230 protein-coding genes, 2 tRNA genes and 1 other RNA gene (1 of these 233 only partly in view) are annotated in these 224,535 nt (G+C 71.6%); 93 read left to right on the top strand and 140 right to left on the bottom strand.

The features are described 5' to 3' along the window. The first annotated feature begins 208 nt into the window (after positions 1–208). The 6 genes from ASF37_RS11040 to ASF37_RS11065 all read left to right on the top strand — a co-directional run bounded on the left by ASF37_RS11040 (position 209) and on the right by ASF37_RS11065 (position 5,931). Positions 209–598 carry a hypothetical protein gene (locus tag ASF37_RS11040; protein ID WP_055968638.1) on the top strand — a complete coding sequence of 130 codons (390 nt, stop codon included), beginning with the start codon at positions 209–211 and terminating at the stop codon, positions 596–598. A 13-nt stretch (positions 599–611) separates the two neighbouring features. After that, positions 612–1,247 carry a hypothetical protein gene (locus ASF37_RS11045; RefSeq protein ID WP_055968640.1) on the top strand — a complete coding sequence of 212 codons (636 nt, stop codon included), beginning with the start codon at positions 612–614 and terminating at the stop codon, positions 1,245–1,247. 3 nt (positions 1,248–1,250) lie between these two features. After that, positions 1,251–1,670: a DUF3592 domain-containing protein gene (locus ASF37_RS11050; RefSeq protein ID WP_056552159.1), complete on the top strand. Its 420-nt coding sequence runs from the start codon at positions 1,251–1,253 to the stop codon at positions 1,668–1,670. A gap of 22 nt (positions 1,671–1,692) precedes the next feature. Beyond that, positions 1,693–2,970, top strand: a complete 1,278-nt coding sequence (locus ASF37_RS11055) for a hypothetical protein (RefSeq protein WP_055968644.1) — start codon at positions 1,693–1,695, stop codon at positions 2,968–2,970. Positions 2,971–3,104: 134 nt separating this feature from the next. Beyond that, positions 3,105–4,418 (top strand): hypothetical protein, encoded by a 1,314-nt coding sequence (locus ASF37_RS11060; RefSeq protein WP_055968646.1) that lies wholly within the window; start codon positions 3,105–3,107, stop codon positions 4,416–4,418. Between the two features lie 193 nt (positions 4,419–4,611). Then, positions 4,612–5,931, top strand: coding sequence for a hypothetical protein (locus tag ASF37_RS11065; protein WP_056580606.1), 1,320 nt, complete (start codon positions 4,612–4,614; stop codon positions 5,929–5,931). Positions 5,932–5,996: 65 nt separating this feature from the next. On the opposite strand, the gene ASF37_RS11070 is transcribed toward ASF37_RS11065, so the two are convergent. Next, the gene (locus ASF37_RS11070) at positions 5,997–7,385 is read right to left on the bottom strand and encodes a wax ester/triacylglycerol synthase family O-acyltransferase (RefSeq protein ID WP_082480457.1); all 1,389 of its coding nucleotides are present in this window, start codon (positions 7,383–7,385) and stop codon (positions 5,997–5,999) included. Positions 7,386–7,498: 113 nt separating this feature from the next. On the opposite strand from ASF37_RS11070, the gene ASF37_RS11075 reads away from it, so the two are divergent. The 5 genes from ASF37_RS11075 to fdhD all read left to right on the top strand — a co-directional run bounded on the left by ASF37_RS11075 (position 7,499) and on the right by fdhD (position 12,783). Continuing rightward, positions 7,499–8,596, top strand: a complete 1,098-nt coding sequence (locus tag ASF37_RS11075; RefSeq protein ID WP_156364641.1) for an alpha/beta hydrolase — start codon at positions 7,499–7,501, stop codon at positions 8,594–8,596. Positions 8,597–8,682: 86 nt separating this feature from the next. After that, on the top strand, positions 8,683–11,124 hold the full coding sequence (locus ASF37_RS11080) for an FdhF/YdeP family oxidoreductase (RefSeq protein ID WP_369797018.1): 2,442 nt from the start codon (positions 8,683–8,685) through the stop codon (positions 11,122–11,124). Beyond that, entirely contained in the window at positions 11,121–11,696 is a 576-nt protein-coding gene (locus tag ASF37_RS11085; RefSeq protein ID WP_056580610.1) for a molybdenum cofactor guanylyltransferase, read from the top strand. Before ASF37_RS11080 ends, ASF37_RS11085 begins: the two co-directional genes overlap by 4 nt. Beyond that, a complete protein-coding gene (locus ASF37_RS11090) occupies positions 11,693–11,962 on the top strand; it encodes a DUF6457 domain-containing protein (protein WP_082480458.1) in 270 nt (89 codons plus the stop codon). Before ASF37_RS11085 ends, ASF37_RS11090 begins: the two co-directional genes overlap by 4 nt. Continuing rightward, positions 11,959–12,783 (top strand): formate dehydrogenase accessory sulfurtransferase FdhD, encoded by an 825-nt coding sequence (gene fdhD, locus ASF37_RS11095; RefSeq protein ID WP_055968656.1) that lies wholly within the window; start codon positions 11,959–11,961, stop codon positions 12,781–12,783. Before ASF37_RS11090 ends, fdhD begins: the two co-directional genes overlap by 4 nt. Before the next feature lie 24 nt (positions 12,784–12,807). On the opposite strand, the gene ASF37_RS11100 is transcribed toward fdhD, so the two are convergent. Beyond that, the gene (locus ASF37_RS11100) at positions 12,808–14,337 is read right to left on the bottom strand and encodes an OFA family MFS transporter (protein WP_056580612.1); all 1,530 of its coding nucleotides are present in this window, start codon (positions 14,335–14,337) and stop codon (positions 12,808–12,810) included. 139 nt (positions 14,338–14,476) lie between these two features. Between ASF37_RS11100 and ASF37_RS11105 the strand changes: the two genes are divergently transcribed. Genes ASF37_RS11105 through ASF37_RS11120 form a run of 4 tightly spaced genes read left to right on the top strand, consistent with a single transcriptional unit; the run spans position 14,477 to position 17,863 of the window. Next, positions 14,477–15,745 (top strand): magnesium transporter MgtE N-terminal domain-containing protein, encoded by a 1,269-nt coding sequence (locus tag ASF37_RS11105; protein WP_055968661.1) that lies wholly within the window; start codon positions 14,477–14,479, stop codon positions 15,743–15,745. A gap of 31 nt (positions 15,746–15,776) precedes the next feature. Next, on the top strand, positions 15,777–16,316 hold the full coding sequence (locus ASF37_RS11110) for a DUF1003 domain-containing protein (protein ID WP_055970175.1): 540 nt from the start codon (positions 15,777–15,779) through the stop codon (positions 16,314–16,316). A 40-nt stretch (positions 16,317–16,356) separates the two neighbouring features. Beyond that, positions 16,357–17,544 (top strand): Mrp/NBP35 family ATP-binding protein, encoded by a 1,188-nt coding sequence (locus ASF37_RS11115; protein WP_369797019.1) that lies wholly within the window; start codon positions 16,357–16,359, stop codon positions 17,542–17,544. Positions 17,545–17,563: 19 nt separating this feature from the next. Then, entirely contained in the window at positions 17,564–17,863 is a 300-nt protein-coding gene (locus tag ASF37_RS11120) for a sec-independent translocase (protein WP_235492879.1), read from the top strand. Positions 17,864–17,891: 28 nt separating this feature from the next. Here ASF37_RS11120 and ASF37_RS11125 read toward each other — a convergent pair whose 3' ends face one another. Then, positions 17,892–18,734, bottom strand: coding sequence for an anti-sigma factor (locus ASF37_RS11125; RefSeq protein ID WP_055968666.1), 843 nt, complete (start codon positions 18,732–18,734; stop codon positions 17,892–17,894). Beyond that, on the bottom strand, positions 18,734–19,321 hold the full coding sequence (sigE, locus tag ASF37_RS11130; RefSeq protein ID WP_055970178.1) for an RNA polymerase sigma factor SigE: 588 nt from the start codon (positions 19,319–19,321) through the stop codon (positions 18,734–18,736). The genes ASF37_RS11125 and sigE overlap by 1 nt, the downstream gene beginning before the upstream one ends. Positions 19,322–19,542: 221 nt before the next feature. Between sigE and ASF37_RS11135 the strand changes: the two genes are divergently transcribed. Next, positions 19,543–20,172, top strand: a complete 630-nt coding sequence (locus ASF37_RS11135; protein ID WP_055970181.1) for an O-methyltransferase — start codon at positions 19,543–19,545, stop codon at positions 20,170–20,172. 9 nt (positions 20,173–20,181) lie between these two features. On the opposite strand, the gene ASF37_RS11140 is transcribed toward ASF37_RS11135, so the two are convergent. After that, complete coding sequence (locus tag ASF37_RS11140) at positions 20,182–20,511, bottom strand: hypothetical protein (protein WP_235492850.1); 330 nt, start codon at positions 20,509–20,511, stop codon at positions 20,182–20,184. Between the two features lie 17 nt (positions 20,512–20,528). After that, positions 20,529–20,690, bottom strand: coding sequence for a DUF3117 domain-containing protein (locus ASF37_RS16895; protein WP_162237311.1), 162 nt, complete (start codon positions 20,688–20,690; stop codon positions 20,529–20,531). Between the two features lie 153 nt (positions 20,691–20,843). On the opposite strand from ASF37_RS16895, the gene ASF37_RS11145 reads away from it, so the two are divergent. Beyond that, complete coding sequence (locus ASF37_RS11145) at positions 20,844–21,446, top strand: enoyl-CoA hydratase-related protein (protein WP_056552165.1); 603 nt, start codon at positions 20,844–20,846, stop codon at positions 21,444–21,446. Between the two features lie 70 nt (positions 21,447–21,516). Here ASF37_RS11145 and ASF37_RS11150 read toward each other — a convergent pair whose 3' ends face one another. Beyond that, on the bottom strand, positions 21,517–22,107 hold the full coding sequence (locus ASF37_RS11150) for a hypothetical protein (protein ID WP_156364643.1): 591 nt from the start codon (positions 22,105–22,107) through the stop codon (positions 21,517–21,519). Positions 22,108–22,190: 83 nt separating this feature from the next. Further along, positions 22,191–22,751, bottom strand: coding sequence for a DNA-3-methyladenine glycosylase I (locus tag ASF37_RS11155; RefSeq protein WP_056580615.1), 561 nt, complete (start codon positions 22,749–22,751; stop codon positions 22,191–22,193). A 107-nt stretch (positions 22,752–22,858) separates the two neighbouring features. Here ASF37_RS11155 and ASF37_RS11160 point away from each other — a divergent pair, with 107 nt between their 5' ends. Both ASF37_RS11160 and ASF37_RS11165 read left to right on the top strand, forming a co-directional pair. Continuing rightward, positions 22,859–23,659: an ion transporter gene (locus ASF37_RS11160; RefSeq protein WP_056552932.1), complete on the top strand. Its 801-nt coding sequence runs from the start codon at positions 22,859–22,861 to the stop codon at positions 23,657–23,659. Between the two features lie 83 nt (positions 23,660–23,742). Then, entirely contained in the window at positions 23,743–24,423 is a 681-nt protein-coding gene (locus ASF37_RS11165; RefSeq protein ID WP_056552171.1) for a hypothetical protein, read from the top strand. Here ASF37_RS11165 and ASF37_RS11170 read toward each other — a convergent pair. From ASF37_RS11170 to dapE, 3 genes are read right to left on the bottom strand one after another with little or no spacing between them, the layout of a single operon-like run. After that, the gene (locus ASF37_RS11170) at positions 24,400–25,230 is read right to left on the bottom strand and encodes a TrmH family RNA methyltransferase (protein WP_056552174.1); all 831 of its coding nucleotides are present in this window, start codon (positions 25,228–25,230) and stop codon (positions 24,400–24,402) included. The two genes, ASF37_RS11165 and ASF37_RS11170, sit on opposite strands and share 24 nt — an antisense overlap. A 7-nt stretch (positions 25,231–25,237) precedes the next feature. Next, positions 25,238–25,957: a TIGR00730 family Rossman fold protein gene (locus ASF37_RS11175; protein ID WP_235492851.1), complete on the bottom strand. Its 720-nt coding sequence runs from the start codon at positions 25,955–25,957 to the stop codon at positions 25,238–25,240. After that, positions 25,954–27,015: a succinyl-diaminopimelate desuccinylase gene (gene dapE / locus ASF37_RS11180; protein WP_055970185.1), complete on the bottom strand. Its 1,062-nt coding sequence runs from the start codon at positions 27,013–27,015 to the stop codon at positions 25,954–25,956. Before dapE ends, ASF37_RS11175 begins: the two co-directional genes overlap by 4 nt. An 853-nt stretch (positions 27,016–27,868) precedes the next feature. Between dapE and ASF37_RS11185 the strand changes: the two genes are divergently transcribed. Genes ASF37_RS11185 through ASF37_RS11195 form a run of 3 tightly spaced genes read left to right on the top strand, consistent with a single transcriptional unit; the run spans position 27,869 to position 29,811 of the window. Beyond that, positions 27,869–28,561: an SDR family oxidoreductase gene (locus ASF37_RS11185; RefSeq protein WP_056580619.1), complete on the top strand. Its 693-nt coding sequence runs from the start codon at positions 27,869–27,871 to the stop codon at positions 28,559–28,561. 18 nt (positions 28,562–28,579) lie between these two features. After that, positions 28,580–29,110: a DinB family protein gene (locus tag ASF37_RS11190; protein WP_055968689.1), complete on the top strand. Its 531-nt coding sequence runs from the start codon at positions 28,580–28,582 to the stop codon at positions 29,108–29,110. 35 nt (positions 29,111–29,145) lie between these two features. After that, positions 29,146–29,811: an SDR family oxidoreductase gene (locus ASF37_RS11195; RefSeq protein WP_056574258.1), complete on the top strand. Its 666-nt coding sequence runs from the start codon at positions 29,146–29,148 to the stop codon at positions 29,809–29,811. Between the two features lie 22 nt (positions 29,812–29,833). Here ASF37_RS11195 and ASF37_RS11200 read toward each other — a convergent pair whose 3' ends face one another. Genes ASF37_RS11200 through ASF37_RS11210 form a run of 3 tightly spaced genes read right to left on the bottom strand, consistent with a single transcriptional unit; the run spans position 29,834 to position 31,562 of the window. After that, entirely contained in the window at positions 29,834–30,355 is a 522-nt protein-coding gene (locus tag ASF37_RS11200) for a GNAT family N-acetyltransferase (RefSeq protein ID WP_200914429.1), read from the bottom strand. Further along, positions 30,352–30,867, bottom strand: a complete 516-nt coding sequence (locus tag ASF37_RS11205) for a helix-hairpin-helix domain-containing protein (RefSeq protein WP_056580622.1) — start codon at positions 30,865–30,867, stop codon at positions 30,352–30,354. The genes ASF37_RS11200 and ASF37_RS11205 overlap by 4 nt, the downstream gene beginning before the upstream one ends. Beyond that, complete coding sequence (locus tag ASF37_RS11210) at positions 30,864–31,562, bottom strand: VOC family protein (RefSeq protein WP_056580941.1); 699 nt, start codon at positions 31,560–31,562, stop codon at positions 30,864–30,866. The genes ASF37_RS11205 and ASF37_RS11210 overlap by 4 nt, the downstream gene beginning before the upstream one ends. Positions 31,563–31,623: 61 nt before the next feature. Here ASF37_RS11210 and dapD point away from each other — a divergent pair, with 61 nt between their 5' ends. The 5 genes from dapD (at position 31,624) to ASF37_RS11235 (ending at position 36,547) form a co-directional block, all read left to right on the top strand. Further along, positions 31,624–32,556 (top strand): 2,3,4,5-tetrahydropyridine-2,6-dicarboxylate N-succinyltransferase, encoded by a 933-nt coding sequence (gene dapD / locus ASF37_RS11215; RefSeq protein ID WP_055968700.1) that lies wholly within the window; start codon positions 31,624–31,626, stop codon positions 32,554–32,556. Between the two features lie 63 nt (positions 32,557–32,619). Beyond that, the gene (locus ASF37_RS11220) at positions 32,620–33,450 is read left to right on the top strand and encodes a hypothetical protein (RefSeq protein WP_056580625.1); all 831 of its coding nucleotides are present in this window, start codon (positions 32,620–32,622) and stop codon (positions 33,448–33,450) included. A 118-nt stretch (positions 33,451–33,568) separates the two neighbouring features. After that, positions 33,569–34,618: a CoA ester lyase gene (locus ASF37_RS11225; protein ID WP_056574267.1), complete on the top strand. Its 1,050-nt coding sequence runs from the start codon at positions 33,569–33,571 to the stop codon at positions 34,616–34,618. Beyond that, positions 34,615–35,490: a CoA ester lyase gene (locus ASF37_RS11230; RefSeq protein ID WP_255353938.1), complete on the top strand. Its 876-nt coding sequence runs from the start codon at positions 34,615–34,617 to the stop codon at positions 35,488–35,490. The genes ASF37_RS11225 and ASF37_RS11230 overlap by 4 nt, the downstream gene beginning before the upstream one ends. An 85-nt stretch (positions 35,491–35,575) precedes the next feature. After that, positions 35,576–36,547, top strand: a complete 972-nt coding sequence (locus tag ASF37_RS11235) for a serine hydrolase (protein WP_056580627.1) — start codon at positions 35,576–35,578, stop codon at positions 36,545–36,547. Between the two features lie 24 nt (positions 36,548–36,571). Here the strand turns inward: ASF37_RS11235 and ASF37_RS11240 are convergent, their stop codons facing one another. The 5 genes from ASF37_RS11240 to ASF37_RS11260 all read right to left on the bottom strand — a co-directional run bounded on the left by ASF37_RS11240 (position 36,572) and on the right by ASF37_RS11260 (position 40,051). Continuing rightward, entirely contained in the window at positions 36,572–37,495 is a 924-nt protein-coding gene (locus tag ASF37_RS11240) for an AEC family transporter (protein ID WP_056580630.1), read from the bottom strand. Between the two features lie 126 nt (positions 37,496–37,621). Next, entirely contained in the window at positions 37,622–37,789 is a 168-nt protein-coding gene (locus ASF37_RS17170; RefSeq protein WP_156364644.1) for a hypothetical protein, read from the bottom strand. Between the two features lie 474 nt (positions 37,790–38,263). After that, complete coding sequence (locus ASF37_RS11250) at positions 38,264–39,385, bottom strand: aromatic acid exporter family protein (protein ID WP_055968712.1); 1,122 nt, start codon at positions 39,383–39,385, stop codon at positions 38,264–38,266. Between the two features lie 67 nt (positions 39,386–39,452). Then, positions 39,453–39,800 (bottom strand): co-chaperone GroES, encoded by a 348-nt coding sequence (locus ASF37_RS11255; RefSeq protein ID WP_055968713.1) that lies wholly within the window; start codon positions 39,798–39,800, stop codon positions 39,453–39,455. Between the two features lie 2 nt (positions 39,801–39,802). Then, the gene (locus tag ASF37_RS11260; protein ID WP_055968715.1) at positions 39,803–40,051 is read right to left on the bottom strand and encodes a DUF3618 domain-containing protein; all 249 of its coding nucleotides are present in this window, start codon (positions 40,049–40,051) and stop codon (positions 39,803–39,805) included. 46 nt (positions 40,052–40,097) lie between these two features. Here ASF37_RS11260 and bcp point away from each other — a divergent pair, with 46 nt between their 5' ends. From bcp to ASF37_RS11275, 3 genes are all read left to right on the top strand, one after another. Continuing rightward, on the top strand, positions 40,098–40,574 hold the full coding sequence (gene bcp / locus ASF37_RS11265; protein WP_055968717.1) for a thioredoxin-dependent thiol peroxidase: 477 nt from the start codon (positions 40,098–40,100) through the stop codon (positions 40,572–40,574). A 35-nt stretch (positions 40,575–40,609) separates the two neighbouring features. Next, positions 40,610–40,691: transfer RNA gene (locus ASF37_RS11270), tRNA-Leu, on the top strand. 55 nt (positions 40,692–40,746) lie between these two features. After that, the gene (locus ASF37_RS11275) at positions 40,747–41,646 is read left to right on the top strand and encodes a carbohydrate kinase (protein ID WP_056552197.1); all 900 of its coding nucleotides are present in this window, start codon (positions 40,747–40,749) and stop codon (positions 41,644–41,646) included. A 15-nt stretch (positions 41,647–41,661) separates the two neighbouring features. Here ASF37_RS11275 and ASF37_RS11280 read toward each other — a convergent pair whose 3' ends face one another. Further along, the gene (locus ASF37_RS11280; RefSeq protein ID WP_056580944.1) at positions 41,662–42,120 is read right to left on the bottom strand and encodes an SRPBCC family protein; all 459 of its coding nucleotides are present in this window, start codon (positions 42,118–42,120) and stop codon (positions 41,662–41,664) included. Positions 42,121–42,146: 26 nt separating this feature from the next. On the opposite strand from ASF37_RS11280, the gene ASF37_RS11285 reads away from it, so the two are divergent. Both ASF37_RS11285 and ASF37_RS11290 read left to right on the top strand, forming a co-directional pair. Continuing rightward, positions 42,147–42,611 carry a tRNA (cytidine(34)-2'-O)-methyltransferase gene (locus ASF37_RS11285; protein WP_055968721.1) on the top strand — a complete coding sequence of 155 codons (465 nt, stop codon included), beginning with the start codon at positions 42,147–42,149 and terminating at the stop codon, positions 42,609–42,611. Between the two features lie 107 nt (positions 42,612–42,718). After that, positions 42,719–43,429, top strand: a complete 711-nt coding sequence (locus tag ASF37_RS11290; protein ID WP_082480466.1) for an SGNH/GDSL hydrolase family protein — start codon at positions 42,719–42,721, stop codon at positions 43,427–43,429. A 6-nt stretch (positions 43,430–43,435) separates the two neighbouring features. Here the strand turns inward: ASF37_RS11290 and rdgB are convergent, their stop codons facing one another. From rdgB to ASF37_RS11340, 10 genes are all read right to left on the bottom strand, one after another. Then, positions 43,436–44,092, bottom strand: coding sequence for an RdgB/HAM1 family non-canonical purine NTP pyrophosphatase (gene rdgB, locus ASF37_RS11295; protein WP_056580633.1), 657 nt, complete (start codon positions 44,090–44,092; stop codon positions 43,436–43,438). Then, on the bottom strand, positions 44,089–44,811 hold the full coding sequence (gene rph, locus ASF37_RS11300; RefSeq protein ID WP_055968726.1) for a ribonuclease PH: 723 nt from the start codon (positions 44,809–44,811) through the stop codon (positions 44,089–44,091). The genes rdgB and rph overlap by 4 nt, the downstream gene beginning before the upstream one ends. Positions 44,812–44,835: 24 nt before the next feature. After that, entirely contained in the window at positions 44,836–45,585 is a 750-nt protein-coding gene (locus ASF37_RS11305; RefSeq protein ID WP_055968727.1) for an MBL fold metallo-hydrolase, read from the bottom strand. After that, on the bottom strand, positions 45,582–46,388 hold the full coding sequence (murI, locus tag ASF37_RS11310) for a glutamate racemase (RefSeq protein ID WP_055968730.1): 807 nt from the start codon (positions 46,386–46,388) through the stop codon (positions 45,582–45,584). Before murI ends, ASF37_RS11305 begins: the two co-directional genes overlap by 4 nt. A 59-nt stretch (positions 46,389–46,447) precedes the next feature. Next, complete coding sequence (locus ASF37_RS11315; RefSeq protein ID WP_055968732.1) at positions 46,448–47,230, bottom strand: amino acid ABC transporter ATP-binding protein; 783 nt, start codon at positions 47,228–47,230, stop codon at positions 46,448–46,450. Beyond that, positions 47,227–48,726: an ABC transporter substrate-binding protein/permease gene (locus tag ASF37_RS16905; protein WP_235492852.1), complete on the bottom strand. Its 1,500-nt coding sequence runs from the start codon at positions 48,724–48,726 to the stop codon at positions 47,227–47,229. The genes ASF37_RS11315 and ASF37_RS16905 overlap by 4 nt, the downstream gene beginning before the upstream one ends. A 142-nt stretch (positions 48,727–48,868) precedes the next feature. Further along, positions 48,869–49,846: a ribose-phosphate pyrophosphokinase gene (locus ASF37_RS11325; protein WP_055968733.1), complete on the bottom strand. Its 978-nt coding sequence runs from the start codon at positions 49,844–49,846 to the stop codon at positions 48,869–48,871. Between the two features lie 86 nt (positions 49,847–49,932). Continuing rightward, a complete protein-coding gene (locus ASF37_RS11330) occupies positions 49,933–50,883 on the bottom strand; it encodes a PLP-dependent cysteine synthase family protein (protein WP_056552212.1) in 951 nt (316 codons plus the stop codon). Between the two features lie 5 nt (positions 50,884–50,888). Next, positions 50,889–51,176, bottom strand: a complete 288-nt coding sequence (locus tag ASF37_RS11335; RefSeq protein WP_055968738.1) for a MoaD/ThiS family protein — start codon at positions 51,174–51,176, stop codon at positions 50,889–50,891. Positions 51,177–51,222: 46 nt separating this feature from the next. Continuing rightward, positions 51,223–51,657, bottom strand: coding sequence for a Mov34/MPN/PAD-1 family protein (locus tag ASF37_RS11340; RefSeq protein WP_056552215.1), 435 nt, complete (start codon positions 51,655–51,657; stop codon positions 51,223–51,225). A gap of 87 nt (positions 51,658–51,744) precedes the next feature. Here ASF37_RS11340 and ASF37_RS11345 point away from each other — a divergent pair, with 87 nt between their 5' ends. Together ASF37_RS11345 and ASF37_RS11350 are read left to right on the top strand one after the other, a co-directional pair. Next, the gene (locus ASF37_RS11345) at positions 51,745–52,377 is read left to right on the top strand and encodes a GntR family transcriptional regulator (RefSeq protein WP_056580636.1); all 633 of its coding nucleotides are present in this window, start codon (positions 51,745–51,747) and stop codon (positions 52,375–52,377) included. Further along, a complete protein-coding gene (locus ASF37_RS11350) occupies positions 52,374–53,150 on the top strand; it encodes an ankyrin repeat domain-containing protein (RefSeq protein ID WP_056574286.1) in 777 nt (258 codons plus the stop codon). The genes ASF37_RS11345 and ASF37_RS11350 overlap by 4 nt, the downstream gene beginning before the upstream one ends. A 12-nt stretch (positions 53,151–53,162) precedes the next feature. On the opposite strand, the gene ASF37_RS11355 is transcribed toward ASF37_RS11350, so the two are convergent. The 4 genes from ASF37_RS11355 to ASF37_RS11370 are packed head-to-tail and all read right to left on the bottom strand — an operon-like array spanning position 53,163 to position 56,728. Beyond that, positions 53,163–53,675, bottom strand: a complete 513-nt coding sequence (locus ASF37_RS11355; protein ID WP_056580639.1) for a hypothetical protein — start codon at positions 53,673–53,675, stop codon at positions 53,163–53,165. Beyond that, positions 53,672–54,253 (bottom strand): DUF2017 domain-containing protein, encoded by a 582-nt coding sequence (locus ASF37_RS11360; RefSeq protein ID WP_055968748.1) that lies wholly within the window; start codon positions 54,251–54,253, stop codon positions 53,672–53,674. The genes ASF37_RS11355 and ASF37_RS11360 overlap by 4 nt, the downstream gene beginning before the upstream one ends. Further along, positions 54,253–54,552: an ATP-dependent Clp protease adapter ClpS gene (gene clpS, locus ASF37_RS11365; protein WP_200914431.1), complete on the bottom strand. Its 300-nt coding sequence runs from the start codon at positions 54,550–54,552 to the stop codon at positions 54,253–54,255. The genes ASF37_RS11360 and clpS overlap by 1 nt, the downstream gene beginning before the upstream one ends. Positions 54,553–54,598: 46 nt before the next feature. Continuing rightward, positions 54,599–56,728 (bottom strand): acyltransferase family protein, encoded by a 2,130-nt coding sequence (locus ASF37_RS11370; protein ID WP_055968752.1) that lies wholly within the window; start codon positions 56,726–56,728, stop codon positions 54,599–54,601. 80 nt (positions 56,729–56,808) lie between these two features. Here ASF37_RS11370 and ASF37_RS11375 point away from each other — a divergent pair, with 80 nt between their 5' ends. Then, the gene (locus tag ASF37_RS11375; RefSeq protein WP_056580643.1) at positions 56,809–58,095 is read left to right on the top strand and encodes a nicotinate phosphoribosyltransferase; all 1,287 of its coding nucleotides are present in this window, start codon (positions 56,809–56,811) and stop codon (positions 58,093–58,095) included. A 116-nt stretch (positions 58,096–58,211) separates the two neighbouring features. Continuing rightward, positions 58,212–58,778: an isochorismatase family protein gene (locus ASF37_RS11380; protein ID WP_056552228.1), complete on the top strand. Its 567-nt coding sequence runs from the start codon at positions 58,212–58,214 to the stop codon at positions 58,776–58,778. Here ASF37_RS11380 and ASF37_RS17175 read toward each other — a convergent pair. The 4 genes from ASF37_RS17175 to ASF37_RS11395 all read right to left on the bottom strand — a co-directional run bounded on the left by ASF37_RS17175 (position 58,765) and on the right by ASF37_RS11395 (position 63,631). Beyond that, on the bottom strand, positions 58,765–58,902 hold the full coding sequence (locus ASF37_RS17175) for a hypothetical protein (protein WP_156364645.1): 138 nt from the start codon (positions 58,900–58,902) through the stop codon (positions 58,765–58,767). The two genes, ASF37_RS11380 and ASF37_RS17175, sit on opposite strands and share 14 nt — an antisense overlap. A gap of 65 nt (positions 58,903–58,967) precedes the next feature. Further along, positions 58,968–60,005, bottom strand: coding sequence for an LLM class flavin-dependent oxidoreductase (locus ASF37_RS11385; RefSeq protein ID WP_056580646.1), 1,038 nt, complete (start codon positions 60,003–60,005; stop codon positions 58,968–58,970). Positions 60,006–60,095: 90 nt separating this feature from the next. Continuing rightward, on the bottom strand, positions 60,096–62,648 hold the full coding sequence (locus ASF37_RS11390; protein WP_056580649.1) for a hypothetical protein: 2,553 nt from the start codon (positions 62,646–62,648) through the stop codon (positions 60,096–60,098). A 98-nt stretch (positions 62,649–62,746) separates the two neighbouring features. Next, positions 62,747–63,631, bottom strand: coding sequence for an oxygenase MpaB family protein (locus ASF37_RS11395; protein ID WP_056580652.1), 885 nt, complete (start codon positions 63,629–63,631; stop codon positions 62,747–62,749). A gap of 130 nt (positions 63,632–63,761) precedes the next feature. On the opposite strand from ASF37_RS11395, the gene ASF37_RS11400 reads away from it, so the two are divergent. Further along, positions 63,762–64,385: a TetR/AcrR family transcriptional regulator gene (locus tag ASF37_RS11400; protein WP_055968762.1), complete on the top strand. Its 624-nt coding sequence runs from the start codon at positions 63,762–63,764 to the stop codon at positions 64,383–64,385. Positions 64,386–64,517: 132 nt separating this feature from the next. Here ASF37_RS11400 and ASF37_RS11405 read toward each other — a convergent pair whose 3' ends face one another. The 4 genes from ASF37_RS11405 to ASF37_RS11420 form a co-directional block, all read right to left on the bottom strand. Beyond that, on the bottom strand, positions 64,518–65,474 hold the full coding sequence (locus ASF37_RS11405) for an alpha/beta hydrolase (protein WP_056574313.1): 957 nt from the start codon (positions 65,472–65,474) through the stop codon (positions 64,518–64,520). A gap of 20 nt (positions 65,475–65,494) precedes the next feature. After that, positions 65,495–67,189, bottom strand: coding sequence for a DEAD/DEAH box helicase (locus ASF37_RS11410; protein ID WP_055968767.1), 1,695 nt, complete (start codon positions 67,187–67,189; stop codon positions 65,495–65,497). Continuing rightward, entirely contained in the window at positions 67,182–67,463 is a 282-nt protein-coding gene (locus tag ASF37_RS11415; RefSeq protein ID WP_235492853.1) for a DUF3039 domain-containing protein, read from the bottom strand. The genes ASF37_RS11410 and ASF37_RS11415 overlap by 8 nt, the downstream gene beginning before the upstream one ends. A 79-nt stretch (positions 67,464–67,542) precedes the next feature. Then, positions 67,543–68,103 (bottom strand): YqgE/AlgH family protein, encoded by a 561-nt coding sequence (locus tag ASF37_RS11420; protein WP_055968771.1) that lies wholly within the window; start codon positions 68,101–68,103, stop codon positions 67,543–67,545. Between the two features lie 17 nt (positions 68,104–68,120). Between ASF37_RS11420 and ASF37_RS17470 the strand changes: the two genes are divergently transcribed. Continuing rightward, positions 68,121–68,960, top strand: a complete 840-nt coding sequence (locus ASF37_RS17470; RefSeq protein ID WP_056580655.1) for a MerR family transcriptional regulator — start codon at positions 68,121–68,123, stop codon at positions 68,958–68,960. A 90-nt stretch (positions 68,961–69,050) separates the two neighbouring features. On the opposite strand, the gene ASF37_RS11430 is transcribed toward ASF37_RS17470, so the two are convergent. Further along, a complete protein-coding gene (locus tag ASF37_RS11430; protein ID WP_056552239.1) occupies positions 69,051–69,581 on the bottom strand; it encodes a hypothetical protein in 531 nt (176 codons plus the stop codon). A gap of 136 nt (positions 69,582–69,717) precedes the next feature. On the opposite strand from ASF37_RS11430, the gene ASF37_RS11435 reads away from it, so the two are divergent. Beyond that, entirely contained in the window at positions 69,718–70,380 is a 663-nt protein-coding gene (locus ASF37_RS11435; protein WP_056580659.1) for a TetR/AcrR family transcriptional regulator, read from the top strand. Between the two features lie 48 nt (positions 70,381–70,428). Here the strand turns inward: ASF37_RS11435 and ASF37_RS11440 are convergent, their stop codons facing one another. Continuing rightward, a complete protein-coding gene (locus tag ASF37_RS11440) occupies positions 70,429–71,469 on the bottom strand; it encodes a DUF3048 domain-containing protein (protein ID WP_056574322.1) in 1,041 nt (346 codons plus the stop codon). Between the two features lie 88 nt (positions 71,470–71,557). Here ASF37_RS11440 and ASF37_RS11445 point away from each other — a divergent pair, with 88 nt between their 5' ends. Both ASF37_RS11445 and ASF37_RS11450 read left to right on the top strand, forming a co-directional pair. Beyond that, complete coding sequence (locus ASF37_RS11445) at positions 71,558–76,291, top strand: ATP-dependent helicase (protein WP_235499991.1); 4,734 nt, start codon at positions 71,558–71,560, stop codon at positions 76,289–76,291. A 65-nt stretch (positions 76,292–76,356) separates the two neighbouring features. Next, positions 76,357–77,136 carry a DNA-formamidopyrimidine glycosylase family protein gene (locus ASF37_RS11450; protein ID WP_056552245.1) on the top strand — a complete coding sequence of 260 codons (780 nt, stop codon included), beginning with the start codon at positions 76,357–76,359 and terminating at the stop codon, positions 77,134–77,136. Here ASF37_RS11450 and ASF37_RS11455 read toward each other — a convergent pair. Then, positions 77,105–77,755 (bottom strand): DUF998 domain-containing protein, encoded by a 651-nt coding sequence (locus tag ASF37_RS11455; protein ID WP_055968784.1) that lies wholly within the window; start codon positions 77,753–77,755, stop codon positions 77,105–77,107. The two genes, ASF37_RS11450 and ASF37_RS11455, sit on opposite strands and share 32 nt — an antisense overlap. Positions 77,756–77,780: 25 nt before the next feature. Next, a complete protein-coding gene (locus ASF37_RS11460; RefSeq protein WP_200914432.1) occupies positions 77,781–79,253 on the bottom strand; it encodes an NAD(P)/FAD-dependent oxidoreductase in 1,473 nt (490 codons plus the stop codon). A 116-nt stretch (positions 79,254–79,369) separates the two neighbouring features. Here ASF37_RS11460 and ASF37_RS11465 point away from each other — a divergent pair, with 116 nt between their 5' ends. Further along, positions 79,370–79,990: a vitamin K epoxide reductase family protein gene (locus tag ASF37_RS11465; RefSeq protein WP_056580663.1), complete on the top strand. Its 621-nt coding sequence runs from the start codon at positions 79,370–79,372 to the stop codon at positions 79,988–79,990. 26 nt (positions 79,991–80,016) lie between these two features. Here ASF37_RS11465 and ASF37_RS11470 read toward each other — a convergent pair whose 3' ends face one another. After that, positions 80,017–80,313 (bottom strand): 4a-hydroxytetrahydrobiopterin dehydratase, encoded by a 297-nt coding sequence (locus ASF37_RS11470; protein WP_055968788.1) that lies wholly within the window; start codon positions 80,311–80,313, stop codon positions 80,017–80,019. A gap of 16 nt (positions 80,314–80,329) precedes the next feature. Further along, positions 80,330–81,178 carry an alpha/beta fold hydrolase gene (locus ASF37_RS11475; protein WP_056580666.1) on the bottom strand — a complete coding sequence of 283 codons (849 nt, stop codon included), beginning with the start codon at positions 81,176–81,178 and terminating at the stop codon, positions 80,330–80,332. A 149-nt stretch (positions 81,179–81,327) separates the two neighbouring features. On the opposite strand from ASF37_RS11475, the gene ASF37_RS11480 reads away from it, so the two are divergent. Beyond that, on the top strand, positions 81,328–81,930 hold the full coding sequence (locus ASF37_RS11480) for a hypothetical protein (protein WP_200931224.1): 603 nt from the start codon (positions 81,328–81,330) through the stop codon (positions 81,928–81,930). Positions 81,931–82,193: 263 nt separating this feature from the next. Here the strand turns inward: ASF37_RS11480 and ssrA are convergent. The 8 genes from ssrA to ftsE all read right to left on the bottom strand — a co-directional run bounded on the left by ssrA (position 82,194) and on the right by ftsE (position 89,479). Beyond that, positions 82,194–82,564, bottom strand: a transfer-messenger RNA (tmRNA) gene (gene ssrA / locus ASF37_RS16910). Positions 82,565–82,752: 188 nt separating this feature from the next. Further along, the gene (locus ASF37_RS11485; protein WP_082481188.1) at positions 82,753–83,565 is read right to left on the bottom strand and encodes an endonuclease I family protein; all 813 of its coding nucleotides are present in this window, start codon (positions 83,563–83,565) and stop codon (positions 82,753–82,755) included. An 82-nt stretch (positions 83,566–83,647) separates the two neighbouring features. Further along, positions 83,648–85,024 (bottom strand): MFS transporter, encoded by a 1,377-nt coding sequence (locus ASF37_RS11490; RefSeq protein WP_055968793.1) that lies wholly within the window; start codon positions 85,022–85,024, stop codon positions 83,648–83,650. Beyond that, positions 85,021–85,896 carry an amidohydrolase family protein gene (locus tag ASF37_RS11495; protein ID WP_056574336.1) on the bottom strand — a complete coding sequence of 292 codons (876 nt, stop codon included), beginning with the start codon at positions 85,894–85,896 and terminating at the stop codon, positions 85,021–85,023. The genes ASF37_RS11490 and ASF37_RS11495 overlap by 4 nt, the downstream gene beginning before the upstream one ends. Then, positions 85,896–86,372, bottom strand: a complete 477-nt coding sequence (smpB, locus tag ASF37_RS11500; RefSeq protein ID WP_055968797.1) for an SsrA-binding protein SmpB — start codon at positions 86,370–86,372, stop codon at positions 85,896–85,898. The genes ASF37_RS11495 and smpB overlap by 1 nt, the downstream gene beginning before the upstream one ends. A 35-nt stretch (positions 86,373–86,407) precedes the next feature. Continuing rightward, the gene (locus ASF37_RS17475) at positions 86,408–87,670 is read right to left on the bottom strand and encodes a M23 family metallopeptidase (RefSeq protein WP_055968798.1); all 1,263 of its coding nucleotides are present in this window, start codon (positions 87,668–87,670) and stop codon (positions 86,408–86,410) included. Between the two features lie 194 nt (positions 87,671–87,864). Then, complete coding sequence (ftsX, locus tag ASF37_RS11510; protein ID WP_156364646.1) at positions 87,865–88,767, bottom strand: permease-like cell division protein FtsX; 903 nt, start codon at positions 88,765–88,767, stop codon at positions 87,865–87,867. A gap of 22 nt (positions 88,768–88,789) precedes the next feature. Next, positions 88,790–89,479: a cell division ATP-binding protein FtsE gene (gene ftsE / locus ASF37_RS11515; RefSeq protein WP_055968801.1), complete on the bottom strand. Its 690-nt coding sequence runs from the start codon at positions 89,477–89,479 to the stop codon at positions 88,790–88,792. Between the two features lie 67 nt (positions 89,480–89,546). Between ftsE and ASF37_RS11520 the strand changes: the two genes are divergently transcribed. Then, positions 89,547–90,071, top strand: a complete 525-nt coding sequence (locus ASF37_RS11520) for a hypothetical protein (protein ID WP_055968803.1) — start codon at positions 89,547–89,549, stop codon at positions 90,069–90,071. 44 nt (positions 90,072–90,115) lie between these two features. Here ASF37_RS11520 and ASF37_RS11525 read toward each other — a convergent pair whose 3' ends face one another. Further along, positions 90,116–91,315 carry an ROK family protein gene (locus ASF37_RS11525; RefSeq protein ID WP_055970206.1) on the bottom strand — a complete coding sequence of 400 codons (1,200 nt, stop codon included), beginning with the start codon at positions 91,313–91,315 and terminating at the stop codon, positions 90,116–90,118. A gap of 109 nt (positions 91,316–91,424) precedes the next feature. Between ASF37_RS11525 and ASF37_RS11530 the strand changes: the two genes are divergently transcribed. The 6 genes from ASF37_RS11530 (at position 91,425) to ASF37_RS11555 (ending at position 98,086) form a co-directional block, all read left to right on the top strand. Next, a complete protein-coding gene (locus ASF37_RS11530; RefSeq protein ID WP_056574342.1) occupies positions 91,425–92,984 on the top strand; it encodes a sugar ABC transporter ATP-binding protein in 1,560 nt (519 codons plus the stop codon). Then, the gene (locus ASF37_RS11535; protein ID WP_055968807.1) at positions 92,981–94,027 is read left to right on the top strand and encodes an ABC transporter permease; all 1,047 of its coding nucleotides are present in this window, start codon (positions 92,981–92,983) and stop codon (positions 94,025–94,027) included. Before ASF37_RS11530 ends, ASF37_RS11535 begins: the two co-directional genes overlap by 4 nt. Before the next feature lie 18 nt (positions 94,028–94,045). Further along, positions 94,046–95,089, top strand: coding sequence for a substrate-binding domain-containing protein (locus ASF37_RS11540; protein WP_056580672.1), 1,044 nt, complete (start codon positions 94,046–94,048; stop codon positions 95,087–95,089). A gap of 72 nt (positions 95,090–95,161) precedes the next feature. After that, on the top strand, positions 95,162–96,367 hold the full coding sequence (locus ASF37_RS11545; RefSeq protein ID WP_056580675.1) for a Gfo/Idh/MocA family protein: 1,206 nt from the start codon (positions 95,162–95,164) through the stop codon (positions 96,365–96,367). Positions 96,368–96,369: 2 nt separating this feature from the next. Next, positions 96,370–97,377, top strand: coding sequence for a sugar phosphate isomerase/epimerase (locus ASF37_RS11550; RefSeq protein ID WP_056580678.1), 1,008 nt, complete (start codon positions 96,370–96,372; stop codon positions 97,375–97,377). A gap of 70 nt (positions 97,378–97,447) precedes the next feature. Continuing rightward, a complete protein-coding gene (locus tag ASF37_RS11555; RefSeq protein WP_082506504.1) occupies positions 97,448–98,086 on the top strand; it encodes a DinB family protein in 639 nt (212 codons plus the stop codon). Between the two features lie 9 nt (positions 98,087–98,095). Here the strand turns inward: ASF37_RS11555 and sigJ are convergent, their stop codons facing one another. The 3 genes from sigJ to ASF37_RS11570 are packed head-to-tail and all read right to left on the bottom strand — an operon-like array spanning position 98,096 to position 100,142. Beyond that, the gene (sigJ, locus tag ASF37_RS11560) at positions 98,096–98,965 is read right to left on the bottom strand and encodes an RNA polymerase sigma factor SigJ (RefSeq protein ID WP_082506505.1); all 870 of its coding nucleotides are present in this window, start codon (positions 98,963–98,965) and stop codon (positions 98,096–98,098) included. 17 nt (positions 98,966–98,982) lie between these two features. Further along, positions 98,983–99,741, bottom strand: a complete 759-nt coding sequence (locus ASF37_RS11565; RefSeq protein WP_056580681.1) for an SDR family oxidoreductase — start codon at positions 99,739–99,741, stop codon at positions 98,983–98,985. Beyond that, positions 99,738–100,142 (bottom strand): hypothetical protein, encoded by a 405-nt coding sequence (locus ASF37_RS11570; protein ID WP_200931225.1) that lies wholly within the window; start codon positions 100,140–100,142, stop codon positions 99,738–99,740. Before ASF37_RS11570 ends, ASF37_RS11565 begins: the two co-directional genes overlap by 4 nt. Positions 100,143–100,258: 116 nt before the next feature. Here ASF37_RS11570 and ASF37_RS11575 point away from each other — a divergent pair, with 116 nt between their 5' ends. The 3 genes from ASF37_RS11575 to ASF37_RS11585 are packed head-to-tail and all read left to right on the top strand — an operon-like array spanning position 100,259 to position 104,226. Beyond that, a complete protein-coding gene (locus tag ASF37_RS11575) occupies positions 100,259–101,092 on the top strand; it encodes an ABC transporter ATP-binding protein (protein WP_304438877.1) in 834 nt (277 codons plus the stop codon). After that, entirely contained in the window at positions 101,089–102,078 is a 990-nt protein-coding gene (locus ASF37_RS11580) for an iron-siderophore ABC transporter substrate-binding protein (protein WP_235497449.1), read from the top strand. Before ASF37_RS11575 ends, ASF37_RS11580 begins: the two co-directional genes overlap by 4 nt. Before the next feature lie 51 nt (positions 102,079–102,129). Then, positions 102,130–104,226, top strand: coding sequence for an iron ABC transporter permease (locus tag ASF37_RS11585; RefSeq protein ID WP_056580687.1), 2,097 nt, complete (start codon positions 102,130–102,132; stop codon positions 104,224–104,226). A gap of 4 nt (positions 104,227–104,230) precedes the next feature. On the opposite strand, the gene prfB is transcribed toward ASF37_RS11585, so the two are convergent. Both prfB and ASF37_RS11595 read right to left on the bottom strand, forming a co-directional pair. Next, entirely contained in the window at positions 104,231–105,343 is a 1,113-nt protein-coding gene (gene prfB, locus ASF37_RS11590; RefSeq protein WP_056580690.1) for a peptide chain release factor 2, read from the bottom strand. A 50-nt stretch (positions 105,344–105,393) separates the two neighbouring features. After that, the gene (locus tag ASF37_RS11595) at positions 105,394–107,388 is read right to left on the bottom strand and encodes a cutinase family protein (RefSeq protein ID WP_056580693.1); all 1,995 of its coding nucleotides are present in this window, start codon (positions 107,386–107,388) and stop codon (positions 105,394–105,396) included. Between ASF37_RS11595 and ASF37_RS11600 the strand changes: the two genes are divergently transcribed. After that, complete coding sequence (locus tag ASF37_RS11600; RefSeq protein ID WP_055968822.1) at positions 107,387–107,797, top strand: HIT family protein; 411 nt, start codon at positions 107,387–107,389, stop codon at positions 107,795–107,797. The genes ASF37_RS11595 and ASF37_RS11600 overlap by 2 nt on opposite strands. Positions 107,798–107,851: 54 nt before the next feature. Further along, on the top strand, positions 107,852–108,370 hold the full coding sequence (locus ASF37_RS11605; RefSeq protein ID WP_055968824.1) for a hypothetical protein: 519 nt from the start codon (positions 107,852–107,854) through the stop codon (positions 108,368–108,370). An 81-nt stretch (positions 108,371–108,451) separates the two neighbouring features. On the opposite strand, the gene ASF37_RS11610 is transcribed toward ASF37_RS11605, so the two are convergent. The 7 genes from ASF37_RS11610 to ASF37_RS11635 all read right to left on the bottom strand — a co-directional run bounded on the left by ASF37_RS11610 (position 108,452) and on the right by ASF37_RS11635 (position 111,869). Next, complete coding sequence (locus tag ASF37_RS11610; protein ID WP_055968825.1) at positions 108,452–109,039, bottom strand: hypothetical protein; 588 nt, start codon at positions 109,037–109,039, stop codon at positions 108,452–108,454. Between the two features lie 106 nt (positions 109,040–109,145). Then, positions 109,146–110,069 carry a class A beta-lactamase gene (gene bla / locus ASF37_RS11615; RefSeq protein ID WP_056580696.1) on the bottom strand — a complete coding sequence of 308 codons (924 nt, stop codon included), beginning with the start codon at positions 110,067–110,069 and terminating at the stop codon, positions 109,146–109,148. A 134-nt stretch (positions 110,070–110,203) separates the two neighbouring features. After that, positions 110,204–110,614, bottom strand: a complete 411-nt coding sequence (locus tag ASF37_RS11620; protein ID WP_082506506.1) for a pilus assembly protein TadG-related protein — start codon at positions 110,612–110,614, stop codon at positions 110,204–110,206. After that, positions 110,611–111,033 (bottom strand): hypothetical protein, encoded by a 423-nt coding sequence (locus ASF37_RS11625; protein ID WP_056552297.1) that lies wholly within the window; start codon positions 111,031–111,033, stop codon positions 110,611–110,613. The genes ASF37_RS11620 and ASF37_RS11625 overlap by 4 nt, the downstream gene beginning before the upstream one ends. Beyond that, on the bottom strand, positions 111,030–111,428 hold the full coding sequence (locus tag ASF37_RS11630; RefSeq protein ID WP_056580953.1) for a TadE family protein: 399 nt from the start codon (positions 111,426–111,428) through the stop codon (positions 111,030–111,032). Before ASF37_RS11630 ends, ASF37_RS11625 begins: the two co-directional genes overlap by 4 nt. After that, positions 111,425–111,586: a DUF5302 domain-containing protein gene (locus ASF37_RS17190; protein WP_156364647.1), complete on the bottom strand. Its 162-nt coding sequence runs from the start codon at positions 111,584–111,586 to the stop codon at positions 111,425–111,427. The genes ASF37_RS11630 and ASF37_RS17190 overlap by 4 nt, the downstream gene beginning before the upstream one ends. Before the next feature lie 100 nt (positions 111,587–111,686). Further along, on the bottom strand, positions 111,687–111,869 hold the full coding sequence (locus ASF37_RS11635; RefSeq protein ID WP_055968831.1) for a hypothetical protein: 183 nt from the start codon (positions 111,867–111,869) through the stop codon (positions 111,687–111,689). 449 nt (positions 111,870–112,318) lie between these two features. Here ASF37_RS11635 and ASF37_RS11645 point away from each other — a divergent pair, with 449 nt between their 5' ends. The 3 genes from ASF37_RS11645 to ASF37_RS11655 all read left to right on the top strand — a co-directional run bounded on the left by ASF37_RS11645 (position 112,319) and on the right by ASF37_RS11655 (position 114,519). After that, positions 112,319–112,696, top strand: a complete 378-nt coding sequence (locus ASF37_RS11645) for a hypothetical protein (protein WP_056580705.1) — start codon at positions 112,319–112,321, stop codon at positions 112,694–112,696. Next, positions 112,693–113,223: a hypothetical protein gene (locus tag ASF37_RS11650; RefSeq protein ID WP_056580707.1), complete on the top strand. Its 531-nt coding sequence runs from the start codon at positions 112,693–112,695 to the stop codon at positions 113,221–113,223. Before ASF37_RS11645 ends, ASF37_RS11650 begins: the two co-directional genes overlap by 4 nt. A 486-nt stretch (positions 113,224–113,709) precedes the next feature. Beyond that, positions 113,710–114,519, top strand: a complete 810-nt coding sequence (locus tag ASF37_RS11655; protein ID WP_056580711.1) for a hypothetical protein — start codon at positions 113,710–113,712, stop codon at positions 114,517–114,519. A gap of 7 nt (positions 114,520–114,526) precedes the next feature. On the opposite strand, the gene ASF37_RS11660 is transcribed toward ASF37_RS11655, so the two are convergent. The 4 genes from ASF37_RS11660 to ASF37_RS17200 form a co-directional block, all read right to left on the bottom strand. Then, positions 114,527–114,793, bottom strand: a complete 267-nt coding sequence (locus ASF37_RS11660) for a hypothetical protein (RefSeq protein WP_156368182.1) — start codon at positions 114,791–114,793, stop codon at positions 114,527–114,529. A 43-nt stretch (positions 114,794–114,836) separates the two neighbouring features. After that, complete coding sequence (locus ASF37_RS17195; protein ID WP_156368183.1) at positions 114,837–115,256, bottom strand: hypothetical protein; 420 nt, start codon at positions 115,254–115,256, stop codon at positions 114,837–114,839. Next, positions 115,253–115,879, bottom strand: coding sequence for a hypothetical protein (locus ASF37_RS11665; protein ID WP_056580717.1), 627 nt, complete (start codon positions 115,877–115,879; stop codon positions 115,253–115,255). The genes ASF37_RS17195 and ASF37_RS11665 overlap by 4 nt, the downstream gene beginning before the upstream one ends. A gap of 191 nt (positions 115,880–116,070) precedes the next feature. Then, entirely contained in the window at positions 116,071–116,565 is a 495-nt protein-coding gene (locus tag ASF37_RS17200; protein ID WP_156368184.1) for a hypothetical protein, read from the bottom strand. Between the two features lie 111 nt (positions 116,566–116,676). Between ASF37_RS17200 and ASF37_RS17480 the strand changes: the two genes are divergently transcribed. Beyond that, complete coding sequence (locus ASF37_RS17480; protein WP_056580722.1) at positions 116,677–117,363, top strand: hypothetical protein; 687 nt, start codon at positions 116,677–116,679, stop codon at positions 117,361–117,363. Position 117,364: 1 nt separating this feature from the next. Here the strand turns inward: ASF37_RS17480 and ASF37_RS11680 are convergent, their stop codons facing one another. Beyond that, on the bottom strand, positions 117,365–118,066 hold the full coding sequence (locus ASF37_RS11680; protein ID WP_156368185.1) for a hypothetical protein: 702 nt from the start codon (positions 118,064–118,066) through the stop codon (positions 117,365–117,367). A 73-nt stretch (positions 118,067–118,139) separates the two neighbouring features. Between ASF37_RS11680 and ASF37_RS17205 the strand changes: the two genes are divergently transcribed. Beyond that, positions 118,140–118,556, top strand: a complete 417-nt coding sequence (locus ASF37_RS17205; protein WP_156368186.1) for a hypothetical protein — start codon at positions 118,140–118,142, stop codon at positions 118,554–118,556. Positions 118,557–118,578: 22 nt separating this feature from the next. On the opposite strand, the gene ASF37_RS11690 is transcribed toward ASF37_RS17205, so the two are convergent. From ASF37_RS11690 to ASF37_RS11745, 14 genes are all read right to left on the bottom strand, one after another. Beyond that, complete coding sequence (locus ASF37_RS11690) at positions 118,579–121,251, bottom strand: hypothetical protein (RefSeq protein ID WP_056580730.1); 2,673 nt, start codon at positions 121,249–121,251, stop codon at positions 118,579–118,581. Next, a complete protein-coding gene (locus ASF37_RS11695) occupies positions 121,251–121,514 on the bottom strand; it encodes a hypothetical protein (RefSeq protein ID WP_056580731.1) in 264 nt (87 codons plus the stop codon). The genes ASF37_RS11690 and ASF37_RS11695 overlap by 1 nt, the downstream gene beginning before the upstream one ends. Further along, positions 121,511–121,906: a hypothetical protein gene (locus tag ASF37_RS11700; RefSeq protein WP_056580732.1), complete on the bottom strand. Its 396-nt coding sequence runs from the start codon at positions 121,904–121,906 to the stop codon at positions 121,511–121,513. The genes ASF37_RS11695 and ASF37_RS11700 overlap by 4 nt, the downstream gene beginning before the upstream one ends. A 268-nt stretch (positions 121,907–122,174) precedes the next feature. Beyond that, positions 122,175–122,681 (bottom strand): hypothetical protein, encoded by a 507-nt coding sequence (locus tag ASF37_RS11705; RefSeq protein ID WP_056580735.1) that lies wholly within the window; start codon positions 122,679–122,681, stop codon positions 122,175–122,177. Positions 122,682–122,683: 2 nt separating this feature from the next. Then, complete coding sequence (locus tag ASF37_RS11710; RefSeq protein WP_056580738.1) at positions 122,684–122,992, bottom strand: hypothetical protein; 309 nt, start codon at positions 122,990–122,992, stop codon at positions 122,684–122,686. Continuing rightward, on the bottom strand, positions 122,989–123,210 hold the full coding sequence (locus tag ASF37_RS17360) for an excisionase family DNA-binding protein (protein ID WP_162239957.1): 222 nt from the start codon (positions 123,208–123,210) through the stop codon (positions 122,989–122,991). The genes ASF37_RS11710 and ASF37_RS17360 overlap by 4 nt, the downstream gene beginning before the upstream one ends. Positions 123,211–123,371: 161 nt before the next feature. Next, on the bottom strand, positions 123,372–123,659 hold the full coding sequence (locus ASF37_RS17210; RefSeq protein WP_162239958.1) for a hypothetical protein: 288 nt from the start codon (positions 123,657–123,659) through the stop codon (positions 123,372–123,374). Next, on the bottom strand, positions 123,656–124,864 hold the full coding sequence (locus ASF37_RS11715; protein WP_056580740.1) for a DUF3631 domain-containing protein: 1,209 nt from the start codon (positions 124,862–124,864) through the stop codon (positions 123,656–123,658). The genes ASF37_RS17210 and ASF37_RS11715 overlap by 4 nt, the downstream gene beginning before the upstream one ends. Continuing rightward, positions 124,861–125,079, bottom strand: a complete 219-nt coding sequence (locus ASF37_RS17365) for a hypothetical protein (protein WP_056552348.1) — start codon at positions 125,077–125,079, stop codon at positions 124,861–124,863. Before ASF37_RS17365 ends, ASF37_RS11715 begins: the two co-directional genes overlap by 4 nt. 211 nt (positions 125,080–125,290) lie before the next feature. After that, positions 125,291–125,524, bottom strand: coding sequence for a hypothetical protein (locus tag ASF37_RS17215; protein WP_156368188.1), 234 nt, complete (start codon positions 125,522–125,524; stop codon positions 125,291–125,293). A gap of 512 nt (positions 125,525–126,036) precedes the next feature. Next, positions 126,037–127,365 (bottom strand): recombinase family protein, encoded by a 1,329-nt coding sequence (locus ASF37_RS11730; protein WP_235499998.1) that lies wholly within the window; start codon positions 127,363–127,365, stop codon positions 126,037–126,039. After that, a complete protein-coding gene (locus ASF37_RS17600; RefSeq protein WP_056580748.1) occupies positions 127,265–128,308 on the bottom strand; it encodes a type II secretion system F family protein in 1,044 nt (347 codons plus the stop codon). The genes ASF37_RS11730 and ASF37_RS17600 overlap by 101 nt, the downstream gene beginning before the upstream one ends. Continuing rightward, a complete protein-coding gene (locus tag ASF37_RS11740; RefSeq protein ID WP_056580751.1) occupies positions 128,305–129,156 on the bottom strand; it encodes a type II secretion system F family protein in 852 nt (283 codons plus the stop codon). The genes ASF37_RS17600 and ASF37_RS11740 overlap by 4 nt, the downstream gene beginning before the upstream one ends. After that, positions 129,144–130,394 carry a CpaF family protein gene (locus tag ASF37_RS11745; protein WP_056580754.1) on the bottom strand — a complete coding sequence of 417 codons (1,251 nt, stop codon included), beginning with the start codon at positions 130,392–130,394 and terminating at the stop codon, positions 129,144–129,146. Before ASF37_RS11745 ends, ASF37_RS11740 begins: the two co-directional genes overlap by 13 nt. 359 nt (positions 130,395–130,753) lie before the next feature. On the opposite strand from ASF37_RS11745, the gene ASF37_RS11750 reads away from it, so the two are divergent. The 8 genes from ASF37_RS11750 (at position 130,754) to ASF37_RS11785 (ending at position 140,209) form a co-directional block, all read left to right on the top strand. Beyond that, the gene (locus ASF37_RS11750; RefSeq protein WP_156364653.1) at positions 130,754–131,209 is read left to right on the top strand and encodes a hypothetical protein; all 456 of its coding nucleotides are present in this window, start codon (positions 130,754–130,756) and stop codon (positions 131,207–131,209) included. A 166-nt stretch (positions 131,210–131,375) separates the two neighbouring features. Continuing rightward, positions 131,376–132,098 carry a response regulator transcription factor gene (locus ASF37_RS11755; RefSeq protein ID WP_056552371.1) on the top strand — a complete coding sequence of 241 codons (723 nt, stop codon included), beginning with the start codon at positions 131,376–131,378 and terminating at the stop codon, positions 132,096–132,098. A gap of 22 nt (positions 132,099–132,120) precedes the next feature. After that, positions 132,121–133,560, top strand: a complete 1,440-nt coding sequence (locus tag ASF37_RS11760; protein WP_056580757.1) for a cell wall metabolism sensor histidine kinase WalK — start codon at positions 132,121–132,123, stop codon at positions 133,558–133,560. A 77-nt stretch (positions 133,561–133,637) separates the two neighbouring features. Continuing rightward, positions 133,638–135,812 (top strand): glycosyltransferase family 39 protein, encoded by a 2,175-nt coding sequence (locus ASF37_RS11765; RefSeq protein ID WP_200931226.1) that lies wholly within the window; start codon positions 133,638–133,640, stop codon positions 135,810–135,812. Continuing rightward, positions 135,809–137,038 (top strand): bifunctional glycosyltransferase family 2/GtrA family protein, encoded by a 1,230-nt coding sequence (locus ASF37_RS11770; RefSeq protein ID WP_055968845.1) that lies wholly within the window; start codon positions 135,809–135,811, stop codon positions 137,036–137,038. Before ASF37_RS11765 ends, ASF37_RS11770 begins: the two co-directional genes overlap by 4 nt. Positions 137,039–137,099: 61 nt before the next feature. Continuing rightward, positions 137,100–138,848 carry a TPM domain-containing protein gene (locus tag ASF37_RS11775; RefSeq protein WP_056580761.1) on the top strand — a complete coding sequence of 583 codons (1,749 nt, stop codon included), beginning with the start codon at positions 137,100–137,102 and terminating at the stop codon, positions 138,846–138,848. A 74-nt stretch (positions 138,849–138,922) separates the two neighbouring features. Next, a complete protein-coding gene (locus tag ASF37_RS11780; protein ID WP_055968848.1) occupies positions 138,923–139,699 on the top strand; it encodes a PspA/IM30 family protein in 777 nt (258 codons plus the stop codon). 24 nt (positions 139,700–139,723) lie between these two features. Further along, positions 139,724–140,209 (top strand): DUF2505 domain-containing protein, encoded by a 486-nt coding sequence (locus ASF37_RS11785; protein WP_055968850.1) that lies wholly within the window; start codon positions 139,724–139,726, stop codon positions 140,207–140,209. 90 nt (positions 140,210–140,299) lie between these two features. Here the strand turns inward: ASF37_RS11785 and ASF37_RS11790 are convergent, their stop codons facing one another. The 4 genes from ASF37_RS11790 to ASF37_RS11805 are packed head-to-tail and all read right to left on the bottom strand — an operon-like array spanning position 140,300 to position 143,940. Then, on the bottom strand, positions 140,300–140,611 hold the full coding sequence (locus ASF37_RS11790) for a hypothetical protein (protein WP_055968853.1): 312 nt from the start codon (positions 140,609–140,611) through the stop codon (positions 140,300–140,302). Position 140,612: 1 nt separating this feature from the next. Next, positions 140,613–142,013, bottom strand: a complete 1,401-nt coding sequence (locus tag ASF37_RS11795) for a wax ester/triacylglycerol synthase family O-acyltransferase (protein WP_055968855.1) — start codon at positions 142,011–142,013, stop codon at positions 140,613–140,615. Between the two features lie 38 nt (positions 142,014–142,051). After that, positions 142,052–143,272: a hypothetical protein gene (locus ASF37_RS11800; RefSeq protein WP_056574375.1), complete on the bottom strand. Its 1,221-nt coding sequence runs from the start codon at positions 143,270–143,272 to the stop codon at positions 142,052–142,054. Then, positions 143,269–143,940, bottom strand: coding sequence for a hypothetical protein (locus ASF37_RS11805; protein ID WP_156364654.1), 672 nt, complete (start codon positions 143,938–143,940; stop codon positions 143,269–143,271). The genes ASF37_RS11800 and ASF37_RS11805 overlap by 4 nt, the downstream gene beginning before the upstream one ends. Before the next feature lie 129 nt (positions 143,941–144,069). Here ASF37_RS11805 and ASF37_RS11810 point away from each other — a divergent pair, with 129 nt between their 5' ends. Continuing rightward, positions 144,070–144,336 carry a helix-turn-helix domain-containing protein gene (locus tag ASF37_RS11810; protein WP_055968861.1) on the top strand — a complete coding sequence of 89 codons (267 nt, stop codon included), beginning with the start codon at positions 144,070–144,072 and terminating at the stop codon, positions 144,334–144,336. Positions 144,337–144,379: 43 nt separating this feature from the next. On the opposite strand, the gene ASF37_RS11815 is transcribed toward ASF37_RS11810, so the two are convergent. Continuing rightward, the gene (locus ASF37_RS11815) at positions 144,380–144,877 is read right to left on the bottom strand and encodes a hypothetical protein (protein WP_056552394.1); all 498 of its coding nucleotides are present in this window, start codon (positions 144,875–144,877) and stop codon (positions 144,380–144,382) included. A 113-nt stretch (positions 144,878–144,990) separates the two neighbouring features. Between ASF37_RS11815 and ASF37_RS11820 the strand changes: the two genes are divergently transcribed. Beyond that, positions 144,991–145,650 carry a LysM peptidoglycan-binding domain-containing protein gene (locus ASF37_RS11820; protein WP_056580764.1) on the top strand — a complete coding sequence of 220 codons (660 nt, stop codon included), beginning with the start codon at positions 144,991–144,993 and terminating at the stop codon, positions 145,648–145,650. Continuing rightward, positions 145,647–146,138: an Rv3235 family protein gene (locus ASF37_RS11825; protein ID WP_056580766.1), complete on the top strand. Its 492-nt coding sequence runs from the start codon at positions 145,647–145,649 to the stop codon at positions 146,136–146,138. The genes ASF37_RS11820 and ASF37_RS11825 overlap by 4 nt, the downstream gene beginning before the upstream one ends. Positions 146,139–146,214: 76 nt before the next feature. Here ASF37_RS11825 and secA read toward each other — a convergent pair whose 3' ends face one another. From secA to ASF37_RS11880, 12 genes are all read right to left on the bottom strand, one after another. Then, complete coding sequence (gene secA, locus ASF37_RS11830; protein ID WP_200931230.1) at positions 146,215–148,923, bottom strand: preprotein translocase subunit SecA; 2,709 nt, start codon at positions 148,921–148,923, stop codon at positions 146,215–146,217. A gap of 109 nt (positions 148,924–149,032) precedes the next feature. Beyond that, positions 149,033–150,238: a winged helix-turn-helix domain-containing protein gene (locus tag ASF37_RS11835; RefSeq protein WP_235499993.1), complete on the bottom strand. Its 1,206-nt coding sequence runs from the start codon at positions 150,236–150,238 to the stop codon at positions 149,033–149,035. A gap of 81 nt (positions 150,239–150,319) precedes the next feature. Then, complete coding sequence (locus ASF37_RS11840; protein ID WP_235492860.1) at positions 150,320–150,985, bottom strand: response regulator transcription factor; 666 nt, start codon at positions 150,983–150,985, stop codon at positions 150,320–150,322. A gap of 32 nt (positions 150,986–151,017) precedes the next feature. Then, positions 151,018–151,674: a ribosome hibernation-promoting factor, HPF/YfiA family gene (gene hpf, locus ASF37_RS11845; protein ID WP_055968873.1), complete on the bottom strand. Its 657-nt coding sequence runs from the start codon at positions 151,672–151,674 to the stop codon at positions 151,018–151,020. Between the two features lie 30 nt (positions 151,675–151,704). Beyond that, positions 151,705–152,472 carry a ComF family protein gene (locus ASF37_RS11850; protein ID WP_056580771.1) on the bottom strand — a complete coding sequence of 256 codons (768 nt, stop codon included), beginning with the start codon at positions 152,470–152,472 and terminating at the stop codon, positions 151,705–151,707. Between the two features lie 85 nt (positions 152,473–152,557). Then, on the bottom strand, positions 152,558–154,342 hold the full coding sequence (locus ASF37_RS11855; protein WP_056580774.1) for a GerMN domain-containing protein: 1,785 nt from the start codon (positions 154,340–154,342) through the stop codon (positions 152,558–152,560). Continuing rightward, the gene (gene mtrB, locus ASF37_RS11860) at positions 154,339–155,832 is read right to left on the bottom strand and encodes an MtrAB system histidine kinase MtrB (protein WP_156366811.1); all 1,494 of its coding nucleotides are present in this window, start codon (positions 155,830–155,832) and stop codon (positions 154,339–154,341) included. The genes ASF37_RS11855 and mtrB overlap by 4 nt, the downstream gene beginning before the upstream one ends. Positions 155,833–155,923: 91 nt before the next feature. Next, positions 155,924–156,616, bottom strand: coding sequence for an MtrAB system response regulator MtrA (gene mtrA, locus ASF37_RS11865; RefSeq protein ID WP_055968881.1), 693 nt, complete (start codon positions 156,614–156,616; stop codon positions 155,924–155,926). A gap of 49 nt (positions 156,617–156,665) precedes the next feature. After that, positions 156,666–158,108 (bottom strand): adenosylhomocysteinase, encoded by a 1,443-nt coding sequence (ahcY, locus tag ASF37_RS11870; protein WP_055968883.1) that lies wholly within the window; start codon positions 158,106–158,108, stop codon positions 156,666–156,668. A gap of 42 nt (positions 158,109–158,150) precedes the next feature. Then, positions 158,151–158,321, bottom strand: coding sequence for a Trm112 family protein (locus ASF37_RS16925; RefSeq protein WP_082480477.1), 171 nt, complete (start codon positions 158,319–158,321; stop codon positions 158,151–158,153). 18 nt (positions 158,322–158,339) lie between these two features. Then, positions 158,340–159,701, bottom strand: coding sequence for a phosphomannomutase/phosphoglucomutase (locus tag ASF37_RS11875; RefSeq protein ID WP_056580777.1), 1,362 nt, complete (start codon positions 159,699–159,701; stop codon positions 158,340–158,342). Further along, on the bottom strand, positions 159,702–160,037 hold the full coding sequence (locus ASF37_RS11880; RefSeq protein WP_055968889.1) for a DUF3499 domain-containing protein: 336 nt from the start codon (positions 160,035–160,037) through the stop codon (positions 159,702–159,704). Between the two features lie 49 nt (positions 160,038–160,086). On the opposite strand from ASF37_RS11880, the gene ASF37_RS11885 reads away from it, so the two are divergent. Next, positions 160,087–160,536: a metallopeptidase family protein gene (locus ASF37_RS11885; protein ID WP_156364657.1), complete on the top strand. Its 450-nt coding sequence runs from the start codon at positions 160,087–160,089 to the stop codon at positions 160,534–160,536. A gap of 36 nt (positions 160,537–160,572) precedes the next feature. On the opposite strand, the gene ASF37_RS11890 is transcribed toward ASF37_RS11885, so the two are convergent. Genes ASF37_RS11890 through ASF37_RS11900 form a run of 3 tightly spaced genes read right to left on the bottom strand, consistent with a single transcriptional unit; the run spans position 160,573 to position 165,131 of the window. After that, the gene (locus ASF37_RS11890) at positions 160,573–161,994 is read right to left on the bottom strand and encodes a DUF5719 family protein (protein ID WP_156368189.1); all 1,422 of its coding nucleotides are present in this window, start codon (positions 161,992–161,994) and stop codon (positions 160,573–160,575) included. Then, the gene (locus ASF37_RS11895) at positions 161,991–164,822 is read right to left on the bottom strand and encodes a glycosyltransferase family 2 protein (protein ID WP_082506510.1); all 2,832 of its coding nucleotides are present in this window, start codon (positions 164,820–164,822) and stop codon (positions 161,991–161,993) included. The genes ASF37_RS11890 and ASF37_RS11895 overlap by 4 nt, the downstream gene beginning before the upstream one ends. A 54-nt stretch (positions 164,823–164,876) precedes the next feature. Next, positions 164,877–165,131 carry a WhiB family transcriptional regulator gene (locus ASF37_RS11900; RefSeq protein WP_055970219.1) on the bottom strand — a complete coding sequence of 85 codons (255 nt, stop codon included), beginning with the start codon at positions 165,129–165,131 and terminating at the stop codon, positions 164,877–164,879. 149 nt (positions 165,132–165,280) lie between these two features. Between ASF37_RS11900 and ASF37_RS11905 the strand changes: the two genes are divergently transcribed. The 3 genes from ASF37_RS11905 to ASF37_RS11915 all read left to right on the top strand — a co-directional run bounded on the left by ASF37_RS11905 (position 165,281) and on the right by ASF37_RS11915 (position 167,676). Beyond that, complete coding sequence (locus ASF37_RS11905) at positions 165,281–165,952, top strand: TIGR03089 family protein (protein WP_056580790.1); 672 nt, start codon at positions 165,281–165,283, stop codon at positions 165,950–165,952. A gap of 76 nt (positions 165,953–166,028) precedes the next feature. After that, on the top strand, positions 166,029–166,901 hold the full coding sequence (locus tag ASF37_RS11910; protein ID WP_055968907.1) for an ABC transporter permease: 873 nt from the start codon (positions 166,029–166,031) through the stop codon (positions 166,899–166,901). Next, a complete protein-coding gene (locus ASF37_RS11915; protein WP_056580793.1) occupies positions 166,885–167,676 on the top strand; it encodes an ABC transporter ATP-binding protein in 792 nt (263 codons plus the stop codon). Before ASF37_RS11910 ends, ASF37_RS11915 begins: the two co-directional genes overlap by 17 nt. A 13-nt stretch (positions 167,677–167,689) precedes the next feature. Here ASF37_RS11915 and ASF37_RS11920 read toward each other — a convergent pair whose 3' ends face one another. From ASF37_RS11920 to ASF37_RS11930, 3 genes are all read right to left on the bottom strand, one after another. After that, positions 167,690–169,324: a CDP-glycerol glycerophosphotransferase family protein gene (locus ASF37_RS11920; RefSeq protein WP_056580796.1), complete on the bottom strand. Its 1,635-nt coding sequence runs from the start codon at positions 169,322–169,324 to the stop codon at positions 167,690–167,692. Further along, complete coding sequence (locus tag ASF37_RS11925) at positions 169,318–170,793, bottom strand: LCP family protein (RefSeq protein ID WP_056580799.1); 1,476 nt, start codon at positions 170,791–170,793, stop codon at positions 169,318–169,320. The genes ASF37_RS11920 and ASF37_RS11925 overlap by 7 nt, the downstream gene beginning before the upstream one ends. Positions 170,794–170,880: 87 nt before the next feature. Beyond that, on the bottom strand, positions 170,881–172,338 hold the full coding sequence (locus tag ASF37_RS11930; RefSeq protein ID WP_055968914.1) for an LCP family protein: 1,458 nt from the start codon (positions 172,336–172,338) through the stop codon (positions 170,881–170,883). Between the two features lie 169 nt (positions 172,339–172,507). On the opposite strand from ASF37_RS11930, the gene ASF37_RS11935 reads away from it, so the two are divergent. Beyond that, positions 172,508–173,650, top strand: a complete 1,143-nt coding sequence (locus ASF37_RS11935) for an LCP family protein (RefSeq protein ID WP_055968916.1) — start codon at positions 172,508–172,510, stop codon at positions 173,648–173,650. A gap of 48 nt (positions 173,651–173,698) precedes the next feature. On the opposite strand, the gene ASF37_RS11940 is transcribed toward ASF37_RS11935, so the two are convergent. The 3 genes from ASF37_RS11940 to ASF37_RS11950 form a co-directional block, all read right to left on the bottom strand. Then, entirely contained in the window at positions 173,699–173,992 is a 294-nt protein-coding gene (locus ASF37_RS11940) for a GNAT family N-acetyltransferase (protein ID WP_056580800.1), read from the bottom strand. Between the two features lie 780 nt (positions 173,993–174,772). Continuing rightward, a complete protein-coding gene (locus tag ASF37_RS11945; protein ID WP_082506512.1) occupies positions 174,773–175,315 on the bottom strand; it encodes a flavin reductase family protein in 543 nt (180 codons plus the stop codon). A 65-nt stretch (positions 175,316–175,380) separates the two neighbouring features. Further along, on the bottom strand, positions 175,381–176,532 hold the full coding sequence (locus ASF37_RS11950) for an acyl-CoA dehydrogenase family protein (protein WP_055970226.1): 1,152 nt from the start codon (positions 176,530–176,532) through the stop codon (positions 175,381–175,383). A gap of 124 nt (positions 176,533–176,656) precedes the next feature. Here ASF37_RS11950 and ASF37_RS11955 point away from each other — a divergent pair, with 124 nt between their 5' ends. The 3 genes from ASF37_RS11955 (at position 176,657) to mqo (ending at position 179,628) form a co-directional block, all read left to right on the top strand. Continuing rightward, complete coding sequence (locus tag ASF37_RS11955) at positions 176,657–177,244, top strand: hypothetical protein (protein ID WP_056580803.1); 588 nt, start codon at positions 176,657–176,659, stop codon at positions 177,242–177,244. Between the two features lie 70 nt (positions 177,245–177,314). After that, positions 177,315–177,941: an MSMEG_1061 family FMN-dependent PPOX-type flavoprotein gene (locus ASF37_RS11960; RefSeq protein ID WP_056580806.1), complete on the top strand. Its 627-nt coding sequence runs from the start codon at positions 177,315–177,317 to the stop codon at positions 177,939–177,941. A 163-nt stretch (positions 177,942–178,104) separates the two neighbouring features. Further along, complete coding sequence (gene mqo / locus ASF37_RS11965) at positions 178,105–179,628, top strand: malate dehydrogenase (quinone) (protein WP_235499994.1); 1,524 nt, start codon at positions 178,105–178,107, stop codon at positions 179,626–179,628. Between the two features lie 7 nt (positions 179,629–179,635). Here mqo and purE read toward each other — a convergent pair whose 3' ends face one another. The 5 genes from purE to ASF37_RS11990 all read right to left on the bottom strand — a co-directional run bounded on the left by purE (position 179,636) and on the right by ASF37_RS11990 (position 183,984). Beyond that, complete coding sequence (gene purE, locus ASF37_RS11970; RefSeq protein ID WP_056580808.1) at positions 179,636–180,130, bottom strand: 5-(carboxyamino)imidazole ribonucleotide mutase; 495 nt, start codon at positions 180,128–180,130, stop codon at positions 179,636–179,638. A gap of 222 nt (positions 180,131–180,352) precedes the next feature. Further along, positions 180,353–181,492, bottom strand: a complete 1,140-nt coding sequence (locus ASF37_RS11975; RefSeq protein ID WP_200931227.1) for a 5-(carboxyamino)imidazole ribonucleotide synthase — start codon at positions 181,490–181,492, stop codon at positions 180,353–180,355. Between the two features lie 44 nt (positions 181,493–181,536). Continuing rightward, positions 181,537–182,544 carry an adenylate/guanylate cyclase domain-containing protein gene (locus ASF37_RS11980; protein WP_055968930.1) on the bottom strand — a complete coding sequence of 336 codons (1,008 nt, stop codon included), beginning with the start codon at positions 182,542–182,544 and terminating at the stop codon, positions 181,537–181,539. After that, positions 182,531–183,037: a PH domain-containing protein gene (locus ASF37_RS11985; RefSeq protein ID WP_055968933.1), complete on the bottom strand. Its 507-nt coding sequence runs from the start codon at positions 183,035–183,037 to the stop codon at positions 182,531–182,533. The genes ASF37_RS11980 and ASF37_RS11985 overlap by 14 nt, the downstream gene beginning before the upstream one ends. Positions 183,038–183,159: 122 nt before the next feature. Continuing rightward, positions 183,160–183,984 carry a biotin--[acetyl-CoA-carboxylase] ligase gene (locus ASF37_RS11990; protein ID WP_056552413.1) on the bottom strand — a complete coding sequence of 275 codons (825 nt, stop codon included), beginning with the start codon at positions 183,982–183,984 and terminating at the stop codon, positions 183,160–183,162. 51 nt (positions 183,985–184,035) lie between these two features. Between ASF37_RS11990 and ASF37_RS11995 the strand changes: the two genes are divergently transcribed. From ASF37_RS11995 to ASF37_RS12015, 5 genes are all read left to right on the top strand, one after another. Beyond that, positions 184,036–185,634 (top strand): acyl-CoA carboxylase subunit beta, encoded by a 1,599-nt coding sequence (locus ASF37_RS11995; protein WP_055968939.1) that lies wholly within the window; start codon positions 184,036–184,038, stop codon positions 185,632–185,634. Beyond that, a complete protein-coding gene (locus ASF37_RS12000; RefSeq protein WP_156368190.1) occupies positions 185,634–185,903 on the top strand; it encodes an acyl-CoA carboxylase epsilon subunit in 270 nt (89 codons plus the stop codon). Before ASF37_RS11995 ends, ASF37_RS12000 begins: the two co-directional genes overlap by 1 nt. Positions 185,904–185,910: 7 nt before the next feature. Further along, positions 185,911–186,567 carry a hypothetical protein gene (locus ASF37_RS16935; protein WP_082506513.1) on the top strand — a complete coding sequence of 219 codons (657 nt, stop codon included), beginning with the start codon at positions 185,911–185,913 and terminating at the stop codon, positions 186,565–186,567. Between the two features lie 144 nt (positions 186,568–186,711). Beyond that, positions 186,712–187,314, top strand: a complete 603-nt coding sequence (locus ASF37_RS12010; protein ID WP_056552414.1) for a nucleoside triphosphate pyrophosphatase — start codon at positions 186,712–186,714, stop codon at positions 187,312–187,314. A 70-nt stretch (positions 187,315–187,384) separates the two neighbouring features. Beyond that, positions 187,385–187,597 (top strand): hypothetical protein, encoded by a 213-nt coding sequence (locus ASF37_RS12015; RefSeq protein WP_055968944.1) that lies wholly within the window; start codon positions 187,385–187,387, stop codon positions 187,595–187,597. Between the two features lie 108 nt (positions 187,598–187,705). Here the strand turns inward: ASF37_RS12015 and ASF37_RS12020 are convergent, their stop codons facing one another. Beyond that, positions 187,706–188,887, bottom strand: coding sequence for an acyl-CoA dehydrogenase family protein (locus tag ASF37_RS12020; RefSeq protein ID WP_055968947.1), 1,182 nt, complete (start codon positions 188,885–188,887; stop codon positions 187,706–187,708). Between the two features lie 140 nt (positions 188,888–189,027). Here ASF37_RS12020 and ASF37_RS12025 point away from each other — a divergent pair, with 140 nt between their 5' ends. Then, on the top strand, positions 189,028–190,806 hold the full coding sequence (locus ASF37_RS12025; protein WP_235499995.1) for a biotin carboxylase N-terminal domain-containing protein: 1,779 nt from the start codon (positions 189,028–189,030) through the stop codon (positions 190,804–190,806). A 6-nt stretch (positions 190,807–190,812) separates the two neighbouring features. Here the strand turns inward: ASF37_RS12025 and ASF37_RS12030 are convergent, their stop codons facing one another. The 7 genes from ASF37_RS12030 to ASF37_RS12060 form a co-directional block, all read right to left on the bottom strand. After that, positions 190,813–191,199, bottom strand: coding sequence for a phage holin family protein (locus tag ASF37_RS12030; RefSeq protein WP_056580810.1), 387 nt, complete (start codon positions 191,197–191,199; stop codon positions 190,813–190,815). 35 nt (positions 191,200–191,234) lie between these two features. Next, the gene (locus ASF37_RS12035; protein ID WP_056580814.1) at positions 191,235–192,899 is read right to left on the bottom strand and encodes an N-acetylmuramoyl-L-alanine amidase; all 1,665 of its coding nucleotides are present in this window, start codon (positions 192,897–192,899) and stop codon (positions 191,235–191,237) included. Positions 192,900–192,939: 40 nt separating this feature from the next. Further along, entirely contained in the window at positions 192,940–195,735 is a 2,796-nt protein-coding gene (locus tag ASF37_RS12040) for a SpoIID/LytB domain-containing protein (RefSeq protein WP_056580817.1), read from the bottom strand. A 121-nt stretch (positions 195,736–195,856) separates the two neighbouring features. Beyond that, complete coding sequence (locus ASF37_RS12045) at positions 195,857–197,212, bottom strand: NAD(P)H-quinone dehydrogenase (protein WP_055968960.1); 1,356 nt, start codon at positions 197,210–197,212, stop codon at positions 195,857–195,859. Between the two features lie 51 nt (positions 197,213–197,263). Further along, positions 197,264–200,749: a transcription-repair coupling factor gene (gene mfd, locus ASF37_RS12050; protein ID WP_056552430.1), complete on the bottom strand. Its 3,486-nt coding sequence runs from the start codon at positions 200,747–200,749 to the stop codon at positions 197,264–197,266. Further along, positions 200,750–201,316: an aminoacyl-tRNA hydrolase gene (pth, locus tag ASF37_RS12055; protein WP_056580820.1), complete on the bottom strand. Its 567-nt coding sequence runs from the start codon at positions 201,314–201,316 to the stop codon at positions 200,750–200,752. Continuing rightward, positions 201,313–201,990 (bottom strand): 50S ribosomal protein L25/general stress protein Ctc, encoded by a 678-nt coding sequence (locus ASF37_RS12060; protein WP_056552436.1) that lies wholly within the window; start codon positions 201,988–201,990, stop codon positions 201,313–201,315. The genes pth and ASF37_RS12060 overlap by 4 nt, the downstream gene beginning before the upstream one ends. Positions 201,991–202,247: 257 nt before the next feature. Here ASF37_RS12060 and ASF37_RS12065 point away from each other — a divergent pair, with 257 nt between their 5' ends. The 4 genes from ASF37_RS12065 (at position 202,248) to ASF37_RS12080 (ending at position 207,463) form a co-directional block, all read left to right on the top strand. Then, positions 202,248–204,047 (top strand): cell wall metabolism sensor histidine kinase WalK, encoded by a 1,800-nt coding sequence (locus ASF37_RS12065; protein WP_056574424.1) that lies wholly within the window; start codon positions 202,248–202,250, stop codon positions 204,045–204,047. Then, a complete protein-coding gene (locus ASF37_RS12070; protein ID WP_055968976.1) occupies positions 204,047–205,126 on the top strand; it encodes a diguanylate cyclase domain-containing protein in 1,080 nt (359 codons plus the stop codon). Before ASF37_RS12065 ends, ASF37_RS12070 begins: the two co-directional genes overlap by 1 nt. A gap of 95 nt (positions 205,127–205,221) precedes the next feature. Beyond that, positions 205,222–206,682: a glycosyltransferase gene (locus ASF37_RS12075; protein WP_235497452.1), complete on the top strand. Its 1,461-nt coding sequence runs from the start codon at positions 205,222–205,224 to the stop codon at positions 206,680–206,682. Positions 206,683–206,734: 52 nt separating this feature from the next. Next, a complete protein-coding gene (locus ASF37_RS12080; RefSeq protein ID WP_056580822.1) occupies positions 206,735–207,463 on the top strand; it encodes a hypothetical protein in 729 nt (242 codons plus the stop codon). Between the two features lie 61 nt (positions 207,464–207,524). Here the strand turns inward: ASF37_RS12080 and ASF37_RS12085 are convergent, their stop codons facing one another. Then, positions 207,525–208,595 carry a response regulator transcription factor gene (locus ASF37_RS12085; protein ID WP_056580827.1) on the bottom strand — a complete coding sequence of 357 codons (1,071 nt, stop codon included), beginning with the start codon at positions 208,593–208,595 and terminating at the stop codon, positions 207,525–207,527. Positions 208,596–208,661: 66 nt separating this feature from the next. Next, positions 208,662–209,654, bottom strand: a complete 993-nt coding sequence (locus tag ASF37_RS12090; protein ID WP_056580830.1) for a glycoside hydrolase family 6 protein — start codon at positions 209,652–209,654, stop codon at positions 208,662–208,664. A 130-nt stretch (positions 209,655–209,784) separates the two neighbouring features. Here ASF37_RS12090 and ASF37_RS17485 point away from each other — a divergent pair, with 130 nt between their 5' ends. Then, the gene (locus ASF37_RS17485) at positions 209,785–211,170 is read left to right on the top strand and encodes a collagen binding domain-containing protein (protein WP_056580833.1); all 1,386 of its coding nucleotides are present in this window, start codon (positions 209,785–209,787) and stop codon (positions 211,168–211,170) included. A 9-nt stretch (positions 211,171–211,179) separates the two neighbouring features. On the opposite strand, the gene ASF37_RS12100 is transcribed toward ASF37_RS17485, so the two are convergent. Together ASF37_RS12100 and glmU are read right to left on the bottom strand one after the other, a co-directional pair. Then, a complete protein-coding gene (locus ASF37_RS12100) occupies positions 211,180–212,145 on the bottom strand; it encodes a ribose-phosphate diphosphokinase (protein WP_082506525.1) in 966 nt (321 codons plus the stop codon). A 1-nt stretch (position 212,146) separates the two neighbouring features. Beyond that, entirely contained in the window at positions 212,147–213,592 is a 1,446-nt protein-coding gene (gene glmU, locus ASF37_RS12105; RefSeq protein ID WP_255353939.1) for a bifunctional UDP-N-acetylglucosamine diphosphorylase/glucosamine-1-phosphate N-acetyltransferase GlmU, read from the bottom strand. A 79-nt stretch (positions 213,593–213,671) separates the two neighbouring features. Between glmU and ASF37_RS17605 the strand changes: the two genes are divergently transcribed. After that, on the top strand, positions 213,672–213,836 hold the full coding sequence (locus tag ASF37_RS17605) for a hypothetical protein (RefSeq protein ID WP_235492862.1): 165 nt from the start codon (positions 213,672–213,674) through the stop codon (positions 213,834–213,836). A 39-nt stretch (positions 213,837–213,875) separates the two neighbouring features. Next, the gene (locus ASF37_RS12110; RefSeq protein ID WP_056580836.1) at positions 213,876–215,549 is read left to right on the top strand and encodes a CapA family protein; all 1,674 of its coding nucleotides are present in this window, start codon (positions 213,876–213,878) and stop codon (positions 215,547–215,549) included. 265 nt (positions 215,550–215,814) lie between these two features. Here ASF37_RS12110 and ASF37_RS12115 read toward each other — a convergent pair. The 3 genes from ASF37_RS12115 to ASF37_RS12125 form a co-directional block, all read right to left on the bottom strand. After that, positions 215,815–215,893 (bottom strand) — tRNA-Gln (locus ASF37_RS12115). Between the two features lie 34 nt (positions 215,894–215,927). After that, entirely contained in the window at positions 215,928–216,698 is a 771-nt protein-coding gene (locus tag ASF37_RS12120; protein ID WP_056580839.1) for a methyltransferase domain-containing protein, read from the bottom strand. Next, complete coding sequence (locus tag ASF37_RS12125; RefSeq protein ID WP_056580842.1) at positions 216,698–218,050, bottom strand: amidase; 1,353 nt, start codon at positions 218,048–218,050, stop codon at positions 216,698–216,700. Before ASF37_RS12125 ends, ASF37_RS12120 begins: the two co-directional genes overlap by 1 nt. 74 nt (positions 218,051–218,124) lie before the next feature. On the opposite strand from ASF37_RS12125, the gene ASF37_RS12130 reads away from it, so the two are divergent. Continuing rightward, positions 218,125–218,619 carry a MarR family winged helix-turn-helix transcriptional regulator gene (locus tag ASF37_RS12130; protein WP_055969001.1) on the top strand — a complete coding sequence of 165 codons (495 nt, stop codon included), beginning with the start codon at positions 218,125–218,127 and terminating at the stop codon, positions 218,617–218,619. A gap of 58 nt (positions 218,620–218,677) precedes the next feature. Here the strand turns inward: ASF37_RS12130 and ASF37_RS12135 are convergent, their stop codons facing one another. From ASF37_RS12135 to metG, 6 genes are all read right to left on the bottom strand, one after another. Next, a complete protein-coding gene (locus ASF37_RS12135) occupies positions 218,678–220,519 on the bottom strand; it encodes an ABC-F family ATP-binding cassette domain-containing protein (RefSeq protein WP_056580845.1) in 1,842 nt (613 codons plus the stop codon). Then, positions 220,516–221,439 (bottom strand): 4-(cytidine 5'-diphospho)-2-C-methyl-D-erythritol kinase, encoded by a 924-nt coding sequence (locus ASF37_RS12140; RefSeq protein WP_056574451.1) that lies wholly within the window; start codon positions 221,437–221,439, stop codon positions 220,516–220,518. The genes ASF37_RS12135 and ASF37_RS12140 overlap by 4 nt, the downstream gene beginning before the upstream one ends. 62 nt (positions 221,440–221,501) lie before the next feature. Further along, a complete protein-coding gene (rsmA, locus tag ASF37_RS12145) occupies positions 221,502–222,317 on the bottom strand; it encodes a 16S rRNA (adenine(1518)-N(6)/adenine(1519)-N(6))-dimethyltransferase RsmA (RefSeq protein ID WP_369815236.1) in 816 nt (271 codons plus the stop codon). A 59-nt stretch (positions 222,318–222,376) separates the two neighbouring features. Further along, complete coding sequence (locus ASF37_RS17615) at positions 222,377–223,561, bottom strand: resuscitation-promoting factor (protein ID WP_056580848.1); 1,185 nt, start codon at positions 223,559–223,561, stop codon at positions 222,377–222,379. 75 nt (positions 223,562–223,636) lie between these two features. Then, positions 223,637–224,512 (bottom strand): TatD family hydrolase, encoded by an 876-nt coding sequence (locus ASF37_RS12155; RefSeq protein WP_055969013.1) that lies wholly within the window; start codon positions 224,510–224,512, stop codon positions 223,637–223,639. Beyond that, positions 224,509–224,535 carry the end of a methionine--tRNA ligase gene (gene metG, locus ASF37_RS12160; protein WP_056580851.1) on the bottom strand. Its footprint extends 1,542 nt past the window's final position, so the window shows 27 of its 1,569 coding nt (coding positions 1,543–1,569); its start codon lies off the right edge, out of view; its stop codon occupies positions 224,509–224,511. Before metG ends, ASF37_RS12155 begins: the two co-directional genes overlap by 4 nt.

Genomic DNA, 224,535 nt, shown 5'->3' on the forward strand with positions numbered 1-224,535 from the left:
CCGCCCTGCTCGTCGGCGCCATCGTCGCCGCCATCAACCCCGGCGAGATCACCGGCAAGATCCAGGAGAAGATCTCCGAGATCCTCAACGCCGGCTGACACCAGCCCATCGGGACGGGGAGAGCGCGGCAGCTGCCGGCTCTCCCCTCCTGACGTCCCTCTCGCCACGACCACGACCCTGCGGGGTCGCCCTCTTCCTAGGAGCCACCATGCGACCGATGATCGTCCTCGGCACTGCCTTGACGGCCGGTGTCCTGACCATGGTCGCCGCGGTCATCGCAGGTGTGGTCGCCGTCGACCAGGCCTCGGTCACCAGCGGCGTCATCACGCGCAGCTTCCTCGTCATCGCCGCGCTCGCCGTGACGGCCTTCATCTGGTGGACCCGCATGCGCCCCGACGACGCCCCCGAAGGTCTGTTCCTGGGCCTCGTCATCGGCTGGGTCTTCAACTTCTCCAGCTGGGCTGGGGCGTCGTTCGCCGGGCAGCTCGTCAGCGACCTCCCTCTGGCGGCCGCGCTCGTCGACCTCGTCCTGTGGGCCGGTGTCGCCTTCCTCCTCGTGCTCGCGCTGAGCCGCACCAGCGGCAACGCGGTGCGATGAGACGATGAGTCCCATGAACCTCCGACTCGCTGCCGCACTCGTCGCGACCGCCTTCGCCCTGAGCGCCTGCTCGGGCTCCGACTCCGACTCCGAGGGAACCGCCACCGTGCCCGACGACCAGGTCATCCAGCCCGCCGACGGCACGCCGTCCGGTTTCACCGAGACGGACCTGGGCGCCGTCAGCATCGCCGTTCCCTCGGACTGGGACAAGCAGCCCGAGGCCCAGCCCGCCGACAACATCACGTCCACCGTCTGGCGCGGCCAGGTCCAGGACGGCATCGCCACCGGCGGCGTCGACGTCCGGGTCATCACCGACCCGCAGCAGCCGGCCGACAAGGCGGCCCAGGCCCTCGCCATCTCGGCCATGGCCACGCTCGGCGGACGCAACATCGAGCCGCAGGAGATCGTCTGGCCGAAGGCCTCGAGCGCCTACTTCCTCGAGTACGAGGCTCAGGCGCCGATCCCCACCGCCTCTCCGTCGGCCTCCGCCTCGCCCGCCGTGACGCCCGAGCTGGCCACGCGCACGCTGGTCCTCGACCTGGCGGACGGCACCCAGGTGCAGGTCACCGCGTTGTCCGCGGACTCCGAGGACGTACCCGCCGAGGTCCTGTCGACCGTCGTCGTCAAGGCCGAGGCCTCCAAGGGCTGACCCGTGTCCGATGCCGCGCTCGCGCCCGTCCTCGCCGCAGGGATCCCGGCACTGCTCGGGACCGTGTTCCTGACGATCGGCATCGTCCGCACCCGGATGATGCGCGGGTGGACACGGACGACGGGGGTGGTCGTCGATCGGCGGACGGGCCGCGCCGACCGCGGCACGACCTCCATCTACCCCACCTTCCAGTGGCAGGACCAGCACGGCGAGGTGCACCAGCACACCTCATCGGTCAAGCAGTCACTCGGGCCCTCGCCCGGGACGGCCGTGCCCGTCCTCTACGACCCCCAGCGACCCTCGCGGGGCGCCATCGACACGTTCGTCCAGGGTGGCCGGATCTTCGTCTACATCGGAGCCGGGCTGCTGGTCGTCGCCCTCGTCGCACTGGTCCTCGTCTCCAGCATCGTCATCTCCCTCTGATCCCCACGGACAGGTCTCACCCATGTTGCTCTCGCCCCGACGCCCCGACCGCGGTCAAGGCTCCCTCGAGATGGTCGGCGTCATCATCCTCGCGTCGATCCTCGTCCTCGCCACCACGGGCGCGATCGTGCAGACCAGCCCACAGCTCAAGTCGGAGGTCTCGTACCGGATCTGCCAGATCCTGAACTTCGCCGGCGGCGGCAGCTGCGAGGCGCCCGGGGAGGCCGAGGTGCCCAGCCCGGAGGACCGGCTGCCCGACGACCCGTGCCTGGCCGGCTCGACGAGCACGGAGGCGAGCGTGGGCGGCTCGTTCACGTTCTTCACCGGCAACGCGGGCAAGAAGTACATGGTCGAGGAGATGTCGGACGGCTCGTTCAAGGTGACCGAGGTCGACTCCGGGGGCCTGGGGGTGACGGCGGGCGTCGGCGCCGAGAACACGGTGACGATCGACGGCGTCGACTACGGCTACGGTGCGTCCGCCGACGCCTCGGCCCTCCTGGCCGGCGAGAAGGGCAACACCTGGTACGCCAAGGACCAGGACGAGCTCGACGACCTGATGAGCACCATGACCAAGGGCAAGGTCGTCGACGCGGTCGCGCCCAAGAAGATCCTCGGGCTCGTGCCCAACCCGATCAACAGCGTCGCGAAGGACCTCGTCGGCGGCGACCTGCCCGATCCGGACGAGCAGTTCATCGAGGGCGGCATCGAGGGCGAGGCCGGGGCCTCCGCCACCGCGATCGTGGCGGGCGCCGGGGCGGACGTCTCGCTGGGCGGCTACCTCGGAGGCAAGAAGACGCCTGACGGCTACACCGCCTACTACCGGACCGAGCTCGAGGGCAGTGCGTTCGGCACCCTCCTCGTCGCCGAGGGCCAGCTCAACGGCAAGGTCGACGGCCTCATCGAGATCAACACGGACTCGAGCGGCAAGCCCACGTCGGTCAAGGTCACCTCCGGCATCGCCGGCAAGGCGGACATCCAGTACACGACCGAGGGCGACGCGGACCAGTACACCGAGGTCACCGTCGAGATCCCGCTCACTGGTGACGTCACGGAGGACGCTCGCGTCCTCGCGATGCTCGGCAACCCGCTGACCGCGGACGACTTCGTCCGGGAGGCGCAGGAACGCGGCACGGTCACGCGCAGCGTCTTCGAGGACGACTCGAACACCTACGGCTACAGCGGCGAGGCCGGTCTGGGCCCCAAGATCGGCATCGACATCTCCGGCGACCTGACCACGCGCGACCTCCAGGAGGCGCAGTACTGGGACGGCACCCGCATGGCCGACCGGCCGGACTGCTGACGGGTGGGTCGCGGGCGCCGATCTGGGTCCACCTAGGGCCCGTACCGGGCCCACGGGCCCGGGTGTGACAGGGCAGGAGGTCCCTATCCTGGCGTTGCTCCTCTCCCCCCAACACCACTCGACAGGTCGTCACCATGTTCCTCAAGCGGCGCTCCGAGCGCGGTCAGGGCTCACTCGAGCTGGTCGGCGTGATCGTCCTGGCCTCGATCCTCGTGCTGGCCACCACCGGCACGATCGTGCAGACCAGCCCTCAGCTCAAGGCCGAGGTGTCCTACCGGATCTGCCAGATCCTCAACATCGCCGGCGGCGGCGACTGCGAGGCCCCGGACGCCCCCCGGTCCCCCGAGGACCGACTGCCGGACGAGCCGTGCGTCGTGGGATCCCAGCAGGGCAGCGTCGAGGTGACGGGTGCGTTCGTCGTCTCCGTGACGGCGGGCAAGCAGCTGCTCATCGAGGAGCTCTCCGACGGGACGTTCCGCGTGACCGAGGTCGACCTCGGCAAGGTGGGCATCGGTGTCGGGCCGGGACTCGACGTGAGCGTGACTCTCGACGGCAAGAAGTACGGCGCCGTGGCCATCGCCACGGCCGACGCGATCCTCGCCGGCCAGACCGGACGCACGTGGAACGCCGACGACCAGGGAGAGGTCGACGACATCCTCAACGGCCTCATCGCCGAGGAGGTGCTCGACACGGTCGCTCCCGACCTGCCCGGCCCGAAGGACATCCCGATCGTCGGCGGTCTTCCCGGCATCCGCGACATCGGCGGTCCGCCGAACCCCACCCGCGCGATCCTCGAGCAGATCATCGGCGACCTGCCCGAGCCCGACGAGGAGTTCGTCGAGGGCGGGCTCGAGGGCAACGCCGGAGCCTCGATCTCGGGCATCACCGCCGGCGCGGGCGGCGAGGTCAACCTCGGCGTGTACCTCGGCGCCAAGAAGACGAAGGACGGCTACACGGCCTACTACAAGGGCAAGGTCGGCGGCAGCGTCTTCGCCACCGCCGGTCTCGACGACGCGTCGGCAGGAGCCTCGGGCGAGGCGCTGTTCGCGGTCAACCTCGACAAGGACGGCAAGCCCGAGAGCGTCACGCTCACCACGGGCTACACGCTGGCCGCCGAGACGGGCGACCTCGGCTCCAACACCGACGACCAGAAGTACGTCGAGACCCAGATGAACGTCCCCCTGACGGGCAACGCGCTCGAGGACGCCCAGATCCTGGCCGAGATGACCAACCCGGCCATGCTGCAGAGCTTCATCGACCGGGCCAAGGAGGACGGCACGATCACCCGGAACACCTACTCCCAGGACCCGAACACCTATGGGCTCACGATCGGAGGGTCCCTCATCGGCGACTACGGCGGATCGGTGAAGGGCGACTTCACGACCCGCGAGCTCGAGGACTCCCAGTACTGGGACGGCAACGCGCTCGTGGACCGCCCCGACTGCTGAGCCTCGAAGCACGGCACCCGCGACGGCGGCGTCCTTCCCGCAGAGGGAGGGGCGCCGTCGTCGCGCCGCGCGGGGCCCTCGTGGGCTGGGCCCTCGATGGGACCCGGCGGGGTCCCAGGGCCCGGGCGCCCGAGTCGCCGGGCTTCCTACGCTCGCGGCACCCCCCCCGGATCTCACCTGACAGGCCCTCGACATGTTCCTTCGCACCCGCCGCTCCGAGCGCGGCCAAGGCTCCCTCGAGATCGTCGGCGTCATCGTGCTCGCCTCGATCCTCGTGCTCGCGACCACGGGCACGATCGTCCAGACCAGCCCGCAGCTCAAGGCCGAGGTGTCCTACCGGATCTGCCAGATCCTCAACATCGCCGGCGGCGGTGACTGCGAGCCGCCGCGCGAGACCCCCACACCCGAGGAGCGCATCCCCGACGCCCCGTGCGTGGTGGGCTCGGACAAGGGCAGCGTCAAGGTCACCGGGTCCTTCATCGTGACCGTCGCCGTCGGCAAGGAGCTGCTCGTCGAGGAGCTGTCCGACGGGACGTACCGCGTCTCCGAGGTCGACCTCGGCAAGGTCGGGATCGGCGTGGGGCCCGGCATCGACGTCAGCGTGACCCTCGACGGCAAGAAGTACGGCGCCGTCGCCTCGGCCACCGCCGAGGCCCTCCTCGCCGGGCGGACCGGTCGGACCTGGTACGCCGACGACGAGGCGGGGGTCGACGACATCCTCAACGGGCTCCTGGCCGACCAGATCAAGGACTCCGTCGCCCCCGAGATCCCCGGTCCGGCCGACGTCCCGGGCATCAACAAGATCCCCATCCTGGGCGACATCGAGGGCCCGCCCAACCCGCTGAACAGCCTGCTCGACCAGTTCGTCGACGGCGTGCCCGACGCCGACGAGGAGTTCGTGGAGGGTGGCATCGAGGGCAACGCGTCGGCCTCGGCGTCGAACATCGTCGTCGGCGCCGGGGTGCGGGTCGAGGCCGGCGCCTACCTCGGCGCGAAGACCACCCCCGACGGCTACGTGGCCTACTACCGCAGCTCCGTCAAGGGTGACGCCTTCGGCACCTTCACCGGGGTCGACGCCTCGGCCACGGCATCGGGCGACGGTCTCTACGCACTCAACATGGACGAGGACGGCAAGCCCGAGAGCGTCACGCTCACCATGGGCGTGTCCTACGGCGCCGACGCCGGCGACATCGCCTCCAACTCCGACGACCAGACCTACAAGGAGTACCAGGCCACCGTGCCGCTGACGGGCGACCCGCTCCAGGACGCCCCGATCCTGGCGGCTCTGACGGGCAACCCGCTGGCGACGAGCAACTTCATCAACGCCGCCCGCGACTTCGGCACGATGACGGAGAACACCTACTCCCAGGACCCGAACACCTACGGCATCAACATCAGCGGCGAGCTGCTGGGCGAGATCGGCGGCTCCGCGGAGGTGGACTTCACCAACCGCGAGCTCACGGACTCGAAGTACTGGGACGGCTCCCAGTTCGTCGACCGCCCGGACTGCTGACCCGGACCGGACCGGTCACCCGCCGACGGGCCGTCCTCCCCGAGACCCGGGAGGACGGCCCCCGGTCAGCCCCAGGCCGTCTCGAGCTCGGCGAGCGACGTCTCGAGGTGGGTGAGCAGACGCTGCAGGTGCGGCACGCTGCGTCGGCACCCGATGATGCCGAAGTCCAGGTAGCGGTCCCGGCTGCACAGCGTCACGTTGACGGCCTGCCCGTCCAGCACGATCGAGACCGGGTACATGCCGTCGAGCTTGGCGCCGTTGTAGTACATCGGGCTCGTCGGCCCGGGCACGTTGGAGATCACGACGTTGAACGGCGGGTGCGTGTACCGGACGAAGCCGGGCACGGGCGTGAGGGCCAACGGCGCCATCTGCAGGGCGGAGAAGGCGAGGATCTGCGTCGGGGACAGGCCACCGAGGATCTTCTTGGCCCGCTTGGACGAGTAGGCGATCTCCTCCAGGCGGGTCGCACCGTTCTCGACGTCGGTGGCCAGGTTCACCACGATCACGCCGACCGAGTTGCCGGTCGCCTCCTCGGTCGACCCGGCCGACTCGGCCCGCAGCGCCAGGGAGACGGGAACCATGGCGGTCATCGGGTCGTCGGGCAGGGCGTTCTGCTCGAGCAGGTACTCCCTGAGCGCACCGGCCACCATCGCCAGCACGACGTCGTTGAGCGTGGTGGCGGAGGACTTGGCGACCCGCTTGATCCGTTCGATCTCCCACGACTGGGCCGCGAACCGACGTGCACCGCCCACCGGACCGTTGAGGATGGTCTTGGGCGCTCGCGGCAGGGTGACGTCGCCCTCGCGGACGATCTGGTTGACGATCCGCATCGAGGCCGGCAGGAGCCCGGCCACGTCCTCGGCCACCGCCAGGCCGCCCCGGAGCACGCCGAGGGGGTCGGGCAGCCGTCGGGACACCTCCGTGGTCGGCCGCTGCCGGGACGGGAGGGCCCACGGCGGCACGCAGTCGCGCCGCTCCGGGTCCTCGCTGAGGGAGCGCTGCATGAGCCGCAGCGCCGAGACGCCGTCGACCATCGAGTGGTGGACCTTGCTGTACACGGCGAACCGGCCGTCCTGCAGGCCCTCGACCACGTGCGTCTCCCACAGCGGGCGGTGCCGGTCCAGGAGCGACCCGTGCCAGCGTGACGTGAGCTGGAGCAGCTCGCGGATCCGCCCCGGCGGCGGGACCGCCGAGTGACGGACGTGGTACTCCAGGTCGATGACGTCGTCCTGCGCCCACCACGTCTGGCCCACGAGGCCGACGGGCTCGGCAGGCCTCTTGCGGAACGTCGGCGAGATGTGGTCGACCGAGCGGAACCCCTCGACGAGGTCGCGCACGAACTCCGGGCCGGCGCCCTCCGGGGGCTGGAACAGCTGCAGCCCACCGACGTGCATGGGGTGCTCACGGGACTCCGCCAGCAGGAACATCGAGTCCGTGGGGGGCATGAAGGGCATGCGATCAATCTCCTGCGGCAGAGGAAGGGCTGCCGCTAAGGTAACGACCTCGTGTGGCGCAGGTCACCGGGTGTGACATATTCGTGAACACTGCATGACGACGGGAGAGTCACATGGGGAGCACCACGGATCGCCGATCCGCTCGAGCCGGGGCCGTGGGCCACCTGTCGTTGGCGGCCGAGGCTCGGTTCGTCGAGGGCGCGAGCCTGCAGTCCCAGGTCCTCGGTCTGGGCCTGCGGCACACGGTCCGCCCGCTCCTCGACCTGTGGACGCGCCTGCCGTTCGACCTCTTCCCGCCCAACCTGCTGGAGCACGCCGCTCGGCTTCTGCCGGTGCAGGAGGGGACGAGCTGGCGCACGGTCGACCTCGCGCGCTGCGGCAGCGAGCTGGTGCTCGCGCGGGACGTGCGCGACATCCACGGCGGCAACCCCAAGGTGATCCTGTACTTCCACGGCGGCGCGTTCCTCACCTGCGGGCTGAACACGCACCGCCGACTCGTCTCGCGCATCTCTGACGCGTCCGGCCAGCCGGTGCTCAACGTCGGCTACCGCCAGATGCCCTACGAGCCGATCGCCGAGTCGGTCGCCGACGGCGTCGACGCGTTCCGCTGGCTGCTCGACCAGGGCTACCGTGCCGAGGACGTCACCATCACCGGCGACTCCGCCGGCGGCTACCTGGCCTTCAGCGTGGCTCGCGCCGTGCTCGACGCCGGTCTGGGCCGCCCCGCGGGCGTGGTGGCCATCTCGCCCCTGCTCGACGTCGACGCCACCCGCAAGCGCCAGCACCGCAACGCCGACCGCTGCCAGACCTTCCCGCTGCGTGCCCTCGAGAAGTTCACCGAGGTCTCGCTGCGCATGGACACGCGCCGCGGCATCCACGGACAGCGGACCTGCCCGGTCGACATGCCCCTCGAGGACATGCCACCGGCCCTCATCCAGATCGGGTCCCGCGAGATCCTGCTCGCCGACGCCGAGCACATGGCCGCACGGCTGGTGCAGGCCGGCGTTCCCGTCGACCTGCAGGTCTGGGACCGCCAGGTGCACGTCTTCCAGGCTGCCGCGTCGTGGGTGCCGGAGGCACGGGCGGCGATCGAGGAGATCGGCGACTTCGTCACCGGCCTCAGCGCGCAGCAGGCTCAGGCCCCGGAGCAGGACACCGTCGCCGCGCCTCGGCGACGCAGCAGCCGGCGCACCGGCGTCGCCGCCGTCTGAGCGGCGCCCTCCCCACACGCGAGGCGGCTCCGACCCCGAGCGGGTACGGTCGAAGGTGACCGCCGCCACGCATCGGGAGGACCACCGTGAGCACTTCTTCGTCCACGCCGCACGCACCCGGAGCAGGTGACGCGCAGGTCGTCGCGGGCTTCGGCGTCCAGGACGAGAGCGGCCTGGAGGTCCACGCCCCCAAGGACGCCGCCGCCGGCGTCACGGCCGTCCGGGTCTCGATGGAGCGCGCCCTGTCCCACATGGGGCCGAAGCGCACCGGGCAGACCCTGCTCAAGCTCAACCAGGCCGACGGCTTCGACTGCATGTCGTGCGCCTGGCCCGACCCCGACCCCGACGAGCGCCACGCCGCGGAGTTCTGCGAGAACGGCGCCAAGGCCGTCGCCGAGGAGGCCACCCGGGCCCGGGCCACGCCGGAGTTCTTCGCCCGGCACTCCATCGCCGACCTCGACGCCCACGACGAGTACTGGCTCGGCCAGCAGGGCCGGATCACCCACCCCATGGTCAAGCGACCGGGCGGCACGCACTACGAGCAGATCGGCTGGGACGACGCGTTCGCGCTCGTCGCGCAGCACCTGACGGGACTCGACTCCCCCGACGAGGCGATCTTCTACACGTCCGGCCGCGCGTCGAACGAGTCCGCCTTCGTGTACCAGCTGTTCATCCGTGCCTTCGGCACGAACAACCTGCCCGACTGCTCGAACATGTGCCACGAGTCGACCAGCGTGGCGCTCGCCGAGTCCATCGGCATCGGCAAGGGCAGCGTCAGCCTGCGCGACATCTACGACGCCGAGCTCATCGTCATCGCCGGCCAGAACCCGGGCACGAACCACCCGCGCATGCTGTCGGCGCTGGAGATCGCCAAGCGACGTGGCGCCAAGATCATCTCGATCAACCCGCTCCGCGAGGCCGGCCTGGTCAACTTCCGCAACCCGCAGAAGCCGCGCGGCGTCGTGGGTCGCGGCACGCCGATCGCCGACCTGCACCTGCCGATCCGCATCAACGGCGACCTTGCCCTCTTCCAGGCCATCGGCCACCTGCTCGAGCAGTGGGGGGCGGTCGACAGCGCCTTCGTCGAGCAGTACACCGCCGGCTACGACGCCTGGGCCGAGCACGTCCGCGCGCTGGACTGGGACGTCGTCGCCGCCGCGACCGGTCTGTCGCGGGAGCAGATCGAGGAGGCGGCGCGCATGATCGCCGACTCCGACGCCACCATCTACTGCTGGGCCATGGGTCTCACGCAGCACCGCAACGCCGTGGCGACCATCAAGGAGGTCGTCAACCTCGCGCTGGTGCGCGGCGACATCGGCAAGCGAGGTGCGGGCGTCTGCCCCGTGCGAGGTCACTCCAACGTGCAGGGCGACCGCACGATGGGCATCTGGGAGAAGGCACCCGACCACTTCCTCGACGCGCTCCAGGCCGAGTTCGGCTTCGACCCGCCCCGCGAGCACGGCTACGACACCGTCGATGCCGTCCGCGCGCTGCGTGACGGCAAGGCGAGGGTGTTCATGGGCCTGGGGGGCAACTTCGTCCACGCGGTCTCCGACACCGACGTCGCCGCCGAGGCGCTGCGCAAGGCCGAGCTGACCGTGCACGTGTCGACGAAGATCAACCGGTCCCACCTCACGCACGGCGAGACCGCCCTCATCCTGCCGACCCTGGGGCGCACGGAGATCGACGTGCGTGCGTCGGGTCCTCAGTTCGTGACCGTCGAGGACTCCATGTCGTCGGTGCACGCCTCGCGCGGCCCCCTCGAGCCGGCGAGCCCCGAGCTGCGCTCGGAGACCGCGATCGTCTGCGGCATCGCCCGGGCCACGCTGCGCCAGGACGACGGGAGCGACGTGCACGGCATCGACTGGGACGCGATGGCCGAGGACTACGGCATCATCCGCGGACACATCTCACGCGTCGTGCCGGGCTGCGAGGACTACGAGCGCAAGGTGGACCGGCCGGGCGGCTTCGTGCTCCCCCACCCGCCCCGGGACTCGCGCACGTTCCGCACCACGAGCGGCAAGGGCGAGATCGCGGTGTCGCCGATCGAGGTGCTCCACGTGCCCGACGGCCACCTGCTGCTGCAGACCCTGCGCAGCCACGACCAGTTCAACACCACGATCTACGGGCTCAGCGACCGTTACCGCGGCATCGAGGACGCGCGCCGCGTGGTCATGGTGCACCCCGACGACGTGGCCGCGCTCGGGTGGAACGAGGGCGACGTCGTCGACCTCGTCACTCACTGGGAGGACGACGACGTCGACCGCGTGGCGCCCGGGTTCCGCATCGTCTCCTACGACACCCCGCGCGGCACGGCGGCGGCCTACTACCCGGAGACCAACCCGTTGGTGCCGCTCGACTCGGTGGCCGAGCACAGCAACACCCCGACCTCGAAGTCCGTGGTCATCCGGCTCGTCCCTCCCTCGGCGACACGTGACGGCGAGGGCGCGGACGGCACGCAGGACGCGACCGAGAGCGACACCGAGCACCGGTCCCGTCCCAACCCGGAGCCCTTGCACCTCTCGTGACGGGCGCACCGAGGTCCGCCGTCGGGGCGGTCGTGCTGGCCGGTGGCACCAGTCGGCGGTGGGACGGGACCGACAAGACGCGCGCCGTGGTCGACGGACGGTCCCTGCTGGACCACGCGCTCGCCGCCCTGCCGACGGAGGCGGCCGTGGTGGTCGTCGGCCCGGAGCGGCCCACGCCGCGACCCGTGCGGTGGACCCGCGAGGAGCCGGCCGGCGCCGGTCCTGCGGCCGGCCTCCAGGCCGGGCTGCGGGCTCTGCACGACGACCTCCCCGTGGTGGTGCTGGCGGCCGACCTGCCCCGCGCGGCCGCGCTCGTCGACACCTTGCTCTCTGCCCCGCTCGGCGGGGGCGCGCGTGTCCTCGCCGACGAGAGCGGCCGGGCGCACTGGACGTCGGCCCTGCTCTCCCCCGACGCCGCACGCACCGTGAGGGACCTTCCCGACCTCGCGGACGCGTCGCTGCACAGCGTGTTCGCACACCTCGACGTGACCCTTGCGCCCGCACCGGCGGGAGCGACCCACGACCTCGACACCCCCGACGACCTCAGGACCCTCCAGGAGGACCGACCGTGAGCGACCGCGACGAGACGATGCAGACCTGGTGGCACGCTCTGTGCGCCGAGCTGGGCGTGGACGACCCCGGGACCGACGTGACGCAGGTGCTGGACCTGGCGGCTGTCGCCGCGCACGCCGTCGTGCGTCCCGCCGCGCCCCTGACGACCTTCCTCGTCGGGTACGCCGCCGGCCTGGCCGGTGGTGGCACCGACGCGGTGCAGCGTGCGACGGATCGGGCCGCGGCCCTCGCGGAGGTCTCGGCGACGACCGAGGACCCGGCATGACCAAGCCCGTGCAGCGCCGCCGGATCCTGCGGGTGGAGGTGGGCGTGGGCGCCACGCCCCGCCACGACTCCCTCGCGGCCGAGGAGCCGCTCGAGATCCGCGTGGGTGGCACGTCGTTCGCCGTCACCATGCGCACGCCCGGCCACGACTTCGACCTCGTCGCCGGCTTCCTCGTCTCCGAGGGTGTCGTCACGAGCCCGGCCGACCTGCGCACGATGATCTACTGCGCGCCGGACCTCGACGAGAACACCTACAACGTCATCGATGTGGGCGTCACCGGTGCCGGCGGGGTCGTGGCGGCCAGCCGCGAGCGGAACGTCTACACGTCCAGCTCGTGCGGGGTGTGCGGGCTCGCCTCCATCGACGCCGTGGCCACGACCTCCGCCTTCGACGTGTCGGCCGACGCCGTGCGGGTCGAGGCGAAGGTGCTCGGCGCCCTTCCCGACCTGCTGCGCGACCAGCAGGCGGTGTTCGAGCGCACGGGTGGGCTGCACGCGGCCGGACTCTTCTCGTCCACCGGCGAGGCCCTCGCGGTGCGCGAGGACGTGGGGCGCCACAACGCCGTCGACAAGGTGGTCGGCCAGGCGCTCCGCGAGGATCGCCTGCCCCTGACCGGCTCGGTGCTGCAGGTGTCGGGCCGGGCGTCGTTCGAGCTCGTGCAGAAGGCCGCGATGGCCGGCGTCCCCGTGCTGGCCGCGGTGAGTGCACCCTCCTCGCTCGCCGTCGACCTCGCGGACCGGCTCGGCGTGACCCTCGTCGGCTTCTCCCGTGGCACGACGTTCAACGTGTACACCCACCCCGAGCGCGTCGTCGTCGACTGACACGCTCGGTGCGGGTGCACCGGGTCAGAACAGCGCCGCTGCCTTGACCACCGTCTCGTACACGCCGTAGGCCAGCGGCACCCCGACCACGAGCCAGGCCACGACGGCCAGCGGCGTGACGCCCTCGGCCGTCGTGTCGTCAGCGGCCGGGGCCGTCGCCGCGGCCGGGTCGGTCGGCTCCGTGCGGCTGCCCTCGTCCTTGGGCTCGTGGAACCGCGAGGCGACCGGGCGCACGAGCAGGTTGGCCACGAAGCCCACCACCAGCACGCCGACCATGGTGAGCAGCGCCGGGCGGTAGTCGGCCGCAGTCAAGGCGCCCGGCTCGCCCCGCGCGTCGAGGAACCCGTTGATGATGAGCGGGCCTGCCACGCCGGCCGCCGACCACGCGGTGAGCAGGCGCCCATGGATGGCACCCACCTGGAACGTGCCGAAGAGGTCGCGCAGGTAGGCCGGGATCGTGGCGAACCCGCCGCCGTAGAAGCTGAGGATGCCGCCGGCCAGGACGACGAACAGCACCGTCGAGGTCGACCCACCGAGTGCCAGCGTCGCGTAGAGCACGATGCCCAGACCGAGGTAGAGCATGTAGATGTTCTTGCGCCCCACGACGTCGGACGTGGACGACCAGATGAACCGACCGGCCATGTTGCACAGCGAGAGGAAGCCGACGAAGCCCGCGGCCGCAGCAGCAGCCACGCTCGACTCCTCGCCCTCGCGGAAGAAGTCCTGGATCATCGGCGCGGCCTGCTCGAGGATGCCGATGCCCGCGGTGACGTTGCAGAACAGGACGATCCACAGCAGCCAGAACTGCGGCGTGCGGACCGCGTTGTTCGCCGACACGCTCTCGGTGGTGACGAGGGCCTTCTTCTTCACGGTGGACGGGTCGAAGCCCCGCGGGACCCACCCGTCGGCCGGGACCTTCACCAGCCAGGCCCCGAAGAGCATGACGACCAGGTAGCCCAGGCCGAGCGTCACGAACAGCAGGGCCACCGCCCGCCCCGACGCGATGCCGGACGCGGTGTCGTAGGCCGAGTCGTACCAGCCGAGGAGCGTGCTGGACACAGGGCTCGCGATCATCGCGCCGCCACCGAAGCCCATGATCGCCATTCCGGTGGCCAGGCCCGGGCGGTCCGGGAACCACTTGATGAGCGTGGAGACCGGCGAGATGTAGCCGATGCCCAGGCCGATGCCGCCGAGCACGCCGTACCCGAGGTAGAGCAGCCACAGCTGGCTGGTCGCGATGCCGAGCGCCCCCACCAGGAATCCCGCCGACCAGCAGGTCGCGGCGGCGACCATGGCGCGACGGGGACCGCCGGAGTCGACCCAGGTGCCGAACACGGCCGCCGAGACGCCGAGCATGACGATCGCGATCGAGAAGACGATGCCGATCGCGGTGAGGCTGGTGTCGAAGTGCTGCACGAGCGAGGCCTTGTAGACGCTCGTCGCGTAGACCTGCCCGATGCACAGGTGCACCGCCAGGGCAGCCGGTGGGATCAGCCACCGGTTGAATCCGGGTCCGGCGACGGTGCGCTCGCGGTCGAGGAAGTGCGTGGACATGGTCCCCCTAGGTCGATCTCACGGGCGCGGCGGCGACCCGTGTGACGTGCGTCTCGCAGGATACGAGACACGGCGACGTCGCGCGCGCCCACCGCCCCACGGGGCCCGACCGTTCCCCGGCTCGCACTAGGCTGGGCGGGTGAGCTCCAGCCCCGGTCGCATCTTCCTGTCCCGCATCGTCGGGCAGGAGGTCTTCGACCCCGCGGGCGACCAGGTCGGCAAGCTGCGCGACGTCGTGGTGGCCGTGCGCTCCGCCCGCCAGCGACCCCGTGTGGTGGGCCTGGTCGTGGAGGTCCTGGGGCGGCGTCGGGTCTTCCTGCCGATCGGGCGGGTCACGTCGCTCGACTCGGGACAGATCATCACGACCGGCGTGCTCAACGTCCGCCGCTTCGAGAAGCGCAGCAGCGAGACCCTCGCCATCCACGAGCTCCTCGACCGCACGGTGTCCCTGCCCGACCAGCGCGGCGGCACGGTCTACGACCTGGCCATGGAGCAGGACACCCGGCGCGACTGGTTCATCGGCACCGTCGCCGTGCAGGAGACGGGCAAGCGCTTCGGTCGGCGCGGTGCCACCCACGTGGTCGACTGGGACGAGGTCACCGGGCTGGTGGGCGAGGAGGCCTCCCAGGGCGCGACCCACCTGCTCGCGACGATGGACGAGATGCGGCCGGCCGACCTCGCGAACGCCCTGCTCGACCTTCCTGCCAAGCGGCGCACCGAGATCGTGGGCGAGCTGGTGGACGAGCGGCTCGCCGACGTCCTCGAGGAGCTTCCCGACACCGTCCAGGTGGAGATCCTGGGGGTGCTCGATCCCGAGCGCGCCGCCGACGTGCTCGAGGAGATGGACCCCGACGACGCCGCCGACCTGCTCGGCGAGCTGCCGACGGCCACGTCGGAGCAGCTGCTGGCCCTCATGGAGCCCGAGGACGCCGACGACGTCCGCCGGCTGCTGGTCTACGAGGACCGGACGGCCGGCGGCATGATGACCACCGAACCGGTCATCCTTCCGCCCGACGCCACGATCGCCGAGGCGCTCGCCCGGGTCCGTGAGCCCGAGATCGGTCCGGCCCTGGCCTCGATGGTCTACGTGTGCCGGCCCCCCGTCGAGACGCCCACCGGCCGCTTCCTCGGGATCGTGCACGTGCAGGCGCTGCTGCGCGAACCGCCGTCGACCCTCGTCGGCGGGCTCGCCGACAACGACATCGACTGGCCCCGACCCGACGCGACGCTCGAGCAGGTCGCCAGCCTGCTGGCCTCCTACGACATGCTCGCGCTGCCCGTGGTCGACGAGAACAACCACCTCATCGGAGCCGTCACCATCGACGACGTGCTCGACCACCTGCTTCCCGAGGGCTGGCGCGAGCGTGATCCGAGCCCACGTCCGGCGGAGGTGACCACCCGTGGCTGAGCGCTCCGACGGCCGACGCCGACGCCCCGAGATCGGGCGCTCCCGCGGCGACCGCGACCAGGCCCGCCAGGAGCGGGCGCGGCTCGACCAGCCCCGCGACCGTCGTCGCTCCCTGCGCCCGAGGTCGGGCGACACCGACCGGTTCGGCCGCTTCGCGGAGACCTTCGCCCGGTTCATGGGCACGGCCAAGTTCCTCATCTGGATGACGCTGCTCATCATCATCTGGGTGGTCTGGAACGTCCCGTGGGGTCCGGACCGTCCACGCTGGGACGAGTACCCGTTCATCTTCCTGACCCTCATGCTGTCGCTGCAGGCGTCCTACGCCGCGCCGCTGATCCTGCTGGCGCAGAACCGCCAGGAGGCCCGCGACCGCGTGCAGCAGGAGCAGGACCGGCACGCCACCGCGCAGTCCCACGCCGACATGGAGTTCCTGGCCCGCGAGGTCGCGAGCCTGCGTCTCGGCCTCGGTGAGGTCGCCACCCGCGACTTCCTGCGATCGGAGCTGCGCGACCTCCTGGAGTCGCTGCAGACCCCGCCCGACGACGAGGACGGCGAGCCGACCGAGCAGTGAGGCTCGCCTGCGGGACCGGGACGCAGGTCCCGCCCGTACGATGGGGCCCATGGCATCCGTCACCGACGAGTCCGTCACCGAGGAGCGGGTCCGCGAGGCCCTCGGCAGCGTGATCGACCCCGAGATCAAGCGTCCCGTCACCGAGCTCGGCATGGTCGACACGATCACGATCGACGACACGTCGATCACCGTGCGCATCCTGCTGACCGTCTCGGGCTGCCCCCTCAAGGAGACGCTCACCCGTGACACCACGGAGGCCGTCCAGAAGGTGGCCCCCCAGCACACCGTGCACGTGGACCTCGGCGTCATGACCGACGAGCAGCGCAAGAGCATGCGCGAGATGCTGCGCGGCGGCCAGGCCGAGCGCGAGATCCCCTTCGCCCAGGCCGGCTCGCTCACCAAGGTCTACGCGATCGCGTCGGGCAAGGGCGGCGTCGGCAAGTCCTCCGTCACCGTCAACCTGGCCGTGGCGATGGCGCAGCGCGGACTGAAGGTCGGCATCGTCGACGCCGACATCTACGGCCACTCGATCCCCGACATGATGGGCGTCGGCGACCGTCGCCCCACCCAGGTCGACGACATGATCCTCCCGGTGCCGGTCGCGGTCCCCGGCTCCCCGGACGCGCCCGACGTCAAGGTCATGAGCATCGGCATGCTCAAGCCCAAGCGTGACCAGGTGGTCGCGTGGCGCGGACCCATGCTCGACCGTGCGCTCGTGCAGATGCTGAGCGACGTGTTCTGGGGCGACCTCGACGCCCTGCTGCTCGACCTGCCCCCGGGCACCGGTGACATGGCCATCAGCCTCGGCCAGCACCTCTCCAACGCCGAGGTCGTCGTGGTCACCACGCCGCAGCAGGCGGCCGCCCAGGTCGCCGAGCGGGCCGGGACGATGGCCTCGATGATGCACCAGCGCGTGGTCGGCGTCATCGAGAACATGTCGTACCTGCTCACGCCCGCGGGCGAGCGGCTCGAGGTCTTCGGCAGCGGCGGCGCCGAGACCGTCGCACGCACCCTCGGCCAGCGGCTCGGCCACGACGTGCCCGTGCTCGGCAAGGTGCCGCTCGAGGAGCAGCTGCGCATCGGCGGCGACGACGGCCTGCCGATCGTCGCCACCCACCCCGACAGCGAGTCCGCGAAGATCCTGCTGCAGGTGGCCGACTCCCTCACCGGCCGTTCGCGCGGCCTGGCCGGGATGCAGCTCGGTCTCGCGCCCGTCGGTCGACTCTGAGGAACCGGCCGTGTTCGGGATGGGCTGGCCGGAGATCGGCCTGATCCTCGTGGTCGGCCTGCTGCTGTTCGGACCCGACAAGCTCCCGGGCATGGCCAAGCAGGCGGCTCAGATGGTGCGCACCGTGCGGCGGATGGCCGACAACGCCAAGAACGACCTCGGGCGCGAGCTGGGCCAGGACTTCTCCGACGTCGACCTGCGCAGCCTCGACCCCCGCGACGTGGTGCGGCGCCACCTCCTCGAGGAGTCCGAGACGCCCACCCGCGACCGGATCCTGCGTCCCGGCGAGCGGCCGCCGCACGACGACGAGGCGACCTGAGGGCCCTCACCGGTCGTCGTGGGAGCCGTCAGGCGGAGATCCAGGTCGTGACGCGGCTGAGGCCGTCGCCCAGGCGCTGACGCAGCCCGGGCTCGCCGAGCGGAGCGGGCAGGTCGCGCAGGGCCGGCGCCAGCCGGTCGTCACCCACGTCGGTCACGATCGTGTAGACCACGCCGTCCGCGTCCCACGTGACGATGCGCTCGCGGGGCGTCTCCCGCACCCACACCGGCCGGTCGGCGAGCCGACGAGGCTCGAAGCCCTGCAGGCCGTCGGTGTCGAGCGCGCCGTTCTGCTCGTGCAGGACCAGGCGGTGCAGGCCGTCGGTGTAGGTCAGCGAGACCGCTCCCTCGTCCTGCAGGCGTCCCTCGACGCGCTCGAGGTCGTCACCCAGCTGACCGTGGCACGGCCAGCCGTTGGCGGTCAGGTCCTCCATGACCGCGGCGGTCATGACGTCGTTCCCGGCCATCGGGTCCGCACCGTGGAAGTCGGCTGCGTAGGTCTCGACGGGCGGCACCACCTCGTCGCCGATGCCACGGGCGCTCCCACCGGCGAGGTAGGCCGCCAGCGCCACGGCGAGGGAGGCGCCCACGAGCACGCCCGCCGCCCCGAGGGTGCTCGACCGCACGATCCGGGCCCAGGCGCTGGGCGCCGGAGGAGGCGGGGACGCCGGCACGGAGCTGAGCGAGGCGAGCAGCGACGCCGGAGGTCGCACGTCGGCGGACACCTGCATGCGTCGCTTGAGCTGGCGCTGCTGCGCCACCGCCTCGCGGCACCGCTCGCAGGACTGGACGTGACGCGCCGCGACCTCCGTGGCATCGGGCGAGAGCTGCCCGTCCACGAAGGCGGCGACGTCGGCGTCCAGATGGGCCATCAGGCTCCCACGGCTCCGAGGAAGCGGGTCCGGCCGGCGGTCGGGGCGCGGTGGGCGAGGGCGTGCCGCAGCTGCGTACGACCCCGGTGGATGCGCGAGCGGACCGTGCCGATCTTGACGCCCAGCACGTCGGCGATCTCCTCGTAGGACAGCCCCTCCACGTCGCACAGCACCACGGCGACGCGGAACTCCTCGGTGAGCGACGAGAGCGCGGCCTCGATGTCGGGGTCGAAGGCGGCGTCGTGCACGACCGACTCGGGTCGCTGCTCGCGCCCCTCCAGCCGCTCCTCGGCACCCTCGCTGAAGCCGTCCATGCGCAGCTTGCTCGTACGACGCACCCGGTCGAGGAACAGGTTGGTCGTGATGCGGTGGATCCAGCCGTTGAAGTTGCCCGGCTCGTACCGGTCCAGCGAGCGGAACACACGGATGAAGACGTCCTGGGTGAGGTCCTCGGCGTCGTGGCGGTTGCCGGTGAGTCGGTACGCCAGGCGGTACACGCGGGCGGAGTGCTCCTCGACGATGGTCTCCCACGCGGTGTCGGCGTCCGTCGAGCCCTCGCCCGTCCGGGCGTCGCGCTCAGCGGTCATGACCTGCGTGCTCACGTCTTCTTCCTTCATGCATCGATCGTCGTGCCGTCTCCTGAGAGAACGCCCAGAGGACGCTGACGGTTCCCTCTCGATCATGGCGCATCCTGGGCCCCGGCACGACACGGCGAGCCCCGGGGCACGCAACGCCGTCAACCGTGACGACCTCACTATGCTGGCCCCACAGCCGCCGGACCCCCGGCACGCGCCACCGAGGAGTCATCATCACCAGCGAAGCCAGCCTCAGCTACGTCGAGGGCTACCTGAGCGAGGACGACCACCTCGCCGACGCGCGCCGCCGAGCCGACGAGGTGGGCGTGAGCCCGATCGGGGCGGCCGGTGGGGCGACGCTGCGCTTCCTGGCGTCCGTGCTGGACGCGCGTGCCGTGGCCGAGGTCGGCACGGGCACCGGCGTGTCCGGACTCTGGCTCCTGCGCGGCATGGCCGACGACGGAGTGCTCACCTCGGTGGACCTCGAGGCGGAGCACCAGCGTCACGCCCGGCAGGTCTTCACCCAGGCCGGCGTCGCGCCGCAGCGCTTCCGGCTGATCGCCGGGTCGGCGCTCGACGTCATGCCCCGCCTCACCGACGAGGGCTACGACCTGGTCTTCGTCGACGGCGACAAAGTCGAGTACGGCGAGTACCTGGAGCAGTCACTGCGCCTCGTGCGCGTGGGCGGCGTCGTGGTCTTCGACAACGCGCTCTGGCACGACCGCGTGGCCGACCCCGAGCGCCGCGACGCCGAGACCGTCGCGATCCGCGAGCTGCTCACGCAGGCCGCGGTCGACGAGCGGCTCGTGCCGGCCCTGCTCCCGGTGGGCGACGGCCTGCTGGCCGTGCGCCGCGTGGCCTGAGCGCCCGGCTCAGCGCTCGAAGGCCGGGGCCGAACGGAAGCCGGCGGGCCCCCGCACCACCGCGACGATCTCGCACGCCTCGATGAGCTCGGGCGGGCTGCCGATGATGCGGCTGCCCGGGAGGTCGGCGGCACCGGACTCCATGTCGGCCTGGAACGCGGCGCGCGCCTCGGCGTTCACGAACACGTAGGTGCCCTCGAACCACTCGCCCTCGCGGGCGCGCCAGGACTTGAACCGCAGGCCGTCGAGCCCAGCGAAGCGGGCGAAGCTGACGTCCTCGATGTACGCGCGCAGCTGCGCGAGGGTGTCCTCGGGTGCGCCGGTCAAGGACCAGCGCATCGTCAGACCGAACAAGCTCAGACGGCCTTGAGCGCGTCGCCGAGCGTCTCGGCTTCCTCGTTGTTCAGCTCGACCACGAGACGTCCACCGCCCTCGAGCGGGACCCGCATGACGATGCAGCGGCCCTCCTTGGTGACTTCCATCGGTCCGTCACCAGTACGAGGCTTCATGGCCGCCATGGGTTCCCCTTCCATTCGGTGACCGCCTTCCGGTCGCCTCAGGTTCCTATTATCTCTCATGCCCCCTCATCACTTCCAACCGGTGCGAAGGACGACGTGAGCACTCCAGGTCAGGACCACGACAGCACGGCGCAGCACCCCTCCGCTCCGGGCGTGACGAGGGTCGACCTGCGCACCCGGTCCGCCCCGGAGGCGGGCGCGCTCGGGTCCGGATCGGCCGCTCGACGTGTACGTGACGCGCTCACCACGCCCGGTGTCCGCTGCCTGCTGCTCGTGCTCGACGAGTCCTCCGGCGGGCTGGACGACGACGCGGTCCTGGCCGTGGCCGATGCCTCGGTGCCGGTGGTGGCGGCCCTCCTGGGGACGATCGACGGGCACGCGTCGGCCCTGGCGCTGGCCGCCGACCTGCGCGTGGCCGCGGCCGACGCCACCGTGCGGGTGGAGCCACTCGTGGGCGGCACGAGCGTCACCCTCCCGGGCGCCGTGGGCGACGCGACGGCACGCCTGCTCCTGCTCGCACCGCGAGCCGTCACCGCGGTCGACGCTCGACGGATCGGCTTGGTGCACGAGGTCCACGAGCGCGACCGGGTGCCGGCTGCGGCCGCGACGCTGGCCGCGGCAGTGGCCGACCGCGCGGGCCGCGGCGCTGCGGTGCTGCGGGCCTTGTCGCCCGAGGGAGCGGGCGCGCGCGTGGCACGGGCCGTCGAGAACGAGGCTCGCCTGCGTGGCGTGGTGGCCCTTCACCCTCAGGACTGAGCCGAACGGGCCCGACCAGTCGAACCGGGCCGGCTGCTGCCGCCGCGGGGCCGGTCTGGGAACCGAGGGGTCAGGCGAGCCTGCGCTGCTCCTCGGCCTGCTGCTGCCAGGCCAGCAGCTCGGTGCGGGCCTCGAGCTCCGCGCTTTGGCTCGCCGCCAGCTCGTCGCGCAGGCGGCGCACCTCGGCGCGGGTGCCGAGCAGCGAGTCGCGCGTCTGCTGGAGCTCACCGTCGAGCGCGTCGGCGCGCCGTGCGGCGGCGACGTGCTCGGCCTCGGCCCGGGCGAGGGCCGCCTCTGCCTCGGCGATCTGCGCGGCCAGGTCCTCGATGCGGGTGTCGCGCACCTGCACCTTCTCGGCCATGGTGTCGGCGAAGGAGACCTGCTCGCGCTTACGACGGGCGGCCTCGCGGCTCTGCTCGTGGGCGGTGACCGCGCGGTCACGGGCCCAGTCGCGACGCACCTGCGCGGTCTCGTTGGTCAGGAGCCGGGCGGCGACGGAGCAGACCGTCACGGCATAGGCGACCGCGACCGCGAGAGCGGCGACGGTCGCGACCACGATCGCCGCCGTGCCGGCGACGAGGGCGGACACGATGAGGACGACGGCAGCGAGGGTGCGCACGGAACGGCGGCTGCGTCGAGCGGCGGAGCGGGGGGTGGTCATGGCGAAAGGCTAGATCTCCCAGCCCCGTCGGCGCGGGAGCCACACCGTGACGCAGGAGACGGATGTGACAGGAGTGGTAAGCGTCAGGACCGTCGTGCGACGCATCCGACGAGGTGGTCGTCGACCATGCCGGTGGCCTGCATGAGGGCGTAGGCCGTGGTGGGACCGACGAACGTGAAGCCGCGACGCTTCAGCTCCCGCGCGAGCGCGGTGGACTCTGGCGACGTCGCGGGCACGTCGTCGACCGAGCGGGGCGCGACGTGGTCGTCGGGCGCGAACGACCACACGAGGTCGCTCAGGCTCTCGCCCAGCTCGAGGGTGGCGCGGGCGTTGGAGATGGTGGCCTCGACCTTGGCACGGTTGCGCACGATGCCGGCGTCGGTGAGCAGCCGCTCCACGTCGGAGTCGTCGAACCGGGAGACCAGCGCGGGCACGAACCCGACGAAGGCGGCCCGGAACGCCTCGCGCTTGCGCAGGATCAGCGACCACGACAGCCCGGCCTGGAAGGCCTCCAGGCTGAGTCGCTCGAACATGGCTCGGTCACCGCGCAGCTCGCGGCCCCACTCCTCGTCGTGGTAGCGCTGCAGGGCCACGTCGCTGCCCCAGGGACAGCGCTCGATCTCGTCGGGTCCGGTGACCGTCATCCCCCGATCCTGCCAGGCGCCACGGACACACCCATACGATGAGCCGCTCGCCGACGTCGTCGTCGCCGCACTCCCCTCGCCACTCCTTCACCGCCCGGAGCCCGACCGTGACCCCCACCCGCGCCCGCGTGCTCGCCCTCGTCGAGTCGTCCCGCTTCCAGTGGTTCATCATCGCGGTGATCGTGGTGAACGCCGCGGTGCTGGGCCTCGAGACCTCCCCGCAGCTCGTGCGTGAGGCCGGCTGGCTCGCCCCGCTCGGCTGGGTGACCGTGGCGGTCTTCGTGGTCGAGATCGGCCTGCGGATCTTCGCCCACCGCGGCGCGTTCTTCCGTGACGGCTGGAGCCTGTTCGACCTGTTTGTGGTGGCGGTCGCGCTCATCCCCGCCTCGGGTGCCTTCGGCGTGCTCCGCGTCCTGCGCGTCCTGCGGGTGCTGCGTCTGCTCTCGGCCGTGCGGTCTATGCGCCGCGTGGTCGCGGCCCTCGTGGCCACCCTTCCGGGCATGGTCTCCATCGGGGCCCTGCTCGTGATGCTCGTCTACGTCTCGGGCGTCGTCTCGACGCAGCTGTTCAGCACCACGGACCCCGAGCACTTCGGGGACCTCCCGACCTCGCTGCTGAGTCTCTTCCAGGTGATGACGGGCGACGACTGGGCGAACGTGATCCGTCCCGTCACGGACGCCCACCCTGCCTCGTGGGTCTTCTTCATCGCCTACATCCTCATCTCGACCTACATCGTGCTGAACCTGTTCATCGCCGTGGCCGTGGAGGCGCTGGAGATGCAGAACGAGGACGACAAGCGCGAGATCGTGGACGAGGTCGAGGAGAGCGAGCGCCTGGTGCTGGACGCGGTCACCGAGCTGCGCGCCGAGGTGGCCGCTCTCCGCGAGGAGCTCGGCCGCAGTAGGTGAGAGCACTGCTCTTGATCTTCGGGTCCCCGTGCTGCAGGATGGGCCGAGAGAGCACTGCTCACAGTTCGTGACGTGGAGGACCCATGCGCACCCCGACCGACCCGCTCGACGACCGTCGTCTCCGTGCGGCTGCCCTGCTCGTGGCGGGCGCCGCTCTACTGGTCTATCCCCTGCTCCGTGGCCACGCGGTCGAGGACGGCCGGGCCGCGGCCGAGCTCTACGCACGTCCGGCCTGGCTCTGGGCCCACGTGCTCGCCATGGTCGGCTTCGTGCTCGTCGCCTGGGCCCTCGCGGCGGTCGACCGCACGGCTCACCGGGCCGCGGTGGCCGGCACGACGCTACTGCTCCCCTACTACGGGGCCGAGGCGTACGGCCTGCACGCGGTGGGCCGGCGCGTGCTCGAGACCGGCGACGAGACCGTTCTCTCGGCCACGACGGGCGCGGCCGACCTGTTCCGCTACGAGCCGGTGGCGATGACGCTGTTCGCTCTGGGCTGGGGCGCGCTGCTCGTCGCGGCCGTGCGGCTCGGGATCCTCGCGACCCGCGCGAGCGGGCTCACCCGTGCGGGCCTCGCCCTCACGGCCGTCGCGCTCGCCACCTACCTCCCCCAGTTCTTCCTCCCGGGTGGTGGCCGCGTCGCGCACGGCACCGTCGCCGCGGCGGGGCTCGTCCTCCTCGCCGTGTCGCTCACGCGCGACGGCGGGGACGTGGGCTCGGCGGACGGCGGCGGACGACCGACGTCAGCGTCGCCGACGCTGGCGTGAGGCCTCGTAGAGCACGACGGAGGTGGCGTTGGCGGCGTTGAGCGACGAGGCGGTCCCGGTCATCGGGATGTGCACGACCAGGTCGCACGCCTCCCGCCACGCACTCGACAGGCCACGGGTCTCGTTGCCCGTCACGACCACGGTCGGGCCGGTCAGGTCGGCGTCGGCCAGCTCGACCTCACCGTGCTCGTCGGTGCCCACGACCGCGACGTGGCCCAGGTCGCGACGCGCCGCCTCGACCCACGCGAGCACCTCGCGGGGGGACCCGAGGCGCACCGTCGGAACCGTCAACGCCGACCCGGTGGACGCCCGCACCGCTCTCGGCTCGTACGGGTCGCACGCATGACCACACACCACGAGACCGGTGCCGCCGAACGCGTCGACCGACCGGGCGATGCTGCCGACGTTGCCCGGGCTCGACGGTCGGTCGAGCACCACCGTGAGCAGGTCCGCCGGGACCGGGAGCCGCGCGACGTCGTCGGCGGGCTGGACGACCACCAGCACGACCTCGGGTCGGTCCTGCTCCTGCTCGGCGAGCTCGGCCAGCAGCTCCGCCGACAGCTCGTAGGCCGTGGCGCCGGACGCGACGGCGCGGGAGACCACGTCCTGGGCCCACTGCGACGGGCTCGGCCGGTCGTCGTGGAGCACGGCGTCGACGACCAGGCCGGAGCGGCCCACCGCGTCGAGCGCCACCGTCACCGGGCGCACGCCCTGCACGAGCATCCGACCGAGCTGGTGACGCTTGCGCCGGTTGCCCAGCAGCGCCTCCCACTGCTGGAAGGCGGCGTTGCGCGAGGTGACCCTCACGTCGCCGCTACTCGGAGGCGACGGCGTCGAAGTGGGCGACCGCCTCGTCGACGTCGTCGGTGAGCAGCACGAGGTCGAGGTCGGCCTCGTTGATCTTGCCGTCGGGCAGCATCGTGTCGCGGAGCCAGTCGATGAGGCCCTGCCAGTAGGCGGTGCCGAAGAGCACGATCGGGAACGTCGTGATCTTGCCCGTCTGCGAGAGCGTCAGCGCCTCGAACAGCTCGTCGAGCGTGCCGAACCCGCCCGGCATGACGATGTAGCCCTGGGCGTACTTGACGAACATCGTCTTTCGCACGAAGAAGTAGCGGAAGTTGATGCCCAGGTCGACCCACTCGTTGAGACCCTGCTCGTGCGGGAGCTCGATGCCGAGGCCCACCGACACGCCGCCGCAGTCGCTGGCCCCGCGGTTGGCGGCCTCCATGGCGCCGGGTCCACCACCGGTGATGACGGCGTAGCCGCGACTGCAGAGCTTCTCGGCGACCTCGCGGGCCTTCTCGTACATCGGGTCGTCGGGCTTGGTGCGGGCCGAGCCGAACACGGCGACGGCCGGACCCAGCTCGGAGAGGGCGCCGAAGCCCTCCACGAACTCGGCCTGGATGCGCAGCACGCGCCACGGATCGGTGTGCACCCAGTCCGTGGGTCCGCGCGAGTCGAGCAGACGCTGGTCGGTGGTGCTGGTGGGGATGCGGTCGCGGCGCAGACGCACCGGACCCTTCTGGTAGCTCATGCGGTCAGCCATCTCGTGAGGGCGTCCTCGACGGTGCGCAGGTGCGCGACGGGGACGTGTTCGTCCTGCTTGTGGGCGTAGATCGGGTCGCCGGGGCCGAAGTTGACCGCGGGGATCCCGAGCTGCGTGAACTGGGCGACGTCGGTCCAGCCGAACTTGGGACGGGGCTCCGCGCCGACCGCCGCGACGAACGCGGCTGCCGCCGGGTGGTCGAGCCCGGGCATCGCGCCGGGGGCGGAGTCGGTGACCGTGAGCTCGAAGCCCTCGAACACCTCCGCGAGGTGGGCCAGCGCGTCGGCCTCGCTGCGGTCGGGGGCGAAGCGGTAGTTGACCGTGACGGTGGCCAGGTCGGGCACCACGTTGCCGGAGACGCCCCCACTGATCGCCACGGCGTTGAGGCCCTCGCGGTACTCGAGCCCGTCGATGACCACGCGGCGGGGCTCGTAGTCGCGCAGCCGGACGAGCAGCTCGGCGGCGTCGTGGATGGCGTTGTGCCCCATCCAGGAGCGCGCCGAGTGGGAGCGCTCGCCGCGGGTGACGACGTCGACGCGGATCGTGCCCTGGCAGCCGGCCTCGACCGAGGCGACCGACGGCTCCATGAGGATCGCGAAGTCACCCTCGAGCAGCTCGGGGCGCTCCCGGGCGACGCGGCCGAGACCGTTGTACTTCGCGGCGATCTCCTCGGCGTCGTAGAACACGTAGGTCACGTCGCGGTTCGGGTCGGGCAACCCGGCGGCGAGCCGCAGCGCGACCGCCACGCCGCCCTTCATGTCGCAGGTGCCGAGACCCCAGAGGGTGTCGCCGTCGAGCCGGGTCGGGAAGTTGCCGTTCGCCGGCACGGTGTCGAGGTGCCCCGCGATGACGACCCGCTCGTCCCGGCCGAGGTCGGTGCGCGCCACGAGCGTGTGGCCGTCGCGCACGACGGTGAGGTGCGAGGCCGCGTCGAGCACGGCGGCGACGGCGTCGGCGATCTCCGCCTCCTGGAGGCTCTCCGAGGCGATGTCGCAGAGGTCGGCCGTCAGCTGGACGACGTCGCGCGAGGGGTCGAGGACGGCCATGTCGACCACTCTAGGTCTCACTCCCCCGGGTGCCCGTCACCCGGCCCGGGCGATGCGGATGTGTCGTCAGGTGCGGCGGGCGTGGCCGATCTCGTGGGTGCTGCTGCGTCGCTGCGGCGGGGCTTCGCGTGGTGCTGCGTCGCTGCGGTGGGGCTTCGCGTGGTGCTGCGTCGCTGCGGTGGGGCTTCGCGTGTGCTGCGTCGCTCGGCTGGGCGTTCGCTCGCTGCTGCGTCGCTGTGGCTACGAGTGGGCGTGGTCTCCGAAAGGCCTCGACCGGAGCAGGGGGTCTCGGGTCGACTGGGTCTGCGGGGCGCGGCCACGATTCTCCCTCTGCGCGGAATCCACGCACGATGCTTCCTTCGCGTGGACCGTGCCACGCGAAGGAAGCATCGTGGCGACGAGAAGGGCCCCCGCACGGGCAGGGATTCTCCCTTCTCGTGGACCGTCCCACTCAAGGGAAGAACCCCTGCCCACCCGACGCACGAGAGGCCCCCGGCGGACGCAGGATTCTGCCTTCGCGCACAACAACCCGAACGATGCTGCGTCCACGACGGGATCCCGTGGCAAACGCAGCATCCTTCGACCCCTCACGCACGAACGCAGAATCCTGCGTCACCCCCGGCCACGCTCCGAGAGCCCGACCGACCCCGGACCCACCCGACGGTCGAGGCCCTTTCGGGGAGCAGGTCGACTCGCAGCCACAGCAACGCAGCCGCACGAGAAGACCCCGCCGGAGCAGCGCAGCCGCAGGACAAGACTCAGCCGCAGTAGCGCAGCAGCAACACCAGACCCAGCCACCTGAAGCACCACGACTCACGTTGCGGCTCCCCCGGGCGTGGGTAGCGTCCCGAGCATGGAGCTCACCGACGTCCGTGCCCTCGTCGTGGGTGCCACCGGCGCCCTCGGCGGCGGCATCGCCCGCGCCCTGCACGAGGCCGGCGCCTCCCTGGCGGTCACGGGGCGTGACGCCGACCGGCTCGCGGCGATCGGCGAGGAGCTCGACGCTCCCACGTTCGTGCTCGACGTCGTCGACGTCGAGCGCGCGGCGGCGACGGTGCGGCAGGCCGTCGACGCGCTCGGCGGGCTCGACGTCCTGGTCGTGGCCACCGGCGTCCCGGCGTTCGGTCCGGCGGTGGATGCCGACCCCGTCGTGGTCGAGGAGCTGTTCGCCGTGAACACGCTCGGCGCCACCGGCGTCGTGCGTGCCGCGCTCCCCCACCTCGACGGTGGCGTCGCCGTCGTGCTGTCCGCGATCCTGGCCGACGCCCCCACCGCGGGCATGGCCGACTACTCGGCGGCCAAGGCGGCGTTGTCGGCCTGGCTCACCGTCGCGCGCCGCGAGCACCGGCGGAGCACGCGCATCGTCGACGTCCGTCCGCCGCACCTCGACACCGACCTCGCGTCCCACGCACTCGCCGGTGAGCCGCCGCGCCTGCCGGAGCCACTGCCGGCCACCGACGTGGTCGACGCCGTGCTGCGGGCGATCGGCGACGACAAGGCCACCGAGGTCGCGTGGGACCGGCGCGACGGGCTGGTCGTGCGCTGACGCAGTAGCGTCGTGGACATGAGCCTCGACCCCGTCACGACCGACCTCCTGGACGACGCCTTCGGACGCGTCCGCGAGCTCGTGGAGCAGCAGTGCTCCGACCTCGACGAGTCCACGGCGACGTTCCAGGTCGACGACGGCGCCAACACGCCCGTCTGGCTGCTCTGGCACCTCGCCCGCGTGCAGGACGACCACGTGGCCGCCCTGGCCGACGTGCCGCAGGCCTGGGACACGTGGGCCGAGCGGTTCGCTCCCCACCTCGGCGACGGCATCGAGCACGGTGACATCGGGTACGGCCACGATCTCGACCAGGTGCTCTCGGTCCGACCTCCCGCCGAGCTGGTCGACGCGTACCACGCAGACGTCCACGCGCTCACGCGTCGCTACCTCCGGACGCTCGACGCGACCGAGCTGGCCCGCGTGGTCGACGAGCGCTGGGACCCGCCCGTCACCGCGTCGGCGCGCCTCGTGAGCGTGCTGGGCGACACCCTGCAGCACCTGGGCCAGGTCGCGTTCGTGGTCGGGGTGGCACAGCGACGCTCCAGCTGACCGGTCTCCCCCGATCGTGGACCTAGGCTGACGGCATGCCCTGCGCCCTGGTGACCGGAGCAGCCCGACCGAACAGCCTCGCCGCCGCGATCGTGCCGCGACTGCGCGACGACGGCTGGGACGTGGCCACCTCCGACCTGACCGGCACCGACTTCGACGTGGACCTGTCCACGCCGCACGGGCCGACCGACCTGCTGGACGCCGTCACCCGTGACCGAGGCCCGGTCTGCGCCCTGGTGCTGAGCCACGCCCATGACGTCGAGACCGGGGTCCTCGACACGACCGCCGAGAGCTTCGACACCCACGTGGCCGTGAACGCGCGCGCCAGCCTGCTCCTCATCGCCGGCTTCGCCCGTCAGGTGCCCGACGGCGGGGGCGCGGTGGTCGCTCTGACGAGCGACGCCACCACCGGGAACCTCCCCTACGGCGCGTCCAAGGGGGCGCTCGACCGCATCGTGATCTCCGCGGCACGCGAGCTGGGCCCGCTCGGGATCAGCGCCAACGTGCTGAACCCCGGCCCCGTCGACACCGGGTGGATGGACGACCAGCTCAGGGAGGGGCTGCTGCCGCACCAGCCCCTCGGTCGTCTCGGGGAGCCACGCGACGTCGCCGGAGTGGTCGCCTTCCTCCTGTCGCCCGAAGGACGCTGGATCTCCGGACAGCTGCTGCACGCCGACGGCGGGTTCTCGGCCCGCTACTGATCCCGACGGTCCGGACCTGGGCTCAGACGTCGTGCGGCGTGAAGCGGTGGAACAGCACGTGGTCCTGCCACTGCCCGCCGATCTTGAGGTAGCGCGGCGCGCGTCCGAACGACTCGAACCCGGCACGCCGGAGCACGGCCTGGGAGCGCTCGTTGTGGGCCAGCGTGGCGGCCTGCAGCCGGTGCAGCCGCAGGACGTCGAACGCGTGGGTGGTGATCTCCTCGACGGCGCGGGTCATCAGCCCGCGCCCCTGCACGTCGGCGGCCAGCCAGTAGCCGACGTGAGCGTTCTGGAAGGCCCCGCGCACCAGGTCGTTGAGGTTGATCTCACCGACCACCCGGTCGTCGTCGAGCACGACGAAGTAGGCACCCCGGCCCTGGACCATGGCCTCGAGACGCCGCTCGAGCAGGTCGAGCTGCCCCTCGACGGTGTAGAAGTCGGCATTGCGCTCGGGGCTCCAGGGGTCGAGGTGCTCGCGGTTGGTCACCCACAGGTCGGCGAGGACCTCGGCGTCCGCAGGGTCGGGGACCCGCAGCACGCTCACCACGTGGTCCCCCGCTCGGCGAGCGCAGCGGCCAGGGCCGCCACCGCGCGTGGGCCGATGCCGTGCAGCGCGGCCACCTCGTCGCGATCGCGGGCAGCCAGCTCGTCGAGCGAGCCGATGCCGGCACCGTGGAGCGCGCGCCGCGCCGGGGCACCGATCGCACCGAGGTCGTCGTCGCCCTCGGCGGCAGCCCTCGCCGCGTGCGCGGACGCTTCGACGACACCGGCCGGTGCGCAGTGCCGCCACGCCTCGTGGACCCAGTGGTTGAGCGCCATCCCGTCGATCACGTCGAGGTCGACCAGGACGCCCGACGACGTGGTCTGCACGCCGGGCAGCTCGCCGGCCATGCGGCTGCGCGGCTCGATCCCGAGCGAGAGCGCCGCGCGCCCGTCGTCGGTGAGGGCGGCGAACACCGTGCCCGCGACCGCCCAGCCTCGCGTGGATCCGACCTCGACCTGCTCGGCGCCCTCCTGCGCGAGGGCCGCCCTGCGCAGCTGCGCCCGCGACGTCACGCGGCGTCCTCGTCGAACACGCAGAACTCGTTGCCGTCGGGGTCGGCCATGACCGTCCAGACCACCTCGTCGTCGGGTCGGCGCAGCACGGTGGCGCCGAGGGCCTCGAGATCGGCGACGCCGGATCCGGCGGTGAGCGTGACGTCCCAGTGGAGCCGGTTCTTGACCGTCTTGGGCTCCGGCACGTCGCAGAACACGATGCCCTCGAACGGCATGCCGGGGACGTCCTCCAGCCAGCTGAATCGCTGCTCCTCCTCGCTGCCGATCGTGCCACCCCACACGCCCTGCCACCAGGCCGCCGCGGCGCGGTGGTCGGCGACGTCGACGCACAGCTCGTAGAGCCGGTAGTCGGGAACGTCGTCGCGCACGAACGTGCAGATCTCGTCGCCCTCCGGGCCGGCCACGACCGTCCACCGGAACTCGCCCTCAGCGCTGAGACGTGTGGTCCCGGGCAGCACCGACGCTGCGGCGTGGACGTCGAGGTGGACCCGGTCCTTGACCGACTTGGGCTCCGGCACGACGCAGAGCCACACGGTGTGCCGAGGGGTGGGTCCCTCGAGGTGCACCTCACCCTGCTCCCCCGCCACACCCTCGTCGGGCACCACGCGAAGACCCAGCGTCTCGGCCCAGAAGGCCGCGGACGCCTGCAGGTCGTTCACGTCGATGCAGAGGTCCTTGTAGGTCACCAGCGCCATGCGGTCCACGCTAGGTCCACTCACCGACGGGCGCCATCGACGGATCGGTAGGTTGAGGGCCATGAGCGAGCAGAGCGCGTACGGCTACGGCCTGGCCACCCTCACCGAGGACGCCGACGTCCTCGACGTCTGGTTCCCCGAGCCCCGGCTCGGCACCCCCGGGCACGACCCGGAGCCCGAGGAGCTCACGGCACTCACCGGCGAGGACGCGGTGCGCCAGGTCCGCAAGGCCGTGGTGCACGTCGTCGCGCCGGACCTCTCGGCACCGCCCGCCGACGTCTACGACGTGTGGCTGCGGCTGCACCTGCTCTCGCACCGTCTCGTCCAGCCGCACGGGGTCAACCTCGACGGCCAGTTCGGGCTGCTCACGAACGTCGTTTGGACGACGATCGGTCCGTGCGCGGTCGCCGGGTTCGAGCACACCCGCGCCCGCGCCCGCGCCGCCGGCCTCACGGTCAACGTGACCAGCATCGACAAGTTCCCCCGGATGACCGACTACGTGATCCCGTCCGGCGTGCGCATCGGCGACGCCGACCGCGTGCGCCTCGGCGCGCACCTGGCCGAGGGCACCACCGTCATGCACGAGGGCTTCGTGAACTTCAACGCCGGCACGCTGGGCCATGCCATGGTCGAGGGCCGCATCTCGGCCGGTGTCGTCGTGGGCGACGGCACCGACATCGGAGGCGGCGCGAGCATCATGGGCACGCTCTCGGGCGGTGGTACCGAGGTGATCTCGATCGGTCGCAACAGCCTGCTCGGCGCCAACTCCGGCATCGGGATCTCGCTCGGCGACGACTGCGTGGTCGCCGCCGGCTGCTACGTCACCGCGGGCACCAAGGTGCGCACGCCGGACGGCTCCGTGGTGAAGGCGGCGGAGCTGAGCGGGCAGGACAGCCTGCTGTTCCTCACCAACAGCGAGACCGGCCAGATCGAGGCGCGCCCTCGCGGCGAACGGCGCGGCATCGAGCTGAACTCCGACCTGCACGCCAACTGACCCCGGCCCGGACCCGGCACCAGGTGCCCGGCCGGATTGACGTCGTCTGCCTAGGCTGACCGGGTGAAGCTGCGCTGGGTCCTGCTGGGCGCCGTCCTCGTGGCCGGCGTCCTGGTGGCGGTCGTGGTGACCGACCGCACGCCGCTGCGCACCGAGTACTGCGTGGCCCGGGTGGGCGAGACGCGTGCGCAGGTGGACGTGGAGCAGGCGCGCTGGTCGGCCCTCATGGCCGCGACGGCGCAGAACCGCGGACTTCCCCCGCGCGCCACCACGATCGCGATCGCGACCGCCTTCCAGGAGTCCAAGGTCCGCAACATCGACTTCGGTGACCGGGACTCCGTGGGTCTGTTCCAGCAACGTCCGTCGCAGGGCTGGGGCACGGTCGAGGAGATCCTGGACCCGCACTACGCGATCGGGAAGTTCTACGACGGCCTCGAGAAGGTCGACGACTACGCGTCGCTCGAGATCACGGTCGCGGCGCAGGAGGTGCAGCGCTCGGCGTTCCCTGGCGCCTATGCCCAGCACGAGGACTACGCCCGCGCGCTGGCCTCCGCCCTCCGGGGCTACAGCCCCGCCGCGTTCACCTGCCAGATCAACCCGGTCGGTGGCGGTTCGGTGCGGACCGTGGCGGCCGACGTCGACAAGGCCTTCGGGGAGATCCCCCGCAGCACCGACGACGCCGAGGACGCGCTCACGTACCGCCTCGACGGCGCGGCCGCCGACGTGCGGGCGCGCGGGTGGGCCCTGGCGCACTACCTGGTGGCCAACGCGGCCGACCTGCAGGTCGCGTCGGTCAGCTTCGACGGCCTGCGCTGGACGGCGGAGTCCTCGCCGGACGGCTGGGTCGCCGACGAGGCCGCCCGCGACGACCGTGTGGTCATGTCCGTCCGCTGACCCGGCGGGGGTGCCGGGCCCCGGGCGGCCGGACGCACTGTGAGACCCGCCCTACTCACGGGTCACGAGTCCCGGCCATACTGTCGGGCAGTCCCGACGTCTGCAGGAAGAGACCCGCGTGCGCAACCCCCGTGCATTCCTCCGTCCGCTCGCCGTCGGAGCTCCCGCTCCGCTCGCCGAGGTGCCGTTCCGTCCGAGCCGGATGATCCACTTCTTCGACCCGAGCAACGAGAAGATGGCGGCGAAGGTCCCCGACATCGCCTCGAAGGTCGACATCATCCTCGGCAACCTCGAGGACGCGATCAAGACCGAGAAGAAGGAGGCCGCGCGCCAGGGTCTCGTCGACATCGCGAAGGCCACCGACTTCGGCGACACGCAGCTGTGGGTGCGCGTCAACAGCCTGGACTCCCCCTGGGTCCTCGACGACCTGACGACGCTGGTCACCGAGATCGGCGACAAGCTCGACGTCATCATGGTGCCCAAGGTCGAGGGCGCCCAGGACATCCACTACGTCGACCGTCTGCTCGCCCAGCTCGAGGCCAAGGGGAAGGTGCATAAGCCGCTGCTCGTGCACGCGATCCTCGAGACCGCGCTCGGCGTGACGAACGTCGAGGAGATCGCCGCCGCCAGCCCGCGCATGCAGGGCATCAGCCTCGGCCCGGCCGACCTCGCGGCGAGCCGCCGCATGAAGACCACGCGCGTCGGCGGCGGCCACCCGGGCTACCTGGTGCGCCAGGACCCGACGGGCGAGGACCTCACCGAGGGCCGCACGACGTACCAGCAGGACCTGTGGCACTACACGATCGCGCGCATGGTCGACGCCTGCGCGGCGAACGACATCCTCCCGTTCTACGGGCCGTTCGGTGACATCAAGGACGTCGTGGCCTGCGAGGACCAGTTCCGCAACGCGTTCCTGCTGGGCTGCGTCGGCGCGTGGAGCCTGCACCCGGTGCAGATCGACATCGCCAAGTTGGTCTTCTCGCCCAGCGCCGAGGACGTGGCGCACGCCAAGCAGGTCGTCGAGGCCATGGGCGACGGCTCGGGCGCGGTGATGATCAACGGCAAGATGGAGGACGACGCGTCCTGCAAGCAGTGCCTGGTGATGCTCGACCTCGCCCGCGAGCTGGCCGAGCGCGATCCCGAGCTGAAGGAGCTGTACGACCTGTGAGCACTCCCGTCATCCGCCCCCGCCGCTCCGTGCTGTACATGCCGGGTGCGAACGAGCGCGCCCTGGAGAAGGCCAAGACGATCGACGCCGACGCGCTGATCCTCGACCTCGAGGACTCCGTCGCCCCCGATGCCAAGGCGCAGGGCCGCGAGAACGTGTGCGCGGCCGTCCGGTCCGGCGCGTACGGTCACCGTGAGCTGGCGATCCGGGTCAACTCCATCGGTACCGAGTGGCACGACGACGACGTGCGCGCCGCCGCGGCCGCCGGTCCCGACGCGATCCTCGTCCCGAAGGTGGAGTCGGCCGAGCAGGTGCGTGCCCTCGTGGCCGCCCTCGAGCAGCACGGCGCCCCGGAGCACACCCAGCTGTGGGCCATGATCGAGACCCCGCGGGCCCTCCTGCACGCCGAGGAGATCGCGGCCGCCCACGAGCGCCTCACCGTCGTCGTCATGGGCACGAACGACATCGTCAACGAGACCTACGGCCTGCACGTGCCGGGCCGCAACGCCACCGTGCTCACGTCGCTGTCGTGGACCCTCCTGGCGGTGCGCGCCGCCGGCAAGGTGATCATCGACGGCGTCTACAACGCGGTCAAGGATCCCGAGGGCTTCGAGGCCGAGGCCCGCCAGGGGCGCGAGATGGGCTTCGACGGCAAGACCCTCATCCACCCCTCGCAGGTGGACCCCGCCAACACGATCTTCGCGCCGTCGGACGACGACGTCGAGCGGGCGACCGGCCTCATCGAGACGTTCGAGGAGGCCAAGGCTGCAGGCCAGGGCGTCGTGACGTTCAACGGGAAGATGGTCGAGGAGCTGCACGTGCGCGACGCGCGACGCATCCTCGCCTTCCACGAGGCGCTCGCGGGTCGCTGACCCACCGAGACCTCCGCCGGACGGACCCCGGACATCAGCCTCGCGGCCGATGTGCCGGGGTCCTGTCGTCGACCAGGGTGGGGGCATGAGCTTCGAGGAGACCGTCCGTGACGACGCCCTGCACCGCTGGGCCGCTGACGCTCTCGGCGGCGGCTCCTGGGCCGTGGCCACCATCGAGCCGGGAGCCACCCGCGTGGCGGTCCAGGGCATCGACCCCGGGGACGACCTGGAGATCGGCTCGATCTCCAAGGGTCTGACCGCGTTGCTCCTGGCGGACGCCGTCGAGCGCGGCGAGATGCTGCTGACCGACCGGCTCGACACCTTCCTGCCGCTCGACGGGTCACCGGCCGGCCTGGTGACGCTGGATGCGTTGTCACGGCATCGTTCGGGGCTGCCGAGCCTGCCGGCGCAGGCGCACATGGGCCGCCGGACGGCGTCCTGGCTGCTGCTCGCCACCAATCCGTACGGCGACACCCTCGCGGAGCTGCTGGAGCAGACCCGGGCGACGAAGGTCGGCCGACCCCGCCCCGTGTACTCCAACCTCGGCTTCCAGCTGCTGGGCCACGCCGTCGCGGCCGCAGCGGGTCGTCCGTATCGCGACCTGCTGGCCGAGCGGCTGCTCGGTCCGCTCGGTCTGACCAGCGCCTCGGTACCGGCCACGCCCGACGAGCTGGGTCAGCGCGCCGTGGTCGGCCACACACGATGGGGCCGCCGAGCCGAGCCGTGGACGGGCGAGGCGCTCGGTCCCGCGGGCGGGGTGCGGATGTCGGTGCGCGACGCGGCGACGCTGGCACGAGCCCTGCTCGAGGGCAGCGCGCCGGGCACCGCGGCGCTCGAGCCGGTCGACGACTTCGTGCCCGGCGCCCGGATCGGCGCCGCGTGGATCACGTCGGTGCACGACGGCGTCGACGTCACGTGGCACAACGGCGGCACGGGCGGCTTCCGCACCTGGCTCGGTCTCGACCGGGCGGCCGGCACGGCCGCAGTCGTGCTGAACGCACGGGTCCGTTCGGTCGACGCCGTCGGTCGACGTCTGCTCGCGACCCTGCGCACCTGATCCCCGGCGGGAGCCGGGCCGGACTCAGGTGAGCAGCGCCGCGACGACCGCGACCGCGGGGACCGAGAGCACCGTGGTGGCGAACACGGCGTCGCGGGCGAGGACGGTCGAACGGTCGTAGCGCACCGCGATCACGAAGATGTTCTGCGCCGCCGGCAGCGCGGCCAGGACGGTCACGGCCAGGAGCGGGTCCCCGTCCATCCCCAGCGCGAACCGTCCCACGGTGTAGGCGGCGACCGGCTGGACGACGAGCTTCAGCACGACGATGAGCGCCAGCACGGGCGCGTTGCCGCCACTGCCCGGACGCGGGCCGAGTCGCAGCGAGACGCCGTAGGCGATGAGCATGGCCGGGACCGCCATGGCGCCGACCAGGCCGAGCGGCTCGTCGATGAGGCGAGGGATCCGGGCATCGGTGATCGACAGCGCGAGGCCCAGCAGCGACGCCACGGTCAGGGGCGTGCGGAGCGGACGCGTGAGGAAGCGGTGCCACGGCACCCGCTCCTGCGCCACCGCGGCGTCGAGCACGGCGAGGGCGAGTGGCTGCAGCACCAGCATCTGCAGCAGCAGCGTGGGAGCGACGAGTGCGGCGTCGCCGAGGACGTAGGCCGCGATGGGCAGCCCCAGGTTCCCGGCGTTGACGTAGGCCGAGGAGAGCGCGCCGACGACGGTGTCGGCGAGGTCCTGGCGCAGCACGAGCCGCGCGACGAGCAGGTAGAGCGCGACGACGACCGCGACCGCGGCCGACGTGGCGGCGAGGTTCCGCGACAGGACGGCCGAGACGTCGGCGTCCTGCAGGACGGTGATCATCAGGGCGGGACTGGCCACGTAGAAGGCGAGGCGCGAGAGCACGACCTGGGCGTTCAGGTCGAAGATCCGAAGGTGTGCCAGGAGGGCACCGAGGGCGATGAGCGCACCGATGGTGCTGAAACCCTCCAGGACCCCGGTCATCACCCCGATCGTCCCAGACCCTCGACCGCCTCCCTCAGCCGGTCCGTTCCGCTGGTCGCGGCGCGCAGGTCCGCAGACGCACGTGGCCCCCGGTCGAGGACCGGGGGCCACGCGGTGGGGCGTCGTTCAGCGGTAGGACCGCTGGCTCAGCACCTGCAGCTGGTGCGCGTCCTTCATGGCCTGCGCCTCGCGGCGCTGCCGGACGGTCTCCAGCAGGACCTGTCGGTCGGTCTCCGACATCTCGTCCCAGGCGCGCTTGCGGCGAGCACCGGAGCGAAGGGGGTTCCGTGCCATCGCGTTCACCCCCTCTCCCCTTGTCCAGGTGGTGCGGTGTCCGTCGCGGTCGGTCCTGGTCGGGGCCGTGGCGATCTGGTCGGTCGTCGGGGTGTCTGCGGGCAAGGTGTCGGTGTTCTGGTGCTGGTTCATTGCGCGCCTCCTTTCTGCGAGGTGGTCGGGTGTGGTCGAAGGGATGGGATCGTGGGTGGGCAGACGAGAAGAGCCGCCCTGGACGTGGTGTCCTGAGCGGCTCGAAGCCAGGGTGTCGGTCAGCGGTGCTGACGTGACGGATCTGGCTAGACGGAGACTGCGCCGAGGACGAGGGAGCCGGCGAACGCGGCACCACGGGACGTGTGATCGAAGGCGATCGGTGTCGTGGTCTGGTTCATTGCGGCTCACCTCCTCAGGCGGTCTGGTGTCGTCACCGTAGCGCACCCGGGCCGCCGCGCGCCACCGTCCGTGGGTGCGTGTCCCGCCGACCTCGGCGGGGCGTCACTCGAAGTCGAGTGCGGCGTCGATCTCGTCGCGGCTCGCGCCGCAGACGAACATCAGGTCGGCTGCGATGGACCGCACCTGTGCCGTGATGGCCGCCGTGTTCAGCGTCATCGTGTCCGGCAGCGCCGCGACGGCGATGCGGGCGGCCTCGACGAGCTGGTCGCGGGCGCCGGCGAAGTCGTCGAGCGAGGACAGGTCGTCGGCGATGACGTCGACGGCCTCGGCCAGGGCCTCCACGGACTGCTCGAGGGCGTCCGGTCCGACCTCGTCGTGGCGCAGCATCGCGCTGACCCGCCGTGCGAGCACCCGGGAGTCACGGATGGCGTTGTCGAAGTCGCGGACGGCTCCCACGTAGAGCGCCAGGTGCTCGCGCTGCCGCCAGCGCATGGGCGACATGCGGGCGATCTCGCTGACGTTGCGCGCCGTCGCGTCGAGGGAGTCGATGCTGCCCTGCATGCCGCGGGCCCGCTCGAGCGCCTCGTCGGCCACGCCGGGGTCACGCTCACGCAGGGACCGTGCGGTTCCCCTCAGCACCGACGCCAGCTGGCGCAGCAGACGCTGCACCTCCGCGTCGATGTCGCGCACCGGGTTGCGGGGCAGCAGCAGGACCATGGCCATGCCGCACAGGCCACCGATCAGCGCGTCCAGGAAGCGGGTCAGGGCCGGGTTGCCCGCCCCGGCCGCGGGCACCACGGCCGCCAGCAGCACGGCGGAGTTGGCGGCCTGGGTCAGGGCCAGGCCCCGGATGCCGGTGAGCGTGGCTGCGACGACCGTGAGCAGGACGACGAGCGCCATCTGCGCCGGCCCGCGTCCGATCGTCAGGATGATGAGCTCGCCCACGAGCACCCCGAGCGCCACACCGACGACGACCTCGACGAGCGTGCGACCACGGAGGCCACCGCCCGCGGTGATCACGACGACCGCGGCGATGGGGGCGAAGAACGCCTGCTGGTGCCCGAACACCTGGGTGGCGATCAGGAACGCGGCCGCGGTCGCGATCCCCAGGCGGAGCATCAGGCGCCAGCGACGGCGCAGGAGCAGGAGGCGGTCGAGGAAGGTCTCCTCGCTGCGGCGCAGACGGATGCGGCGCAGGGGGACGTCACGACCCGTGCCGCTCATCGCTCCTCCGCTCCCCCACGTCCGGCCCCACCTACGACACCGCTCGTCCCCACCGTGCCCGCGCCGATCACAGGTACAGGCCGGTCTGGCCCTCCTCGATGCGCTCCGACGCGACCGCGTGCAGGTCGCGCTCGCGCAGCAGCACGAAGCTCTCGCCCCGCACCTCGACCTCGGCGCGCTCCTCGGGATCGAAGAGCACGCGGTCGCCGACCTCGACGGCCCGCACGTGCGCGCCGACCGCCTCGACCTTGGCCCAGGCCAGCCGCTTGCCCATCGCCGCGGTGGCCGGGATCAGGATGCCGCCCCCCGAGCGCCGCTCCCCCGCCTCCTCGTCGATCGACACGAGCAGGCGGTCGTGCAGCATCCGGATGGCGAGCTTTCCGCCGTCGTCCCGTGCTCCCTCGGTACCGGGCATGGTCAGCCGAGCACCCGGCGCAGCACGACGATCGCTGCCACGGAGCCGACGACGCCGAGCACCACGGGCACCACGGTCTCGTAGCGGACCGATCCGTCCGGGCCGACGAACTTCGCCTTCACGTCGGCCAGGCTGCGCCGCGCGATGTTCTTGGGGTTCGTGCGGTCGACCAGGGCGTCGACGGTGTCGGCGAGCCGCTCGCGGATCTGCTCGATCTCGTCGACCAGCTCATCGGTCTGTGACGTGCCCACGTGGCGCCTCTCGTCGGTGCGGACTGGTCTTGCAAGGATAGGACCCATGACGACGCGACTGCAGCCCGGTGACACCGCACCCGACTTCACCCTCCCCGACGACACCGGCCAAGAGGTCACGCTGTCGAGCCTGCGGGGCGGCAAGGTGATCGTGTACTTCTACCCCGCGGCCATGACGCCGGGGTGCACGAAGCAGGCCACGGACTTCTCCGGGGCGCTCGACGACCTGCAGGCCGAGGGCTACACCGTCGTCGGCATCAGTCCGGACAAGCCCGAGAAGCTGGCGAAGTTCCGCGAGCGCGACGGGCTCACCATCACGCTGCTCTCCGACGTCGACCGCTCGGTGATGACCGCATGGGGCGCCTTCGGCGAGAAGAAGCTCTACGGCAAGGTCGTCGAGGGCGTCATCCGCTCTACGGTCGTGATCGGCGAGGACGGCACCGTCGAGGTGGCGCAGTACAACGTGAAGGCCACCGGACACGTGGCCAAGCTGCGCCGCGACCTCGGGCTCGACGCCGCCTGACCCGGATCCCCCTGGCCTAGGCTGGGGGCGCACCCGCCGGTGTGGTGGAACTGGTAGACACGCGGCACTTAGGATGCCGTGCCCCAGGGCGTGCAGGTTCGAGTCCTGTCACCGGCACCCGGTCCCCACGGCCACGCCGTGCGGCGGACCCGGGTCACGGCAGACTGTGGCCATGGTCCTGGTCATCGGTGAAGCCCTCGTCGACATCGTCGAACGACCCGACGGGTCGCGCACCGAGCATCCTGGTGGCAGCCCCGCCAACGTGGCTGTCGGTCTCGGACGCCTCGGCGTCACCCCGGTGCTCGCCACGAGCCTGGCCACCGACGACCTGGGGGCGCTCGTGCGCATGCACCTCGCGGAGTCGGGCGTGCGCCTCATGCCCGGGCTCAAGGAGCTGGAGCGCACCTCCACCGCCGTCGCCACGCTGGCCGAGGACGGCAGCGCGAGCTACGACTTCGACATCTGCTGGGACCCGGGCCGCATCTGGGCCGAGGAGGTCCCCGACATCGTCCACACGGGCTCGATCGCCGCGTTCCTGGAGCCGGGCGCCGACGACGTCGAGGACGCCCTGCGTCGGCTCGCGCCCATGTGCACCGTCACCTTCGACCCCAACGTCCGTCCGTCGCTCCTGCCGAGCCGCGCGGAGGCGCTGGACCGGATGGAGTCCCTGCTGCCGCTGTGCGACGTGGTCAAGGTCAGCGACGAGGACCTGGCCTGGCTCGAGCCGCACAGCGACCCCGCCGACACCGCCCGCAGCTGGCTGGCGGCCGGGCCGGCAGCCGTCGTCATGACGATGGGCGCCCGCGGTGCGCGCACGTACACGCACCGCGGCTCCATCGCCTCGAGGGCGCAGGCGTCCCACGTGGTCGACACCGTCGGCGCCGGCGACGCGTTCATGTCGGGACTCATCGCGGGCCTCAAGGACGACGGGCTCGACGGTGCGGCCGGCAGCACGCGGCTGCACGCCTCCGACCTCACGCTGTGGCGCAGCGTCACCGACCTCGCGTCACGCTGCTCCGCGTTCGTGGTCGGCCGCGCCGGCGCCCAGCCTCCCTGGGAGCACGAGCTCTGAGCGCGGCACCGAGGCTCAGGGGACGAGCTTCGGCAGGTTCGCGTTGATCTTCTGGGTCAGCACCTTCGCCACGGCGGCGGCCACGCCGGGAACCGGGGCGTCGAAGTGGATCGTGTAGTCCAGGTGCGTGCCACCGTCGGCGGTGGGCGTCAGCACCTGGATGCCGCGGTGTCCCTTCAGCGGGCTGCCCTGGGTGATCTCGTACTCGATGCGCTCGTCGGGCTCGGAGACCACGACGGTCTCGACGAAGCCGGGCAGGGGGCCGAGCTTGAGCGTGCGGGCCGAGCCCACGCCGTTGCGCGACGTGTGGCCGTCCCGCAGGCGCGTGATGCTCGCCCCGAACAGCGGACCGAGGTTCTCGTGCTCGCCGAGCGCGGCGAACACGTCGGCGGGGGCGGAGCGGAAGGTGTGGGTCACGTGGACACGGGGCTGGCCGAGGGAGGAGGGCTGTCCGGGGGCGGGGGTGTCAGGCATGGCCGACATCCTAGGGTGAGTCCGTCATGTTCCGTGTCCTGTTCCACGAGCCGCGCATCCCGGGCAACACCGGGAACACGATCCGGCTCGCCGCCGCCACCGGGGCGGAGCTGCACCTGGTGGAGCCGCTCGGCTTCGACCTGTCCGAGCCGAAGCTGAAGCGCGCCGGGCTGGACTACCACGACCTGGCGACCCTCCACGTGCACGCCGACCTCGACACGGCGCTGGCCGCACTCGGCGACGCGCGGGTGTTCGCGTTCACGACCGGGGCCACTCGCTCGTACGCCGACGTGTCGTACGAGCCGGGCGACGTGCTGCTGTTCGGCGCCGAGCCGTCAGGTCTGCCCGACGAGGTGCTCGCACACCCTCGCGTGACCGACCGGCTGCGGCTGCCCATGCTGCCGGCGCGGCGGTCCATGAACCTCGCCAACTGCGCGGCGATCGTGGTCTACGAGGCCTGGCGCCAGCACGGCTTCGCCGGCGGTTCCTGACACCGACCCCGTGCCGATGACGTTTCGGTGACTTCTCCGCATCCATCGGTTCCTGGCCGTCCGCGGACGTAGGCTGGTGCTCTTCTCGGGGAGGACAGCAGGGGACCATGGCACGACACGGACACGGACGACGCGTGCTGGTCACCGTCGCCCTGGCCCTGCTCATCAGCCTCGGCGTCACCGCAGGGCGGCAGGGTGCCATCGGCACCGAGCCCGGCACCGGACCCTTCCCCCAGGGCGTGGTCGTGGTGGGCGACTCCATCACCGCGCGCTACGACGACGACCCCGGCAGCCCCGAGCAGGGCTGGTGGAGCTTCGTCGGACGTCACTTCGACACCGAGGTGCGCACCTTCGCGCAGTCCGGCTCGGGCTACCAGCGCCCCGGCCACCGGTGCGGAGGGAACCGGTTCATCGACCGGCCCGAGGCCTTCGAGGGACCCGCACCGTCGGTCTTCATCGTCGAGGGCGGGCGCAACGACTGGGCCACCTGCCGCCAGGGCGGCCTGGTCGAGTCCACCGACGCCGCCGTCCAGCAGGCCGTCGACCGCTACTTCGACGTGGTCGAGCGGAGCCTGCCGCGCACGACCCGCATCGTGGTGCTCGGCCCACCGTGGGGCCCGCTGGACCCGTGGCAGCAGCGCCGGATCACGTCCATCGTGCACACCGCCGCGAAGCGTCACGGTCTCGAGTACGTGGCCACCAAGGGAAGCCTGGACCGGCCGGGCCGCACCGTCGACGGCGTGCACCCCACGCTCGCAGGCAGCAGGGCGCTGGGCGACGTCGTGATCGACGCCCTCTCGAACCGCCCGCCGCGCTGAGGCCCGTCAGGCCGAGAGCGCCTCGGCGACCAGCGGCGCGACCTGCGCGAGCGCCCGTCCGCGGTGGCTGATCGCATCCTTGTCGGACGGGCTCAGCTCGGCGGTCGACACGTCGAACCCGTCGGCGGCGAAGAGCGGGTCGTAGCCGAATCCGCCCTCGCCCTGCTCCCCCGCCAGGATGCGGCCGGGCATCTCGCCCCGGACGACGTGCTCCTGCCCGTCGGGCGTGCAGAACGCGACGGCGGCGACGAAGATGGCGCTGCGTCGCTCCGGCGGGACGTCGGAGATCTGCGACAGCAGGAGCCGGTTGTTGGCCGCGTCGCCGCCCTGGTCCTTCGGCACTCCCGACCAGCGCGCGGAGAGCACGCCCGGCATGCCGTTGAGCGCGTCGACGCAGAGGCCCGAGTCGTCGGCGAGCGACGGCAGCCCCGTGGCCTCGAGGCACGCCCGCGCCTTGATCAGGGCGTTGCCCTCGAACGTCGGCTCGGTCTCGGCCGGCTCCGGGTAGTCCGCGACGTCGGCGAGCCCGAGCACCTCGACCCCCGGCACGAGGGGCGCGAGGATGCGCTGCAGCTCCGCCAGCTTCTTCGCGTTGTTCGACGCGAGGACGACGGTGCTGGTCTGCCGCCCACGGCCCGGCACCCCCGCCGTGTCGTCGGTCATCGAGCGAGCGCCTCCTGCTGGAGGCGGGTGAGGTCGGTGCAGCCCTTCTCGGCCAGGGCCAGGAGGGCGTCGAGCTCGGAGCGGACGAAGGGCGCGCCCTCGGCGGTGCCCTGCACCTCGATGAACGCGCCGCTGCCCGTCATGACCACGTTCATGTCCGTCTCGGCGCGCACGTCCTCGACGTAGGGCAGGTCCAGCATGGGGGTGCCGTCGATGATGCCGACGCTGACCGCGGCCACCGACTGCACCAGGGGCTCCCCCGCCAGCGCACCCTTGTCGCGCAGGTGCGCGACGGCGTCGGCCAGGGCCACGTAGGCGCCGGTGATGGCCGCCGTGCGCGTGCCACCGTCGGCCTGCAGGACGTCGCAGTCGATCGTGATCGTGTTCTCACCGAGCGCCGTGTAGTCCACCGCAGCGCGCAGCGAACGGCCCACGAGCCGCGAGATCTCGTGCGTCCGGCCACCGATGCGACCCTTGACGGACTCGCGCGCGGAACGGTCGTGCGTGGCCTGCGGCAGCATCGCGTACTCGGCCGTGACCCAGCCCAGTCCCGAGCCCTTGCGCCAGCGCGGCACGCCCTCCGTGGCCGACGCGGCGCACAGCACCTTCGTCTTGCCGAACTCCACCAGGCAGGACCCCTGCGCGTGGTCGAGCCAGTGGCGGGTGATCGTGATCGGGCGGAGCTCGTCGACGGCGCGGCCGTCCTCGCGGGAGGTCATGTCCGCGACCCTACCGACGGGCGCTCAGACGTCGTAGACCTGCCCGGCCTCGACCAGGACGAAGTCCCCCGCGAAGGTGGAGCGGGTGTCGGCGGCGACCTCGTCGCGGTCGGTCCACGACGGCACGTGGGTCACGAGGAGGCGGCCGACGCCGGCGCGGGTGGCGTAGTCACCGGCCTCCGCACCGGTCAGGTGCAGGTTCGGCGGATTAGTCGCGGACTCCACGAACGAGGCCTCGCAGAGGAAGACGTCGGCGCCGAGCGCCACGTCGTCGAGCGCCTCCGTGGGTGCCGTGTCGCCGGAGTACGCCAGCACGCGTCCGTCGGCCTCGATCCGCATCCCGTAGGCCTCGACGGGATGGTCCATGAGCGACGGGGTCACCAGGAACGGACCGATCTGCACCGCCTCGCCGTGCACCCAGGAGCGGAAGTCGAACTGGTCGGCCATCTGCAGTCCCTCGGACCGCCCGTAGCTGCTCGCGAGGAACGGACCGGCGCCCTGGGGGGCGTACACGGGAATGGTCGGCAGCGCGCCCGTCGGGTGGTACTTGCTGACCACGTAGAAGCCCGACAGGTCGAAGCAGTGGTCGGCGTGCAGGTGCGAGAGCAGGACCGCGTCGACGTCGCGCAGGTCGAGGTGGCGCTGCAGGGGGCCGAGGGCTCCGCTGCCGAGGTCGACGAGCAGGCGGAAGTCGTCGTGCTCGACGAGGTAGCAGCTCGACGCCGAGTCCGGCCCGGGGAACGATCCGGCGCAGCCGACGATCGTGAGCCTCATGCCACCACCTGCGCGAACTGTCCGACCGTCTCGACCTCGGGCCCGAGGAAGCGACGGCCGAGCACACCGAACTCGTCGGGCCGGCCGGTGGTGAGGAACCGGTGCTCCGGTGCGGGCGCCTCGACGTCGCGCAGCAGCCCGCCCTGCACGAGCCGCGCGTAGACGTCCTTCGCCGTCTCCTCCGCACTCGAGACCAAGGTGACCTCCTCGCCCATGGCCAGGGCGATCGCCCCGGTCAGGAGAGGGTAGTGCGTGCAGCCGAGCACCAGGGTGTCGACACCCGCGTCGCGCAGCGGGGCCAGGTACTCCTCGGCCGCCGCGTCGACCTCGGGGCCGGTCGTGACGCCCCGTTCGACGAGGTCGACGAAGTCGGGGCAGGCCTGCGTGACGAGCTCGATGCCGGGGTTCGCGGCGAAGGCGTCGTCGTAGGCGCGCGACGCGGCCGTGGCGCGGGTGCAGATGACGCCCACCCGACCGTTGCGAGTGGCGCGGGCCGCCCGACGGGTGGCGGGGACGATGACCTCGACGACGGGGACGTCGTAGCGTTCGCGCGCGTCACGCAGCACGGCGGCGCTCGCGGAGTTGCAGGCGATGACCAGCATCTTCACGCCCTGGGCGACCAGGTGGTCGAGGCACTCGAGCGCGAACTCCCGCACCGCGGGGATCGGCTGCGGGCCGTAAGGCTGGCGGGCGGTGTCGCCGAGGTAGAGCACCGGCTCGTGCGGCAGCTGGTCGATCACGGCTCTGGCGACGGTCAGTCCGCCGAAGCCAGAGTCGAAGATCCCGATCGGTGCGTCCGCCACGAGGTGAAAGCCTACGGACGCGGCGGGGGCACGGCCACCCCTGGCCGCCGACGACGGGCTCACCCGGGGTGCAGGATGCGATCGAGGAAGCGCTGCGTCCGTTCCTCGCGCGGCGCGTCGACGACCTCGCGCCCCGGCCCCTGCTCGACCACGTGGCCGCCGTCGACGAAGACCACGGTGTCGGCGACGTCGGCCGCGAAGCGGATCTCGTGCGTCACCACGACCATGGTCCAGCCCTGGGAGGCGAGGTCGCGGACGACCGCGAGGACCTCGCCCACGAGCTCGGGGTCGAGCGCCGACGTCGGCTCGTCGAGCAGCACCACGCGCGGCCGCAGGGCGAGGGCGCGCGCGATGCCCACGCGCTGCTGCTGACCCCCGGAGAGCTGCGAGGGGTAGGCGTCCTCACGGCCCGACAGCCCGACCTGCTCCAGGAGCGCCCGGGCGCGGGCGGCGGCCTCGTCGGGGTCCTCCCCCTGCACCTGCACCGGGCCCTCGACGAGGTTGCCCAGCACGGTGCGGTGCGGGAAGAGCTCATGGGACTGGAAGACCATCCCGCTCTGACGGCGCAGCAGCTCGGCCCGGCGCCGGCCCTCCCTCCCCCTCGGCAGCGACCCGAAGTCGACCGACACGTCGCCGATCGTCACGACCCCGGCGTCGGGCACGGTCAGTGCGTTGAGCGAGCGCAGGAGCGTGGTCTTGCCCGAGCCCGAGGGGCCGATGACCGCGGTCGTCGTGCCCTCGGGGACGTCGAGGTCGATGCCATCGAGCACCGCGGTGCCGTCGAAGGCCTTGCGCAGGCCGCGGGCCTGGAGGAGCGGGGTCCGGCCGGTGGGTGCACTCATGTGGTCACGTACCTGTTCAGTCGCGTCTCGAGCCGGTTCTGCACCGCGGTGAGCAGCGTGCAGATGACCCAGTAGAAGAAGCCCAGCATCACGTACAGGGGCAGGTAGTCGAACGTGGTCGATGCGGCCTGCGTGACCACCCGGAAGGGGTCGGTCAGCAGGACGACCGAGACGAGCGAGGTGTCCTTCACGAGCGAGATCAGGGTGTTCGAGAGCGGCGGCACCGCGATCCTTCCTGCCTGCGGGAGGACCACCCGACGCAACGTGAGGCTCCGGGACATGCCGATCGTGGCCGCCGCCTCGTGCTGACCCGCCGGAACGGCGAGCAGCGCGCCGCGCACGGTCTCCGCGGCGTAGCCGGCCACGTTGACGCTCAGCGCCAGCGTGGCCGCCAGGAACGACGGCAGCTCGACGCCGAGCTGCGGCAGGGCGAAGAACACCACGAAGAGCTGCAGCAGCAGTGGGGTGCCGCGCACCGCCGAGATGAAGAAGCGCGCCGGCCACGAGAGCAGCCGGGACGAGGAGATCCGGGCCAGCGCGATGAGCACGGCCGCGACGAGTCCGATGGCGAAGCTGAGCGCGGTGAGCGGGATCGTGATCTTCAGGAGAGCGACGAGGGTCGGCCACGCGTTGTCACGGACGGAGTCCCACCAGGAGGTGCCGGAGCGGCCGCCCACCTCGGCGGCGCCCCCGTCCTCGACGGAGACATCGGCCTTGAAGTACTTCTCGCTGATCTCGGTCAAGGTCCCGTCGGCACGCAGGGAGTCCAGGGCCTGATCGGCCTCACGGGTCAGGGCCTCGTCGTCCTGACGGAAGGCCAGCGCCTGCGCGCCGACCTCCTCGCCGGCGTCGCCGACCACCTCGATCTGGTCGTCACCGGTGGTGGCGAGGTAGTCGAGCACGGCGATGTTGTCGTTGACGATCGCGTCGACCCGGCCGCGGGCCACGAGGTCGGCAGCCTGGGCGAACTGCTCGACGTTCTCGACGCGGGCGCCGGCGTCCTTCGCGACCTGCGACCAGTTGCTGGTGGCCGATTGCGCCGTGACCTTGCCCTCGAGGTCGGCGAGGGTTCGGATGTCCGAGCCCTTCTTCGCGACGATGACGCCACGCGAGTACGTGTACGGCGTGGAGAACGCGTAGCTCTCCTCGCGCTCGGGGTTGACGGTGATCTGGTTGGCGATCACGTCGATGCGCCCGGAGTCGAGCGCCCCGAACAACGCGTCGAACTGCGACTGCACGAACCGCAGCTGCCAGCCGGCTTCGTCGGCGACGGCCTCGATGACCTCGATGTCGTAGCCGGTCAGCTCACCGCCCTCGTTGAACGAGAACGGGGGGTAGGTGCCCTCCGTGCCGACGACGACCTCGCGGCCCCCACCCTCGCCGGCACTGCCGTCGCCAGAACCGCCGTCGGCGGCCTGCGCCGGACCTGCCAGCAGCAGGGGCGCCAGCACCGCGAGCACGAGCCCGGCCAGCACCCCCATGAATCGTCGCCTCACGCGCGACCCCCTTCGTCGTCGCTCGACCCTAGTCCTGTCCCGGGACGTCGGCACGCCCGTCCCGGTGCGTGAGAGGCGACCCGCTCACCACGGACCTCCGTCGGGCGGCCATCGCCACCCCGGGGCTGGACTGCCGGAGCGTCTAGAGCGGGAGCTTGGGCTGCGGTGGCGCGTGGGTGGGGTCGACGCCGTCGAAGAGGCTGCTGACCGACTCGCCGGCGTGGATGCGGGCGATGGCCTGGGCGAACAGGGGCGCGACCGAGCGGACCCGCAGCTCGGGCCAGTCAGCGGGCGGCGGCACGGTGTCGGTCGTGACCACCTCGGCGATCCCCGGGTGGTCGCGCAGCCGCTCGACCGCCTTGCCGGTGAACAGCCCGTGAGTGCAGGCCACCGAGATCTCGGTGACGCCCTGGGTCTCCAGCATCGACACGAGCTCGACGATGGAGCCGCCGGTGGCGATCTCGTCGTCGAGCACGATCGCGCGCTTGCCCGAGACGTCGCCGACGATGGCGTCGATGACGACCTTGTCGTCGGCCTTGCGCTGCTTGCTGCCCGCAGCGACCGGCAGGCCGAGCAGCCGCGCGAACTGCGAGGCCGTCTTGGCGTTGCCGAAGTCGGGCGAGACGACCACCGCGTTGCTCAGGTCGGACCCGCGGTAGTGGTCGGCCAGCTCACCGATGGCGGTCAGGTGGTCGAGCGGCATCGAGAAGAACCCGTGCACCTGGGGCGCGTGCAGGGTCATGGTGACCACGCGGCTCACGCCGGCCGTGGCCATCATGTCGGCCACCAGCTTGCCGCCGATGGAGATGCGCGACGCGTCCTTCTTGTCCGATCGCGCGTAGGCGTAGTGCGGCACCACGACGGTGATCGAGGCCGCCGACGCACCGCGCGCCGCGTCGACCATGAGCAGCAGCTCCATGAGGTGGTCCTGCGTCGGCGGCACCAGCGGCTGGACGATGTAGACGTCGCGCTGGCGGCAGTTGGCGTGCAGCTGCGACTGCAGGCAGTCGTTGCTGAAGCGCACGGTCTCCGACGGGGAGAGGGTGGTGCCGAGCTCGTTGCAGATGGCCTCGGCGAGGGAGCGGTGGGCGCTTCCGGAGAAGACCACGATGTCGCGCACACCGTGAGGCTAGCGGAGGGAGCGGCGACCCGGAACCGTCACCGGCACCGACCCCGCCGACCAGCCCCGTCGACCAGCCGGGGGGCTCAGGCCCAGAGCTGGCCGTCGAGGGCGTCCTCGGCCTCGTCGAGCGTGCCCTCGTAGGCGCCGGTCGACAGGTACTTCCAGCCGCCGTCGCAGACGATGAAGACGATGTCGGCGCGCTCGCCGGCCTTCTGGCTCTTGGCCGCCTGGGCCAGTGCGGCGTGCAGGATCGCGCCGGTGGAGATGCCGGCGAAGATGCCCTCGGCCTCGAGGAGCTCGCGCACGCGGCGCACCGCGTCACGCGGGCCGACGCTGAACCGGGCGTCGATCAACGACGCGTCGTAGAGCTCGGGCACGAAGCCCTCGTCGAGGTTGCGCAGTCCGTAGACGAGCTCGCCGTAGCGCGGCTCGGCGGCGACGATGCGCACGTCGGGCTTGGCCTCGCGGAAGTACCGTCCGGTGCCCATGAGCGTGCCGGTGGTGCCCAGCCCGGCCACGAAGTGGGTGACCTCGGGCAGGTCGGCGAGGATCTCCGGGCCCGTGCCGCGGTAGTGCGCCTCGGCGTTGGCGGGGTTGCCGTACTGGTACAGCATCACCCAGTCCGGGTGCTCCTCGGCGATGCCCTTCGCGACGCGCACGGCCTCGTTGGAGCCGCCGGCGGCGGGCGACGGGATGATCTCGGCGCCCCACATGCGCAGCAGCTGACGGCGCTCCTCCGAGGTGTTCTCGGGCATGACGCAGACCATCCGGTAGCCGCGCAGCTTGGCGACCATGGCCATGGAGATGCCCGTGTTGCCGCTGGTGGGCTCGAGGATCGTGCAGCCGGGCGTGAGCCGACCGTCGGCCTCGGCGGCCTCGATCATGGCCAGCGCAGCACGGTCCTTGATCGAGCCGGTCGGGTTCTGGTCCTCCAGCTTGGCCCAGAGGCGCACGTCGTCGCTCGGCGACAGCGCGGGCAGGCCGACGAGCGGGGTGCCGCCGACGGTGTCGGCGAGCGAGTCGAAACGCGCCACGAGGTTCAGCTACCGCCCGCGACGGCGGGCAGGATCACGACGGTGTCGCCGTCGGAGAGAGCCGTCTCGAGACCCCCGGTGAACCGGATGTCCTCGTCGTTGACGTACACGTTCACGAAGCGCCGGACGGCCACGCCCTGGTCGCCCTCCTCGACGAGGCGGTCCTTGATGCCGGCGTGGGCCGACTCCAGGTTCTCGACGAGCTCGGCCACGGTGGCGCCCTTGCTCTCGACGGCGCGCTCGCCGTCGGTGTACGTGCGCAGGATGGTCGGGATGCGGACCTCGATGGCCATCGGTGCCGTCACTCTCTTCCGGTTCTCGGGGGATGTGGTCGGGGGTTCACTCGTCGTAACGCTCGACGACGCGGACTTCTTCCTCCGTGACCTCGCCGTCGACGATCCGGTAGGAGCGGAAGTCGACCGCCGTCCCCTCGACGTCGGCGCCGTCACGAGTGGAGACGAGCACGTAGTGGGCGCCGGGCTCGGAGGCCAGGTTCACGTCGGTGCGTGACGGGTAGGCCTCGGTGGCGGTGTGCGAGTGGTAGATCACGACGGGCTCCTCGTCGCGGTCGTCCATGTCGCGGTAGAGGCGCAGCAGGTCGGTCGAGTCGAACTCGTAGAACGTGGGCGACATCGCCGCGTTCACCATGGGCACGAGCCGGGCGGGACGGTCGGAGTCGATCGGCCCCGCCACGACCCCGCACGCCTCGTCGGGGTGGTCCCGGCGGGCGTGGGCGATGATCGCGTCGTGGGTCGCGCGGTCGATGGTGAGCACGGCCGCGAGTCTATCGACGCCTGCCGCGGACGCAGGGCGACGCCTGAGCGCTGAGACGAACGTGCATCCGTCCGGTACGATTTTGGTATGCCAAAGTCTCGCGCCCAGGGGGCTCTCGCCGTCGACGACGCCACCGACCGGCTGCGCGCCCTGGTCGTCTCCGGCGAGATCGCTCCGGGCGAGCGTCTCGTGGAGCGTCACCTCGCCGAGCGTCTCGGGCTGTCGCGCATCCCGGTGCGCGAGGCGTTGCAAACCCTGGTCGCCGAGGGCTTCGCCGTCGAGCGGCGCACCGGCGGAGTGGCCGTGCGCGAGCACCGGGCCGACGACGTCGCCGAGCTGCTCGAGATCGCGCACGCGCTCGACGCCGTCGCCTGCCGACGGATGCTGGTCGCGCGCACGGACGTCACGGAGCTGCGCGAGGTGCTGCACCGCGGGGCACGGGCCCTGGCCGAGGACCGGCACGACGACGCCGTCGAGCTCAACGCCCGGTTCCACGCCGTGCTGACGGACCTGGCACCGGCGCCGATGGTGCGCGAGACGACGCGTCCCCTCCGCCAGGTGCTGGGGTGGCTCCTGCGCAGGCACGCCGACCCCGGGCTCATCCACGCCCAGCACGTCTCGCTCGTCGACGCCCTCGAGTCCGGTGACGGCGCACGGCTGGAGCAGGTGCTCGGCGCCCATGCCCGCACGAGCCTCGAGGCCCTGGAGGGGACCCGATGACCTCGCTCGGACCTTCCCCGGTGCTCGCTCTCGCCCTCACGACCGTGCTCGTGCTGGCGTCCTGCACCGCCGGCGACGCTCCCGAGCCCGGGCGGACGACGGCTGCCGACACCCCCGTCCCGATCGCGACCTCGACGCCGTCACCGACGCCCACGACGCCGCCCACCCGGGCCGAGCAGGAGCGCCTCGACGAGCGGCTCCTCGATGCCGCTGCACGTGGTGACGCCCGCGAGACCGCGACGGCCCTGGCGCGCGGAGCACGGATCGAGGCCCGTGACGGGCGCGACCGCACGCCGCTGCTGCTCGCCGCCGCGGCGGACCACCTCGACGTCGCGCGCCTGCTCGTGCGCCTGGGCGCCGACCCGAACGCCGTGGACGACCGGTCCGACACGCCCTGGCTCGTCACCGGCGTCACCGGGAGCGTCCCGATGGGCCGCCTCCTGCTCGCCGCCGGTGCCGACCTGACGCTGCGCAACCGGTTCGGTGGCCTCTCGCCCATCCCCGCGAGCGAGCGCGGCCACCTGGAGTACGTGCGCTGGGTCGTGGCGACCGACGTCGACCTCGACCACGTCAACGACCTGGGGTGGACGGCACTGCTGGAGGCCGTGGTGCTCGGCGACGGCGGCCGACGGCACCGCGACCTGGTGCAGGCGCTGCTCGACGCCGGGGCGGACCCGACGATCACCGACCAGCAGGGACGGACGGCGCTGCAGCTGGCCCGCCAGCGCGGGCACGCGGCGATGGCCGCGGTGCTCGAGGGCGCCGACCGCTGACCCTCCGGGGGCCTACCCGGTGGGGCTCGAGGTGATGGGGCGCGAGGTGACGCGACGGGCGCGCAGCAGGAGCGCGAGCAGGACGAGCGCGGCCAGGACCGAGGCTGCCACGGCACCGAGCGACGCGAGGTAGGCGATGTCGGTGTCGAAGGCGATCCCCTGGCGGACGCGCGGCACCGCACTGGTGCGGATCCCGTACGACGTCGCGAGCTCCTGCAGCAGCCACAGACCGAGCGCGCTCAGCATCAGCGGGACGACGGCGAGCGCGAGGTCGGCGCCGCCGGGTCTGCGTGCGGGTCGGGCCCAGGCCCGGCTCAGCCAGACGAGGTAGCCGACGGCCAGCAGCTGCGCGACGAGCGTCGCCAGGAACGGCTCGGGCGTGCGCCACGTGCTCGCCACGCCCCACACCACGGTGGCGACCGGGCACACCAGGAAGAGCGACAGCCCGAGGACCTGGTGCGCCCGGCCGTCCGTGGCACCGAGGCGGCGCGGCCCTTCCGGGTACACGGTCCCGGAACCGGTCACGTGAGGGCCCCGACGAGCGTCTCCTGGACGTAGCCGAGCCAGTCGTACACGTCGGACATCGCCTGGACCGCCGGGTCGTCGCTCTCGGCGACCGAGAGGGCGTCGTCGTCGGAGTCGATGCCGAGCCGCACGGCGATCGAGAGCCTGATGTCGGTGAGCGTCCGCAGCCAGGCCTGGACCTCGGCGTCGTCGAGCTCGACCTCGACGACGACCTCGGGGCCGTCGTCCTCGTCCAGCCCCATGCCACCGGAGACGAGGGACGCGATGAGTCGCTCGGCGTTCTCGACCTTGGCGCTCGTGAGGGACCGCTCGGTGAAGCGGCGGAACTCGGCGGAGTCCTCGGCGTCGTCGCCGTAGGCGTCGGGCAGGAGGCGGCGCAGCACCGGGTCCTCCGGCGGCAGGGAGGGACCGCCCATCCCCAGCTGCGCCGCGAGCGGGTCGGGGTCGGACTCCGGCGTGCCGTTGCGGTCACGGAGCAGCTCGACGACCTGACCGGCCAGGTTGGCCAGGACGTGCGCCTCCTCGGGCTCGAACGCCGCGACGACCCCGCCGCGTCGGCGGCGCTTGAACGGGCGCATCAGATCGTGTCCGACGTCTGCAGCGTGGCCCACAGGCCGTACTCGTGCATGGCCTGCACGTGGCGCTCCATCTGCTCGCGGCTCCCGCTCGACACGACCGCGCGACCCTCGTGGTGCACGGCCAGCATGAGCTCGGTCGCCTTCTCGTCGGAGTAGCCGAAGTAGGCGCGGAACACGTAGGCCACGTACGACATGAGGTTCACGGGGTCGTTCCACACGATCGTGACCCACGGGTCCTCCAGCGCGAGGCGGAGGTCGGAGGCGGGCTCGTCGAGCTCGACCGGGGCCGGAGTGGTCACCTCGCCATTGTGACGCAGCGCCGCGCGCGGGCGAAACCCGACGGGGTCACCGGGGCTGCTCCAGCGCCGCGACCAACGACGGCTCCAGGTACGGCGCCAGGGTGCGTGAGTAGGTCGCCGAGATGTGCGAGGAGTCGAAGTAGGCCAAGACCCCTCCGATGACGGGGTAGCAGGTGTCGTCGCAGAAGAAGTCGGTCAGGTCGGCGACCGACGCGGCCGGGGTGTCGAGGTCGCGCACGGCGTCGGCCAGCGGGTCGGGGATCTCCCAGTCCTCGCGTGGCGCGGAGCACGCGGCCAGGTCGTCGGTGTGCTCGGCCACGCAGTCGGGGATGTTGGGGACGGTGCTCTGGGGGAACGGGTTGTCGCGGATGACCAGCAGGCGCGCCCCGGAGTCCAGCCACCGCTTCGCGTAGGACCGGTACCCGTCGTACCAGCCGTCGTAGGACTCGGCCCGTCCGTCGACGCCGACCACCGGCAGCCCGGTGCGCGTCGACTCCACCACGAGGTCGAACGCGTCGCCGGAGGTCGCCTTCTGGACCTTCTCGCCCCATCCCACGCAGTTGCGGCGGAACTCCTCGGTCTCCAGCTGGATCATCGCGTCCGTCGGGAAGCACTGCGAGGCCAGGAAGGTGGTGATCCGCCAGCCCCGCTCCTCGGCGATCGACTGGAGCGCCGGCAACCAGTGCCCGGCGTGGGAGTTGCCGACGAGGGCGATGCTCACGTCGGCGTCACGGTCGCCGTACGTGCACGTGGTGAGGTCGTCGAACGGGCGGTAGACCCAGCAGTCGTCGGCGTAGGCGTCGGACTTGTCCTCGGCCGCCTGCGTGGGGTCGGGGATGATCGTGTCGCCCTGCACCGGCCCGCAGTCGAGCTCGGGGTCGAGGGCCCCGGCACCGAAGCAGGGGTCGTTCCCGGACAGGGCCGCCCGGACCTGCTCGCGGGCGTCGTCCTGCCGACGGTCGACCTCTGCGCCCTGGGCCACCCCCATGCCCACGACCACGGACATCGCCACCGCGGCCGCCGCGAACGGCCGCCACAGCGGCAGGCCGCGCGGGTGGCTGCGGAAGCGGTCCTCGACGAAGCGCTTGGTCAGCCCGGCGAGCACGAGGGTCGCGGCCACCGCCGCCAGCGAGTCGAGGACGCCGCGCTCCCCCGCGACGTGGCCGAGGAGCACGATGATCGGCCAGTGCCAGAGGTACACCGAGTAGGACACGTCGCCCAGCCACTGCACCGGACGCGAGGACAGCAGCTGGGTCGGCGACCCCGCACCGGAGGCGGCAGCACCGATGACGAACGCCGTGCCGAGCACCGGGACGAGGGCGGCGGACCCGGGGAACGGGGTGGCGTCGGTGTAGGTCCACGCCGCCCACCCGATGGCGGCGAAGCCGACCCACGCGAGGACCGACCGCACGACGGGCGGCAGACCGGCGACCCCGCCGTCGCCACCGTGCTGCGCGCCCACGACGCCCGGCTCCGCGGACGCCCGGCTGCGCAGGGCCACGAGGATCGCGACCAGACCGCCGACACCCAGCTCCCAGACCCGCGTCGGGGTGACGAAGTAGGCCGAGGACGGGTCGGCCGCGGTGGCGTGGATCGAGTACGCCAACGAGCCGACCACGACGACCACGAGGGCGACACCGAGCACGTGGACCAGCCGCAGCCCGAGACGGCGTGCCACGAGCACGCACAGCAGCACGAGGATCGGCCAGACGGCGTAGAACTGCTCCTCCACGGACAGGGACCAGTAGTGCTGCACGGGCGTCGGGGCGTTCTCGGCCGCGAGGTAGTCGACCGCTTGACCGGCCAGGCGCCAGTTCTCCACGTAGAGCGAGGCGGCCACGGCCCCCAGCGCCGTGTCCTTCCAGAGCGTGGCCGGCGCCAGCAGCCGGGAGAGCACGAGGGTGACGGCCAGGACCAGCAGCGCCGCGGGCAGCAGCCGTCGCACCCGCCGCATCCAGAACGTGACGAGGTCGCGCCCGCGCGACGGCGCGGCGGTGATCAGGTGGGAGGTGATCAGGAACCCGGAGATGACGAAGAAGACGTCGACGCCGGTGTAGCCACCGGTGATGCTGCTCGGCCACACGTGGTAGACGACGACCAGGCTGACCGCGACGGCGCGCAGCCCCTGGATGTCGAGACGGTGCCCCCGGGCAGGGGTCGATCGGGTTCCGGACACTCGCTCGAGGGTAATAGGTGCGCCCACGTCGAGCACCATCGTGAAGTGCCGACCCGGCTCGACCGCCTAGGGTGGCGGGTGTGACGACGGCACTGCTGACCGACCACTACGAGCTGACGATGCTGCAGGCGGCCCTCGCCGACGGGACCGCGCACCGCAGGTCCGTCTTCGAGCTCTTCGCCCGGCGACTCCCCACCGGGCGCCGCTACGGCGTGGTCGCCGGCACGGGTCGCCTGCTCGACGCCCTCGAGTCGTTCCGCTTCGACGCCGACGCGGTCGCCTGGCTGCGGGAGCGTCGGGTCGTCGACGAGGCGACGTGCGACTGGCTGGCCGACTACCGCTTCACCGGTGACGTCTGGGGCTACGCCGAGGGCGACCTGTACTTCCCCGCCTCGCCCGTCCTCGTCGTGGAGGGCACCTTCGCCGAGGCCGTGGTCCTGGAGACGCTGTTCCTGTCGATCCTCAACCACGACTCGGCGATCGCGTCGGCCGCGGCACGCATGGTCGGCGCCGCGGGCGGTCGCCCGTGCATCGAGATGGGCTCGCGCCGGACCCACGAGTGGTCGGCGGTCGCGGCGGCGCGTGCCGCCTACGTGGCGGGATTCGCCACCACCTCGAACCTGGAGGCGGGCCGGACGCACGGCATCCCCACGGCCGGCACGAGCGCGCACTCGTTCACCCTGCTCCACGACAGCGAGCGCGACGCGTTCACCGCGCAGGTGGAGTCGCTCGGCTCCACGACCACCCTGCTGGTCGACACCTACGACATCGCCGAGGCGGTCCGCACCGGCGTCGAGGTGGCGGGACCGTCGCTCGGTGCCGTCCGGATCGACTCCGGCGACCTGCCCTCGCTCGCCCACCAGGTCCGCGAGCAGCTCGACTCGCTCGGGGCCACCGAGACGCGGATCGTGGTCACGAGCGACCTCGACGAGCACGCGATCGCCACCCTGGCGGCCGCCCCCGTCGACGGCTACGGCGTCGGCACGTCGCTGGTCACGGGGTCCGGCGCGCCCACGTCGGGGTTCGTCTACAAGCTCGTCGCGCGCGAGGACGACGCCGGGACGATGCAGCCGGTGGCCAAGAAGAGCGTCGACAAGGCCAGCGTCGGCGGACGCAAGTGGGCGCTGCGCAGGCTCTCGTCATCCGGGACCGCCCAGGCCGAGGTCGTGGGCATCGGCACTCCCCCGGTCGACGACGGCGACGACCGCGCGCTCCTCGTGCCGTTCGTCGAAGGGGGTCTGCACGTGCACCACGACACCTTGGACGACGCCCGCGCACGTCACGCGTCGGCGATCGCCGAGCTGCCCGCCGCGGCGCGCAAGCTCTCGCGGGGTGAGCCCGTGATCCAGACCGTCCTCGAGCACTGAGTCCTGCGGCACCACGGGCCGTCGCACGACGACCGGGACCACCGCCCGACGTCGTGCGCCTGCAGCTCGTCCCGCCTGCGACCTACCCTGGACCGAAGCCGAACCGAGGAGGACCCGTGCCCGACCAGACGACCGCACTCGTGGTGGTGGACGTGCAGAACGACTTCTGCGAAGGCGGGTCGCTCGCGGTGGCCGGCGGTGCCGACGTCGCCCGTCGGGTCGCCGACCTGGTCGCCGAGGGACGGTACGCGACGGTCGTCGCCACGCGCGACCACCACGTCGATCCGGGGCCGCACTTCTCCGACACCCCGGACTTCGTGGACTCCTGGCCACGGCACTGCGTGGTCGGGACGTCCGGCGCGGAGCTGCACGCGCCGCTGACGACCGACCTGTTCGACGCCGTCTTCCTCAAGGGCGAGTACGAGGCGGCCTACTCCGGCTTCGAGGGCGCCACGGAGGCGGGTGACTCCATGACCGCGTGGCTGCGCGAGCGCGGCATCACGACGCTCGACGTCGTGGGCATCGCGACCGACCACTGCGTGCGCGCGACGGCGCTCGACGGCGTGCGCGAGGGCTTCACGGTGCGCGTCGTCGAGGGACTGACCGCAGCGGTGAGCCCGGCCGGCCTCCCGGCGCTGCGTCAGGAGCTGGCGGCGGCGGGCGTCCGGGTCACGGAGCGCTGACCGCGGAGGCGGTCGACGCGTTCTGCGGCTGGTCGGGGGCGGGCGGCAGCACGAACAGCAGCGCGCCCAGGGCGACCACCGGGATCGAGGCGAGGACGTCGCGACGGGTCGGTGTGTGCTTCATGGCGCCAGCCTGACCGGCGCACCTGAACGCGCGGCGTCAGCGCGGTGAACGCGCGCCGCACACCCTCAGAGCAGCTCCTTGGCGAGCAGCTCGAGGGTCTCGTCACGCGCCGGCGAGGTGCGCGGGTCGGTGCCCAGGCGGGCCGACCCGACCGGGTGCAGCATGACCTCGTCGACGTCGAACCGCTCGGCCATCTCGCGCACCTGCGCGGCGGCACCGGCCGGGTCGCCGACGACCGAGCGGGCGGACCCCGCGTCGACCATGGCCTGCTGCTGCGGCGGCAGGTCGGTCGCCAGCGCGGTCTCGACGAGGTCGAGTGCCGTCAGGGGCTGGCCGGTGCGCAGCCGTGCCATGTTCTGCAGGTTCGGCAGGGCCTGGGCGTGGGCCTCGGCCTCGGTGGCGGCGACCGAGGCGTTGACCGTGAGGAAGGTGGTGGGCCGGTCCGCCAGGTCCGAGGGACGGAAGTTCGCGCGGTAGTGGGCGAGCGCCTCCTCCGTGCCGTGACCGGAGAAGTGGTGGGCGAACACGTAGGGCAGACCCTTGGCAGCCGCGAGCTGCGCCGAGTACATGGACGAGCCCAGCAGCCACAGGCGCGCCGTGGAGGCGGCGACGGGCGTGGCCTTGAGGATGTACTCGCGCTGCGGGATCGGCACGCGGACACCGCGACCGTCCATCAGCGCGGTGACGTCGTCGAGGTACTGCGGGAAGTTCTCGACGTCGGTGTCGTCGCGCCCGGTGGCACCCCGCAGGGCCCACGACGTGACGGGGTCGGACCCCGGGGCGCGACCGATCCCCAGGTCGATGCGGCCCGGGTAGGCGGCCTCGAGCAGCGCGAACTGCTCGGCCACGGTGAGCGGCGCGTGGTTCGGCAGCATCACCCCGCCGGATCCGACCCGGATCCGGTCGGTGGCCGACGCGAGGATGCCGATCAGCACCGGAGGACTGGTGGCGGCGACCGCGGCCATGTTGTGGTGCTCGGCCACCCAGTAGCGCTCGAACCCGAGCCGGTCGGCGGTCTGGGCGAGCTGCACGGAGGCCGCGACGGCGTCGGACGTCGTCTGGTCGGTGCGGACGGGGACGAGGTCGAGGACGGACAAGCGCATACGGGGGTCAACGCCGGAGGGCGCCGAAGACTTCCCTCGCCGGCCGGGCGCCCCCGAGACGGGGCCCGGACGGGTCCAGCACGACGGGCCTCAGACCACCTTCTTCAGCGTGCCGCTCGGGGTGAAGGTGGCGGTGCGCTTCTTGGTGGCACCCGCCGAGGTCTTCGTGCAGTAGCCGAAGCTGGTCCCGAGCCGGCTGTGCGGCTGACCCACCTTCCTGAGGACGCTCTCGACGGACGAGCCCGTCCTCAGCCGCGTGACGACTGCGTCGCTCGGGCGGGCCGCGCGGTCGCGACAGCCGTCGTTGGCGACGCCCTCGGCGCGCTCCCACGTCTGCAGGTACGCCTCGGCGCCTCGGGCCATGTCGTCGACGATGGCCTGCCCGCCCTGCTTGCGCAGGTCCTCGATCCAGTCGGGGTACAGCCCGTAGTGGGCCACGCCGTCGGTGTTGATGTCGTACACGCGGGTGCCGCTCACGTTCTTGTCGATCGTCACCCCGCCCAGCCCCTTGAACGGGTAGGTGACCTTGTCGGGGACGTCGGCGCCACGCGGGTCTCCCTGGGCGCCGAGGCCGTTGATGTCGGCGCCGAACCCGAACCCGAAGTAGTACCGCGGGTCGGCCCAGGCGAGGTGCTGGCGCCACTTCTCGACGAAGCCGTCGCTGTCGCCGGCGTAGGGGGTGATGACGCCACCGGCCCGGTAGATGCGGGGGTAGGCGTCGGGGGTCGACCACGAGTGGCTCGACAGGACGCCCGGGTAGTCGATCCGCTCGACCAGGTCGAGGGAGGACTTCCGTGCCGCGACGCTCATGTGGTCCGGGTCGAACAGCATCTTCTTCTCGGCCATCCGCAGGATCGTGTGGTCACCGAGCGACGTGAGGCCGCGCGCGTTGCAGTGCGGACCCGAGGCGTACAGCGGGAGCTTGACCGGGATGTAGAGCTTCGCGATCGCCCCGAACAACGCGTCCTGCTCGGGCACCAGCGTGGGCGCCGTGAGCTGGCTGCGGTCCTCGACCCCCTCTTGGCCGTTCTCGCACGTCCTCATGTCCCAGAAGGACCCGGTCTCCAGGAAGTTGGCGCCGTTGATGAGCGGCGCGATGCCACCGGTGTCGCCGGCCACGCCGGACAGGGCGTTGTCGAACTTGTTGACCAGCTCCATCTGGCGGACACCGAGGTCGTGCACCTCGTCGAGCTGACGGTCGATCTCCGCCTTCGTGCACTGCGGCTGGTCGAGCTTGGTGGAGCAGCCGAACAGCACGCTGGTCTCGATGCCCATGACGACGGCGAGCTTGCCGTCGTTGATGACCTTCCGCGCCTCGAACGGGTCGGTGACGATCCGGTACCAGCCCTTGCCGGGGCCGCCGTACTGGGCGTCGACGTACCGCTCCAGGTTGCGCATCTGCTTGGCCTGCAGACGGATGCTGTCCATGTCGTCGCAGGAGTTGCGCTTGAGCGGGTAGACGGTGCACAGCTGGTTGTTCTCGACCAGGAGGTTCACGAACAGGCGTTGCCCGCCGCGCCACGACCGCTCCATCCACTTGTAGTAGGTCCCCTCGTGGGTCAGGGAGTCCGGCGCAGGCCAGTCCTTGAACGTCGGCCAGCCGACGGGGTCGTGGAAGCCGACGGGCGTGCCGCCCTTGCTCATGAGGTTCTCCAGCAGGGCACCCGCACCGTTGGCCAGCTGGTGGTCGAGGCAGTCGACGAGCGCGGCCTTGACGCCGTACGGGCTCCAGGGGCGACCGCAGTGCACCTGCCCGCCGAGGAACTCGAAGGCCATGCCGTGGGTGTGGGCGTCGAGGTAGCCGCGCACCTCCTGGAAGGGCGAGGCACCGCGGTGCGGCTCCCCCTTCACGTTCGTGGTGATCTCCGGCCAGGCCGCGCAGCCGGTCGTGAGCCTAAGGGCGAACGGCGTCGAGTCCCGCTCGGTGAGCCGTCCACGGGCGTCGGCGCCGAGCACCTTCGCACCACGCGCGAACGTGAAGCCCTTCGCGGTGCGATCGACCGTCCAGGTGGTCCTCGCCGACGCGGTGGAGGTGCGGCCCACCACGCCGAGCAGCCCGACCGAGAGGAAGCTCTCGTCCTTCGCGAACAGCAGGTAGCTGCCGAGGTCGGTGGCCTGGAAGTGGAACGGCTCCGCGTCGGTGACGCTCGTCGCCGAGGTGCTCCAGCCGACGCCGGAGCGGCGGACCCACCGGCCGTCGGGGCCCTGAAGCGCGTAGCAGCCGCCCGCCATGGCGTAGCGGTCCGCGGGGACCGACGCCCTCTTCGCCGGTGCCATCCCGGGAAGCAAGGTCGGGTCCTTCTCGGCCCGTTGCGCCTCCACGGCCGAACGACCGGCGGCGGCCTGCGTGGCGCTCGTGCGATCGGCGGTCCCTGCGGAGTCCGGTGTCCGTGACACGGCGTTCTTCGTCGCGGGATCGTTGTGCACGTGGTCGTGGCCGTCGTTCCCTGCGCCGCCCTGGAGGACGGAGACCGCGGCGGCGTCGGCCCCGTCGAGGCTCGTGCCGTCGACGGCGGCGTCGGGCGTCGCGTCACCGTGGAACTGCTCGGTCCAGGTGACGTAGGCGGGCAGCATCGCCGCGGTCAGCGTCATGGTCATGACCACGACCGCGATGCCCCAGCTGTGCCGACGCCTGCGTGTCATGCCGGGTCCAACGACGAACCTACCCATGAGTCACCCCTCGATCCGGTACGACCGTACCGGTTCTTCGGCGGTGCGACCAGACCCCGCCGGACGCGCCGTCAGGCCACGTCGGCCGGCATCGACGACGGGAACGTGCCGAGCCGCTCGACCATGAACCCGCCGGGATAGCTGCGGATGCGGTGCGACCGGCGCGGGTCGTAGGGCCGGCGACGCGGTGGCAGCAGGCGCACGACCCTCCCCCGCAGACGCAGGGACCGCCGAGCGAGACCTTGCACCCAGCGCGGGGGGTCGGGGTAGCCGAACGCGCGCCTCAGCGGCGCATCGAGGAGCGCCACGGCGAAGACCCGCATGACGCGCCTCAGCGGCCGGGGGTAGAAGTCGGCGAAGAGCGCCAACGTCGAGTCGGCGACGGCCCGGCCCCCCGGGTCGAAGGCGAAGTGCCTGGACTCGTACTCGTCCATGTGCCGCTCGAAGCCGGCGAGGTCCTCGGGCATCCCGGTGATCCCCATGAGGCGTCCCAGCCGGCGGTAGTACTGCACGGCCGCGACCTTCTCGGTCTCGGTCAGGGGACGCCAGCCGAACTCCTCGATCCAGCGCACGGGAGCGACGACGAAGGTGCAGAGCACGTACAGCATGTCGTCGCCTGCGATGTCGTAGCTGCCGTGCATCTGGTTCATCCGACGGATCGCCGCACGCCCTTGCGGATTCTCCAGACCGTCCTCGAGCACGGTCTCGAGCACGATCACCGTGTCGTCGTGGCGCTTCTGGGTGCGCTCGGTGAACTCCTCCGTGGCGCCGAGGAGTCGGCCGATGCTGGGGACGGCGTACGTGCGGAACAGCGCGAAGCTGAGCGCCTGCTGGATGTCCCACGGGAACTCGTGGTGTCCCGTGATGCGCGAGATGTCCTCGTAGTCGGTCGTCGGGTCGAGCGACTCGATGCGCTCGACCCAGTGGTCGCGGGGCAGCAGGCCTGGGATCCGCATCGCTCGATCTCCGTCCGGCGGTCGGGGTGGGTCGCGTCACTCTTGTTGGCGCGGCGCCAACAATGCCACCGCTCGGGCGCGCCGTCAACGCCCGAGCACTCCGGCGGCCCGTCGTGGCAGGCTTCGTCGCGTGACGACGACTCCCGAGGGACCACGCTGGCAACGGCTCGGCGCCGACCAGCGACGGTCGGAGATCCTCGCCGCGGCCACCACCGCCTTCGCGGCACGGCCCTACCCCGACGTGTCCCTGGCGGGTATCGCCCGCGACGCGGGCGTGGCGCGGGGACTCATCAACCACTACTTCGGCACCAAGCGCGACCTCTACCTCGAGGTGGTGCGCGAGGCCGCCACCGTGCCGTCGGTGGCCGTGGAGTCCCTGCCCGAGGGCACCGTGCACGAGCGGATCGACGCCGCGGTGACCTGGTACGTCGACTCCCTCGAGGCGGCCGGCACCACTTGGATCGCCGCGGCCGACGCCCACGGCCTGGGCCGTGACCCCGCCCTGGAGCAGATCCTCGACGAGGCGGAGGGGGCCACCGTCGACCGCGTGCTCGAGGCGGTCGGTCTCACCCCGGGCGGCGCGCCCCAGGAGCTCCTGCGGGCCCTCGTCCGCACCTACGGGAACCTGGCGCGCTCGGCTGCGCGCGAGTGGCTCCTCCAGGGCACGCTCGACCGCGCACAGGTGCACGTGCTGCTCCGCGCCACGCTGGTGACGATCGTCGACGAGGTCGTGCCCACCGTGCTCGACGCCTGAGCGGCCGCACGCCGTCGGAGGTAGGGGACGCACCGGTCCCGGCCCTGATGAGGTGCGAGACCTACCTGGGGTCCGTCGGTCCGGTGCGTCACCTACCTCTGACGCGTCGAGCCCGGCCCGACGCGGGCGCGCTCAGAGCACGTCGCGCAGGAACGCCGACGTGGCCTGCACCGCGTCGGCGGCCGACGGACTCACGCCCGGCAGGCTGATGAAGCCGTGCAGCGCCTCGGGGAACTCCTGGAGCACCACGTGCACGCCCTGCTCCCCCAGCTGGGCCGCGTAGCGGCGACCGTTGTCGGCCAGCGGGTCGTGCCCGGCCACCAGCACCAGCGTCGACGGCAGCCCTGCGTGCGACGCGGCGCGGATGGGTGACGCGCGCCAGTCCAGCGTGCCGTACTGGTCGCCGAGGTAGCGCCGCACGAAGCCACGCATGTTCGACGAGGTGAGGACGGGCGCGTCGGCGAACTCGTCCTCGCTCGGCCACCGGTCGTACGCCTCCACCCCGGGGTAGACCAGCACCTCGGCGCGCAGACGCGGCGCGCCGGCGTCCCGGGCCATCAGCGCGACCGTCGCCGCGAGGCCACCACCGGCACTGTCGCCCATCACGGCCACCCGCTCGGGATCGACGTCGAGCTCCTCGGCGTGCTCGACGACCCACTGCAGCGCCGCCCACGCGTCGTCGACGCCGGCGGGGAACGGGTGCTCCGGTGCCAGCCGGTAGTCGAACGACAGCACCACGGCGCCCGTCCGTGCCGCCACGCGGCTCGCGAACCACGCCGACTGCTCGGGGTTGCCCTGCACCCAGCCGCCGCCGTGGAGGTTGAGCACCACCGGCGGCGCGGTCGTGGCGGCCGGACCCCCGACGAGCCGGTGCTGCAGGAACCGGCGCGGACGGCCGTCGACGTCGACCAGGTGCTCGGTCGTGCGCACCGCGGGGTCGGCGGTGCCGAAGAGCCAGCGCCCGACGGGCGAGCGCTGGAGCCTCAGCCGCTGCTCACGCCGCTGCGCGAAGTCGTCGACCTCCTCGATCGGGGTCGACGACAGACGTTCGAGGACGCCGAACACGCGGGTCACCAGAGGCAGGGTCATGGGGCCACGCTACGGCGCGCTCAGCCCGACGCCCGGAGAGCCCAGCTGCGCAGCAGGTCGACGCGCTGCTGCAGCTGCTCGACGGTGGCCAGCGCGGCGGCCGGTCCGCCGGCCTGCGACCTGAGCTGCGCGTGGGTGACGCCGTGGGGCTGCCCGGTGCGCCGGTGCCAGGCACCGACCAGGCCGTTCAGCTCGCGCCGCAGCTCGCTGCGCTTCTCGTGGGCGACGTCGGCGGCGGTGCGCGACGCCGCTGCCCGCGGAGCCGACGCGTGCTTGGACCGCTTCGCGCGCAGCAGCTCGGCGACCTGGTCGGCCTCCAGCAGACCGGGGATGCCGAGGAAGTCGAGGTCGTCGTCGTCCAGGGAGTCCGAGACGGCACCGGCGTACTCGCCGCCGTCGAAGAGCACGCGGTCGAAGTCGGCCTCGCTGCCGAGCGCCTGGTAGGTCCCCTGCTCCAGCTCGGCCGACGCCGACTCCCCTGCCTGGGCGCGGGCCAGCATCTCGGCCTCGGCGGCGAAGAGGTCACCCTCGTCCTTGACCGGACGGCCGACCACGTGGTCGCGCTCGGCCTCGAGGTCGGCGGCCAGACCGAGCAGGCCGGCGACGCTCGGCAGGAAGATCGACGCCGTCTCGCCCCGGCGGCGTGCTCGCACGAAGCGTCCGACGGCCTGGGCGAAGTACAGGGGCGTGGCGACCGTGGTGGCGTACACGCCGACGGCCAGACGAGGGATGTCGACACCCTCGCTGACCATGCGCACCGCGACCAGCCACGGCGACATCGACGCCGAGAACTCGGCGATCCGGGCGCTGGCGCCCGCCTCGTCCGAGAGCACCACGGTGGGGACCTCGCCGGTGATGTCGGCCAGGAGCCTGGCGTACGCACGGGCCGAGTCCTGGTCCGTCGCGATCACGAGCCCGCCGGCGTCGGCGATGTCGCGCCGGACCTCCATCAGCCGCCGGTGCGCGGCACGCAGCACCGTGGGCATCCAGGAGCCCTCCGGATCGAGGGCGGTGCGCAGGGCCTGCGCGGTCGCGTCCTTCGTGAGCGGCTCGCCCAGCCGTGCGGCGACCTCGTCGCCGGCGCGCGTGCGCCAGTGCATCTGCCCCGAGTAGGCCATGAACAGCACCGGCCTGACCACGCCGTCACGGAGCGCGCGACCGTACCCGTAGGCGTAGTCGGCCACGCTCTGCTTCGTGCCGTCGCGCTGCGGGGCGTAGGTGACGAACGGGATGGGGTTGTCGTCGGAGCGGAACGGGGTCCCGGTGAGCGAGAGGCGCCGGGTGGCTCCCTCGCAGGCCTCCTGCACCGCGTCGCCCCACGAGAGGGCGTCGGCGGCGTGGTGGACCTCGTCGAGGATGACGAGCGTCTTGCGGGCGTCGATGCGCACGCGGTGGCCGTTGGGGTTGACCGCGAGCCCGGCGTAGGTGACGCAGTATCCGTCGAACCCCGGCGGCATGGCACCGGCGAGCGCCGGCTCGAGCCGGATGCCGAGTCCCGACGCCGCCAGCGCCCACTGGGTCTTCAGGTGGTCGGTCGGGGTGACGACGACGATGCGCTCGACGACACCGCGGTGCATGAGGTCGGCCGCGATCGTGAGGGCGAACGTGGTCTTGCCGGCGCCCGGCGTGGCGACCGTGAGGAAGTCGCGCGGTTGCGTGCGCGTGTAGAGGTCGAACGCGTCACGCTGCCAGGCCCGGAGGCGCTGGCTAGGCATCGGAGCCGGAGTCGCCTTCGCCGCCGGGCTGCATGCCGTCCCAGATCTCCTTGCATTCCGGGCACACCGGGAAGCGCTGCGGGTCCCGGCTGGGGGTCCAGACCTTGCCGCACAGGGCGATGCAGGGGGTCCCCATGACCATGGCCTCGGTCAGCGTGTCCTTCGGGACGTAGTGGCTGAAGCGCTCGTGGTCACCGTCCTCGAGGCGCTCGTCGCCACGCTGGTCGGTGCGCTCGTCTTGGACCGTCTGGGTGCCGCTGCCGAAGAATCCCACGTCGCACATCGTAACGGCTCCGCCACGACGTCGAGGCCCCCCACGCGCCGGCGGTGGCCCCTGCACCCGACCCCGCGGGTCAGTTGCTGGAGGGGTCGTCCGGGAACGTGGCCCAGAAGCGGACGTCGTCGTCCTGACGACGCAGCACCTCGCGCCAGAGCGTCTCGGGCACCGGCGAGAGCACGTCGTCGTCGCGCGCCTCGACCACGAGCCAGGAACCCTCGGCGGTCTCGTCCTCGAGCTGGCCCGGCCCCCATCCCGCGTACCCGGCGAAGACCCGAAGCCCTCGCAGGCTGCCCTCCCGGGGCAGCGGGCCGTCGAGGTCGACCAGTCCGACCCGACCCGCCATGGGTCGCCACCCCTGCGGAGGCGTCGGCCCGACGTCGGCCACGGCTCGCACGCCGACCGCCAACGCCGAGTCGGTGGCCACGGGGCCACCCTCGAAGAGACAGTCCGGGGCGTTCACGGCCCGCCCCCAGGCGGGGAGAACGTCCTCGACGTCGGCGTCGAGCGGATGGTTGAGGATCACGCCCAGCGCACCGCCGTCGTCGTGGTCCAGCAGCAGCACGACGCTGCGCAGGAACGGACCCGACTCGATGGCCGGGGTGGCCACCAGCAGCTGACCGCGCAGCGACTCCATGCCTCTATGATGCCCGCATGCCTGCGTCGGAGGACGGAACCGGGCCCGCCGACGCCGACGGGTCGCCGCTGACGGCCGTCTCCGAGGCGCCCGGACCCGACGAGGAGTTCACGGTCGACGAGCTCGCGGCGCGCGCGAACATGACGGTCCGCAACGTGCGTGCCTACGCCGCTCGCGGTCTCATCGACCCGCCGCGCCTGGAGGGCCGCACCGGCTACTACCACCGCGGGCACCTGCAGCGCCTCCAGCTGGTGCGTGACCTGCTCGACCGTGGCTACACGCTGGCGGCCGTCGAGAAGGCGGTGCTCTCGAGCCCCGCGACGGCCACCGCCACCGCGCTCGACCTGCTGCACCTGCTCGACGAGCCGTGGAGCGACGTCGAGCCCGAGCTCATGAGCCGCGACGCCCTCGCCGCGCTGGCCCACGTCGACCGCGACGACGCACTCATCGACGCGCTCGTGGAGTTCGGCCTCGCCGCGTGGGTCGAGGACGACCACGAGTCGGTGCGCCTGATCCAGCCGGCCATCGTGCGCAACGGCGCCGCCGCCGTGGCCCTGGGGCTGCCCGCCAACGACATCATCGCGCTGTTCCCCCTGATGCAGAAGAACCTGCGCGCGATCGCCGACGCGTTCGTCTCCAACGCGGTCGCGGCGATCGCCCAGCCCTTCATCGACCACGGACTTCCGGCCGACGAGGCGCCGGAGGTGCTGGGCGCCATCGAGAAGCTGCTTCCGGTCGCCAGCCAGGTGACCTACGCGATGTTCCGCCACGCGCTGGCGGAGGCGATCGACGCGGAGATCGGCACCCAGCTCGACGAGGTCGGCCTGCGCGGCCGCGAGCGACGCACGCGTCACTGACGTCGTCCACGACGGCGCCGCGCCGGGGAAATCACCCCGCCCGCGCTGGAGGGAGGGAACGCGCGGGCGAGGTGACGTGCGGGGACCTGCTCAGGCCGCGAGGGCGTTGCGCAGGCGGGTGATGAAGGCGCTGGTGCGGTTCTCCGAGCCCCCGTGCAGCGGGGGCATCGACTCCACGCTGGGGTACTCGACCTGCTCACGGGCCCGCGAGACGAGGTGCTCGCCCTGGCCGACCAGGTCGGGGTGCCAGCTGGAGACACCGGCCGAGACCGCGAGCAGCGCGCGCTCCTTGGCGAAGGCCTTGGCCAGCTCCGGCCGGTCACGGTGGGCGTCGAGCAGCGCACGCGCGCCGGGCATCTCGGCGGCGCAGGCCACCCAGGCCTCCACGGCCACGGTCGCCGGCGAGTCGCCCTCGAGGACCGTGCGGTCGAGCTCGCCGCTGAGGCGCTGGTACCAGGCCATCTGGACGTCGAAGAGCAGGGAGAGGTCGTCACCGAACGCGACGCGCGCGTCGGGGACCGCGTCGAGCAGCTGGTCGGCGGTGTCGTGGCGCCGGCGATCGGCCAGGGCCAGGACCTCGCGGAGGGCGGACTTGCGACGGTTGTAGGCATCCCAGGTCATGGAGGTGCTCCTTTCGGGGGACCGTCGTGCGAGGGAACATACCCTCGGTACGTACTTTGAGTATGTTGTATCGGCGCAGGTCAGGCAATCCCAGCGGTTGTGAGGCTCACCACCCCCCGTGCGTAGGATGGATCGCATGAGCAGCCCCGCGAAGGTGCAGAAGAAGGTGCTCCGCGCCGCCCGGAGCACGACCCGCCGCAGCGGCTACTCCTCGAGCACGAAGCGTGCGCTCCTCGACAACGCCACGCAGCTGTTCGCCGCCCACGGGTACGCCGGCACGTCGCTCGACGAGGTCGTCGCCGCGGCCCGCGTCACCAAGGGCGCGCTCTACCACCACTTCCCCAGCAAGCTCGCGCTCTTCGAGAGCGTCTTCGACCGGCTCCAGGAGTCGGCCACGCGCGCCATCGAGAAGCGCATCGACACCGTCGACGACCCGTGGGAGCGCGCCCAGATCGGGCTCGAGGGCTTCCTCGAGGTCTGCCGCGAGCCGCAGTTCCGCCGGATCTGCCTTCAGGAGGGCCCGGTCGCCCTGGGCCACGAGCGCTGGGTGGTCGCCGAGCGTGCCGCGTCGTTCGGCATCGTCAAGCGCACCGTCGACGCCCTCCTCGACGACCTCGGAGGCGCCGGCGAGCTGAGCGAGGCCTACGCCGCGATCTTCTTCGGCGCGATCCGGTCGAGCTCGGAGTACGTGGCCGACGCCGAGGACGCCGACCAGGCCGCGGCCGAGGTGCAGGCCTCCATCAGCGGGATCCTCGCGGGCATGCGGCTGCTGCCCTCGCTCGCCGATCCCCCGGCCTGACCAGCCCGAGCCTTCTCCCCCGGCCCGTCGACGGGCGCGGTGTCGGGCTCAGCCGACGTCGAGCGCGCCGTCGCCCTCGGGGACGAGCTCGATCCACGTCTTGCCGGGCGTGACCCGCACGGGCGTGCCGTCCTTCGCCTCGAACGTGATCGTGGAGTCGTTGGACTTCTTCGTCCACGTGGTCTCGAGGGCACCGTCGGCCGTGAGCAGCACGGCGCGGCCCGAGCCCTTCATCTTCGTCTCGGGCACGGGGTTGCCGGCCGGGTCGGTGTAGCCGGCGTCGCCGACGTCGGCGAACATCACGACGAGCGTGTCGGCCTTGAACTCCTTGGCGGCGTGCCCGTTGGTGCGCACCCAGGTGTCACCGTCGCGCTTCCACTGCGTGGTCGAGAAGGGCGAGAAGCGCACCGACGCGGTGGAGGCGGGCGTGGGCTTCGGCGCTGCGGAGGCGGACGACTCGGGCGCGGCGGACTCCTCGGCTGCCTCGGACCCCTTCACCGGGGTCCAGGAGAGGTAGGGGCCGGGGATCGGGGCGACCTTGGCCGCCTTGTCGAGACGCTGCAGGTCGATCAGTCGGTTGTACGGCCGCACCTTGGCCGGGTCGCTGCTGAAGCCGGCAGCGCCCTCGTCCTCGGAGAAGACGGTGATGCCGGCCTTCTTGACCTTGCGGATCGTCCCGGAGGCACCACCGGAGGCCACGATCTGGCCGGCCACGGGAGCGGCGATGCCGATGTCGGTGGCGCGCATGGAGCGCACGTGCCCGACCTGGTCGGGCAGCTCGGAGTAGTAGAGGGCCGCGAGCCGCGTGAGTCCCCCCTCCACGAGCTCCTCGACGACCAGGTCGGCCTTGTCCAGCGCCACCTGGGGTGCGCCGTTGGCGGTGTTCTCGATCTTCACGACGAAGACCGGGTTGTCCGGCGGCCCGTCCGGCAGGGCCTCGCCGGTGACCGGCGAGACCTGGACGAGCTTCGCCCCGGCACCCTTGGAGGCCTCGGGCTCCGCCTTGGGCTCGGAGTCGGACGAGCAGGCGGCGAGCACGAGGCTCGCGGCGACGGCAGGGACCAGCACGGCGACACGACGCGACAGCATGCCGCCAGCATGCCGCACGCCGGACGCCCTCCGCGGGACCGGGGCCGCACGACGCGCAGGTGTCGGCGGTGGCTGCCACGATGGACCGGTGTCCGACCCGTCGAGCGCCCCTGCACCGGGGAGCGATCCACTCAGCACGGTCGCGCCTGCCACGCGGGAGTGGTTCGAGGGTGCGTTCTCCGCCCCCACGCCGGCGCAGGCCGAGGCCTGGGCGGGCATCGCCGAGCGCAAGAACGTCCTCGTCGTGGCGCCCACGGGCTCGGGCAAGACCCTCGCGGCGTTCCTGTCCGCGATCGACCGGCTGCTGCACGAGCCGACGCCCGAGAAGGAGCGTCGGACCCGCGTCCTGTACATCTCGCCGCTCAAGGCGCTCGCGGTCGACGTCGAGCGCAACCTGCGCTCGCCCCTCGTCGGCATCACGCAGGTGGCGGCGCGCCGCGGCGACACGTTCTCCGACGTCCGCGTCGGCGTGCGCTCGGGCGACACGTCGGCACGTGACCGCCGCTCGCTGGTCACCAGTCCCCCCGACATCCTCATCACCACCCCCGAGTCGCTCTTCCTCATGCTCACGTCGGCGGCGCGCGAGACCCTGCGCGGCGTCGACACGGTGATCATCGACGAGATCCACGCCGTGGCGGGCACCAAGCGCGGCGCCCACCTGGCCCTGTCGCTGGAGCGGCTCGACGACCTGCTCGACGAGCCGGCCCGGCGGGTCGGGCTCAGCGCCACGGTCCGCCCGCACGACGAGGTCGCCCGGTTCCTCGGCGGACGGGCGCCGGTGCACGTCGTGGCGCCACCGTCACCGTCGCGCCTCGAGCTCGACGTCGTGGTGCCGCTCGACGACATGACCGAGCTGTCCCGGCCCCCGTCGACCGACGCCGACGAGGTCGTGCGCGACGAGGGTTCCGGGGCACGCTCGATCAGCGACCCTCTGCAGGACGACAACGGCGGCAGCATCTGGCCGTTCATCGAGCACGACGTGGTCGAGCGCATCCTGTCGGTCCGCTCGACCATCGTGTTCTGCAACTCGCGTGGTCAGGCCGAGCGGCTCACCGCCCACCTCAACGAGCTGTGGTCCGACCGCGAGGCCAGGTCCGAGACCTCCGGCGGCAGCCGACTCCCGCCCGCCTCGGTCGGCGGGGTCAGCGGCACCACCTCGGGCCGCGGCAGCGTCGACTCCCGCGACCCCGACGGCGTCGGCGCCCTGGCCCGCGCGCACCACGGCTCGGTCAGCAAGGAGCAGCGAGCGCTCATCGAGGACGACCTCAAGTCCGGTCGGCTGCGGTGCGTCGTGGCCACGTCGAGCCTCGAGCTGGGCATCGACATGGGCGCCGTCGACCTCGTCGTGCAGATGTCCACGCCGCCGTCGGTGGCCAGCGGGCTGCAGCGGGTCGGCCGCGCCGGCCACCAGGTGGGCGAGGTCTCCCGTGGCCTCGTCTACCCCACCACCCGACACGACCTCGTGGGCGCGGCCGTCACGGCCGAGCGGATGCGCGAGGGTGCCATCGAACGGTTGTCGGTGCCCGCCAACCCGCTCGACGTGCTGGCCCAGCAGACGGTCGCCGCCTGCGCGCTGGAGCCGCTCGAGGTCGAGGCCTGGTTCGACGTCGTCCGTCGCTCGGCCCCGTTCGCCGCGCTCCCCCGCTCGGCCTACGAGGCCACGCTCGACCTGCTCGCCGGTCGCTACCCCTCCGACCGCTTCGCCGAGCTGAGGCCCCGCGTCGTGTGGGACCGCGACGCCGGCACCATCACCGGCCGTCCCGGCGCCCAGCGCCTCGCCGTCACGAGCGGCGGGACCATCCCCGACCGCGGCCTGTTCGCCGTGGTGCTGGCCGACGGCATCGACGAGGGACCGTCGAAGCGGGTCGGCGAGCTCGACGAGGAGATGGTCTACGAGTCGCGGGTCGGCGACGTGTTCGCGCTCGGCGCCACGAGCTGGCGCATCCAGGAGATCACCCACGACCGGGTGATCGTCACCCCGGCGTTCGGCGAGCCGGCTCGGCTCCCCTTCTGGCGTGGCGACGCCGCCGGGAGGCCGGCCGAGCTGGGCGAGGCCATCGGCGCCTTCGTGCGTCGGGTCAGCGAGGGCACGGCTCCCGAGCACCTCGACGAGCGGGCCCGGTTCAACCTGATGGCCTTCCTCGACGAGCAGCGCGAGGCCATGCCCACGCTGCCCACCGACCGCACGCTCGTGGTCGAGCGCTTCCACGACGAGCTCGGCGACTGGCGGGTGGTGCTCCACTCGCCTTACGGACGACGGGTGCACGCACCGTGGGCGCTCGTGGTCGCCGCGCGGGTGCTCGACCGCTACGGCGTCGACGGCTCGGTCGTCGCCACCGACGACGGCATCGTGGCGCGCATCCCCGACACCTCCTCCCCGTGGGCGCCCGACGACGCGGGCGACGGCAACGGGACCGAGGTCCCGGGGGCCGACCTCTTCGTCCTCGACGTCGACGACCTCGAGCGCGTGGTCACGGCCGAGGTGGGCGGGTCCGCGCTGTTCGCGTCGCGGTTCCGCGAGTGCGCGGCGCGCGCCCTGCTGCTGCCTCGACGCAACCCCGGCGCACGCGCCCCGCTCTGGCAGCAGCGCCAGCGCGCGGCCCAGCTGCTCGACGTCGCGCGTGAGCACCCGGACTTCCCGATCCTGCTCGAGACGGCGCGGGAGTGCCTGCAGGACGTCTACGACCTGCCTGCCCTGACCACGCTCGCCGAGCGGGTGGCGCAGCAGGAGGTGCGGATCGTGGAGGTCGAGACCTCGACCGCCTCCCCGTTCGCCCGCACGCTGCTGTTCGGCTACGTGGCCACGTTCCTGTACGAGGGCGACACGCCCCTCGCGGAGCGGCGAGCAGCCGCGCTCTCCCTCGACCCCACGCTCCTGTCGGACTTGCTGGGCCGGGCCGAGCTCCGCGAGCTGCTCGACCCCGAGGTGCTCGAGCGCACCGAGGCCGAGCTGCAGCGGCTCGCCGACGACCGCCGCCTCAAGGGCACCGAGGGTGCCGCCGACCTGCTGCGCCTGCTGGGCCCGCTCACCACGGCGGAGGTCGACGCCCGCCTGGTCGACGACGCCGTCCCCGCGCTCAAGGAGCTCCAGGACGCGCGGCGCGTGGTCGAGCTGCCGGTGGCGGGCGAGCCGCGCTGGGTGGTGGTCGAGGACGCCGGCCGTCTGCGCGACGCGCTGGGCGTGGTGGTGCCTTTGGGCATCCCCGACGCCCTCCTGCAGCAGGTGGCCGACCCGCTGGGTGACCTCGTCTCTCGGTACGCCCGCACCCACGGTCCGTTCACGGCCGAGGAGGTGGCCACACGGTTCGGGCTCGGCCGTGCCGTGGTCCTCGACGTCCTCTCCCGCCTCACCCGCGACGACCGGCTCGTCGAGGGCGAGTTCCGCCCCGGCGCGTCGGGCACCGAGCACGTCGACGTCGAGGTGCTGCGTCGCCTGCGCAGCCGCTCGCTCGCCGCTGCCCGCCAGCAGATCGAGCCGGTCGACCCGCGCACGTTCGCCCGCTTCCTCCCGTCGTGGCAGGAGGTCGGTGGGTCGTTGCGCGGACTCGACGGCGTGCTCACCGTCGTCGACCAGCTCGCCGGCGTGCCGCTGCCCGCGTCGGCCTGGGAGTCGCTCGTGCTCCCCAGCCGGGTGCGCGACTACTCCCCCGCCCAGCTCGACGAGCTGCTCGGGGCGGGCGAGGTCGTGTGGACCGGCGCCGGCACGCTCGCCGGGAGCGACGGCTGGGTGCAGCTGCACCCTGCCGACCTCGTGCTGCCGGCCCGCCGCGACCCGGTCGAGCCCGACGCGCTCGGCCTGCGTCTGCTGGAGCTCCTCGACGACGGCGGCGCGTACCTCTTCCGCCAGCTCACGCAGGCGCTGGCGGCCGACGAGAAGCCCCCGGGCGACGACGCCGTCGTCGAGGCGCTGTGGCAGCTCGTCTGGTCCGGTCGCGTCGCGGGCGACTCCTACGCGCCGGTGCGTGCGCGCCTCGGCGGCCGCGGCGCGCACCGCTCGCGTGGCGGCTCCACCCCGCGCGCTCGGGTGAGGGCGCGACGCGGCATGGCGGCCTCGCCCCGGGCCGCACGTCTCGGTCCGCCGATCGCCTCGGGCCGATGGTTCGCCGTCGAGCGGCCGGGCGACGACCCCCAGCAGCAGGCGGCGCTGCAGGTCGCGCGCACCGAGGCGCTCGTGGCTCGGCACGGCGTGGTCACGCGCGGTGCGGTCGTGGCGGAGCAGACGCCCGGTGGGTTCGCCGGGGCCTACCGCGTGCTGCGCGAGCTGGAGCAGAACGGCTCGGTGCTGCGCGGCTACTACATCGACTCCCTCGGCGCGGCGCAGTTCGCGTCGGTGGCGACCGTCGACCGGATGCGCACGTTCGAGCGTCCCGACGACGAGCGTGCCGACGTCGACGCGGTGGTGCTGGCCGCCACCGACCCGGCCCAGCCGTTCGGGGCCGCCCTGCCGTGGCCCGCCATCATCGACCCCGCCGACGACCTGAAGCACCGCCCCGCCCGCAAGGCCGGCGCGCTGGTCGCGCTGCACGACGGCCGTGTGGTGCTGTACGTCGAGCGCGGCGGGCGCTCGTGCCTCGCGTTCACCGACGACGCCGACGTGCTCGCCCGCGCCGCCCACGCCCTCGCGGCTCTCGGCCGCTCCGGCCGCATCCCCCGCCTCACCGTGGAGTCGGTCAACGGCCGCCCGTCCGGCTCCAGCCCCACCGGCGGGGCGTTGCTGGCCGCGGGCTTCGAGCGCCACCCCAAGGGCCTGCGACTCGACCTGCGACGCGGCAGCGACACCGCCCGCCGGTCGCCGTCGGCCGGACGGTCCAGCCATGCCTGAAGGGGATACCGGGCGAGGCGTGACACCCCCGCCAGACCACCTCGATCGACGACAGGAGGTCGCCGATGCCCGAAGGTGACACCGTCTGGCGCACCGCGCACCACCTGCGCGAGGTGCTGGAGGGTCGCGAGCTGGTGCGCTCCGACGTGCGGGTGCCGCAGTGGGCCACGCTCGACCTGTCGGGTCGCACGGTCGACGAGGTGCTGAGCCGTGGCAAGCACCTGCTGATCCGCGTGGGTGACGCGTCGATCCACTCCCACCTGAAGATGGAGGGCGCCTGGCACGTGCTGCGGCGGGGCAGCCGGTGGCGGCGTCCGGCGCACACGGCGCGGATCGTGCTCGAGACCGAGCAGCACCAGGCCATCGGCTTCTCCCTCGGGCTGCTCGAGGTCCTCCGGCGCGAGCACGACGACGACGCGCTCGCCTACCTCGGCCCCGACCTGCTCGGTCCCGACTGGGACCTCGCCGAGGCCACGCGCCGGGTGTCGGCCGATCCCGAGCGCCCGATCTTCGTGGCGCTGCTCGACCAGCGGAACCTGGCCGGCCTGGGCAACGAGTACGTCAACGAGCTGCTCTTCCTGTCCGGACTCCTGCCCACGCGACCGGTGGGCGAGGTCCCCGACGTCGCGCGGGTGATCGACCGCGGGCACCGGCTGCTCGACGTCAACAAGGCGCGGGTGGAGCGCACGTTCACCGGGAGCACCCGGCACGGCGAGGATCGCTGGGTCTACCGCCGCGAGCACGCCCGGTGCCGCCGGTGCGGCACGCCGCTGCACCACGGCGAGCTGGGCGACGAGCCCGGCCGTGAGCGGATCACGTTCTGGTGCCCGCACTGCCAGACGTGAGCCGACCGGCCAGTCCCAGCAGGAGCACGGCCAGCCACACCCACGCGGTCGCGAAGGCCAGTCGCTGCCACAGGCCTGCGGCACCCAGGGTGCCGTCCTCGGTGAGCGAGAAGGCGAAGTGCGCCCACAGCGACGCCACCACCGCGACGAACGCCGTCGTGGCGAGCCGTCGGGTCTCGTCGTCGCGTCGCCAGCGCACCGCCTGCACGATCATCACGGCCGGCAGCAGGGTCGAGGCGAGCAGCAGGGCCAGCGTGTTGACCGCGGCCGAGGTCGACGGCTCGGCGGCCACGAGCGGCGCGCCGGCCGCCGCCGCGACGTCGGGGTCGGGCGTGCTGGCAGCGAAGACCACGAGTGCGGCACCGAACCCCGCGAGCAGCACCGGCACGGCGCGCCGACGCCGTTCGGGGTCGAGCGCCCGCCCCACGGTGCCGGCCGACAGCACCACGAGCACCCCGGTCGCGCCCGCCACGATCCGCACGAGCAGCGCCAGGTCACCGAGCAGCAGTTGGTCGACGGGGACGTCGACCACGTCGCCGGGCGAGGCCAGCACGACCACGGCCACGAGCAGGAGCAGGGCGGAGGCGGCGGACCGCAGGATCAGCTGGTCGAGGCGCACGCGCCCACCCTAGTGGCGGTCGTCGTCAGGAGGCCTGGGCCGACTGCCGCGAGGTCTCGTCGAGCCTCGTCCAGACCATCGCCTCGTCGAGGTCGGTGCGACGGTTGTCCCAGGCGTCGAGGAACCAGTTCTGGCGCACGGTCCAGGGCTTCTCGCGACCCTGCTGCGGGAGCACGCCCGCAGCCCGCTGGACGTAGCCGGACTGCAGGTCCAGGGCCGGAGCGGTCTCCCCCTTCGCGCCCTGCGGGTCGGGCGTGCCCGCCGCGTAGCCGTGGCTGCGCATGTGCTCGACCAGCCGTGCCACGTACTGCCACGACAGGTCGGCGCGCAGGGTCCAGGAGGCGTTCGTGTAGCCGATGCACCAGGCGAGGTTCGGGACGCCGCTGATCATCAGTCCCTTGTAGACGAACCGCTCGTTCGGGTCGACCTTCTCGCCGTCGACGTCGATCGCGACCTTGCCGAGCGCCACGACCTTGAGCCCGGTGGCGGTCACCACGACGTCGGCGTCCAGGTGATCGCCCGACGTGAGCCGGATGCCGGTCTCGTCGAACCCGTCGATGTGGTCGGTGACGATCGAGGCCTTCCCGCGCCGCAGCGTGCGCCAGAGGTCGCCGTTCGGCACCACGCAGAGCCGCTGGTCCCACGGGTCGTAGCGCGGGGTCAGGTGCTTGGGGTCGAAGCCGTCGGGCGCGGACCGTCCGGCACGCGTGAGCAGGATCTTCTTGGCCGCGCTCGGGAAGCGGCGGCAGAACTCGTAGAAGCCGATGGCCACCGTGGCGTTCTTGACGCGGGTGACCCGGTGGGCCAGGCCTGCCGGCAGGACCTTCCGCAGCCCGGCCGAGACGGCGTCCTCGCCGGGCAGGGACGTGATGTAGGTGGGCGAGCGCTGCAGCATCGTCACGTGCTCGGCCTCCTCGGCCATCGACGGCAGCAGCGTGATGGCCGTGGCGCCGGAGCCGATGACGACGACCTTCTTGCCCCGGTAGTCGAGGTCCTCGGGCCAGAACTGCGGGTGCACGACCGTCCCGGTGAAGTCCTCGAGACCGGGGAAGTCCGGCGTGTAGGCCTCGTCGTAGTCGTAGTAGCCGCTGCACATGAACAGGAACGAGCAGGTCTGCTCGACCAGCGTGCCGTCGACCTCGCTGGTGAGCGTCCACCGGGCGTCCGCGGACGACCAGCTGGCTGCGACGACGCGGTGGCCGTAGCGGATCCGCCGGGCGATGCCGTGCTCGTCGGCGGTGCTGCGGATGTAGGCGCGGATGTCGCCGCCGTCGGCGATGGACTTGCGGTCCGTCCACGGCCGGAACGGGTAGCTCAGCGTGTACATGTCGGAGTCCGACCGCACGCCCGGGTAGCGGAACAGGTCCCACGTGCCGCCCATGGCGTCGCGGGCCTCGAGGATCGTGAAGCTGCTGCCCGGGCTCATGGTGCTCAGGCGGTGGGCGGCGCCGATGCCGGACAGCCCCGCACCCACGATGACGACGTCGACGTGCTCCATGTCCACACCTCTCAGATACTGACGGTATCCGAAACCGTACGGCGAGTATGCCGCCGCGTCAAGGAGTCACGACGACGTCACCCGCCCCGCGACCATCGGTCGCCTACGATCGAGGCGTGAGCGACGTGCTGGAGACCGAAAGCGACGAGGACCTCGACGCCCTCGAGGTCCGCGACCCCCGATGGATGATGCTGGTCGGCGGTGCCGTGGGCCTCGCTGCCGCGATCATCCTGACCATCGACAAGGTGAAGTTCCTGACCGCCGAGGCGGCCGGCGAGAGCACGGCGCTGAACTGCGACCTCAACGCCTTCGTCAGCTGCGGTGGCGTCATCAACACCGACCAGGCCTCGGCGTTCGGTTTCCCGAACCCGATCATCGGCATCGTCGGGTTCACCGTGGTGCTGACCCTCGGGGTGCTGCTCGCGTCCGGCGTGCGTCTGCCCGGCTGGATCTGGGCAGGCCTGCAGGTCGGCGTCCTGTTCGGCATCGGGTTCGTGACGTGGCTGCAGTACCAGAGCATCTACGAGATCGAGAAGCTGTGCCCCTGGTGCATGGTCGTCTGGACGATGATGATCCCGCTGTTCGTGCTGGTCACCGCCCGCAACCTTCGCGCGTTCGCGCCCGGCTCGGCCGTGACCCGGTTCCTCAGCAACTGGACGCTGCTCGTGGTCGTGCTCTGGTACGTCGCCGTCATCGCGGCCATCTGGTTCCAGTTCGGCGAGAACCTCTGGGCCTGAGGCCCGCTGCCTGGGTCTCGGGCGACCTACCGTGCGGCGTCGCCGGCCAGCTCGTCGAGCACCTCGGCCAGGCGGACGTCACGACCACTGACACCACTGACGTCGTGGCTGCTGAGTCGCACCTCGACGCGGTCGTACACGTTGGTCCACTCGGGGTGGTGGTCCATCTCGTCGATGCGCGGTGCAGCAGCGGCCATGAAGGCGATCGCGGCCGCGAAGCCGTCGAAGGTGTAGGTGCGTGTCAGCCCCGACACGTCGCCGGACCAGCCGGGCAGGTGCTCGAGGGCCTGGGTCACGCGCGCGGGGTCGAACGGCTCGTCCATGCCCCGACCGTACGCGTCAGGCCGCGACGGCGCGAGCCCGTCGGGTGATCGCGTCCACCAGCACCTGCGGCTCGTGGTCGGGGATCCAGTGGCTGACCCCCTCCAGGACGACGAGCTCGTACGGCGCGTCCACGTGCTGGGGCGTGAGGTCGACCCCCTTGCGGCCGAGGGCCACGTCGCCCGTGCTCCAGACCATGGTCGTGGGCACCCGCACCCTCCCCTGCACCGAGCTCATCGAGAACGGGAGGCCGCGGTAGTAGCCGAGGCCACCGGCCAGGGCACCGCCGTCGATCATCTCGGCCTGGAACCGCTCACGGAGCCCACGGTCCATGCCCGCGTGGGCGAGGGCGCGCTCCCGGACCCCCTTCGCCCGCGTGAGCACCAGCTCGGGCACGACCGGCAGCTGGAAGAAGCCCATGTACCAGGACTTCAGCAGCTGCGTGCTGCGCAGCATCGACGCCATGAAGGCGGCCGGGTGCGGGACCGAGACCGCCGTCCAGGACTGCAGGAGCTCGGGTCGGGAGGCGGCGACGTACCAGCCGATGGCCGATCCCCAGTCGTGGCCCACGAGGTGCACGGGCCTGCCGACGATCTCGAGCAGCGCGGCCACGTCGGCGGCGATGAGGTCACCGGCATAGGCCTTGCGGCCACGGGGGCGGGCCCCCGGGGAGTAGCCGCGCAGGTCGGGGGCGATCGTGCGGTACCCCTCCGCGTGCAGGAGCTCGCTCACCCGCTCCCACGAGGTCGCCTTCTGCGGGAACCCGTGCAGCAGCACCACCGGGTCTCCCCCGATCGGCCCGGTGTCGGTGACGTCGAACGTCAGACCGTCGTGGGAGTACGTGTGGATGCGTCGCGCAGGAGACATGCCGCGAGCATACCGACGGTACGCGTCGGCGCCAGCGCCTCGCGCTCCACGAGCGTGGACGCCCAGCCTCCGCAGACCCCGACCACAGGTTCACCACAGGGTGGACAGCCACCGTGGACGAGGTCCGCACCACCGAGGAGAGAGACACCATGAACAGCTCGACCGCAGCACGCATCGGCATCGCCGGCATCGTCGCCGGAGCCGGACTGGCCGCCGGCGGCATCGCCGTCGCGTCCGCCGAGGACACCGCCGGGAGCACCGCGAGCTCCAGCGCCCACCCGGGCGGTCATCGCGGCGGACCCGGCGTCCTCGCCGAGACGCTCGCCGAGGAGCTCGACCTGGAGCAGTCCGACGTCGAGGACGCGCTCGCCGCCGTCCGGGAGGACCTGCGCCCCGACGCGCCCGCCGAGGGCGAGAAGCCGACCCCGCCCTCCGACGAGGAGCGAGCCGACCGCCAGGCCGCCCTCGCCAAGGCTCTCGCGAAGGAGCTCGAGGTCTCCGAGGCGAAGGTGACGGCCGCGCTGGCGGCCGCCGAGAAGCAGGCCGAGAGCGACCGCGAGGAGCGTCAGGCCGAGAGCCGCACCGCCCTCGTCGAGCGTCTCGACGCCGCCGTGGAGGACGGCACCCTCACGAAGGCCGACAAGACGTCGGTGCTCAAGGCGTACGACGCCGAGCTGCTGGGCGGTGGGCCGGGGCCGGGTGGCCCGGGTGGGCGTGGTGCGGGTGGGCCGAAGGCTGACGCCGCGTCCTGACGGTCGCTGACTGCTCCTGCGTTTCGGGACGCCATCGTCCGTCCTCCCGAGCGATTTGGAAGATGGTGTCCTGAGGCGGGACGGTCACGCGGTGCGCGGCCTGGCATGGACGGGTGGGGAGCTGCCGGGATCCCTCCGCAGGGCGCCTTCGGCGCGAGGGGGTGGGGCCCACTCGATTCACGGTGCCTGATTCACGCAACGCGAAGACCCCCACAGACCACGAAGACCCCCACTCGAGCGTGTCGAGTGGGGGTCTTCGCGTTGCGTGGAGCTGCCGGGAATCGAACCCGGGTCCTTTGGCGCTGAGTCAGGTCTTCTCCGGGTGCAGTGCGTCATGTCGCTTTTCTCAGCCCTGGTGCTCGGACGAACACGTCACCAACAGGCTCAGTCACGAAAAAGTCCCGATCGCGTCACGTGACGCTACGCGATCAGCAAGTCCCCTAGATGAGACAGACGATCCGGGACGGGGACGCTCCCGGGTCTGCCCTTCACCAGTCGCTGTCAGGCAGCGAGGGCGAAGTCAGTGCGCTTGGAATCGGCACTTGTGGTTTGCGACGAACGTTAAAGAGATGACGTCGCGTTCTCTACCCGCTTCTCCTGAGTCGAACGACCAAAGTCGAAACCGATCAGCCCCTCTTGAGTTGTCAACCGACACCCACCTTCACAGGCACGGTGTCTCCATCACTGTACAACCGCGCGACGACACCGCGCATTCCTCGCGCCACCGGACCCCACCATCGGTGGATGCGCAACGTCAGCAGGACTCCTGCGGTTGCGCATCCACCGATGCGGGCGGTGGCGGGCCCTACGGCCGGATCGGCTCTAGCCGAAGACGGACTGCGCCCACTCCGGGTGGTCGATGAACGGGTTGCGGTTGCCCTGGTAGCGGGTGTCGATGAGGTCGTTGCGGCGCTGCTCCGCCGCCGACGGCGGGTCCTGCGCGTGCCACTGCAGCAGCACCGAGATCCGGCCGAGGTAGGGCGTCGTGCCGTTGACCTGGTTGTTGGCCTCCAGGTCGGCGAAGCCGTCGCCGCCCTCGTAGCGCACCGCCATGTACATGACCATGCGCGCTACGTCGCCCTTCACCGCGGCCGGCGGCTCGAACGAGTCACCGTCGGTCAGGCACGACGAGCAGCCGCTCACCGACGACCCGCCCGCGTCGAAGTCCTTGTTGCCGCGGGTGCCGTTCACCTGCACGTCCTCAGGACGCAGGTGGTGCAGGTCGGTGCCGGGGCCGGTCGACGTCCCGAAGTCCCCGTGCGACTGCGGCCAGACGTGCTCGCGGTTCCAGTCGCCGACGTTGCCGCCGTTCGCCGACTTCGAGCGCGAGACCTGCGAGTAGAAGAGCTTCACGTTGTTGCTGTTGGCGGGGTCCTGGTCGGTGACCTTCAGGGCCTCCCAGACGGCCGAGTACGAGATCCGCGTCTGCACCGAGATGATGTCGTGCAGCTCGTCCTTCAGCGCCGCGCCGCTGAGGCCCTGAGCGCTGTCGTAGTAGCCGGGCTCCGGTGCGGCGTCGGCTGCCCGCGGCAGCACGGCGAGGACGAGCGTGATGATGATGGCCAGGCCGGCGTGTCGGGGCGTGCGCCGGCTCGTGGCCGCGCACCCCCGCCCGGCTCCCCCGAGTCGAGTCATGGGCACCACCCCACACCATCGGGTCGTCCCGTGACCAGACCTGCGACCGGACGTTCACCCGATCGTCACGCTCGGCGGGCGGCTACGCGGAGGTCGGGGCGCGGTCCGGGTCGGCCGAGCGTCCGTGCACCAGGGCAGCGGCGCAGCCTGCAGCCACCACGAGCAGCCCGACGCAGATCCAGGTGCCGACGCGGAAGCCCGGCCCGAAGACGTCGGGCGAGGCGAAGTCCGGCCCCGCGATGCCCGCGAGCGGCGGGATCGCGGCCACCGCGAGGAGGCCTGCCGTCCGCGAGACCGCGTTGTTGATGCCCGAGGCGATGCCGGCCTGGTCGTCCGGTGCGGCAGCGAGCACCGCCGTGGTGAGCGGCGCCACCAGCAGGGTGAGGCCGAGCCCCATGAGCACCGCTCCGGGGAGCACGTCGAGCCAGAAGCTCGCATCGGCACCGATGCGCAGGTACAGCAGCAGGCCCGCCGCCGACAGCAGCGGCCCCACGGTCATCGGGACACGGGGTCCGATCCGCTGGCCCAGGGCACCCGCCCGCGAGGAGAACAGCAGCATGAGCACGGTCAGGGGCAGCGTCGCCAGGCCGGCCTCGAGCGGGGAGTACCCGGCCACGTACTGCAGCTGCAGCACCAGCAGGAACATGGACCCGCTGAGCGCGCCGTAGATGGCGAAGGTGCAGATGTTCGCCGCCGTGAACACGCGGTCGGCGAACAACGACAGCGGCACGAGCGCGTGCGGAGCGCGCCACTGGTGCACCACGAAGGCGACCAGCAGGGCCAGGCCGACGAGGCTCGGCACCCACTCCTGCTGGACCAGTCCGTAGGTCAGGAAGGCCAGGGTGCCGACCGTCAGCAGCGAGCCCTCGACGTCGAGCCGCTCCTGCGCACCCGTCGACTCCGGGACGTGCCGCCACGTGACCCAGACGACCACAGCGGCCAGGGGCAGGTTGATCCAGAAGACCGATCGCCAGCCCACGGCATCGACGAGCGTGCCGCCGACGAGCGGGCCGAGCGCCGTCGTGACGCCGGCCAGGCCCGACCAGAGGCCGATGGCGCGACCTCGGTCGTCGGGGTGGATCGAGGCCGAGATGATCGCGAGGCTCCCCGGCGTCAGCAGGGCCCCGCCGACCCCCTGCAGCCCCCGAGCCGCCACGAGCACCTCGATCGTCGGCGCGAGCGCGCAGGCCAAGGACGCCACGGCGAACCACACGACGCCGACGAGGAAGACCCGACGTCGGCCCCACCGGTCGCCGAGCGAGCCACCGACGAGGATGAGGGCGGCCAGGGTGAGCGTGTAGGCGTTGACCGTCCACTGCAGACCCGCCACGCCCGCGTCGAGGTCCCCGTCGATCGCGGGCAGGGCCAGGTTGACGATGGAGCCGTCGAGGAACGCCATCCCCGTGCCGAGGACCATCGCAGCGACGAGCCACCGTCCCGCGGCGGAGTCGAGCCTCACGAGGTGTACCCGAACAGCTCGGCGCCGTTGCGCCAGAGCACCCGCCGCAACCAGTCCTCGCCGAGGTCCAGCCGCTGGAGCACCTCGACCTGGTGGGCGTAGGGGTACGGGATGTTCGGGAAGTCGGTGCCCAGCAGGATCCGGTCACCCAGGTCCGCGAGCCTGGGCGCGACGTCGACCGGTGGCGGGCCGTCCCAGAAGTCCACGAGCGCCATCGTCACGTCGAGGCGGACGTCGGGGTGGGCGTCGGCGAGGTCGAGGAACGCCGCGTACTCGGGCATGCCGAGGTGCGCCACGATGATCCGCAGGCCCGGGAAGCGGTCCAGCACCCGGGCCAGTCCGTCGGGCCCGGTGTGGGTGCCCGGGGCGGGCCCGGAACCGGCGTGCAGCACCACGGGGGTGCCGCTCTCGGCGAGCGTGCCCCACACGGGGTCGAGGAGCGGGTCGTCGGCGGCGAAGTCGCCGACCTGCAGGTGGGCCTTGAAGACCTCGACCCCACCCTCCACGAGCCCCGGCACGTAGGACGCCGCCTCGACCTCGGGGTAGAAGGTGGCCGAGCGCAACGCCTCGGGCACACGGTCGGCGAAGCCCAGCGTCCACTCGTTCATGAAGGCCGCGACCCCGGGCCGGTGCGCGTACGACAGGGCGGAGAAGTGCTTGACGCCCATCGCACGCAGCTGCTCGACGCGTTCCTCGTCGCTCCCCCGGTACGCGATCGGCCACGCACGACCGAGCAGGGGGCCCGCGGCGTCGAAGTAGGCCCACACCTTGGCGAGCACCTTCGGGTGCATGAAGTGCACGTGCACGTCGAACAGGCCCGGCAGCCCGAGGTCGTCGGCCAACCCCGGGAGGTCGGCGTCGGACAGCGTCACTACCGGATGCCCTTGATCTTGCGTCCGATCTCGCGCTGGGCGTCGGCCTTCGCCTGCCGCTCGGCGATCGCGTGCCGCTTGTCGTACTGCTTCTTGCCTCGGGCCAGCGCGATCTCGACCTTCGCGCGACCGTCGAGGAAGTACAGGGCGAGCGGCACGATCGTCAGGCCCTTGGCCTGGATGCGCTGCTCGATCTTGTCGATCTCCTGGCGGTTCAGCAGCATCTTGCGGCGACGCCGGGTCTCGTGGTTGGTCCACGTGCCCTGGCTGTACTCCGGGATGTGGACCTGGATCAGCCAGGCCTCGCCGTTCGCGATCTCGCCGAAGCCGTCGACCAGGGACGCGCGACCGGCACGCAACGACTTCACCTCGGTCCCCGTGAGGACCAGTCCGGCCTCGTAGGTGTCCTCGATGTGGTAGTCGTGGCGCGCCTTCTTGTTCTGCGCGATGAGCTTGCGCCCGGTCTCCTTGGCCACCGACCCATCCTAGGGGGTCGGACCCGACGTCCTCGTCAGAGCCAGCTCATCGGGTTGGTCGTGCCGCCGTTCGCCAGCACCATGAAGTGCAGGTGGCACCCCGTGGAGTAGCCGGTGCTGCCGACGTAGCCGATGACCTCGCCACGCGAGACCTTCGCACCGCTGCCGCGGGCGAACCGCGACAGGTGGTTGTAGGTCGTCACGATGCTCTTGCCGCGCTTGACGCCGTTGGCGAGGATCACGCGGTTGCCGTACCCGGCGTTGTAGTACTGCTGGATGATCGTGCCGCTCGCGGCCGCACGGATCGGCGTGCCACAACCGACGCCGAAGTCCGTGCCGTCGTGCAGCTTGTACACGCCCGTGACGGGGTGCACGCGCATGCCGTAGGGCGAGGTGACCGGCCCGCTCACGGGGTAGGAGAGCGCACCGCCCTTGTCGCCCCCGGAGACGCCTCCACTGGTGCCGCCGCCCTTGCCGCCCTTGTTGGCCTTCTCGAGCTCGCGCCGGGCGAGCTCCTCCAGCTGGGACTGCAGGCGGTTGCGCTCGGCCTCGTACGCGGCCAGGAGCTTGGCGTCCTCGGCCCGTGCGGCCTTCGCGGCGGTGCTGGCACTCGCGCGGGCGTCGACGAGCTCGCCGACCTCGGCGGCCTGCGCCTCGGCGGCCGCCTCGAGCTCGGTCATCTTCTGCAGGTTGGCGGCGGCGGCCTTGCGGGCCACGGCCACCTGGTCGCGCAGCTCCTCGACCTTGTCGCGGTTGAGTCGCAGCATCACCTTGGCGGCCGCGAGCTTCTGCATGCGCGAGACCTGCGCGTCGCCCACGGAGGCGTTGAGGCTCATCCGGTCGGTGAACGTGGTGGGGCTCTCGCCGCCCAGCAGCTCGCCGAAGGCGCGCATGCCGCGGTCGCCGTCCTGCACGGTCTCCACGGTGAAGGCGGCGACGGACTCCTCGGACTTCTTGAGCCGCTTCTCGCCCTTCTTCAGGGCGGCGACGGCCTTGTCGAGCGCCGCCTCGCTGCGGTCGAGCTCGGCCTGCATCCGCGTGTCCTCGGCCTGGGAGACCGCCAGCTGACCGCGGGTCTCACCGAGCGTGGCGCGTGCCGAGGTCAGCTTCGACTGCGCCGCCTCGAGAGCGGCGGCGGCCTTGTTGTAGGCCGCGCTGGAGGAGTCGAGGGCCTTCTGGGCGCCATCGATCTTGCCACTGACGCCCTTCTTCTGCCGCTCGAGGTCGTCCTTCTTGTCGGCCAGGACGGGGTTCGTGAAGCCGACGACGATCAGGCTCGCCGCGAGGGCCGCGACCACGGCCCTGACCACATGACGCCCGAGCAGGTGGCGGCGGGGGGCATGACGACGGGCCGCGGGTCGAGGATCGCGGGACGTGGGCACAGACATGGGACCTCGGCGTTGGGGAAGGAATGGTGCGAGGCAGGCCGCCGGCCATCTCTCGATGAGGCGGATGGTGCGGGTGTTACTGGTGTGACTCTAGGCCATGGTGCTCAGACGTCAAGGTACTTCCGCGTCATCACGAGGGTCGGGACGAGCGCGAGCAGCAGGGCCAGGACCGTCGTGTAGCCCATGACGGCGGCGGCCTCCTGCCATCGGATCCAGGTCGTCAGCTCGCCCAGCGTGGTGCGCAGGTAGCCGTAGACGACGAACCACATGAAGGCCGCCAGCCCGGCAGCCGCCAGGGCCGCCGACAGCACCGCGGCCAGCATCGACTCCAGCACGAACGGCAGCTGGATGTGCCAGCTGGACGCTCCGACCAGGCGCATGATGCCGATCTCGCGGCGTCGCGCGTAGGCGGTCATGCGGATGGTGTTGGAGACCTGGAGGATGGCCGCGACGATGAGCAGGAGCGACGTGGCGAGGGCGGCCCAGCGCATCTTGTCGAGGATCTCGAACAGCGGCCCGAGCAGCTTCTTGAGCGACTGCACGTTGCCGACGCCGTCCATGCCCGAGACCTGGCTGACGAGGCCGTCGAACTCCTGCGGGTCGTTGAGCGTGACGAAGTAGGACTCCGGGAAGTCGGCCGGCTCGACCGTCTCGAGCTGGGCCTTGCCGCTGTCGGTCTGGCCGAGCAGCTCACGTGCCTTGTCGTAGTTCTCCTGCGGGGAGCGCACGTCGTAGGACTTGACCTCGGGGTTCGTGGAGAGCGCCTCCTGGACCGCCGCGGTCTGCTCGTCGGTGGCCGCCCCGCCCACGCACGTCGGCGCGGTGGAGTTGTCGGTGCACAGGTTGACCTGCACCTGCAGCTTGTCGCCGTAGAACTGCTCGGTGCGGTCGGCCTGGCTCTGCAGCAGCAGGCCGAGGGCGGCCAGCAGCAGCGAGACGGTCATGGTGACGATCAAGGAGATCGTCATGGACGTGTTGCGGGACAGGCTCGCGCGGAGCTCGCTCATGATGGTGCGCACGGTGATCGCCTCAGGACTGGTAGCCGTAGATGCCGCGGGCCTCGTCGCGCACGACGCGCCCCTCGTCGAGCTCGATGACGCGCTTGCGCATCTGGTCGACGATCGAGGAGTCGTGGGTGGCCATGACGACAGTGGTGTCGGTGCGGTTGATGCGGTCGAGCAGCTTCATGATGCCGACGCTGGTGGTGGGGTCGAGGTTGCCGGTGGGCTCGTCGGCGATGAGGATCATCGGTCGGTTCACGAACGCCCGGGCGATGGCCACGCGCTGCTGCTCACCACCGGAGAGCTCGTCGGGCATGCGGTGCCCCTTGCCCTCCAGGCCGACCATCTCGAGGGTCTCGGGCACGAGCGCGTCGATCTCGGAGCGGTGCTTGCCGATGACCTGCAGCGCGAAGGCCACGTTCTCGTGGACCGTCTTGTTCGGCAGGAGGCGGAAGTCCTGGAACACGGTGCCGACCTGGCGGCGCAGCTTGGGCACCTTCCAGCTGGAGAGCTTGTTGATCTCCTTGCCCGCCACGTGCACCCGGCCGGTGGTGGGCCGGGCCTCGCGGAGGACGAGCCGCAGGAAGGTGGACTTGCCCGACCCCGAGGACCCGACGAGGAAGACGAACTCCCCCTTCTCGATCTCCAGGTCGACGGCGTCCAGGGCAGGACGCTTCTGGCCCGGGTAGGTCTTGGTGACCTTGTCGAAGCGAATCACCCGTCGAGTCTAGGCAGGTCGCTCCACGTCACCGTGCAGACTCGCCCGCCGTGGGTACGGTGACCAGATGCTGCCTCGTCTGCCCGATCCTCGCCGCCTGCCCGAGCTCGTCGACGCGGCGACGTCGGCGCTGCCACGCGCGCTCGGCCTGCTCGACGCGGCCGAGGACCTGGTGCGGCGGGCGCATCGCCTGGTCGACGACATCGACGCCACCCGGGTCGCGGCGGACGCCGTGGTGGTGCGGACCGCCGGCACGGTGGCCAGCGTGCAGCCGACGCTGGACCGCGCCCAGGCCATGGTCGAGACGTTCGGGCCGGTGCTCGACGACCTCGCGCCGATCGCGAAGAACCTGATGCCCACGCTGCAGCGGATCTCCGAGACGACGTCGCCCGAGGAGATCGAGGCGCTGGTCGGGCTCATCGACCACCTGCCGATGCTCGTCGACAAGCTCGAGGCCGACATCGTGCCGATCCTCGAGGACATGCGGAACGTGGGACCCGACATCCACGCCCTGCTGGACACCGCCACCGACCTGGCGGCGATGCTCGAGAAGGTGCCGGGGCTCAATCGTCGTCGCCGCGACGACGACTAGGCGGGGCGCGCGGCGAGGACGGCCGAGGGTCCCGACGGGATCGCTCAGGCCGTGCGCTGGGACGCGCCCTGCGCGACGTAGGCGTCGACGGCGGCCGGCGACAGCACCTCGTCGATCACCATGGCGCCGGCACCGATGACGCCCCCGAGGCTGCCGACGGTGGTGGCGACGATGCGCAGGTGGTTGGTGGCGAGCGGGAGCGACCGCTCGTAGACGACCTCGCGGACGCCGGCGAGCAGGTACTCCCCCGCCTCCGACAGCTTGCCGCCGATGACGATCACCGACGGGTTGAGCAGGTTGACGCAGGTGGCCAGCACCTCGCCGAGGCTGCGGCCGGCGTCGCGCACGGCGTTGAGCGCCACCACGTCGCCGCGGTTGACCGCGTCGACGATGTCCTGGGACGTCTCGACGGACAGACCCTGCTCCCGCAGGCGTGCCGCCACGGCGGGCCCGGCGGCCACGGCCTCGAGGCAGCCGGTGTTGCCGCAGCGGCAGTGAGCGTCGGCCGCGTCGGAGACCCGCACGTGCCCGAGGTCACCCGCCGACCCGAGGGCGCCGCGCAGCAGCTGGCCGTCGGACACGATGCCCGCTCCGATGCCGGTGGCGACCTTGACGAGCAGCAGGTGCTCGCCGCGGTGGCCGCGCACGTGCTCGCCGAGCGCCATCAGGTTCACGTCGTTGTCCACGAGGACCGGACCGGAGAACGTGCGACCGAGGTGCCCGGGGACGTCGAAGTCGTGCCAGCCGGGCATGATCGGCGGACTCACCGGTCGACCGACGGCGTGCTCGACCGGACCGGGCAGACCGATCCCGACGCCGGCGACGTCGGACACCGGGCGACCGCGGTCGGCGAGCAGCTCGAGCCCGATCGAGGTGACCCGGTCCAGCACGACGGTGGGGCCGTCCGCGATGTCACACGGAACCGTCCGCTCGACGAGGACCTCGCCGGCGAGGTCGAGCAGGGCGACGCTCGCGTGCGAGGCACCGAGGTCGACCGCCAGGACGACGCGCGCCTCGCCGTGGAAGCGGAACCGGGTGGGCGGCCGACCGCCGGTCGAGACGGTCTCGCCGGTCGGGCGCAGGAGGCCGACGGCCAGCATCGCGTCGACCCGCGCCGTGACGGGAGCCCGCCCCAGCGCCGACCGCTGGCTGAGCTCGGCCCGCGTCCAGGCCTGCCCGTCGCGCAGGTGCTGGAAGAGATCGCCGACGCCGACCAGCGTGGTCGGCAGCGACGACGACGTCATGACCATGAGTCTCCCACACCCCTTCTGTCGGCCCTGCTCAAGCAGATAAGTCGAACACAATCAGACTTTTGCTTGACGAGCAACAAAAGAGGTGACTAGGGTCACAGCCATGCCCACCCCCCAGGCACCGCCCCTGCTCGAGATGCGCGGGATCGTCAAGGAGTTCCCCGGAGTCCGGGCGCTCGACGGCGTCGACCTCGTCGTGCGCGCCGGCGAGGTGCACTGCCTCCTGGGCCAGAACGGTGCGGGCAAGTCGACGCTCATCAAGGTGCTCGCCGGCGCGCACGGCGTGGACGCCGGCACCATCACCTGGCGCGGCGAGGACGTGACGTTCGCGGGCCCGCAGGCCGCGCTCGACACCGGCATCGCCACCATCTACCAGGAGCTCGACCTCGTCGACGGCCTGAGCGTCGCGGACAACATCTTCCTCGGCCACGAGATGTCTCGCGGCGGCGTCACCCGCACCGTCGAGGCGAATCGGGCCGCCCGCGCCCTTCTCGAGCGCCTCGGCCACGCGGAGATCCGACCCGGTCGCGAGGTGGGCAGCCTCTCGGCCGCCGGCAAGCAGATCGTCTCCATGGCCCGTGCGCTCTCGCGCGACGCCCAGGTCATCGTCATGGACGAGCCGTCCGCCGTGCTCGACCCCGACGAGGTCGACGGCCTCTTCCGCGTCGTCGAGGACCTGCGCGCAGCCGGGACGGCCATCATCTACATCTCCCACCGCCTCGAGGAGATCCGGCGCATCGGCGACCGGCTCACCGTCCTCAAGGACGGGCGCACCGTGGCCGGTGACTTGTCGGCGAAGGACACGCCCACGTCCGAGCTCATCACCCTCATGACCGGCCGCGAGGTCTCCTCCGTCTTCCCCGAGCGTCCCGTCGTCACCGGCACCGACCCGTTGCTGCGCGTCGAGGGGCTCTCCCGCACGGGCGAGTTCGAGGACGTCAGCTTCGACGTGCGGCCCGGCGAGGTCGTCGGGATCGCCGGCCTGGTCGGCGCGGGTCGCAGCGAGATCCTCGAGACCGTCTTCGGCGCCCGACGCGCCCACCGCGGCACCGTGACCGTCGACGGCTCCGACCTGCGGAACGGCTCCGTGCCGGCGGCGGTCCGCGCCGGCATCGGCCTGTGCCCCGAGGAGCGCAAGTCCCAGGGTCTGGTGCTCGACGACCTCGTCTACCGCAACGTCTCGCTCGCGAGCCTCGGTCGCTTCGCGCGGCTCGGCGTCAGCACGGAGGGCGAGGAGCTCGCCGCCGCCCACGCCGCCACGCGCTCGGTCGACGTCCGCCCCGACGCCCCCACCCGCGTCGTGCGCACGCTGTCGGGCGGGAACCAGCAGAAGGTCGTCCTGGCCCGCTGGCTGCTGCGCGGCTGCAAGGTGCTGCTGCTCGACGAGCCCACCCGCGGCGTCGACGTCGGCGCGCGGGCCGAGATCTACGCGCTCGTGCGCACGCTCGCCGACGAGGGTGTCGCCGTCGTCGTGGTCTCGAGCGACCTCGACGAGGTGATCGGTCTGTCGCACCGCGTGCTCGTCCTGGCCGACGGCCGCGTCGTCCACCACTCCCCCGCCGACGCGATCGACGCGTCCGGCGTCCTCGAACGCATCCTCGCCGTGCACGAGCACGGTGCGGACCATCCGACCACGACCGACCAGAGAGGCGACGTCGCGTGACCGTCACCCCCGATCCCTCAGGCAGCACCGCCCACGACAGCGGGAAGGACCCGGCCCTCTCGGTCCCGGCCCCCTCCCGCCGGTCGATGTCCGGGGGCTCCGGCCTCGGCCGCAACCTCGGCCTCGTCGTCGCGCTCCTGCTGCTGTGCATCATCGGCGTCGCGACGTCGGGCGAGCGCTTCGCGAGCGTCGACAACATGCTCACCGTGCTGCGCGCCGCGTCCGTCATCGGCGTCGTCTCCATCGGGATGACGTTCGTCATCACCGGCGGCGGCATCGACCTCTCCGTGGGCGCGATCGTGGCGCTCTCCTCGGTGTGGGCCACCACCACCGGCACGCAGGCCATGGCCGACGACATCGGCTGGGTCGCGATGGTCTTCGCCGCCGTGGTGGTGGGAGCCGCCTGCGGCGCGGTCAACGGGCTGCTGGTCGCGTACGGCCGCATCGTGCCCTTCATCGCCACCCTGGCGATGCTCGCCGCGGCCCGGGGCCTCGCGGAGATCATCTCCGACCGCAAGACCCAGATCATCCGGAACCAGGGCTTCACCGACCTCTTCGGCTCCGAGCCGCTCGGCATCCCCTTCATCGTCGTGATCTTCGTCGTGGTGGCGGCCGGCGGGTGGTTCCTGCTGAACCGCACGACCTTCGGCCGACGGACCTTCGCGGTCGGCGGCAACCCCGAGGCCGCGCGCCTGGCCGGCATCAAGGTCCAGCGCCACACCGTGTACCTCTACGCCCTGCTCGGAACCACGTGCGGCATCGCCGCCGTGATGCTCATGTCGCGCACCACCACCGGCACGTCGACGCACGGCCAGCTCTACGAGCTCGACGCCATCGCCGCCGTCGTGATCGGCGGCACGCTGCTCAGCGGCGGCCGCGGGACCGTGACCGGGACACTCTTCGGCGTCCTGATCTTCACCGTCCTCACCAATGTCTTCACGCTCAACAACCTGTCGATCTCGGCCCAGGCCGTCGCCAAGGGCGTGATCATCGTGATCGCTGTGCTCCTGCAGCAGCGGATCGCGAACCGCACCACCACATAACCCCCACCCAGGAGTGTCATGACCACGATCCGCCCCCGCCGCCGCACGGTCGCCGCCTTCGGCGCCCTCGCTGCCGCCACGCTCGTCCTCGGCGCCTGCACCAACAGCTCCGACGACTCCGGCTCCACCGGAGCCAGCAAGAGCAACACCGACAACGACAAGTCCGGTGACACCGTCACCATCGGCTTCTCCGCCCCTGCGGCCGACCACGGCTGGATGGGTGCGATCACGAGCTCGGCGAAGGCCCAGGCCGAGCAGTACGACGACGTCGACCTGAAGGTCGCCGAGGGCACGAACGAGGTCGGCCTGCAGATCTCGCAGGTGGAGACCTTCATCAACGACAAGGTCGACGCGATCGTGCTGCTGCCGTTCGACGGCGCCGCCATGACGCCGGTCGCGCTCAAGGCGATGGAGGCGGGCATCCCGGTCATCAACGTCGACCGCGAGTTCGACTCCCCCTTCGCCGCCCGCACCACGGTGCTCGGCGACAACTACGGCATGGGCGTCTCGGCCGGCACCTACGTGTGCGAGCAGGCCGCCGGTGACGAGGACAAGGTCGTCGCGGAGATCGCGGGCATCGACTCCCTGCCCCTGACGCAGGAGCGCTCGAAGGGCTTCTCCGACGCGCTGAAGAAGTGCGGCCTCGAGGTCGAGAACCGCGTCGCCGCCGAGTTCACGGTCGAGTCCGGCGAGCGCGTGGCCTCGAACCTGCTCCAGGCCGCTCCGAAGATCGACTACCTCTGGAACCACGACGACGACCAGGGTGTCGGCGTGCTCGCCGCGATCAAGAACGCCAACCGCGACGAGTTCGTCATGATCGGTGGCGCCGGCTCGGCCAACGTCATGCGCGACATCAAGGCTGACAACACGGTGCTCAAGGCGACGGTCATCTACCCGTCCACGCAGGCCGCCGACGGCATCAAGCTGGCGCGTCTGATCGCGCAGGGCAAGTCGATGTCCGACCTCGCCGAGGTGGAGGTGCCGCGCAAGGTGCAGCTGGCCGCCCCGGTCGTCACGAAGGACAACGTGGACGAGTACATGGACTCCGCCTTCGAGTCCTGAGCCCCACCACCCGGGCCCGCCCGCGCCGACTCCATGCGGTGCGGGCGGGCCCACTCCACGACGAGGACACACATGAGCGAGACGACGAACGGGCCCACGAAGGAGCCCACGAACGAGCTGGGTGTCGCGATGGTGGGGTACGCCTTCATGGGCGCCGCGCACTCGCAGGCCTGGCGCACCGCCCCCGCCTTCTTCGACCTCCCCCGACGACCCCGCCTGGCCGCGATCTGCGGACGTGACGCCGACGCCGCGGGCGCCGTGGCCGACCGTTTCGGGTGGGAGTCCGTGGAGACCGACTGGCGTCGGCTCCTGGAGCGCGACGACGTCGACGTCATCGACATCTGCACGCCGGGCGACACGCACGCGGAGATCGCGATCGCCGCCCTCGAGGCCGGCAAGCACGTCCTGTGCGAGAAGCCGCTGGCCAACACCGTCGAGGAGGCCGAGGCGATGGCCGAGGCCGCAGCGGCCGCGTCGGCCCGGGGCGTGCGCGCCATGGTGGGCTTCACCTACCGGAGGGTCCCCGCCGTCTCGCTGGCGCAGCGCATCGTGGCGTCGGGACGCCTCGGCACGATCCGGCACGTCCGTGGTCAGTACCTCCAGGACTGGCTGGTCGACGAGGACGCCCCGATGAGCTGGCGGCTGGACAAGAGCAAGGCCGGCTCGGGCGCGCTGGGCGACATCGGCGCCCACGTCATCGACATGGCCCAGTTCGTGACCGGCAGCGCCATCACGACCGTCAGCGGCCTGATGGAGACCTTCGTGACGAGCCGTCCGGTCGCGGGCGAGCGCGCGACGCTCGGCGGCACCGGCGGCTCGGGCGAGCGGGCCGACGTGACCGTCGACGACGCCGCCGCGTTCACCGCCCGCTTCGACGACGGCGCCCTCGGCGTGTTCGAGGCGACCCGGTTCGCCACGGGTCGCAAGAACGCCCTGCGCCTGGAGGTCAACGGCTCGCTCGGGTCGATCGCCTTCGACTTCGAGGACATGAACGTCCTCGAGCTGCACGACGCGACGCTGCCCGCCGAGGAGGCCGGGTTCCGCCGCATCCTCGTCACCGAGGCCGACCACCCCTACGTCGCCGCCTGGTGGCCCCCGGGCCACGGGCTCGGCTACGAGCACGGCTTCACCCACCAGGTCGTCGACCTGGTGCACCACATCGCCGAGGGCACCGACCCGGCCCCGTCGTTCGCCGACGGGCTCGCCGTGCAGCGGGTGCTCGCGGCCGTCGAGGCCAGCAGCGACGCAGCCGGCACCATCCAGAAGACGGGAGCATGACGATGGCACGACCGATCACGCTGTTCACCGGCCAGTGGGCCGACCTGCCCTTCGAGCAGGTGGCCGAGCTGGCCGCCGGCTGGGGCTACGACGGTCTGGAGATCGCCTGCTGGGGCGATCACCTCGACCCCTGGGCCGCCGTGGAGGACCCGGACTACATCGCGACGCGCAAGGAGATCCTCGACCGCCACGGTCTCCAGGTCTTCGCGATCTCCAACCACCTCAAGGGCCAGGCGGTCTGCGACGACCCGATCGACCAGCGCCACCAGGACATCGTCGGCTCGCGCGTGTGGGGCGACGGCAACCCCGAGGGCGTGCGTCAGCGCGCCGCGGAGGAGATGAAGAACACCGCCCGTGCGGCCCGGATGCTCGGCGTCGACACGGTGGTCGGCTTCACCGGCTCGTCGATCTGGAAGTACGTGGCCATGTTCCCGCCGGCCACGCAGGCCATGGTCGACGCGGGTTACCAGGACTTCGCGGACCGCTGGAACCCCATCCTCGACGTGTTCGACGAGGAGGGCGTGCGCTTCGCCCACGAGGTGCACCCCAGCGAGATCGCCTACGACTACTGGACCACGCAGCGGGCGCTGGAGGCCGTGGACCACAGGCCGGCGTTCGGGCTCAACTGGGACCCGTCGCACTTCGTGTGGCAGGAGCTCGACCCGCTCGGCTTCCTGTGGGACTTCCGCGAGCGGATCTACCACGTGGACTGCAAGGACGCGAAGAAGCAGGTGGGCAACGGACGCAACGGCATCCTCGGCTCCCACCTGCCGTGGGCCGACCCGCGACGCGGCTGGGACTTCGTGTCCACCGGTCGCGGTGACGTGCCGTGGGAGGCGTGCTTCCGCATGCTGAACACCATCGGCTACGACGGTCCGGTGTCGGTGGAGTGGGAGGACGCCGGCATGGACCGTCTGCTCGGGGCACCGGAGGCGCTGGAGTACGTGCGCCGCAACCTGTTCGACGCGCCGGACGCGGCGTTCGACGCGGCCTTCAGCTCCGGCGACTGACGGCACGGATCACCTGCCCACCGATCTCGGGGGACTCGACCCTGTCACCGCACGGTGGCAGGGTCGAGTCATGCCCGACCCCATCGGAAGCGACCCCGTCAAGAGCGACACCCTCAGGACCGACACCGTCAAGGACGACCTGCACCGCTACCTCCACGGGGCGCGCGACGCCCTGCGCTTCAAGATCGACGGGCTGGGTGAGCTCGACGCCCGCCGCAGCCTCACCCCCACCGGGCTCAGCCTGCTCGGTCTCGTGCACCACACGGCGGTCTGTGCGGCCGAGCACTTCGGCGTGGTCTTCGACCGGCCCTTCCCCGAGCCGACGCCCGACGTCGACGCCGACCCGCACGCCGACTTCGTGGTCCCGCCCGAGGTCTCGCTGGACGACGCGCTGGCCTACGTCGACCGTGCGTGGGCGCATGCCGACGCCACGATCGAGGCGCTCGCGCTCGACGCCGAGGGCACCGTTCCCTGGTGGAGCGGTCCGCGAGCCCGGGTCACGCTGCACCAGGCCCTGGTGCACATGATCGCCGAGGCCCACCGGCACGCCGGGCACGCGGACGTGCTGCGTGAGGGTCTCGACGGCTCCGCGGGCCTGCGCCCGGACTCCACCAACCTGCCCGAGGGCATGGACTGGGACGAGCACGTGGCACGGGTCGACCGCGTGGCTCGCGAGGCGGCGGACCGTTCCGTCGGACCCACCGCCTGAGCCGTCCGGTCAGGCCCAGGCGCCGAGCTTCTCGGGGTTGACCGTGATCCACACGTCGTGGATCACCTCGCGAACGTCGAACGCGACCACACCGGCAACGTCGGATCCGCGGCGGACCAGGACGCCGGTACGGCCCTCGACACCGGTCGGCTCGAAGGTGAGGTCGGCGTCCTTCGCGGCCAGTCCGAGCAGGAAGCGGGCCACGTGGTCGGGGCCGCGCACCACGTTGCGGGCGGCCCGGACGATGCCGCCTCCGTCCGACGCGAGCGAGACGTCGGGGTCGAGCAACGGCAGCAGCTGGGCGATGTCACCGGTGGCGCAGGCCGCGAGGAAGGACCGCACCACCGCGTCGTGATCTCGCGGGGCGGCCTCACGGCGACGTCGCTCGCGCAGGTCGGCACGAGCCGCCGAGGCGAGCTTGCGGCAGGCCTGCGGAGAGCGGCCCACCGCCGCCGCGACCTCGTCGAACGGCAGCCCGAAGACGTCGTGCAGCACGAAGGAGACCCGCTCGGCCGGGGTCAACGACTCCAGCAGCACCATGACCGCCGACGTCACCTGGTCGTCGAGCGTCACGCGGTCGGCGGGGTCGCTCAGCGCGTCGGGGTCGGGCAGCGGCTCGGGCAGCCACGGACCGACGTACCGCTCCCGTCGGGCCCGCGCGGAGCCGAGCTGGTCCAGGCAGACACGGCTCACGACGGTGGTCAACCAGGCGCCGGGTCGGCGGATCCCCATCCGCTCGTCGTCGCCGAGCCGGTACCAGCGCGCGTAGGCCTCCTGCACGGCGTCCTCGGCGTCCGCGCGGGTGCCGAGCAGCCGGAAGGCGGTGGCCAGGAGGCGCTCGCGCTCCTCGAGCGCCGGACCCAGCGACGGTTCACTCATCGGGTCATCATCGCTGGTCATCGACCGGCTCTCGGGGTGACGCCCGACAGCCATGTCTCGAAGCCGGTCGTGCCGTGGTCGGCGCCGTCGCGCGTGAGCAGCGCTCCGTTGCGCATGCCCCGGCCGAGCGGGCCGGGCAGCGGCAGTGCGAGGACGGGCCGTCGGTCACCGACCCGCCGCGCGTACGCGCGCACCATGTCGACCATGCGACGGACGTCGGGGCCACCGAGGTCCGTGGCCCGACCGGTCGGTCGCCCGACGGCGAGGGCGACGAGGCGTTCTGCCACCTCCCGCGCCGCGACCGGCTCGCTGCGCATGACGGGGACGAGCACGAACGGCCCGAGCGTCACCTGACCGTGCAGCTGCTGTGCGAACTCGTGGAACTGGGTCGCGCGCAGGATCGTCCAGGGCACGGCACCGGACTCGACGAGCTGCTCCTGGTGCACCTTGCCGGCGTAGTAGCCGCCGGTCGCGCGGTCGCTGCCGACGATGCCGAGCGCCACGTGGTGACCCACCCCGGCACGCTCCTCCGCCGCGAGCAGGTGGCGGGTCACCGCGTCGAAGAACCGTCGTGACTCCTGCGCGTCCTGTGTCGCGGTCGAGGTGACGTCGACGACGACGTCGACCCCGGCGAGGGCGACGTCGAGGCCCTCGCCTCCGGTGAGGTCCACCCCCGCCGCACGCGACAGCACGACGACCTCGTGGCCCTCGGCGCGGGCGACGTCGACGACGTGCCTCCCGACCATGCCGGTTCCTCCGGCGACGGCGATCTTCATGGCGTCTTCCTTCCTGTGGGACGTTCGGTGCTTCTCGCCCGGGCAGGGGCGACCAGCGGTACCGCGAGCACCACCGTGGCGCTCAGCGCGACGACCTGACCGATGACGTCCCGGACGGTGAAGCCCTCCAGGTGCGCCAGGTGGTAGGTCAGGTGGGGAACCGAGAACACCAGCCATGCCACGCCGACCGCACGACCGCCCTCGACGCGGTGGCTCGCTGCTGCGACCACGCTCGCAGCGGCGAGGCCGAGGTAGAGCGCCCCGACGTCGCGCACCAGGTGCTCGTTGTACGGGCCGTCCACCGCGACCCACACCGAGCCGAGGCCGGGGAACGTGTCGTAGAAGGAGCGCGGCGCAGCGGCCGCCCACAGCCCGACGTAGAGCCCGATGACCGCGGTCACCAGCAGGATCGATCGTCGTGTCGTCGTGTTCACACCTCTACGACGACGCAGCCCGCCCAGGTGTGAGGTCGGGCCCGACGTCCAGGCGGGGCGTAGGTATGCCTTACCTTTGTCGCGTGCTCCACCCTTCGACCCTTCAGCTCCGCGGCACCGGCATCGTGGCCGGCTACCGACGCGCGACGGTCGTCCACGACGTCGACGTCGCACTGCACGCGGGCCGGGTCACGGCGCTGATCGGACCGAACGGCTCGGGCAAGTCGACCCTGCTGCGGTCGCTGGCCCACCTGCACGAGCCGGAGTCCGGCCGGGTGGAGCTGGGCGACGGCACCGCCGTCGGCGACCTGCCCGGCCGTGACCTGGCCACGCGGCTCACCCTGCTCTCGCAGTCGCGGAGCGTGCCCGGCGGCGTGTCGGTCCGGGAGGTCGTGGAGTACGGCCGCCACCCGCACCGCGGCCGCTGGGGCGGTGGCGACCCCGACGGCGCCGTCGTCGTCGACCGCGTGATGGGGATGTGCGGCGTCACCGAGCTCGCCGACCGTCCCGTCGACACCCTGTCGGGCGGGCAGCTGCAGCGCGTCTGGCTGGCCAGCTGCCTGGCGCAGGACACGGCCGTGCTGCTGCTCGACGAACCCACCACGTTCCTGGACCTGCGCTACCAGGTGGAGCTGCTCGACACGGTCCGCGACCTCGCCGACCACCACGACATCGCGATCGGCATCGTCCTGCACGACCTCGACCAGGCCGCCGCGATCGCCGACGACGTCGTGCTGCTCGTCGACGGCCGCGTCGACGCGGCCGGCCCTCCCGCCGACGTCCTCACCTCGGCGCGCTTGAGCGCCGCCTACGGCATCCAGGTCGACGTCCACGTCGACCCCTCCACCGGCCACGTCCGCACCCGCGCCGTGGCCCGTCACCACACCCGTCCGACCCCCCTTCAGGAGAACCCGTGACGTCCATCCGCCTGCCGCTCGTGGCAGCCACCGCCCTGCTCGCCACCGTGCTCGCCGCCTGCGGCACCACCGAGGACGCCTCCGACGGCTCCTCGGAGTCCAGCGGGGAGAAGATCACCCTCACCGACTCGCGCGGCAAGGAGATCACCCTCGACGGTCCCGCCACCCGCGTGGCCGCAACTGAGTGGAACGCGGCCGAGTACCTGGTGTCGCTCGGCGTCCAGCCGGTCGGCGTGTCCGACGTCAAGGGCTTCGCCACCTGGGACAGCGCGGTGGAGCTCGGCGACGACGTGACCGACCTCGGCACGCGTGGCGAGCCGAGCCTGGACACGCTGGCCTCGCTCGACCTCGACGCGCTCGTCGTCACCGACACCCTCGCCGGCGATGCCGTGGAGCAGATCGAGAAGACCATCCCGGTGATCGTGCTGCCCGGCGGCAAGGCCGGCGAGCAGATCGACCAGATGTTCGCCAACCTCGACCTGGTGGCCAAGGCCACCGGCACCGAGGACGAGGCGAAGGACCTGAAGGCCGAGTTCGACGAGAAGCTCGCCGACACCAAGAAGGCCGTCGCCGACTCCGACGCCGCCGGCGCCACCGTGGCGTTCAGCGACGCCTACGACACCGGCGACGCCGTCTCGGTCCGGCCCTACACGGCCACGTCGCAGCTCGGCACGATCCTGGGCGAGCTCGGCTTCGAGAACGCCTGGGACGCCATCGACGGCCTCGAGCCCGACCCGGCCTACGGCCTGGCCCAGACCGACGTGGAGGGCCTGACCAAGCTGCCCGACGACACGCAGTACTGGTACATCGCCAACGACGCCGAGACCGACCCGTACGCGGACACGCTGAAGGACAACACCGTCTGGACGTCGCTGCCGTTCGTGGAGAGCGGCGACGTGGTCCGCTTCCCCGACAAGATCTGGATGTTCGGTGGCCCGAAGTCGATGATCCAGTTCCTGGACGCCGTCGCGGACCAGGTCTCCTGAGTACTGACGACCTGGACCCCGAGGCCACGACCGCATGACCCTCACGGCCCCATGACCCTGACGGCAGAGCGCCCCGGCGTCGAGGAGCACACCTCCCCGACGCCGGTCGGCGCGCCCACCTCCGTGTGGAGGGTCGCGGTCGTGGCCCTCGGGCTGTTGATCGCCATCGCCGTGGTGGCGGCCGTGCACGTGGTGCAGGGCACCGCCGACGTCGGCGTTCCGGAGCTGTGGGGCTGGCTCACCGGGACCGGGTCGGGGCAGGCGACCGCGGTCGTCGTCGAGTCACGTCTGCCGCGCCTGGCCGCGGGCGTGGTCGTGGGCCTGTCCCTCGGCGTCGCCGGCGCCGTGATGCAGTCGGTGGCGCGCAACATGCTGGCCTCCCCCGACACGCTCGCGGTGAACTCCGGAGCTTTCCTCGCCGTCACCGTCGGCGCGACGGTCGGCGTGCCGTCGGTGATCGCGGGCGACCTCGTGCTCGCCTTCGGTGGCGGCCTCCTCGCGGCTCTCGTCGTCTTCGCGCTGGCGGGCACCGAGTACGGCACCGTCCGGCTGGTGCTCGCGGGCACCGTGATCTCGCTGGGCTTCATGGCGATCTCGACGATGCTGATCATCCTCGACCCGCAGGGCGCCATCGGCCTGCAGGCGTGGCAGGCGGGGACGCTCAGCCAGAACGGCTTCGGCACGCTGCGCCTGATGGCCCCGCTCATGGTCGTGGTGGTGTCCGTGACGCTGCTGCACGCGCGACGCCTCGACCTGCTGACCCTCGGCGACGACGAGGCCCGGTCGCTGGGCGTGCCGGTGCGCAGGACCCAGCTGACGGTGATCGTCCTGGCCGTCCTGCTCTCGGCGGTCTCCGTGACCGTGGCCGGGCCCATCGGCTTCATCGGTCTCGTCGCCCCCGCCCTCGTGCGGCTGGGCACGTCGCGGGTCAAGGGCCTGCACCGTCACCGTGCGCTCGTGCCGCTGTCGGGCCTGGCCGGCGTGGCGGTGGTGCTGCTCGCCGACGTGACGGTGCGGGCGGTCATGGGCTCCCAACGGGCGGTGCAGGTGCCCACCGGGGTGGCCACCACGATCCTCGGCGCGGTGGTGCTGGTCGGCTTCGCGATGCGGCTGCGCGCATCACGGCTGGACGAGGCGGGCAACGCGCTCGACGTGCGCGGACTGGGGGTGCGTCGCCCCGGTCTGCTGATCGGCGTGCTGGTGGTCCTGCTGGTGGTGGTCGCGGGCGCGTCGATGCTGGTGGGCGACCGGATGTTCCTGGTCGGCGACCTGCTCAACTGGCTCGCCGGCCGCGGTGGCCCGATCACGTCGAGCGTCATGGACGCCCGGGCGCCGCGGATCGTCGCGGCCGTGCTCGCCGGGGTCGCGCTGGCCGTGTCGGGTGCACTCATCCAGGGCGTGACCCGCAACCCCCTCGCGGACCCGACCCTGCTCGGCGTGTCCGGAGGCGCCTCGGTCGGGGCCGTCGTCGTGGTCACTGCGGTGCCGGCCGCGAGCTTCTGGGCGATCTCGGGGGCGAGCGTGGCCGGGGCGCTGCTGGCCGCGACGCTCGTGTTCGGCCTCGCCGCACGCAGCGGCTTCGCCACCGACCGGCTCGTGCTGCTGGGCGTGGGCGTGGCCTACGGCGCCACGGCCACCGTGACCGTGCTGATCGTGGCCACCGACCCGTTCAACGCGGCCAAGGCACTCACCTGGCTGTCGGGGTCGACCTACGGTCGCGCCTACGAGCACCTGACGCCGCTCGTGGTCGCGTGCGTCCTCCTCCTGCCGATCGCCTTCGCGGCGTCACGTCGTCTCGACCTGCTGTCGGTCGACGAGGACACGCCGCGCGTGGTCGGGGTGGACCCCGCCCGTTCGCGTCTGCTGCTGCTCGGCAGCGGCACGCTGCTCACGGCGGCGGCGGTCTCGGTCATCGGCGTCGTCGGCTTCGTGGGGCTCGTGGCGCCCCACGCCGCACGCGCGCTGGTGGGGCGGCGTCACCGTCTCGTGATCCCGGTGGCGGCCCTGCTGGGTGCGATCGTGCTGAGCCTGTCGGACCTGCTCGGCCGCACGGTCGTGGCGCCGACACAGCTGTCGGCCAGCCTGCTGACCGCGGCCATCGGCACGCCGTACTTCCTGTACCTGCTGCACCGGTCGCGGCGCACCTAGGACGTCAGGCGTTCGCCGTCTCCTGGTTCTTGCGCCAGCGGATGCCGGCCTCGATGAAGTCGTCGATCTCGCCGTCGAGCACCGACTGGGTGTTGCCGGTCTCGTGCTCGGTGCGCAGGTCCTTGACCATCTGGTACGGGTTGAGCACGTAGTTGCGCATCTGGTCGCCCCACGACGCCTGCACGTCGCCGCGCAGCTCGTCGAGGTGGGCACGCTCCTCGGCCTTCTTGAGCGCGAGCAGCTTGGCCTTGAGGATCACCATGGCGCTGGCCTTGTTCTGCAGCTGGCTCTTCTCGTTCTGGCAGCTGACGACCACGCCGGTGGGGATGTGGGTGAGGCGGACCGCCGAGTCGGTGGTGTTGACCGACTGGCCGCCGGGCCCGGACGAGCGGTACACGTCGACGCGGATCTCCTCGTCGGGGATGTCGATCTCGTCGGTCTGCTCCAGCACGGGCACGACCTCGATGGCCGCGAACGAGGTCTGGCGCCGGCCCTGGTTGTCGAAGGGCGAGATGCGCACGAGCCGGTGGGTGCCGGACTCGACCGACAGCGTGCCGTAGGCGTAGGGCGCCTTGATCGCGAAGGTCGTGGACTTGATGCCCGCCTCCTCCGCGTAGGAGGTGTCGTAGATCTGGACGGGGTAGTCGTGCCGCTCGGCCCAGCGCACGTACATGCGCTGGAGCATGAGGGCGAAGTCGGCGGCGTCGACGCCACCGGCGCCGGAGCGGATGGTCACCAGGGCCTCGCGCTCGTCGTACTCGCCCGACAGCAGCGTGCGGACCTCGAGCGACTCCACGAGGGCACGCAGGCGGGTCAGCTCGGTCTCGGCCTCGGCGAGGGAGTCGGCGTCGCCCTCCTCCTGGGAGAGCTCGACCAGCACCTCGAGGTCGTCGAGACGGCTGCGCAGCTCGACGATGCGCTCCATCTGCGACTGCAGCACGGAGAGGCGACCGGTGACGCGCTGGGCGTTCGCCTGGTCGTCCCAGAGGTCGGGTGCGCCGACCTCCTCCTGCAGCTCGTCGATCTCGGTCTGCATCGCGTCGAGGTCGAGGACCTTCTCGATGGAGGTCAGGGTCGCACTGAGCTCCTTGATCTGCTCTGCGAAGTCGGTGGCCACCTGTCGAGGCTACCGCCAGGGCCCCGGGCGCGGCCGCTCGGCCGGGCGGTTCAGCGGTCGCCGAGACGGTCGAGCACCAGACGGCCCAGGGCCGCGCCCAGGTCGAGGGTCTCCTGCGCGGAGTAGTCCGCGTGCCGCTCGATCGAGGCGTCGGGACCGGCGTCACAGACCGCGTCACCCTCGTGGCACAGCGCGAGGGTGCGTGCGGCGACGTCGTCGGGCAGGTCGGTCGTCGCGGCCCGCGCGAACGAGGACATCGGGACGACGCCACCGACCTTCGGGACGGACCGGGTGGTCCACGAGGTCGACCAGATCGTCTCCCTCGCGTCCGGGACGGTGCTGGGGTCGGCGAGGAGGCCGACGGCGGCGACGGCGTCGCGACCCGCCCCGTCGGCCTGGACCAGTCCGGCTCGCACGGCGGCAGCACCCTGGGAGGCACCCACGAGGACCACCAGGCTGTCGGGGCAGCGACGCGCGACGTCGGCGGTGAGCGCCGCGACGGCGTCGGCACCGCCCCGCAGGCTCGCCGAGAACGTGGGCCAGTCGACCGAGTCGTCGGCCGGCGGGTACCCGGCCGCCGCGTACCGGACGGGCACCACCGTGAACGAGGTGGCCGGACGGGCCTCCTGCACCGTCGAGTAGGCACCGTGCAGCACGCCGAACGTCGGGACTCCCGTCCCGCCGAAGGCCGCGTCCTCGTAGGCGTCCGAGCCCTGCGGCGCCTCGCCCGAGCCACGTGCCCCGACCAGGACCACGTCGACGCAGGGCACCTGCGGTGCGTCCTCGGCGAGCCACGTGCTGCCCGTGCCCGGCGTGAAGCCCTGCCACGGAACCACCAGCGCGCCGTACCCCCGCACGGCGGCGCCGGTGCCGAAGGCCGCGGGCCCCGTCGGGCTCCCCCAGTCGACGTGGCGGGCGTCGGCGAACCCGTCGGAGTCGAGGCCGGCGGCGGAGGCCGCGACCGATCCACGCCACTGGGCGGACCCGCCCCGGACGACTCGCAGTGCGGTGTCGGCACCGGACACGTGCGACCGCCCGAGGTCGGCGTGCCCGCGCCGAGCGACCCGGATGCCCGGCCAGTCGCCCGCTCGGGGGGCCGTCGACGTGGACGTGAAGGTGGTGGTGCCCGAGCGACCGGCCCGCAGGGTCCCGTGGACGGTGAGGGCGTGGCCGGCGGAGCGCACCACCACGCCGTCCTCCACCGTGAGGGTGGCGCCCGCCGCGACGTCGACCGGACCGGTGAGCACGACGGTGCTTCCCGCCGCCCAGGTGACCTGGCCCGTGATCGTGCCGGATACCGTGCGCGACGGCTCGGCCGCAGGCTGCGCCGGCGGAGTGGGAGTCGCGCTCGAGCCGGTCGCCGGAGGCGGCACCACCGTGACGGTGACAGTGGGACTGACGGCCGCGGCACGGTATGCGTCGCGCGGCGCGACGACGCGCACGGAGGAGGTGCCGACCGGCAGCTCGAGACCGACGTCGTAGCGGCTGCCGGCGCCCACCCTGCCGTCGGCGGCCCGCCGCCAGGCGCCCGCGACCCGGCGCTCGAGACGGACCGGCGCGCCCGTCCGCGCGTTCCTCACGAGACCCCTCACCTGCACGAACGTCCACGCCGCGGACCGGCGCTCGACGGACAGGCTCACGCTGCTGCCCCGGAGCACGTCCACGCGCCGGACACCACTGGTCACCGCCTTCCGCTTGCCTGCGGCCGGCACCCGGACGCGATAGGACCAGCGACCGGGTGACGCCGCGGCGGTGCGTGCCGTGAATCGCCCGCGCGTCCCCGTGCGCACGGTGGAGAGGCTCAGCCAGCGACGGCCGCTCCAACGCTGCAGCACGACCTTGGTGCGACGAGGCGTGGACGTCACGGTCCCCGAGACGCTCACGCTCGCCCCGACCAGAGGAGTCGTGGGGGCGACCGTCAGCGACACGCGACGCGACGCCGCGTCGGCGGGCCCCAGCCCCGCGAGGACGAGTGCCACCACCAGGCCCGCCAGCAGCGCCGGCCGGCGCGCGGCGCGTGCGGTCGTGTGCTGGGATCGAGCCATGGCGTGCCTGTTCTGCGACGTGGTCAGTAGGAGCGAACCTGCCGAGGTGGTGCTCGACGAGCCGGCGGTCGTGGGGTTCTTGGACAATCGTCCCGTCTTCAGGGGTCACACGCTACTCGTCCCCCGCGTCCACGTGGACACGTTGCTCGAGCTCCCGGACGAGCTGACGGTCCCGCTGTTCTCCGCGGCCCGCCGCACTGCTGCGGCGATGACGTCGGCCCTGGGCGCCCAGGGCACGTTCGTGGCGATGAACAACGTGGTGTCGCAGAGCGTCCCCCACCTGCACGTGCACGTGGTCCCCCGCACCAAGGGCGACGGCCTGCGCGGCTTCTTCTGGCCCCGCACGACGTACGAGGAAGGCGAGGCGGCGGCCTACGCCGAGCGGCTGCGTCAGGTTCTCGTCGCCTGAGCGTCACCCGGAGGGGGTTGCGCCACGCCGGTTCCTCGGGTTGGCATGGAGGGCATGAACACATCGGGGAACAGCACCAGACCGTCCGTCCTCCGCCGCCTCGCGGTGCTCCTGACCGGCACGATGCTCGGTCTCGGCGCCGTGGTCGGCCTCTCCACGTCGGCCTCGGCGGTGACGCAGGCCCAGGCCGAGTCGGCGTTCAGAGCGGCCGGCATCACGTGGTCGTCGTCGGGCGGATGCACCGACCGGACCAACCCCACGTGCACGTCGTTCGACGGGCTGCGCCAGACCAGCGTGGACGGCGCCCGCACGTTGAGGTCCGCCAGCGGCTGCGCACTCAACATCACGGGCGGAACCGAGACCGGTCACGCGGGTGGCACCTACAGCCACGCGAACGGCTACAAGCTGGACTTCAGCCTCTCCAGCTGCCTGACGTCGTACGTGACGAACACGTTCACGTACGTCGGCACCCGCAGCGACGGAGCGCGGCTCTACCGGTCGGGAGCCGGCAACGAGTACGCCCAGGAGGGCAGCCACTGGGACGTCACCTTCCACACCTGCGGCGGCTGCTGACCCGGAGCCGCCCACGACCTGCTCGAACGGAGACGGCGCCCCACCCGGTGAGGGTGGGGCGCCGTCGTGCTGCGGAGGGAGTCAGGACAGCTTCTTCTGGCGGTAGAAGTCGTACTGGTCCGAGCCGATGCCGTACGACAGCTTGCGGTAGGTGGTGCCGTAGGTGCCGCGCTGCTCGACGGCCCAGTACTGGGTCTTGGCCGAGTTGGCCCACTTCTCGAACAGGACCACGTGGCGCGAGGTGCTCGTGCCGTTGGGGTCGATGATCGTGTCGCCCTTCCTGAGGTTGTTCTTGCTGGTGAACCTCGTGCTGACGCTGGAGTCGGCCAGACCGACCGTGTTGAGGCCCGGCTTGCCGTACGCGTAGGCCATGCTCACGAAGCCGGAGCAGTCCTGGCGGTAGCCGTCCTTCCAGTTCGAGACCTGGCTGTACGGGACGGGCTTGCCGTTGTTGGCCGTCAGCCACTTCTTGGCGCGCGTGATGACCGTGGCGCCGCTGATCGTCGCCTTGGTCTGGACGGTGTCGTCGCTGACGGCGGTGACGTTGCTGCCGCTCGTCTCGCCCTGGGTCGGCGCGAGCGAGGCGCCGGCGACCGACGTCCCGGCGAGCGGGGCGACGAGTGCGGCTCCGGCGACGGTGAGGGCGAGCTTCCTGCTGATGCGGTTCATGAATCCCCCCGAGGGATCTCGCCGGGCCTGTCCCGGCTCTCGTCGACGACGCTACGAGCGGGTGCTGCGAATTCGCTGCGAAGCCCCCGGGGGTCTCCGGGGTCGCTCAGTCGGCCTCGGGGTCGAACCCGGCGACGGCCACGCGGGTGGCGTCGGCGATGAGGTCGTTGTCGTACTCGGCGTCCTGCTCGGTCTTCGACGACATGATGACGAGCACGATCGGGTCGCCGTCGGCGCGGCGCAGCACGGCGATGTCGTTGCGGGTGCCGTAGGCGGCGGCGCCGGTCTTGTCCGCGACCTCCCAGTTGTCGGGGACGCCCGAGCGGATGAGGTCGTCACCGGTGGTGTTGCGGACCATCAGGTCGGTGAGCATGGCACGCGCGTAGCCGTTGTTCACCGCGTCACCGTCGGCCGGGAGCAGCGTGAACGCGCGGAGGGTGGTGGCGAGCGCCTCGGGCGTGGTGGTGTCGCGGTCGTCGCCGGGGACGGCCTCGTTCAGCTCGGGCTCGATGCGCGACACGATCGTCGTCTCGTCGCCGATCTCGCGCAGCACGCCCTGCAGCTCCTCGGGTCCTCCGAGCAGGTCGAACAGCAGGTTGCCGGCGGTGTTGTCGCTGTACCGCACGGCGGCGTCGGCGAGCTCACGGACCGTCAGGTCGGTCTCGCCCTCCTCGACGGCCTTCTCGAGCTCGGGCGAGTTCTCGACGAGGTCCTCCTCGCCCAGCTCGACCGTCTGGTCCAGGACAGAGCGAGGCTTCTCGTGCAGGAGCGCACCGACGGCGAGCGCCTTGATGGTCGACGCGTACGCGAACCGCTCGTCGGCCCGGTGCTCGACGACCTGTCCGGTGCCGGTGTCGATGGCGTAGACGCCGAGGCGCGCGTCGTACTCCTCCTCCAGGTCGGCGAAGTCGGCCGAGAAGGTGGGCGATGCGGTGGCCGTCGGCTCCTCGCCGCCGTCCGGGGTGTCGTCCCCGCCGGTGCACCCGGCGAGCACGAGGGCGGCGGCGATCACGGGCAGCAGACGACGCATGCCCCTATTCGACCAGATCGCCTCGAACGCCCCTCCCTGACCCACATCCGTTTCGGACAGTTGAGGGGCGGTCAGGTCGGCCGGCACGACCCGGAAGTGTCCGAGACGGGCGCGCCCCGGCGAGTGGTACCGGGTCACGGGCGTCGAAGCTGCGACGACGCCTCCGCCGAGACGCGGGCCTGGTCGGGCCAGCCGGGCGGTGCGAAGGGCAGCTCGACGTCACGCTCGAGCCGGACGCTCACCGTGTCACCCCGGACCGCGACGTCGACACCGGCGACGTCCTCGCCCGCGAGGTAGCCGGCCACCAGCTGTCGCGACGCGGCGGGATCGAGCTCGATCGTCCGCTCGGCGTAGAAGGCGCCCTCGTCGAGACCGTCGGCCGCGGCCAGCGCGGCCCCGTCGGTCAGGTGGGCGAGCTCCTGACGCTGCAGGTACGCCGACGACGCGTTCACCACGACCGCGAGGAGCAGGCCGATCACCACGAGGAAGCCGATCGTCATGACCGTCACGCTGCCCCGCTCGTCGCGCTCCACCCGGCGCGTCATCGGCCCTCCCGGAACGAGCCGAACGGCTCGGTGTGGTCGGAGTCGACGGCGATGCCACCGATCCGCTCCCCCAGCGCCGACGGGGTGAGCGGCAGCGGCTGGACGGTGCGCACCGACACCCGGACCGAGGACCCGGGCTGCAGGCACGCGTCCGGCGTCGGGAGGCAGGTGACCACCACGTCGGCGTCGACCCGTTGGTCGGCGAGCGCCACCGCTGCGGCCCTGCGCGCCCGGTCGGCGGCCGTGGCGGTGTCGGGCGCCTGCACATAGGCGCGGGCCGCGGCCTTGCTGGCCGAGGAGACCCCGTAGGCGGCCCGCTGGGCGTCGAAGACCGCGATCATCACGTAGACGAACGGCACGAGCAGGAGCACCGTCAGCCAGACGAACTCCACCGGGGCCGAGCCGCGCTCGCACCTCACGGCTCCTCCTGCAGGAGTGCGCGACCGCGGACGTCGAGGGAGACGCTCGGCCCGAGGACCCCCAGCGCCGGCACCTCGGCACGCACCCGCACGACGAGCGCCGGGGCGCCGTCGACCGACGTCTGCGATGCCGTCACCGACCTCGCGAACCGCTCGGACAGGCTGCCCGAGATCATCCGACGCGTCCGCGCCACCGCCTCAGCGCTCGAGGCGCCGAGCGGGGCACCTGCTCGCGCGCCGTCGGACGCGGCGGCGGTGAGGGTGTTGCGGACGTGCAGCACGAGGCCCAGCTGCATGATGCCGAGCACGAGCGGGACGAGCACCACCACGACGAGCACGTAGTCGACGACGGCCGACCCGCGCTCCTGGTGTGCTCGACGCTCGCGGCGGGTCAGACGCTCTTGCGGCGGAACTCCGGCTGGGCGATCGGCTTGTCGGCACCATGCGACTTCTCGCTGCCGTCGTGCTCGGCGGTCTGGGCCGACGCGTGGTGCTTGCCGGCCTTCTTCTCGAGGGCCTCGCGCATCTTGGCCTTCAGGTCGTCGTTCGCCACGGTGCCTCCTAGGGTTCCGGCCACCGTACCCCCAGGGCACCCCGAACGGTGGCAGCATGCGAGCGCTCGCACTCGCGAGAGGTCGGCTCCGCACCGGACCTCAACGCACCGAGTCGAGCGCGTCCCTGAGCATCGAGCTCAGCTCCGGGCCGGCGATCGCCGCCAGCAGCGCGACGAGGCCGGCGGACATGACCGTGATCATGACCCACCCGGGCACGTCACCCCGTTCGTCGTGCGGGGGATGCTGCAGTCGTTCGAGGACTCTTCTGTTCAGTCGTGACATGACGCTCCTTCAGCTGGAGAGGCGGAGGCCGACGAGGCCCGGGTAGAAGGCGAAGACGACGGTGACCGGCAGCACGAGGAAGACGACGGGGAGCAACATTCGTCAGCGCTACACCTGGCTGACACGAAAGTGCTCCCGCGTCGTCTGTATCGACCGGGAGCGTGGACCGACCCAACCGCAAACGAAGGATCGATCATGAGCAACGCTACCGCTCCCCCGCCCTCACTGACCGACGCTCACACCGCCCCTCTCGGACTGGTGGTGATGTCGGTTCGATCCGTCTCGAAGGCCACTGACCTGGATCAGTCGATCATCCGAGACGCGATCCACCGTCAGGAGCTTCCGGCCATCTACGTCGGAGGCATGGTCCGTGTGCGAGCGCGGGACATGCACGCCTGGCTGGACAACCAGCCAATGGTCGGAGGCCCCCGACAGACGGCGGTGAAGGCATGACCACGGCGCTGGCTACGCAGACCATCCCCGTCCAGCCGCGAGAGACCTTCACCTGCCCCGCGTGGTGCGTCCTCGAGCACGATCGCGAGAGTCTCGATCGGTGGGAGTACGGGCAGTGGACCGTGCGCCACGAGGGCGACTTGCTGTACTGGTCGACGTCGCGCGGCACGGAGATGAGGGCGCGACTGATCTGGACCGAGATCGTCGGCTCGAGTCCGATCATCATCGAGGACTTTCTCGACCTCACCGGCCCTTCGATCGAGCTCGACGGCGACGACGGAAGCGGCTACATGGGCACCCACGAGATCGTCGGTCTCGACTGGCCCGAGTGGCAGCGAGTGCTCACCAAGTTGTGGAAGCAGGTCAGCGCATGACCCACGTCTACACGATCGTCGACGTCTCAGGGTTGTCCTCGGCCGACAGCGCAATGTGGCACCTTCAGGCGCGGGTCGACGGCGTCGAGCTCGTTCATCAAGAGACGGAGGCCTTCTCCTGGGAGGGCATCCCGGAAAATCCGGGCATGTTCAGGACGTTCGCAGTCGTTCGTTTCGACTGGGAGACCCGGCGATGGTCGGCGCACGCCTTTGCGGATTGTTCGGCCACTGAGGTGGCCGCAACTCTCCGCTCCGCATCTCACTTCTCGGCGACTTATGGCCCGCGTCCAGGAGGCCGTCTCAACGGTGCGCGCTGGCGTCACCGCCGGTCCTATCGAGATCTATCGCGCTCCACTCGCGAGATGCGCGTCAGCGAAGCATGGATCAGTCGCCGGCTCACCGTGCAGGACTTGCTCGCCACCGAGGCGGTGCCGGAGCCCGTCCCTGACACGATCGAGTCCATCGCCCACCTCGTCGACGAGCATTACGACGGACTTCTGCGCGAGGCCAAGGAGGCTCAACCGTGAGGCCGAGCAAGCGGATGCCCAGGCTGCCCGCTCAGCCCCTGATGGACGTTCTCCAGCGCCGCGGTGGTCTCGCAGCAGTCATCTCTTCGCGCGCGTGTTCAGCCTCACTGGCTCGTGCCGTTGAGCGTGGACGCAGCGAAGGCCACTTCACCCTCAAGGCCGCCGACCGACTAGCGAACGATGTCCTCCGAATGCATCCGAGCGAGATCTGGGGAGAGGACTGGTGGGCCGCGTGACCACCCGCTTCAACCTCACCCGAGGCTCACCCAACCCGCCGCCCCACGAGGGCGGCGGATCACTCGCGCGCCCGGGCACCGCCCGGGAGGCGCCCGGGCAGCCCCCGGGAGGCGCCCGGGCAGCCCCCGGCAGAGGACCGGCAGTCGGCAGCGCTGCCAGGACCCCCCGTCGGCAGCCCTCCCCGCTCCCCCAAGTGACTCACAGCAACGGTCACGACGCCCTCACGCCGCTTCCTGACAGGACTCCCCCATGCCCACGACGCCCACCGTCGAGATCATCGACGTCACTCCCGAGCTCGCCGAACGCTGGCTCGCCAAGAACCCGAACAATCGCAACATCCGCAAGGCCGTGATTGACGGCTACGCCCGCGACATGACCACCGGCAACTGGGTCCTCAATGGCGAGACCCTCAAGTTCGACACCGCCGGCCGACTCATCGACGGCCAACATCGACTCTCGGCCGTCATCGTCGCCAACACCTCCGTGCCGATGATCGTGGTCCGCGGCGTCGACGAGACCGTCATGGACACCGTCGATGCCGGCGCGAAACGGACCTACGCCGACGCGTTGAAGCTCCAGGGCGAGGAGAACACCACCACGCTCGCTGCGGTCGCCAGACGGGCCGTGATGTGGTCCAAGGGCGCCCGCACCAACACCGGAGCCGTCCGGCCCACACCGCGCGAGATGAACGCGTTTCTGGAAACGCACCCGAGCATCCGGACGTCGGCTGAGACAGCTGTCCGGCTCGCTTCCCGCACACTCCTGCCAGCCTCCGTCGTCGGTCTCTGCCACTGGCTGTTCGCCGACCTCGACACCGACGACGCCGATTGGTTCCTCGCACGCATCGCAGACGGTGACGGCGTTCCCAGCAACTCCCCCGTGGCTGCCCTGCGCAACCGCATCGTGAAGATGCGCGTGTCTGGAGGGCGAGTGAACGAGACCGAGGCTCTCGCGTTGGTCATCTACGCCTGGAACGCGCACCGCCGCGGCGAGACACGGAACAAGCTCCAGATGCCCAAGGGCGGGCTGACGCCGGAGAACTTTCCGGAGCCGCGCTAGCGGAGCTCTAGTTGCTAGTGCCTGCAGAGAGGCTCAGCGCACCACCATCGGCCAATTGCTGCAGTATCAGCGGAGTCGAAGCCCCAACCTGGATGACCACAAAGACTGAGACATCTTTCCCCTCGAGCCCAGCCCAAGCGAATAATCCACCGAGGAAGATGGCGAAAACAGAGGCGATCCAGTAGCGCACACTGGTGAACCACTCGGGCAAGTCCGCCTTCGGAGTCCGGCGGAAGCGAAACCAGACCGCAAACTCAGCGATCGCCGCACCCATGACGCCGAAGATGGCGACCGACCAAGGTTCCATCTCGTTTCGATCAGCGAGGCCGGCGTGCGATGATCGACAGCGCAATCCGGATCTTCTCTTGCCAGGTGTATCCCAGCGAACTCAGCCGCAGCCATTCCTCCTCGCCTCGGCGAGGACGAACAGGAGCACGAACGGCATCGCCGAGCACGCGCACCGCATCTCGCACCGAGGTCTCGTCGACCTCCAACTGCTGGGCAAGGGACGCTACGGACCGCCAATCGGCGTCACTGTTAGCCAGCGCAGTCCTGACTCGCGTAGGGAGCTTCTTTGAAGTTAGCCGGAAATAAGTCAGCCCGAATTCAGCGGCATGCTGCTCGACTTCCTCAATCGAGGGCGCGGGACTCAAGGTCCCGAAAGGCGGTCTGACTTCGCGCCAACGCGGGCTGATCGTAGCGGGAACGGAGAGAAAGTCGCCTGCGTGGGTGGTCATGCGTCTTCCTTTCCGATTACTTCAAGGCCTGTGCCCGCCAAGGAACTCCTTAGCCGTCGAGCCTTGATTAGGGCTCTTGTTGCGTGATCGCGGAGCGACTCCAGATCATCCCGGTCCAGTGTCAAGTGCAACTCCTGCGCGCCACCTTCAGCGAAGAAAGAGACCTGCAAGGTGTGAACGATAGTCGACCCGAGTGGCAACGCATCGTCCGAATCGTCGAAGAGGGGCCGGACGTCTGTGAGGACCCGGGTCCCGCTGACGATTCGCTCGTTCGCCCACAGCAGATCAAAGACCTTCGCCACCCTGACAACTTTGTCGTTGGAGAGCAGTAGTTCAAGCGCATGCTCACCACCGGGATGATCCGAATCTTCCAGCAGATCGCTCGCCATGTCTGCGGCGGAGAGACCCCTGGAACTGCGAAACACAGATGCAGTCATCAGGGCATCGAAGGCAGCCTCGTCCACGCCCGCAGCGATGGATACGAAGGCGCTTCGGAGTGCCGCGTCCGTCGCCTCGGAGGCGTTGAACTCAGCGAGTAGTCGCTGAATCACCGAGTCGTCAAGCACCGCAAGACTGGCCAGCGCCTCTCGGTGCTGCCGCGGAACCGCTACCGCGGCTCTCATTGCGTACCGCCTACCATCTGATCGATCCTGGGTCAACCACCATACGAGTCTACCGTCGCTTCCGAACTCAAGCCAACGCTGTTCCAGATCGTGGCACCCCGGTGGGGTGTGGCAGCGGAGCCACGCCCTAACGGATTGTCAGTTGACAGCGGGTGTGCCCTCTTGCGGCCGCCTGGTCGAGTCCCGGCCAGTCAGCTCGGTCGGTACAGGGTTGCGCCGGTCCTCTGGCGCCGCTTGCGATTGTCATTCCACCGGATGGTGACGTCAAAACTGGAGGGCAATGCTTCGCCCACGAAGACGTCGACCTTCACGCTCTGCCCCGGGTGCACCCGCGGCAGAGGGAATTGTCTGCTCGAGAACATCAGCGTCTGCCAGTCGCGATCGTCTGGATCGTCTGCCGCCACCGGTTCGACCTCGATGTCGTAAGCGTCAGCCGGCCCCGTGTTCCAGATGGCGAAGAAGTGCTCACTCACCTCGATGCGTCCGGCAACAGAGCCCGATATCGACCGGTCACGTCGATCGCAGCCGAGTTCGATCCGTAGGTGAGCTCGTCGACCCGATCGCCAGCCTCCGATCCTTCGAGCGACGATGTTCCACAGTGTCAGTCCGAGGGCAAGAAATGCCGCAAGAGCCGCCCAGCCATCAGCTGTCAGGTCAAGAAGAAACTGCGGGAGCTCGACACCCATCCCATCATCTTCCCCTACTCGGAAACTTGCAGCGCCGAGGTCGTAACCGGCCGCACCAGCGGCCTGACATGAAAGGCCAGGTCAACCTGGCTTGCCGCCTAGCATTCTGCCATGACAGACACGGACGACCCATCGAGCGAGTGGATCTCGTCGCTCGGCATCGTGGACCCTGCGAGCGGAGCGTTGGTGGCCTCGGAAGCTCGAGAGTTGATCATCGCTGCTGGACAGAACCTCTTCCCCACGGGCCCCTTCAAACTGGAGCAACTGATCATTGCGGGATTGGTCGCCAGAGCCCAGTCGCTTCACGAGTCCGCAGTGGACGCCAGCATCAAGAACAACCCTCACGCAGCGTTCACGCTCCTGCGCGCCTATGTGGAACATTGCGCGGCGGTGCTCTACATCAAGGACCATCCGACTCGAGCTGAGAACCTGTGGAACGATCATCACGGACACGGCGTGCCCATCGGCAAGATCACCAACTATGCCGAACGCAGTGGGCGCTTTGTCAGCTTCCGAGAGGTCTACCGGTCACTCAGCAAGTACGCACACCCCGGGAGCGTCGGCATCTTCGCCTCGATGCAAGTAACCGGCGAAGATGATGGAGGATTCACCTGGCAATCAAGCCCAAGGTTCAAGTCCGAGGGCGAGCAGCTCCTCGCTTTCGCCTGGGTGGTCGAGTTCGCACGAATGTTCCACGTCCTGATTCACCAGTACGCGGAGTCGGTGGGGCTTGGGACCATCCAGGGCCCACAATCGTCGACTGAGCTGGAGACCGGGGACGACACCCCACGTAACTGACTCAGATCGCCGTGCCGGATCTCCACTCGCGCAGGATCGCCGGGTCCATACGACCGACTTCTGGCCATCTCAGGCGAGTACCCCTCGACACACGGATGCAAAGTTCGTGCGCCTCCCCCGCATCCTCAGGGCGGCAACCGACCTCCAGCATGTAGGCACGGACCTGTTCCGGCGGAAGCGTGAAGCGGGCATCGGCGAGGATCTTGATCGTCGACTTCACCATGCCCCTCCCCAGCGTCCCGCCGAGGTTTCCCACGAGGCTCTCCAGACCGTTGCGGACGGTCCTGTCTAGACCGACGTTTCCAGCCGGCACGTAGGCAGAACCGAGCAATTCGGCACCCGTGCCCCTCGCCCAGGCAGTAACCCACGGGAGCGGCGATGTGGGTGCCTGCCAAGGCATCAGGCACACGGCACGTATGTCCCTGTCGTGGGAGAGGAGCTGGGTGAACGCATCCGCCGTGGGCCACGCCGCCAGGACTGGGCCGTTGGGAAAACCGCGGCCCCGCTTCGAAACCCTCACGCTCGGCATCTTCGACAGCGCAGCAATGCCCTTCCACTCCGTCAACACATGAGTGTTCGGGACGTCGAGCAAGATCTCTCCTCCCAGCTCGCGCTGCTGCTGCAGGACCCAGCGCACGCCGAGGTCAACGGCACCCGACTTGTCTTCTGCGCCAGGGGTGATCGCACACGGATAGTCAGCCACCAGGCCAGGCTAGGCCGGGGTGGCGACACGTCACGACAGATTCGGTGTCGGTGAGCACGCCTACGATCAATTCATGCCTCCTAGTCGCGACGCTCAGCGAAAGCATGTCGTCATCGGACTCGCCCTTGGCGTCTTGCTCGAAGGCGCCGATGCTGTCTCCGCGGACAAGGGGAAATTCACGTTCGCGTTCAACCACACGTGGAGGACCTGGGATCGAGCGAACAAGTTTCCTGGGATCAACGGACCTTTCCCAGGCGACTACATCTGGCTCGGCCTTCGAAGGTCTGGCAACCGTCAGATGGCTTTCGCGGCATGGGATGACTCAGAGCGCGGCTGGTGGATTCCCTACCTGCCGATGGAGGGCCTGACGCTCGAGGAAGCTGTCGACATCCACTCCGACGAGCGTGCTCGCGAAAGCGACTGGCGAAGCCTCGCTAGGCCGTTCCTCGACCGTCTCGGTGGCTCGGGTGTCGGGGCGTTCAACGCCTGATCAACCGCAGTTCGGCGCGACCTCAGCCGCCCATTGAATGGAGGCGCATGTTGCCGAGGCTGTCGGCGCGCCAGGTCGCGCCGCGGAGCGATCGAGTGACTGCCTTCTCGACCGCAGCCGCGAGTTGCCCCGAGTTCACCTCGGCCGCCACTGAGGCCACGAAGGGCGTGGCCGACTGGACCGGGCTCACGGAAATCCCCCTCGTTGCGAGTGCGCCGTCAGCGAACCGGCGAGCGTTGAGGCGGTCCAGGACGCCCAGGCGATCGGCTGCCTGCATGAGGACGCCGATGTTCTGCTCCTCCATGCCCGGCTTGCCCGAGATGTACGCCTCCCAGCGCGTCTCCGGCTCGCCCCACATGACCACGCCCTGCGAGCCGGACCGCATCTGCGGAGTCCGAGCGACCGCGCGGCCGTACTCGTCGAAGCCGCCGTCAGCGCGTGCCTTCACATCCCAGAAGCCGCCGTCGGCCTGGCGAGTCGTCGTGCCGCCGACGACCTTGATGCCGATCGTCTTCTGCGAGGGCAGGGCGTTGATCCTGTTGAGGATGCCCTGGAGTGCCGACCCGGCCTCGGGTGCGCCATAGAGCGTGAAGCGGGACGAGACCCGCGGAGGGATACTCAACAGATCGTCGGCCAAGGCTTCCGCCTGCGCCCGCGACCTACCCATCGCTCGCGCGATTTCGATGAAGCTCGCTCGAGCGCGCTCGTACCGACCTGGAATGTTCTTGGTGGCATCGTCGACCCGCGACCATGAAGATGCGATGCGGTCGAGCGCCTCCTGGTTCTCGCGCCCGTCGGCTAGATCGATGTTGAGCGTCGGCTTGTTCTCTCGAGCTGCCTTGGCCGCGTCGTCGAGCGCGGCCTCGAAATCACGCTCAGCCGCACGACCCTCGAGGGCGGCGTCACGGGCGGCATTCTTCGCGGCAGCGTTGTCCAGGAGCGCCTCAGTGCTGTCCCGTGCCGCCGACGAGGCCGAGTCCATTGCGTCGCTCAGCCCCGCCTCCGCGAACATCTGGTCCTGCGCCCCGCGACGTGCCGCGGCGTGCTTTTCCTCCAACTCCCCGAGCTGACCCCCGGCCTCACTGGAAGACGTCGTGAACCTATCGACCACCGCAGCGAGGCCAGACACGGCTGTCCCACCGCTGGCGGACATCTCGGCCCATTCGGCGATTCGCTGGCCCATGCCTGCCTCGCCGTCGCGCGCCTTGTCAACCTCCTCGCGGAGTGCAGCCATCGCTTCGCGTCGCTGCTCGATCGAGCCGCCATCGGCTGCGCGATTCGCGTTGTCGAGCGCAGTCGAGAGCGCGTCCGTGGACGCCGATAGGTCGCGCGTGATGCCGAGGGCCGCACCCGCCGCAGCGCCCAGCGGGCCGAGAGCCGCGCCAGCCAGCGTGAACATGGCTGTGTTGGCCAGGCCCAGGTTGTCGTCAAGGTCAGAGGCCGCGAAGGCGAGCGCGCCGAGGCCGGCAGTGACCCGGCCGACGCCGCCCATCGAAGCGCGCAGGCGCTCCGTGGTCGTGGCGAACTTGCCGACCTGCGGGCCGGCGCTACCAAGGGCCGCGCCGAAGTCCAGGTACGCGGAAGATGCGCCGCGAAGATCGCGGGCACTCCGGGCCGCGCCGCCGAAGGATGAGCCACCCAGCAGAGTAGCCAGCGCCGAGCCGTTGGCTACGTTGTAAAGCGCGACGGCGCGGGAGATCGCAGAGATGCCAGCCGCGACACCGATCAGCACGGGGCCGACGTCGGAGTCGGCGATCGAGGCAATGCCGTCAGCGAGCAACTCGATCACCGGGAGGGCGGCCTCGCCGACAGGTGCCGCAGCCTCGGCAACCTGGAGCAGCGCGTTACCGAGCGCACCGAGGGTGTCCCAGACCTTCGGACCAGTCCGGTCCAGGTAGGCCAGGAAGTCCTCGAACCCTTGTGTCTCGTCGACCGATGAGGCCCACGAGGCAAAGTCCTGCGACATGCGCAGGAACGAGTCCGAGAAGTTGGCCGACACTGGAGCGAAAGCCATCCAGAGCTGAGCGAAACCGTCGGTCAGGTTCCCGACCGTTCGGCCCAGGTCCATCAGCGTGTCCTGCGCCTCGGTCTCCAGGAAGTTGAAGAACTCCTCCCAGCGAGGGCCGGCGAGCTCCGTGCCAGCCTCGGCGGACAGTTGACCGAGTGCCTCGGCGATCTGGCCCACGATGCGCTCCGCCTGCGGAAGCTGCGTCATCAGCTCGGAGATGCCGACCTGCATCCCCGGGAACATGCCCTCCTGGGCGACGTCCTGGAGGCGCTGGAGCTCGGGACGGATCGACTGGAGGTAGCCGACAAAGTCGCGACCAGCGGGGCCGAGCGAGGCCATCGACTCCTCGAGCTTGGCGAAGTTCGCGGCGCTCGGCTCGATCTGAAAGTCGTTGACGGCCTTGAGCGCCTCGCCCACACCGGAGAACGCGATCACGGCGACGCCAGCAGCGCCAGCCGTTAGCGCCAGTTGATTCGACAGGCTAGCGAGCGCGGGGACCGCAGAGGTGGCAATGGGCACCAGCGCGGGACCAACTGCGAGGAGACCCTGCACGAGGTTCGCCGAGCGGTCAGTGCTGGTGTCAAGTTCCTTGGTGAACGCCTTCGTTGTGGCCACTGCGCCGAGGACTGCCCGGTTGTAGCGAGAGACGTCGGCGTCGAGGATGACTTTCGCATTTCGCTGGGTCATCAGATCTCCTCGTTGCTCGCGAGCAGTTCGGCCACCTGGCGGCGGAGCTTTGATCGGACGGACTGCTCGGTCAGGGTTGGGTGCACCTCGGCAAGCATCTTGATCGCGAGCGTCGTGTAGATGAGCAGCGCGGCGATGACCTCGGGCTCGGGCTCTAGGGCCTCGCTCAGTACTGCGGTGTCGTTGTTCGAGAAGGCAGCAAGCAGATGCTCAGCCTCGAGCGCGGCAGGAACATCATCGAAGCCCGAGGGCGTGGCACTCATCGGCTCCCTCCCTTCGTCGACCAGCGCTTCTGCGCCGCATCTCGGGCCTTCGCTGAGCGAGCGCCGGCTGACTGCTCTGCGCGCTGCTCCCCCGGCTCATCTGGGAGACGAAGCTGCTTAAGCAGACCCGCGAGGACGGTCCGCTGCTGACGAACCTCCTGGATGATCGGGTGGGTCTTGAGCTGCCCGCCGACTCCGGTCACGGTCATCGGCTGGCCGTCGAACGCGCCCTCAAGTCGGACGATCATGTCCGTGGTCCGGCAGGCGGACTCTAGAACGCGCAGCTCATCGGGCCGCAGCTCGTAGGCGGTCGTGACGTCCTTCCAGAGACGCGCCCCAGTGGGCGCCAGGCCCTTCGGAGCAGGCGCCTTCGGACGGGTCTTGGTGGTCATGCAGACCTCCCGAAACGGTTTGGAAAGTGGCACGCAGGATCGGAGGTGCTATGCCCCCCGGTCCTGCGTCGGTGCGTCGGAAGGGGGTCCCCCCACCCCCGAAGGGTTTGCATTTCATACACGGGCCGAGCCGCTATGCCCCCCGGTCCGGGCCGTGCGTCAGGAAGGGGGCACTGCCACCGGGCCACCGACCCACCCGCGCGGCCATGGAGGCGCCGGCCGGACATGGCGGACGTCGACGCCACGCGCGGGTGAGCCAGCGAGTTCATCAGGCCACACCCTCACCGCGTGCCTCAGCGATGAGCGCACGAGTCTCCTCATCGTGCAGGCGCGAGGCGTGCCACGGGATGGCGGTGGACTTGGCCTCGTTGATCAGGCGGTCGACCTCGAACTCAGCATTGAGCTGAGCCGGGATCTCCTGACCGAAGTCCTCACCGTCGAGCAGCCTGCGACTGGCCTCGGCCTGGACCCGGTACTGATCCCGGTTGAAGGCGGCCATCCCCTGACGCAGCGCACGGAGGGAGTCGACGGCGGTTCGATAGTGCTTCTGCAGTTCGGCGAAGTCCTTCTCCGCGAGAGCCTGAGCGTCGGCCCTGAGTGCAGCGAGGGCAGCCTGTCGCTCCTGCTCAGCAGTGCGGGCCTCGGCTGCTGCGTCTGCCTCGGCCTGGAGCCCCGCGAACTCCTCGTCGCGTCGTGCCTTGTCGAGCTGGGCTGCGGTGATCGTGGTGTCGCCATCGATCATCCGCTGACGCAGGTCGGTGTACGTGTCGCTCATGTCTACCTCCGGAACATTCGGGCTGCGATGTCCTCGACGGACTCGACCTGGCCGCCAGCGGGTGCCGGCATCAGGGCAGCGAACTTGGTCTCGTACTCGGTCTTGGCGGCGGCTGCGATCTCGCGCGCCTCGTCGTTCATCCCCTGCCGGTGAGCAGCGACGATCTTGGATGCCGTCGCCTTGGCTGCGGAGATGAACTTCGCGCGGTCCTCACCCGCCGGGACGGTCACGCGAGCGAAGTCCTCGGCGTCAGGCTCGAGGCCCATCGTGGCGGCGTAAAGCACCTCGTCGAAGGTGGTGTCGATCCTCACGATGCCTCCCGCTTAATGGCCAGGCCGGCGACGTAGGCGTCCAGGTCGACGACCCGCACTCGGGTCAGGCTGCCGACAGCGACGGATGGCAGTGAGCCGTCAGCAGTCAGCCGCTTCACGTGTCGTGTCGAGCAGCTCATCGCTGTCGCCACCTCCTCGTAGGTCAAGAGCATCGGGTTGATGACTCGACTCTCACCGAGTTGCCAGAGGGCATCCACCGATGTCCCTCCCTGTCCCTCGGTGGCCCTGCGTGTCACGGCATCCTGTAGCTCGGACCAACCCGATGGAGGCCGCACACCCTGGCGAGAGCACCAGTCCCGATGACGGCGAAGCGCCACAGACAGGTGACCGAGCAGTTCACGGTTCGCGTCGAGAAACATCACCGTGAACCACCTCCTGCCAAGAGGTCGCGCGCATGCCGACCCTTCGTTGCAGGAATGCGCGCCGCCCACACTCCCCCCACCTCAAGCCACTCGTCGACATAGGTGCGGCAGTCGTGCAGAGCCGGACAGGTCGTGCACGCCAGTGCGGCGGCTTCCTGCGTTTCGACGTCTTCCGACAGCCACCAAGTACTCAGCTTCGGGTTCACGCACGGAACCGACCTGCCCGATTCGTCGTGCGTGAAGATCTGCTGCATCAGATCGGAGAGAGCTTCAGAGCGACTCATGACGCACCGCCGAACAGGGCCGCTGCCGGTTCAGCCGGTTCAGCCAGTCCTGCCGGTTTATCTAGGCCCAGGGACCGAAATGCAGGCTCGAGGCTGGCCCTCGTGTAGCCGCGGGGGCCGTTCGCGTCCGGCCTCGACGTAGTGATCGAGAAGTGCTTCACGAGCATCCGGCCCAGACGCTGCGCGGTCAGGTCCTTCCCGAACGGCGACTGAGCTCCCCAGGACTCCGGCCAGAGATCGACGAGCTGTCGAAGTGCCTTCTCTGTTGGGAGAAATGACTGTCCTTCCGGCCAAATCAGGTGAAGATGACCGAGTAGAAGGATGTGAGGCTTCTCGATCACGATGCCCTCATCGCGCTCACGCTGGATGCGCTCAAGGTCCTTCAGAGCCAGTTCGTCGGCTACGTCCGGCCACCTTCCGCCGGCCGCGACAGCGACACGCTTCAACGGTCCCCAACACTCCCGGAGGCGACCCCGGATGCCCTCGGGAAGGCTCGGCCGGCTCGTCCGAACCTCATCTCGCACTGAACCGGCCCAACCGGCAAGGGCTGCCCCGAGGGCGGCAGCATCGTCCTCGATCAGCTCCCAGTCGGACTCGTCGGCAGTGCCGTCGATGTCCGGCATGAGGAGCACCCGAATGCATCTGGACTTGGTGTCATCCGGAAGATCGGGAGAGTTGCCGGCCATCGCCACTGGCGAGTACGTCGGCATCTCCTTCACGTCCCAAGTGCCGCCCTGCCCCGGCACCAACACAGGTCGGGCGCCGCCCCGCTTGTATCCGGAGTTGAGGACGGCGAGCAGCTCGCCTACGCCATCGAGCTTCGGCGACAGCGACCGGTCAGCCTCGTCGATCAGAATCGTCCGCATCCCCGCGTCGAGCAGTCGAGCGAGAAGCGCTGGCGACGAGAGCGAAGCGGCCTGCACTGGATGATGACAAAGCCGCGACAGATGCTCGAGAACGGTCGTCTTCCCCGAACCGGGCACCGGAGAGTCGATCAGCAGCCGCGGCGTCGTGTAGGTCTCGAAGGCCAGGTGCGTGTGCGCGGCCCAGAGCGTCAGTAGGTCGAGATCGTGATCGTTGACCGTGGTCACATACCTCTCGAACCAGGCTCGTGCCGGTTCAAGAGGGGTCGCCTTCTGAACCGGCAGGACCGGCTCAAGCGGCTGAACCGGCTGGAGGAAGTCGGCAGCATCCCATCCGCTCATGCCGCACCTCCGAACTCGTCGTAGCTGACCTCGTAGCCCTCGAGCTCGGCCAGTGCGATGACGTCGGAGCCGCGACGGACTCCGGTCATCCATGCCTGATAGGTGCGGTTCCAGAGCGGCTTGCCACCCACCGCATAGATCAGCTCTCGGGACTTGTAGCCGGTGATGAAGACCGTGTCCTTCCCGACCAGTCGCCGGACGGTGAGGCGCTTCATGCGACATCCCGCCCGTCAGCACGTCGCCCGAACTGCGGGTCGCGGTAGCCCGAAGGCAGCGGCGGCAGTCGGAGAGCCGCATCGCGGCGCCGCTTCATCTGAGCGAGCGGGGACTGATCCGTCGTACCCTGGGAGAAGTCGTCAGCCTGCTCGGTCTTCGACTCCGGCGCCTCGTGGTTCGTACCCGCGGGGCGCCTTCTCTGTGAGTAGGTCACGCGGCGTCACCACCGCTCAACAGGACAGCGAGACGCTGGCGCTGCTCCGCCGTGAAAGGCGGTGCCTGTGCAGCGATTCGCTGCACGTAAGACGCGATCGCCTCGGCGTAATAGTCACGGCGAGCTTCATCGAGCTCGGACTTCAGGCCCGGGTCGTCAGGAGACTTGCTGGCTCTTGCGGTGAGCGAAGCGACCTTGGCGCGTCGCTGCCGCTGGTCTGCGGTGAGCATGGCTGCGGAACCCCTCTACGGTTCACACGCAGCCCTTGCGTTTTGCACTTGACCCTGTGCTGGGTCCCCTTGCGGGGCGGGGCAACTTGATGAGTTGTGCCTCTAACCCTAGTAGGTCTAGTCCCCCTGGTCGGACGACACGCCCGACACATCGATCGAGGGGACCCGTCCCTTAGTCGGGCGCGGAGCGTCACGAACCGCGGCCACAAGCGAGGGACCGTGGAGCAGGTGGCGAATGCCGCAGGGGCACTCGATCGTCACTTCACTGCCGAGGGGGGTGGAGGAGCGCCGAGTGCTAAGCCGAAGCACCTCGAGCGGCGCGTCCTTCGGAACAACGGCGCCTAGCAAGGCAGGGCGACCCTGAACTCTTCTGCAGACCAGCTCGGCTCGGCGCGCGGTGCGCGCAGGGAGGCTCGTCGCGGCACCTGCGCGCTCGCGGCGCATCTGATCAGGACGGAACATCCCGCTCTCGTCCGGCTCCTCGCCGTCCTTCGGTGTGCGGATAACTGCCATCAAAGACTCCACTCGAACTCGACCTGCTCCGGCGAGAAGCGCTGCCCCGCTCCTGAGGGCAAGACGGTTACTCGCATCAGCGCGTCGATCACAGCCCGCTTGCGGTCGAGCGACTGCCCTTCCCACCGAGCCCTGACGCCGGGCCCTACGAGCTCGGCATACTCCGGCGACGGGCTGGCCGCGATGATCTGAGCCTCTACTTCCGCGAGCTTCGGTCTGAGTCGTGCCGTACCGCGCTCGAGTTGCGACCCGGTGATCAGCCCATCTGCGAACTGATCCGCTAGCAGGTCCAGGCGAGCCTCAATCGCGAGCTTTTCGCTCGTCGCCCGAGTCATCGCGTCGGAGTCGCCCGCGAACAGGTCGGCCGCGTCCGGTCGCTCGAGCCTGGCGATGACCAAGGCCTCGACCACCTCGTCGACGGCGTCGGCCTTCCGACGCACCTTGTAGCAGTTCTGGCAGGCATAGGACCGCGGCTGCTTCTTCTTGCCGTACCGATGCTCTGCCGCCCCCCTCAGGCGTTCGCCACAGTTGCCGCAGATCGCGATGCCACTGAGGAGGTGCTTCACTCCCCCGTTGTTGCCGGTCCGACGTCGAGGATCTCGCAACAGTGCGACCAGCCGATCGAACGAGTCGTCGTCGAGGATGGCCGGCCAGTTGCCCTTGCCGATGACCTGCTTCTGATGGACGCGTCGGCCGGCGTTCCGATCACGGAGGAGCACCTGTCGAAGAGTGGTCCCCGACCACGGCTTCCCTGAGGGCGACATCGACCCCGTTTCGTTCAGCGCCGACGCCACCGCGCGCAACGGCTCGCCAGCCAGGATGCGCTTGGTGGCCGTCTGGATCACCGCTGCCTGCTCAGGGTGAAGAAGCTCGGTGTACCCGCGGACGGTCCCGGTCTCGTCGATCACTGGCTCGCGGACGTAGCCGTAGGCGACCTTGCCGTGTGAAAGTCCGCTCTCGGCGCGCTCGAGGAACTTCCGCTTGAGCCGCCGCGACGACTGCTCAACCTCGTGCCGAGCGACGCTCCCTTTGATGCGGGCCGTGAGTCGTCCCTGCGGCGTCCCGAGGTCTACCTCTCCCCCGACCGATGCGAGTGCGACGCCGTGCGCCTCAGCAAGATCGATGAGTGTCTCAAGCTCGGCCGGCGTGCGGGTCAACCGGTCGATGTCCCAGACCACGAGCGCGGAGACCCTGTCCCGCTTGATGTCATCAAGGAGCCGCTCGTACTCAGGCCGACGTCGCCCCGTGCTCGCACTGACGTCGTTGTCGACGTAGGTCTCGGCGACGCTCCAGCCTCGATCTGTCGCCAGTCGAGTGCAGTCTTCGATCTGTCGCGCGACGCCAAGCGCGCTCCCGTCGTCCGATGAGATTCGGGCGTAGATCACAGCGGAAGTTTCTCGGTTCACATGGACAATGGTAGTACCCCGGATGCATGATGTCGGGGACCATCATCAGGATCTCCTTGCGGCCGCCGGCCTCCATCAGGTCGCGACGGGCGGTCTCGCGCACGTCGGCAGCCTGGGCGTGCAGCACGTCGACGAGCGGGGTGCCGCGGTCGACCGCGACGGCGAGCCCCTCGGCGAACCGGGCGATGCTCGCGACGCCCGTCCGGGCCGCGAGGGCGTCGAACGCCGCGGGCACGGTCCGCCCGGTCCGTACGTCGGCCAGGACGGTGCCGAGCTCGTCGGCCAGACCACCCCTCAGGACCTGGAGCACCCGCTCCAGCCCGGCCACCGGACTCTCCCCCGCAGCGACCGCCAGGGCGAGGAGGTCGGCCACGACGGGGAACTCCTCGGCGAGCCGGGCCTCATGACGCTTGACCTGCGACGAGAGACAGGTGTCCCGCCCGAGGACGCCTGCGACGAAGCCGGTGACGCACACGACCATCAGGACCAGGGGCGACCCGCCGTAGGTGGTCCACACGACGGTGCAGATCACCGACGCCACACCGAACCCGAGAGCACCCCAGACGAGCTGCTGGATGCGGAGCTCCTCGACGCCGTAGGGCGACCCGAGACGGGTCAGTCGTCGTTCGACGCTCGAGGCGCCACCGGTGACCCGCCCGACCATGTCACCGACCGAGCGCAGGAGCGGCCCGTAGACGGCACCTACGGTGCTGGTCGAGCGCGCCGACGTCGGCAGGACGTCGCCGAGGTAGGGGTCGATCCGCATCATCGGGGTGGGGTGCCGGACACGCCGCCAGGACGTGAGCACCAGGAGCAGACCGCTCGCGAGGACGGCACCGAGGACCGCTCCGACGACGGGGCTCATGCGAGGACCCGCCGCTCCTGCGGAAGCCGACCGATCCACAGCATCAGCCGGAAGGCGACCACGCACACGACCGCGCCCACGGTCAGGACCACGGCCCCGGTGGCGGTGGCGTACCTGGCGACCACGTCCGGCTGCAGGCTGAGCGCCGCGAGGACCACCCAGGGGGCACCGACCGCGAGGCGTGCGGCGTTCACGGTCCAGGACTGGCGCGCCTCGAGCTCACCGCGGGTCCGAGCCTCCTCGCGCAGGAAACCGGAGAGGGCGCGAAGCATGCGTCCCAGGTCTCCTCCGCCGACGTCGCGCGCGAGACGCAGCGCCTCGACCACGCGATCGCCGGTCGGGTCAGCGAGGCGCAGCTTCAGGCGGTCGAGGGCCGCGTCGAACCGTCCGGTGGACTGGTAGTCGCGCCCGAACCGCACGAAGGGTTCCCGCAGTCCCTCCGGACCCCGCTCCCCCAGCTGCACCACGGCCTCGGGGAGCGAGAGTCCGGCGCGCACCGCGGAGGCGAGGTTGTCGACGGCGTCGGGCCACAGGTCGGCGTGCTCCCGTGCACGCCGACGTGCGCGACCCCGCAACGTCGCCACGGGGAGCAGCGCCGCCAGCGCGCCGAAGACGAGACCGACGACCAGGACCCGCGACACGATCGTCATCACGAGACCGGCCACGAGGAACGACCCGCCGCACAGCCCGAACAGACCGGCCGGCGTCACCTCGGAGAGCCCGGCGGCGTCGAGCAGCTCGCGCAGCGAGCGGGTCGACCGACCCCGAGGTCGCGGGTGCGGGTCGGCCAGCGCCCACAGCACGAGCACGAGGCCCAGCCCCAGGACCAGTCCGATCAGGGCGCCCATCCGGGGTCCTCCTCGGGCACCAGGACGTCGTCGAGATCGATGCCGACGCGCTCGAACGCGTCGCGCCGAGCCGGTCGACCGTGGCCGCGCCTCAGCGTGCCTCCTTCGCGCTTGAAGACCGTCTCGGTCTCGATGAGACCGTTCTCGACCCTCCCGGTGACCGCCGCGACCTCCTGCACGGCTCGCCTGCCCGCGTGGTCGATGGAGGTGTGGACGACGAGGTCGACGGAGGTCGCGACGGTCGGCACCACGAAGTCGCTCGTGATGTTCGCCCCGGCGAGCAGCGGGAGCGTGCAGAGCTTGGTGAGCGCCTGACGGGCCGAGCTCGCGTGCACGCTGGCCATCCCGGGGAGACCGGCGTTGAGGGCGAGCAGCATGTCGAGACACTCGGCGGAGCGGACCTCGCCCACCACGATGCGACTCGGGCGCATGCGAAGCGCCTCCTTGACCAGCATCCGCAGATCCACCTCGCCGGTCCCCTCGAGGCCGGCCTGACGGGACTGGAGCGCGACCCAGTCGGGGTGGCGGCCGCACTGCAGCTCGAAGACCTCCTCGACCGTCAGCAGACGTTGCGACCCAGGGATCGCGGCGGCCAGGCAGTTCAACAGGGTCGTCTTCCCTGCCTGCGTCCCCCCGGACACGACGACGTTCAACCCCGCCACGACGCTTGCTCGCAGGAACCGTGCGGCCGTGGCGTCGATGGTCCCGAGGGTCACGAGGTCGTCCAGCGAGTGGGCCCGCGCGACGAACTTGCGGATGTTGACCGCACTGAACCCGCGCGAGATGCCCTCCAGGACCACGTGCAGGCGGTGACCTCCAGGCAGCATCGCGTCCACGAACGGCTGCGACACGTCGAGCCTGCGGCCGGACGACGACAGCATCCGCTCGACCAGCTCGCGCACCTGCGCAGCCGTGAGGATCACCGACGTCAGCTCGTGCTTGCCGTCGCGCGCGACGAACACCCGGTCCGGCTCGTTGATCCACACCTCCTCGACCGTCGGGTCGTCGAGGAACGCCTGCAACGGCCCGAACCCGGCCACGTCGGCGACGATGCCGCCCACGATCCGATCAGGTTCGTCGAGGGAGCGCACCGCACCCGTCAGCGACCGCTTGTCGTGCTCGGCCACCACGTCGATCGCGAGCTGGCGCACCGCGTCGGCCTCGACCTGGGGATCGATGCGACGGCGGCGCACCTGCTCGCGGACCTCGTCCGCGAGCGTCGCCTGAACTGGATCCACCTCGACCCTTCCCCCGAAAAGTCCTGCAGTGCCGGAGAGTCTCCCAAAGAAGACCCCATCCGTGAAGGCCCTCGTACGCAGGGTGTGGACGGACGTCCGGACTCAGGTCGGTGAACGTCGGCGGCACGCGTCCCGCTGTGGCGGGGAGGCGACCCAGAAGTCGTGCCCCCCTTCGCATGAGCCTCGAGCCACGCCGAGGCACCCTGAGAGCAAGAGGTCCTTCCAAGGACTAGCGGCGAAAGACCCGGGTCGCCTACCCTGTGTGGTGTCGGCCACGCGGAAATGGTCCTGAAGAACTAGGGACCATCGCCTCGTGACCTGCCAGCATCTTCATGGGAGTGGGGAGAAGTGGTTTCAACATGACGATCACACATGTGGCCGAGCGCCCGTCGAGCGACGACGCGTTCTCCCGTCATGCCTGCGTGCTCGAGCTGGTCGTCGGCGCCGCGCTCATCCCCGCGCGCGAGGGGCTGAGCCCCGTGCTCGAGCTCGTCGCCACCGCGGCCCGCGAGGACAGCCTCACCCCCGAGACCGCCTTCGACCTCGGTCAGCAGCTGCGCCTCGTCACCGGTGACGAACCGACCGACGACGACCTGGAGGGCCACCTGCTGCTGCGCGCCCTGCTGTCGGAGCTCATCGAGTACGCGAGCCTCGTCGAGGGCGTGCACGTCGACGACCTCGAGCCGCTCGTCGACCACCTCATCGCCGTCGGCGACCTCGCCGAGGCGCGCCGCACCATGCACCTCGCCGAGATCGCGCGTGCTCGCGTGCGCGCCCTCGAGGCCCCCGTGGCCGCCGACCTCGGCGCCGCCTGAGAGCAGCACGGAACCACCAGCACCCTCCGCCCACACCCAGGGCCGGAGGGTGTCTCCGTCTCGGCACGCCGAGCACTCGCCTCGCGGACCCGACCGCACCAGCGCTCACAGGAACGTCACAGGTGACTCACGGACAGCCGACGGACAGCCCGGCCACACTGGAGACATGAACGCCTCCCTCACGCGCGCCGACGGCAGCCGGCTGCGGGTCCTCGTGGTCGACGACGAGCCCAACATCGCCGAGCTGCTCATGATGGCCCTCCGCTACGAGGGCTGGGAGGTGCGCACCGCTGGCACGGGCCGCACGGCTGTGAACGCCGCCCGTGAGTTCGGACCCGACGTGGTCGTCCTCGACTGGATGCTCCCCGACTTCGACGGCCTCGAGGTGCTGCGCCGCATCCGCCAGCGCGACGAGCACGTGCCCGTCCTCTTCCTCACCGCGCGCGACGCCGTGGAGGACCGCGTGGCCGGGCTGACCGCCGGCGGCGACGACTACGTGACCAAGCCGTTCAGCCTCGAGGAAGTCGTGGCCCGCGTGCGCGCACTCGTGCGGCGCACCGGCGCCCGGGAGGCTCGTGCCGAGCACGTGGTGGTCGTCGGCGACCTGGTCCTCGACGAGGACAGCCGCGACGTGACCCGGGCCGGCACCGCGATCGAGCTCACCGCCACCGAGTTCGAGCTGCTGCGCTTCCTCATGCGCAACCCGCGCCGCGTGCTCAGCAAGGCGCAGATCCTCGACCGGGTCTGGAACTACGACTTCGGCGGGCAGGCCAACGTCGTTGAGCTCTACATCTCCTACCTGCGCAAGAAGATCGACGCCGGTCGCGAGCCCATGATCCACACCAAGCGTGGAGCCGGGTACGTGCTCAAGCCGGTCGAGCCCGCGTGAGCGAGAACGTGCGAGCGTCGCGATGAGCCTGACTCGACGACTCGTCCTCACCGTCGTGGCGCTCGTCGTCGCCGTCAGCCTGCTCGTCGCCGGCGCGGCGACCCTCGTCATGCGCGCCTACCTGACCGACCGCCTCGACGCCGAGCTCGCGCAGTCCACCGAACGCGCCCGGGTCCAGGCCGGTGGGAACCCGGTCGGCGACGGACCCGGTGGTCCGTTCGGCTCGCGCCCCCGGCCCAGCGCCCTGTGCGGCGAGCCCCCGCGGCCGTCCCTTGGCCAGTCCGCCCGCAGCCTCACCGCCGTCTACACCGACGACTGCCGAGCCGGTGTGCAGATCACCGAGAGCGCGGGGCTGCGTCCGCTCTCCAGCTCCGCCCTCGACGTGCTGGCCGACGTCGACCCCGACGACGAGCCCCTCACCGTCGACCTCCCCGGCCTCGGCTCCGTGCGCGTGGCCGCCACGACCACCGCCGACGGCACCGTCGTCGTCCAGGGCCTGCCGACCGGCGACCTCGACGAGACGCTCACCCGCCTGCTCTGGTGGGAGGCGCTGCTGACCGTGCTCGGCGCGGCGGCCGCCGGGCTCGTGGGCGTCGTCCTCGTGCGCCGCCAGCTCCGTCCCCTGCGCGAGGTCGCGGCCACCGCCCACGAGGTGACCACCCTCCCGCTCGACAGCGGCGTGGTGGGCCGCACCGTCCGCGTGCCCGAGAAGCTGACCGACCCCGGCAACGAGGTGGGCCAGGTGGGCGAGGCCCTCAACCGGCTGCTCACGCACGTGGAGCAGGCCCTCGACGCCCGGCATGAGAGCGAGCAGCAGGTCCGCCAGTTCCTCGCCGACGCCTCCCACGAGCTGAGGACGCCCCTGTCGACGATCCGCGGCTACGCCGAGCTGGGTCGGCGCACCGGGACCGACCAGCTGACCAAGGTGGAGTCCGAGGCCGCGCGCATGTCGACCCTCGTCGACGACATGCTGCTGCTTGCTCGGCTCGACTCCGGCCGCCCGCTGGAGCGCGAGCCCGTCGACCTGAGCCTCCTGCTCGCCGAGTCCGTGAGCGACGCCCGCGTGGTCGACGGTGGGCACACCTGGCGCCTCGAGCTCCCCGACGAGCCGATCGAGGTGCCCGGCGACGCACTCCGCCTGCACCAGGCCGTCACCAACCTGCTCGGCAACGCCTCCCGGCACACCCCACCCGGCACCGTGGTCACGGCACGGCTCCGCCTCCCCGACGCGGACCACGCCGTCGTCGAGGTGCACGACGACGGGCCCGGCATCGGACCCGACCTGCTGCCCGTGGTGTTCGAGCGCTTCACCCGCGGCGACTCGTCGCGCACCCGCGAGTCCGGCGGCGCCGGCCTGGGCACGTCCCTCGTCGCGGCCATCGCCGAGGCCCACGGCGGCACGGTCGCCGTCACCAGCGAGCCCGGCAGCACCACCTTCGGCATCACGCTCCCCCGGACCTGACGGCCCGCAGACAGCTCACAGCAGCGGCACAGTCCGCCGAGGGCGCCACCCCAGGAGCGCCGTCGAGCATCGGCGACATGGACCAGACCGCCACGATGCCCGACACCCACCAGACCCGCAGCACCCCCGACTCCGGCACCCCCGACTCCGGCACCCCCGACGCCGGCTCCTTCGACGGGCCCACGTCGAGGACGCCGGGGGTCCTCGCCCGAGCGTGGCGGGGCGACTCCGCCGACCACCCGGCGGCCCGACCGGCGCTGGTGCTGCTGCTCGTCGGCACCGCGGCGCTCTACCTCTGGGGCCTCGGCTCGTCCGGTTGGGCCAACTCCTTCTACTCGGCCGCCGCGCAGGCCGGGTCGGACTCGTGGAAGGCGATGTTCTTCGGCGCGTCCGACGCCGCCGGGTCCATCACCGTCGACAAGACCCCCCTGTCCATCTGGGTGATGGCTCTCTCGGTCCGGCTGTTCGGACTGTCCTCCTGGAGCATCCTGGTGCCGCAGGCCCTCATGGGGGTGGCCACCGTCGCGCTGCTGCACACGACGGTGCGCCGCACGACGGGCAACGCGTGGGCCGGGCTCGGTGCCGGGCTCGTGCTCGCCCTCACCCCGGTCGCCGTCCTGATGTTCCGGTTCAACAACCCCGACGCCCTGCTGGTGCTGCTCCTCGTCGGCGCGACGGCGGCGACCCTCCGTGCGCTCGAGGACCCCCGGCGTGCCGCGCGATGGCTGGCTCTCGGCGGGGCGCTCGTGGGGCTCGGCTTCCTGACCAAGATGCTCCAGGCGTTCCTCGTCCTCCCGGCGCTGGCCGGTGTCTACCTGCTGGCCGCCTCCGTCCCCCTGGCCCGCCGTCTGGTCCACCTGGTCGTCGCCTTCGCGGCCATGGTCGTGGCCGGCGGCTGGTGGGTCCTGGCGGTCGAGCTCTGGCCCGCCTCGAGCCGCCCCTGGATCGGCGGCTCGCAGGACAACTCGATCCTCGAGCTGACCCTCGGCTACAACGGTCTCGGTCGGTTGAACGGCAACGAGGTGGGGTCCGTCGGCGGCGGCGGGATGCCCGGAGGCGGCGGCGGAGCCGGCTGGGGCGAGACCGGGCTGCTGCGCCTGTTCTCGAGCGAGATCGGCGGTCAGGTCGCGTGGCTGCTGCCGGCGGCGCTGCTCCTGCTGGTCGCGGCGCTCTGGCTCACCCTCCGCGCCGGTGAGGACCGTCGCACCCGTCCGGTCACGGCCGGGCTCGTCGTGTGGGGTCTCTGGCTCCTGGTCACGGGCCTGACGTTCAGCCTGATGGCCGGCATCTTCCATGCGTACTACACGGTGGCGCTCGCCCCGGCGATCGCCGCGATCCTGGGGATCGGCGGCCACGTGCTCTGGCAGCACCGGCACACCGTGACCGCGGCCGTCACCGCCGTGGCCGTGCTGCTGTCCACCGCGGCGATGGCGACGGTCCTGCTCGGACGCTCCGACGGCTTCCTGCCCTGGCTCGCGCCGCTCGTGGTCACGCTGACCGGCGTCAGCGCGATCATGGTCGTGCTGCTGAAGTTCGTCCCCGCACGACTGCGTCGACGTGCCGGGCTCGCCGTCGCTCTCGCGAGCCTCGTCGCCCTGCTGGCCGGGCCCACGGCCTACGCCGTCGACACCGCGGGCAGCGCCCACACCGGGTCGATCCCGTCCGCCGGCCCCAGCACGGGCCGCGGCGGATTCGGCGCCGGCCCGGGAGGTCAACGCGGCCCCGGCGGTGGTCAGCCGCCGCAGCTGCAGGACGGCCGGACCGGCCAGGGACAGCCGCCCCAGGGCGCGGGACCGCAGGGGGCTCCGGGTGGGACCGGCACGGCCCCGGGCGGCGGAAACCAGGGCGGACCAGGAACCGGTGGACTGCTCGACGGCTCCACGTCGTCGGAGGCCATCGACGCCCTCCTCACCCAGGACGCGGGGTCGTACACCTGGGTGGCCGCGGCGATCGGCTCGAACAGCGCCTCGGGCTACCAGCTCTCCACCGAGGAGCCGGTCATGGCGATCGGCGGTTTCAACGGCTCGGACCCCTCCCCCACCCTGGCGCAGTTCCAGCAGCTCGTCGCCGACGGCGAGGTCCACTGGTTCATCGGCGGAGGCGGAGCAGGTGGACGCGGGGCAGGTGGACGCGGCGGTCCCGGCGCGAGCGGCGGCACGAGCACCCAGATCCAGGCGTGGGTCGAGGAGACGTTCACCGCGACCACGGTCGACGGCACCACGCTCTACGACCTGTCGGACGGGATCGCATGAGCGCGGCGCACCTCGCGGCCACGGCCGACACTTCGGGCTCGACCGTCCGCCGCACCGGGACCATCGACGTCGTCGTTCCCGTCCACAACGAGGAGCGAGCCCTGGTCGCGTCGGTCCTGACCGTCCTCGACCACCTGGCCACCCTGCCGTTCCCGTCTCGCGTCACGATCGCCGACAACGCCAGCACCGACCGCACCGCCGAGCTCGCCGACGCGCTCGCCGCGAAGCACGCGAGCGTCCGGGTGGTGAGGCTGGGCGAGAAGGGACGGGGCCGCGCGCTCAAGGCAGCCTGGTCGACGTCCGACGCCGACGTCCTCGTGTACATGGACGTCGACCTCTCGACCGACCTCAACGCCCTCCTGCCGCTCGTCGCACCCCTGCTGACCGGACACTCCGACCTCGCGATCGGGTCGCGGCTGGCCCGCAGCGCCAGGACGACCCGCGGCCCGCGGCGCGAGATCATCTCGCGCGGATACAACTACCTCCTGCGCGGCACCATGCGCGCCCGCTTCAGCGACGCCCAGTGCGGCTTCAAGGCGATCCGACGCGACGTGGCCGAGCGCCTGCTGCCCCTCGTCCACGACGACGCCTGGTTCTTCGACACCGAGCTGCTCGTCGTGGCCGAGCGGGCCGGGCTGCGCATCCACGAGGTGCCGGTCGACTGGGTCGACGACCCCGACAGCAGCGTCGACGTGGTCCGCACCGCGCTCGACGACCTGCGTGGGATGGCTCGCCTGGGCCTGGCGCTGGTGCGGGGGCAGGTGCCGGTGGCTCGGCTCGGCGAGGAGCTCGGTCGCGCCACGCGGCGCAGCGCCGGCGGTGGGGTGTCGGCGCAGCTGGTCGTGTTCGCCCTCGTGGGGGTGCTCTCGACGCTCGCGTACGCCGCGCTGTACCTCCTGCTCAGGTCGTCCCTCGGCGCCCAGGGGGCGAACATGGCGGCGCTGCTGGTCACCGCCGTCGCGAACACGGCCGCCAACCGACGCTTCACGTTCGGGGTTCGTGGTCGCGACCGGGCCGCCGTCCACCACCTGCAGGGGCTGGCGGTGCTCGCAGCTGGGGTCCTCGCGACGAGCGGCGCCCTCTGGACGCTCCACGACCTGGCCGGGACCGAGCACCGGGTGCTGGAGGTCGGGGTGCTCACCGCAGCCAACCTCGCGGTCACCGTCGCCCGGTTCGTCCTGATGCGGACCTGGATCTTCCGCACCGACGACCGGCAACCGGGTTGAGGCGGGCGCGCCGGGCCCGGCTGTTGTCCCGCGACCGCCCATCGGCCAAGATCGACACGTGATGTCACCCTCCGTCAGACGTGCCCTGGCCGTGACCGCGACGCTGCTCGCCCTGACGATGGTGGGTGCGGGGCCGGCGGCAGCCGAGGACCCGATCGACGTCACGGGGAACATCACCGACCGCGCCGACGCCCTCGGCGGCGACACGGCCGAGGTCCAGACGGCGCTCGACGCCTACTACGAGCAGACCAACCGCCAGCTCTTCGTCGTCTACGTCAGCGACTTCGGCGGCCTCACCGGCTCGGAGTGGGCCGCGCAGACCGCCGAACGCTCGGGCCTCGGACGCGCCGACGTCCTCCTGGCGATCGCGCTCGACCAGCGCTCCTACGGCTACGACGCCGACGCCGAGGACTTCTCCGACGCCGACCTCGAGAAGGTCGACCGCGACTTCATCCTTCCCGCGCTGCGCCAGGACGACTGGGCGGGTGCGGCTGTCGGGGCGGCCGAGGGGCTCACCGAGGTGAGCCAGGACTCGGGCATCCCCTGGGGCTGGATCGTCGGCGGCGTGGGCCTCGCCGCTGCCGGCGGTGGCTACGCCATCCACCGCTCCCGTCGCCGCTACGACCACACCCACCCGGTGGTGGACGAGCACGGCCGACCGGTCGACCCCGCCAGCATCCTCACCGACGAGGAGCTCGAGGCGGCGGCGGCGAAGGCGCTCGTCGACGTCGACGACGCCCTCCAGTCCTCGGCCCAGGAGCTCGGCTTCGCCGAGGCGCAGTTCGGCACGACCGCCACCGCGGAGTTCCGCGCGGTGATCGAGGACGGTCGCTCCCGCGTCCGCGAGGCCTTCACCCTGCGTCAACGACTCGACGACGCCGAGCCCGAGACGGACGCCGAGCGCCGCACGCTCCACTCCCGGATCCTGCAGATCTGCGACGAGGTCGACGACGCCCTCGACGCCCAGGTGGAGCGCTTCGACGCCGTCCGCGACCTGCAGACGCGCGCTCCGGAGGCGGTGGCGGCGCTCCAGCCGGTCCTCGCCGCCACCGTCGAGCGGCTGCCCGCCTCCCGCGCCACGCTCGAGTCCCTGCAGTCCACGCACTCCGGCAGCGCGCTGGCCGCCGTGGCCGACAACGTCGTGCGGGCCGAGTCCCTGACGACCAAGGCCGCCGAGCAGGTCACCCTCGCCCAGGGCGCCCTCACGAGCGGTGACGCCGCGACCGCCGCCCTGCACCTGCGCACGGCCGAGGACGCCACCGCCCAGGCCACCGCCCTGCTCGACGCCATCGACACGGCCCGGACCGACCTCGAGACCATCCGCGACGACGCCGACGACCTGCTGGGACAGGTCGTGGCCACCGTCTCGGCGGTCACCACCTACGTCGAGACGCACCGCGGCGCGGTCGGCAGCACCGCCCGCACCCGGCTCTCCGAGGCTGCGCGCCTGCTCGACGAGGGACGGCTCGCCCTGACGGGTGACCCTGCCGGCGCCACCCGCACCCTCGAGCGCGCCGCGGCCCTCGTCAAGGAGGCCCAGTCGACGGCCGAGGCCGACGTGGCGGCGTGGCGATCGACCTCCGACCGCGACGACCTCTCCCTCGGCGGCATCCTCGGAGGGGGCGGCGGTGGCGGCGGTGGCCTGCCCCGACTGCCCGGTGGGTTCGGCGGCAGCTCCGGCCGGAGCCGCCGCCCCTCCCGCAGCAGCAGCTCCCGACGGAGCAGCTCCCGGAGCAGCAGCTCACGGCGCAGCAGCAGCCGACGCAGCGGCGGCGGACGTTCGCGGCGCAGCGGCGGCGGACGCTTCTGACATCCTGACCACCCACCCCGACACCAGCACCTCCCGACCCAGCACCCAGCACGCCGACCGGAAGAGAGAGCACCATGGCACAGAAGCAGTCCATCCTCGGACGCATCGCCCAGCTGACCCGCGCGAACGTCAACTCGATGCTGGACAAGGCCGAGGACCCCGAGAAGATGCTCGACCAGCTGGTCCGCGACTTCACCAACAGCATCGCCGAGGCCGAGGAGGCCGTGGCGCAGACCATCGGCAACCTCCGACTCGCCGAGGCCGACCACCGCGAGGACGTCGCGGCCGCCAAGGAGTGGGGCGGGAAGGCGATCGCCGCCTCCCAGAAGGCCGACGCCCTGCGCACGGCGGGCCAGACGGGCGAGGCCGACCGCTTCGACCAGCTCGCCAAGGTGGCGCTAGGCAAGCAGATCGGCTTCGAGAACGAGGCGAAGGCCGCCGCGCCCTCCATCGCGTCGCAGAACGAGACCGTCGAGAAGCTCAAGACCGGGCTCATCACCATGCGCACGCGTCTGGACGACCTGAAGACCCGCCGCGACCAGCTCGTGGCCCGCCAGAAGACTGCCGATGCGCAGTCGCAGGTGCAGCAGGCCGTCTCGTCCATCAACGTGCTCGACCCCACGAGCGAGCTCTCGCGCTTCGAGGAGAAGGTGCGCCGCGAGGAGGCACGGGTCGCCGGCCAGGCCGAGCTGGCCTCCTCCAGCCTGGACTCGCAGTTCGAGGAGCTCGAGGCCGACTCGACCGCCCTCGAGATCGAGGCGCGGCTGTCCGAGCTCAAGGGCCAGCTCGGGGCTGCCCCGGCCGGTCAGGTCGAGGCCGGCCAGGACGCCCCCGAACAGACCACGCCCTGATCCGAGACCTGCAAGGATGACGCCATGAAGTTCAACGAGACCTACTCCTACGGCGATGCCGACGTCGAGGCCGTGTTCGGCCTCATCTCCAGCCAGGAGTTCCGCACCGAGTCCGGTGAGGAGTCCGGCGCGAGCGACATCGACGTCGACGTCGACGAGTCCGGTGACGGCGTCACGATCACGATCGTGCGCACCCAGCCGGCCGAGATGCCCGACTTCGTCAAGAAGCTCACCGGCGACACCGTCAAGGTCAAGCAGACCGAGAAGTGGAGCGCTCCCGCCGCCGACGGCAGCCGCCGCGCCGACGTGAAGGTCAGCATCATCGGCCAGCCCGCGGAGATGCTCGGCACCGCGGTGCTCGAGTCCACGGGCGGCGGCACCGAGTTCACGGTCAACGGTGACGTCACGGTCAAGATCCCGTTCATCGGCAAGAAGATCGAGCCCGAGGTGGCCAAGGCCATCCGCGGCTCGCTGAAGAACGAGGTCGAGCTGGGCATGACCCGCCTCTGATCCAGCACCACGCGAAGGGCCCCGACCGGTCGGTCGGGGCCCTTCGTCGTGCCGCGCCGTGTCGTCCTGGCGCGGGGGCGTGCGGCGTGGTCAGCCGAGCAGGGAGAGCACGGCCTCGATCTCCTGCGGCGCGTACCAGGCGAGCTGACCGCTGCCGTCGGCGTCCACGTGGAGCGCCTCGACGTCCGACGCGGTGACGTCGGCCAGGGCCGTCGCGCCATCGATGTCCGTCGTCTCGACGTCGGCGACGACCACGACGGGGCCGTCCTCGGCCGCTGCGACGAGCGCCTCGTACTCGTGCTGCTCGTCCTCGGACTCCGCGGCCACCACCTCGCCGCCGAGCGCGCCACCGTCGCGCAGCCGGCGCAGGCCGTCGGCGTCGACGCCCACCCAGACCCGCACGTCAGACCCGTCGCGGCTTCTGGCGGCCGCGCGGGGCCCGCCCGCGCCGGGGTCCGACGGTCTCGACGAGCTCCTCCAGCGCCTCGCTGATGCACTGCCCCAGCACGTCGACGTCGGGCACGGCCTCACGGTCGGCGACGATGCCGAAGAACACGCGACCGTGGTACGACGTGACCGCGATCGACACGGCTCGATGGTCGATGAGCGGGATCGCCTGGTAGACCTCGGCCAGCTGCTCGCCCGCCATGTAGACGGGTTCCTGGGGGCCGGGGACGTTCGTGATCGTGATCTGGTGCCCGCGGGACGTCTCGGCGGCCGCGACGCGCGCGCCCACGGCGTGGAACGTCGACGTCGCGAACCCGGGCAGGCTCGCCAGCTGGTTGGCCGCCACGGCCGAGCCCGTCTCGCGGTGGTCCTTGAGGGCGTACGACACCTGGTGCAGGCGGACCACCGGGTTGGACTCGCCGACCGGCAGCGAGAGCAGGTGCCCGCGGACCTTGGACCCGAGCGACGTCGGCAGGCCGTCGTCGGCCACCACCGACATCGGCACCATGGCCCGGAAGCTGGTCTTGGCGGTGACCGGCTCGGCGCGGGTGAGCATCCACCCACGGATGCCACCCGTGATGGCCGCGAGGATGACGTCGTTCACGGTGCCGCCGTGCTGGTCGCGGACCCGGCGGTAGTCGTCCAAACAGGTGGAGAGCGTGGTGAACCGGCGGTGGCGGGACAGCTGCGCCGACAGCACGCCGCGCGTGGCGACCGGTCCGCCGCCCACGACCGGGAGGTGTCGCGCCACGCGACCGACGTTGAGCTCCGCGATCCGCAGCGCCTCGCCCGGATGACGCACGTTCCGCTCCAGCGTGGCCGAGACGGCGCCGAGCGGCCCGGGCGCGGAGCGCGGGTTCCAGTCCTCGTGAGGGATCTCGCGCACCCGGTCGGTCTCCTCGAGCAGCACCTGGGCGAGGTCGATCGTCTCCGACCCGTCGACGAGCGCCTGGTGGGCCTTGAACAGCAGCGCCACGCTGCCGTCCTCGAGGCCCTCGATGAGGTAGAGCTCCCACAGCGGACGGTCGAGGTCCAGCCTGCGGGCCACGAGCCGGCCGACCAGCTCGTGCAGCGCGTCGCGGGTCCCCGGACGTGGCAGGGCCGACCGCCGCACGTGAAGGGAGATGTCGAAGCCCTCGTCGTCGACCCACAGCGGGGTCCCCAGCGCCCCCGGAACCTTGCGCGGCACCTGGCGGTACCGCGGCACGATGTCGAGCCGCTCGTTGATGACACCGATCAGCCGGTCGTACGTCAACGCCCCGCCGGGCTCGAGGATCGCGAGCGACGCCACCTGGCGCGGGACGTCGGGACTGTCCTGGTTCAGGAACATCGCGTCCAGCGGACTCAGTCGCTGCATCTCACTCCTCACGGATCGCGACGAACCTACCACCGCCGTCACGGCGACACAGCGGTGTGCGTCACCCCCAGCACGTGCTGCGCGAGGTCGGAGACCGCGGCCACGAACGGCGAGCCGGAGGCCACCTCCCGCGCGGTGGCACCCCGGAGCGCGGCGGTGTCGAGGGTGGGGCCGTCCTGCGGCAGCAGGGCGACGGGCCGGGCGCCGGCCAGCCGGTGCACGGTGGAGGCCAGCTCCTCGGCACCCCAGCCGATGCCGGCGCGCACCTGGTTGAGCACGACGAGCGGGCGCACGACCCCGAGGTCGTCGAGGTCGTGCAGTCCCCTCACCAGACGCGTCAGGCCCACCGGGTCGGCCCGACCCACGGCGACGACGACGTCGGCGAGCTCGAGCAGGGCCGCCGTGGCCTGGTTGCGGCCCGCCCCGGCGACCCCCTCACCCGGCTCGAGGCAGAAGCCCACGTCGGCCACCACGACGTCGGTGGTGTCACGCAGCCGTTCGACCACGCGCTCGAGGGCGGCGCGTCGGACGTGGATCCACATGTCGGGCCTCGGGAGACCGGTGAGGACCGAGAGCGAGGGACGCAGGGCCTGGAGGTGCTCGCCCAGGTCCACGTCCCGGCCCTGGTTGGCCACGCGGCACGCGGCCATGAGGCCGGAGACCTCGTCGAGCAGTCCCAGCTGCTGCGCCTGGGCACCGCCGTAGGTGTCGGCGTCGACGAGCACGCACCGGGCGTCGTCGCGGCCCAGCTCGTCGGCGAGCGCCAGGGCGACCGCGCTGCGCCCCGGCGCGCCCGCGGGCCCCCACACCACCACCAGCGTGCCGCGTCGCCGCGAGGTGCTGCCGTCCGCGACGTCCGAAGGCCCGCCGGGCTCGACCGACGCAGGACCGGGTGCGAGGTCCTTGCCCGTGGCGGTCGCGGACACCTCGACGGCACGGACGGCGTCGAGGACGGCCGAGCCCGGGCCCACCACGTCGATGCCCAGGGCCTCGGCGCGATCCGTCGGTCCGAGCCCGACCAGGGTGACCCCCGCCGCCCGCACCGCTCGGACCGCCTCGAGGTCGAGGCCGGGGACGGACAGGTCGACCGCGGCCACCGAGACCCCACCCGCCTGAGCCACCGCGATCAGCTCCGCGACGTCGACGCACCGTCGCACGAGCACGAGGTCACGGGCCGACTCCAGCTCCCGCACGGCGTCGACCTCCCACCCCGCACCGGCGGCCGCGAGGACGACCCGACGGTGGGGCCTGCCGCTCATGCGCGACGCACGATCGTCACGTGGCGAGCGGTGAGGGCCGCGACGATCTCGCCGTCGAGGTCGAGCCCGGCCACGTCGACCAGCACGGTGCGCGTGCCACCGGCGCCGACGACGGCACCGTTCCTGACCACGGGAACGTCGGTGAGTGCGAGCGCGGCCTCGCCCGCCTCGGCACCGTCCTCGGGCGACGGTCCGACCCACACGTCGACCCGGTCGCCGCTGCGCAGGTCGTCGGGCGCTGCGCCGAGCCGCACGGAGAGCGGCAGCTCGGTCGCACCTCCGGCGCCGTCGCGGGCCATCGCGGACCGCTCCACGAGCGCGCCGCCGCGTCCAGCGCGCGCCCACCTGAGGGACGCGAGGTCGGCAGGCAGCTCCTGGTCGGTGCGCAGGAAGGCGCCGGCGGCGCGCTCACCGAGACGCGCGCGCGACTCGACGAGGTCGGACCGCTCGACCGGGTCTCCGGCGGCGACGTCGCGACTCAACGCCCAGTAGGGCTCCGTGTCGTCGCCCGCTGCCACGACGTAGGCACCCAGCACGGTCGCGCCGAGCACGAGCAGCACGCCCAGCACCAGCCGAGGATCGCTCCACGGCTGCTGACGCACGCGCGCCGCTGCGCCCGTCCGTCCGGTCGTCCCGCCGCTCGATCGTGGCCCCCGCCAGTTCGCCATGGGCATGTTTGTACTGGGCGACGGCGTGGGCGTCCAGCCCTCGCTGTGGAGAACGGTCCCCCGTCCGGTCGTCCACAGGTCGGACGGCCGCGACTCGACGTGACACCGCAGCGTGGAAAACTGGGACCCATGTCCGATGGGTCCCCCCGCTTCCTCACCCTGGCCGACGTCGGCGAGGTGCTGAACGTGACGGTTCGACAGGTCTACGCCCTCGTGCGATCCGGGGAGCTCAAGGGGATCCAGATCGGTGGCCGCAACCAGTGGCGGGTCGAGAAGGACCAGCTGGAGGACTACATCCAGCGCCAGTACGCCCGCGCCGAGCAGGCCGTCGCCGACCTCGGCGAGGGCGACCTGGCCGACGCCGACCTAGCGAGCGACGACGACGCGACGGTCTGATCCCCGCCTTCCGATCCTCGCCCGTCGCCGGGGCGATCCGGTCTCAGCGCGGGACCGTGACGACCGCGAGCGCCTGCAGCGGCACCAGCAGGGTCCGTTCCGCGCTGCGGACCAGCACGCCCCCGTCGACCACCTGCTCCACTCGCGCACGCAGGCTGGAGCCGTCGACACGCACGAGCAGCACCTCGTCACCGTCGTCACGCATGCGGCGGAGCACGTGGCCCCACCCCAGTCGCGCGTCCACCGACGTGAGCGCCGGCGCACGTCCGTCCGTGCGGACGCCCAGCACCGCAGCCAGCGCGACCACGTGCTCCAGCCCCCCGGCGTCGAGACGAAGGAGCTGCTCGTTGACCAGCCCCACGGTCCCGCCGAGCCGACCTGCCCCGGCGACCTCGACCTCCACCTGACCGCCGAGCAGCTCGCGCCACGGCGTCCGTGACCACTCCTCGTCGCGCAGCTCGGCCACCATCGCGTCGCGCTCGACCAACGCGTCGTCGTCCGCGGCGGCCTCGAGGTCGGCGAAGAGTCGGTCCCAGCGCATGGCAGCACCGTAGCGCGGGCACGGGCGTCCGACCCCTGTGCACGAACCCTTGACGACACGACACGAAAGATCTTCACTGCCATCAAACGTCGTCAAACGCAAGGAAACGACCGATGCGCCTGTCCCGGACCGGCTTCGCCACCTGGAGCCTCGCCCTCACCTCGCTCGTCCTGCGCCTGCCGCACGTCCCCACCACCGTCGACCAGCTCTCCTCGCCGTCGTTCCCCGTGGCCCTGGGCGCGCTCGTCGAGCTGGCCCTGCTCGCCGTCGCGACGTGGACGTCGCTGGCCCTGGGCGCGTGCGTCCTGGGCGGCGGTGCGGCCCGAGCCGCCGGACGCCTGGTCCCCCGCGCCCTGCGCGGCATCCTGCTCGCCGGGGTCGTCACCGGGTTCGGGATCGGCACCGCCCACGCCGGCGTCGACCATCCTCGTCCGGATCGGCAGACGACCGACCAGGGTGCCCTGCACCGGTCCGACACCGGGCACCGCACCACCGGTGTCGGACTCGACGGACTGTCGCTGCCCGACCGGCCGGTGCTCGTGGCCCCGGTCGAACCGTCGGCACCTCCGCCACAGGGACGCGAGATCGTGCTCGTCGCCCCCGGCGACACCCTCTGGTCCATCGCGGCACGCTCGCTCGGGCCCTCGGCCCACGACGGCGAGATCGCCGACGCGGCGAGGCGGTGGTACCTCGCGAACCTCGAGGTCATCGGCTCCGACCCCGACCTCATCCGTCCCGGCCAGCGCCTGGTGGCCCCCGGAGGAGCAGCATGAGGGCCGCGACCGAGCTCCGGACCCCGGCGCGCTTCATCACCGACGAGGACGCGCTCCCCGCCCAGCTGCCCCTGCCACTGCCCGGTTCACCCTCGTCCGTGGTCCCCGTCCCACGGACCCGCGACGGCGAGGAGCTCGCACGCCAGCTGCGCGCGCCGATCGCCCGCTTCATGCAGGGGCTCACCGAGGTGCTCTGCGGGGGCCGACCGGCCCGTCAGCTGTCGGCCTGGATGACGCCCGACGCCCACGCGGCCCTCGTCACCGCGCTGGCGGCCGATCGCTCCGGACGACCCCGACGTCGCGACGAGCGCGCCATCGGCGGACGCCTGGCGTCCGTCCACCTCAGCGTCGTGCACGCGGGCGCGGTCGAGGTCACCGGACGCATGGTGCACCGCGGGCGATCGCGCGCCGTCGCCCTGCGGCTGGAGCTCGTCACCTCGCCCCGCGGACGCCAGGTGTGGACCTGCACCGCCCTCGTCTGGGCCTAGGACCCGCCCTCGGGCCCTCGAGCCCGCGACCGGAGGAGTCCTTGCTCGCCGGGCCCTCGGACCCGGCGAGCCCGGCTCAGCGGTTGCGCTTGCGGGACTGGCGCTGCGCCTTGGTCTTCTGGCGTGCCTTGGACTTCTGCTTGGCCTGACGCTGCTTGTCGGCAGCGGGGTCCTCGTCGTCGGCGCGGACCTCGACGTCGCCGTCCTCGGACGGCGCCGAGTAGGAGAGCTTCTGCTCCGCCTTCGGCTCCAGACCCTTGGCCTGGACGTGCGGGTGGTCGTGCGTCTCGTCGACGGCGCTCTCCTCCACCTGGACGTCGAGGTTGAACAGGAAGCCCACCGACTCCTCGGCGATGCTGTCCATCATGGCGCTGAACAGGTCGAAGCCCTCGCGCTGGTACTCCACGAGCGGGTCACGCTGCGAGTAGGCCCGCAGACCGATTCCCTCGCGCAGGTAGTCCATCTCGTACAGGTGCTCACGCCACTTGCGATCGAGCACGCTCAGCACCACACGGCGCTCCAGCTCACGGGTGACCGGAGCCCCGAGCTCCTCCTCGCGGCGCGCGTAGGCGGCGAGTGCGTCCTCGGTCATGGTCTCGACCAGGCCCTCGCGGGAGAGGTGCTCGCGTCCGCCGGCCTCCTCCTCGATCTCCTCCACGGTGCGGGAGACCGGGTAGAGCGTGCCGAGGGCGGTCCACAGCTGCTCGAGGTCCCACTGCTCGGGGAAGCCCTCGGTGGCGCCGTTGACGTAGCCGGTGACGGTGTCGGTGATCATCGTCGTGACCTGGTCCTGCAGGTCGGCGCCCTCGAGCACCTTGCGGCGCTCGCCGTAGATGACCTCGCGCTGACGGCTCATGACGTCGTCGTACTTGAGGATGTTCTTGCGGGTCTCGAAGTTCTGCGACTCGACCTGGCTCTGGGCCGAGGCGATCGCACCCGTGACGCGCTTGTTCTCGATCGGCACGTCGTCGGGGATCTTCATCGTCTGGAGCACCCAGTTGACCCAGTCGGCCTTGAACAGGCGCATCAGGTCGTCCTCGAGCGACAGGTAGAAGCGCGTCTCGCCCGGGTCGCCCTGGCGGCCAGAACGTCCACGCAGCTGGTTGTCGATGCGGCGCGACTCGTGGCGCTCGGTGCCGATGACAGCAAGGCCGCCGGCGTCCGTGACGGCCTGCTTCTCCTCGGCGACCTGGGCCTCGATGCGCTCGAGGGTGGCCGGCCAGGCGGCGCTGTACTCCTCGGCGTTCTCGAGCGGGTCGAGACCCTGCTTGCGCAGGGCCGCGTCGGCCAGGAACTCGACGCTGCCGCCGAGCATGATGTCGGTACCTCGACCGGCCATGTTGGTGGCGACGGTGACCGCACCGCGGTGACCTGCGACGGCGACGATGGCCGCCTCACGCTCGTGCTGCTTGGCGTTCAGGACCTCGTGCGGGATGCCGCGCTTGCGCAGCAGCTTGGAGAGTCGCTCGCTCTTCTCGACGCTCGTGGTGCCGACGAGGATCGGCTGGCCGGTCGCGTGCCGCTCCGCGATGTCCTCCACGACGGCGTCGAACTTGGCCGCCTCCGTGCGGTAGACGAGGTCGGGCTGGTCGGCACGGGCCACGGGCTTGTTGGTGGGGATGGGCACCACGCCGAGCGAGTAGGTCTTGTCGAACTCGCTCGCCTCGGTCATGGCCGTACCGGTCATGCCGCCGAGCTTGTCGTACAGACGGAAGTAGTTCTGCAGCGTGATGGTCGCCAGGGTCTGGTACTCCTCGCGGATCCGGACACCCTCCTTGGCCTCGATGGCCTGGTGCAGTCCCTCGTTGTAGCGACGTCCGTCGAGGATGCGGCCGGTGTGCTCGTCCACGATGATCACGTTGCCGTCGAGGACCACGTAGTCCTTGTCGAGCCGGAACAGCTCCTTGGCCTTGATGGCGTTGTTGAGGAAGCTGATGAGCGGGGTGTTCACCGCGTCGTAGAGGTTGTCGATGCCGAGCTGGTCCTCGACGCGGTCGATGCCCTCCTCGGTGACCGAGACGGTGCGCTTCTTCTCGTCGACCTCGTAGTGCACGTCGATGGTCATCGCGCCCACGATGCGCGCGAACTCGCCGTACCACTTCACCTCGTCCTCGGTGGGGCCGGAGATGATGAGCGGCGTGCGGGCCTCGTCGATGAGGATCGAGTCGACCTCGTCGACGATGGCGAAGTTGTGTCCGCGCTGGACGCAGGCCGCGATGTCGTCGGCCATGTTGTCGCGCAGGTAGTCGAAGCCGAACTCGTTGTTGGTGCCGTAGGTGATGTCGCACGCGTAGGCGTCGCGGCGCTCCGGCGGGGTCATGCTCGGCAGGATCATGCCGACGCTGAGCCCGAGGTAGGTGTAGACCCGCCCCATCCACTCGGCGTGGTACCGCGCGAGGTAGTCGTTGACCGTGATGACGTGCACGCCCTTGCCCGTGAGGGCGTTGAGGTAGCTGGGGAGCGTCGCGACGAGGGTCTTGCCCTCACCGGTCTTCATCTCCGCGATGTTGCCGAGGTGCAGCGCGGCGCCGCCCTGGACCTGCACGTCGAAGTGCCGCTGCCCGAGCACCCGGCTCGCGGCCTCGCGCACCGTGGCGAACGCCTCGGGCATCAGGTCGTCGAGGGTCTCGCCGTTGTCGAGGCGCTCACGGAACTCGGCGGTCATGCCGCGCAGCTCGTCCTCGCTCATCTCGCGGAACTCGTCCTCGAGCGCGTTGACCTGCTTGGAGATCGCGGCGAGCTGTCGCAGGATCTTGCCTTCGCCTGCGCGGAGGATCTTGTCGATGACCTTGGGCACGGTGGACGCACTCCTGAGTTGGTAAGTCGGGCTTCTCGCAGTCTATGCCGAGCGGCCTGACGTCCGGGGTCGGGTCGTGGACCCCGTCTCCGAACCACTACACCCGGTCGCGCAGCCCCTCGACGAGGTCGCCGCGGTGGCCGATCTCGATCGCGGTGAGACCGAGCCAGGCCGCCATGGTGCGCAGCTCCTCGGCGAGCTCGGCCGTGGTGTCGCCCGGCGCGCCGGCCTCGGCCCAGGCGCCGTGCACGACGAGCGTGCCGCGCGACCGGTCCGCCTTGAGGTCGACCCGGGCGACCAGGTCGTCGCCGAGCAGGAAGGGCAGCACGTAGTACCCGAACTCGCGCTGGTCCTCGGGCACGTAGATCTCGATGCGGTAGCGGAAGCCGAACAGCCGCTCCGCACGCTCGCGCTCGAAGACGACCGGGTCGAACGGGCTGAGCAGGGCGCGTGCACGCACCGCGCGCGGCCGGACGGCCTCGTGGTGCAGCCAGGCCGGCCGGTCCCACCCCCGGACCTGGACCGGCAGCAGGACGCCGGCGTCGGCCAGGTCCTCGATGGCGGCCCGCGTGGGTTCGGGGGCGGAGCGGAAGTAGTCGCGCAGGCACGGGGCGGTGGCGACCCCGTGGGCTCGCGCCGCGTGCTCGACCATGACCCGGTGCGCCTCGGCCTCGTCGAGCGCGGGTCGCGCCAGCACCGCCGCGGGGATCACCCGCTCGGGCAGGTCGTACTGGCGCTCGAACTGCGCGGTGCGTCGCGCCGACGTGAGCTGCCCGGTGTGGAAGAGGTACTCGAGCGCGTTCTTCGTGGCCGACCAGTTCCAGCCCCAGTGGGACCGGTCCCGATCGGCCTCCTCGCCGACGGCGGCGTCGACCTGGCGAGCGGTGCGCGGGCCGTGCGTGGCCACGTGCTCCAGCACGGCGTCGACGAGGTCGGGCTGCTCCTGCGCCACGCGCTCGGGTCCGCCCCACAGACCGCGCCGGCCCGCCATGCGGTGCTGCATGGCCGGCCACAGGTCGACGTCGACGAAGGTCGCGACGTGCGCCCAGTACTCGAACATCGCGCGCGGTGCGCGCCCTGCCGCGCGATGGAAGACCTCGAGGTCGTACGGCCCGACGCGTGAGTACAGCGGCAGGTAGTGCGCCCGTTGCAGCACGTTCACCGAGTCGATCTGGAAGAAGCCCAGACGGCGCAGGGTCGAGACCAGGTGGCGCCGCTCGACCGCGTCGGGGCGGGGCCGCGTGAAGCCCTGCGCCGCGAGGGCGATCCGGCGGGCCTGCAGGGTCGAGAGTCGTTCGGTCACACCGTCGATCCTGCCCTGCCGCACGGACGGACGGATCCTGCAGGAGCCGTCAGCGCGGATCGACCACGACCCCGGGAGCGCTCAGACCGAGTCGTCGAGCAGGTTGCTGCGCACCGCGTACATGGCTGCCTCCATGCGCGACTTCATCTGCAGCTTCTCGAGCATGTTGCGGATGTGGTTCTTGACCGTGTTCTCGCTGATGTAGAGCTCCTCGGCGATCTCGCGGTTGCTCAGCCCCTTCGCGACCAGCCGCAGCACCTGCAGCTCGCGCTGGGTCAGCTGCGCCGTGGCCGGCGCCGGGCTGCGCGACATCTGCACGAACTCGTCGAGCAGCTTGGTGGCCATGCTGGGGCTGATCAGCGACTGGCCCGCCGCCACGAGCCGGACGGCCTCGGCGACCTGGTCGTAGGTCGATCCGTCCTTGAGCAGGTACCCGGAGGCGCCGCTGCGGATCGACTCGTAGAGGTCGGACTCCTCGTCGCTGGCGGTCAGCATGATGATGCCGGTCGAGGGCGAGATGGCCTTGATCGCCTTGCAGACCTCGACCCCGGAGCGACCCGGCATGCGGACGTCGAGCAGGACCACGTCGGCCGGGGTCTCCTCCACCGCTGCGATGGCCTGGTCGCCGTCGCCGACCTCGACGAGCTCGAGGTCGGCGTCGGCGCTCAGCACCATCGACACGCCACGACGGAACAGCTCTTGGTCGTCGACGAGCAGCACGCGGATACGAGGTGCCCGAGAAGTCACTCCCGCATCATGCCACGCAGCGCGCGTTCGCGTCAGGGGGCGATCCCGCCCTCGATCGAGCCCGACTCGTCGACGTCGAGGTGGATGACGCCGTAGTCGTAGCCCTTGCGCAGGTACACGACGCTCGGACGCATCGAGTCCTTCTCGAGGAACAGGTAGAAGTCGTGACCGACCAGCTCCATCTCGTAGAGCGCCTGCTCGAGGGTCATGGGGACGCCGCTGTGCGTCTTCTCGCGCACCACGAGCGGGCAGTCGCCCTGGACCTCCACGCCGGCGATCGTGGTGGTCTCCACGTCGGGGTCGTCCTGGCTGCCGTCGAGCAGGTCGGTCGAGAGGTCGGCCGGCATCTCCGCGATCGAGGTGGGTCGACGCTTGCCGTGGCTGATCCGGCGGCGATCGGTCGCGCGACGCAGCTGCGCCTCCAGCTTGTCGATCGCCGAGTCGAGCGCCGAGTGCTGGTCGGTGGAGCTCGCCTCGGCCCGGACCGCCGGCCCCCTGGAGCGCAGGGTCATCTCGACGCGGGCGGCGTGCTCGTGCTGACGAGGGTTCTTCTCGTGGGTGACCTCGACCTCGACGCGGTGGATCTTCTGGCGCTGGTCGTACTTCTCGATCCGGTGCAGCTTGTCCTGGACGTGCTCGCGGAATCGTTCGGAGATCTCGCTGTTCCGGCCGTTGACGACGATTTCCATGGAGGGCCTCCCTGCGCTCGGTCGTGCGTTTCACATATCAGTGACCGTAGACCGCCGGGGGCCCATATTCCAGAGGACGGCCGAGTTCGTCCCGAACGGCGGGTGTCCCCGCCCACGACCCCGGCCCTCGCGGACGTCCCTCGTGGTCGATCCGGGCGCCGGACGTGCTGCCACGACGGCGGCACCGAGCACACCGACGCCGTCGGAGACGAGCACGCGGACGGCCTCGGCCAGCGTGGCCCCCGTGGTGACGACGTCGTCGACGACCACCACGTCCGCACCACCGGTGAGGCGACGACGCGACCGTCGCAGCGCGCCGTCGAGATTCCCACGACGCTCCCGTGCAGCCAGGCCCACCTGGTCCCTCGGCTCCCGCTCGAAGGTCAGGGCGGGCACCACCGTCGACCGCAGCCCCACCGCCTCCAGGCGCCGCGAGGCCTCCTGCACCGCGCTCGTCAGCAGGTCACCACCGCGCCGACGTCGGCCGCGTCTGGTGGTCGGCACCGGCACCAGGCAGACGGCGGGGCCCGGCTCCAGCGCGCACACGGACGCCGCGACGAGCGCACCGATCGTCGGGCCCAGCCGCGTGTGTCCGCCCCGCTTCCAGGCCAGCATCACGTCACGCAGCACACCCTCGTGCTCCCCGACCGCCACGACGGGGACCGGTCGGTCCGCGACCAGGCGCGGTCGCGGTGCGATCCTGCGCCGGCACGGTCCGCACAGGTCCACGGCCGGGCACCCGCAGCCCGCGCAGGCAGCGCCGAGCAGCAGGTCGGCCGCGGCGAGCAGAGGTTCCACCCCACGAGCGTGGGCCGGCCAAGGACCTCGCACCAGGGGTGCCCCGCAGGGTGTGGACGAGGGGGACCACGACCCGTCGGCGGGATCAGACCCCTGGGGACAGCGTGCTCACCGCTCCGACGCCGAGCCGCGTCCAGGTGGCTCCGGGCCCGAGGTACCAGAGCCGGTCGCGCCGGTCGACGGCCCAGCGCTGCTCCCCCGCGACCACGAGGGTCCGAGCACCGACGTCGGGCAGCACCGGCGCGCCGCCGGCCCCGCCACCCTCCAGCTCCGTGCCGTCGGCCATGCCCTCGAAGACCTGCCGCCCCAGGTCGGTGTCACCGAGGAACGCCAGGCGCGCTCCGTCGACCCAGGCCACCGAGGCCGGCCGGCCGACGTCCCATCGCAGCGCGACGGACGCACCGAGTCCCACCACGCGGTCGTCGGCGGACCGCTCCACCGCCCCGATGCGGACCAGGCCGCCCCCGCCGGTGCCGTCCTCCGCCCCCGGCCCGGAACCCCCGCCCGCTCCGTCTTCCGCCCCCGGCCCGGAACCCCCGCCCGCGGTCGTGATGGCGTACCGCGACCCGTCGGGCGAGAGGGCGAACGACGTGACGTCCAGCGACGCGAGCCCCGCCGACGGGATCGACCGCGTGGCGTCGGGCTCGACGACCCGCACCCGCGACCCGCCGCCGGGGCGGTCGACGACGACGAGCACGTCGTCGGGGAGCCACCGGGCCGAGACGAGGTCCGTCACCGCGACCTCCACCCGATCCTCGCCCGTGGTCCTGCGGACCACGAGCACGTCGCCCGAGCGAGACAGCGTGGCCACCCGCGACGGCCCCACGTCGATGGCGGCGGTCTCGTCCGGCTCGACGGCCCACGCCTCGGGCACCGGGCGGATCGTGGCACCCACGATCTCGACGACGCCGGCGTCCTCCCCGTCGAGCACGGCGAAGGGCCCCGACTCCACGGCGCGGGGCACGTACCGCCGCCACGACCCGACCGGCTGGACCCGCTGTCCCCGCGGTGTCAGCACGGTGGCGCCCGCCGAGACCCGCACACCGGTCACGTCGCGGACCTGGCTCAGCGTCCAGACCAGCTGTGCCGCCAGACGCCCCTGGTCGGCGACCGACAGCTGCGCGGCATCAGGCCCCAGGTCGACCTCGGCGACGCCCTCGGCGTCCACCGGGACCGACGGGCGCAGGTCGCCCAGGCCGGGCACGTAGGTCCGGAGCTGGGCGGTGGGGTCGGACGGACCCCGCGCCAGCGACGTCACGAGCGACGTCGCGAGCTGTTCACCCGCCGGCAGGTGCACCACCGAGGGCGCCAGACGCTCACCGGAGCGGTCGAAGAAGAACACCGGGAACGCCCGGTAGTAGTCGGTGTAGAACTTCTCGGTGACCAGCAGGCCCTCGGGTGGTGCCGAGATCCGCCACTCCCCGTCCACCTGCTGCAGGCCGAACGAGCGTCGTTCCCGGGTGGCGGCGGGCTCGACGCGACCGCGCGCGTCGAGGTCGAGCACCCCCCGTGCGGTCAGCTCCACCTGCATGCCGTCGTCGCGACGGTCCGCACGCACGGCGGACACCAGCGGGTCGCGGTAGACGTGCGTGGCGGCGGCCGGGTTCCAGCGCTCCGCCGCGCCCTGCGTGAGGTACTGCTCGGCCACACCGGTCGACGGCGGGAACGCGAGCATCGCGTCGAGGTAGCCGGAGACCACCTGCTGTGGCGTGGCGCCCGGGCTCGGCGGGGCCGGGGCGTAGCGCACCGTGCTCTGGCCGAGGTCGTCGTCCTCGCGGACCTGCTGCACGGTCCCGCCGGTCGGGATGCCCGAGCAGCCTGCCACGACCACCAGGACGGTCGCCGCGGCGACCAGCCGCAGGCCCCTCACGCGAAGACCCTGCGGACCACGGGCAGCGGCGCGACGGAACGTCTGGCCGGGTCGACGACGCGAGGGAGGGTCAGCACGAACTCGCTGCCCTCGCCCGCCCTGCCCCATGCCTGGAGGGTGCCACCGTGCAGCACGGCGTCCTCGCGCGAGATCGCCAGGCCCAGGCCGGTGCCGCCCTGGGTGCGCGCCGGATCGGCGCGCCAGAACCGGTCGAAGACCCGCAGGTTCTCGTCACCCTGCAGGCCCACGCCGAAGTCGCGGACCGCGAGCGAGACCGCGAACGCGTCCTGGGCGACCTCGATCTCGACGACGTCGGACCCGCTGTACTTCGCCGCGTTGGCGACGAGGTTGCGCACGATCCGGTCGATGCGGCGGATGTCGGCCTGCACCACCGCCGGACGATCTGCACCCACCGCACGGCCAACGATGCCGCCGCGCGCCAGGATCGGGTCCTCGGCCGCGGCGCGGGCCACCCGCGCGAGGTCGACGTCGGCGAGCTCGAGCTGCGCCGCTCCCGCGTCGAACCGGCTGAGGTCGAGCAGGTTCGACAGCAGCTCCTCGAACCGGTCCAGCTCCCGCTTGAGGAGCTCGGTCGAGCGAGCCGTCTGGGGGTCGAAGCGACGCCTTGCGTCGAACAGCACCTCGCTCGCCATCTGCACCGTCGTGAGCGGGGTGCGCAGCTCGTGGGAGACGTCGGAGACGAACCGCTGCTGCAGACGCGAGAGGTCCTCGAGACGTCGGATCTGGCTCTGCAGGCTGGCGGCCATCTGGTTGAACGACGTGGACAGCCGGGCGATGTCGTCCTCGCCACTCACGTGCATGCGCTGCTCGAGGCTGCCGGCGGCGTACCGCTCCGCGATGCGTCGGGCCAGCCGGACGGGCGTGAGGACCTGGCGCGACACGATGAAGGCGACCCCGCCGACCATGAGCACCATGGCCAGGCCGCCGAGCAGCAGCGCGTTGCGCACGAGCGACAGCGTCTGCTGCTGCTCGGAGAGGGAGAACAGGTAGAAGAGGGCGTAGGTGTCGCCCGTCCCCGGCGACCGCAGCTGGCTGCCGACCACCACGGCCGGGCTGGCGTCGGCACCCACGAGCGACAGCTCGGAGTAGCGCCAGAACACGCCCGGACCGTCCAGGACCTCCGCTCGCAGGTCCGTCGGCAGGGACCCCGGGGCGAGCTCGGCCGACGAGCGGACCGGCGGTGCCCCGCTGCCGGAGCCGAGCGGCCCCTCGAGCACGAGCTCGTAGGCACGGTTCTCGCTGTCGGTGTCGGTGACGGAGTCGACCAGCTGGGTCAGGGTGGGAGCCTGCGCCTGGGGCTGCGTCTCCACCGCCGCGTCGAGCTCGGCCTGGGCCTTCTCGAAACCCGTCCGGGCCTCGGCCACCGCGGTGTCGCTGCGGCTCTCGGTGAGACCGTCGGCGACCTGCTGCAGCAGCGCCCACCCCACGAGACCCACCACCAGCGCCACGAGCAGGACGGTGCTGGTCACCACCCGCGTCTGCAGCGAGCGACGCCAGAGCGAGGCGACCCGCCGGATCACGTGGCCCGCCGACGCCGGGTGGCCGGAGCCGGCGTCGTCGTCATGGCGCGATGGCCTGGTAGCCCACGCCGCGCACGGTGCGGATCACCTCGGGCGACTCGGCGTCGTCCTCGATCTTGGACCGCAGCCGGGTCATGTGGACGTTCACGAGCTTGGTGTCGCCCGGGTGGTGGTACCCCCACACGCGCTCGAGGAGCACCTCGCGGGTGAACACCTGCTCGGGGTTGCCCAGCAGGCACGCCAGCAGGTCGAACTCCAGCGGTGTCAGGTCGAGCGGACGTCCCTTGCGGCTCACGGTGTGGGCCGCCGGGTCGAGCACGATGTCGCCGAACTCGAGCACCTCGCCCACCGCATCGGTGCGACGCAGGCGCGCCCGCACCCGCGCCACCAGCTCGGTGTTCTTGAACGGCTTGGTGATGTAGTCGTCCGCCCCGGCCTCGAGACCGCGCACCACGTCGGGGGTGTCGGACTTGGCCGTGAGCATGATGATCGGCACGGCCGAGCCGGCACGGATCTGCCGACACACCTTCATGCCGTCCATGCCCGGCAGCATGAGGTCGAGCAGCACCACGTCGGGCTTGAACGCCCCGAAGGCCGTCATCACCTCGTCGCCGGACCGGCAGACGAGGGTCGTGAGCCCCTCGGCCTCGAGCACGATGGTCAGCATCTCGGCGAGCGACGCGTCGTCGTCGACGACGAGCACCCGGTCGCGCTTGCTGCGCCGGTAGCTCATCGACGCTCGACCGCCGTGTGCCGGACCATCGTGCTCGCTCTCACCACCCTCAGTAGCGGTAGAGGTCCGACTTGTACGGCCCCGCCACGTCGACGCCGAGGTACGCGGCCTGCTCCTTCGTGAGCTCGGTGAGCTCGACACCCAGGGCGTCGAGGTGCAGACGGGCGACCTCCTCGTCGAGGTGCTTGGGCAGCACGTGCACGCCCAGCTCGTACTGGTCGGCCTTCGTGAACAGCTCGACCTGCGCGAGCACCTGGTTGGTGAAGGAGTTGCTCATCACGAACGACGGGTGGCCGGTGGCGTTGCCGAGGTTGAGCAGGCGACCCTCCGAGAGCACGATGATCTTCTTGCCGTCGGGGAAGATCCACTGGTGGACCTGCGGCTTGATCTCGTCCTTGACGATGCCGGGGATCTTGGCCAGGCCCGCCATGTTGATCTCGTTGTCGAAGTGGCCGATGTTGCCGACGATGGCCTGGTTCTTCATCTTCTCGAAGTGCTCGACGGTGATGATGTCGAAGTTGCCCGTCGTGGTGATGAAGATGTCTGCCGTCTCGACGACGGACTCGAGACGCTTGACCTCGTAGCCGTCCATCGCGGCCTGGAGGGCGCAGATGGGGTCGATCTCGGTGACGATGACGCGCGCACCCTGGCCGCGCAGCGACTCCGCCGAGCCCTTGCCGACGTCGCCGTAGCCGCACACGACCGCGACCTTGCCGCCGATCATCACGTCGGTGGCGCGGTTGATGCCGTCGATGAGCGAGTGACGGCAGCCGTACTTGTTGTCGAACTTGCTCTTGGTGACCGAGTCGTTGACGTTGATCGCCGGGAAGAGCAGCGTGCCCTCGCGGAAGCGGTCGTAGAGGCGCAGCACGCCGGTGGTGGTCTCCTCCGAGACGCCCTTCACGAGCGGAGCGCGGTTCGTCCAGCGCTTGGGGTCGTTCTCGAGCGAGCGGGCCAGGACGCGCAGCACCTCCTTGAACTCCTCGTTGTCGGTGGAGTCCTGCGGCGGCACGGCGCCGACCTTCTCGTACTCGACGCCGAGGTGCAGCAGCATCGTGATGTCGCCACCGTCGTCGAGGAGCATGTTCGGTCCGCCCACCTCGCCGTCAACACCGGGGAAGTCGAAGACCTTCTCGGCCTCGTCCCAGTACTCGGCGAGGCTCTCGCCCTTCCAGGCGAAGACCGGGACGCCCTGCGGGTCGTCCGGCGTGCCGTGGGGGCCGACGACGACCGCAGCGGCCGCGTGGTCCTGGGTGGAGAAGATGTTGCAGGTGGCCCAGCGGATGTCGGCACCCAGGTCGGCGAGGGTCTCGATCAGCACGGCGGTCTGGACCGTCATGTGCAGGGAACCGGCGATGCGGGCGCCCGCGAGGGGCTTCTTGTCCCCGAAGCGCTCGCGCATGGCCATCAGGCCCGGCATCTCGTGCTCGGCGAGCTCGATCTCCTTGCGTCCGAACTCGGCGAGCGACAGGTCAGCGACGTTGAAATCCATGTCGCCCAGGATACCCGGCCCGCCCCTGGTCCGTGGGGGGAGTCAGGAGAGAGCGCGCGCTTCCTCGACCAGCATCACCGGGATGTCGTCACGGACGGGGTAGGCGAGGCTGCAGGCCTGGCACACCAGCTCCGACGCGTCGTGGTCGACGAACAGCGACGACCGGCACTGCGGGCAGACCAGGATCTCCAGGAGTGCGGGGTCGAGGATCATGCGTCCACTCTAGAGGGCTCAGGACCGGATCGCGGCGAGCACCTCGTCGCGCACCCGTCCCATGGTGGCCTCGTCGGCACCCTCGACGTTGAGCCGCAGCAGCGGCTCGGTGTTGGAGGCCCGCACGTTGAACCACCAGTCGGCGGCGGTCACCGTCAGGCCGTCGAGTCGGTCCTGCTCGTGGTCGGCGTACGCGCGGACGAGTCGTTCGATCACGGCGTCCGCGTCGTCGACCCGACTGTTGATCTCGCCCGACGCGCTGTAGCGGGAGTACTCCGCCATGAGGGCGCTGACCGTGGAGTCGGTCTCGGCCAGGGCGGCCAGGACGTGCAGCGCCGCCAGCATCCCGGAGTCGGCGAGGTAGAACTCGCGGAAGTAGAAGTGCCCGGAGTGCTCGCCGCCGAAGACCGCGCCGGTGCGGGCCATCTCCGCCTTGATCAGCGAGTGCCCGACGGGCGTCCGGACGGGCACTCCCCCGCGCTCGGTGACGATCTCGGGGACGGCCCGCGAGCAGATGACGTTGTGCAGGATGGTGGCGCCGGGCTCGAGGAGCAGGTGGCGCGAGGCCACGAGCGCCGTGATGGCGGACGGCGCGACGACGTCGCCGTGCTCGTCGATCACGAAGCAGCGGTCGGCGTCCCCGTCGAACGCCAGGCCGAGGTCGGCCCCGTGCTCACGGACCGCGGCCTGCAGGTCCACCAGGGTGGTGTGGTCGAGCGGGTTGGCCTCGTGGTTCGGGAAGGTGCCGTCGAGCTCGAGGTACAGACCGATCACCTCGAGGTCGAGGCGGCCCAGCACGGCGGGGACCGTGTGCCCGGCCATGCCGTTGCCGGCATCCACCACGACCTTCAGCCGACGGCCCTCGACCGGCGCCAGGCGCAGCAGGGTGTCGGCGTAGGTGGTCAGGAACTCCAGCGTCTCGACCGTGCCGACCGGTACCGGCACGGCGGACTCCTCGCGCTCGAGCAGCGGACCGGCCGCCTCGGCCATGGCCGCCAGGCCGGTGGACAGACCGATCGGTCGCGCGCCCGCACGGCACAGCTTGAGACCGTTGTCGGCCGCAGGGTTGTGGCTGGCGGTGACCATGATGCCCGGGACGTCGAGCACGCCGGACGCGCAGTACAGCATGTCGGTGGAGGCGAGCCCGATGTCGACGACGTCGGCCCCGCGCGACCGGATCCCGTCGGCGACCGCCCGGACGACGTCGGGCGAGGAGGCCCGCATGTCGCGGCCGACCACGGCGCGTCCCCCGCCGTCCGCGATGCCGACCTCGTCGGCGAAGGCCTCGCCCAGCGCCCGCGCGATCGTGGTGTCGAGCTGGTCGGGGACCCGACCACGGACGTCGTAGGCCTTGACGACAGGGCGCAGCCGTGCGTGCATTCAGTCCTCGTTCGGTGGGGGGACCAGGGTCAGTCCCGGTGGTCCCGGTGCAGGGCGCGGACGTCGGCGGCCCACCTCGCGCACCGCGTCGGCGAGCGCCAGGAGGTCGTCGTGGCTCGGGCGCACCGTGGACGGGTCGGGTGCGAGCCGCAGCACGCTCCAGCCGTTGGGCGCGGACAACCGGGCTGAGTGGGCCTCGCACAGGTCGTAGGTGTGCGGCTCCGCCGCCGTGGCCAGCGGGCCGAGCACCGCGGTCTGGTCGGCGTAGACATAGGTCAGCGTCGCCACAGCCGGCTGGGAGCACGCGGACCGCGTGCAGCGTCGAACAGCACCCACCCGCCGAGCGTAGCCGTGTGATCGGCCTCCGGGCCGTTAGGCTCTCGGTGTGGCGGGACGTCTGCAGCACCTCGGCGGGGCGGTGAGCGGACCCCGGCCCGGTCGGATGCGGGCGCGCCGACGCGCTGCACGCGGGCCACTCGCCCTGCCCGGCCCGTTGTCACCGGCGAGCGTCCCGGCCCACCGGACGCCCCGCGAGGAGTTCGACCACCTGGTCGCCGGTGTGCTCGCGCCGCTCGAGAAGCACTTCGACGCCGAGCCCGACGAGGTCGAGGTCGTCGTCGAGGACGTCCCCCTGCTGCCGGCCGACTGGACCGACGAGGTGCCGCTGAGCAACCTGTCGCGACGCGGCGACGTGGCCCTCGTGGTGCTCTACCGCCGACCGCTCACCGACCGCTGCACGAGCCGGGTCGAGCTCGAGGACCGGGTCTGGGACGTCGTCCTGCACCGTCTCGCCGAGGTCTGGCAGGTCTCCCCCGACGACCTCGATCCTCGCTGACCACGACGACCGGCACGGCCGGGTCGTGGGCGGGGCTCAGGGCGCCGGTCGGACCCGTGGTGCGAGGACGTGCGTCGGGGCAGCGGTCAGCGCCAGGCTCGCTCTCCGGTCGCCGTCGCTGAACTGCGCCGCGCCCACCACGCCCCCGGTCGAGCGGACCACGAGCGACGTCACGCCGTCGAGGTCGAGCTCGTCGTCGGGGTCCACCCCGATCGTCGTGCCCGCGGGGACCGCGACCTCGGCACGCGACACCACCTCGAGGTCGGCGTCGCGGGCCTCGAGGACGACTCGTCGGTCCGCGTCGGCGCCAGGGGCGCTGAGCACGAGCTCGGGCACGCCGAGGCCTCCCTTGACCGGCACGACCGCCGGGCCGGTCCACGGTCCGACCGCCTCCGTCGTCGCCGTGTCGTCACCGGTCGGGGACACCGAGGCCGTCGCGACGACCGGGGTGTCGGCGACCAGGCGGAGGGCGACGCGTCCCGACCCCGCGCTGCGCGGGACCTCGACCGACACGACCCGCCCGGCCCCGACCTTCACCTCGCCCAGGCCCTCGGGGACGAACGCACCGTCCGATCCCAGCACCTCGACCGCGACACGGGCCGTCGACCCCGACGGGTTGAGCACGTGGAGCGTGCGGCCGCGTTCCCCGGCCGGGAGCCCGGCCACCACGAGACGGCGCGCGGGCTCGGGTGCCGGGCTCACGAGCTCCGAGCCCTGCGAGGCGCCCGTGGAGGTGTCGAGCACGGAGACCGCGACGGCGCCTCGACGACGGGAGACGTGCACCCCGAGGTCGGGCTCGCCCGCCGCGAGGTCGGCCAGGGGCACCGTGCGGGTGTCGCCCGGCTCGACGACGAGACCGTCTCCGCCCACCGCGTCGACGGGGCCGTCCGCCGACCACAGCGACACGTCGACGACGGCCGGGGTGTCGGCGAGGTTCGTCAGCACGAGGTCGCTCAGGTGGCGCTGACCCGACCCGAGCCCGGCGTACCAGGCGTCGGCGACGACGCCCTGGCACCGGCCGACGACGAGACCCTCGCCCTGGTCCTCGTCGAGGGTCCCGGAGACGAAGCCGACCGCGCCGGACCCCGTGCCGCGCTGCGTGACGACGAGCGCGTCGGCGTCGTCGCCCAGCACGTCGTCGAGCTCCGAGCGGACCCAGCTCCGTGGGTCGGCGGCACCGTCGACGGCGGCGCCACCGGGCAGTGCTCGAGCCGAGGTCGAGGATCCGGCGTCGACCTGGCCCGTCGCGAGGTCGGGCGCACCGGTGCAGGCGTACGTGGTCTCGCGCGCGGGCACCGGGCGCGGCGCCTCGGTGGACCCGGGCGCGGCGGGCGTGAGCCCTGCCGCGACGACCAGGCCTGCCGCGATCACCGGCAGCAGGGCGAGGGCGAGCCCGCGACCACCGCCGGGGGCGGATCGAGATCGCGATCCACCGCGCACGCGTGTTCCGCCACTCATGCCCGGACCTCCTCGGCGTCGTCATCGAGCGCGCTCTCGCGGCGCCGGACCGGTGCGGTGAGCACGATGGCGAGCAGCCACAGCACGAGCTGACCGCCGGCGACCCACGGCCGCCACGGCACCCCGTCGACGGCGGGCGGCGCGGCCGGCTCGACCATCGTCCAGACGCGCGACGTCGGCGCGTCGCTGCCCGAGGGCTCCAGCAGGGGTGCGGCGTCGAGGGCCCGGGCCACGTCGGCGTCCACGTCGGGGGCGTACACCGCGTCGATGCCCAGGGCGCCCAGCCGCCGGATCCCGTCGGCGCCCGGCGCCGACAGCACCGACTCCACCGCTGCCGTGAGGTCCGCCGTGGAGCGCTCGGACGGTCGCAGGCCCTCCTCGCCGATCACGGGCCCCTCGCCGCGGACGACCGAGACCAGGACCCCCTCGGCCGTCGAGCCGGAGACGACCAGCGTGTCACCGGGACGCTCCGTGAGGAAGGCCGGGACGCTGTCGGGACGCGCCCGGTCGATCGGGTCGGCGACACCGCGGGCCACCCACCAGACCCCCGTGCCGACGGGCAGGACCAGCGCGACGACCAGGACCGCGACGCCTGCGCTCCGGCCCCGGTCGGCCATCAGGGTCGGCACGCCGACCAGTGCGGCCGTGCCGAGCGCCAGGACGACGGCCCCGACCGGGACGCCGACCCACGGCTGCACCGGGACCGGGCTTCCCGGGACGGCACCGTCCACGACGACGCCGACGACCGCGACCGCCAGGGCCAGCAGTCCGAGCACCCAGCACACCCCGGCGACCGAGCGCGTGGCCCGCGGCAGGAGCGCGAGGACCGCCAGGACGACGAGCCCCGCCCCGAGCCAGAGGGGCGACTGCTCCGGCGAGCCCGCCCGGCCGACGACGAGTCCGAGCGCGGTCCGCCACCCGGGCCCGGCGCCGGGAAGGAGCTCGCCGCTCTCCCACCACCACAGCATCGGGTGCAGCACCCGGGTGAGCAGCCACGGGCCCACCAGGACCACGGCGACCGCCATGCCGATCAGCGCCGGTCGGGCGAGCCTGCGGTCGACCAGCAGCAGGACCCCGAGACCGAGGACGGCCAGCAGGAGCACCACGGGGGCGAAGGCCGTGCCCACGGCCACCCAGATCCCCCACCGCAGGGCCGTGCGACGCGGTGCCTCCCCGTGATCGGCCAGCTGCAGCGTCGTGGTGACCACGACGGGCAGCACCACGAGGGCGACGACCGTGCCGAGCCGACCCTCGGAGACCGCTCCGGTGGCGACGACCGTCAGCGCGTAGCCGACCGCCCAGACGATCCGCAGCCTGCGGTGGTCGGTGAGGCGCCGTCCCAGACGGTGGGCCGTGAGCCCGGCCAGGGGGACGGCCAGCAGCAGGAGCGGTCCGACGACGAGCCCCGGCGCGAACCACACGGGCGTGGAGGCGAGGGCCAGCAGCAGCACCGTCGTGGGCACCGGGTCGGTGCTGCCCAGGCCGACGTCGTGGCTGCGCTCGAACCAGATCCGCCACCACTCCCCCGCCGAGCCGGGGGTGGCACCGAGCGCCCCACCGGTGAGCGAGCTCCCCGCCGGCCCGACGAAGAGCCCCCGGGCGGCCAGGAGCGAGAGGAGCACGAGCACCGACACCGTGACGAGCCAGGGCCTCCGCCTCCACAGCGACGGTCCGTCGTCGAGGGGCGCGTCGCCGACGCCCTCGTCGGCCGTGGACCGGCGTCCCGTCGTCTCGACGGACTCGGGTCGCACGAGCGCCACGACCGCGTCGCGCGCGGCGTCGTACCCGTGCCGGTAGGGCAGCCAGAACGGCGCGAACAGGTGTCGGACCTCCCGGTCGTCGCGGCGGGCGGTGCCGATCCGGCTCCGCCGGGCGTCGCGCAGCCGGCCGGGGTGTGCGTAGACGGAGACCAGCGCCTGCAGCTCGTCGCCGGCCGCCTCGGGGTCGCGGGCGACGAGGAGACCCAGCGTGCGCAGGAGGGTCCCGGCCAGCAGCCGGAGGTACTGCCACCAGAACCGGCGACCGGACACGTTCGCGAGCTGCACGTGGAGCGCTGCCCGTCGCTGCTCCCAGGGCTCGACGTCGCCCGCCACCCGGCGCCGGGTCCCGCGACGCGAGGCCTCGGCGTGGAAGAGGACGGCCCGCGGGGCGATCCGGGTGCGGTACCCGGCCCGTGCCACGCGCCAGCCGAGGTCGACGTCGTCGAAGTACAGAGGGAGCTCGGCGTCGAGCCCGCCCAGCTCGTCCCACACGTCGCGACGCACGAGCATGCCGGCCGTGTTGACCGCGAGCACGTCGCGCGGCCAGTCGTGCTGCCCGGCGTCGGGCTCCCCCGTCTCCAGCCCGGTCTCCCTGGCACCGGTGGACGTGACGGTCAGACCCACCTCGACGAGGCGCCGCAGGGACGGCCACTCGCGGATCTTGGGACCGACCACGGCGATGTCGTCGGCCGTGGTGGCCTCGTCGAGGAGGGCGGCCAGCGTGTCGGGACGCACCGCCGCGTCGTCGTGCAGGAGCCAGATCCAGTCCGTGCGCGGCATGGCCGAGACCGCCCGGTGGACGGCCTCGCCGAAGCCGGTCCCGGCCGGCGCGTAGGTGATGCGGTCCGCACCGAACGAGGAGCGGACCAGGTCGGCCCCGTCGTCGGTGGAGCTGACGTCGACGACCCGCCACAGGGTCGGGTCGTGCTCGAGGGCGGCGAAGGAGGCCAGCACCTGCGGGAGCCACCGGGCTCCGTTGTGGGTGACGAGGACCGCCCCCACCGTCGGAGGCGACGATCGCCAGGCGGGGACGACAGGTGCCTCGTCGTCGGTACCGGGCTCGTCCATGCCCGCCAACTTAGCGGGGGGCGAAAGTGCGGCCGGGTGTGCCCGGACGCCGCCTCAGGCGCGCTTCTTGAGCTTGCGCCGCTCCCGCTCGGAGAGCCCGCCCCAGATGCCGAACCGCTCGTCGTGGGCCAGGGCGTACTCGAGGCACTCGCCCCGGACGTCGCAGGTGAGGCAGACCCGCTTGGCCTCCCGGGTCGACCCGCCCTTCTCGGGGAAGAACGCCTCCGGGTCGGTCTGGGCACAGAGCGCACGCTCCTGCCACATGAGCTCCTCTTCGGGCGACAGTGGCAGACCCAGATCGAATGACATGTCCGTAATTACACGCCTGGTGCTGCCATACGTCAAGCGGAATTGCACGATCCGCGGAACCTCCGGCGTGTCGCGCCGCCTTCCAGGGGCCGCGCCGTGCTCACCGGCCCCACCCGACCGCGCTCGCGCCACGGCGGGAGGATGGACCCATGCCCACCCTCGCCGACCTCCTCCCCGCCGTCCGCGAACCCGGGCGACCGCTGCTCACCTGGGACGACCGCACGACCGGCGAACGGGTGGAGCTGAGTGCCACGACCACCGCCAACTGGGTCGCGAAGACGGCGTCCCTGCTCGTCGACGAGCTCGACGCCGAGATCGGGACCCGCGTCCGGATCGGCCTGCCGAGCCACTGGCTGCGCTTCGTGTGGCTGCTCTCCTCCTGGACCGTGGGGGCGGTCGTCGTCGACCGCGACGCCGACATCGGGGTCAGCGGCCCCGACCTCGTGGGCGACGAGCCGGTGCGTCTGGCCGCGTCGCTGCGTCCGCTCGGTGGCCCCTTCGTCAGCCCGCCGGAGGGATTCGTCGACCTCGCCACCGTCGTCCCGGGGCAGCCGGACGCGTTCACGCCCCTCGACGTCCCGCACGCCGGGTCGGCCGCGCTCGACCTGGCCGGCGCGGACCCGCTCGACCACGCCGGGCTCGTCGAGCTCGGCGCTCCCGATCCGCGGCGGGTGCTCGTGGAGCCCGGCGACCTCCGCCGGGACGCGCTGCTCCTGGTGAGCGCCCTGCGTGGTGGTGGATCGCTCGTGGTCGTGGCTGGTGCCGACGCCGACCAGCTGGAGCGCGTGGCGCAGCAGGAGCGGGCCCATGTCCACCCCTGACCCATCCACTACACTTTCGACGGCTGCATCCCCTTCCCCGCCCGCCGCCGCGACGACAGAAAGGCCCTCCGCCAGGATGAGTCGTCACCGCGCGATCGCCAGCAAGACGGGCGGGACCCACGGGCTCACGAAGGTGGGTGGACGGCCGCCGCTGCTCCGCTACCTCGCCGAGGTCCTCCGGCGCCGCGAGTTCATCTACTCGCTGGCGCGCTACCGGCTCGAGGCCGAGAACGGGCGCAACCGGCTCGGCATGGGCTGGGTCGTGCTCAAGCCCCTGCTCAACGCCGCGGTCTACGGACTCGTGTTCGGCTTCCTGCTGCAGACCAGCCGCGGCGTCGAGTCGTTCGTGGCGTTCCTCGTCATCGGGGTCCTGATGTTCGAGTACTTCTCCACGTGCTTCACCACCGGCGCGAAGTCGATCACCTCCAACGCCGCGCTCGTCCAGAGCCTCAGCTTCCCGCGCATGTCCCTCCCGCTCGCCCTCGTGGCGCAGCGGTTCATGCAGTTCGTGCCGATGGTGGTCATCATGGCCGCCGTGGCGCTGGCCTACGGCAGCGTGCCGGACGTCGAGTGGCTCCTGCTGGTGCCGCTCGTCCTGCTCTTCACGGTGTTCAACACCGGGCTCACGCTCATCACGGCGCGTCTCACGGTGCACTTCCGCGACCTGACGCAGCTGCTGCCGTTCGTCTCGCGGTTCTTCTTCTACACGTCGGGCATCTTCTACAGCATCGACCAGCGCTTCGACGCGAACTCGATCTTCCGGACCGTCGCCGACGCCCAGCCGATCCACGAGTTCCTGTCGCTGGGTCGGGCCATCCTGCTGGACGGGCCCTCGTACACGATGCCCTGGCACTTCTGGGCGTACGCCTCCGCCTGGTCGGTGGCCGTGCTGGTGTTCGGCACCATCTACTTCTGGGCGGCGGAGGAACGTTATGGCCGAACCGACTGACGACACGGGCCTCGACAGCGCCGGGCCGACGGGGGAGCTCACCCGACGTCCCGTCGTGGAGGTCGTCGACGTGCACGTGGAGTACAAGGTGCTGGCCACCGGCAAGCGTGCGACCGCGGCCGACGCGGGGCGCAAGCTCATGCAGCGGTCCCGCAGCACCCGCACCGTGCACGCCCTCAAGGGGGTCTCGTTCACGGCCTACGAGAACGACAGCATCGGCGTCATCGGCTCCAACGGATCGGGCAAGTCGACGCTCATGCGCGCGATCGTCGGCCTGACCCCCACCTCCAAGGGCGCCATCTACGCGTCGTCACGGCCGAGCATGCTGGGGGTCGGCGCCGCGCTCATCAAGGACCTCTCGGGCGAGCGGAACGTGATCCTGGGCGGACTGGCGCTCGGTCTGTCCCGCGACGAGATCGAGGCGAAGTACGACGAGATCGTCGAGTTCTCCGGCATCCGCGACTTCATCGACCTGCCGATGCGCACCTACTCCTCCGGCATGACCGCGCGCCTGAAGTTCGCGATCGCCACGGCGCGCGACCACGAGATCCTCATCGTCGACGAGGCGCTCGCCGTCGGCGACAAGGGCTTCCGCGACCGCAGCGAGGCCCGCATCCGCGAGATCCGCGACAACGCCGGCACCGTGTTCCTGGTCAGCCACTCGATGCGCTCGATCCGCGACACCTGCAACCGGGTGATCTGGATCAACAAGGGCGTCCTGATGATGGACGGACCGCCCGACGAGGTCATCCCCGCCTACGAGAAGTCCAAGTAGCCGCGCCCTCCGGTCACGACATCGCCTCGATGGCGGCGACGGCCCGGGCCGCGCTTCCCTGGTCGCCGGCATGGGCGAAGAAGCGGTGCACCGCGGCGTCGGCGGCGGGGTCACGCCGCCCGGCGTCCAGCCGCTCCACCACCGCTGCGACGGCGGCGTCGACGTCGCGCACGACGGTGGCGATGCCGATCTCGTCGACCTCGAACGCGTGCGGGCGCCCGGCCTGCTCGAACGCGGGGTCGACGTGGGCCGCCACCACCGGCAGGCCGAGGAGGGCCGCGTCGAACAACGTCGAGGAGTAGTCGGTGAGGAAGACGGAGGCGCGGCGCAGCACCGCACCGAACTCCTCACGCTCCTGGTCGACCAGTCGCACGTCCGACCGGGCGTCCACGAGGTCGGCGAGCAGCCCCCGCGCCTCGTAGTGGGGCAGGACCTCCAGCACGGCGCCGTGACGCTCGAGCGCAGCAGCCAGCGCGGGGTGCTCGACGACCCCACGGACGAGCTGCGCGTACCCGGACTCCTCCACGCCACGGACGGGGCCACCGCCGCCCTCCCGGTAGGAGGGCACGACCAGGTCGGCCCGCCACGTCGGCGCGAAGAGGACCCGAGGCCCCCCGGCGGCAGGCTCACGGAGGAGCAGGTCGTGGCGAGGCAGCCCGGTGAGCACCGCACGGTCCCCGTACCCGAGCCGTCCGGCGATCCAGTCACGCTCGGCCGCTGCGGACGTGAGCACGAGGTCGTACCCGGCGACCAGCCGCCCGATGACCGGCGCCAGGTCGCGGTAGACGACGCCGTGCTGGAGGAACACCCGGCGGGTGCCGACCCGGGGCCGGACGTGGCGCACGTAGTCGTCGCGTCCCCACGCCTCCGGGATGCCGTAGACGTCGGGGTCGAAGGCGTTGACGAGGTGGCTGGCGTGCCACAGCAGCAGGCGGTGCCGCCACGACCCGTGGGCCACCACGCGACCGAGCGGACGCATCCGGGCCCAGCCCGGGGTGCCCCGCTCGACGACGTAGTACGCCCGCAGGTCGCGCCGGTGCCGGCGCAGGTGCGCGAAGAGCGCAGCGCCGTTGTCCTGCGCGGTGTCACGTCGCTCCCCCACCAGCCAGAGCGGGCGGCGGTGCATCCACCCGGTCAGGGCACGGACGACCCGCCAGCCCCAGAGCGGCTCACGCCGGCGCACCGCACGCAGGTCGGAGCGGCGCCTCAGCCGCGCCGCCGCACGCTCCCCACCGTCGAGCAGCTCGACCACGACCGCGTCGCCGTCGGCTCGCACGTCGAGGGCGACGTCGCCGTGGGCCCCGAGGGTGGCGTTCCTGAACAGGGCCCGTGTCGGGCGGAGCCGCAGCACCCGGCCCTCGACGGCCATCTCGGGGCGGACGACGCCCCGCGGCCACGCGGCGAGGGGCACCTCGACGACCAGTGCGGACCAGGGGCCGTACCGAACCCGGCGGTCCGGTCGTTCCACCCATCGCGCCCCGACCCGGACGTCCCCGAGCCGCAGCTCTGCGTCCAGGCCCGGCCGCTCGTCGACGCGGGTGTCCGGCACCCGCAGGTGGGCGTGCAGCGTGACCGTGCCTGCGTCGGCGTCCACGTCGATCGCGTCGACGAAGCCCTTCGAGCCCTCCAGGTCGGCGGCACTCAGCACGCGGCGTCCAGGTCCTCGACGTTGTTCGCCGCGGCCTGGCTCGGGTCCTCCGAGGGATCGGTGGAGGGCGTCTGCGTCGGGTCGCTCGGGTCCGGCGTCGCCGACGACTCGGGCTCGGCCGACGTCTCGCCCTTGTTGGCGTCGCCACCGTGCGTCTCGATGATGGCCTGCTTGATCATGTCCTGGATGAGCGGGTAGTCCGGGGTCACCGTGGAGACGACCGGCGGGACGAGCGAGACCGTGCGGATCTTCGTGTTGCGGGCCTTCAGGGCCATGTCGGCGAACTCGCCGAGCGCCTCCGAGGGCATGTTCGTCGACAGGAGCTCCGCGCCCGACTTGGCGATGTCGGTGGCGTTGAGCAGCACCGTCTGCGGACTCATCTGGTCGAGCATCGCGACCATGAGGCACTTCTGGCGTCCCATGCGCGTGTAGTCGTCGGACTGGATCCGGCTGCGGGCGTACCAGAGCGCCTGGTTGCCGTCGAGGTTCTGGCGTCCGGGCTCGATGTACGTCTGCTTGTAGGCGTCCTCCTTGCCGAACATCGCGAGCCGTGTCTTGACGTCCATCTCGACGCCGCCGACCGCGTCGACCAGGGAGCGGAAGCCCTTGAGGTTGATCATCACGTAGTAGTTGATGGAGAGGTCGGTGACGCCCTCGACGGCGTCGATGGTCGCCTCGAGCCCGGGGTCGACGGCACCGGGGTAGAGGTCGCTGCGGTTCTCGGCGGCCGTGTGCACGGCGTTGAGCAGGCACTCGGAGCCGCAGTTGTAGCCGAACGGGTACAGCTGGTGCATCGGCGACGACTCGCGGAACGGCACGTTCTGCAGGTTGCGCGGCAGCGAGACCAGGACCGTCTTGCCGCTCGAGGCGTCGATGCTGGCCACCGTCATGGAGTCGGGCCGGATGCCGGTGCGGTCCTTGCCGGAGTCCGAGCCGATGAGCAGGATGTTGTAGCGACCGGCCAGCGGAGGGCTCGTGGTCTCGGCCGAGAACACCTCCTGCACGGCGTCACGGCTCGCCGTGCTCACGCGCGAGGCGTAGACCGCCGAGCCCAGCACACCGACGACCAGGGCGGTGTTGAGCACCACCACGACGCCGGCCCGCGCGGGCGTCAGGCGCAGCGGACGCGCGAGGCGCCAGGCGTCGATGAAGAGGGCGGCCCAGGCCACCGCGAGCACGCCGACGCCGATGCGGAAGACCTGGAGCACGTCGGGGTCGGTGACCAGCCCGATGATGCCGGCGCGGTCACCTCGGTAGGTCCACACGAGGTAGCCCAGCCCGGCGAGCAGCAGCACGTACACCGTGAGAGCGATGCGACCGACCCAGCGGTTGCCGACGGCCAGCTGCGCCGATCCCGGTGCCACGGCCGACATGAGGCACAGGCGGAGGGCGCGACGGAACCGCAACCGGGGTGTCAGGTCGTCGACGTCGGGTCCACGGCTGAGCACCTTCGCGCGACGACGTGTCATGGTTCCTCGGTCTCGAAGTGCTGGCGACGCACCATTATCGCTCACCGCGCCAAGCCCTCTCGTCCACGACCCGTGAGCACGGCGTGATCAGCAGGACGAGTCGAGGTCGTCGCTCTGGTTCGCCTTGGTCGGGTCCTTCGCGTCACCCGCCGACGAGGGCACCGACAGGGACGCGGCGAGGATGCCGTCCTTCGCCTGCTTCTTGCCCTCGGCCTTGTCGATCGCCTTGGAGATGAGCGAGCGCACCTTGTCGTAGTCGGGGTTGCCGGTGAAGATCACCGGAGGCACGAGCGAGACCGACGAGATGGGCTGCGCCTTGGCCTTCAGCGCGAGGTCCATGAACACGTTGAGGTCACGGGCCGGGATGTCGGTGTCGAGCAGCGTCTTGCTCGAGTCGGCGATCTTCTCCACGTTCATGAGGACCTTCTTGGGGCTGAGCTCGCGCAGCATCGCCGTCATGACGCACTTCTGGCGGCCCATGCGCGAGAAGTCGTTGTTGAGCACGCGGCTGCGGGAGTACCAGAGCGCCTGGTCGCCCGTGAGCTTCTGGCGTCCGGGCTCGATGTACCCACGGATCGGCGAGCCGATGCCGCCGATCGCCGTGCGCTCCTGGACGTCGATGCTGACACCGCCCACGGCGTCGATCAGGTCGGAGAAGCCCGCCATGTTCACGAGGGCGTAGTAGTTGAGGTCGAGCCCGGTGATGGCCTCGACGGCGTCGATCGTCGCCTGGATGCCGGGAGTGCGGTGCCCGACCTTCTTCACACCCATCTGGGCCGCGTTGTCGTCGGCCCACGTGTTGACCGCGTTGAGGTAGCAGCCGTCGCAGTCGAACGTGGACGGGAACTCCTTCTTCATGAACGAGTCGGAGGGGAACGGCACGTCCTCGAGGTTGCGCGGCAGGCCGATGAGCACCGTGCGGCCGGTCTCGGCGTCGATGCTGGCGACGTTGAGCGAGTCGGGGCGCATGCCCGAGCGGTCCTTGCCGGAGTCGGTGCCCATGAGCAGGACGTTGTAGCGGCCGTCGACGGGCTTGGAGGTCGTGGAGGCAGCGAACACGGTGTCGAGCACGCCGGTCTGGACGCCCACGAGGTGCGCGCCGAAGAACATGGCGCCGGCGGTGACGAAGCACAGCGCGCCGTTCAGCCCGGCGACCCAGAACCGGTGCCGACGGGCGAGGCGCAGCGGCTGGCCGAGGCGCCAGGCGTCGACGATGAGGACCATCCAGAACAGGGCGCCGCCGATGAGGGCGTACCGGACGGGCGTCAGGATCCGCCCGTCGGTGAGGAGCATGAACAGGCCGGACCGTGAGGTCAGGGCGAGCACGAGCACGAGGGCACCGACCGCGAGGCAGCCGAGCCAGATGCGCAGGGCGATGCGGCCGATGCGCTTGTTGCCGGTGACGATCTGGGCCGAGCCGGGCATGACCAGCGTCATGACGGTCAGCGTGAGGGCGCGGCGCAGCTGGATGCGCTCGGAGGCCGCGTGGGCCGCCGCCGGGCCCGTCGAGGGCGAGTGGGGCGAGGTACGGGTGTTCTCGTGCATGTCGTCCTCAGAGGTCGCTGCCGGGGGAAGAGCAGGGCGAGCAGGTCGCGTCGATCGTCACACAAACTCTGTACCCGAGGTCGAGGGCGCGCCGGGACGAGCAGGTTTCTGCGTGGCGCCACCGCGCAGAAGCACCGCCGACGGGTACCGCTCGGATAGGTTCGGACCCATGCCAGAGCAACGCCCCGAGGACAGCTACGGATGGTTGTACGGCTCGGGCGACGACCGCGACGCCGATCGCGACCGCACCCGGCAGCAGCCGCAGCAGACCGTGCGCCGAGACGAGCTGCCGCCCCCCAACCTGCCCCCGCCCGGGTCGAGCCGCCGACCCGCGGCGGAGCCGCCGCGCAGGAAGCGCGGCCGACGCGGGCCCGGGCGCGTCGTGGCTCTGCTGCTGCTGGCCTGGCTCGCCTTCCTGGTCGGCACGCCTCTCTACGCCTACTCGACCGCCTCGAAGATCCCGTTCCAGCCCGAGGCCGAGGGTCCGGGCGACCAGCCCGGGACCACCTTCCTCATCGTCGGCTCGGACAGCCGGGCCGGACTCAGCAAGGAGGAGCAGTCCGAGCTGAGCACGGGCGGGGACGGCGGAGGTCGCGGACGCACCGACACGATCATGCTGCTGCACACCGGCGCCGGTCCGTCGATGCTCATGTCGATCCCCCGTGACTCGATCGTCGACGTGCCGGGCTACGGCTCGACCAAGATCAACGCGGCCTACGCCTACGGAGGCGCTCAGCTGCTGACCCAGACCGTGGAGCAGAACACCGGCATCACGGTCGACGACTACGTGGAGATCGGCTTCGGCGGGCTCGTGAAGGTGGTCGACGCCCTGGGTGGCGTCGAGATCTGCCCGAAGGAGGACATCAAGGACAAGGACTCCGGGCTCGACGTGAAGGCCGGGTGCCAGGAGGCCGACGGTGCGACGGCGCTGGCGTACTCGCGCAACCGCCACAGCTACGCCACGCAGGACATCCAGCGCGTGCAGAGCCAGCGCGAGGTGATCAGCGGCATCGCGAAGAAGGCGGCGTCGCCGTGGACGATCGTGAACCCGGTCCGGTACTGGGGCGTCAACACCGGCGCGGCCAGCGCGGTGCAGATCGGCGAGGGCACCAACCCCTACGACCTGGTCAAGTTCGCCCTGGGTCTGCGCTCGGCCATGGGGTCGGACGGTCTGAGCTGCACCGTCCCCCTGGCCGACTTCTCGGTCCGCTGGGACGCCGAGCGCAGCCAGCAGATGTTCGACCTCGTCAAGGCCGACCGCACCGGGAGCATCGGCGACCTGTGCACGGCCGACGGCCTGCCCAAGGACTGAGCGGCCGAGCCGCCGGCCACCGGGCCGGTCGGCGCAGATCCCAGCAGGTCAGCGTGGGGCGTTGAACTGCAGGTCCTGGTAGTCCGGGTGGCGCCCGATCCAGGCGAGCACGAACGGGCACGTGACGAGCGCCTTCGCCCCCCGGGCCCGCGTGTCGTCGAGGATGCCGCGTGCCAGGAGAGAGCCGATGCCACGGCCCTCGTTCTCGCGCGGCACCTCGGTGTGGGTGATGACGACCAGCTCGTCGGTGCGCTGGTACTCCACGAAGCCGAGGAGCTCGTCGCCGAGGCGCGCCTCGAACCGGCTCTTGCCGGGCTGGTCCTCGACGGTCAGCTCTGCCATGGGACATCCTCTCGGTCGTGCGCCGCACCAGTTCCGTACGAGTGCCGCACCAGGATCCTGTCACGTCACGGAAGGGCCTCAGTCGGTCTGGGTGGTGCGGGTGGGTAGGCGGGGCGGGGGTCGGCTTCCGCTCGCTGCTGCGTCGCAGTGGCCGCGAGTCGGGGTGGTCTCCCAGGGCCTCGACCGGAACGGTGGGTCTCGAATCGGCTGGGTCTGCGGGGCGCGACTGGGCCTTCTCCTGTTGCTGCGTCGCTGTGGCTGCGAGGCCGGTCGGTCTCCGAAAGGGCCTCGACCGCAGCCGGGGGTCTGGGCTCGGTTGGGTCTGCGGGGCCTGGCCACGATTCTCCATCTGCGCGTGATCCACGCACGGTTCTTCCTTCGCGTGGACCGTGCCACGCAGAGGAAGAATCTCTGCCCACCCCACACGCACCGGGGCCCCGGCGGACGCAGGATGCTGCCTTCGCGTGCTCAAGCCCGAACGATGCTGCGTTCACGACGGGATCCGACCGCGAACGCAGCATCCTCTGCCCCCTCACGCACGAACGCAGAATCTTGCGTCACCGGGAGCCGCGCTCCGAGTGCTCGACCGAGCCCGGACCCCGCCGCCGGTCGAGGCCCTTTCGGAGAGCAGGTCGACGACGGGCCACAGCAACGCAGCCGCAAGGCACGACCCAGCCGGAGCAGCGAAGCAGCAACCGAAAGCCCACCTCGAGCAACGCACCCGCAGGAGAACACGGAGACCACCCGACCGCGACGCGGCGGCCGAGTGGAACCGCCTCGTCAGCGGTCGCTGATCGCGCCCACCGTCCGGTACGTCCGGTCGTGGTAGACCAAGGGCTCGCCCACGGGACCGAGCTGCACGTCACGGACCTCGGCGACCACGACGACGGACTCCCCCACCGGCACCCGCGCGAGGGGCACGCACCGCAGCGACGCGACCGCCTCGGGAAGCGTGGTGCCGACGTCGTCGGACGCCCAGCCCTGCTCGGGGACGAAGCGCGCGCCGGCCGACCGGCCGTAGGCGTCGGCCAGGTCGGCGAGCCCCGAGGGGAGCAGGTGGACGTCGAGCTCCGCCGCCTCGGCGATCGCGCTGCCGGACGTGCTGGACGTCAGGACCGAGAACGAGAGCGCCGGTGGGTGGGTGGACACCGAGGCCACGCTGGAGGCGGTGAGTCCGACCGGACCGTCCGGACCCGTCGCCGTGATGATCGCGACGCCGCTGGCGTGGCGTCGGAACGCCGCCTTCAACAGCTCGGCCACACCGGCGGAGCCGTGGGTCGAGATCGCCTCGGCCCCGGTCTCCACGTCCGTGCGCGTGCCCATGCCGTCTCCCTTCCTCGTCCTCACGAGCCTAGAACCTCAAGTCCACTCGAGGTCAAGCTCTCCGTTCAGAGGTCCGACTGGATCCCCGCGAGCAGCTGACGAGCCATGACGATCCGCTGGACCTGGTTCGTGCCCTCGTAGATCTGGGTGATCTTGGCGTCGCGCATCATCCGCTCCACCGGGTAGTCGCGGGTGTACCCGTACCCACCCAGGAGCTGCACGGCATCGAGGGTGACCTGCATGGCGGTGTCGGAGGCGAAGGCCTTCGCCGCGGCGCCGAAGAACGTGAGGTCCTTGTCGCCGCGCTCGGACCGACCCGCAGCGGCATAGGTGAGCTGGCGCGCGGCCTCGATCTTCATGCCCATGTCGGCGATCATGAACTGCAGTCCCTGGAAGTCGCTGATCGGCTTGCCGAACTGCTGGCGCTCCTGGACGTAGCCGAGCGCGTAGTCGAGGGCGCCCTGCGCGACGCCGACCGCCTGCGCGGCGATCGTCACACGGGTGTGGTCGAGCGTCTGCATGGCAAGGGCGAAGCCCTGGCCGACGTCGCCGATGATGCGGTCCTCGGGGATGCGGACGTCGTCGAGGTAGACCTCGCGCGTGGGCGAGCCCTTGATGCCCAGCTTCTTCTCGGGCGCTCCGAACGAGACGCCCTCGTCGGACTTCTCCACCACGAAGGCCGTGATGCCCTTGCTGCGCTTCTCGGGGTCGGCCTGCGCGAGGACGGTGTAGAACTCCGACTCCCCCGCGTTGCTGATCCAGCGCTTGGTGCCGTTGAGCACCCAGTGGTCGCCGTCGCGCACCGCGCGGGTCTTCTGGTTCGCGGCGTCGGACCCGGCGTCGGGCTCGGAGAGGCAGTAGCTGAAGCCCTCGCCGGCCGCGAGGCGCGAGAGGTAGTCCTTCTTGATCCGCTCGTCGCCTCCGAGGATGACCGGGAGCGACCCGAGCTTGTTCACGGCCGGGATGAGCGACGCCGAGACGTCGACGCGGGCGATCTCCTCGATGACCAGCACCGTGGCCAGCGCGTCGGCACCGGCTCCGCCGTACTCCTCCGGGACGTGGGGGGCGTGGAAGTCGGCCGCCACGAGTGCCTCGTGGGCCTCGCGGGGGTAGCGAGCCTCCTCGTCGACCTCGGCGGCGAAGGGCGCGACCTTGGCCTCGGCCACGGCCCGGACCGCCTCGCGGATGGCCTGGTGCTCCTCGGACAACACGAACATGTCGGACACGGTGCGGCTCCAGATGCTTGACGAAGATCGAAATACTAGGACGACCTAGCAATAGTACGTCGCCCGCCCGCCGCTCACACTGCCGGGACGCGTGGGATCGCCCACACTGTGAGGCGTGATCCAACGATTCGACGGCCACATCGTCGGCCTCGGCACCACCAGCGGCACCCGGGTCGTCGTGGGCATGTGGGATCGGAGCCCGTACGGCCGCTTCGCCGATGCGATGGTCGAGCGCCCCGACGGGCACCGCGTGCTGCTCGCCCCCGACGAGCGCATCGCCGACCTGGTCTCGACCACCTACACCTTCGACGACGTCCGGATCGTCCCCGTGGCGCTCGCCGGATGGGGCATCGACGCCGGCCCACTGAGCGCCCGCTGGACTCCCGGGACGCGTGCGCCGATCGGCTGGCTGCTGCAGGCCGTCCCGACTCCCCTCGCGCACCGCGAGGCCTGGGCGCGCTTCTGCGACCCGATCGCACGACGCGTGATGTCGGGCGTGCGCACCCACGGCAGCGCCGGTCGGGGACGCACGGAGTGGTACGCCGCCTCCGACGCGTGGGGGGTGGAGTCCGCGTCCGTCGCGTGGGACGGCCAGGACCTCGGCCCGCTGGCGCCCGTGGACCCGCCCGTCCGGTTCGGCTTCGGCTCGGCGCCGCGGACCCCGACGCTCACCCGCGTCACGTCGTTCATCCGCGACCACTGACCCGAGGCGCGACCGCCGACCCGCGGCGGAGCGCCTCGGCTGCGCACCGGTCGGGGGCTAGCGTGTCGCCATGGCCGAGATCCACGACGTCGACGAGCTCCGCGAGGTGCTCGGCACCCCCCTGCCCCGCACCGTCGCGAAGGACCGGGACCGCCTGCACCCGCTCCACGTCGCGTGGCTCGATGCCTCCCCGCTCTGCCTGCTGTCGACGTCGGCAGCCGACGGCTCGTGCGACGTGTCACCCAAGGGCGACCCGGCCGGGTCGCTCGTGCACGTGGTCGACGAGCACACCATCGCCCTGGCCGAGCGGCCGGGCAACCGTCGGGCCGACGGCTACCTCAACGTGCTCACCAACCCCCACGTCGGACTGCTGTTCGTCGTGCCGGGTCGCGGCGACACGCTGCGCGTCAACGGGCGGGCCCGGCTGCTGCGCACCGACCACGCGCCGCCGCCCTACCTCGAGCACCTCGAGGTCAAGGGACACCGACCGGTGCTGGTCTGCGAGGTCGCGGTCGAGCAGGTCTTCTTCCACTGCGCCAAGGCGTTCCTGAGGTCCGAGCTGTGGGAGCCGAGCACGTGGCCGCCGGACTCCGTGCCGTCACGGCCCGAGATCGCCCACGCCCTCGAGCGGCCCGACGAGACGCTCGAGGAGATCGCCGCCTACTACGGCGACGCGTACCGCAGCCAGCTGTACTGACGCCTCCGTGGGGCCGCTCATGGCCGACGCGAGGAACATCACATGCCTTCTGGGCAAGATCACACCGTTTCGAGTCGCGTTCACCGTCCCTCACGCGGGAGATTTGACGGTGCTGCAGACGTCGACCACGTCGTTGCCCCGGTGAGATCCAGGAGAGTCCGCGTTGAACACGCCCGCATCCCCCGTACGTCAGTCCGCCACACCCACGCGCATCACGACCGACGTGCTGCTCGTCGGCGCCGGCGTCATGAGCGCCACGCTCGGCTCGCTGCTGAAGACCCTGCAGCCCGACTGGTCCGTCACGGTCCTGGAGCGCCTCGAGGCCCCGGCGCTGGAGAGCAGCGACCCCTGGAACAACGCCGGCACCGGCCACTCCGCGCTCTGCGAGCTCAATTACACGCCGCAGCAGCCCGACGGCAGCGTCGACGTGTCGAAGGCGATCACCGTCAACGAGCAGTTCCAGCTGTCGCGCCAGTTCTGGGCGCACGGTGTGGACAACGGCCTGCTCAAGGACCCGTCGACGTTCATCAACCCCGTGCCGCACGTGAGCTTCGTGCGCGGCGCGGAGAACGTGGAGTACCTGCGCAAGCGCCACGACACCCTCGCCGGCCACCCGCTCTTCGCCGGACTCGACTTCATCCACGACCGTGACGAGTTCGCCCGGCGCCTGCCCCTCATGGCCGAGGGGCGCGACGAGCGCGAGGACGTGGCCATCAGCTGGACCGACCACGGCACCGACGTGGACTTCGGCTCCCTGACCGCCCAGATGCTCGGCAACCTCACCGCCCAGGGCGCCGACGTGCGCTACGGCCACGAGGTCAAGAACCTCGGCCGCGACACCGATGGCACCTGGCGCGTCAAGGTCAAGGACCGGACCGAGGACCGCACGGTCACCATCTCCGCCAAGTTCGTGTTCGTGGGCGCAGGCGGCGGCGCGATCCAGCTGCTCCAGAAGTCCGGCATCGAGGAGATCAAGGGCTTCGCCGGGTTCCCCGTGAGCGGGCAGTTCATCCGCTGCCTCGACGACACGGTCACCGAGAAGCACGAGGCGAAGGTCTACGGCATGGCCGCCGTCGGCGCCCCGCCGATGTCGGTGCCGCACCTCGACACCCGCGTGATCGGCGGCAAGCGGTCGCTGTTGTTCGGCCCCTACGCCGGCTGGACGCCCAAGTTCCTCAAGGAGGGCTCGTTCACCGACCTGCCCCTCTCGATCCGTCCGCACAACCTCATGCCGATGGCCGCCATCGGCGTCACCTCGTGGGGGCTCATCAAGTACCTGGTCCTCGAGCTCGCCAAGACCCGCGGCCGCAAGGTCGAGGACCTGCGTGCCTTCGCCCCGCTCGCCGAGGAGGAGGACTGGGAGCTCATCACGGCCGGCCAGCGCGTTCAGGTGGTGCGCAAGAAGGGCCGCTTCGGCGGGTCCCTCGAGTTCGGCACCACTGTCGTGAACGCCGCCGACGGGTCCATCGCCGGCCTGCTGGGCGCCTCGCCGGGCGCCTCCACCGCGGTCTCCGCGATGCTCGACGTGCTGGAGCGCTGCTTCCCCGGGCAGATCGAGGGGTGGCGGCCGCAGCTCAAGGAGATCGTGCCGTCCTACGGCCTGTCGCTCGGCGAGAACCCGTCGCTGTACTCCGACCTCAAGGACTGGACGGACCGCACGCTCGGGCTCACCGGCTCCACCGTCTGAGCCCTCCTCAGCGGTCGCGGATCGCCTCGCCCTTGGCGCGGGCGGCGTCGGCCAGCTCGGCCTGGAAGTCCAGCATGCGCCCGGTGAGCACGTCGTCGCCGACGGCGAGGATGCGCACGGCGAGGAGTCCGGCGTTGCGGGCGTTGCCGATCGAGACCGTGGCCACGGGGACGCCCGCGGGCATCTGCACGATCGAGAGCAGCGAGTCCATGCCGTCGAGGTACTTCAGCGGCACCGGCACCCCGATGACGGGCAGGGGCGTGACCGCGGCCAGCATCCCGGGCAGGTGCGCCGCGCCGCCGGCACCGGCGATGATCACCTCGATGCCGCGCGTGTGCGCGTCACGCCCGTAGGCGAGCATCTCGTCGGGCATCCGGTGGGCCGAGACGACGACGGCCTCGTACGCCACCCCCAGCTCGGCGCACGCCTGCGCCGCTGCCTCCATGACCGGCCAGTCCGAGTCCGACCCCATGACGATGCCCACGCGGGGCGTTGCGCTCATGGCCGCGATCCTAGCGAGGTCCGGCGCCGCCCCTCCCCCCGAGCGGTGAGTCCTCCACCGAGAGGTGCGGGTGCGGTCGAGCGGTGCGGACTCCACCGCCCCAGCGCTGAGACGGTGGAATCCGCACCGCGCACCGGGTCTCCGCACATTCGGTGGAGAAGTCACCGCTCAGGGGGGGCGGTGCCGGCGGGTGGTGTCGGGAGGGCGACGTGGAGGACGTCGTCAGCCGTCCTGGAGGAGGGCGGCCGCGCGACGGGCGTCGGCCAGCACCACGTCGAGGTCGTCGCCGACGACGGTCACGTGGCCGACCTTGCGACCGGGCTTAACGGCCTTGCCGTACAGGTGCACCTTGGCGTGCGGCACGGCGGCCAGGACGACGGCCTCCTGCGCCTCGAGGTCCTGCACCGCGCCACCGAGCACGTTGACCATGACCGACCAGGAGGCGTGCGGCGTCGCCGGGCCGAGGGGCAGGTCCAGGACGGCGCGCAGGTGGTTCTCGAACTGGCTCGTGGCGGCGCCGTCGATGCTCCAGTGACCGGTGTTGTGCGGGCGCATCGCCAGCTCGTTGACGAGCACGCGTCCGTCGCTGGTCTCGAACAGCTCGACGGCGAGCATGCCGGTGACCCCCAGCGCGGTGGCGACGCGCACCGCGACGTCGGTGGCCTCCTGCGCGAGGGCGGGGTCGAGGTCGGGAGCCGGCGCCACGACCTCCTTGCAGATGCCGTCGACCTGCGTCGACTGCACGACCGGGTAGGCGACGACCTCGCCGGAGGGGTTGCGGGCCACCTGGGCACTGAGCTCGCGACGGAAGTCCACCAGCTCCTCGGCGACGAGCTCCTGGCCGTCGGCAGCGGCCAGGACCTCGGCCGCCTCGTCCTCGGACCGGACCACCCAGACACCCTTGCCGTCGTAGCCGCCCCGGGTGGTCTTGAGCACCGCGGGGTAGCCGAAGTCCTCGAGCTCGGCGAGGGCCTCCTCCGCCTCGCTCGGCAGCAGGAGGAAGAGCGGGCACGGCAGGCCGAGCACGCTGAGGCGCACCCGCATCTCGCCCTTGTCCTGTGCGTACAGCAGGGCGTCGGGCCCGGGCCGAGGCACGTGTCCCTCGGCCTCGAGCGTGCGCAGGTGGGCCGGCGGCACGTGCTCGTGGTCGAACGTCACGACGGGCACGCCGTCGCACACGGCACGCAGGTCGGCGAGGTCGGTGTGGTCGCCCACCAGCTGGTCGGGCACCACCTGTGCGGCCGAGACGTCGGGGCCCTCGGCCAGCAGGCGGATGCGGAGCCCGAGGGCCACGGCGGGCACCTGCATCATGCGGGCGAGCTGGCCGCCACCGACGACGGCCAGGTGCGGGGTCAGCGGCATGGCAGGAGCCTACTGACCCCTCGTCCGCCCTCCGACGTCCCCCGCTACCAGCGCCGCACCGTGCGCGGACGGAACGCCCGCCGGCGGCTGATGGTGATGGGCGAGACGTTGCCGAAGCCGCGCAGCGGCCGTGGGGGCAGCGCGCGCATCTCGAACTCGTCGTCGGTGAGGTGTCCGGCGGTCTCGTCGTCGACGAGCACCCGGTTGCTGCGGGCCACGTGGGAGAGGCGCGCGGCCAGGTTCACGGGCGGGCCGAAGACGTCGCCCAGCCTGCTGATGACCGAGCCGGTGGCCAAGCCGACCCGCACGTCGGGCAGGTCGTCGCGCGAGCCGATGTTGGCCACGAGCTCGAGCGCCGTGAGCGTGGCCTCACGCGGATCGGGGTTCACGAACAGCACGGCGTCGCCGAGGGCCTTGATGACCCGGCCGTCACGCGACGTGACGACGTCGGTGCACCGGGTCTCGAAGTTCTCCACGAGCTCGCCGAGGCGGGCGTCGTCGAGCGTGTTGGTCATGGCGGTGAACCGCGACAGGTCGGCGAAGCCGATGCTCATGGTGGTCGACAGCAGCTCGGCGTCGACGGCCCCGAGCGCCTCGAGGCGGCCGGCCGCGGCGGCCAGGTGACGCCGCCAGGCGTACAGCAGGAGCCGTTCGAAGCCCGGCCCCACGTGCTCGGCGATCGCGACGGCGCTCTCCAGGCGGCTCGCGGCCCGGCCCGACTCGACGTCGGACTCCACCTGGTCGACGATCGTCTGGACCTCCCAGTCGGCCAGCCGCGCCAGCGTCTGGCCGAGCGCCCTGGTCATCCGGAAGATGGTGCGTTCCTCGAGGACGCCCTCCTCGAGCGCCAGCGCAGCGAGTCGCGCGGCGGCCACGTCGTGCTCGCCGTAGGCCGGATCGTCGCCGCTGTCGGCGAAGCCCAGCGAGCGCCAGAGCCGCTCGGCGCGGTCGAGGTCGAGCCCGGCCTTCCCGGCGACCTGCTCACCCGTGAGCTCCATGCCCTCCTGCAGGATCAGGCGGGCGAGCTCGTCACGCAGCTCAGACCGATTCATCGCTCTGGCGGTGCGAGTCGAACACGAGGTTGCTGACGGTGCGGTGGAAGCCCTCGATGCGCGGGATGTCGCGCAGCTCCAGGCCGGCCTCGTCGCTCGCGTTGTGGATGATGAGGGTCCCGCAGCCGAGGATGCGGTCGTTGAGGTTCTTCTCGAACGAGACGTCGTTGATGCGGCTGAGCGGGATGACCCGCCCCTCGCGCGTCAGGATGCCCTTCTGCTCGACGATGCGCTTGTTGGTCAGCGTGTAGGTCCAGAGGAACCAGCGCACGAACGGCAGCACGCTGCCCCACAGGACGAGCACGACGGCGATGCCGATGATCACCCAGCGCACGTACCCGTCCCCGCTGTTGCCGACCTGGGCGGCGAGGAAGCCTCCGGCGAAGGCGACCGCCAACAGGATGACCAGCGGCACGAACAGCACCTTGACGTGCGTCCGGGTCGTCGCGACGGTCTGTTCACCGTCCATCATCAGCTTGCGTGAGAGGGCCATGGGCTGATCCTCCCACGTGGCGCACGGGCCGCGGGCGACGTCTGGGCAAAGGCCTCCGTCGTCGAGCCTCCCGACGACGTGGGTGACCTGGGGACCCGCTGGTCGCACGGGCGGCGGAAGGCTCAGCCGACGGCACGGACGTGGGTCACGTCGCCCGCGCTGATCGCCCGCCCGTCCACGACGAGCCGGCCGAGCGGGTCGATGTCGTGGGCGACGCCGGTCAGCGTGGACCCGTCGGGCAGCTCGACCCGCACGCGCGACCCGAGGGTCACGCTCTGCTCGAGGTAGTCGCGCCGCAGGAGCGCCGGGTCACCGGCGCTCGCCAACCACGGCCGGTAGAGCCGCTCGAGGTGGCCCAGCAGGAGCTGGAGGACGACCCCCCGGTCGACGGTGGTGGCCCCCTCGATCGCGAGGGAGGTCGCCGTGGGCACCGGCAGCTCGTCCGGCGTCGACGACACGTTGAGGCCGATCCCCACCACGGCGGCAGGACCGGCGGGCCCGTCGGCACGCTCGAGCAGGATCCCGCTGATCTTGCGGCCCTCGACGAGCACGTCGTTGGGCCACTTCAGCCCGGAGGTCACACCGCAGTCCCGCGCCGTCAGGTCGACCGCGAGGCCCGTCAGCAGCGGCAGCCAGGTCCACTGTGGCAGGGCGACGCCGTCGGGGCGCAGGAGCACCGAGACCATGAGCCCCGCCCCCGGCGGCGTCTCCCACCGCCGGTCGAGCCGCCCCCGGCCGGCGGTCTGGTGCTCGGTCGCGACCACGAGGCCCTCGGGAGCGCCGGCACCCACCGCGGCGACGACGTCGGCGTTGGTGCTCGTGGTGGACGCGGAGACCTCGAGGCCCGTCCACACGCTCCCCTCGAGCAGCAGCACGCGACGCAGCTCGTCGACGTCGAGGGGATCGCGCCCCCCGGGCCCCGGCGTGTCGCGACGGTCGCTGCTCATGCGTCAAGCCTCACACACCACGGCACGTCGAGGATCGTTACTCTGACCCACGTGAGCGAAGCAGAGGCAGAGATCGAAGAGCGTCCGGAGCTGCACACGACCGCCGGGAAGCTGGACGACTTCCGGCGCCGGCACCACGAGGCGACCGTCGAGGTCGCCGAGCGGGCGGCCGAGAAGCAGCACGCGAAGGGCCGCCAGAGCGCCCGCGAGCGCATCGACCAGCTGTTCGACGAGGGCTCCTTCGTCGAGCTCGACGCACTGGCCCGGCACCGCTCCACCAAGTTCGGGCTCGAGAACAACCGGCCGCTCGGCGACGGCGTCATCACCGGATACGGCACGATCGACGGCCGCCAGGTGTGTGTCTTCAGCCAGGACTTCAGCGTCTTCGGCGGCAGCCTCGGCGAGGTGTACGGCGAGAAGATCACCAAGGTCATGGACCTCGCCATCAAGTCGGGCTGCCCCATCATCGGCATCAACGAGGGCGCCGGCGCCCGCATCCAGGAGGGTGTGGTCTCGCTCGGCCTGTACGGCGAGATCTTCCGCCGCAACGTGCACGCGTCGGGCGTCATCCCCCAGATCTCGCTCATCATGGGCTCGTGCGCCGGCGGCCACGTCTACTCCCCCGCGGTCACCGACTTCACCGTCATGGTCGACGAGAAGTCGAACATGTTCATCACCGGGCCCGACATCATCAAGACGGTCACCGGCGAGGACGTGACCATGGAGGAGCTGGGCGGTGCCCGCACGCACAACACGCGCAGCGGCAACGCCCACTACCTGGCCTCCGACGAGGAGGACGCCCTCGAGTACGTGAAGGCGCTCATCTCGTTCCTGCCGCAGAACAACATGGAGGAGGCGCCGGTCTACGACGAGGGCGTCGACCTGGAGCGCAACGAGACCGACCTGGCGCTCGACACGCTGATCCCGGACTCGGCCAACCAGCCCTACGACATCCGCACCGTGATGGAGTCCGTGCTCGACGACGGCGACTTCCTCGAGGTCCAGCCGCTGTTCGCGCCGAACCTCGTGATCGGCTTCGGCCGGGTCGAGGGTCGCAGCGTCGGCGTGGTGGGCAACCAGCCCATGCAGCTGGCCGGCTGCCTCGACATCGACGCCTCCGAGAAGGCCGCCCGCTTCGTGCGCACCTGCGACGCGTTCAACATCCCCGTGCTCACGTTCGTGGACGTGCCGGGCTTCCTGCCGGGCACCGAGCAGGAGTGGAACGGCATCATCCGCCGCGGCGCCAAGCTCATCTACGCCTACGCCGAGGCCACGGTCCCGCTCGTCACGATCATCACGCGCAAGGCCTACGGCGGCGCGTACGACGTCATGGGCTCCAAGCACCTCGGCGCCGACGTGAACCTGTCGTGGCCCACCGGCCAGATCGCCGTCGTGGGCGCCTCCGGTGCCGTCAACATCCTGTACCGCCGCGAGGTGGCTGCGGCCGACGACCCCGAGGCCAAGCGCGCCGAGCTGATGACGGAGTACGAGGACACGCTCTGCAACCCGTACGTGGCGGCCGAGCGCGGCTACATCGACGGCGTGATCGAGCCGTCGCAGACCCGCGCCGAGGTCACCAAGGCCCTGCGCCTGCTGCGCACCAAGCGCGAGACGCTCCCGCCCAAGAAGCACGGGAACATCCCGCTCTGATGAGCGACGAGACGACGCCTGCGGCCGACGCCGCCGAGCAGACGCCCGCAGCACCGGTCACGCCGATGCTGCGGGTGGTCCGCGGCGACCTGTCGCCCGAGGAGCTGGCGGCGCTCGTGGCCGTCGTGGCCGCACGCAACGCAGCTGCCGCGAACGCCGCAGCGGGCGCGAAGCCGGCACCGCGCAGCGAGTGGGGACACCCGGTGCGCGCGCACCGCACGCCGCACCGTGTGGGCCCCGACGCCTGGCGTCGCTCCGCCTGGGCCTGAGTCCTGCATGACCCTGCGCCACGAGCCCGACGTGTCGGCGGCGGACTGGATCGTGCGTGCCGACGCGGACTGGGGTGTCATCGCCGGCCAGGGACCGCCGGGCTTCGAGGCGTACGCGCAGGTCCCGTTCGACAGGGACGACTCACCGGAACGAACTGACGACGTCGTCCACGCCGACGTCGTCCACCTGGCGACCGCCCACACCTCGACGCCCGACGACGCGGTCTTCGCCCTCTGGGAGGGGTGGGGCGACATCGAGGGTGGCGATGCCGTCTCGATGCTCTACCAGAGCCCGGCGCTCACCGGCTTCGGCCGGGTCTTCCGCCGCCCCAGGCCGCCGCGGATCCCGCCGGCGTTCGACGACGCCGTGATGAAGGCGCCGCGGGCCGACCTGGACGGGTTCCGGGCCTACCTGCTCTTCCGCGGCCCGCTGTCGGACGTCGGTCGCTGGGGCGCCCGCCCCGAGGCGCCGGACTGGCCACGTCGGTTGGCTCCCGCCTCGTTCGTCTGGCCGCAGGACCGGTCGTGGTGCATCGCCCAGGACGTGGACGACGACAGCCTGACGATCGGCGGCTCGCAGGCGCTCGTCGACGCCGTCCTAGCCCACCCGGACCTCCGCGCCGAGCCCGCGACGTACGGGTCCCCACCGCCGTTGCCCGACTGACGCCGCGCCGCCCTCGTCATCGGTGGATCCTCAACCGCAGGGACGGCGCTGAGGTTGCCGATCCACCGATGGCCGCCCCGAAGCACCCCTGATGTTGCGGATCCACCGATGGGGGGTCGAGAGCGGTCCTGCCACGATGGGCCCATGGTGCGCATGGTCCTGGCCTCACAGTCCCCCGCCCGGCTCGCGACGCTGCGAGCGGCCGGCATCGAGCCGGAGGTGGTCGTCTCCGGGGTCGACGAGTCGCAGGTGCAGTCACGCGACGCCGCGAACCTGGCCGCGGCCTTGGCGCAGCTGAAGTGCCGCGCGGTCGCGGCGACGGTCGACGACCCGGACGCGCTCGTCGTCGGCTGCGACTCGGTGCTCGCCTTCGAGGGCGAGATCCTGGGGAAGCCCGGCGACGCCGCGACCGCGCGCGCCCGGTGGCGTCGGATGCGTGGTCGCTCGGGCGTGCTGCACACCGGGCACTGCGTCCGCCGTGCCGGCCGGGAGGTCGTCGACGCGGCCTCCACCGTCGTGCACTTCGCCGACGTCGGCGACGCCGAGATCGACGCGTACGTCGCCACCGGGGAGCCGCTGCACGTGGCCGGAGCCTTCACGATCGACGGCCTGGGCGGCGCGTTCGTCCGCGGGATCGAGGGCGATCCCCACACCGTGGTGGGCATCAGCCTGCCGCTCCTGCGCGACCTCGTGGCCGATCTCGACGTCGTCTGGACCGACCTCTGGAATCGTCCCGGCGCGGTGTGACGAGCCCGGCGAGCGAGCGTGTGACGAGAACTCGGTACCGGAACGTGCAGGAAGATGAGAGAATGAGGACATGGCCCCTCGTCGCAAGTTCCACGCGTCCAGCCCCTTCCAGCCCCAGGCGGTGGAGCCGGACGCGGTCTACGAGGTGGCTTCGCGCGTCAGCCACGACACCTACGGTCTCGGCCGGATCGTGAGCCTGCAGGGCACCCGGTCGGCCCAGGTCGACTTCGGCGACCAGGTGCGCCACGTGCCGCTTCCCTGCCGCGCGCTCGTCAGCCTCTGACGGAGTCCGGGGCCTGGTCGTCGCCTGGGAACGGCCGGCAGCGGCACGCCCGGTGACGGTCGCGCACGGATCTGTGCGACGGCACCGCAGGCCTGACCTGCCCGTGAGTCACTCGACGGGCAGACCCAGCCCGCGGGCGATCAGCATGCGCTGCACCTCGCTGGTCCCCTCGCCGATCTCCAGGATCTTGGCGTCGCGGTAGAACCGGGCCACGGGGTACTCCTCCATGAAGCCGTACCCGCCGAAGACCTGCGTCGCGATGCGGGTGCCGGTCACGGCCGACTCCGTCGCGTGCAGCTTGGCCACCGACGCGGCCTGCTTGACCACGGCGTACGGGGCTCCGGCGTCCTTCAGGGCTGCGGCCCGGTAGGTCAGGGCCCGCGCCCCCTCGAGCAGCACGGCGAGGTCGGCGATCTGGAAGGCCACACCCTGCTTCGCACCGATCGGCACCCCGAACGTCTGCCGCTCCCCCGCGTACTGCACGCACAGGTCGAGGCAGGCCTGCAGGCAGCCGACCGAGAGCGCCGAGATCGCGATGCGGCCGTCGTCGAGCGTGGCGAGGAACTGGGCGTAGCCACGGCCGCGCTCGCCGAGCAGGTGGTCGGCGGGGACGCGCGCCCCCGTGAAGGCCAGCGGGTGGGTGTCGGAGATGTGCCACCCGAGCTTGTCGTAGGCGGGCTCAGCCACGAACCCGGGCGTTCCCGCGGGCACCATGATCGCCGAGATCTCAGGACGCCCGTCGGCGCGCTCCCCGGTACGTGCGGTGACGGTGACGACCGACGTCAGGTCGTTGCCGGAGTTGGTGATGAACTGCTTGGCGCCGTCGACCACCCAGGTGTCGCCGTCGAGCACGGCGCGGGTGCGCGTGGCACCCGCGTCGGAGCCGGCTCCGGGCTCGGTGAGGCCGAAGCCCGCCAGGGCGCGACCGGCGACCAGGTCGGGCAGCCAGCGCTCCTTCTGCTCCGCGGTGCCGAACGCGACGATCGGGTTGATCCCGAGACCGACCCCGGCCTGGAGCGTGATGCCCATCGACTGGTCGACGCGACCGAGCTCCTCGATCGCGACGCACAGGCTGGTGAAGTCCGCGCCTGCGCCGCCGTACTCCTCCGGCGCCGTGAGGCCGAACAGACCGAGGTCGCCCATCTCGCGCACGACGTCGACCGGGAAGTGGTGCTCGCGGTCCCACTGCGCGACGTGCGGCGCGATCCTCGACTCGGCGAACTCCCGCACCGTGCGGCGGAAGTCCTCGTGCTCGCGGGAGAGACCGGACAGCTGTGCGACGTCGACCATGCCCCCAGGTTAACACTCGTTAACCCGACGGTCGGACGTCCGCGTGACGTACCTCATCCACCCTCGGGCCGTCCTGCCCCCTACACTCGGCAGGCAGTGCCCGCCCCCGCCCAGCCTGTCCATCCCGAGGAGAGCCGTCCGTGAGCAAGCCCCTGCAGAAGGTCCTGATCGCCAACCGTGGAGAGATCGCGGTCCGCGTGGTCCGAGCCTGCAAGGACGCCGGCATCGGCAGCGTCGCCGTCTACGCCGAGCCCGACCGCGACGCCTTGTTCGTCCGGCTCGCCGACGAGGCCTACTCCCTGGAGGGCTCGACCCCGGGCGACTCCTACCTCTCGATCGAGAAGATCGTGGCCGTCGCCCAGCGCTCGGGCGCCGACAGCGTGCACCCGGGCTACGGCTTCCTCGCCGAGAACGCCGAGTTCGCCCAGGCCGTCATCGACGCCGGACTCGTCTGGATCGGCCCCCCGCCCGCGGCCATCGAGGCCCTCGGCGACAAGGCCAAGGCCAAGCAGATCGCCAAGACGGCGAACGCCCCGCTCGCTCCCGGCACCAAGGACCCCGTCAAGGACGCCGACGAGGTCGTGGCCTTCGCCCAGGAGAACGGTCTGCCGGTCGCCATCAAGGCCGTCTTCGGTGGTGGCGGTCGTGGCCTCAAGGTCGCCAAGACCCTCGAGGAGATCCCCGACGCCTACGAGTCCGCCGTCCGCGAGGCCGTCAGCGCCTTCGGTCGCGGCGAGTGCCTCGTGGAGAAGTTCCTCGACAAGCCCCGCCACGTCGAGACGCAGTGCCTGGCCGACAGCCACGGCAACGTCGTCGTGGTCTCCACGCGCGACTGCTCGCTGCAGCGCCGCCACCAGAAGCTGGTGGAGGAGGCCCCCGCGCCGTTCCTGTCCGACGACCAGCTGGCGCGCCTCTACGATTCGTCGAAGGCCATCCTCAAGGAGGCCGGCTACGTGGGCGCCGGCACGTGCGAGTTCCTCGTCGCCGCCGACGGCACCATCAGCTTCCTCGAGGTCAACACGCGCCTGCAGGTCGAGCACTGCGTCTCCGAGGAGGTCACGGGCATCGACCTCGTGCGCGAGATGTTCCGCATCGCCGCCGGCGAGGAGCTCGGCTACGGCGACCCGGAGATCATCGGCCACTCGATCGAGTTCCGCATCAACGCCGAGGACGGTGGCCGCGGCTTCCTCCCGGCTCCGGGCACGCTCACGAAGTGGGCTCCCCCGAGCGGCCCGGGCGTCCGCCTCGACGGCGGCTACGAGGAGGGCGAGACCGTGCCGGGCGCGTTCGACTCGCTCATCGCCAAGCTCATCGTCACCGGGCGCACCCGCGAGCAGGCCATCGAGCGCTCCCGCCGTGCCCTCGACGAGTTCGTCGTCGACGGCATGCCGACGGTCATCCCCTTCCACCGCGACGTGCTGGACGACCCGGCCTACAACGCGTCCGACGGATCGTTCGACGTCTACACGACGTGGATCGAGACCGACTACGACAACCAGCTCGAGCCGTACGCGGGCGCCTCCGAGACCGACGAGCCCGCCGAGCGCGAGCGGGTCGTCGTCGAGGTGGCCGGCAAGCGCGTGGAGGTCGTTCTCCCCGGCGGGCTCGGAGCCGTGGCCGGCGCCGCGAGCGGTGGCGCCAAGAAGCAGAAGCGCAAGGGCGGCAAGGCCGCGGGCGCCGCTGCGTCCGGTGACTCCCTCACCTCGCCCATGCAGGGCACCGTGGTCAAGGTCGCCGTCGAGGAGGGCCAGGAGGTCGCCGCCGGCGACACCGTGCTCGTCATCGAGGCCATGAAGATGGAGCAGCCCATCACCGCGCACAAGGCGGGCACCGTCACCGGGCTCTCGGCCGAGATCGGCGCCACGATCGGTGCCGGCGAGGTCGTCGCGACGATCGCCGACGCCCCCGCTGCGGAGTAGCGGCCCTCAGGCCTCGACGGGCGGCACGTCCGCCGGGGCCTGGGTGTCGACCTCGCCGTAGGCGACCCCTGCGGCCCAGACGACCAGGATCACGATCGCCCAGGTCCACGGCCCCTCCAGGTCGAACCCACGGCGGGGCACGACGGCGTCCGTCAGCACGAGGGCCGCTGCCGTGACCACGAGGCCCCCGATCACGGCCGACGGTCGAGCGAGCCGCGGCGCCAGGGTGGTGGTCGCGCGACGCAGTCCGACCGCGAGCACCGTGAACAGGACGACCGCTGCGACGAAGCCGCCGAGGCGGATGTCGAACCCGTCGAGCAACCAGGCGGTGAGACCGAAGGAACCGATGTTCGCGAGGGCCGCGATGGCCAGGGACCGCCCGATCGACTGCATGGTGCGAGTATCCACGACGCTGCGCGCCGCCGCGCTCACCGGTACGCGACCTCCGCAGGGCTGCCGTCACGCTGCGTGATGATGCCGCCGTCGAACCGCGCTCGGGACAGGCCCGGCTTGCGGTAGACCCGCGTCTCGGGAGCGCCGAGGCGTCCCTCCGACTCCCCCAGCTCGCGGTACAGGTCCTCGATGCCGCCGTGGATGCCGAGCGCGATCGTGCCCGAGCCGCGGACCACCCGGTAGACGCTGCCCCGCTCGAAGCGCTGCACGCTCACGGCCGGATCCGCGGTGCGGACGTGCAGGGCCGTGGGGAACCCCATGACTCCGGCGTGCGCGCCGAGGTGGTTGTACTCCCCACGCACCAGGCCGCCGACCCAGAACACGCCGACGCCCTGCTTCCAGTACAGCTCCATGGCCTGGAAGAAGGTCTTGCGCTGGGTGGCGTTCCCGTACTCGCTGGCGTACGGGTAGCCCGTCAGGTCGCGGCCGAGCTTCGCGGCGTACCGCTTGATCTCGGAGTCGTAGTCGGCGATGTACGACGCGACGCTGTTGCGCAGCGTCGGCAGGTAGGCGTAGCCGTTGCGTCCCGGGCACGCCGTCCCCAGGACGTCGCGGTGCCCGTGGATCACCTGGTACTTCTTGCCGTCGGCCGACCAGGTGCCCTTGGCGCCCCGGTAGAACGTGCCCAGGCGCCAGCCGATGACCTTCACCAGGGCGGAGCGCGTGGCCGTGCCGACGTTGGCGGTGTCGTAGTTGCCCATCATCGACACCCCCATGGAGTAGGTGTTGACCTTCGCGTTCCCTGCGTGGGCGCCGCGGACGGTGCGATCGAGTCCGCCCTTGCGGCCCTCGAAGATCTGCCCGTACTTGTCGACGAGCACGTTGTACCCGATGTCGCACCAGTCGCGGCTCTTCACGTGGTACGACTGGATGCCCCGCACGATCGAGCGCGACTGCGCCTTCGTGTAGGAGTTCGAGCCGGCCGTGTGGTGCAGCGTCACGCCGAACGTCGTCATGCCGACGCGGGGGCTGTCGCACGAGCCACCCGCCGAGGCCCCCCAGGAGGAACGGCTGATGACGGCCGGCTTGGGCGTGAACGTGGGCGAGGCGTCGGCGGCCTGGGCCAGGCTGTTCACAGGTGCACTCGCCGAGGTCGCGGAGCCTGCGCCGTCGGACCCGAGGTCGAGGGTCTCGAGCCTGAGCCCGCGAGGCACCGATCCCGAGCTGGAGGCGACCTGCAGCGCCACGGCATCGGACTCCCCCACGTACATGGGCTCGGTGCCGGGCCGCCCGGCCTCCACCGTCTCCTCGTCCTGCGGGATCTCCTGCCAGGCACCCCACCCGTCGGCGGTGCGCGTGCGCACCTGCACCACCACGTCCCCCAGTCCGGGGGTCGGCGACCAGGTGGCGCCGACCATCGAGAACGACGGGACGGTCCGGGGAGCGATCTCCGAGACCACGGGTGCGCTCGGGACGGCGGTCCGCGCCGTCGTCCGGGCCAGACGGCGTTCGCCGCGGCTCCGCGACGCCTCCACCGCACGGTGCTTCGGGCGCTCGAACCGTTCCAGCGAGACGTCCTGTCCGGACGACGCCGCGCGCGCCGGCGCAGCACCGGTCGCCGGGGTTGCGGCCGCCGCTGGGGCGACCAACCCGCCCCCGGCCAGGACGAGCGTGGTCAGAGCGACGGACAGGTGCCTCATCAGGTCGATTCCCCCTCGGATCGAGCCGGTGGACCGAGGTTCAGCCCAACCGGAAGTAGTGCGAGCGTAGCCCGAGCGCGAACCGGAGCTGAGGCCCCGTGACCGTCGTCGACCCCTTCGTGCCCGTGAGCATGATCGACTCGACGCGGCCTGCCCAGTCGCCCATCAGGTCGCGCTTGGTGACCTTGAGGCTGCGCAGGGTCCCGACCTGCGGGTAGGCCTTCTCGATCGTCGCGGCCGGGACGGACGCGGTCCAGTCGTGGTTGGCGTTGCCCGACCAGTCGTCCCAGGCGTCGAGGCGTCCCTTCAGGTACGGCTGGCTGCCCGGCGCCGAGGCGCCGCCCGAGGACGACGAGTACTGCGTGAACGCCGGCGTGCCCTGGTAGGTGAGGATCGCGCCGAGGGTCGCCAGCACGGCCTTGTCGGTGGTCGCGGTCTGGCCGGCCACGCCCTTGTAGACCTGGCAGGACGTCGTGTCGCACACGTCGTAGTAGCGCGACGGGGTGAGCGAGCGGACGCCGTAGGTGCGAGCAGCGACCGACTGCGCCTTGAGCGCCTCCGGCTCCCAGCTCGACGGCATCTCGGCCGCCACGACGCCGAGGGTGTAGTTGTCGATCGACGTCACGTTCACCGTCTTGCGCGTGGTGGCGCCCTTCGACGGCACGGCCGAGCGCACGCTCGTGCGGTACTCCCGCACGCTCCCACCCGGCATCACGAGTGCCACCTTCGTGGCCTCGAACTGCGCGTCGCCCGTCCAGAAGTTCCGGTCGTAGGCGGTCCAGGTGGATCCGGTCCGGTACTGCAGCACGGACTTCTTCGGGTCCGCGGTGAGCGGGATGATCCGCCACTGCGAGACGGTCTTGCCGTTGCGGGTGGCGGGCAGGACGATCCGCTTGCCCGACACCATGTTGCGGTAGGCCAGGCCCGAGCGAGCCGTCACCGTCACCGTCGACGAGGTCGCCGCGCCGAGCAGCACGCGGATGCTCCCGGTGCGCTCGGACAGGGTCGTGCCGGGGTAGTAGGCGGCCAGGATCTCCTTGAACGTCTTGCCGGAGCGGGCCGCACCCTGCGCGCCGTACTGGCTCATGCCGATGCCGTGACCGAAGCCGTGGCCTCGGAAGGTCACGGTGCGACTGCTCGGCACGGTGAGCCCGTCGGGACCGATGCCGCCCGCGTACCAGGTGCTGACGTCGCCCGAGGCCTCGGACAGCTCCAGGTAGCCCTTGGTCAGCTTGAGGCGCTGGTAGCCCGTGCGTGCGCGATAGACGGTCGACCGCGGCACGCCGAGCTTTCCGGCGGACTCCTTCTGGGCCTGGTACTCCTTGTACAGCGGTCCGTAGAGCGCGTAGCCGGCGGTGCTCGACCCGCTGGTGACCAGGTAGACCGCTCCCTTCTGGAAGCGCTGGACCTTCGTGCCCGTGACCGAGGTCGCCACCGGATCTCCGGTCGGGAAGCCGAGCGAGCCGTTGTGCTCACCGGTGCGGTAGAACTCGGTCTTCGCCGGACCCGAGACGGCGTAGGCGCCTGCGGCCTTGGTCCAGAGCAGGTCCATGTTGGCGTAGATCGCGCGACGCTGGGTGGAGTTGCCCCACTCGGCCCGCACGACCTTGCCGAGCTTGGTGCTGCCGATCTTGGCCGCGAGCTTCTGGATCTCGGTGCCGGGGGCCGGCGTGCTCGGGGTCGGGGTGCTCGTCGACGTGCCGGCGAGACGCTTGGCCACCTCGCTGCGCAGGCCGCCCGACTGCGTCAGCCACGCGTACCCGTAGCGCCCGGGGCACGCCGTGCTCTTGACGTCGCGGTGACCCATGATCCGGTTCACCGTCTTGCCCCCGAGGGAGTACGTGCCGGTGGCCTTCAGGCCGGCGAGCGAGTGGCGCCACGCGATGAGGTCCGCGACCGCGGTCTTCATGGCTGCGGGGACCTGCGCGACGTCGTAGTTGCCCATCATCGAGACGCCGACCGTGCGCTCGTTGGCGGCGTTGACGCCGGCGTGGGCACCGCGCACCATCTTCGTGATGCCGCCCTTGCGACCCTCGAAGATCTGGCCGTACTTGTCGACGAGGAAGTTGTAGCCGATGTCGCACCAGCCCTGGCTTCCCGTGTGGTACGCCTGCGTGGATCGCACGATGCCGGCGGACTGGGCCTTGGTGTAGCTGTTCGAGCCGGCGGTGTGGTGCAGCGTCGTGCCGAGCATGGAGGCCCCGTACACCGGCGCGCTGCAGGAGGATCCGCTCCTGGCGCCCCACGAGGCGCGGCTGATGATCTTGGGCTGGCCGACAGCGGCCGCCGTCGGCACGGTCGCACTGCCGTTCTCGCCGTCGGTGACCGTGGACACCCGCACACCGCTCGGCGAGCGCCCGGACGGGGTGCTGACGCGGACGTCGACGCCGTCGGACTCCCCGACCCAGAGCGGGTCGGTGCCGGGACGCACGTCGGTGGACGCGGGATCGGTCGGTGAGGTCTCCAGGGTGGTCCAGTCGCTCCAGCCGTCGGCCAGCGAGCGCCAGCGCACCTCGACCGTCGGGTCCTCGTCGGTCGACCCGGCGTCCCAGGTCACGCCCAGGAGCGAGAAGGTCTCGGTCGACCGGGTCAGCTCCGCGGCCGGCTGGGGCTCCTCGGCCTCGGGGGTGCTCGGCGCCGTCCTCTGGTCGGGGCGAGCCTCGTCCTCGGCCGGGTCGACCGGGGGCACCACGGTCTCGGTCACCTCGGCCGGCTTCGCCTCGGCGGTGACGACGGCCGGCGGCGCGGCATCGGACGTGGAGACGAGGGAGGCCACCGCGACGGCGGAGACGACGGCGAACGGGACAGTTCGCCGGACCAAGGTCCAGGGGCGCATGGGGAAGACCGATCCTGTGACAGATGTGACGGATGTGACGAGCGAGCCAGGCCAACGGAACCACACATCGGCGGCGACTTCCACCGGTGTGAGTGAACTACACGCCTGTCATTTCCGCAGGTCAGCGGGGGTGCAGACTGCGAGCCGCCTCCGCCACCGAACCCGACAGCGAGGGGTACACCGTGAACGCGTCGGCCACCTGGTCGACCGTCAGGGAGGCGGACACGGCGAGCGAGACGGCGTGGATCAGCTCGCTCGCTCGCGGGCCCACCACCACTCCCCCCACCACGACGCCCATGCCGCGGCGCGAGAAGAGCTTGACGAAGCCGTGACGGACGCCCTGCATCTTGGCGCGCGCGTTCGTGGCCAGCGGCAGCATCACGACGTCGACGTGCAGGCCGGCCTCGTCGATCTTGCGCTGCGACAGGCCGACGGTCGCGATCTCCGGCGACGTGAAGATGTTGCTCGAGACCTTCTGCAGGTCGAGCGGGTGCACGGCGTCACCGAGCAGGTGCGCCATGGCGATGCGGCCCTGCTGGGCCGCGACGGAGGCGAGCATGAGCACCCCGGTGCAGTCGCCGGCCGCGTAGATGCCGGGCACGCTCGTGCGCGAGACGCGGTCCACGCGGACGAAGCCGTTCTCGTCGAGCACGACGCCGGCCTCCTCCAGCCCGAGGTCCGCGGTGTTCGGGATGGAGCCGAGGGCGAGCAGGCAGTGCGACCCGACGACCTCGCGACCGTCGGTGAGCGTGACCACGACCTGGTCGCCGTCGCGCCGCACGGAGGCCATGCGGGACTGGCCCATGACGGTCATGCCACGCTCGGTGAAGACGTCCTCGATGAGCTCGGCGGCGTCCTCGTCCTCACCGGGCAGCACCCGGTCGCGGCTCGAGACGAGCGTGACGCGGGCGTCGAGCCCGTTGTAGGCACTCGCGAACTCCGCGCCGGTGACGCCGGACCCCACGACGATCATGTGGTCCGGGATCTCGCGCAGCGCGTAGACCTGCTCCCACGTGAGGATCCGCTCGCCGTCGGGGAGCGCGTCGGGGCTGACCCGAGGGTGCGCTCCGGTGGCGACCAGCACGGCGTCGGCCTGGATCGTACGACCGTCGACCTCGACGGAGCCGGCGGAGACCAGCCGGGCGGATCCCTTGACGAACTCGATGCCCTCGCGCTCGAGGCGCCCGGCGATGTCGGCGGACTGGGCCAGTGCCAGCTTCATGACCCGGTCGTTCACCGCGGCGAGGTCGGCGCGGACGTCACGCGGGACCTCGACCCCCAGCTCGGCCGAGGACTCGACCTCGGTCAGCAGGTCCGACGTCGCGATGAGCGTCTTGCTGGGCACGCAGTCCGTGAGGACGGTCGAGCCGCCCAGACCGTCGCGTTCGACCACGGTGACCTGAGCCCCCAGACGCGCCGCCACGAGCGCGGCCTCGTAGCCGCCTGGTCCCCCGCCGATGATCACCACATGAGTCACGGCGCCATTCTCGCACCGTGCGACGCCCTGCCCCGCCGGGGGCGGGCCTGCTCAGGCGACGAGCGTCTGCACCACGGTGTCGACCCACTCGAGGAGCTCGCGCCCCCGCAGCGGACGACCGCCCACGGGCGCCGTGCGCGGCGCCGGGACGAGGGCCACGTCGGTGGCCGGCTTGTAGATGCTCTTCGGGTACACCCGACGCAGACGCATCTGCGCCGACTCCGGGAGGGAGAGCCCACCGAAGCGGATCTGCGACCCGGCGGAGGTGACCTCGGTGAGGCCGGCAGCACGCACCGCGACCCGCAGCCGCGCGACGTCGAGCAGCACCTCGGCGACCTCCGGCGGCTCGCCGTAGCGGTCCACCAGCTCGGCACGCAGCTCGGCGACGTCGTCGAGGGAACGGACGTCGGCCAGACGCTTGTACATCTCCAGACGCAGCCGCTCGCTCGGCACGTAGTCGTGCGGGAGGTGGGCCTCGACCGGGAGCTCGAGCTTGACCTCGCGCGCACCCTGCGGTCCGGCCTCGCCCTCGCCGCGGAACTCCGCGACCGCCTCGCCGACGAGCCGGACGTAGAGGTCGAACCCGACGTCGGCGATGTGCCCTGACTGCTCCCCGCCGAGCAGGTTGCCGGCGCCGCGGATCTCGAGGTCCTTCATGGCCACCTGCATGCCGCCGCCGAGCTCGGAGTGCTGGGCGATGGTGGCCAGGCGATCGTGCGCGGTCTCGGTGAGCGGCTTGTCGGGCGGGTACAGGAAGTAGGCGTAGGCGCGCTCGCGCCCTCGGCCCACGCGGCCGCGGAGCTGGTGCAGCTGCGACAGGCCGAGGGTGTCGGACCGCTCGATGATCATGGTGTTGGCGTTGGAGACGTCGAGGCCGGACTCCACGATGGTCGTGCAGACGAGCACGTCGTAGCGCTTCTCCCAGAAGTCGACCATCACCTTCTCGAGCTGGTGCTCACCCATCTGGCCGTGCGCGGCCGCGATGCGTGCCTCGGGCACGAGCTCGCCGAGCCGTCGGACGACCTTGTCGATCGACTGCACCCGGTTGTGGATGAAGAACGCCTGGCCCTCGCGCAGCAGCTCGCGCCGGATCGCCGCGGCGACCTGCTTGTCGTCGTAGGCGCCGACGAAGGACAGCACCGGGTGCCGCTCCTCCGGAGGCGTGGCGATGGTGGACATCTCGCGGATCCCCGTGACCGCCATCTCGAGGGTGCGCGGGATCGGGGTGGCCGACATGGCCAGCACGTCGACGGCCGCCCGCAGGTGCTTGAGGGCCTCCTTGTGCTCGACGCCGAACCGCTGCTCCTCGTCGACGATGACGAGTCCGAGGTCCTTGATGCGGACACCGGGCTGGAGCAGGCGGTGGGTGCCGACCACGAGGTCGACGCTGCCGTCGGCCAGGCCGTCGAGCGTGGCCTGCGACTCCTTCTCGGTCTGGAACCGCGACAGCGGCTTGATCGTGACCGGGAACTGGCCGAAGCGCTCGGCGAAGGTGGCGTAGTGCTGCTGCACGAGCAGGGTGGTCGGGACCAGCAGGATCACCTGCTTGCCGTCCTGGATGGCCTTGAACGCCGCGCGCACCGCGATCTCGGTCTTGCCGTAGCCGACGTCGCCGCAGACGAGCCGGTCCATGGGGACCTGCCGCTCCATGTCGCGCTTGACCTCGTCGATCGTGATGAGCTGGTCGGGCGTCTCGACGAAGGCGAAGGCGTCCTCGAGCTCGGCCTGCCACGGCGTGTCGGGGCCGAAAGCGTGACCCTTCGTGGACTGCCGTGCCGCGTAGAGCTTGATCAGCTCGCCGGCGATCTGTCGGACGGCCTTGCGCGCCTTGTTCTTGCGCGCCGTCCAGTCCGCGCCGCCCAGCTTGTCCAGGCTGGGGCTCTCGCCGCCGACGTAGCGGCTGACGAGGTCCAGCTGGTCCATGGGCACGAACAACCGGTCACCGGGCTGTCCGCGCTTGCTGGGGGCGTACTCGATCACGAGGTACTCGCGGGCCGCGCCCTGGATCGTGCGGTTGACCAGCTCGACGTACCGACCCACACCGTGCTGCTCGTGCACGACGTGGTCGCCCGCCTTGAGCTCGAGCGGGTCGACCTGCTTGCGGCGGCGCACGGGCATGCTCGAGCGGTCGGGGCGCTCGGCGGCCCGCTGGGCCACGAGGTCGTCGTGGGTGAGCAGGACGGCCTTCGCGGCGACGAGCCCGTGGTCCACGTCGGCGACGAGCACGGCCACGACACCGCTCCCCGCCTCCGGCGCCGGGGTGTCCCCGTCCACGAGTGCGGCGGGCACGTCGTGCTCGGCCAGCCACTCGACCGTGCGCTGGGCCTGCCCGGCGGCCGGCGCGGCCACGACGACGAACCGGCCGTCGGCCAACCAGCCCCGGACGTCGGCGACGGCCTGCTCGGTGTCGCCGCGGTACAGCGGCGCCGCCTCGGCGGGCACGACCACGGTGTCCTCGTCGTCCAGACCGAACGGGGACAGGTTCCACCACGCCAGGCCACGCGCCAGGGCGACGGCGCGAACCTCCTCCAGCTCCTTGAACGCGGCCGCGCCGAGGTCGATGGGAGCGGCGGCGCCGGTGGCCGCGGCCGCCCACGACGCCTGCAGGAACTCCTCGTTCGTCGCATTCAGGTCGGCCGCACGCGCCCGCACCTTCTCGGGGTCGTTGACGACGACCACGGCATCGGAGGGGAGCACCTCGACGAGGAGCTCCAGCTCGTCCACGAGCACCGGGGCCAGCGACTCCATGCCCTCGACGGCGTGCCCCTCCGCCACCTTGCCGAACAGCTCGGCGAGCGCCGGGTGCTCCGTCGCCAGGGCCGCCGCGCGGCCGCGCACCTCGTCGGTCAGCAGCAGCTCACGGCACGGCGGCGCCCAGAGGCGCTCCACCGCGTCGGTGGTGCGCTGGTCCGCGACGGAGAACCACCGGATCTCCTCGACCTCGTCGCCCCAGAAGTCGATGCGGAGCGGGTGGTCCTCGGTGGGCGGGAAGACGTCGACGATGCCGCCGCGCACCGCGAACTCGCCGCGACGCTCCACGAGGTCGACCCGCACGTAGGCGGCGGCAGCCAGGTCGCGCACCACGTCGTCGAGCGGGGCCTGCTGACCGACCACCAGCTCGACCGGGGTGAGGTCGGCCAGGCCGGCCACCTGCGGCTGGAGGATCGACCGCACCGGCGCCACCACCACGCGCACGGGCGGCGCGCCGGCGCCGGGGTGGGCCAGCCGCCGCAGGACGGCGAGCCGTCGGCCCACGGTGTCGGAGCGCGGCGACAGCCGTTCGTGCGGAAGGGTCTCCCACGCCGGGTACACCACCACGGCGTCGTCACCGAGCAGCACCGAGAGGTCGGCGGCGAGCTCGTCGGCCTCGCGGGCCGTGGGGGTGACGGCGAGGACGGTGGAGGCGTCGGCCGCGGCACGTGCCACGAAGGGGCGCAGCGCGGCCGGTCCCTGCAGGGTGACGGTGCGCGGGCGCTGCGACACGACGTCGGCGAGCGACCCGGCCAGGTGGGGCGAGAGCAGTGCGTGGAGGTCCATCTACCGGTTGAACGCGCTCTGCGTCTCGGATAGTCCTCGCGTGAGGAGGCTCTCGACGGCGTCGGCCGCCTCCTCCAGCAGCACCGGGAGCTCCTTGCGCTCGGTGGACGAGTACGGCTTCAGCACGAAGTCGTGCACGCTCTGGCGACCGGGCGGACGACCGATGCCCACGCGGACCCGGTGGAAGTCGCCGGTGCCGATCGACTGACGGATCGACTTCAGCCCGTTGTGGCCGTTGTCGCCTCCACCGAGCTTCAGACGGAGAGCACCGAAGTCGATGTCGAGCTCGTCGTGGACCACCACGAGGTGCTCGGGCTCGACGTCGAAGTACGACGTCAGGGTCTTGACCGGTCCGCCGCTCTCGTTCATGTACGAGCGGGCCCGACCGAGCACGGCGCGCTGGCCGGCGAGCCGGCCCTCGACCACCTCGGCGCGGCCGGACGTGTGGGCCTTGAACCGACCGCCCATGCGGTCGGCGAGCACGTCGGCCACGAGGTAGCCCACGTTGTGCCGGGTGGCGGCGTACGTGGGGCCCGGGTTCCCGAGCCCCACGACCAGCCAGGTCACGACTCGGAGTCGGCGTCCTCGGCAGGCGCCTCGGCGTCGTCACCCTCGGCGGCCTCGGCGGCCTCCTCGTCGGACTCGTCACGCTCGATGCCGGCCTCGGCCTCGGCCTCCTCCAGCTCGGCCTCGACCTCCTCGGCGGTGGGCGCAGCGGTCACGTTGACGATGAGCAGCTCGTCGTCGACGACGAGGGTCGAGCCCTCGGGCAGCGTGAGGTCGGAGGCGAGCACCTGGGCGCCGACCTCGAGGCCCTCGACGGACACCTCGACCGACTCCGGGATGGCCGTGGCCTCGGCCTCGAGGGAGACGCTCGCGTTCTCGAGCACCACGAGGGTGCCGGGCGCGGCCTCGCCCTCGACGTGCACGGGGACGTCGACGGTGACCTTCTCGCCCTTCTTGACGATGAGCAGGTCGGCGTGCTCGATGAAGCCCTTGAGCGGGTCGCGCTGGACCTGCTTGGGGATCGCGAGGTGGGTGGTCGAGCCCAGCGCGATGGAGAGCAGTGCGTTGCTGTTCTTCAGCGCGAGCATGAGCGCGTGGCCCGGCAGGGTGACGTGCACCGGGTCGCTGCCGTGCCCGTACAGCACGGCGGGCACCTGGTCGGCGCGACGGATGCGACGGGCAGCGCCCTTGCCGAACTCGGTGCGGGTCTCTGCGGGGATCTTGATCTCGGCCACGGGAAGCTCCTGGGGGTGGTGGTGCGGGAAGACGTGTGGGGCGGCCGCGTCGACGGCCGGGACGTCGCGACAGGCGCTCGAACACGACACTCCGTGGAGCGCCCTGTCGATCACGGTCGGACGGGCCGACCCTCGCCGAGGCAACTGCCGCAGCCTACCGCAGCCGGTCCTCGCCGGTGAAATCGGCCACCGCCCGCACCAGGTCGACCTCGGCCGAAGCGCCCTCGCGCCCGGCCTGGAATTGCTAGGGTTTCCCCATGCTGATGCCGACCTTCCCGGGACGTTCGGGACGGGTCACGTCGGGCGACGACGCCCCACCCCACGAGGCACCGCTCCACGAGGCACAGCCCCAGGTCGCGCCCAGCGAGGTCTTCGCTGCGCAGTTCCTCTTCCTCACGGCCCTCGCCTTCCCGGTCGTCGCCGCGATCGCCACGTCGCTGCCCGCGCACCCCGCGGTCTTCACCGTCGGTGTCGTCCTGGCCGGGTTCACGGCGATCCTGTCGGCCCTGCTCGGCTCGCTCGGCATCGAGCGTCGCGGCGCCACCGTGGTCGCGGCGACCCTGATCTGCCTGCTCGACGTCGTGGTCTGCAGCCTGCTGTTCTTCGCCGCACCGGGGTCGGGCTTCTTCGTCCTCGCCGTCCTCCCGGTGGCCTGGGTCGCCGTCCAGCTGCCGACGCCTCCGCGTGTCATCGTGCTCTCGGCGAGCCTCGTCGGACTGCTCACGGCCCAGGCCGTCAAGGACCTGAACGGCGACCAGCCCTGGCGGGCCGGCGTGGCGACGGTGCTCAACCTCGGCCTGCTCCTGTGCATGTCGTCGTGGGCGGGAAGCCGTTGGACCCGGCGGAACGTCGCGCAGCGTCGCCTCCTGGAGGCCCAGACCCGGCTCGTCGGGTCGGCGCTGGACTCGGCGCGCACCCAGGAGCGGGTGCTCGCGGAGGTGCTCGACGTGGTCGACTTCGTGGTGGTGACGTTCAACGCCGACGGCACCACGTCGGCCAACCGTGCCGCCGAGGACCTGGCCCGTCGCATCGGCGCGGTCGACGCCGCGTCGGTCGTGCGCGACGGGCCGTTCTACCTCGCGGACGGCACCACCCCCCTGGACTCCCGGTCCCACCCGCTCACGCTCTCGCGGGCGGGCGAGGAGGTCGAGCGCGCCCTGGTGCGCCTCGGCCATCCCGGGCCTTCGCAGGTGCCGCTCCACGTGAGCGTGCGTCGGGTGGCCAGCCACCGGTCGGAGCGGTACGTCGTGGTCGCCCGTGACGTGAGCCGCGAGCTGGCCGACGAGCAGGCGCGCGACGACGCCGTGGCGGCCGTGTCGCACGAGATCAAGACGCCTCTCACGTCGGCCCTCGGCTACCTGGAGCTCGCGCTCGCCGAGCCCGACCTCGGCGACGAGGCGCGCGAGCTGATGGAGGTCGCGCTCGAGAACACCGAGCGCATGCTGGCGCTCTCGCGAGACTTCCTGACCGCCCGCAGCCGCACCCCGGGCGTCCCCCTCAGGATCGTGCGCGAGTCCTGCACCCCCAGCGCGGTGGTCCGGCAGGCGGTCGAGGGCGTCCGTCCCGTGGCCACCGAACGTCTGGTCACGGTCCGCGTCGACGCCGCCACCGAGATCGACATCGCTGCCGATCCGCTGCGTCTGCGCCAGGTCGTGGACAACCTGCTCACCAACGCCGTGAAGTACAACCGGTACGACGGCACCATCGAGGTGTCGGTCCGCGAGGCGACGCGGCCTCGACCGGTCGAGGCCGACGGCGGCGCCGGGTCGCCCCACGGAGCCCCCGCGGTCCCGGGGGTGGAGATCGTCGTCGCCGACACCGGCCACGGCATGACCGAGGACGAGCTGCAGGCGCTCTTCACGCGCTTCTACCGCACGCGGGGCGCACGTGACTCCGGCGTGCAGGGCACCGGCCTCGGGCTGAGCATCGCGCAGCAGATCGTCGAGGCGCACGGCGGGATCATCGACATCCGCAGCCGCCCCGACCAGGGCACCACGGTCTCGGTGTGGCTGCCCGCCTCCGCCGACGTCTCGGCGGCGGAGCAGGACGTGGCCTGATGACCTCGTCCGAGCTGTTCCTCGCCGGGACCCTCACCGCCTTCCTCGCCGTCGCGGTGCCCTTCGCCCTGACCACGGCGCTGCGGCACAACGACCCGGCCAACCGGCTGTGGTGCGGGAGCCTCATGGCGGCCCTCGGTGCCGGTCTCGCCCCACTGATCGACCAGGTGTTCGTGCCGACGGTCGACGTCGAGGCCGCGGGGGCGGCGTGCGCCGTGATGACCTTCGGGCTGATGTGGTCGGGAGTGCGCTGGTTCCGCGGGGCCACGCCCCTGCCGGCGGCACCCCTCCTGGTCGCCACGGCCGTGCTGGTCGCCTGGTTCGCCCTCTCCGCCGCCGGGTCGGCCGTCATCCCGTCGGGCTACCTCGCCGCCTCGGGCTTCGCGGTCGCCACCATCGTGGAGCTGCACCGCGGGCCCATGCGCCTCAACGTCAACGTCAGCCTCCTGCAGGTCGTCCTCGGTCTCTTCGCCGCCGCCGCGACGATCAACTCCCTCCTGCGCCGCGGCGACGACGGCTCCACCGTGCTCCCGGCGACGTTCCTGGTGGTCGCGACCACGGTCGGCCTGCAGCTGCTGGTGTCGATGCGCGCCGAGCGGGACGGCGCGTGGTGGTCCGAGGACCACGGCACGGGACGCGTGTTCGGCGTGCACTCCCGGGAGCAGTTCCTCGAGGCCGCTGCCGACCGGCTCGGCCGTCTGGAGCTGCGTGGCGGACATGCCGCACTCCTGGTGGCCGAGGTCACCGATCTCGTGGAGCTCAACGAGGCCTTCGGTCGACGCGGTGGCGACCTCGCTCTCTCCACCCTCGCCGACACCCTGCGCCGTCACGTGCCCGCCTGGTCGGTGCTGGGCTACCTGGGCGTCGGCCGGTTCGCCGTCCTCGCCCCGGCGGACGCGCCCGAGCGCGCTGCGGAGATCGCCGCTGCCGTCGAGCACGCTCTCTACACCCGGTCCACGGAGCCCGGCCAGCCGCAGGAGGTCCCGGTCCCGGTGCTGCTCGGCACGGCCGACACCTACACGTCGCGCGCCGACCTGACCGCGCTGATGACGGAGGCGGAGACCGCACGCCACGCTTGAGGCAATCTTGAGCAGACCTTGATGACGTACCGGGGCGAAACCTGAGCGAGGGGCACCAGGCTGGTCGGACCGACCGATCCCTGCAGGAGCCCTCAGTGTCGTACGACCCCAGCGGACCCATGGACCGCCACCCCACCGCCTTCGACGCGTCGCCCGAGGCGCTGCACCGCGCGCTCGGCACCGCCGTCGAGGAGGTGGCCGGGAGCATCAAGCCTCGCGCCACCGTGGCCTGCGTCGTCCCCTCCTACAACGAGGCCGAGACGATCGCGTCGGTCCTGGACGCCCTGCTCGTGCAGACCCGGCTGCCGGACGTGATCCACGTCGTCGTGAACAACACGACCGACGAGACCGTGGAGATCGCCGGCCACTACGCCGGGCAGCACGTGCTGGACCGTCCGGAGGGCACCCAGCTGGTCGAGATCTTCGTGCACGACATCGGCGAGAACCCCGACAAGAAGGTCGGCGCGCTCAACTACGGCTTCTTCCTGGCGGAGGGCTGCGACTACATCATCGGCGTCGACGGTGACACCACGCCCGAGCCGACCGCGATCAAGGACCTCGTCGACGAGATCATGAGCGACGACCGCATCGGCGGCATCTCCGCGATCTACAGCATCGACGACAGCGCCCTGCCGACCGCCATGGCCAAGTTCCTCACCGCCGGGCAGCGCGCCCAGTTCGCCGCCTTCAACATGCAGAACCTGTTGCGCGGCCGGAACATGGCCGTCCTCGGCGGGCAGTTCTCCATCTTCTCCACGCAGGCGCTGCGCGACGTCATGACGCTCACCCACCAGCGCGCGCCCTGGGTCAAGGACAGCGAGGTCGAGGACTCGCTGCTGTCGCTGCAGATCAAGAGCGCCGGCTACCTGACGAAGATCAGCGCCACCGCCCGCGCCCACGTGGGTGGCATGAACACGCTGCGCGCCCTCGACGCCCAGCAGGTGAAGTGGAACTTCGGCGCGATCGAGCTGATGTGGCCGGGCCAGCGCGGCGACACGAAGGGACAGCCCTTCCACCCCAACCTGCGGCTGCGCTGGTTCGAGCACCTCTCGATGGTGCTGAACATCATCACGCGCGCCATGTTCTTCTCCCTGCTCCTCGCCAGCCTGTCGATCGACGCCTTCGTCTTCAGCCCGTGGTGGCTGATCCCACCGGTCGTCGCGATCCTGCTCAACTACCGGGTCGCCCGCTCCATGCACTACGGCCACCGGCGGGACATCCTGTTCGCCGTGCTGCTGCTGCCCGCCGAGATCTACATGTGGATCCGGATCGGGCACTTCGTGCGCGCGTGGACGAAGTTCGCGAGCCGCAAGCAGACCGACAACTGGGCGGCGCAGGCGAAGGCCGAGCGCGGCTCGGGCAACAGCTACCTGTACCCCTTCGCCATCGCGCTGCTCGTGTTCGCGGCCGCCGCCGCCGCGTGGATGCAGCTGCCCATCGGGTTGAGGTCCGACGTGCTCGCCGTCGGCTGGCCGATCCTCGGCGTCATCACCGTGTCCCAGACCTTCTGGATGGGCATCAAGATCCTGCGCAACTACCGTGGCTACACGGTGTGAGCGCCCGACCGACCACTCCCACGCACCCCTGCTTCCCCGAAGGAACTCTCTCGTGACCAGCGCTCAGCCCCACCCGTCCCGTCGCGCCCGCCGGCCCCTCGCCGCCGTCGTGACCGCCGTCGTCCTCGCCCTCGTGCTCTCCTCGTGCGGCGTCCTGAAGGAGGACGCGCCACAGGCCAGCGATCCTGCGCCCACCGCCTCGGCCACCACGGCCTTCGACTCGCAGTTCACCCGTGACGGCACGTTCCAGTCGCACGTCAGGGTCGGGTCGATGGACTTCGTCTACACGATCTGGCCGACCAAGTCGACGCCGCGCACCAACGAGTGGTACCCCGGCGGCGACAAGTACTTCTCCTTCACGCTCCAGTCCTACGACCTGTCCCGCAAGCTCCGCGACAAGTTCAGCAAGAAGCGCAAGGTCTACCTCGACCGCATCGAGGTGACGTCGGCGACCACCACGCCCTCCGGTGCCGTCGAGAACCCCTACGAGCTCGACGAGGAGGCGAAGAAGATCACCTTCGACCCGCAGCCGGTCTCGACGAAGTACGGCATGCTCATCACCTCGCCCAAGGGCGCGTTCGAGCTGCGCAACCAGAAGATCGGCCCGCTGGCCGCCGACACCCAGGGCGTCACGCTCACCTTCAGCGCGACGGTCTGGATCCAGAAGTCACGCGGCAGCGACGAGTACGAGCCCGAGCTGGTGACCCAGGAGGTCCCCATCGCGATCTTCGCCTCGAAGAAGCCGACCGAGGCCCAGAAGATCCCGATCAACGCCAACTGACGGCGCCACGCCAGGCGTTGCGGGCGCGGGTTCCTCCGGGGGCTCGCGCCCTACGTCCGGCTCAGCCGTCCTCGGCCATGCGGTAGCCGACGCCCCGCACGGTCTCGATCCAGCGCGGCGTGGTGCTGGAGTCGCCGAGCTTGCGACGGATGTTGGCCATGTGCACCTCGACGGCGCGCTTGTCGGCCTCGTTCACGAAGTAGGTCGTGACGTAGTTCTGGCCGCGCAGCGTGAGGACGAGATCGGCCTTGCTCCGCACACGGCGTCCGGTCGTCAGCAGCGAGGCGACGAGGTCGAACTCGGTCCGGGTGAGGTCGACGTTGCGTCCGTCGACCACGACCGTCCGCGTGTCCACGTTGACGGCGAGTCCGTTGGAGCGGAGCCAGGCGTCCGCACCGGTGGCGGGGGCCGCAGCGGCACCCGCGCTCACGGAGGGGGCGTGGGCGACGCCCACGTGACCCGCGGAGGACCAGCCACTCGCGGAGGGCGCCGCCGCCGGCACCGAGTGCACCGGGTGCGCGGACGAGTGAGCAGGGTGGGTCTCAGCTGCTGCGCGCTGGGCGGCGTGCTGGGCTGCCACGTGCTGGGCGGCGGCATGCTGAGCAGCGGCCGGCGACGGCGCGACCTCGCGCTGGGGCAGGTGCTGCTGCTCCGCGTCGGACCGCGTGGGCTCGGCCGCGGGCTGGGCCCACTGCTGGGGCTGCGCCGGACTGGTCCGGTCGGTCGCGGCGGCTGCAGCAGTGGTGGTCACGTGCTGACGCGGGCGACGCATCACGGACTCGATCCGGGCGCGGAGCTCGCGGGGCCGGAACGGCTTCACGAGATAGTCGTCGGCTCCGGAGTCGAGACCCTGCACGACGTCGATCTCGTCGTCCAGACCGGTGAGCATGATGATGTAGGTGGAGCTGAACTCGCGGATCAGCTTGGCGGCCGCGAAGCCGTCCATGCCGGGCATGTTGACGTCGAGGGTGGTGAGCTCGGGATCGTGGGCGCGAACCGCCTCGACGCCCTCGGCGCCGTCCTTGGTCAGGATGACCTCGAAACCGCTCCGGACGAGGATCGTGCGCAGGAGGTGCCGGACGTCGGCGTCATCCTCGATGACGACCGCAAGGCGTGCAGAACTCTCTCCCATGGGTCGAGCGTAGCAACGACGGCGTCCATCGCCCCTGAAACCGCAGGAATGCGCTGCGGGTCACGATCACCAGCCAGCAGCGCGAGCGAGCTCGAGGGCCCGCTCGGTCCACCACGTGCCGGCCGCCGGACCACCTCCGCAGGAGCCGTCGCTCTCACCCGGCGGCTTGATCCAGAGATGGGCGTCCAGGCGCCCGTCGCCGACCGAGGGCGCGCGGCCGAGGGCCCGGCCCGGAGGGTTGCACCACTGTCCGTCGGACCCGTTCCCGTTGCGCCCGGTGTCGATCACGTAGTGCCCACCACCGAGGGCGTCGGCCACCGCGTCGGCGTACGCGCGTTCCGTGGCGTCGTCGGCGTAGAACGAGACGTTCGTGGAGAAGCCGCGGGCGTCCTCCACCCCGGCCTGCTGGAGACGACCGGCCATCTCGTCCGGTGCGACCCACCCCGAGTGGCCGGCGTCGAGGTAGGTCGTGACGTCCGCGTCGACGAAGCGGGTGACGGCGTCCTCGAGCAGCGCGATCCGTTCGTCGGGGTCCGCGCACTCCCCCGCATCGGCCAGCGCGTCCGGCTCGACCACCACGGCGGAGGTCCCGATGCCGTCGGCGCCGTCGGCCGCCGCCTGCACCCAGGCGCGGTACTGGTCGGGTGGGAGACCACCGGCCGACTCCTGGCCGCTGCAGTCACGGTCGGCGATGCCGTAGAGGACGAAGAGCGCGACCGAGTCCTCGTCGCGCGCCTGCACGGCGATGCGCCGCACGTGCTCCTCGACCACGTCGGTCGGCGTCGCCTCGGGGGTCAGCCAGACAGCGGTGGGGGTGGCAGCGAGCCGGCCCAGGATCCTGGCGTCGTCCCCGGCGGCGGAGGCAGCGGCGCGCGCCGCCTGCGACTGCGGGTCGACGTGCACGGCGGCCGCGTCGAACGGGTTCGACCCCTGGGCCCCACCCGGCCAGAAGGGAGGCCGGACGGGCACGCCCACCAGGTTCAGGGCGACGACGAGGGCGACGACGGCGGCGACGGCCGTACCGACGATCTCCAGGCGTCGCGTACGCCGGCTCTGCACTCGCGCTCCTCCCTCAGGCTTCGCTCAAGATTACCTTCAGATCGTGCAAGGCCGGGGTCGATCCGACGTTCCCGGACCTAGACTCCCGGACGGGAGACAGGCGCTGGGACGCGCCACCGGAGAGGGAGTCATGGACACCGACGCACGTCGTCGTGGCGCGCGCGCCGCCATCGTCCTGGCGGTCGCCGGCCTGCTGCTGGGGCTCGTGTCGCCCGTGGCCGCCGCCGAGCCGACCGGATGGGTCGCAGGCGACATCAAGGAGCGCGTCGGCAAGAGCACCCGCTACCTGTCCGGCATCAAGGTGCGCGTGTTCACCTCCGGGTGGGGCTACCTCCGCGAGGTCCGCACCAAGGGGACCGCGTACTCCCTCGACCTGCCCGCCGGCGACTACATCCTGCAGTTCACCGACACCAGGCCGCGCTACGACGTGAAGGCGCACGTGGACGTCGACGTCCGTGTCTCGGTCGAGGCCGGCGAGGGGACGCAGCGCGACGTGACGCTGCGCCGCGGCGGGGCCTTCACCGGTACCGTCCGCGCCGGCGGGAAGGTGGCAGGTGGAGCCCGGATCCTCGCGGTCGAGAACGTGCCCGCCGGGTCCAACGGCCGCACCTACGAGGTGAAGGCCAACAGCCGCGGCCAGTACGCCATCGGCGGCCTGCCGAACGCGCGCTTCTCCCTCTTCACCTTCGACCGCGCCAAGCGCTGGACCGGGCCGGCACGCGCTGCGGGCGCAGCCAACCTCGGTGTCGTCCGGTCGGTCGACATCGCGCTCAGGAGCCGGGCCGGCTCGATGGTCGGTCGCGTCTACCGCGGCGACAACACCTTGATCTCCACGAGCCCGTGGGTGACCCTCGTCCACCGCACGACCGGCCAGTTCTGGGTCGTCAAGGTCACCCAGGGCCGGTTCAGCGTCCAGGGCCTCCACCCGGGGTCCTACCGCGTCCAGGTGCCCGGGACCGACGGGTACCTCGGCCGCACCGTGAACCTGTCGGGATCGGTGAGGTCAGGACGCACCCTGAACACGTCGGTCAAGCTCGGCCAGAAGGGTGGCAGCCTCAGCGGACGTGTCCTCGACGCGAGGACCGGCATGCCCGCGAAGGGCGTGAAGGTCTCGGCCTACGACGGCAACGGAGTGCAGCACGGCAAGGTCGAGACCGACGCGACCGGCGCGTTCACGGTCGGCGGCACCCTCCCCACCGCCACGTGCGACGTCAGCATCGTGATCGAGGACGAGGTCGACAAGAAGTGGCAGCCGGTGCGGCTCAACGGGCTGAGTGCCCGGCAGGGCATGGCGGTCGCGGCCAACCAGCCCCTGCTGCCCGACAGCACGTGCCGCCAGGTGCTCGCGGTCGAGGACGGTCCGCCCTTCATGCTGGTGCGCTCGCCCGCGTTCCCGTGGCCGTCCGCCACGCCCACGCCCACGCCGAGCGCGACGCCCACTCCCAGCGCGACGCCGACGGCCACCCCGACCCCGAGCGCGACCCCGACGGCGACCGCCGCAGCGGGCGTCAGCTGACCCGACGGCTCAGCTGAACAGGCTGGTGACCGAGCCGTCCTCGAAGACGGCGGCGGTGGCCTGGGCCAGCAGCGGGGCGATCGACAGCACGGTCAGCTTGTCGAAGCGCTGGTCGTCGTTCAGCGGCAGCGTGTTGGTGACGACCACCTCGGTGGCCGTCGAGTTCTTGAGCCGGTCGACGGCCGGGCCGGAGAACACGGGGTGCGTGGCCGCGATGACCACGTCGGCGGCGCCGTCGGCCTTGAGCGCCTCGGCGGCCTGCACGATCGTGCCGCCGGTGTCGATGAGGTCGTCGACCAGGATGCAGCACCGTCCCTCGACCTCGCCGACGACACGGTTGGCCTTCGACTCGTTCGGCTTGCGCGGGTCGCGGGTCTTGTGGATGAACGCGAGCGGGGCGCCGCCCAGGGCGTTGGCCCACGACTCGGCGACCTTGATGCGACCGGCGTCGGGCGAGACGACCGCGAGCGGCTGCTTGCCGTACTTGCGCTTGACGTAGCGCGTGAGGATCGGCATGGCCAGCAGGTGGTCGACGGGACCGTCGAAGTAGCCCTGGATCTGTGCCGTGTGCAGGTCGACCGTCATGAGGCGGTCGGCTCCGGCGGCCGTGAACAGGTCGGCCATGAGACGGGCCGAGATCGGCTCGCGGCCGAGGTGCTTCTTGTCCTGACGGGCGTAGCCGTAGAACGGCAGGATCACCGTGATGCGCTTGGCGGAGGCCCGCTTCAGCGCGTCGATCATGATGAGCTGCTCCATGATCGCCTCGTTGATCGGGGCCGCGTGGCTCTGGATCACGAACGCGTCGCTGCCGCGGACCGACTCGTCGAAGCGGACGTAGATCTCACCGTTCGCGAAGTCGTACGCCGTGGTCGGCACGAGCGGGACCTCGAGCAGGTTCGCGACCTCCTCGGCGAGCACGGGGTGCGCCCGGCCCGAGAAGAGCATGATCTTCTTCGTCGGCGTCTTCTTGAGCAGGTCACTCACCAGCGGGCTCCTCGGCGGCGGCGGCAGCAGCAGCGGACGGGGTGCCCGGCCGCTTGCGCTGCACCCACCCGTCCATGGTCCTCTGTGTCCCAGCACTCACCGCAAGCGCCCCCGACGGGACGTCCTCCCGCACGATCGTCCCGGCGCCGGTGAAGGCGCCGTCGCCGATCGTCACGGGGGCGACGAACACGTTGTCCGAACCGGTGCGGGCGTGCTTGCCCACCACCGTGCGGTGCTTGTTCACCCCGTCGTAGTTGGCGACGATCGTGCCGGCACCGATGTTGGTCCCCTCGCCGACGTCGGCGTCGCCGACGTAGCTGAGGTGAGGCACCTTGGCGCCCTCGCCGAGGGTCGAGTTCTTGACCTCCACGAAGGTGCCGATCTTGCCGTGGTCGCCCAGCACCACGCCGGGACGCAGGTACGCGAACGGGCCCACGCTCGCGCCGGCTCCGACGACCGCGTCGGAGCCGTGGGTGCGCACGACGGTGGCGTCGTCGCCGACCTCGACGTTGCGCAGCGTGGTGTCGGGCCCGACCGTGGCACCGTCGCCGATGGTCGTCGCGCCGAGCAGCTGGGTGCCGGGCAGCAGCGTGACGTCGGTGCCGAGGCTGACGTCGGAGTCGATCCACGTGGTGTCGGGGTCGACGATCGTGACGCCCTGGCGCATCCAGTGGTCGGTCGTGCGCCGGTTGAGCTCCTTGCCGAGGCGGGCCAGCTGGGCCCGGTCGTTGACGCCCTCCGTCTGCCACACGTCCTCGAGGACGTGGGCCCCGACCGGGCGGCCCTCGCGCACGGCCGTGCCGACGATGTCGGTGAGGTACAGCTCGCCCTGCGCGTTGTCGGTGTCGAGCTTGCGCGTGGCGTGGTCCAGGAAGGCGGCCTCGACGGCGAGGATGCCGCTGTTGACCTCGCGCACGGCCCGCTCGTCGTCCGTCGCGTCCTTGTGCTCGCGGATCGCGACCACGGCGCCCTGCTCGTCGCGCAGGATGCGGCCGTAGCCGCTGGGGTCGTCCAGCTCGGCGGTGAGGATCGTGACGGCGCGACCCGCATGGGTGTGGTCGAGCAGCAGCTCCGACAGCGTCTGGGCCGTGAGGAGCGGGACGTCGCCGTAGGTGATGAGCACGGTGCCCTCGGGGACCTCGTCGAGGGCGTCGAGCGCGACGCGGACGGCGTGCCCCGTGCCGTTCTGCTGCTCCTGCACGGCCTGCACGACGCCGGCGTCCAGCTCGGTGACGGCGGCGGAGACCTGCTCACGGTCGTGGCCCACGACCGCGACGACCTGCGAGGCGCCGACCTCGCGGACCGCCGTGAGCGCGTGGGCGACCATGCTGCGCCCGCCCAGGGGGTGCAGCACCTTGGCGGAGCGGGACCTCATGCGCGTCCCGGCGCCGGCGGCGAGGACGATCGCGGTCACGGTCGACGTGGTGGAGTCAGGCACGCCCGCCAGTGTACGGAGCGTCCGGACCCGATCGCTCGACTCGGTCTGCGGACCGCGTCGGTCCGGGGGACCATGAGGGATGACCGATCCCGTCGAGGAGACCACCGACGCCCGGACGCAGGACGCCCTCCGTTCGCTCGAGAAGGCCCTGCAGGACCCGGAGGTCGCCGAGACCTTCCGCGGGGTGCAGCGCCACCTCGGCTCCTTCACCTTCGACCCCGTCGGCACGCTCGACGAGGACTGACCGACCGGCCTGCTTGGCACGGTCACGGAGCATCGACGCATGGACCAGCGCCGCCGGCGGACGGGACCCGTGCTCGCGGGCGTCGTCGCGCTGCTCGGAGGATGCTCGGTCCACGCCTGGTCCTTCGACACCGAGGTCGAGGACCCGTCGCGCGCCATCACGCTCGCCTTCGCCGGCGACGTCCACTTCGAGGGCGACCTCTCGGACGTGCCGGGTGACGGCGACGCGACGCTCGGCGAGATGTCGCAGCTGCTCGCCGCGGCCGACCTCGCGGTCGTCAACCTCGAGACGGCGCTCACCACCCGGGGCGAGCCGGCCGCCAAGGAGCTCGAGTCACCCGAGGCGCGCTACTGGTTCCGAGCACCGGCGTCGGCGCTCGACGTCCTCGAGCGCTCGGGCGTCGACGTGGCGTCCATGGCCAACAACCACGGCGCCGACTACGGCGTGCGCGGAGTGCGCGACAGCGTGGCGGCGGCCGAGGACGGCCCCGTCGCGGTGGTGGGGATCGGTCTCGACGACGAGGCCGCCTACGCGCCCCACCGCCGGACCATCCGCGGGACGTCGGTGGCCGTCCACGCCGCCGACGCCTCCCCGCTGGAGAGCGAGGCGGCCGTCTGGACGGCGGAGCCGGGCAGCGGGCCCGGACTCGCGACCGCCAGGGGCGCCGGTACCACGCGCCTCCTCTCCTCCGTCCGCACCTCCGTCGAGCGCGACGACGTGGTGGTGGTCTATCTGCACTGGGGCGCCGAGGGCCTCGCCGAGCCGACCGCGGCGCAGCAGGAGCTGGCCGAAGCGCTCGCCGACGCCGGTGCCGACGTGGTCGTGGGCGCCCACACGCACATCCCCATGGGAGCGGGCACGCTCGACTCGACCTACGTTGCCTACGGGCTCGGGAACTTCCACTGGTACCACGGCGACACGGCCGAGTCCAGCGTCCTGCAGGTCACGCTGACCGACGGCCAGGTCACCGACGACCAGTGGCTCCCCGGCCTGATCCCGCCCGAGGGCGGCGGACCGACCCCCTTGTCCGGCCAGACCGCCGACGCCGCGGTGATGTCGTGGCGCGCCCTGCGGGACACCACCGGGCTCACCGCACCACCCGGCGAGGCGGGAGCACCGACGCCGCCCGACCTGCCGGCCTTCGAGGCCTCCGTGGACGGGATCGACGCGGCCACCCGGCAGCGGATGACCAGCCACGATCCCGACACCTGCCCGGTGCCGCTCACGGACCTGCGGCTGGTCACGCTCCCGTACGTCGGGTTCGACGGCCTGGCGCACCAGGGCGAGATCGTGGTGCACGCCGACGTCGCCGCCGACGTCGTTCGGGTCTTCGGCACCCTCTACCGCGAGCGGTTCCCGCTGCAGTCGATGCGCATCATCGACGAGTTCGACGGTGACGACGACCGGTCGATGGCCGCCAACAACAGCTCGGGCTACAACTGCCGCACGGTCGCGGGCACCGACACGTGGTCGGCCCACGCCTACGGGCGCGCGGTCGACATCAACCCGGTGCAGAACCCCTACGTGGTCGACGGGACCGCACGACCGCCCGCCGCCCAGGCGTTCGTCGGCGTCGACCGCTCCCCCGGGACCGAGGCAGCGCCCGGCGTCATCGTCGACGGCGACGTCGTCGACCGGGCGTTCACGGGGATCGGCTGGGAGCGGGGTGCCGACTTCCCGGAGCCGGACTACCAGCACTACGCAGCACCCTGACGGGACGAGGGGCGGACGAACGTGGCACGTCGCGCGACCGGGCCCCAAGACTGCGGCCCCACACGAGTCACCTCACGTGCAGGACCGCAGGTCCCACGATCCACTCCGCGGCTTCCGAGATTCCCACACCTGGCCGGGGTCACCCGTCGGCGCGTGCCGACCTGCTCTCGACACTACGCGCCTGGACCCGAGGGGACCATGGTCACGTCGAGCCCCCCAGGCGCAAGGATCGTTGGCCAGCGGGACCGCGCCCGAGCGGCCGGCGCTCCCCGGGCAGGAGTCGAACCTGCGTCGCTTGTCCTGATTCAAAGTCAGGCGGGCCCTGCCGGCAGACCAACCGGGGAACGTCGCGACGTGGGCCGCGACGGCGGGACCAGGCTACCCGAGCGGGCGGGTGGCGACGGCGAACGTGCGCCGGAACGGCAGCACCGTGCCGAAGGGACGACGCGGGTAGGCGGTGCGCAGCCCGGCCTTGTACTCCTCGACGAAGTCCTCGCGGAGCCCGTCCGGCAGCGCCGCGAGCACCGGGCGGGCACCCGTGCCCTTGACCCACTCGAACACCGGGTCCTCGCCCGGGAGGACGTGCAGGTAGGTGGTCTCCCACGCGTCGCACTCCCAGCCGAGGTCGGCGAAGAGCTCGAGGTAGACCTCGGGCGCGGTTCCACGGACCCCCAGCACGCCCCGCGTGTGGTCGGCGTACCGAGGCCGGTCGGCGACCTCGCGCATGAGCGAGTGGCTCGGGGCGTCGGCGTTGTTGGGCACCTGCACCGCGATGGAGCCGCCCGGGAGCACGGCGTCGGCCAGTCGCCTCAGCACCGCCTCCTGCTCGGGCACCCACTGGAACATCGCGTTCGAGGTGATGACGTCGACCGGCTCGGCGGGCGCCCACGTCTCGACGTCGGCCAGCTCGTACCGCGCGCCGGGGTCGTCGTTGGCCGCCTTCGCCCGCTCGATCATCTCCGGCGACGCGTCGACGCCCAGCACCTGCGCGTCCGGCCACCGGCCACGCAGCACCGACGTGAGGTTGCCGGCGCCACAGCCGAGGTCGACCACCGTCGCGGCGTCGCCCCGGATCCGGGCGACGAGGTCGACGAACGGGCGCCCGCGGTCGTCGGCGAAGCGCAGGTACTGCGTCGGGTCCCAGCGCATCACTCGGCCCTCAGCAGCGACTCGACCTGCGAGGCCACCGACATCAGCAGCGGGTCCTGGTCGCGACGGGCCACCAGCTGCACCGCGAGCGGCAGGTCCTTCTTGCGTGATCGCCCCACGGGCAGCGACACGGCCGGCACGCCCGCATGGTTCCACTGGGCGGTGTAGGGGTAGAAGGCGTTCATGCCGAGCACGGTGCGCAGGCCACCCTTGCCGGCGAAGCGCCCCACCGGCAGCGCTGGGCCGCTCATCACGGGGGTGAGCAGCAGGTCGACGCCGAGCCGGTCGTGGACCGTCGCCCCGAACCGCAGGCCGGCGCGCTGCGCCCAGGCCACCGACGAGGGACCGAACGCTCGGCCGAGACGAGCGATCTGCTGCGTGCGCGGCTCCAGCAGGGTCGGGTCGTCGACACCGCGCGCGGCGTCGGCGATCCCGGCGAGGTAGCGGACGGTCAGCGCCTTGGCGTCGAGGCCGTACGGCACCTTGACCTGGACCACCTCGTGCCCCGCGTCGCTGAGCAGACCGGCGACGTGGTCGAGGGCCGCCTTCACGTCGCGGTGCAGGGGCTCGGCCCGGGTGGCCGCAGCGGTGCTGGTGCTCACCCCGATGCGCAGGGAGCGCGGTGTCGTGGACGCGGCGTGCGCCAGTGCACCGGCACCGCCGAGGCCCACGGCGTCGAGGTAGACCGCCGTGTCGCGCACCGTCGGCGTGACGCACCCCTGGGTGGACAGGCCGTGCCAGCCACCGGCCCCCGGCAGGTAGCCGTGCGTGGTCTTGAAGCCCACGAGCCCGCAGCTGGCTGCCGGGATCCGGATCGAGCCGGCGCCGTCCGACGCCGTGGCCACGCCGATCGCCCCGGACGCGACCAGCGCTGCCGAACCGCCCGACGAGCCGCCGCTGGAGCGGTCGAGGTGGTGCGGGTTGCGGGTGATGCCGCGCGCTGCGGACTCGGTGAAGCCGTAGATCGCCAGCTCGGGGAGGGTGGTGGTGGCCACCGGCACCGCCCCGGCCGCCAGCAGGGCCTGCACGAGCTCGCCGTCCTGGGCCGCCACCCGCGACACCGCTCGACTGCCGAGAGTCGTGACCCGTCCAGCCAGGTCGAGGTCGTTCTTGATCGCCACCGGGACGCCGAGCAGCGGCCCGCGCTCCCCCCGCGCGATGCGGGCGTCGGCCTCGGTCGAGGCGTCGAACGCCTCGTCGGCGAGCAGCTCGACCACGGCGTTCACCCGGGCGTCCTCCCGCTCGATCGCGTCGAGGGTGGCGATGGTCAGCTCCCGCGAGGAGACCGACCCCTCACGCAGCAGCGGCACGAGGGTGGCCGGGCCCTTGCCCACCAGGTCGACGACGTCCATGGTCGAAACGGTAGAGGTAGTCCGCGGCCAGAACAATCTCGACATCAAGATTCTTGACGCAGTAGGATGGCGGCATGGGTGTCGAGGAGCGTGACGAGGTCGACGACATCGTCGCGGCCTGGCAGCGCGAACGTCCCGACCTCGACACCACGCCCATGCAGGTGCTGAGCCGGGTGACTCGCCTCGCGCGCCACCTGGACCGCGCCCGCCGCGCCGCCTTCGCGGCCCACTCGCTCGAGCCGTGGGAGTTCGACGTGCTCTCGGCACTCCGCCGCTCCGGCCCGCCGTACCAGCTCTCCCCGGGGCGCCTGGTCACCGAGACCCTCGTGACCAGCGGGACGATGACCAACCGCGTCGATCGGCTCACCGAGCGCGGACTCGTCTCGCGCGAGGCGGACCCGGCCGACCGCCGAGGCGTCCAGGTGACGCTCACGGCCGCCGGACGCAGCGCCGTCGACGCCGCGCTCGACGAGCTGCTGGAGCAGGAGCGGTCCCTGCTCTCGAGCCTCCCGCCCCGCGACGCCGAGGCGCTCGCTGCGTCCCTGCGCACGCTCGCCCGCCACGTCTGAGCGTCCCCGCTCGGGCGACGCCGCTCTCACAGGGCCGAGGGCCGCAGGTCGCGGTCCGTCAGTCCGCGAGCTCGAGCCACCGCTCCTCGAGCCGGTCGCGGTCGGCCACCACCTCGGCGTGCTCGCTCGACAGGGCGAGCAGCCGGTCGGGCTCGGCCGCGGCCTCCACCATCTGACGCTCCAGGTCGGCCTCGCGCGCGGTGAGCCGCTCGATCTGGCGCTCCAGCCGGGCGACCTCCTTGCGGTCCTGACGGTCCTGCGCCGATCCCGCCGAACGGCTCGGTCCGGATCCGGTCGTGGACGAGGCGACGCCGCCCGGGGTCCCGCCGGCCGTGGCCGTGGCGACGGCGTCGGGACCGCCGGACGCCTCCCGCCGGCGCAGCCGCAGGTACTCGTCGACCCCGCCCGGCAGGTGACGCAGGCGGCCGTCGAGCACGGCGTACTGGTGGTCCGTGACCCGCTCCAGGAGGTAGCGGTCGTGGCTGACCACGAGCAGGGTCCCGGGCCACGTGTCGAGGAGGTCCTCGATCGCGGCCAGCATGTCGGTGTCCATGTCGTTCGTCGGCTCGTCGAGGATCAGCACGTTGGGCTCGTCGAGCAGCACCAGCAGCAGCTGGAGCCGTCGCCGCTGGCCACCGGAGAGGTCCTTGACCCGGTTCGACAGCTGGACGCTGGAGAAGCCGAGCCGCTCCAGCATCTGCGACGGCGTGACCTCGGCGCCCTCGGCCTGGTAGCTGGCGCGGCGCCCGGCCACGACGTCGCGGACCCGGTCGTCGGCGATCTCGTCCAGCTCGGCCAGCGACTGCGACAGCGTGGCCACCTGCACGGTCTTGCCCCGCTTGACGTGGCCGCTCGAGGGCTGCACCGTCCCGGCGACCAGGCCGAGCAGGGTGCTCTTGCCGGCGCCGTTCGCACCCAGGATGCCCACCCGCTCACCGGGGGCGATCCGCCACTCGACCCGCTCCAGGACCTCGTGGCTGCCGTAGGCCACGGACACGTCGAGCAGGTCGACGACGTCCTTGCCCAGACGCGCGGTGGCCACGCGCTTGAGCGCCACCTCGTCGCGCACCGGCGGCTCGCGCTCGATCAGCTCGTTGGCCGCGTCGATGCGGAACTTCGGCTTCGACGTCCGCGCGGGCGCGCCGCGCCTCAGCCACGCCAGCTCCTTGCGCAGCAGGTTCTGGCGACGCGACTCCGAGGCCGCGGCCTGCCGGTCGCGCTCGACCCGTTGCAGCACGTACGCGGCGTAGCCGCCCTCGAACGGCTCGACGACCGCGTCGTGCACCTCCCACGTGTCGGTGCACACCTCGTCGAGGAACCACCGGTCGTGGGTGACCACCACGAACGCCCCCTGCCCCGAGGCGAAGCGGGCGTTGAGGTGCGCCGCGAGCCAGGTGACGCCCTCCACGTCGAGGTGGTTGGTGGGCTCGTCGAGGAACAGGACGTCGTGGTCGCCCACCAGCACCGCCGCGAGCGAGACCCGTCGACGCTGACCACCGCTCAGGTCCCCCACCCGCGCGTCCCACGGGACGTCGGACAGCAGACCGTTCACGACGTCGCGCACCTTCGCGTCGCCGGCCCACTCGTGCACGGCCGTGTCGCCCACCACCGCGTCGGACACGACCACGGCGGGGTCGAGGACGTCGGCCTGGTCCACGAAGCCGACCTGCAGGTCGCGGCGCCAGGTGATGCGACCCTCGTCCGGCTCGAGCCGTCGCGCGAGGACCCGCATGAGCGTGGACTTGCCGTCGCCGTTGCGGCCGACGACACCCACGCGCTGGCCCTCGGCCAGGCCCAGGGTGACGTCGTCGAGCACGTCCTTGGTCGGGAACGACAGCTGGAGGCCCTCACCACCGATGAGGGGGCGGGTGGTGCCCCCGCCGCGAGTGTTGCCGCTCATCCGATGAAGCGGACGCCCGGGACCGGGCCGGTGGACTGCACGACGTCGGCGCAGCCACCGGCACCGGCGAGGGCGATCGCGATGTCGAGGCTGTGCTGCTCGTCGGAGGCGAGGAACAGGCAGGTGGGGCCGGACCCGGAGATGATCGCCCCGAGGGCCTCGGCCTGGCGCCCGACGTCGAGCGTGGCCTCGAGCTCCGGCCGCAGCGACAGCGACGCCTCGGTCAGGTCGTTGGACAGGGCCGCGCCGAGCGCCTGGGCATCGCCCGAGCGGAGGGCGGCGAGGAGGGCGTCGGGCACCTCGGGCTCCGGCACGTCGCGTCCCTCGTTGAGCCGGTCGAACTCGGCGTAGACGGCCGCCGTCGACAGGCCTTCGGCCGCGACGGCGAAGACCCAGTGGTACGACCCGCGGGCGAGGACGGGGCTGACCGTCTCGCCGCGGCCACCGCCGATCGCGTTGCCACCGTGCAGCAGGAACGGGACGTCGCTGCCGAGCGACGCGGCCACCGGCTCGAGGTCGTGCCGGGAGTAGCCCAACCCCCACGCGTCGTTGCAGGCCACCAGCGCCGCCGCCGCGTCGGCCGAGCCGCCCGCCATGCCACCGGCCACCGGGATGACCTTGCGGATGGCCAGGTCGATGCCGGCCTCGATGCCGGCGTGCTCACGCAGCGCGGCAGCCGCACGGACCGCGATGTTGTCCCATCCCTCGGGCACCAGCGCGGCCTCGGCCTCGGCGTCCTCGACGTCGACCGTCGTGGTCACGGTGATCTCGTCGGAGTCGACCACGGTGGCGCGCAGCTCGTCGTGCAGGTCGACGGCCTGGTACACCGTCGCGAGCGGGTGGAAGCCGTCCTCGCGCACGGGTCCGACGCCGAGACACAGGTTGATCTTGGCGGGCACGCGCACGCTGACGGAAGTCACCGCCCCAACCTACAGACGGGTCGAGGACGAGGTGGTGCCGTAGGGGGCACGCGGTCGTCGACTCAGCCCAGGACGGTCGCGATGCGGGCGAAGTCCGCGACGTCCAGCTGCTCCCCGCGCGCCTGCGGGTCGACCCCCGCCGACCGCAGCGCCTGCTCCGCCGCCGCTCCCGAGCCGACCAGTCCCGAGAGGGCCGCGCGGAGCGTCTTGCGCCGCTGGGCGAACGCGGCGTCGACGACCCGGAAGGTCGCGCGGCGAAGGGTCTCGTCGCCGGGCGTGGGCCTGCGACGCAGGGACACGAGGGCCGAGTCGACGTTCGGGACGGGCCAGAACACCTGGCGTCCGATGGTGCCGGCCAGGGCGACGTCGCAGTACCAGGACGCCTTGACGCTCGGCACCCCGTACGTGCGGGACCCGGGGCCGGCGGCGAGTCGGTGCGCCACCTCGGCCTGCACCATCACCAGCACGGACTCGATCGAGTCGAAGCGCTCGAGCAGGTGCAGCAGCACCGGCACCGACACGTTGTACGGCAGGTTGGCCACGAGCGCCGTGGGCGCCGGGCCCGGCAGCTCCTCCACGCGCATGGCATCGGCCTGCACGAGGTGGAGCCGGTCGGCGTGGTCGGGCGCGTGCTCGGCCACGGTGATCGGCAGTCGTCCTGCGAGGACCGGGTCGATCTCGACGGCCACCACCTGGCTGGCCACGCCCAGCAGCTCGAGCGTCAACGAACCCAGTCCGGGGCCGACCTCGACGACGACGTCGTCGGGACCGACCCCGGAGGTGCGGACGATGCGCCGGACGGTGTTGGCGTCGACCACGAAGTTCTGGCCACGTTGCTTCGTGGGGCGCAGGCCGATCGCGTCAGCGATCCGACGCACCTCGGTCGCGCCCAGCAACGAGGGCGGGCGCGACGACGACGGCGGGAGCGCCGGGCCGCTCAGCCGACACCGACCTTCGCGGCGCAGGACCACTGGCCCCAGCCGGACCGCTGCTGCAGGATCTTGGCGTACTTGATCTGCACCTCGCGGCTGTGCTCGTGCGGCAGGCCGGGCCCGCCGACGCTGCGCCAGGTGGCCGCCGAGAACTGCAGTCCGCCGTAGTAGCCGTTGCCGGTGTTGATGCTCCAGTTGCCGCCGGACTCGCACTTCGCGATGCGGTCCCACACGCTGCCGTCCTCGACGGACGGGGCCTCGGCGGTGCCACGCACCACGACGCGCGGCGCGCCCTTCTCGAGCGTCCTCGAGGTCAGCACCAGGCGGTGGCGGACCTTGCCGTCGGCCTTCGTGAGCAGCACCTGCTGCTGGACCTCGCTGGGGCTCCCCTCCTCCAGGACCTTCTCGGTGCCCTTCTCGAGGGAGTCGTCGTCGCGGTACTCGACCTTCAGGTCGCGCTCGAGCTTCTCGGTGGTGTCGACCATCTCGATGCGCACGACCTCGACGTCGTCGCCGGGCTTCACCAGGGCGGCGCGACCGATCGCGTCGCCGGCCGTGACCTCGTCGTTCTCGTCGAGCCGGACGCCGGCCTCCTCGAGCACGCCCTCGGCCGTCGGGGCCGCGCTGGTGACCGAGCGGTCGTCACCGTCCACGGAGACCGTGAGCTTCTTGGGGTTGGACACGACGACCTGCGAGCCCGTGTCGTCGAGCCGGGTGTCACGGTCGGCGCTGACGTCGGCACCGGGGGCGGGGTCGACGTCGAGCTCGTCGAGGACGTCGCCGACCGTGGCGGCGTGCACGGTCTCGCGCTTCACCGTGCCGTCGACGGCCAGCACGACGTCCTTGGCGTAGCGGACCTTGATCGTGTCGCCGTCGGAGACCGAGGCAGTCGGCTCGACGTTCACCGCGGCGTCGGTGGTCCGGACATCCTGGCTCTTCAGCAGCGACCCGACGGAGGCGCCGAACGTGCGGACGGTGTCCTTGCGGCCGTCGACGTCGAGCGTGACGGTCTTGCCGAGCGTGCCGTAGGCGGCGACACCGGCGCCGATGACGAGCAGCACGGCCAGGTTGAGCGCGATGACGACACGCTTCTTCGTCTGGCGGTGGCGACTGCGGGAGGGTGTCGCCGCGGGGGTGGCCGAGGAGCCGGTCTGGGGGGTCTGGGGGGACTTCGAGAAGGGGTGACGCACTGCTTTCCTCTGGTCGGGGACAGGGACGGCTGGAGATGGGCAGCCTCACCACCCTGCGACAGGAGGCCCGTGCCGTCAAACAGCGGAGCCGTGCTGCTGCCAGGATCCTCCGAACGCGCGGTCGGTGTTCTCGTCGATGGCCCGGCAGAGGTCGTCGACGGATCGGCCCAGGAACTCAGCCATGAAACGCACCGTCAGCGGGACGAGGAACGAGGCGTTCGGGCGCCCGCGGTGCGGCATCGGTGTGAGGAACGGCGCATCGGTCTCGACGAGGATCCGATCCGTCGGCGTGATCGCGAGCGCCTCGCGCAGGGGCTCGGCGTTCTTGAACGTGACCGTGCCGGAGAACGACAGGTACGCGCCACGGTCGAGGCACCGACGGGCGACGTCGGCGTCACCGGAGAAGCAGTGCATGACCGTGCGCTCGGGCACGCCCTCGTCGTCCAGGAGCGCGAGCACGTCGTCGTGGGCGTCGCGGTCGTGGATGACGAGCGTGCGGTCGTGGCGCTTCGCCATGGCCACGTGCGCGCGGAACGAGCGGTGCTGCGCGTCGCGACCGTCGGGCCCGGTGCGGAAGTAGTCGAGCCCGGTCTCCCCCACCGCCCGCACCTGCGGGTCCTGCGCGAGCGCGTCGATCTCGGCCAGGGCCGCGTCGAGCGTGCCGTCGGCGTCGAGCAGCGGCGCCTCGTTTGGGTGCAGGGCCACGGCGGCGACGACGGCCGGGTGGGCCCGGGCCGTCTCGACCGCCCACCGGGACCCCTCGAGGTCGCAGCCGACCTGCACGATGCGGTTCACGTTGACCGCGGCAGCACGGTCGAGAGCGTCGTCGACGTCGATGACGAGGCCACCCTTGATCCGGTGGTCGAGGTGGCAGTGGTTGTCGACCACCGGCGACGGCAGCGGCTCCGGTGCGTCCGGCCAGGGCCAGCGGGCCGAGCCCGCGTCGGTCACTCGGCGTCCTCGATGCGTGGGAA

This window comes from Aeromicrobium sp. Leaf289 (assembly GCF_001423335.1).
GTDB lineage: Bacteria > Actinomycetota > Actinomycetes > Propionibacteriales > Nocardioidaceae > Aeromicrobium.

Coding starts and splice junctions, on each gene's coding strand:
- ASF37_RS11040 (WP_055968638.1), top strand. CDS start 209: ATGCGACCGATGATCGTCCTCGGCACTGCCTTGACGGCCGGTGTCCTG.
- ASF37_RS11045 (WP_055968640.1), top strand. CDS start 612: ATGAACCTCCGACTCGCTGCCGCACTCGTCGCGACCGCCTTCGCCCTG.
- ASF37_RS11055 (WP_055968644.1), top strand. CDS start 1,693: ATGTTGCTCTCGCCCCGACGCCCCGACCGCGGTCAAGGCTCCCTCGAG.
- ASF37_RS11060 (WP_055968646.1), top strand. CDS start 3,105: ATGTTCCTCAAGCGGCGCTCCGAGCGCGGTCAGGGCTCACTCGAGCTG.
- ASF37_RS11065 (WP_056580606.1), top strand. CDS start 4,612: ATGTTCCTTCGCACCCGCCGCTCCGAGCGCGGCCAAGGCTCCCTCGAG.
- ASF37_RS11070 (WP_082480457.1), bottom strand. CDS start 7,385: ATGCCCTTCATGCCCCCCACGGACTCGATGTTCCTGCTGGCGGAGTCC.
- ASF37_RS11075 (WP_156364641.1), top strand. CDS start 7,499: ATGGGGAGCACCACGGATCGCCGATCCGCTCGAGCCGGGGCCGTGGGC.
- fdhD (WP_055968656.1), top strand. CDS start 11,959: ATGACCAAGCCCGTGCAGCGCCGCCGGATCCTGCGGGTGGAGGTGGGC.
- ASF37_RS11100 (WP_056580612.1), bottom strand. CDS start 14,337: ATGTCCACGCACTTCCTCGACCGCGAGCGCACCGTCGCCGGACCCGGA.
- ASF37_RS11115 (WP_369797019.1), top strand. CDS start 16,357: ATGGGGCCCATGGCATCCGTCACCGACGAGTCCGTCACCGAGGAGCGG.
- ASF37_RS11120 (WP_235492879.1), top strand. CDS start 17,564: ATGGGCTGGCCGGAGATCGGCCTGATCCTCGTGGTCGGCCTGCTGCTG.
- ASF37_RS11125 (WP_055968666.1), bottom strand. CDS start 18,734: ATGGCCCATCTGGACGCCGACGTCGCCGCCTTCGTGGACGGGCAGCTC.
- sigE (WP_055970178.1), bottom strand. CDS start 19,321: ATGACCGCTGAGCGCGACGCCCGGACGGGCGAGGGCTCGACGGACGCC.
- ASF37_RS11140 (WP_235492850.1), bottom strand. CDS start 20,511: ATGCGCTGGTCCTTGACCGGCGCACCCGAGGACACCCTCGCGCAGCTG.
- ASF37_RS16895 (WP_162237311.1), bottom strand. CDS start 20,690: ATGGCGGCCATGAAGCCTCGTACTGGTGACGGACCGATGGAAGTCACC.
- ASF37_RS11150 (WP_156364643.1), bottom strand. CDS start 22,107: ATGACCACCCCCCGCTCCGCCGCTCGACGCAGCCGCCGTTCCGTGCGC.
- ASF37_RS11155 (WP_056580615.1), bottom strand. CDS start 22,751: ATGACGGTCACCGGACCCGACGAGATCGAGCGCTGTCCCTGGGGCAGC.
- ASF37_RS11165 (WP_056552171.1), top strand. CDS start 23,743: ATGCGCACCCCGACCGACCCGCTCGACGACCGTCGTCTCCGTGCGGCT.
- ASF37_RS11175 (WP_235492851.1), bottom strand. CDS start 25,957: ATGAGCTACCAGAAGGGTCCGGTGCGTCTGCGCCGCGACCGCATCCCC.
- dapE (WP_055970185.1), bottom strand. CDS start 27,015: ATGGCCGTCCTCGACCCCTCGCGCGACGTCGTCCAGCTGACGGCCGAC.
- ASF37_RS11185 (WP_056580619.1), top strand. CDS start 27,869: ATGGAGCTCACCGACGTCCGTGCCCTCGTCGTGGGTGCCACCGGCGCC.
- ASF37_RS11190 (WP_055968689.1), top strand. CDS start 28,580: ATGAGCCTCGACCCCGTCACGACCGACCTCCTGGACGACGCCTTCGGA.
- ASF37_RS11195 (WP_056574258.1), top strand. CDS start 29,146: ATGCCCTGCGCCCTGGTGACCGGAGCAGCCCGACCGAACAGCCTCGCC.
- ASF37_RS11210 (WP_056580941.1), bottom strand. CDS start 31,562: ATGGCGCTGGTGACCTACAAGGACCTCTGCATCGACGTGAACGACCTG.
- dapD (WP_055968700.1), top strand. CDS start 31,624: ATGAGCGAGCAGAGCGCGTACGGCTACGGCCTGGCCACCCTCACCGAG.
- ASF37_RS11235 (WP_056580627.1), top strand. CDS start 35,576: ATGAGCTTCGAGGAGACCGTCCGTGACGACGCCCTGCACCGCTGGGCC.
- ASF37_RS11240 (WP_056580630.1), bottom strand. CDS start 37,495: ATGACCGGGGTCCTGGAGGGTTTCAGCACCATCGGTGCGCTCATCGCC.
- ASF37_RS17170 (WP_156364644.1), bottom strand. CDS start 37,789: ATGGCACGGAACCCCCTTCGCTCCGGTGCTCGCCGCAAGCGCGCCTGG.
- ASF37_RS11250 (WP_055968712.1), bottom strand. CDS start 39,385: ATGAGCGGCACGGGTCGTGACGTCCCCCTGCGCCGCATCCGTCTGCGC.
- ASF37_RS11255 (WP_055968713.1), bottom strand. CDS start 39,800: ATGCCCGGTACCGAGGGAGCACGGGACGACGGCGGAAAGCTCGCCATC.
- bcp (WP_055968717.1), top strand. CDS start 40,098: ATGACGACGCGACTGCAGCCCGGTGACACCGCACCCGACTTCACCCTC.
- ASF37_RS11275 (WP_056552197.1), top strand. CDS start 40,747: ATGGTCCTGGTCATCGGTGAAGCCCTCGTCGACATCGTCGAACGACCC.
- ASF37_RS11280 (WP_056580944.1), bottom strand. CDS start 42,120: ATGCCTGACACCCCCGCCCCCGGACAGCCCTCCTCCCTCGGCCAGCCC.
- ASF37_RS11285 (WP_055968721.1), top strand. CDS start 42,147: ATGTTCCGTGTCCTGTTCCACGAGCCGCGCATCCCGGGCAACACCGGG.
- ASF37_RS11290 (WP_082480466.1), top strand. CDS start 42,719: ATGGCACGACACGGACACGGACGACGCGTGCTGGTCACCGTCGCCCTG.
- rdgB (WP_056580633.1), bottom strand. CDS start 44,092: ATGACCGACGACACGGCGGGGGTGCCGGGCCGTGGGCGGCAGACCAGC.
- rph (WP_055968726.1), bottom strand. CDS start 44,811: ATGACCTCCCGCGAGGACGGCCGCGCCGTCGACGAGCTCCGCCCGATC.
- ASF37_RS11305 (WP_055968727.1), bottom strand. CDS start 45,585: ATGAGGCTCACGATCGTCGGCTGCGCCGGATCGTTCCCCGGGCCGGAC.
- ASF37_RS11315 (WP_055968732.1), bottom strand. CDS start 47,230: ATGAGTGCACCCACCGGCCGGACCCCGCTCCTCCAGGCCCGCGGCCTG.
- ASF37_RS11335 (WP_055968738.1), bottom strand. CDS start 51,176: ATGGCCATCGAGGTCCGCATCCCGACCATCCTGCGCACGTACACCGAC.
- ASF37_RS11345 (WP_056580636.1), top strand. CDS start 51,745: ATGCCAAAGTCTCGCGCCCAGGGGGCTCTCGCCGTCGACGACGCCACC.
- ASF37_RS11350 (WP_056574286.1), top strand. CDS start 52,374: ATGACCTCGCTCGGACCTTCCCCGGTGCTCGCTCTCGCCCTCACGACC.
- ASF37_RS11360 (WP_055968748.1), bottom strand. CDS start 54,253: ATGCGCCCGTTCAAGCGCCGCCGACGCGGCGGGGTCGTCGCGGCGTTC.
- ASF37_RS17175 (WP_156364645.1), bottom strand. CDS start 58,902: ATGAAGCACACACCGACCCGTCGCGACGTCCTCGCCTCGATCCCGGTG.
- ASF37_RS11385 (WP_056580646.1), bottom strand. CDS start 60,005: ATGCGCTTGTCCGTCCTCGACCTCGTCCCCGTCCGCACCGACCAGACG.
- ASF37_RS11390 (WP_056580649.1), bottom strand. CDS start 62,648: ATGACACGCAGGCGTCGGCACAGCTGGGGCATCGCGGTCGTGGTCATG.
- ASF37_RS11395 (WP_056580652.1), bottom strand. CDS start 63,631: ATGCGGATCCCAGGCCTGCTGCCCCGCGACCACTGGGTCGAGCGCATC.
- ASF37_RS11405 (WP_056574313.1), bottom strand. CDS start 65,474: ATGACCCTGCCTCTGGTGACCCGCGTGTTCGGCGTCCTCGAACGTCTG.
- ASF37_RS11410 (WP_055968767.1), bottom strand. CDS start 67,189: ATGCCTAGCCAGCGCCTCCGGGCCTGGCAGCGTGACGCGTTCGACCTC.
- ASF37_RS11420 (WP_055968771.1), bottom strand. CDS start 68,103: ATGGAGTCGCTGCGCGGTCAGCTGCTGGTGGCCACCCCGGCCATCGAG.
- ASF37_RS17470 (WP_056580655.1), top strand. CDS start 68,121: ATGCCTGCGTCGGAGGACGGAACCGGGCCCGCCGACGCCGACGGGTCG.
- ASF37_RS11430 (WP_056552239.1), bottom strand. CDS start 69,581: ATGACCTGGGATGCCTACAACCGTCGCAAGTCCGCCCTCCGCGAGGTC.
- ASF37_RS11435 (WP_056580659.1), top strand. CDS start 69,718: ATGAGCAGCCCCGCGAAGGTGCAGAAGAAGGTGCTCCGCGCCGCCCGG.
- ASF37_RS11440 (WP_056574322.1), bottom strand. CDS start 71,469: ATGCTGTCGCGTCGTGTCGCCGTGCTGGTCCCTGCCGTCGCCGCGAGC.
- ASF37_RS11450 (WP_056552245.1), top strand. CDS start 76,357: ATGCCCGAAGGTGACACCGTCTGGCGCACCGCGCACCACCTGCGCGAG.
- ASF37_RS11460 (WP_200914432.1), bottom strand. CDS start 79,253: ATGGAGCACGTCGACGTCGTCATCGTGGGTGCGGGGCTGTCCGGCATC.
- ASF37_RS11470 (WP_055968788.1), bottom strand. CDS start 80,313: ATGGACGAGCCGTTCGACCCCGCGCGCGTGACCCAGGCCCTCGAGCAC.
- ASF37_RS11475 (WP_056580666.1), bottom strand. CDS start 81,178: ATGTCTCCTGCGCGACGCATCCACACGTACTCCCACGACGGTCTGACG.
- ASF37_RS11480 (WP_200931224.1), top strand. CDS start 81,328: ATGAACAGCTCGACCGCAGCACGCATCGGCATCGCCGGCATCGTCGCC.
- ASF37_RS11485 (WP_082481188.1), bottom strand. CDS start 83,565: ATGACTCGACTCGGGGGAGCCGGGCGGGGGTGCGCGGCCACGAGCCGG.
- ftsX (WP_156364646.1), bottom strand. CDS start 88,767: ATGAGCGAGCTCCGCGCGAGCCTGTCCCGCAACACGTCCATGACGATC.
- ASF37_RS11520 (WP_055968803.1), top strand. CDS start 89,547: ATGCTGCCTCGTCTGCCCGATCCTCGCCGCCTGCCCGAGCTCGTCGAC.
- ASF37_RS11525 (WP_055970206.1), bottom strand. CDS start 91,315: ATGACGTCGTCGTCGCTGCCGACCACGCTGGTCGGCGTCGGCGATCTC.
- ASF37_RS11530 (WP_056574342.1), top strand. CDS start 91,425: ATGCCCACCCCCCAGGCACCGCCCCTGCTCGAGATGCGCGGGATCGTC.
- ASF37_RS11540 (WP_056580672.1), top strand. CDS start 94,046: ATGACCACGATCCGCCCCCGCCGCCGCACGGTCGCCGCCTTCGGCGCC.
- ASF37_RS11545 (WP_056580675.1), top strand. CDS start 95,162: ATGAGCGAGACGACGAACGGGCCCACGAAGGAGCCCACGAACGAGCTG.
- ASF37_RS11550 (WP_056580678.1), top strand. CDS start 96,370: ATGGCACGACCGATCACGCTGTTCACCGGCCAGTGGGCCGACCTGCCC.
- ASF37_RS11555 (WP_082506504.1), top strand. CDS start 97,448: ATGCCCGACCCCATCGGAAGCGACCCCGTCAAGAGCGACACCCTCAGG.
- sigJ (WP_082506505.1), bottom strand. CDS start 98,965: ATGAGTGAACCGTCGCTGGGTCCGGCGCTCGAGGAGCGCGAGCGCCTC.
- ASF37_RS11565 (WP_056580681.1), bottom strand. CDS start 99,741: ATGAAGATCGCCGTCGCCGGAGGAACCGGCATGGTCGGGAGGCACGTC.
- ASF37_RS11585 (WP_056580687.1), top strand. CDS start 102,130: ATGACCCTGACGGCAGAGCGCCCCGGCGTCGAGGAGCACACCTCCCCG.
- ASF37_RS11600 (WP_055968822.1), top strand. CDS start 107,387: ATGGCGTGCCTGTTCTGCGACGTGGTCAGTAGGAGCGAACCTGCCGAG.
- ASF37_RS11595 (WP_056580693.1), bottom strand. CDS start 107,388: ATGGCTCGATCCCAGCACACGACCGCACGCGCCGCGCGCCGGCCGGCG.
- ASF37_RS11605 (WP_055968824.1), top strand. CDS start 107,852: ATGAACACATCGGGGAACAGCACCAGACCGTCCGTCCTCCGCCGCCTC.
- ASF37_RS11610 (WP_055968825.1), bottom strand. CDS start 109,039: ATGAACCGCATCAGCAGGAAGCTCGCCCTCACCGTCGCCGGAGCCGCA.
- bla (WP_056580696.1), bottom strand. CDS start 110,069: ATGCGTCGTCTGCTGCCCGTGATCGCCGCCGCCCTCGTGCTCGCCGGG.
- ASF37_RS11620 (WP_082506506.1), bottom strand. CDS start 110,614: ATGACGCGCCGGGTGGAGCGCGACGAGCGGGGCAGCGTGACGGTCATG.
- ASF37_RS11635 (WP_055968831.1), bottom strand. CDS start 111,869: ATGTCACGACTGAACAGAAGAGTCCTCGAACGACTGCAGCATCCCCCG.
- ASF37_RS11645 (WP_056580705.1), top strand. CDS start 112,319: ATGACCACGGCGCTGGCTACGCAGACCATCCCCGTCCAGCCGCGAGAG.
- ASF37_RS11650 (WP_056580707.1), top strand. CDS start 112,693: ATGACCCACGTCTACACGATCGTCGACGTCTCAGGGTTGTCCTCGGCC.
- ASF37_RS11655 (WP_056580711.1), top strand. CDS start 113,710: ATGCCCACGACGCCCACCGTCGAGATCATCGACGTCACTCCCGAGCTC.
- ASF37_RS11660 (WP_156368182.1), bottom strand. CDS start 114,793: ATGGGTGCGGCGATCGCTGAGTTTGCGGTCTGGTTTCGCTTCCGCCGG.
- ASF37_RS17195 (WP_156368183.1), bottom strand. CDS start 115,256: ATGACCACCCACGCAGGCGACTTTCTCTCCGTTCCCGCTACGATCAGC.
- ASF37_RS11665 (WP_056580717.1), bottom strand. CDS start 115,879: ATGAGAGCCGCGGTAGCGGTTCCGCGGCAGCACCGAGAGGCGCTGGCC.
- ASF37_RS17200 (WP_156368184.1), bottom strand. CDS start 116,565: ATGGGTGTCGAGCTCCCGCAGTTTCTTCTTGACCTGACAGCTGATGGC.
- ASF37_RS17480 (WP_056580722.1), top strand. CDS start 116,677: ATGACAGACACGGACGACCCATCGAGCGAGTGGATCTCGTCGCTCGGC.
- ASF37_RS17205 (WP_156368186.1), top strand. CDS start 118,140: ATGCCTCCTAGTCGCGACGCTCAGCGAAAGCATGTCGTCATCGGACTC.
- ASF37_RS11690 (WP_056580730.1), bottom strand. CDS start 121,251: ATGACCCAGCGAAATGCGAAAGTCATCCTCGACGCCGACGTCTCTCGC.
- ASF37_RS11695 (WP_056580731.1), bottom strand. CDS start 121,514: ATGAGTGCCACGCCCTCGGGCTTCGATGATGTTCCTGCCGCGCTCGAG.
- ASF37_RS11700 (WP_056580732.1), bottom strand. CDS start 121,906: ATGACCACCAAGACCCGTCCGAAGGCGCCTGCTCCGAAGGGCCTGGCG.
- ASF37_RS11705 (WP_056580735.1), bottom strand. CDS start 122,681: ATGAGCGACACGTACACCGACCTGCGTCAGCGGATGATCGATGGCGAC.
- ASF37_RS17210 (WP_162239958.1), bottom strand. CDS start 123,659: ATGAGTCGCTCTGAAGCTCTCTCCGATCTGATGCAGCAGATCTTCACG.
- ASF37_RS11715 (WP_056580740.1), bottom strand. CDS start 124,864: ATGAGCGGATGGGATGCTGCCGACTTCCTCCAGCCGGTTCAGCCGCTT.
- ASF37_RS17365 (WP_056552348.1), bottom strand. CDS start 125,079: ATGAAGCGCCTCACCGTCCGGCGACTGGTCGGGAAGGACACGGTCTTC.
- ASF37_RS17215 (WP_156368188.1), bottom strand. CDS start 125,524: ATGCTCACCGCAGACCAGCGGCAGCGACGCGCCAAGGTCGCTTCGCTC.
- ASF37_RS17600 (WP_056580748.1), bottom strand. CDS start 128,308: ATGAGCCCCGTCGTCGGAGCGGTCCTCGGTGCCGTCCTCGCGAGCGGT.
- ASF37_RS11740 (WP_056580751.1), bottom strand. CDS start 129,156: ATGGGCGCCCTGATCGGACTGGTCCTGGGGCTGGGCCTCGTGCTCGTG.
- ASF37_RS11750 (WP_156364653.1), top strand. CDS start 130,754: ATGACGATCACACATGTGGCCGAGCGCCCGTCGAGCGACGACGCGTTC.
- ASF37_RS11755 (WP_056552371.1), top strand. CDS start 131,376: ATGAACGCCTCCCTCACGCGCGCCGACGGCAGCCGGCTGCGGGTCCTC.
- ASF37_RS11760 (WP_056580757.1), top strand. CDS start 132,121: ATGAGCCTGACTCGACGACTCGTCCTCACCGTCGTGGCGCTCGTCGTC.
- ASF37_RS11765 (WP_200931226.1), top strand. CDS start 133,638: ATGGACCAGACCGCCACGATGCCCGACACCCACCAGACCCGCAGCACC.
- ASF37_RS11770 (WP_055968845.1), top strand. CDS start 135,809: ATGAGCGCGGCGCACCTCGCGGCCACGGCCGACACTTCGGGCTCGACC.
- ASF37_RS11775 (WP_056580761.1), top strand. CDS start 137,100: ATGTCACCCTCCGTCAGACGTGCCCTGGCCGTGACCGCGACGCTGCTC.
- ASF37_RS11780 (WP_055968848.1), top strand. CDS start 138,923: ATGGCACAGAAGCAGTCCATCCTCGGACGCATCGCCCAGCTGACCCGC.
- ASF37_RS11785 (WP_055968850.1), top strand. CDS start 139,724: ATGAAGTTCAACGAGACCTACTCCTACGGCGATGCCGACGTCGAGGCC.
- ASF37_RS11795 (WP_055968855.1), bottom strand. CDS start 142,013: ATGCAGCGACTGAGTCCGCTGGACGCGATGTTCCTGAACCAGGACAGT.
- ASF37_RS11800 (WP_056574375.1), bottom strand. CDS start 143,272: ATGAGCGGCAGGCCCCACCGTCGGGTCGTCCTCGCGGCCGCCGGTGCG.
- ASF37_RS11805 (WP_156364654.1), bottom strand. CDS start 143,940: ATGGCGAACTGGCGGGGGCCACGATCGAGCGGCGGGACGACCGGACGG.
- ASF37_RS11810 (WP_055968861.1), top strand. CDS start 144,070: ATGTCCGATGGGTCCCCCCGCTTCCTCACCCTGGCCGACGTCGGCGAG.
- ASF37_RS11815 (WP_056552394.1), bottom strand. CDS start 144,877: ATGCGCTGGGACCGACTCTTCGCCGACCTCGAGGCCGCCGCGGACGAC.
- ASF37_RS11820 (WP_056580764.1), top strand. CDS start 144,991: ATGCGCCTGTCCCGGACCGGCTTCGCCACCTGGAGCCTCGCCCTCACC.
- ASF37_RS11825 (WP_056580766.1), top strand. CDS start 145,647: ATGAGGGCCGCGACCGAGCTCCGGACCCCGGCGCGCTTCATCACCGAC.
- hpf (WP_055968873.1), bottom strand. CDS start 151,674: ATGGAAATCGTCGTCAACGGCCGGAACAGCGAGATCTCCGAACGATTC.
- mtrA (WP_055968881.1), bottom strand. CDS start 156,616: ATGAGCTACCGGCGCAGCAAGCGCGACCGGGTGCTCGTCGTCGACGAC.
- ahcY (WP_055968883.1), bottom strand. CDS start 158,108: ATGGATTTCAACGTCGCTGACCTGTCGCTCGCCGAGTTCGGACGCAAG.
- ASF37_RS16925 (WP_082480477.1), bottom strand. CDS start 158,321: ATGATCCTCGACCCCGCACTCCTGGAGATCCTGGTCTGCCCGCAGTGC.
- ASF37_RS11875 (WP_056580777.1), bottom strand. CDS start 159,701: ATGCACGCACGGCTGCGCCCTGTCGTCAAGGCCTACGACGTCCGTGGT.
- ASF37_RS11890 (WP_156368189.1), bottom strand. CDS start 161,994: ATGAGTGGCGGAACACGCGTGCGCGGTGGATCGCGATCTCGATCCGCC.
- ASF37_RS11895 (WP_082506510.1), bottom strand. CDS start 164,822: ATGGACGAGCCCGGTACCGACGACGAGGCACCTGTCGTCCCCGCCTGG.
- ASF37_RS11900 (WP_055970219.1), bottom strand. CDS start 165,131: ATGTCATTCGATCTGGGTCTGCCACTGTCGCCCGAAGAGGAGCTCATG.
- ASF37_RS11905 (WP_056580790.1), top strand. CDS start 165,281: ATGCCCACCCTCGCCGACCTCCTCCCCGCCGTCCGCGAACCCGGGCGA.
- ASF37_RS11910 (WP_055968907.1), top strand. CDS start 166,029: ATGAGTCGTCACCGCGCGATCGCCAGCAAGACGGGCGGGACCCACGGG.
- ASF37_RS11915 (WP_056580793.1), top strand. CDS start 166,885: ATGGCCGAACCGACTGACGACACGGGCCTCGACAGCGCCGGGCCGACG.
- ASF37_RS11925 (WP_056580799.1), bottom strand. CDS start 170,793: ATGACACGTCGTCGCGCGAAGGTGCTCAGCCGTGGACCCGACGTCGAC.
- ASF37_RS11930 (WP_055968914.1), bottom strand. CDS start 172,338: ATGCACGAGAACACCCGTACCTCGCCCCACTCGCCCTCGACGGGCCCG.
- ASF37_RS11935 (WP_055968916.1), top strand. CDS start 172,508: ATGCCAGAGCAACGCCCCGAGGACAGCTACGGATGGTTGTACGGCTCG.
- ASF37_RS11940 (WP_056580800.1), bottom strand. CDS start 173,992: ATGGCAGAGCTGACCGTCGAGGACCAGCCCGGCAAGAGCCGGTTCGAG.
- ASF37_RS11945 (WP_082506512.1), bottom strand. CDS start 175,315: ATGGGCACGCGCACGGACGTGGAGACCGGGGCCGAGGCGATCTCGACC.
- ASF37_RS11950 (WP_055970226.1), bottom strand. CDS start 176,532: ATGTTCGTGTTGTCCGAGGAGCACCAGGCCATCCGCGAGGCGGTCCGG.
- ASF37_RS11960 (WP_056580806.1), top strand. CDS start 177,315: ATGGCCGAGATCCACGACGTCGACGAGCTCCGCGAGGTGCTCGGCACC.
- purE (WP_056580808.1), bottom strand. CDS start 180,130: ATGAGCGCAACGCCCCGCGTGGGCATCGTCATGGGGTCGGACTCGGAC.
- ASF37_RS11975 (WP_200931227.1), bottom strand. CDS start 181,492: ATGCCGCTGACCCCGCACCTGGCCGTCGTCGGTGGCGGCCAGCTCGCC.
- ASF37_RS11980 (WP_055968930.1), bottom strand. CDS start 182,544: ATGAATCGGTCTGAGCTGCGTGACGAGCTCGCCCGCCTGATCCTGCAG.
- ASF37_RS11985 (WP_055968933.1), bottom strand. CDS start 183,037: ATGGCCCTCTCACGCAAGCTGATGATGGACGGTGAACAGACCGTCGCG.
- ASF37_RS11990 (WP_056552413.1), bottom strand. CDS start 183,984: ATGAGCAGCGACCGTCGCGACACGCCGGGGCCCGGGGGGCGCGATCCC.
- ASF37_RS12000 (WP_156368190.1), top strand. CDS start 185,634: ATGAGCGACGAGACGACGCCTGCGGCCGACGCCGCCGAGCAGACGCCC.
- ASF37_RS16935 (WP_082506513.1), top strand. CDS start 185,911: ATGACCCTGCGCCACGAGCCCGACGTGTCGGCGGCGGACTGGATCGTG.
- ASF37_RS12010 (WP_056552414.1), top strand. CDS start 186,712: ATGGTGCGCATGGTCCTGGCCTCACAGTCCCCCGCCCGGCTCGCGACG.
- ASF37_RS12015 (WP_055968944.1), top strand. CDS start 187,385: ATGGCCCCTCGTCGCAAGTTCCACGCGTCCAGCCCCTTCCAGCCCCAG.
- ASF37_RS12020 (WP_055968947.1), bottom strand. CDS start 188,887: ATGGTCGACGTCGCACAGCTGTCCGGTCTCTCCCGCGAGCACGAGGAC.
- ASF37_RS12030 (WP_056580810.1), bottom strand. CDS start 191,199: ATGCAGTCGATCGGGCGGTCCCTGGCCATCGCGGCCCTCGCGAACATC.
- ASF37_RS12035 (WP_056580814.1), bottom strand. CDS start 192,899: ATGAGGCACCTGTCCGTCGCTCTGACCACGCTCGTCCTGGCCGGGGGC.
- ASF37_RS12040 (WP_056580817.1), bottom strand. CDS start 195,735: ATGCGCCCCTGGACCTTGGTCCGGCGAACTGTCCCGTTCGCCGTCGTC.
- mfd (WP_056552430.1), bottom strand. CDS start 200,749: ATGGACCTCCACGCACTGCTCTCGCCCCACCTGGCCGGGTCGCTCGCC.
- ASF37_RS12065 (WP_056574424.1), top strand. CDS start 202,248: ATGCTGATGCCGACCTTCCCGGGACGTTCGGGACGGGTCACGTCGGGC.
- ASF37_RS12070 (WP_055968976.1), top strand. CDS start 204,047: ATGACCTCGTCCGAGCTGTTCCTCGCCGGGACCCTCACCGCCTTCCTC.
- ASF37_RS12085 (WP_056580827.1), bottom strand. CDS start 208,595: ATGGGAGAGAGTTCTGCACGCCTTGCGGTCGTCATCGAGGATGACGCC.
- ASF37_RS17485 (WP_056580833.1), top strand. CDS start 209,785: ATGGACACCGACGCACGTCGTCGTGGCGCGCGCGCCGCCATCGTCCTG.
- ASF37_RS17605 (WP_235492862.1), top strand. CDS start 213,672: ATGACCGATCCCGTCGAGGAGACCACCGACGCCCGGACGCAGGACGCC.
- ASF37_RS12110 (WP_056580836.1), top strand. CDS start 213,876: ATGGACCAGCGCCGCCGGCGGACGGGACCCGTGCTCGCGGGCGTCGTC.
- ASF37_RS12120 (WP_056580839.1), bottom strand. CDS start 216,698: ATGCGCTGGGACCCGACGCAGTACCTGCGCTTCGCCGACGACCGCGGG.
- ASF37_RS12125 (WP_056580842.1), bottom strand. CDS start 218,050: ATGGACGTCGTCGACCTGGTGGGCAAGGGCCCGGCCACCCTCGTGCCG.
- ASF37_RS12130 (WP_055969001.1), top strand. CDS start 218,125: ATGGGTGTCGAGGAGCGTGACGAGGTCGACGACATCGTCGCGGCCTGG.
- ASF37_RS12135 (WP_056580845.1), bottom strand. CDS start 220,519: ATGAGCGGCAACACTCGCGGCGGGGGCACCACCCGCCCCCTCATCGGT.